The 230,686-nt window shown below is 64.3% G+C and carries 184 protein-coding genes, 4 pseudogenes and 2 riboswitches (2 of these 190 running past the window's edge); of the genes and pseudogenes, 65 read left to right on the top strand and 123 right to left on the bottom strand.

Features of this window, described 5'->3' with window-relative positions:
• On the top strand, positions 1-156 hold the 3' end of the coding sequence (locus tag AB688_RS15900) for a class II aldolase/adducin family protein (RefSeq protein WP_063545070.1). Its footprint begins 600 nt before the window's first position; 156 of the gene's 756 nt are visible here — the last part of the coding sequence; its start codon lies off the left edge, out of view; it ends in the stop codon at positions 154-156.
• A 60-nt stretch (positions 157-216) separates the two neighbouring features.
• Here the strand turns inward: AB688_RS15900 and AB688_RS15895 are convergent.
• From AB688_RS15895 to ribBA, 6 genes and pseudogenes are all read right to left on the bottom strand, one after another.
• A pseudogene (locus AB688_RS15895) lies at positions 217-1,614 on the bottom strand (purine-cytosine permease family protein).
• 400 nt (positions 1,615-2,014) lie between these two features.
• Entirely contained in the window at positions 2,015-3,163 is a 1,149-nt protein-coding gene (locus AB688_RS15890; protein WP_063545069.1) for an ABC transporter ATP-binding protein, read from the bottom strand.
• A gap of 18 nt (positions 3,164-3,181) precedes the next feature.
• Positions 3,182-3,991: an ABC transporter permease gene (locus AB688_RS15885; protein WP_063545068.1), complete on the bottom strand. Its 810-nt coding sequence runs from the start codon at positions 3,989-3,991 to the stop codon at positions 3,182-3,184.
• A gap of 6 nt (positions 3,992-3,997) precedes the next feature.
• Entirely contained in the window at positions 3,998-4,915 is a 918-nt protein-coding gene (locus AB688_RS15880; protein WP_054890793.1) for an ABC transporter permease, read from the bottom strand.
• On the bottom strand, positions 4,912-5,937 hold the full coding sequence (locus AB688_RS15875) for an ABC transporter substrate-binding protein (protein WP_063545067.1): 1,026 nt from the start codon (positions 5,935-5,937) through the stop codon (positions 4,912-4,914). The genes AB688_RS15880 and AB688_RS15875 overlap by 4 nt, the downstream gene beginning before the upstream one ends.
• A 210-nt stretch (positions 5,938-6,147) precedes the next feature.
• The gene (gene ribBA, locus AB688_RS15870; protein WP_063545066.1) at positions 6,148-7,260 is read right to left on the bottom strand and encodes a bifunctional 3,4-dihydroxy-2-butanone-4-phosphate synthase/GTP cyclohydrolase II; all 1,113 of its coding nucleotides are present in this window, start codon (positions 7,258-7,260) and stop codon (positions 6,148-6,150) included.
• Positions 7,261-7,337: 77 nt separating this feature from the next.
• Here ribBA and AB688_RS15865 point away from each other — a divergent pair, with 77 nt between their 5' ends.
• A complete protein-coding gene (locus AB688_RS15865; protein ID WP_063545065.1) occupies positions 7,338-7,631 on the top strand; it encodes a DUF1330 domain-containing protein in 294 nt (97 codons plus the stop codon).
• A 76-nt stretch (positions 7,632-7,707) separates the two neighbouring features.
• On the opposite strand, the gene AB688_RS15860 is transcribed toward AB688_RS15865, so the two are convergent.
• From AB688_RS15860 to AB688_RS15850, 3 genes are all read right to left on the bottom strand, one after another.
• Positions 7,708-9,120 (bottom strand): purine-cytosine permease family protein, encoded by a 1,413-nt coding sequence (locus tag AB688_RS15860; protein ID WP_054890789.1) that lies wholly within the window; start codon positions 9,118-9,120, stop codon positions 7,708-7,710.
• A gap of 342 nt (positions 9,121-9,462) precedes the next feature.
• A complete protein-coding gene (locus AB688_RS15855; RefSeq protein WP_054890788.1) occupies positions 9,463-10,629 on the bottom strand; it encodes an MFS transporter in 1,167 nt (388 codons plus the stop codon).
• Entirely contained in the window at positions 10,622-11,434 is an 813-nt protein-coding gene (locus AB688_RS15850) for an alpha/beta fold hydrolase (protein WP_054890787.1), read from the bottom strand. The genes AB688_RS15855 and AB688_RS15850 overlap by 8 nt, the downstream gene beginning before the upstream one ends.
• 123 nt (positions 11,435-11,557) lie before the next feature.
• Here AB688_RS15850 and AB688_RS15845 point away from each other — a divergent pair, with 123 nt between their 5' ends.
• The 6 genes from AB688_RS15845 (at position 11,558) to AB688_RS15820 (ending at position 17,593) form a co-directional block, all read left to right on the top strand.
• Positions 11,558-12,064: a MarR family winged helix-turn-helix transcriptional regulator gene (locus AB688_RS15845; protein ID WP_063545064.1), complete on the top strand. Its 507-nt coding sequence runs from the start codon at positions 11,558-11,560 to the stop codon at positions 12,062-12,064.
• Positions 12,065-12,089: 25 nt separating this feature from the next.
• Positions 12,090-13,028, top strand: a complete 939-nt coding sequence (locus tag AB688_RS15840) for a LysR family transcriptional regulator (protein ID WP_063545063.1) — start codon at positions 12,090-12,092, stop codon at positions 13,026-13,028.
• Between the two features lie 298 nt (positions 13,029-13,326).
• Positions 13,327-14,259: a TauD/TfdA family dioxygenase gene (locus tag AB688_RS15835; RefSeq protein WP_063545062.1), complete on the top strand. Its 933-nt coding sequence runs from the start codon at positions 13,327-13,329 to the stop codon at positions 14,257-14,259.
• The gene (locus AB688_RS15830) at positions 14,256-15,740 is read left to right on the top strand and encodes an AMP-binding protein (RefSeq protein WP_063545061.1); all 1,485 of its coding nucleotides are present in this window, start codon (positions 14,256-14,258) and stop codon (positions 15,738-15,740) included. The genes AB688_RS15835 and AB688_RS15830 overlap by 4 nt, the downstream gene beginning before the upstream one ends.
• 15 nt (positions 15,741-15,755) lie before the next feature.
• Positions 15,756-16,355, top strand: coding sequence for a thermostable hemolysin (locus AB688_RS15825; protein WP_054890782.1), 600 nt, complete (start codon positions 15,756-15,758; stop codon positions 16,353-16,355).
• A 47-nt stretch (positions 16,356-16,402) separates the two neighbouring features.
• A complete protein-coding gene (locus tag AB688_RS15820; RefSeq protein WP_054890781.1) occupies positions 16,403-17,593 on the top strand; it encodes a multidrug effflux MFS transporter in 1,191 nt (396 codons plus the stop codon).
• A 106-nt stretch (positions 17,594-17,699) separates the two neighbouring features.
• On the opposite strand, the gene AB688_RS15815 is transcribed toward AB688_RS15820, so the two are convergent.
• From AB688_RS15815 to AB688_RS15775, 9 genes are all read right to left on the bottom strand, one after another.
• Positions 17,700-18,203: a GNAT family N-acetyltransferase gene (locus tag AB688_RS15815; RefSeq protein WP_112898392.1), complete on the bottom strand. Its 504-nt coding sequence runs from the start codon at positions 18,201-18,203 to the stop codon at positions 17,700-17,702.
• 77 nt (positions 18,204-18,280) lie between these two features.
• Positions 18,281-18,877, bottom strand: a complete 597-nt coding sequence (locus tag AB688_RS15810) for a nucleotidyltransferase family protein (RefSeq protein WP_063545060.1) — start codon at positions 18,875-18,877, stop codon at positions 18,281-18,283.
• 52 nt (positions 18,878-18,929) lie between these two features.
• Positions 18,930-19,952, bottom strand: a complete 1,023-nt coding sequence (locus AB688_RS15805; RefSeq protein WP_063545059.1) for an XdhC family protein — start codon at positions 19,950-19,952, stop codon at positions 18,930-18,932.
• Between the two features lie 10 nt (positions 19,953-19,962).
• Positions 19,963-21,306, bottom strand: a complete 1,344-nt coding sequence (locus tag AB688_RS15800) for a c-type cytochrome (protein WP_063545058.1) — start codon at positions 21,304-21,306, stop codon at positions 19,963-19,965.
• 13 nt (positions 21,307-21,319) lie between these two features.
• On the bottom strand, positions 21,320-23,569 hold the full coding sequence (locus tag AB688_RS15795; RefSeq protein ID WP_063545057.1) for a xanthine dehydrogenase family protein molybdopterin-binding subunit: 2,250 nt from the start codon (positions 23,567-23,569) through the stop codon (positions 21,320-21,322).
• Complete coding sequence (locus AB688_RS15790; protein ID WP_063546745.1) at positions 23,569-24,036, bottom strand: (2Fe-2S)-binding protein; 468 nt, start codon at positions 24,034-24,036, stop codon at positions 23,569-23,571. Before AB688_RS15790 ends, AB688_RS15795 begins: the two co-directional genes overlap by 1 nt.
• Before the next feature lie 329 nt (positions 24,037-24,365).
• Positions 24,366-24,695, bottom strand: coding sequence for a hypothetical protein (locus AB688_RS15785; RefSeq protein ID WP_054890776.1), 330 nt, complete (start codon positions 24,693-24,695; stop codon positions 24,366-24,368).
• Between the two features lie 74 nt (positions 24,696-24,769).
• Positions 24,770-25,420 (bottom strand): DUF998 domain-containing protein, encoded by a 651-nt coding sequence (locus AB688_RS15780; protein ID WP_063545056.1) that lies wholly within the window; start codon positions 25,418-25,420, stop codon positions 24,770-24,772.
• A gap of 92 nt (positions 25,421-25,512) precedes the next feature.
• On the bottom strand, positions 25,513-26,328 hold the full coding sequence (locus tag AB688_RS15775) for a sulfite exporter TauE/SafE family protein (RefSeq protein WP_196759863.1): 816 nt from the start codon (positions 26,326-26,328) through the stop codon (positions 25,513-25,515).
• Between the two features lie 109 nt (positions 26,329-26,437).
• On the opposite strand from AB688_RS15775, the gene AB688_RS15770 reads away from it, so the two are divergent.
• The 3 genes from AB688_RS15770 to AB688_RS15760 all read left to right on the top strand — a co-directional run bounded on the left by AB688_RS15770 (position 26,438) and on the right by AB688_RS15760 (position 30,267).
• Positions 26,438-27,217 carry an AraC family transcriptional regulator gene (locus AB688_RS15770; RefSeq protein WP_063545055.1) on the top strand — a complete coding sequence of 260 codons (780 nt, stop codon included), beginning with the start codon at positions 26,438-26,440 and terminating at the stop codon, positions 27,215-27,217.
• 80 nt (positions 27,218-27,297) lie between these two features.
• The gene (locus AB688_RS15765; protein WP_054890774.1) at positions 27,298-28,047 is read left to right on the top strand and encodes a FadR/GntR family transcriptional regulator; all 750 of its coding nucleotides are present in this window, start codon (positions 27,298-27,300) and stop codon (positions 28,045-28,047) included.
• 165 nt (positions 28,048-28,212) lie between these two features.
• The gene (locus tag AB688_RS15760; RefSeq protein ID WP_063545054.1) at positions 28,213-30,267 is read left to right on the top strand and encodes a pyridoxamine 5'-phosphate oxidase family protein; all 2,055 of its coding nucleotides are present in this window, start codon (positions 28,213-28,215) and stop codon (positions 30,265-30,267) included.
• Positions 30,268-30,472: 205 nt separating this feature from the next.
• Here AB688_RS15760 and AB688_RS15755 read toward each other — a convergent pair whose 3' ends face one another.
• From AB688_RS15755 to AB688_RS15735, 5 genes are all read right to left on the bottom strand, one after another.
• Complete coding sequence (locus tag AB688_RS15755; protein WP_063545053.1) at positions 30,473-32,053, bottom strand: aldehyde dehydrogenase (NADP(+)); 1,581 nt, start codon at positions 32,051-32,053, stop codon at positions 30,473-30,475.
• A 156-nt stretch (positions 32,054-32,209) separates the two neighbouring features.
• Positions 32,210-33,763: a galactarate dehydratase gene (gene garD / locus AB688_RS15750; protein ID WP_063545052.1), complete on the bottom strand. Its 1,554-nt coding sequence runs from the start codon at positions 33,761-33,763 to the stop codon at positions 32,210-32,212.
• Between the two features lie 79 nt (positions 33,764-33,842).
• A complete protein-coding gene (locus tag AB688_RS15745; protein WP_054890770.1) occupies positions 33,843-35,198 on the bottom strand; it encodes an MFS transporter in 1,356 nt (451 codons plus the stop codon).
• Positions 35,199-35,301: 103 nt separating this feature from the next.
• The gene (gene kdgD / locus AB688_RS15740; protein ID WP_054890769.1) at positions 35,302-36,213 is read right to left on the bottom strand and encodes a 5-dehydro-4-deoxyglucarate dehydratase; all 912 of its coding nucleotides are present in this window, start codon (positions 36,211-36,213) and stop codon (positions 35,302-35,304) included.
• A 404-nt stretch (positions 36,214-36,617) separates the two neighbouring features.
• Positions 36,618-37,430, bottom strand: coding sequence for a gamma-glutamyl-gamma-aminobutyrate hydrolase family protein (locus AB688_RS15735; protein WP_063545051.1), 813 nt, complete (start codon positions 37,428-37,430; stop codon positions 36,618-36,620).
• Between the two features lie 415 nt (positions 37,431-37,845).
• On the opposite strand from AB688_RS15735, the gene AB688_RS15730 reads away from it, so the two are divergent.
• Positions 37,846-38,886, top strand: a complete 1,041-nt coding sequence (locus tag AB688_RS15730) for an Ldh family oxidoreductase (RefSeq protein ID WP_063545050.1) — start codon at positions 37,846-37,848, stop codon at positions 38,884-38,886.
• A gap of 88 nt (positions 38,887-38,974) precedes the next feature.
• Here AB688_RS15730 and AB688_RS15725 read toward each other — a convergent pair whose 3' ends face one another.
• Positions 38,975-41,128, bottom strand: coding sequence for a TonB-dependent receptor (locus AB688_RS15725; protein ID WP_063546741.1), 2,154 nt, complete (start codon positions 41,126-41,128; stop codon positions 38,975-38,977).
• 62 nt (positions 41,129-41,190) lie between these two features.
• Positions 41,191-41,601 carry a DUF2946 family protein gene (locus AB688_RS15720; protein WP_063545049.1) on the bottom strand — a complete coding sequence of 137 codons (411 nt, stop codon included), beginning with the start codon at positions 41,599-41,601 and terminating at the stop codon, positions 41,191-41,193.
• A gap of 369 nt (positions 41,602-41,970) precedes the next feature.
• On the opposite strand from AB688_RS15720, the gene AB688_RS15715 reads away from it, so the two are divergent.
• Genes AB688_RS15715 through ureG form a run of 8 tightly spaced genes read left to right on the top strand, consistent with a single transcriptional unit; the run spans position 41,971 to position 47,515 of the window.
• Positions 41,971-42,804, top strand: coding sequence for an urease accessory protein UreD (locus AB688_RS15715; RefSeq protein WP_063545048.1), 834 nt, complete (start codon positions 41,971-41,973; stop codon positions 42,802-42,804).
• An 11-nt stretch (positions 42,805-42,815) separates the two neighbouring features.
• The gene (locus AB688_RS15710; RefSeq protein ID WP_054890764.1) at positions 42,816-43,118 is read left to right on the top strand and encodes an urease subunit gamma; all 303 of its coding nucleotides are present in this window, start codon (positions 42,816-42,818) and stop codon (positions 43,116-43,118) included.
• Positions 43,119-43,137: 19 nt separating this feature from the next.
• A complete protein-coding gene (locus AB688_RS15705) occupies positions 43,138-43,455 on the top strand; it encodes an urease subunit beta (protein WP_054890763.1) in 318 nt (105 codons plus the stop codon).
• On the top strand, positions 43,452-45,155 hold the full coding sequence (ureC, locus tag AB688_RS15700) for an urease subunit alpha (protein WP_063545047.1): 1,704 nt from the start codon (positions 43,452-43,454) through the stop codon (positions 45,153-45,155). The genes AB688_RS15705 and ureC overlap by 4 nt, the downstream gene beginning before the upstream one ends.
• 10 nt (positions 45,156-45,165) lie before the next feature.
• Positions 45,166-45,633, top strand: a complete 468-nt coding sequence (gene ureE / locus AB688_RS15695) for an urease accessory protein UreE (protein WP_063545046.1) — start codon at positions 45,166-45,168, stop codon at positions 45,631-45,633.
• Between the two features lie 27 nt (positions 45,634-45,660).
• Complete coding sequence (locus AB688_RS15690) at positions 45,661-46,206, top strand: HupE/UreJ family protein (protein ID WP_063545045.1); 546 nt, start codon at positions 45,661-45,663, stop codon at positions 46,204-46,206.
• On the top strand, positions 46,206-46,880 hold the full coding sequence (locus AB688_RS15685) for an urease accessory protein UreF (protein WP_054890759.1): 675 nt from the start codon (positions 46,206-46,208) through the stop codon (positions 46,878-46,880). Before AB688_RS15690 ends, AB688_RS15685 begins: the two co-directional genes overlap by 1 nt.
• 11 nt (positions 46,881-46,891) lie before the next feature.
• Complete coding sequence (gene ureG, locus AB688_RS15680) at positions 46,892-47,515, top strand: urease accessory protein UreG (RefSeq protein ID WP_054890758.1); 624 nt, start codon at positions 46,892-46,894, stop codon at positions 47,513-47,515.
• 64 nt (positions 47,516-47,579) lie between these two features.
• Here ureG and AB688_RS15675 read toward each other — a convergent pair whose 3' ends face one another.
• From AB688_RS15675 to AB688_RS15665, 3 genes are all read right to left on the bottom strand, one after another.
• Positions 47,580-49,157 carry a hypothetical protein gene (locus tag AB688_RS15675; RefSeq protein ID WP_081255246.1) on the bottom strand — a complete coding sequence of 526 codons (1,578 nt, stop codon included), beginning with the start codon at positions 49,155-49,157 and terminating at the stop codon, positions 47,580-47,582.
• Positions 49,158-49,283: 126 nt separating this feature from the next.
• On the bottom strand, positions 49,284-49,778 hold the full coding sequence (locus AB688_RS15670) for a DUF934 domain-containing protein (RefSeq protein ID WP_054890756.1): 495 nt from the start codon (positions 49,776-49,778) through the stop codon (positions 49,284-49,286).
• Positions 49,762-51,414 (bottom strand): nitrite/sulfite reductase, encoded by a 1,653-nt coding sequence (locus AB688_RS15665; protein WP_063545044.1) that lies wholly within the window; start codon positions 51,412-51,414, stop codon positions 49,762-49,764. The genes AB688_RS15670 and AB688_RS15665 overlap by 17 nt, the downstream gene beginning before the upstream one ends.
• A gap of 214 nt (positions 51,415-51,628) precedes the next feature.
• Here AB688_RS15665 and AB688_RS15660 point away from each other — a divergent pair, with 214 nt between their 5' ends.
• Positions 51,629-52,708 carry an ABC transporter substrate-binding protein gene (locus AB688_RS15660; protein ID WP_063545043.1) on the top strand — a complete coding sequence of 360 codons (1,080 nt, stop codon included), beginning with the start codon at positions 51,629-51,631 and terminating at the stop codon, positions 52,706-52,708.
• Between the two features lie 293 nt (positions 52,709-53,001).
• Here the strand turns inward: AB688_RS15660 and AB688_RS15655 are convergent, their stop codons facing one another.
• The 3 genes from AB688_RS15655 to AB688_RS15645 are packed head-to-tail and all read right to left on the bottom strand — an operon-like array spanning position 53,002 to position 55,318.
• Positions 53,002-53,220, bottom strand: a complete 219-nt coding sequence (locus AB688_RS15655; protein WP_054890753.1) for a DUF2970 domain-containing protein — start codon at positions 53,218-53,220, stop codon at positions 53,002-53,004.
• A 53-nt stretch (positions 53,221-53,273) separates the two neighbouring features.
• Positions 53,274-54,107 carry a TIGR03915 family putative DNA repair protein gene (locus tag AB688_RS15650; protein WP_063545042.1) on the bottom strand — a complete coding sequence of 278 codons (834 nt, stop codon included), beginning with the start codon at positions 54,105-54,107 and terminating at the stop codon, positions 53,274-53,276.
• Entirely contained in the window at positions 54,098-55,318 is a 1,221-nt protein-coding gene (locus AB688_RS15645) for a putative DNA modification/repair radical SAM protein (protein WP_063545041.1), read from the bottom strand. The genes AB688_RS15650 and AB688_RS15645 overlap by 10 nt, the downstream gene beginning before the upstream one ends.
• A gap of 255 nt (positions 55,319-55,573) precedes the next feature.
• Here AB688_RS15645 and mqo point away from each other — a divergent pair, with 255 nt between their 5' ends.
• Together mqo and AB688_RS15635 are read left to right on the top strand one after the other, a co-directional pair.
• A complete protein-coding gene (gene mqo / locus AB688_RS15640; RefSeq protein ID WP_063545040.1) occupies positions 55,574-57,148 on the top strand; it encodes a malate dehydrogenase (quinone) in 1,575 nt (524 codons plus the stop codon).
• Between the two features lie 134 nt (positions 57,149-57,282).
• Positions 57,283-57,681: a RidA family protein gene (locus AB688_RS15635; protein ID WP_063545039.1), complete on the top strand. Its 399-nt coding sequence runs from the start codon at positions 57,283-57,285 to the stop codon at positions 57,679-57,681.
• Positions 57,682-57,723: 42 nt separating this feature from the next.
• Here the strand turns inward: AB688_RS15635 and AB688_RS15630 are convergent, their stop codons facing one another.
• From AB688_RS15630 to AB688_RS15620, 3 genes are all read right to left on the bottom strand, one after another.
• Positions 57,724-58,968, bottom strand: a complete 1,245-nt coding sequence (locus AB688_RS15630; protein ID WP_063545038.1) for a saccharopine dehydrogenase family protein — start codon at positions 58,966-58,968, stop codon at positions 57,724-57,726.
• A 31-nt stretch (positions 58,969-58,999) separates the two neighbouring features.
• Positions 59,000-60,097 carry a carboxynorspermidine decarboxylase gene (locus AB688_RS15625; protein WP_054890747.1) on the bottom strand — a complete coding sequence of 366 codons (1,098 nt, stop codon included), beginning with the start codon at positions 60,095-60,097 and terminating at the stop codon, positions 59,000-59,002.
• Positions 60,098-60,307: 210 nt separating this feature from the next.
• A complete protein-coding gene (locus tag AB688_RS15620) occupies positions 60,308-60,703 on the bottom strand; it encodes a RidA family protein (RefSeq protein ID WP_063545037.1) in 396 nt (131 codons plus the stop codon).
• A 111-nt stretch (positions 60,704-60,814) separates the two neighbouring features.
• Between AB688_RS15620 and AB688_RS15615 the strand changes: the two genes are divergently transcribed.
• A complete protein-coding gene (locus AB688_RS15615) occupies positions 60,815-61,711 on the top strand; it encodes a LysR family transcriptional regulator (RefSeq protein ID WP_054890745.1) in 897 nt (298 codons plus the stop codon).
• 128 nt (positions 61,712-61,839) lie between these two features.
• Positions 61,840-62,007: pseudogene (locus tag AB688_RS15610) on the top strand (sigma-54-dependent Fis family transcriptional regulator); the annotation flags it as partial.
• A gap of 3 nt (positions 62,008-62,010) precedes the next feature.
• Here AB688_RS15610 and AB688_RS15605 read toward each other — a convergent pair.
• The 3 genes from AB688_RS15605 to AB688_RS15595 all read right to left on the bottom strand — a co-directional run bounded on the left by AB688_RS15605 (position 62,011) and on the right by AB688_RS15595 (position 64,399).
• Positions 62,011-62,310 (bottom strand): hypothetical protein, encoded by a 300-nt coding sequence (locus AB688_RS15605; protein ID WP_063545035.1) that lies wholly within the window; start codon positions 62,308-62,310, stop codon positions 62,011-62,013.
• Positions 62,311-62,395: 85 nt separating this feature from the next.
• A complete protein-coding gene (locus AB688_RS15600) occupies positions 62,396-63,748 on the bottom strand; it encodes a GntP family permease (protein WP_063545034.1) in 1,353 nt (450 codons plus the stop codon).
• Positions 63,749-63,859: 111 nt separating this feature from the next.
• Positions 63,860-64,399: a gluconokinase gene (locus tag AB688_RS15595; protein WP_054890742.1), complete on the bottom strand. Its 540-nt coding sequence runs from the start codon at positions 64,397-64,399 to the stop codon at positions 63,860-63,862.
• Positions 64,400-64,594: 195 nt separating this feature from the next.
• Here AB688_RS15595 and AB688_RS15590 point away from each other — a divergent pair, with 195 nt between their 5' ends.
• The 3 genes and pseudogenes from AB688_RS15590 (at position 64,595) to AB688_RS27550 (ending at position 67,061) form a co-directional block, all read left to right on the top strand.
• Positions 64,595-65,614, top strand: coding sequence for a LacI family DNA-binding transcriptional regulator (locus AB688_RS15590; protein WP_063545033.1), 1,020 nt, complete (start codon positions 64,595-64,597; stop codon positions 65,612-65,614).
• A gap of 127 nt (positions 65,615-65,741) precedes the next feature.
• Positions 65,742-66,476 (top strand): annotated as a pseudogene (locus AB688_RS27555) (PAS domain-containing protein); the annotation flags it as partial.
• 12 nt (positions 66,477-66,488) lie between these two features.
• Complete coding sequence (locus AB688_RS27550; RefSeq protein WP_414156010.1) at positions 66,489-67,061, top strand: methyl-accepting chemotaxis protein; 573 nt, start codon at positions 66,489-66,491, stop codon at positions 67,059-67,061.
• On the opposite strand, the gene AB688_RS15580 is transcribed toward AB688_RS27550, so the two are convergent.
• The 7 genes from AB688_RS15580 to AB688_RS15550 form a co-directional block, all read right to left on the bottom strand.
• The gene (locus AB688_RS15580; RefSeq protein WP_063545032.1) at positions 67,036-70,311 is read right to left on the bottom strand and encodes a transporter substrate-binding domain-containing protein; all 3,276 of its coding nucleotides are present in this window, start codon (positions 70,309-70,311) and stop codon (positions 67,036-67,038) included. The genes AB688_RS27550 and AB688_RS15580 overlap by 26 nt on opposite strands.
• An 11-nt stretch (positions 70,312-70,322) precedes the next feature.
• Positions 70,323-70,937: a response regulator transcription factor gene (locus AB688_RS15575; protein ID WP_063545031.1), complete on the bottom strand. Its 615-nt coding sequence runs from the start codon at positions 70,935-70,937 to the stop codon at positions 70,323-70,325.
• A gap of 221 nt (positions 70,938-71,158) precedes the next feature.
• Positions 71,159-71,410: a DUF1272 domain-containing protein gene (locus AB688_RS26335; RefSeq protein WP_081255245.1), complete on the bottom strand. Its 252-nt coding sequence runs from the start codon at positions 71,408-71,410 to the stop codon at positions 71,159-71,161.
• Positions 71,411-71,473: 63 nt separating this feature from the next.
• A complete protein-coding gene (gene cobM, locus AB688_RS15565) occupies positions 71,474-72,226 on the bottom strand; it encodes a precorrin-4 C(11)-methyltransferase (RefSeq protein ID WP_054890736.1) in 753 nt (250 codons plus the stop codon).
• 31 nt (positions 72,227-72,257) lie between these two features.
• A complete protein-coding gene (locus tag AB688_RS15560) occupies positions 72,258-72,653 on the bottom strand; it encodes a cobalamin biosynthesis protein (protein WP_063545030.1) in 396 nt (131 codons plus the stop codon).
• A complete protein-coding gene (locus AB688_RS15555) occupies positions 72,653-73,342 on the bottom strand; it encodes a CbtA family protein (protein WP_063546737.1) in 690 nt (229 codons plus the stop codon). Before AB688_RS15555 ends, AB688_RS15560 begins: the two co-directional genes overlap by 1 nt.
• A 10-nt stretch (positions 73,343-73,352) precedes the next feature.
• Positions 73,353-73,538, bottom strand: a complete 186-nt coding sequence (locus AB688_RS15550) for a CbtB domain-containing protein (protein WP_063545029.1) — start codon at positions 73,536-73,538, stop codon at positions 73,353-73,355.
• Between the two features lie 97 nt (positions 73,539-73,635).
• Positions 73,636-73,859, bottom strand: a riboswitch (cobalamin riboswitch).
• Positions 73,860-74,028: 169 nt separating this feature from the next.
• On the opposite strand from AB688_RS15550, the gene AB688_RS15545 reads away from it, so the two are divergent.
• Positions 74,029-74,760, top strand: coding sequence for a hypothetical protein (locus AB688_RS15545; protein WP_054890733.1), 732 nt, complete (start codon positions 74,029-74,031; stop codon positions 74,758-74,760).
• Between the two features lie 15 nt (positions 74,761-74,775).
• Here the strand turns inward: AB688_RS15545 and AB688_RS15540 are convergent, their stop codons facing one another.
• Entirely contained in the window at positions 74,776-75,660 is an 885-nt protein-coding gene (locus tag AB688_RS15540) for an alpha/beta hydrolase (protein ID WP_063545028.1), read from the bottom strand.
• Between the two features lie 191 nt (positions 75,661-75,851).
• Here AB688_RS15540 and AB688_RS15535 point away from each other — a divergent pair, with 191 nt between their 5' ends.
• From AB688_RS15535 to AB688_RS15520, 4 genes are all read left to right on the top strand, one after another.
• Positions 75,852-76,937: a metal-dependent hydrolase gene (locus AB688_RS15535; protein WP_063545027.1), complete on the top strand. Its 1,086-nt coding sequence runs from the start codon at positions 75,852-75,854 to the stop codon at positions 76,935-76,937.
• Positions 76,886-77,587 carry a TraX family protein gene (locus AB688_RS15530; RefSeq protein ID WP_331249475.1) on the top strand — a complete coding sequence of 234 codons (702 nt, stop codon included), beginning with the start codon at positions 76,886-76,888 and terminating at the stop codon, positions 77,585-77,587. Before AB688_RS15535 ends, AB688_RS15530 begins: the two co-directional genes overlap by 52 nt.
• A 94-nt stretch (positions 77,588-77,681) precedes the next feature.
• Entirely contained in the window at positions 77,682-78,593 is a 912-nt protein-coding gene (locus AB688_RS15525) for a LysR family transcriptional regulator (RefSeq protein WP_063545025.1), read from the top strand.
• A gap of 104 nt (positions 78,594-78,697) precedes the next feature.
• Positions 78,698-79,678, top strand: coding sequence for an LLM class flavin-dependent oxidoreductase (locus tag AB688_RS15520; protein WP_063545024.1), 981 nt, complete (start codon positions 78,698-78,700; stop codon positions 79,676-79,678).
• A 51-nt stretch (positions 79,679-79,729) separates the two neighbouring features.
• On the opposite strand, the gene AB688_RS15515 is transcribed toward AB688_RS15520, so the two are convergent.
• Positions 79,730-81,127, bottom strand: a complete 1,398-nt coding sequence (locus tag AB688_RS15515) for an efflux transporter outer membrane subunit (RefSeq protein WP_063545023.1) — start codon at positions 81,125-81,127, stop codon at positions 79,730-79,732.
• A gap of 16 nt (positions 81,128-81,143) precedes the next feature.
• Positions 81,144-81,908 (bottom strand): helix-turn-helix transcriptional regulator, encoded by a 765-nt coding sequence (locus tag AB688_RS15510; protein ID WP_063545022.1) that lies wholly within the window; start codon positions 81,906-81,908, stop codon positions 81,144-81,146.
• 416 nt (positions 81,909-82,324) lie between these two features.
• Here AB688_RS15510 and AB688_RS15505 point away from each other — a divergent pair, with 416 nt between their 5' ends.
• Both AB688_RS15505 and AB688_RS15500 read left to right on the top strand, forming a co-directional pair.
• Positions 82,325-88,672, top strand: a complete 6,348-nt coding sequence (locus tag AB688_RS15505) for a non-ribosomal peptide synthetase (RefSeq protein ID WP_063545021.1) — start codon at positions 82,325-82,327, stop codon at positions 88,670-88,672.
• 118 nt (positions 88,673-88,790) lie between these two features.
• Complete coding sequence (locus tag AB688_RS15500; RefSeq protein WP_063545020.1) at positions 88,791-89,414, top strand: LysE family translocator; 624 nt, start codon at positions 88,791-88,793, stop codon at positions 89,412-89,414.
• A gap of 4 nt (positions 89,415-89,418) precedes the next feature.
• On the opposite strand, the gene AB688_RS15495 is transcribed toward AB688_RS15500, so the two are convergent.
• The 3 genes from AB688_RS15495 to AB688_RS15485 form a co-directional block, all read right to left on the bottom strand.
• Entirely contained in the window at positions 89,419-90,621 is a 1,203-nt protein-coding gene (locus AB688_RS15495) for an MFS transporter (RefSeq protein WP_054890723.1), read from the bottom strand.
• Between the two features lie 144 nt (positions 90,622-90,765).
• Positions 90,766-91,440: a hypothetical protein gene (locus AB688_RS15490; RefSeq protein WP_054890722.1), complete on the bottom strand. Its 675-nt coding sequence runs from the start codon at positions 91,438-91,440 to the stop codon at positions 90,766-90,768.
• Positions 91,440-92,009 (bottom strand): ComF family protein, encoded by a 570-nt coding sequence (locus AB688_RS15485; RefSeq protein ID WP_063545019.1) that lies wholly within the window; start codon positions 92,007-92,009, stop codon positions 91,440-91,442. The genes AB688_RS15490 and AB688_RS15485 overlap by 1 nt, the downstream gene beginning before the upstream one ends.
• A gap of 215 nt (positions 92,010-92,224) precedes the next feature.
• Here AB688_RS15485 and AB688_RS15480 point away from each other — a divergent pair, with 215 nt between their 5' ends.
• The gene (locus AB688_RS15480) at positions 92,225-92,704 is read left to right on the top strand and encodes a VOC family protein (protein ID WP_063545018.1); all 480 of its coding nucleotides are present in this window, start codon (positions 92,225-92,227) and stop codon (positions 92,702-92,704) included.
• A gap of 27 nt (positions 92,705-92,731) precedes the next feature.
• On the opposite strand, the gene AB688_RS15475 is transcribed toward AB688_RS15480, so the two are convergent.
• Positions 92,732-94,885 carry a TonB-dependent siderophore receptor gene (locus AB688_RS15475; protein ID WP_063545017.1) on the bottom strand — a complete coding sequence of 718 codons (2,154 nt, stop codon included), beginning with the start codon at positions 94,883-94,885 and terminating at the stop codon, positions 92,732-92,734.
• Between the two features lie 198 nt (positions 94,886-95,083).
• Between AB688_RS15475 and AB688_RS15470 the strand changes: the two genes are divergently transcribed.
• From AB688_RS15470 to AB688_RS15450, 5 genes are all read left to right on the top strand, one after another.
• Positions 95,084-97,444 carry a DNA polymerase II gene (locus tag AB688_RS15470; protein ID WP_063545016.1) on the top strand — a complete coding sequence of 787 codons (2,361 nt, stop codon included), beginning with the start codon at positions 95,084-95,086 and terminating at the stop codon, positions 97,442-97,444.
• 109 nt (positions 97,445-97,553) lie between these two features.
• On the top strand, positions 97,554-102,440 hold the full coding sequence (locus AB688_RS15465) for an NEL-type E3 ubiquitin ligase domain-containing protein (RefSeq protein WP_063545015.1): 4,887 nt from the start codon (positions 97,554-97,556) through the stop codon (positions 102,438-102,440).
• A 201-nt stretch (positions 102,441-102,641) separates the two neighbouring features.
• Positions 102,642-103,202 carry a DUF4174 domain-containing protein gene (locus AB688_RS15460; RefSeq protein ID WP_063545014.1) on the top strand — a complete coding sequence of 187 codons (561 nt, stop codon included), beginning with the start codon at positions 102,642-102,644 and terminating at the stop codon, positions 103,200-103,202.
• Between the two features lie 315 nt (positions 103,203-103,517).
• On the top strand, positions 103,518-104,351 hold the full coding sequence (locus AB688_RS15455) for a DUF692 domain-containing protein (RefSeq protein ID WP_063545013.1): 834 nt from the start codon (positions 103,518-103,520) through the stop codon (positions 104,349-104,351).
• Positions 104,344-105,048: a DNA-binding domain-containing protein gene (locus AB688_RS15450; protein ID WP_063545012.1), complete on the top strand. Its 705-nt coding sequence runs from the start codon at positions 104,344-104,346 to the stop codon at positions 105,046-105,048. The genes AB688_RS15455 and AB688_RS15450 overlap by 8 nt, the downstream gene beginning before the upstream one ends.
• A gap of 124 nt (positions 105,049-105,172) precedes the next feature.
• On the opposite strand, the gene AB688_RS15445 is transcribed toward AB688_RS15450, so the two are convergent.
• The 4 genes from AB688_RS15445 to AB688_RS15430 all read right to left on the bottom strand — a co-directional run bounded on the left by AB688_RS15445 (position 105,173) and on the right by AB688_RS15430 (position 108,540).
• Positions 105,173-105,667, bottom strand: a complete 495-nt coding sequence (locus tag AB688_RS15445; protein WP_063545011.1) for a DoxX family protein — start codon at positions 105,665-105,667, stop codon at positions 105,173-105,175.
• Between the two features lie 15 nt (positions 105,668-105,682).
• Positions 105,683-106,309: a ferric reductase-like transmembrane domain-containing protein gene (locus AB688_RS15440; RefSeq protein ID WP_063545010.1), complete on the bottom strand. Its 627-nt coding sequence runs from the start codon at positions 106,307-106,309 to the stop codon at positions 105,683-105,685.
• 192 nt (positions 106,310-106,501) lie between these two features.
• On the bottom strand, positions 106,502-107,803 hold the full coding sequence (locus tag AB688_RS15435) for a sensor histidine kinase (RefSeq protein ID WP_063545009.1): 1,302 nt from the start codon (positions 107,801-107,803) through the stop codon (positions 106,502-106,504).
• Positions 107,800-108,540, bottom strand: coding sequence for a response regulator (locus tag AB688_RS15430; RefSeq protein WP_063545008.1), 741 nt, complete (start codon positions 108,538-108,540; stop codon positions 107,800-107,802). Before AB688_RS15430 ends, AB688_RS15435 begins: the two co-directional genes overlap by 4 nt.
• A 217-nt stretch (positions 108,541-108,757) precedes the next feature.
• Between AB688_RS15430 and AB688_RS15425 the strand changes: the two genes are divergently transcribed.
• Together AB688_RS15425 and AB688_RS15420 are read left to right on the top strand one after the other, a co-directional pair.
• Positions 108,758-109,033: a DUF2790 domain-containing protein gene (locus AB688_RS15425; RefSeq protein WP_063545007.1), complete on the top strand. Its 276-nt coding sequence runs from the start codon at positions 108,758-108,760 to the stop codon at positions 109,031-109,033.
• Positions 109,023-109,592, top strand: coding sequence for a thioredoxin family protein (locus AB688_RS15420; protein ID WP_063545006.1), 570 nt, complete (start codon positions 109,023-109,025; stop codon positions 109,590-109,592). Before AB688_RS15425 ends, AB688_RS15420 begins: the two co-directional genes overlap by 11 nt.
• A 30-nt stretch (positions 109,593-109,622) precedes the next feature.
• Here the strand turns inward: AB688_RS15420 and AB688_RS15415 are convergent, their stop codons facing one another.
• Together AB688_RS15415 and aroQ are read right to left on the bottom strand one after the other, a co-directional pair.
• Positions 109,623-110,471, bottom strand: a complete 849-nt coding sequence (locus AB688_RS15415; RefSeq protein ID WP_063545005.1) for a shikimate dehydrogenase — start codon at positions 110,469-110,471, stop codon at positions 109,623-109,625.
• Positions 110,468-110,917: a type II 3-dehydroquinate dehydratase gene (gene aroQ / locus AB688_RS15410; protein WP_063545004.1), complete on the bottom strand. Its 450-nt coding sequence runs from the start codon at positions 110,915-110,917 to the stop codon at positions 110,468-110,470. Before aroQ ends, AB688_RS15415 begins: the two co-directional genes overlap by 4 nt.
• Before the next feature lie 216 nt (positions 110,918-111,133).
• Here aroQ and AB688_RS15405 point away from each other — a divergent pair, with 216 nt between their 5' ends.
• The 3 genes from AB688_RS15405 to AB688_RS15395 are packed head-to-tail and all read left to right on the top strand — an operon-like array spanning position 111,134 to position 116,759.
• Positions 111,134-112,360, top strand: a complete 1,227-nt coding sequence (locus AB688_RS15405; protein ID WP_063545003.1) for a TolC family protein — start codon at positions 111,134-111,136, stop codon at positions 112,358-112,360.
• A gap of 47 nt (positions 112,361-112,407) precedes the next feature.
• Positions 112,408-113,613, top strand: a complete 1,206-nt coding sequence (locus AB688_RS15400; protein WP_063545002.1) for an efflux RND transporter periplasmic adaptor subunit — start codon at positions 112,408-112,410, stop codon at positions 113,611-113,613.
• A 14-nt stretch (positions 113,614-113,627) separates the two neighbouring features.
• Entirely contained in the window at positions 113,628-116,759 is a 3,132-nt protein-coding gene (locus AB688_RS15395; RefSeq protein ID WP_063545001.1) for an efflux RND transporter permease subunit, read from the top strand.
• 27 nt (positions 116,760-116,786) lie between these two features.
• On the opposite strand, the gene AB688_RS15390 is transcribed toward AB688_RS15395, so the two are convergent.
• Positions 116,787-118,109 (bottom strand): MFS transporter, encoded by a 1,323-nt coding sequence (locus AB688_RS15390; protein ID WP_063545000.1) that lies wholly within the window; start codon positions 118,107-118,109, stop codon positions 116,787-116,789.
• Positions 118,110-118,278: 169 nt separating this feature from the next.
• A complete protein-coding gene (locus AB688_RS15385) occupies positions 118,279-118,962 on the bottom strand; it encodes a FadR/GntR family transcriptional regulator (RefSeq protein ID WP_054890701.1) in 684 nt (227 codons plus the stop codon).
• 277 nt (positions 118,963-119,239) lie between these two features.
• On the opposite strand from AB688_RS15385, the gene AB688_RS15375 reads away from it, so the two are divergent.
• The 4 genes from AB688_RS15375 to AB688_RS15360 are packed head-to-tail and all read left to right on the top strand — an operon-like array spanning position 119,240 to position 122,079.
• Entirely contained in the window at positions 119,240-120,022 is a 783-nt protein-coding gene (locus tag AB688_RS15375; protein WP_063544998.1) for a transporter substrate-binding domain-containing protein, read from the top strand.
• A 22-nt stretch (positions 120,023-120,044) separates the two neighbouring features.
• The gene (locus AB688_RS15370) at positions 120,045-120,710 is read left to right on the top strand and encodes an amino acid ABC transporter permease (RefSeq protein ID WP_054890699.1); all 666 of its coding nucleotides are present in this window, start codon (positions 120,045-120,047) and stop codon (positions 120,708-120,710) included.
• The gene (locus AB688_RS15365; protein ID WP_054890698.1) at positions 120,711-121,358 is read left to right on the top strand and encodes an amino acid ABC transporter permease; all 648 of its coding nucleotides are present in this window, start codon (positions 120,711-120,713) and stop codon (positions 121,356-121,358) included.
• Positions 121,345-122,079: an amino acid ABC transporter ATP-binding protein gene (locus tag AB688_RS15360; protein WP_063544997.1), complete on the top strand. Its 735-nt coding sequence runs from the start codon at positions 121,345-121,347 to the stop codon at positions 122,077-122,079. Before AB688_RS15365 ends, AB688_RS15360 begins: the two co-directional genes overlap by 14 nt.
• A 74-nt stretch (positions 122,080-122,153) precedes the next feature.
• Here AB688_RS15360 and AB688_RS15355 read toward each other — a convergent pair whose 3' ends face one another.
• Entirely contained in the window at positions 122,154-123,044 is an 891-nt protein-coding gene (locus tag AB688_RS15355; protein ID WP_081255244.1) for a dihydrodipicolinate synthase family protein, read from the bottom strand.
• Positions 123,045-123,077: 33 nt separating this feature from the next.
• Positions 123,078-123,860, bottom strand: coding sequence for an aldolase (locus tag AB688_RS15350; RefSeq protein ID WP_054890694.1), 783 nt, complete (start codon positions 123,858-123,860; stop codon positions 123,078-123,080).
• Positions 123,861-124,011: 151 nt separating this feature from the next.
• Here AB688_RS15350 and AB688_RS15345 point away from each other — a divergent pair, with 151 nt between their 5' ends.
• A complete protein-coding gene (locus tag AB688_RS15345; protein ID WP_054890693.1) occupies positions 124,012-124,554 on the top strand; it encodes a helix-turn-helix domain-containing protein in 543 nt (180 codons plus the stop codon).
• A 10-nt stretch (positions 124,555-124,564) separates the two neighbouring features.
• Entirely contained in the window at positions 124,565-125,344 is a 780-nt protein-coding gene (locus tag AB688_RS15340; RefSeq protein WP_063544996.1) for an AraC family transcriptional regulator, read from the top strand.
• 5 nt (positions 125,345-125,349) lie between these two features.
• Here the strand turns inward: AB688_RS15340 and AB688_RS15335 are convergent, their stop codons facing one another.
• The gene (locus tag AB688_RS15335) at positions 125,350-125,934 is read right to left on the bottom strand and encodes a LysE family translocator (RefSeq protein ID WP_063544995.1); all 585 of its coding nucleotides are present in this window, start codon (positions 125,932-125,934) and stop codon (positions 125,350-125,352) included.
• A gap of 262 nt (positions 125,935-126,196) precedes the next feature.
• Between AB688_RS15335 and AB688_RS15330 the strand changes: the two genes are divergently transcribed.
• On the top strand, positions 126,197-127,768 hold the full coding sequence (locus tag AB688_RS15330) for a TerC family protein (protein WP_063544994.1): 1,572 nt from the start codon (positions 126,197-126,199) through the stop codon (positions 127,766-127,768).
• Here AB688_RS15330 and rarD read toward each other — a convergent pair.
• A complete protein-coding gene (gene rarD, locus AB688_RS15325; RefSeq protein WP_054890689.1) occupies positions 127,731-128,618 on the bottom strand; it encodes an EamA family transporter RarD in 888 nt (295 codons plus the stop codon). The two genes, AB688_RS15330 and rarD, sit on opposite strands and share 38 nt — an antisense overlap.
• A gap of 33 nt (positions 128,619-128,651) precedes the next feature.
• Positions 128,652-130,238, bottom strand: a complete 1,587-nt coding sequence (locus tag AB688_RS15320; protein WP_063544993.1) for an EAL domain-containing protein — start codon at positions 130,236-130,238, stop codon at positions 128,652-128,654.
• A gap of 308 nt (positions 130,239-130,546) precedes the next feature.
• Here AB688_RS15320 and hppD point away from each other — a divergent pair, with 308 nt between their 5' ends.
• Positions 130,547-131,623, top strand: a complete 1,077-nt coding sequence (gene hppD / locus AB688_RS15315; RefSeq protein WP_063544992.1) for a 4-hydroxyphenylpyruvate dioxygenase — start codon at positions 130,547-130,549, stop codon at positions 131,621-131,623.
• 16 nt (positions 131,624-131,639) lie between these two features.
• Here hppD and AB688_RS15310 read toward each other — a convergent pair whose 3' ends face one another.
• The gene (locus AB688_RS15310) at positions 131,640-132,446 is read right to left on the bottom strand and encodes a CSS-motif domain-containing protein (RefSeq protein WP_162714401.1); all 807 of its coding nucleotides are present in this window, start codon (positions 132,444-132,446) and stop codon (positions 131,640-131,642) included.
• 342 nt (positions 132,447-132,788) lie between these two features.
• Between AB688_RS15310 and AB688_RS15305 the strand changes: the two genes are divergently transcribed.
• A complete protein-coding gene (locus AB688_RS15305; RefSeq protein ID WP_063544991.1) occupies positions 132,789-134,858 on the top strand; it encodes a hybrid sensor histidine kinase/response regulator in 2,070 nt (689 codons plus the stop codon).
• A 6-nt stretch (positions 134,859-134,864) separates the two neighbouring features.
• Here AB688_RS15305 and AB688_RS15300 read toward each other — a convergent pair whose 3' ends face one another.
• Both AB688_RS15300 and AB688_RS15295 read right to left on the bottom strand, forming a co-directional pair.
• Positions 134,865-136,457: a response regulator gene (locus tag AB688_RS15300; protein WP_063544990.1), complete on the bottom strand. Its 1,593-nt coding sequence runs from the start codon at positions 136,455-136,457 to the stop codon at positions 134,865-134,867.
• A 100-nt stretch (positions 136,458-136,557) separates the two neighbouring features.
• Positions 136,558-137,613 (bottom strand): HEAT repeat domain-containing protein, encoded by a 1,056-nt coding sequence (locus AB688_RS15295; protein ID WP_054890683.1) that lies wholly within the window; start codon positions 137,611-137,613, stop codon positions 136,558-136,560.
• 195 nt (positions 137,614-137,808) lie between these two features.
• On the opposite strand from AB688_RS15295, the gene AB688_RS15290 reads away from it, so the two are divergent.
• Complete coding sequence (locus AB688_RS15290) at positions 137,809-138,678, top strand: pirin family protein (RefSeq protein ID WP_054890682.1); 870 nt, start codon at positions 137,809-137,811, stop codon at positions 138,676-138,678.
• A 42-nt stretch (positions 138,679-138,720) separates the two neighbouring features.
• Here AB688_RS15290 and AB688_RS15285 read toward each other — a convergent pair whose 3' ends face one another.
• Positions 138,721-138,948 (bottom strand): DUF6555 family protein, encoded by a 228-nt coding sequence (locus AB688_RS15285; protein ID WP_054890681.1) that lies wholly within the window; start codon positions 138,946-138,948, stop codon positions 138,721-138,723.
• 322 nt (positions 138,949-139,270) lie between these two features.
• On the opposite strand from AB688_RS15285, the gene AB688_RS15280 reads away from it, so the two are divergent.
• The gene (locus AB688_RS15280; RefSeq protein ID WP_054890680.1) at positions 139,271-139,549 is read left to right on the top strand and encodes a DUF1652 domain-containing protein; all 279 of its coding nucleotides are present in this window, start codon (positions 139,271-139,273) and stop codon (positions 139,547-139,549) included.
• A 24-nt stretch (positions 139,550-139,573) separates the two neighbouring features.
• Here AB688_RS15280 and AB688_RS15275 read toward each other — a convergent pair whose 3' ends face one another.
• The 10 genes from AB688_RS15275 to AB688_RS15230 form a co-directional block, all read right to left on the bottom strand.
• Positions 139,574-139,861: a hypothetical protein gene (locus tag AB688_RS15275; protein ID WP_063544989.1), complete on the bottom strand. Its 288-nt coding sequence runs from the start codon at positions 139,859-139,861 to the stop codon at positions 139,574-139,576.
• Positions 139,862-139,986: 125 nt separating this feature from the next.
• Positions 139,987-140,823 carry an ABC transporter permease gene (locus tag AB688_RS15270; protein WP_063544988.1) on the bottom strand — a complete coding sequence of 279 codons (837 nt, stop codon included), beginning with the start codon at positions 140,821-140,823 and terminating at the stop codon, positions 139,987-139,989.
• 1 nt (position 140,824) lies between these two features.
• Entirely contained in the window at positions 140,825-141,610 is a 786-nt protein-coding gene (locus AB688_RS15265) for an ABC transporter ATP-binding protein (protein WP_081255242.1), read from the bottom strand.
• Entirely contained in the window at positions 141,607-142,617 is a 1,011-nt protein-coding gene (locus tag AB688_RS15260) for an ABC transporter substrate-binding protein (protein ID WP_063544986.1), read from the bottom strand. The genes AB688_RS15265 and AB688_RS15260 overlap by 4 nt, the downstream gene beginning before the upstream one ends.
• Positions 142,618-142,728: 111 nt before the next feature.
• On the bottom strand, positions 142,729-143,346 hold the full coding sequence (locus AB688_RS15255) for an START domain-containing protein (protein ID WP_063544985.1): 618 nt from the start codon (positions 143,344-143,346) through the stop codon (positions 142,729-142,731).
• 121 nt (positions 143,347-143,467) lie between these two features.
• Positions 143,468-144,304: a bifunctional allantoicase/(S)-ureidoglycine aminohydrolase gene (locus tag AB688_RS15250; protein WP_063544984.1), complete on the bottom strand. Its 837-nt coding sequence runs from the start codon at positions 144,302-144,304 to the stop codon at positions 143,468-143,470.
• Between the two features lie 159 nt (positions 144,305-144,463).
• A complete protein-coding gene (locus AB688_RS15245; RefSeq protein WP_063546731.1) occupies positions 144,464-145,159 on the bottom strand; it encodes a hypothetical protein in 696 nt (231 codons plus the stop codon).
• Positions 145,160-145,317: 158 nt separating this feature from the next.
• Complete coding sequence (locus AB688_RS15240; protein WP_063544983.1) at positions 145,318-146,409, bottom strand: hypothetical protein; 1,092 nt, start codon at positions 146,407-146,409, stop codon at positions 145,318-145,320.
• A 25-nt stretch (positions 146,410-146,434) separates the two neighbouring features.
• Positions 146,435-147,073: a LysE family translocator gene (locus tag AB688_RS15235; RefSeq protein ID WP_063544982.1), complete on the bottom strand. Its 639-nt coding sequence runs from the start codon at positions 147,071-147,073 to the stop codon at positions 146,435-146,437.
• A 2-nt stretch (positions 147,074-147,075) separates the two neighbouring features.
• Positions 147,076-147,852: a YqcI/YcgG family protein gene (locus AB688_RS15230; protein ID WP_063544981.1), complete on the bottom strand. Its 777-nt coding sequence runs from the start codon at positions 147,850-147,852 to the stop codon at positions 147,076-147,078.
• A 163-nt stretch (positions 147,853-148,015) separates the two neighbouring features.
• Here AB688_RS15230 and AB688_RS15225 point away from each other — a divergent pair, with 163 nt between their 5' ends.
• Positions 148,016-148,936, top strand: coding sequence for a LysR substrate-binding domain-containing protein (locus AB688_RS15225; protein WP_063544980.1), 921 nt, complete (start codon positions 148,016-148,018; stop codon positions 148,934-148,936).
• 62 nt (positions 148,937-148,998) lie between these two features.
• Here the strand turns inward: AB688_RS15225 and AB688_RS15220 are convergent, their stop codons facing one another.
• From AB688_RS15220 to msuE, 14 genes are all read right to left on the bottom strand, one after another.
• On the bottom strand, positions 148,999-149,463 hold the full coding sequence (locus tag AB688_RS15220) for a DUF1348 family protein (protein WP_063544979.1): 465 nt from the start codon (positions 149,461-149,463) through the stop codon (positions 148,999-149,001).
• Between the two features lie 131 nt (positions 149,464-149,594).
• Positions 149,595-150,326, bottom strand: coding sequence for a zeta toxin family protein (locus tag AB688_RS15215; RefSeq protein ID WP_063544978.1), 732 nt, complete (start codon positions 150,324-150,326; stop codon positions 149,595-149,597).
• Entirely contained in the window at positions 150,313-150,591 is a 279-nt protein-coding gene (locus AB688_RS15210; protein WP_054890885.1) for a hypothetical protein, read from the bottom strand. The genes AB688_RS15215 and AB688_RS15210 overlap by 14 nt, the downstream gene beginning before the upstream one ends.
• A 190-nt stretch (positions 150,592-150,781) precedes the next feature.
• The gene (locus AB688_RS15205; protein WP_063544977.1) at positions 150,782-151,963 is read right to left on the bottom strand and encodes an MFS transporter; all 1,182 of its coding nucleotides are present in this window, start codon (positions 151,961-151,963) and stop codon (positions 150,782-150,784) included.
• A 79-nt stretch (positions 151,964-152,042) separates the two neighbouring features.
• Positions 152,043-152,846, bottom strand: a complete 804-nt coding sequence (dkgB, locus tag AB688_RS15200; RefSeq protein ID WP_063544976.1) for a 2,5-didehydrogluconate reductase DkgB — start codon at positions 152,844-152,846, stop codon at positions 152,043-152,045.
• 235 nt (positions 152,847-153,081) lie between these two features.
• The gene (locus AB688_RS15195; protein ID WP_231100243.1) at positions 153,082-155,439 is read right to left on the bottom strand and encodes a TonB-dependent siderophore receptor; all 2,358 of its coding nucleotides are present in this window, start codon (positions 155,437-155,439) and stop codon (positions 153,082-153,084) included.
• A 166-nt stretch (positions 155,440-155,605) separates the two neighbouring features.
• On the bottom strand, positions 155,606-157,255 hold the full coding sequence (locus AB688_RS15190; RefSeq protein WP_054890665.1) for a cyclic peptide export ABC transporter: 1,650 nt from the start codon (positions 157,253-157,255) through the stop codon (positions 155,606-155,608).
• Between the two features lie 16 nt (positions 157,256-157,271).
• On the bottom strand, positions 157,272-158,606 hold the full coding sequence (locus AB688_RS15185; RefSeq protein WP_054890664.1) for a lysine N(6)-hydroxylase/L-ornithine N(5)-oxygenase family protein: 1,335 nt from the start codon (positions 158,604-158,606) through the stop codon (positions 157,272-157,274).
• Positions 158,607-158,721: 115 nt separating this feature from the next.
• Positions 158,722-159,582 carry a formylglycine-generating enzyme family protein gene (locus AB688_RS15180; RefSeq protein WP_063544975.1) on the bottom strand — a complete coding sequence of 287 codons (861 nt, stop codon included), beginning with the start codon at positions 159,580-159,582 and terminating at the stop codon, positions 158,722-158,724.
• A 14-nt stretch (positions 159,583-159,596) separates the two neighbouring features.
• Entirely contained in the window at positions 159,597-160,874 is a 1,278-nt protein-coding gene (locus tag AB688_RS15175; protein WP_063544974.1) for an aminotransferase class V-fold PLP-dependent enzyme, read from the bottom strand.
• Positions 160,875-160,889: 15 nt separating this feature from the next.
• On the bottom strand, positions 160,890-162,242 hold the full coding sequence (gene pvdM / locus AB688_RS15170; protein ID WP_063544973.1) for a pyoverdine-tailoring dipeptidase-like protein PvdM: 1,353 nt from the start codon (positions 162,240-162,242) through the stop codon (positions 160,890-160,892).
• 164 nt (positions 162,243-162,406) lie between these two features.
• On the bottom strand, positions 162,407-163,522 hold the full coding sequence (locus tag AB688_RS15165) for a sigma-54 interaction domain-containing protein (RefSeq protein ID WP_063544972.1): 1,116 nt from the start codon (positions 163,520-163,522) through the stop codon (positions 162,407-162,409).
• Between the two features lie 10 nt (positions 163,523-163,532).
• Positions 163,533-164,720: an acyl-CoA dehydrogenase family protein gene (locus tag AB688_RS15160; RefSeq protein WP_063546727.1), complete on the bottom strand. Its 1,188-nt coding sequence runs from the start codon at positions 164,718-164,720 to the stop codon at positions 163,533-163,535.
• A 9-nt stretch (positions 164,721-164,729) separates the two neighbouring features.
• On the bottom strand, positions 164,730-165,290 hold the full coding sequence (gene msuE / locus AB688_RS15155; RefSeq protein ID WP_054890659.1) for an FMN reductase: 561 nt from the start codon (positions 165,288-165,290) through the stop codon (positions 164,730-164,732).
• A gap of 350 nt (positions 165,291-165,640) precedes the next feature.
• Here msuE and AB688_RS15150 point away from each other — a divergent pair, with 350 nt between their 5' ends.
• The 4 genes from AB688_RS15150 (at position 165,641) to AB688_RS15135 (ending at position 193,257) form a co-directional block, all read left to right on the top strand.
• Complete coding sequence (locus AB688_RS15150; RefSeq protein ID WP_063544971.1) at positions 165,641-178,543, top strand: non-ribosomal peptide synthetase; 12,903 nt, start codon at positions 165,641-165,643, stop codon at positions 178,541-178,543.
• A complete protein-coding gene (locus AB688_RS15145) occupies positions 178,540-189,942 on the top strand; it encodes a non-ribosomal peptide synthetase (RefSeq protein ID WP_063544970.1) in 11,403 nt (3,800 codons plus the stop codon). Before AB688_RS15150 ends, AB688_RS15145 begins: the two co-directional genes overlap by 4 nt.
• 148 nt (positions 189,943-190,090) lie before the next feature.
• On the top strand, positions 190,091-191,248 hold the full coding sequence (gene macA, locus AB688_RS15140) for a macrolide transporter subunit MacA (RefSeq protein WP_063544969.1): 1,158 nt from the start codon (positions 190,091-190,093) through the stop codon (positions 191,246-191,248).
• A gap of 2 nt (positions 191,249-191,250) precedes the next feature.
• A complete protein-coding gene (locus tag AB688_RS15135) occupies positions 191,251-193,257 on the top strand; it encodes a MacB family efflux pump subunit (RefSeq protein ID WP_063544968.1) in 2,007 nt (668 codons plus the stop codon).
• Positions 193,258-193,315: 58 nt separating this feature from the next.
• Here the strand turns inward: AB688_RS15135 and AB688_RS15130 are convergent, their stop codons facing one another.
• The 3 genes from AB688_RS15130 to AB688_RS15120 form a co-directional block, all read right to left on the bottom strand.
• The gene (locus AB688_RS15130) at positions 193,316-194,617 is read right to left on the bottom strand and encodes a hypothetical protein (protein ID WP_063544967.1); all 1,302 of its coding nucleotides are present in this window, start codon (positions 194,615-194,617) and stop codon (positions 193,316-193,318) included.
• Positions 194,618-194,705: 88 nt separating this feature from the next.
• Positions 194,706-196,037, bottom strand: coding sequence for a hypothetical protein (locus AB688_RS15125; RefSeq protein ID WP_155738209.1), 1,332 nt, complete (start codon positions 196,035-196,037; stop codon positions 194,706-194,708).
• A 131-nt stretch (positions 196,038-196,168) separates the two neighbouring features.
• Positions 196,169-196,828, bottom strand: coding sequence for a helix-turn-helix transcriptional regulator (locus AB688_RS15120; protein ID WP_063544965.1), 660 nt, complete (start codon positions 196,826-196,828; stop codon positions 196,169-196,171).
• 206 nt (positions 196,829-197,034) lie between these two features.
• On the opposite strand from AB688_RS15120, the gene hisN reads away from it, so the two are divergent.
• Positions 197,035-197,826, top strand: coding sequence for a histidinol-phosphatase (gene hisN, locus AB688_RS15115; protein WP_054890651.1), 792 nt, complete (start codon positions 197,035-197,037; stop codon positions 197,824-197,826).
• 3 nt (positions 197,827-197,829) lie between these two features.
• Here hisN and AB688_RS15110 read toward each other — a convergent pair whose 3' ends face one another.
• From AB688_RS15110 to AB688_RS15060, 11 genes are all read right to left on the bottom strand, one after another.
• On the bottom strand, positions 197,830-198,105 hold the full coding sequence (locus tag AB688_RS15110; protein WP_054890650.1) for a peptidylprolyl isomerase: 276 nt from the start codon (positions 198,103-198,105) through the stop codon (positions 197,830-197,832).
• 34 nt (positions 198,106-198,139) lie between these two features.
• On the bottom strand, positions 198,140-200,098 hold the full coding sequence (locus tag AB688_RS15105; protein WP_063544964.1) for an acetoacetate--CoA ligase: 1,959 nt from the start codon (positions 200,096-200,098) through the stop codon (positions 198,140-198,142).
• 92 nt (positions 200,099-200,190) lie between these two features.
• Positions 200,191-200,961: a 3-hydroxybutyrate dehydrogenase gene (gene hbdH, locus AB688_RS15100; RefSeq protein ID WP_054890648.1), complete on the bottom strand. Its 771-nt coding sequence runs from the start codon at positions 200,959-200,961 to the stop codon at positions 200,191-200,193.
• A gap of 66 nt (positions 200,962-201,027) precedes the next feature.
• Positions 201,028-202,044 carry an ABC transporter permease gene (locus AB688_RS15095; protein WP_063544963.1) on the bottom strand — a complete coding sequence of 339 codons (1,017 nt, stop codon included), beginning with the start codon at positions 202,042-202,044 and terminating at the stop codon, positions 201,028-201,030.
• Positions 202,044-203,102 (bottom strand): microcin C ABC transporter permease YejB, encoded by a 1,059-nt coding sequence (locus AB688_RS15090; RefSeq protein ID WP_054890646.1) that lies wholly within the window; start codon positions 203,100-203,102, stop codon positions 202,044-202,046. The genes AB688_RS15095 and AB688_RS15090 overlap by 1 nt, the downstream gene beginning before the upstream one ends.
• Entirely contained in the window at positions 203,099-204,898 is a 1,800-nt protein-coding gene (locus AB688_RS15085) for an extracellular solute-binding protein (RefSeq protein WP_155738247.1), read from the bottom strand. The genes AB688_RS15090 and AB688_RS15085 overlap by 4 nt, the downstream gene beginning before the upstream one ends.
• Before the next feature lie 163 nt (positions 204,899-205,061).
• Positions 205,062-205,343: a peptidylprolyl isomerase gene (locus AB688_RS15080; RefSeq protein WP_054890645.1), complete on the bottom strand. Its 282-nt coding sequence runs from the start codon at positions 205,341-205,343 to the stop codon at positions 205,062-205,064.
• Between the two features lie 79 nt (positions 205,344-205,422).
• On the bottom strand, positions 205,423-206,484 hold the full coding sequence (locus tag AB688_RS15075; RefSeq protein ID WP_063544962.1) for a 3-deoxy-7-phosphoheptulonate synthase: 1,062 nt from the start codon (positions 206,482-206,484) through the stop codon (positions 205,423-205,425).
• Between the two features lie 564 nt (positions 206,485-207,048).
• A complete protein-coding gene (locus tag AB688_RS15070; protein WP_063544961.1) occupies positions 207,049-208,200 on the bottom strand; it encodes an acyl-CoA dehydrogenase family protein in 1,152 nt (383 codons plus the stop codon).
• 17 nt (positions 208,201-208,217) lie between these two features.
• Positions 208,218-209,288, bottom strand: a complete 1,071-nt coding sequence (locus tag AB688_RS15065) for an enoyl-CoA hydratase/isomerase family protein (RefSeq protein ID WP_054890642.1) — start codon at positions 209,286-209,288, stop codon at positions 208,218-208,220.
• Between the two features lie 254 nt (positions 209,289-209,542).
• Positions 209,543-210,928: an aldehyde dehydrogenase family protein gene (locus AB688_RS15060; protein ID WP_063544960.1), complete on the bottom strand. Its 1,386-nt coding sequence runs from the start codon at positions 210,926-210,928 to the stop codon at positions 209,543-209,545.
• A gap of 118 nt (positions 210,929-211,046) precedes the next feature.
• On the opposite strand from AB688_RS15060, the gene ptrR reads away from it, so the two are divergent.
• On the top strand, positions 211,047-211,943 hold the full coding sequence (gene ptrR / locus AB688_RS15055; RefSeq protein ID WP_063544959.1) for a putrescine utilization regulator PtrR: 897 nt from the start codon (positions 211,047-211,049) through the stop codon (positions 211,941-211,943).
• Positions 211,944-212,138: 195 nt separating this feature from the next.
• On the top strand, positions 212,139-212,660 hold the full coding sequence (locus tag AB688_RS15050) for an acyloxyacyl hydrolase (RefSeq protein WP_054890639.1): 522 nt from the start codon (positions 212,139-212,141) through the stop codon (positions 212,658-212,660).
• A 132-nt stretch (positions 212,661-212,792) separates the two neighbouring features.
• Here AB688_RS15050 and AB688_RS15045 read toward each other — a convergent pair whose 3' ends face one another.
• The 17 genes and pseudogenes from AB688_RS15045 to paaG all read right to left on the bottom strand — a co-directional run.
• Entirely contained in the window at positions 212,793-213,815 is a 1,023-nt protein-coding gene (locus AB688_RS15045) for a FecCD family ABC transporter permease (protein ID WP_063544958.1), read from the bottom strand.
• Positions 213,815-214,783, bottom strand: a complete 969-nt coding sequence (locus AB688_RS15040; RefSeq protein ID WP_063544957.1) for an ABC transporter substrate-binding protein — start codon at positions 214,781-214,783, stop codon at positions 213,815-213,817. The genes AB688_RS15045 and AB688_RS15040 overlap by 1 nt, the downstream gene beginning before the upstream one ends.
• The gene (locus AB688_RS15035; protein WP_063544956.1) at positions 214,780-215,556 is read right to left on the bottom strand and encodes an ABC transporter ATP-binding protein; all 777 of its coding nucleotides are present in this window, start codon (positions 215,554-215,556) and stop codon (positions 214,780-214,782) included. The genes AB688_RS15040 and AB688_RS15035 overlap by 4 nt, the downstream gene beginning before the upstream one ends.
• A gap of 111 nt (positions 215,557-215,667) precedes the next feature.
• A riboswitch (cobalamin riboswitch) is annotated at positions 215,668-215,874 on the bottom strand.
• 84 nt (positions 215,875-215,958) lie between these two features.
• Positions 215,959-218,010, bottom strand: coding sequence for a phenylacetic acid degradation bifunctional protein PaaZ (paaZ, locus tag AB688_RS15030; protein WP_063544955.1), 2,052 nt, complete (start codon positions 218,008-218,010; stop codon positions 215,959-215,961).
• 24 nt (positions 218,011-218,034) lie between these two features.
• Positions 218,035-219,267: an OprD family porin gene (locus AB688_RS15025; protein WP_063544954.1), complete on the bottom strand. Its 1,233-nt coding sequence runs from the start codon at positions 219,265-219,267 to the stop codon at positions 218,035-218,037.
• A gap of 33 nt (positions 219,268-219,300) precedes the next feature.
• A pseudogene (locus AB688_RS15020) lies at positions 219,301-220,869 on the bottom strand (cation acetate symporter); the annotation flags it as partial.
• Complete coding sequence (locus tag AB688_RS15015) at positions 220,860-221,168, bottom strand: DUF485 domain-containing protein (RefSeq protein ID WP_063544952.1); 309 nt, start codon at positions 221,166-221,168, stop codon at positions 220,860-220,862. The pseudogene AB688_RS15020 and the gene AB688_RS15015, both read right to left, overlap by 10 nt.
• Positions 221,169-221,455: 287 nt before the next feature.
• Complete coding sequence (gene paaE, locus AB688_RS15010) at positions 221,456-222,532, bottom strand: 1,2-phenylacetyl-CoA epoxidase subunit PaaE (protein WP_063544951.1); 1,077 nt, start codon at positions 222,530-222,532, stop codon at positions 221,456-221,458.
• Positions 222,533-222,547: 15 nt separating this feature from the next.
• Positions 222,548-223,081, bottom strand: coding sequence for a 1,2-phenylacetyl-CoA epoxidase subunit PaaD (gene paaD, locus AB688_RS15005; RefSeq protein ID WP_063544950.1), 534 nt, complete (start codon positions 223,079-223,081; stop codon positions 222,548-222,550).
• Positions 223,068-223,826: a 1,2-phenylacetyl-CoA epoxidase subunit PaaC gene (paaC, locus tag AB688_RS15000; protein ID WP_063544949.1), complete on the bottom strand. Its 759-nt coding sequence runs from the start codon at positions 223,824-223,826 to the stop codon at positions 223,068-223,070. The genes paaD and paaC overlap by 14 nt, the downstream gene beginning before the upstream one ends.
• 8 nt (positions 223,827-223,834) lie before the next feature.
• Positions 223,835-224,116, bottom strand: coding sequence for a 1,2-phenylacetyl-CoA epoxidase subunit PaaB (paaB, locus tag AB688_RS14995; RefSeq protein ID WP_004374528.1), 282 nt, complete (start codon positions 224,114-224,116; stop codon positions 223,835-223,837).
• A 26-nt stretch (positions 224,117-224,142) separates the two neighbouring features.
• Positions 224,143-225,132, bottom strand: a complete 990-nt coding sequence (gene paaA, locus AB688_RS14990; RefSeq protein WP_054893413.1) for a 1,2-phenylacetyl-CoA epoxidase subunit PaaA — start codon at positions 225,130-225,132, stop codon at positions 224,143-224,145.
• Positions 225,133-225,393: 261 nt separating this feature from the next.
• On the bottom strand, positions 225,394-226,713 hold the full coding sequence (gene paaK, locus AB688_RS14985) for a phenylacetate--CoA ligase PaaK (RefSeq protein ID WP_063544948.1): 1,320 nt from the start codon (positions 226,711-226,713) through the stop codon (positions 225,394-225,396).
• Between the two features lie 111 nt (positions 226,714-226,824).
• Positions 226,825-228,045: a 3-oxoadipyl-CoA thiolase gene (gene pcaF, locus AB688_RS14980; RefSeq protein ID WP_063544947.1), complete on the bottom strand. Its 1,221-nt coding sequence runs from the start codon at positions 228,043-228,045 to the stop codon at positions 226,825-226,827.
• The gene (gene paaI / locus AB688_RS14975; protein ID WP_063544946.1) at positions 228,038-228,493 is read right to left on the bottom strand and encodes a hydroxyphenylacetyl-CoA thioesterase PaaI; all 456 of its coding nucleotides are present in this window, start codon (positions 228,491-228,493) and stop codon (positions 228,038-228,040) included. Before paaI ends, pcaF begins: the two co-directional genes overlap by 8 nt.
• Complete coding sequence (gene paaH / locus AB688_RS14970; protein ID WP_063544945.1) at positions 228,486-230,003, bottom strand: 3-hydroxyacyl-CoA dehydrogenase PaaH; 1,518 nt, start codon at positions 230,001-230,003, stop codon at positions 228,486-228,488. Before paaH ends, paaI begins: the two co-directional genes overlap by 8 nt.
• A gap of 1 nt (position 230,004) precedes the next feature.
• Positions 230,005-230,686, bottom strand: the 3' portion of a protein-coding gene (paaG, locus tag AB688_RS14965) for a 2-(1,2-epoxy-1,2-dihydrophenyl)acetyl-CoA isomerase PaaG (RefSeq protein WP_063544944.1). The gene runs 110 nt beyond the window's last position; the window shows 682 of its 792 coding nt (coding positions 111-792); the start codon falls outside the window, past its right edge; the stop codon is at positions 230,005-230,007.

The raw sequence follows: 230,686 nt of genomic DNA, 5'->3' as shown, positions 1-230,686 counted from the left end.
CCATCGCCCGAGGTCTGCGCGCATACCGAGCAGCAGTTCAATGCCCCGGCACGGCCGCTCAAGCCCGGTGAGCTGGCGGACCCGGATGCCATGGGGCTGGCCTGGGGGGCGCTGTTGCGGTTGCTGGAGAAAGTGGCGCCGGATTATCGGGACTGACTGCAGGAGCGGCCTTGTGTCGCGAAAGGCCGCTCCTGCAAAAGACCGCGCTGGCGTCGGTCAACGTGCCTGGGGTTCGATCAGCTGCGCCGGTGCGTGCTTGGCCTTGCCCCGGGCAACCCAGTAATACAGCACGCTAGGCACCATCAACCCGATCAGCCACGACACATCGACGCCGCCCAGGTGCGCAACCATGGGCCCGGTGTACAGCTTGGTGTCGATGAAGGGCATCTGGATCAGCACTCCGATGCTGTAGACGATGATGCCGGGCCAGTTCCAGCGGCCATAGCGTCCGTCGGGATCGGCCAGGGCAGGGATGTCGTAGCGCTCGCGGGTGATGAAGTAGTAGTCCACCAGGTTGACCGCGCTCCAGGGCACGAAGAAGGTCAGCAGGAACAGGATGAACGACTTGAATGCACTCAGGAACGAATGCTGGCCGAGCAGGGCCACCAGCGTCGCTGCACCCACGATGCCCAGCACGAACAGCAAGCGCTGCAGGCGGCTGATCTGCAGGCTGCCGCGAAAACCGCTGATGATCGTGGCGATGCACATGAAGCTGCCGTAGCTGTTGAGGGTGGAGATGGTCACCTTGCCGAAGGCGATGGCGAAGTACAGCAGCGCTGCGGTGGTACCGGCGCCGCCCAGGCCGACGATATAGGCCACTTCACGCCCCGAGAACTGGCCGCCGGCAATGGCGGCGGCGAACACGCCGAGGATCATCGATGCCTGGGCGCCGATCACCGAGCCCAGGCCGGCGGCGAGAAAGGTCTTCAGCGCGGAGGTGTTGCTGGGCAGGTAGCGTGAATAGTCGGCGACGTAGGGGCCGAAAGCGATCTGCCATGAGGCGGCCAGCTATACCGCCAGCAAGAATGAGGCCCAGGTGAAGTGGCGGTTGTCCAGCAGTTGGCCGATATCGGCGAGCAGCAGGATACGGCTGAACAGATAGACGAACGCAATGATCCCCAGCACGCTGGCCACGCGGCCGATCCAGTGGATCACGCGGTAGCCGGCGAGAGTGGCCAGCACGATCACGCCGGCGAAGATCAGGATGCCGGCGCTGTCGCTGACGCTGAGCAACTGGCCGATGGCCTGGCCCGACAGTACCGTGCCGGTGGCGGTGAACCCCAGGTACATCAGGCACACCAGCACCATCGGGATGGCCGCGCCATAGACGCCGAACTGCACGCGGCTGGAGATCATCTGCGGCAGCCCCAACCGCGGCCCTTGGGCTGCGTGCAAGGCCATGACCGCTCCGCCGATCACCTGGCCCAGCAGCAGGCCGATCAATGACCAGAACACATCACCGCCGAGCACGACGGCGAGGGCGCCGGTCACGATGGCGGTGATCTGCAGATTGGCTCCCAGCCACAGGGTGAACTGGCTGTACACGCGTCCATGGCGTTCAGCTTCGGGAATGTAGTCGATCGAGCGCCGCTCGATCACGGGCTTGCTGGACATGTGGGGCTCCGCTTGTTTGTTGTTGTAGGGCGGCAAGGGCAACCAGAGGAATGACTTCGCTCTTATATCATCATGTATATACAAGATGGTCAATGCATAGAAATCGACTTCTGCAGGAGTGGCCTCGTGTCGCGAAAGGGCCGTGCAGCAGCCCCCGACATGCTGTATCTGCATCGAGCGTCAGTAGCGCAATGGAAGGCAGAACAGGTGGCGAAGAGGCCGAAACGAGCGAAGCGGGTCATTAACCCGCGAAAAAGACACCGCGCTGCCTGGCACGGGCCACGCCCGTGTGCGCGGGACAAGTCGCGGCGGCGAACCGCCGCTCTCACAGGGATTGGGTTAGACCTTTAGATTTTGAGCAAGACAGAATTTCCCACCGCGGCGTGCTGCGAAGAGGCCCTCAGTGTGCGCCGGCAGCCTTGCTCAGGTCGCTCTCGGCCCACTCGGTGTACACGCAGGCATCGGCCACCGCCCAGCGTACCTTGACCGTATCGCCTGACTGCATCGGCATGCCTGCCGCCGATAGCGCCTTGACCGTCATTTCGGTACCGCCTGCCGTCACCACGTGACAGGTCTGGCTTTCGCCGAGGAACAAGACCTCGCCGACCTTGGCGCTCACTTCATTCCAGCCTGCCGGCAGCGGTTCACGGGTCGCCTGTTCGGCGCTCAGCGCCAGGGCCTTTTCCGGGCGAACCATGATCAGCGCATCCTGACCTGCGGCCAACCCCGAGGTCAGGCGAATGGCCAGCGACTGGCCCTCGAACGCCGCCGCGCCATGGCTGCTGGCGGTGACCCGGAGGAAGTTGGAGTTGCCCAGGAACGAGGCGACGAACGCGTTTGGCGGGTTCTGATAGAGGTCGTAACCGCTGCCCAGACCGACGATCTTGCCGTGGCTGAAGATGGCGATGCGCTGGGACAGGCGCATCGCTTCTTCCTGGTCGTGAGTGACGTAGACGATGGTGATACCCAGGCGCCGGTGCAGCTGACGCAACTCGTCCTGCAGGTCTTCGCGCAGTTTCTTGTCCAGGGCACCGAGGGGCTCGTCCATCAGCAGGATGCGTGGCTCGTACACCAGCGCTCGGGCGATCGCCACGCGCTGTTGCTGGCCGCCGGAGAGCTGGGCCGGGCGCCGGTGTGCGAAGGTTTCCAGCTGCACCAGCTTGAGCATGGCGTCGACGCGCTTGGCGATCTCGGCGCTGCCCAGCTTGCGGATGGCCAGTGGGAAGGCGATGTTGTCGCGCACGCTCAGGTGCGGGAACAGCGAGTAGCGTTGGAACACCATGCCGATGTCACGCTTGTGCGGCGGCACGTTCACCAGCGAGCGGCCTTCGACCAGGATCTCGCCGCTGCTGGGGGTCTCGAAGCCGGCCAGCATCGACAGGGTGGTGGACTTGCCCGAGCCGCTGGAGCCGAGGAAGGTGAGGAATTCGCCGTCCTGGATGTCCAGGCTGATGTTGTCGACCGCGGCGAAGTCGCCGTAGTGCTTGTTCAGGTTGCGCAGGGAGACCAGGGTCTTGCCGTGCGCGGCTTCTTTGATGACTGCACTCATTATTGTTGTCTCCGGCACTCAGGCGTTGGTTTCGTTGCGGCGGCGCAGGGCGCTGGCGATGAACATGACCAGCAGCGACAGGCCGATCAGCAGTGTCGAGGCGACGGCGATCACCGGGCTCAGGTCCTGGCGCAGGGTGGTCCACATCTTCACTGGCAAGGTCTGCAGGTCTGGGCTGGCCATCATCACGCTCAGCACGACCTCATCCCACGACACCAGGAAGGCGAACAGGCCGCCGGCGATCATGCCCGGGCGGATGGCCGGGAAGGTGACCTTGACGATCGCCTGCAGCCGCGAGGCGCCGCAGATCACCGCGGCATCCTCGATCGACTGGTCGAACAGCTTCAGCGAGTTGATGATCGAGATGATGGTGAAGGGCAGGGCGACGATCACGTGGCTGACCACGAAGGCGAACAGCGTGCCGGTATAGCCCAGCTTCAGGAACAGCGCGTAGACCGCGACCGCGATGATCACCAGCGGCACGATCATCGGCATGGTGAACAGGCCATAGAGCAGTTCGCGCCCGGGAAAGCGCCCGCGTACCAGGGCGAAGGCGGTCGGCAGGCCCAGGGCCACGGCGGCGAAGGTGGTCAGCACAGCCACCTTGAGGCTGGCCAGCGCGGCGTCCATCCACTCGGGGTTGGAGAAGAACTGGTCGTACCATTTGAAGGTCCAGCCGGGGGGCGGGAACACCAGCCACTGGGAGGAGCCGAACGACAGCAGGACGATGAACACCACCGGCAGCAGCAGGAAGGCGGCGATGATCCCGGTGGTCAGGTACAGGCCGGTGCGCAGCGGGCGACCCATGGCGTTGGGGGACAGGAGCATGAAGGATTACCTCGCATTGCCGACCGGGGATTCCGGCTGCAGCTTCAGGTACAGGTAGAAGAGCACCAGGGTGATCACCACCAGCAGTGCCGCGGCGGCGCTGGCCAGCCCCCAGTTCAGGAACGACTGCACCTGCTGGATGATGAACTCGGGCAGCATCATGTTCTGCGCACCGCCCAGCAATGCCGGGGTGACGTAGTAACCGAGCGACATCACGAACACCATCAGCGCACCCGAGAACAAGCCTGAACGGCACAACGGGATGAACACTTTCCAGAAATTGGTCCAGGGGCTTGCACCGCAGATCGAGCCTGCCTGCAGCACCATCGGGTCGATGGCCTGCATGGTCGCCTGCAGTGGCAGCACGATGAATGGGATCATGATGTAGCTCATGCCGATCACTACACCGGTGAGGTTGTGCACCATTTCCAGCGGCGCATCGATGATGCCCAGCGCCATCAGCAGCTTGTTGATCACTCCCGAGCCTTGCAGCAGCACCAGCCAGGAATAGGTGCGGGCCAGCAGGCTGGTCCACATGGACAGCAGCACGATGTTCAGCAGCCAACGCCCCCAGCCACGAGGCACCAAGGTGATCGCCCAGGCCAGCGGAAAGCCCAGCAATACGCTGATCACCGTCACCAGACCCGCCACCGAGAAGGTGTTGAACAGCACCCGCGCGTAGGCTGAGTTGGCGAACAGCTGCTCGTAGTTGCCCAGCCCAGGCACCGGCTCCAGCACCCCACGCAGCAGCAGGCCGATCAATGGCGCAAAGAAAAACAGGCCGAGGAACAACAGGGCCGGCAGCAGGTTGCGGCTGCCGCGCCAGCGCTGGCTCAGTGGCGGGCGGCGCACGGCCGCTCGCGGTGCGCCGGTGCCGGGGTCGGCACCTTGGGCATTGTGCAGGGCGTTGATGGCGACTTTCATTTGACCAGCCACTCATTCCAGCGCGCAGCGATTGCCTGGCCGTTCTTGGCCCAGTAGGCGAAGTCGAGGGTGACCTGGTCCTGGGCGTAGGCGGTTGGCAGGTTGGGTGCGAGTTTCTTGTCGAGCTCGGCGACGCTGTCGAGGTTCACCGGGGCGTAGGCGGTAAGGTTGGCGAAGTCGGCCTGGCCCTTGGCGCTGCTGGCGTTGGCCAGGAACTTCATGGCCGCGTCCTTGTTCTTGGCACCCTTGGGAATGACCAGGAAGTCGGCCATGACCAGGTTCTGCTTCCAGCTCACGCCCACCGGGGCACCATCCTGCTGCAGCGCGTAGACGCGCCCGTTCCAGAACTGCCCGAGCGCGGCTTCACCGGAGGCCAGCAATTGCTGGGACTGGGCACCGCCTCCCCACCAGACGATGTCTTTCTTGATGGTGTCGAGTTTCTTGAAGGCGCGGTCCAGATCCAGCGGGTAAAGCTTGTCGGCAGGTACGCCGTCGGCGAGCAGGGCCAGCTCCAGCACGCCGGGGCTCGGCCACTTGTACAGCGCGCGCTTGCCGGGGTAGGTCTTGGTGTCGAACAGCGCGCTCCAGTCGACCGGCTTGTTGGCCCCAAGCTTGCCCTCGTTGTAGCCGAGCACGAAGGAGAAGAAGAACGAGCCGACGCCATGGTCGGAGACGAAGCGCGGGTCGATGCGATCACGCTGGATGGTGGAGAAGTCGAGGGGTTCGAGCAGGCCTTCGCTGGCGGCACGCAGGGCGAAGTCGGCTTCGACGTCGACCACGTCCCATTGCACGTTGCCGCTTTCGACCATGGCCTTGAGCTTGCCGTAGTCGGTCGGGCCGTCCTGTACGACCTTGATGTTGCTGCCCTTGCTGAAAGGGTCGGCCCATGCCTGTTTCTGGGCGTCCTGGGTGGTGCCGCCCCAACTGACGAAGTTGAGGCTGTCGGCGGCCTGGGTGGCCTGGCAGGCCAGTGCCAGCAGGCTTGCGGACAGCACAGCGGTGACTCGTTTGCTCAACAGCATGGTTACGCCCTCGTTGCTTTTGTTATTCGAGGCGGGCTTTTGTCGCGCCCGCCAACTGTGTTCGGGAGCAGCTATCTCAGGTAATTCGTGGCCGTTGTGTGATTGTAGGTGCGGCCGGCAGATTCAAGGTCTACGGGATATCATATTATGGTATTCCAAACTTTTGGCAAGCGTTCGGTGTTACCAGTCATCCTGTCGGTGACGCAAGATTCAGTGAGCTTCGAATGGAATGCTCTGCACCACTTCCAGCTCATACCCCGCCAGCCCTGCGTACTTGAGCGGTGGGCCCAGGTGGCGCAGTTTGCCCACGCCCAGGTCCTGCAGGATCTGCGCGCCGGTACCCACCTCCGAGTACACCTTCGACTGACCGCGCTGGTAGGGGCGCTGTGGCTGGGTGAGTTGCGGCACGCGTTCGAGCAGGGCCTGGGAGGACTCATGGTTGGCGAGGATCACTACAACGCCGGCACCCTCTGCTGCGACCCGCTCCAGCGCCGCCCACAGTGTCCAATTAGCAGGGCCTGCATATTCAGCGCCGACCAGGTCGCGCAGCGGATCGATGACATGCACGCGTACCAGCGTCGGCTGCTCGCGGCGAATGTCGCCCATCACCATAGCCATGTGCACGCCACCTTCGATACGGTCCTCGAAGGTCACCAGTCGGAACGTGCCGTGGACCGTTGGCAACTCGCGCTCGCCAATGCGCTTGACCGTCTGTTCGGTGCTCAGGCGATAGTGGATGAGGTCGGCGATGGTGCCGATCTTGATGCCGTGGCGCTCGGCAAACAGCTCCAGGTCCGGGCGGCGGGCCATGGTGCCGTCGTCGTTGAGCACTTCGACGATCACCGAGGCCGGTGCGAAGCCTGCCAGGCGCGCCAGGTCGCAACCGGCTTCGGTGTGTCCGGCGCGGGTCAGCACGCCGCCTTCACGGGCGCGCAAGGGGAAGATGTGGCCAGGCTGGACCAGGTGCTCGGGGCGGGCGTCCGCGGCCATGGCGGCGGCCACGGTCCGCGCGCGGTCGGCGGCAGAGATGCCTGTGGTGACACCGCTGGCGGCCTCGATCGATACCGTGAACGCCGTGCTGAATACGCTGCCGTTGGTCGGTACCATCTGCTCAAGGCCCAGGCGTTGGCAGTGTTCGTCGGTCAGCGTCAGGCAGATCAGGCCGCGTGCTTCGCGGGCCATGAAATTGATCGCTTGCGCATCACAGCGCTCGGCGGCGATCAGCAGGTCGCCTTCGTTCTCCCGGTCTTCGTCGTCCACCAGCAGCACCATCTTGCCCTGGCGGTAGTCTTCGAGAAGGTTTTCGATGCTGTTGAAAGCCATGCTGCACGCTCACTGTGGTCAGGTGATTTTTATGGTATACCATAATACACAAATAACCCTGTACAGGAGAGCGACGGATGAAGGCTTACTGGATCGCCCATGTGGACGTTACCGACCCGGAGCAGTACCAGCAGTACACCCAGCGTGCGCCGGCGGCATTCGTGGCATTTGGCGGGCGCTTTCTGGCCCGGGGTGGCAAGAGCGAGGCGATGGAGGGGAGGGTGACACCGCAGCGCAGCGTGGTGATCGAATTCGACTCGTACGAGCAGGCGCTGGCCTGCTACCGGTCTGATCTGTATCAGGAGGCGTGCCGACATCGGCAGGGAGTGGCCAAAGCCGAGGTGATCATCGTCGAAGGGTTCGAGCCGTAGAGTCGCCCGATTCAGCCTAGAAAGGGCAGCACAAAAACCAGCTAGCCCTGCACAAATGCAGGGCTAGCGCTATGCATCAATGTCCGGCAGCGAGCTTGGCACCCACCTGGCGACGACGGTAGGCGCTGTCACGGCTGGCCAGCCACCAGTACAGCGGCGTGGTCACCGCCAACCCGACCAGCCACGACAGGTCGGCACCATTGATGTGTTCCGATACCGGGCCTACGTACAGCGGCGTGTTCATGAACGGAATCTGCACCACGATCCCGACGGCGTAGGCGATCAGCGCCTGCGGGTTGTAACGCCCGTAGATTCCGCCGTCGACCTTGAAGATCGACTGGATGTCGTACTCGCCCTTGTGGATGGCATAGAAGTCGATCAGGTTGATCGCGGTCCATGGCACCAGCACGACCAGCAGCACCAAGACCATGTCGACGAAGTGCCCAATGAAGTCGGACGAGGCGAAAACTGCCACCACGCTGCACGCGGCCAGCACGATCAGCGAGAGCACGGCGCGGGTCTTGGCGGTCGGGATCCAGCGATAGGCGAAGGTCTGCACCAGGGTGATGATCGACAGCACCGCACCATACAGGTTGAGCGCGTTGTGGCTGATCACGCTGAGCAGGAACAGCACCAGCATCAGCGGGCCGATGGCGCCGGTGGCCAGCTTCACGGCGTCCATGGTGTCCATCCCGGCGGGGATCGCCAGCACGGCGACTGCGCCGAAGATGAACGACAGGCTCGAACCCAGGGCTGAGCCCAGGTAGGTGGTCCAGAAGGTCGACGACACTTTCACGTCGGCCGGCAGATAGCGCGAGTAGTCCGACACGTATGGGGCGAAGGCGATCTGCCACAGCGCCGCCAGCGACACGGTGGCCAGCCAGCCGGAGATGTTGAAGCTGCCGCGGGTCAGGAAGTCATCGCTCTGCACGTGGGTGAAGATGTAGCCGAAGCCGACCACGATGCCGATGCCCAGCACCCAGGTGCCGATGCGGTTGAGCACGTGGATGAAGCGGTAGCCGATGATGCCGATGATCCCCGAACCCAGGGCGCCGATGACGATGCCTACCGGCACCGGCACGCTTTCGACCACGCCATGCAGCGATTTGCCGGCCAGCACGATGTTGGAAGCGAAGAAGCCGATGTACATCACCCCCGCGATCACCACCACCAGCAGGGCGCCGAGGGTGCCGAACTGGGCGCGGCTCTGGATCATCTGCGGGATGCCCATCTGCGGGCCCTGGGCCGAGTGCAGGGCCATCAGCACACCGCCGACCAGATGGCCGACCAGGATGGCGACGATGCCCCAGATCAGGTTGAGGTGGAACAGCTGTACGCCCAGGGCGCCGGTGACGATGGGCAGCGGCGCGATGTTGCCGCCGAACCACAGGGTGAACAAGTCCTTTACCTTTCCATGGCGGTCTTCGGGGGGCACGTATCCGATCGTGTGTTTTTCTATGAGAGGTGCCGATGTGGCTGCGCTGGTCATGACGGACTCCAAGGCAAGGATGGGCACTTCACAGGTGCCCGGATGCGCGTCGGCAAAAGGCGACGCTTTCTTGTTGGAAGCGATCATGGGGCGTGGGCGCAGATGGATAAATTAGTAAATATGTGCTCATGAACGTTAAAAAAACTAAGTTCGCGAATGGGGCACGATAGACCGTCGCAAAGGCTGTGCCACCGGGCTGCAGCGCGCATGGGACGGGGTAGGTGGGAGGCGGTTGCGGCGCCGTTGCACTAAAAGAGTGCCTTGCGCGCACAGGTGGGGCGGGTCAGGAAAAATCGGCGAGGGCGTTCGGGGCGCTGGAACGCGCCCCGGAGAGGAGGAGGATCAAGCCTGGGCGACCACTGTTCGCTGGCTGAGCGGCCGGAGCAGGGCGCTCAAGGCAAGCAACAACACAGCCCCGCCACCCATGACGGCCCAGGCCCAGTGCAGCGAGCTGAACTCATCGCGCACCAGGCCGGCCACCACCGGCATCGAGGCTGCAATCAGGTAGCCACCCCCTTGCACGAAGGCCAGCAGCGACCCGGCTTCGGCCGGTGAGCGTGCATGATCGAGGGTGACGATCAGCGACAGCGGGAACAAGGCACCGATGCCCAAACCCAGGCACAGGATGGCCAGGGCGGTCAGTTGCAGCGGCGCCGTCATCAGGCAGGCCAGCCCGCCGATCAGCAGCAGGATCACCAGCGCCAAGGGTTGACGGCGATCCGGGAAACGATGAATCAGCGCCGACACCAGCAAACCGGCGATGACCTCGGTAATGGTCAGCGCGCCGAGCAGGTAGCCGGCACTTTTCGCTGTCCAGCCCAGCTCGACGTAGAACGGGGGTAGCCAGGCGAGCACCAAGGTGTATGCCCCGGTTCCAATCCCGAAAAACACCAGCAGCAACCAGGCCCGGCCACTGCGCCAGGGCAGGCCGGCCGCCGTGGGGTAGGCATGGACGTTGCCTGCGGCGAGCAGCCAGGCGATCAACGCGATCATGGCCGGAATGGCGGCATAGCCGAGGGTGAGGTTCCAGCCCAGCTTGCCCGCGCTGGGAGCAGCAATCGCGGCGGCGATGGCTGCACCGCCCATGATCCCCGTAGTGAACAGCCCCATGAGCATCCCTGCGCTTTGCGGGTGGTTGCGCTTGATGAATGCAGGCATCAGCGACTGAATCACGGCAATGCCGACGCCACCTACGGCAGCGCTGGCGATCAGTGCGCTAGATGACTCGACATAGGTACGTACCGCGCAAGCCGCAGCAATCAGGGTCATGCCGATGGCCACGCCCTTGACCTCGCCGAGCAGGCGCAGCAGCCAAGGGCCGGCGAGGGCGAACAGGCCCATCATCATCACCGGCAGTGTGGTCAGCAAACCGCCCTGGAAGTTGCTCAGGCCCAGGTCGCGCTGTAGCAGATCGAGCAGCGGGCCGACCGAGGCCATGATCGGCCGCAGGTTGATGCCGACCAGAATCGCCAGCAGCACTACGCTGGCCTTGGAGGGTGTATCACCCATGTCGCTGTTGCTCCTGCAGGAAACCACTGAGTGCCCGGTTGAAGGCCGGGGCATGGGAAACGTTGAAGACATGGCCGTCGCCTGGAAGAGTGATGAGCTGGGCGTGAGCAATACGGCTGGCAATGGCCTCGGCCTCGCCAGGTGGGCTGATGCGGTCGCCGTCGGTGCCAAGTACCAGGGTGGGCGCCTGGATGTGTGACAGTCGATCGTTCAGGTCGTAGGTTTTCATACCCTCGCACCAGTGGATCTGGCAGCGCGCCCGCTGCATCGCGGCCTGGGCATGCCAGGCCTGGTAAAGGCTCTGCCCCTGGCTGGAGGCGGCGAAGGAACTGCCGACCAGTTGTGGCCATGTTGTCTTGAAGCGCTTCAGGCAGCCGTCCGGCTGGCGAAGGTTTTCGGCCCACTCATCGAGCTGTTGATGGCGCGCGGTGCTGCTCATGCTGGCGAAGGACGCGGCCACCACCAGTTTGTCCACGGCATCGGGGTAGGCGCAGGCCAGTTCCAGGGCAATCATGCCGCCCAGCGAAAGCCCGATGAGCTGAGTGCTGGCCAGCCCGAGGTGATCCAGCAGTGCGATCAGCTCCTGGGCTTGCAGATGAGGCGTGATGTGTTCCGGCGCATTGCTGGACGCGCCATGGCCGAGCAGGTCCGGTACGATGACGCGATGGCCCAGGCGCAGCAGGGCCCCGACCTGGTCTGTCCAGGCGCGGCCACTGTTGCCCAGCCCGTGCAGGAGCAGGGTGGGGGTGCCGGCCCCGGCGTCAAAGTAGTAATAGCGATTTCGGTTGTGTTCGAAGAACGCCATGTTCCCTCCCGATTCATACCTCGTGCATATCAAGATAACTTAACGTTAAGATACTTGGAAGGTGCCGGGGTGCGGCAGGGATGTGGCCCTTGGGGAGTTCAGGGTGAACGGACGGTTATGCCAATGAAAGATCATGTCGATTTCGTCGTCGCGCAATGGGCGCAGGCGATGCCCTCCGTGGATGCTTCGTCCATGGAGGTCTTCGGGCGCATGGCGCGCCTGCAGAAACACCTCGAGCGCCGCCGTTGCGCGGTGCTCGAGCAGTACGGTTTCAAGGAGGGGGAGTTCGATGTCATGGCGACCTTGCGCCGCTCCGGTGCACCGTACCAGTTGACCCCGACCGAGCTGTACAACTCGTTGTTGATCACCTCCGGGGCGATGACCAATCGTCTGAGCCGCCTCAAGGAGGCGGGCATGGTCGAGCAGATCCACGACCCTGCCGACAAGCGCAGCTACAAGGTGGCGCTGACCGCAGCAGGGCTTGCGGCTATCGAGAAAGCGGTTTTCAGCCACACCGATCTGCAGAACCAGTTCCTCGCTCCGCTGCGGATCGAGGAACGCGAAGCTCTCGCGCAGATGCTCAAGTTGATGCTGGCCAAGCTTCCCGAAGACGTCGATCCCATTCCATGAACATGATGACCCAGGAGGGGCCTGCATGCTTCACAGCAATTATCTGAAGCAGCTGGACCTGCAAGACATCGTGGTGTTTCTCAACTTGCTGGAATATCGCAGTGCCAAGCGCACCGCCGAACTGATGAACGTCAGCCAGCCCACGGTGAGCTACTGCCTCAAACGCCTGCGCGGCTGTTTCGACGACACCCTGTTCGCCTCCTCGCAGGGTTTGTTGCAGCCAACCGCCAAGGCGGAAAAGATCGCACCCTACCTGCGCGTGGTGATCGAGTCGGTCAACCGCTGCGCCGAGGATGCCCCCTCCGGCGATGGCGTCGCTGCCCCGAGGATCTGGCGCCTGTGCGCGCCGGAATACTTCGAGCTGGCCTTTCTGCCCCAGGCCCTGGCGACCTTGTCGAGCAATCACCCCAATACCTCCCTGCACCTCGATCGGCTAAGCCGCGACTTGCCGGTGGACCGGCTGATTTCCGGCGATATCGACCTGGCCATCGGCTTCGGCCCGAGTTACCACCAATTGCACCCCGAGCTGCAATGGCAGCCGGTGCTCAGCGATGGTTTCGTCTGCCTGACCAGCCAGCGTGGGCTTGCGCTGGACGGGGCGATGAGCCTGGATGAGTTCTGTGCTTCGGCCCATGTCTTTCCTACGCCGTGGATCTCGGAGAAGAACATGGTCGATAGCTGGCTGGAGAAAATAGGCCGCACGCGCAATGTGCTGGTGCGGGCGAACGGCTACCAGGCCTGCGTCAACATCCTGGCCGCCGTTCCCTCGACCTTGGCCTTGCCGGCGCGCTTGCTGCCACACCTGCGTATCCCCGAGGGGGTGAGGGTGTGTCAGCCACCGATGGGGTTTCCGGTGTTCACGGTAGATATGATCTGGTCGCGTGATCGAGGGCTGGGTGCGGATGTCTCCAGTTTGCGCAGGTTGATCCAGGATGTGGCGGGGGACCTGCTCCGCGCAGGGTGACACAGGTTTTTGACACGGATTGCAGGCGCTCAGGATGAGTGAACATTCAGTGGTTACAGGGCCATTTGCGGCCTCTTCGCGCAAAGCCATGCCTATCGGCAGCGCTTGCTCGGGTGCGATGTTTCGTGCCCCGACAAACGCTCCCCCCTGTGCGTTCCGTCGCACGGCCGCACTTTTAATTTTTCATCACGGCTTTAGGTTTCTTAAAACCAGCACCCACGACATTTCCCCTAACGTGTTTTCGTCAGGCGGCGGACGGCCTGCCTGTCTGTAATCCATTTCCCAAGGAAGATGTCAGATGTTGGCCCACACTCAAGCTAAAGCTCTACCTTTCTATCGTCATCCCACGCCGTGCTACGGCTTCGAATGTGTCTATGCCGTCGAACCGGGACTGCGCGTCTTCGACTCGATGGACACTGCGGCACTCTATGAAGACCTGGCCCATAGCGGCGCGGTGATCTACCGCGACTTCAGCGACTCGCTCGAAGACTTCAACGATTTCGTCAGCGCGCATTCCTCCCGGGTCACCTTCGATCCCGCGCGCAAGGCCGCCACGGCCAATACCGCCGAGATCGAAGCAGGCGTTCACGAGATGGGGCTGCACCGGGAGAACGGCAATTTGCCGTTCAACCCGGACCTGCAGTGGTTCTACTGCCTGGAAGCGGCGTCGGTCGGCTCCGAGACCACGTTGTGCGATGGCGAGCGAGTGCTGTTCGACCTCTCCCCGAAAACCCGTAAGAGCTTCGAATCCCGTGCCATTCGCTATGCGCGTCGCATTCCCTGGCACAACGTGCGGCGCTTCCTGAGCATCGAGCTGCAATTGCCGATCGACAGCGTCACCGACGAGCACTTGCAGCAGGTCAACGACCAGGTGGCCGGCCAGACCTACCGTCGCATCGACCAGAACCTGATCGCCTCCGAATTGGTGATCAGCGCGGTGGAGACCAGCTGCTTCAGTGGTCGCAAGGCCTTCTGCAATTCGATGCTCGGCCCTAGCGTCAACTACGAGCCGCCACGCATCACCTGGGCCGACGGCGAGGAGATCGCCCTTGAAATCTGGGACGAGATCAAGGAAGTCACCGCCCGTAACACCTACAGCCACTTCTGGAAGAAGGGCGACATCGTGGTCATCGACAACACCCGCGTGATGCACGGTCGCCGTCGCCTCGACGATATCAGCCGACGCATCTTCGGTGCCCAGAGCTATCGCATCGGGGGTAACGGCCAATGATCAGCCAGAAAATGCAGCACTACCTGACCACCAGCACTGACCGCGTGGTGATCCGCGAAATGCACGGGCGCGACTACACCCTGCATGGCCTGCGCGATGACGTCGAACGCCTGGCCCAGGCCCTGCAGGCTCGGGTCGGCAACTGCGAGCGCAAGGTGTTCGGTATTGCGATGCGCTCATGCTATGAGTGGGTGTACACCCTGTTGGCAATCCAGAAGGTCGGTGGTGTGTTGCTGCCGGTGCCCATCGAGTTTTCCGACGATCAGATCGGTAGCCTGCTCGGCAAGGCCGCCGCCGTGTTCGTCAGCGATGAGCCGACCGCCCGGCGCCTGCACCGCATCCTGCCGGACAAGCCCAGCTTCATCCCCCGGCAACTGATGATCCAGTCCACTGACACGCCCTGGGCCCAGGACGACGAACTGATCCCCGCCGGTATCGTCTCGGTGATCCACACCTCGGGTACCACCTCCAAGCCCAAGGGCGTGATGATTCGCGACGCGGCCGTGGGGCTGCTGGTCGACAACGTGATGAAGCGCTTGCCGCAGCAGCCGCTGCACTACTTCTCGATCGTGCCGATGAGCCTGCTGATCGAGCAGGTGCTGGGTGTGTTCATTCCGATCCTGTCCGGTGGCACCCTGACCCTGATGCCCGAGGGCGTCACCGAGTATGGCGCGGCCAGTGGCAATGCCCGTCATTACCTGGAGTTGATCGCACCCAATCACCCCAACTTCCTCTACCTGCCGCCCAAGCTGCTGGAAGAGGCCAACCTGCTGCTTGAGCAGGGTGCGAGTGTCGAGGACCTGTTCGGCCCCGCCAATCCGCACATCATCACCGGCGGCGCGAAGATCCCGGCCACGGTGCTCCAGGCCCTGGATGCCAGCGGTGTGCAAGTGTTCGAGGCCTATGGGCTGAGCGAGAACTCCTCGATCATCTCGCTGAACTCGCCTGCAGAGCGGCGCATCGGCTCGGCCGGCAAGCTGCTCGACGGCATCGAGCCCAAGCTGGTCGACGGCGAGTTGCTGGTGAAGACGCCGACCCTCTGCGCGGGTTACTACAACGCCGACGACACGGCCTGCGACCTGTCCGACGGCTACCTGCACACCGGCGATATCGCCGAGTTCCGTGACGGTTTCCTGTACATCACCGGGCGCAAGAAGCACGTGATCATCCTCTCGACGGCACGCAACATTTCGCCTGAGTGGGTGGAGAACGTCTACAAGGAGAGCCCGCTGGTCGACGACATGATCGTCATGGGCGAAGGGCGCGACGAGCCGTGCGCCATCATCCTCAGCACTGCGAGCCCTGCCAGCGTGCAGGACGAGATGGCGCGCCTGGAGCACCGCCTTGCGGACTTCGCACGGGTGCGACGCATGCAGGTCGTCGGCGACATCGCAGGGTTTCGTGACCAGTTCTACACGGTCACCGGACGACCGCGGCGCGCCGAGATCGAAGCGCGGTTCATCGATCAACTGTACGCCTAGGACGGGACGTCGCCCATGTACATCGTGCGCAATTTCTACAAGGGTCGCCCCGGCTACCGCTGCCTGCAGGAGGCGGTACGGGGTCATTACCTCAAGCACTACGAGGCAACGCCCGTGCCGCAGCCTGACCTGTTCGTCTGCCTGACCGGCTCCACCGGCGGGGCGCCGGGCTACGCCTGTGCCGGCATCAGCTACGGCGACTCCGGCAAACTGTTCAGTGAGTACTACCTGGACCAAACGCTGGATGAACGCTACGCCATCGACCGCGCGCGTATCGCGGAGATTGGTGCTTTCGCCTCGTTCCAGAGCGGCAGCGGTGCTGGCAAGTACCTGCTCGACAACGTCATCCGCACCCTGGCCCTGCGCAACTTCGGCCTGGTGGTGCTGACCGCGACGCCGCAGGTCCAGCAACTGCTGGCAGCGATTGTCGACAACCTCGACGACCTGGGCCAGGCCGATCCACGCCGGGTCAAGGACCCCAGTGTCAACTGGGGGACCTACTACGACCAGGCACCGCGCGTACTGGTTTCGCGCCTGTCCTCGCCCAGTGCCTGGCTGAAGGCGCCGACACCTTCCATCCCGCCACCGCAGTTCGCCCACCAGGCGTCTGTCTGACCCATGTGCGTGCCGGGCGCTTCGCTGCCCGGCACGCCGGAGATCCTATGCACGCCAACACGCGTTATGAAAACTTCATCGTCTTCCTGGCTCCCCTGGTCAACAGCCTGGGGGGCATCGCCATCGACCTGTATGCGCCGAGCCTGCCGTCCATCGGGCGCGAACTCGGGGCGGGGCCTGCGCTGATGCAGAACACCATTACCATCACGCTGCTGTTCTATGCCCTGGGGCAGCTGTTCTTCGGCGTGATGGCCGACGCGCGCGGGCGGCGACCTGCCGTACTGCTGGGCCTGGGTGTGTTCGTGGTCGGCAGCCTGCTGGCGACCGCCGCGACGTCCATCGAGATGCTGCTGCTGGCGCGTGCGCTGCAGGGCTTTGCCATTGGCGCCTGCCAGGTCGTTGCCCGTGCTGTGCTGGTCGACGTCGTCAAAGGCCCGCGCTTCTACGTCGCGATCATCTACCTCAGCCTGGCGTTCGGCCTGGGGCCCGTCATCGCGCCCTATATCGGTGGGCTGATCGAGGTGCATTTCGGCTGGCGCTACAACTTCGTGCTGTATGCCGCCTATGCCGTCATGGTCCTGGCTTTCGTCGTTGCCGGGCTCAAGGAGTCGCTGCCCGCCAGTGCCCGCCGCGGCGCCTTGCAGACAGTGGTCGGCTATCGGTTCATTCTGGCCGACAGACGCTTCCGTGCTTCGGTGGTGGTACTCGGCGCGAGCTTTTCCGCATTCTTGCTGTGGAACGTGTTCGGGCCGCATATCGTCCAGGATGTGCTCGGCCATGACGCGCATTACTTCGGCACCACGGCGCTGGGGGTGGGGTGCTGCTATCTGGTCGGCACGCTGACCAACCGTGCGCTGGTGCGCATCGTCTCACCCGATACCCTGATGTGGAGTGGGTTGGCGCTGTTTCTGCTCGGGGTGCTGTGCATCGCGGCGGCTGCCGACACCTTGAGCCTGGTGAACATTCTTGCTGGCATCATGCTGATCGCCTTCGGCCAGGGCTTTATCTTCTCCAATGCCATGGCCCGCTCGATGGCACTGTTTCCCGACCGCGCCGGGGTGGCTGCGAGCTTGCAGGGCTGCTTGATGCTGGTGTTCGGTTCGATTGCCTCGGCGACGGTCAGCGGCTTCGGGTTGGAGTCGAACCTGCCGATCGCCGGGGTGTTCGCGGTACTGATGCTGGTATCTTTTTCCGGGATGCTGGGGGCACGGGTGGCGCGCCAGGCGTCCTTGGCCTAGGGGCTTGCACGAGTCGTATAGCGCGCCCGATCAATCCAGTGGCCGGGCCAGCAGACGGTCCAGCCACTGGGCATAGGCAGCAAGCGCTGCCGGCCTCGCGCAACCGTCACCCCAGTGCTTCGTGCTCTTGCTTGTACAGTTGCAGGCCACGGGCCTGATAGTTGGCCAGAGCGGCGGGGTGGTCGAGGCTGCAGGTGTGCACCCAGACCCGCCGCGTGCCGGGCCACTCCCAGGCGCTGCGGATGGCCTGGCTGAGCAGCGGGCCGCCGAAGCCCTTGTCAAGAAACTGCGGGGCGAGGCCGAAGTAGCGGATCTCGGCGTTCTCGCCGTCGGGGCGGTGCAGTTCGTAGTAGCCGGCGATGGCGCCACGGTAGTAGGCGACCCAGGTGCGGTGGCAGTCCTGGCCGACAACCGCCAGCCACTGCTCGTCGCTCCAGCTGTTCAGGTCGTTCCAGCCCCAGGCCTTGCCCACCAGTTGGTAGAGGAAACGGTTGAGCTGCGGTTGGACGACTTCGCACTCGACGATCGTCAGGCCATCGGGAACAGGCTTGCTGCGCAGGGCGTGCGCAGAGGTCATTTCCAGGTAGTAGGTGGTCAGCGTGGTGGTCACCGGCGGGGCTCCAGGTCGGGGGCAAGCCCGCTAGCGTACCTGCCAGGACGTGAGGATCAAAGCCTGTCGGCCTTTACTCAAGCCGATGTAGGCGGGATATCGGTGGGTGTATCGACATCGCGCAGGATGCCAGGGTCGTCGAGATCCAGCACAAGACAGGCGTGAGGGTTGGCTTCGATGACCGGTCGCCCACCCTGGTCACCGTGCAGGCGGGTGAGGGCCGCCCAGAAATGACGCCCGAAGATGACCGGATGGCCACGTCGGCCTTGGTAGCACGGCAGGAGGATACGCTCGGCAGCGAGGTGACCGAGCAGGTGTTCGAAGGTGCGTGGTGCGATCCACGGCATATCGCCAAGCAGCACGGCCACGGCCGGGGCATCGATGCTGGCCAGGGCCGTGATGCCGGCCGCGAGGCTCGCTCCCATGCCATCAGCTGCCTGTGCGGCGCGTACGATGTGGACTTGCGCATCGATGCCCAGAGTTTGCGGATCATCGTCGCAGCGCACCACCACATACACCGGGTCGAAACAGGCTTGTACCTGTTTCAAGGTGCTGGCCAGTAGTCCCTGTCCATCCGCGAGCAAGGCCTTGCGCTTGTCGCTGCCAAAGCGCGTGCCGCGTCCGGCGGCGAGCACAAGGGCGGCGCAGCGAGCTCTGGCTTGGGGTTCGGTCATGGTGGGTTGTCCGAGTGTGACGGCATGGAAAGCTCGCAAGCATACCGCAGGGTCAGGTGGCAGGCAGTGTCTGTTCCCGCGCCTGCTTGGCCTTGGTGACGTTCACTGCACCAGGCAGTTCGACGCCGTTCTTGGCGGCGAGGATCTCGGCCATCACACTCACGGCAATTTCGGCTGGGGTCTTGCTGCCGATGTAGATGCCGATGGGGCCGTGCAGGCGCGCAAGGCTGGCATCGGACTCACCGAAGTGCTCGATCAGCCGCGCGCGACGCTGCTGGCTGTTGCGCCGCGAGCCGATGGCACCGATATAGAAAGCCGGGCCATGCAGCGCTTCGAGCAGGGCCAGGTCGTCGAGCTTGGGGTCGTGGCTGACCGCGACGATGCAGGTGCGCACGTCCGGGGCGAAGTCGCGCACGACATCGTCGGGCATGCCGACCAGACACTCGACACCGGCCACGTTCCAGCCGTCGATGTACTCGGGCCGAGGGTCGCAGACCGAAACACGAAAACCATTGAACAGGGCCATGGTCGCCAGGTATTCGGCCAGGGCGCCCGCGCCGATCAGCAGCAGTCGATAACCTGGACCCAGGGTGCTTGCCATGTGCTCGCCATCAACGCTGAACTGCTCCGGGGCAGCACTGGGGAGGAGGGTGGCCGCGCCACTGTGCAGGTCGAGCTGACGGCGCACCAGTTGGCCGCTGTCGAGCTGCTCAAGCAGTTGGGCCAGCGACTGCCACGATGGCGAAAACTCCAGAATCAGCTCAAGCGTGCCGCCACAGGGCAGCCCGAAGCGATGGGCCTCGTCGGCGGTAACGCCGTAGCGCACCCGCTGTGGGGTGCTGTCAGGCAGGCCGGGGCCACCGTAGGCGGTGGTGTAGCGGTGGATCAGGTCGTCTTCGATGCAGCCGCCGGAGACGCTGCCGACCACACGCCCGTCGCTGCGCAAGGCCATCATCGAGCCGACCGGGCGTGGTGACGAACCCCAGGTACGGGCGACGGTGGCCAGTAGCACGCGGTGGCCGGCTTGCAGCCAGTCCCGAGCGGTACGCAGGACCAGCAGGTCGATACTTTCCATGGGCGCTCCTTCAACGCATATGCAGCACGATCGGGCTGCTGCTGGCAGGGTCGGTATGTTCACGCAGCTTGGCCACCGCCTGTGCATCGACCGCACCACCGGTATTACCCCAGGTCGTACGGACGAAGCTCAGCACTTCGGCGATCTCCTGGTCCGACATCTGTTCACGCAGCGCGGGCATGCGGTAGGCATCCGGCACCCCGGCGGCGACGATACGCTGCGAGCCGTTGAGGGTGATATTGATTGCCGAGGCGTTTTCCTTGGCCAGCATCGAGGTCGCGCCGGCCAGTGGCGGAATCCACTCGGCCTGGCCCTGGCCGTCAAGGCCATGGCACGACGCGCAGCGGGTCACGTAGCTGTGTGCGCCCGGGGCATCGAGGCGGGTAGCCGCCGACACGGCCTGATACTGCCAGGGGGCGCCGTCGCGCTGGGGGTCGCCCGGCAGCGACTTCAGGTAGCGGGCTATCGCGCCCAGGTCGTCGTCGCTCATGAACTGCGTGGAGTTGTTGAACGCCTCGGTCATCGAACCGTACACCACCGCATGTTTGTTGCGACCGGTCTTGAGGAACTGCACGATCTCGGGTTCGCTCCAGCGCCCAAGCCCGGTGTTGTGGTCCTGACGCAGGCTCGGCGCGTACCAGCCGTCGAGCAGGGCTCCGGCGAGAAACGCCTTGCCGGAGTCGTCCAGCGCCTTCTCGTTGAAGGCAAGGCCACGTGGCGTATGGCAACTGCCGCAGTGGCCCGGGCCCTGGACGATATAGGCGCCGCGGTTCCACAGGGGGTCTTCGGTGGGCTTTTCAGCGTAGGGCTTGTCGGCGGCGAACAGGCCGTTCCACAAGGCGATCGGCCAGCGCAGGTTCAGCGGCCAGGGAATATCGCTGGGGATATTGGCCTGGTCTGACGGCTGCACGCCCTTCATGAAGAAGGCATAGAGCGCCCTCATGTCGTCATCGCTGAGCTTGGCGTAGGACGGGTAGGGCATGGCCGGGTACAGCCGGCGCCCGCCCGGCGCGACGCCGTGGCGCACGGCGCGGTCGAAGTCGGCGAGGCTGTAGCTGCCGATACCGTTGTTGCGGTCCGGGGTGATGTTGGTGGCATGGATCGCGCCCAAGGGTGTTGCCATTTCCAGGCCGCCGGCGAACGGCGCCTTGCCCGGCAGGCTGTGGCACGCCACGCAGTCGCTCAGGCGCGCGACGTATTCGCCGCGGGCGATCAGCGCCTGGTCGGGGCTTGGGGTTTCCTGCTCGAAGGGCGAGGTGACCTCGCGGGTGACATACCAGGCCAGCAGGCCTGCCGCGACAAGGCACGGCAGCGCGAGCCAGCGGGTGGTGGTTACCAGTCGGCTGTTTTTCATGAGGGCTTCCGTGTCAGGCAAAGGTATGGCGGCTCAGGGGCAGGCTGCGCGCGCGTTGGCCGGTCAGCCGCGCCACGGCGTTGGCCACCGCTGGTGCCACTGCCGGCAGCGGCGGCTCGCCGATGCCACCCATCTTCGCCCCGCTCTCGACGATGCGCACATGCACCCGGGCCATGCGCGATGGCGGCAGGATCGGGTACAGGTCGTAATTGCGCGCACGCGGCATGCCGTTGACCCACACCGCTTCCTCCACCAGCGTCTGCGACAGGCCGAGCGCCACGGCGCCGTTGACCTGATGCTCGACGATCGCCGGGTTGACGATGCTGCCCGGGTCGATCGCCTGCCAGATGTCGTGCACCTTGACCTGGCCGTTCTCGATCGACACTTCGGCAATCACCGCCGCCTCCGAACCGAACGGCGAAGCCATGGCCACGCCGCGGGCACGCTTGGTGCCATCCTCGGCGGTAAATGGCCCGCGTTTCCAGCCACCGGACAATTCGCCGACCGCCTGCAGTAGGGTGGTCAGGCGTTGATTGTCGCGCAACAGGTGCAGGCGCAGCTCGAACGGGTCGTGCCCGCCTTTGTCGGCCAGTTCATCAAGGAACGACTCATAGAAGAAGTCGTTCAGCGAATTACCGACCGAACGCCAGTAGCCCAGCATGGCCGGGCCCTTGACATAGATTTGCGCGATGCGTTTGTTGGCAATGGCATAGGACTTGCCCGCCAGGCCTTCCACGGCAGTGGGGTCGATCTTCTCGCCCTGTTTGCCGGCGATTGCCTCGGTCGGGCCCTCGGTGGCGCTGACCGCTTCGATGGCAACCGGCAGGCCCTTCTCGTCGAGCCCGGCGCGGAACTTGACCACTGCCACGGGCCGCAGCACGTCACGTACGAACTCTTCCTCGCGGGTCCAGATCAGCTTGACCGGGCGCCCGACCGCCTTGGCCAGGGCAATGGCCTGTGGGTAGGGGTTGGCCGAGTCGTACAGGAAGTGGCGCCCGAAGAAGCCGCCCAGAAGCGGCGAATGCAGGATGATCTGTTCCTTGGCAAGGCCAGTGCGCTTGACGATGTCATCGCGGAACATGTCCGGGGCCTGGTTGGGCAGCCAGACTTCGAGCGATCCATCGGGATTGAAACGCGCGAGCGCCGACGGTGGTTCGAGCTGGCCGTGGTTGAGGTACTGGTTGTGGTAGGTGGCTTCCACCTGGGTCTTGGCCCCCTTGAGCGCAGCCGCCACATCGCCTTCGTTCTCGTCATCGCGCGCCGGGCCGGTTTGCGCGGCCAGGTGATCGCGATAGGCATCGCTGGAGAAGTCGGCTGGCATCGTGCGCACCTTCGAATCGGCGCCCGGCTCCTGCCAGTCGACCTGTACCGCCTCCACGGCACGCTTGGCATGCCACCAGCGCTCTGCGACCACCGCCACGGCACCCGGCAGTACGTGCACCGAATGCACGCCCTTCATCGCCTTGACCTGCGCTTCGTTGCGCAGGCCGCCCACGGTCATGCCCAGCCGTGGCGCGTGCTGTACCGCCGCGTGGAGCATGTCGTCGACCTTGAGGTCGATACTGTACAGGGCCTTGCCGGTGGACTTGTCATAGGCATCGACACGGCGTACCGGCTTGCCGATCCAACGGAACTGGCTGGGATCGCGCAGCTTGATGCTGGCCGGATCCGGGACTGGCAGGTCCATGGCGCGCTCGGCCAGGTCGCCATAAGCGACCGAGCGGCCGGAGGCAGCATGCACCACCTTGCCCGGCTCGGTGCTCAGCTCACTGACCGGCACCTTAAGGGTGTCGGCACCGGCCTGCAGCAGCATCGCCCTGGCCAGCGCGCCAAGGCGGCGCATGGTCGGGTAGCTCATGCGCACCGACATGCTGCCGCCGGTGATGCGCAGGCCATTTTCCATCACCACGTAGGCTTCGCCGGGCGGAGCGGCATCGATCAGGAAGCTGGCCGGGTCCATATCCAGTTCTTCGCCGACGATCTGCGCCATGGCGGTGAATGTGCCCTGGCCACCTTCCATGAAGGGGCAGAGCAGGCGCACGGTGCCGTCAGGGCGGATTTCCAGGAATGCCGGCACCTGCGTGCCGCGTTCTACGGCCGCCGCGGTGGCGGCCTGCACTCGGGCCGAGCCGAGCGGCAAGCCAAAGCCGATCACCAGCGCACCGATGGCGCTACCCGCGAGAAAGCGGCGGCGCGAAAGATTGACCGGCTGATCCAGTTTCAGGTCGCGCAGTTCGGACGGGATGTCGAGGGGCGAGTTCATCAGACGCTCTCCTTGGCGGCAGGCTGGCCGGCGAGCTCATGCACCGCGGCGTGGATCGCGTTGTAGGTGCCGCAGCGACACAGGTTGACCATTGCGGCACTGATCTGCTCGTCGCTCGGCGCCGGCGTGTGCTTGAGCAGCGCGGTAGCGGCCATCACCTGGCCAGACTGGCAGTAACCACACTGGGCGACCTGATGCTCGACCCAGGCCGCGACCACTCGCTTGCCCACCGGGTCGGCCTCGATCGCTTCGATGGTGGTCACTTCACGGCCAACCACACCGGCCACCGGCGTGACACAGGCACGTACCACGTTGCCGTCCACCAGCACCGAGCAGGCGCCACATTGGGCCAGGCCGCAGCCATATTTCGTGCCGGTCATGCCCAGGTCATCGCGGATCACCCACAGCAGTGGGGTATCGGCGTCGGCGTCGACCTGATAGGTCTTCTGGTTGATGCGTAGTTCCATGGCGTTCACCCGCTGATCATCGGTTGGTGTTTCGTCGTTATAGGCAGGGCGGTGCGTCGAGGCAGTGCCCTGGGAGGAACGCCGCGCGCGCGCAGGGCGGGTTTCCGATCTGAAAACTCTAGACCTTGGCGGACAGCTTTCCTATCCATCGGGCAGCATGTTCAGAGAATCAGGCAAGAAATCAAGTGGATTGCGCTAGTGGCAGGATCGGGCGGGGGCGTCGCAGCGGAGCTGTCACGCCCACGCTGGAGGGAAAATGCCGGCATCGATATTGGATGTCGGCATCCAGGCCAGTTGAACAGGGGTTGTTGATGAGCCGCCCGCGTTGGTTATCGGCGCGCGACGGCGTGCTGGACGCACTGTTCGTAGTAGGTCTGCTTGATGGCCTTCGGCGGCAGGCGTGAGCTGCTGTTGTAGGTTTGCTCGGTGATGCCGAACGCTGTCATGCGCATCCAGGGTTTGGCGAAGCGCCGCACTTGCAGCTTCTTGCGCGCTGCATAAAGCGTCACCCCGGAGAGCTTGGCGTGCTGCGCCTCCGAGGCGATCTGCGCGCCCCAGCCGCACACGCTGCGATCGTTCTGGCTCAGCGGCCTGGCCTGGGCGCCGAATGCGGTGGCCGCCAACACGCAGCTGGCCAGGGTTGCTAGAAATACCCGCATGTTGCTGTCCTAAGCGTCTGAAGGAAAAGGGAGTTTGCCTTCGCTTTCCGCGCCTGGGGGCCAGCAATTTGCCGTCAGGCGACGGGCAGCTTAGCCTGGCCCGAGACAGGCTGGCGCAAGGAGTACCATGCCAGCGCGGCTATCCAGAGCACCGCCACGCCGTAGTTGATTCGTTGATAGAGGCCGAAGAGCTGGCCTGTTTCGGCTGCCCTTGCCATCAACGCCACCGTGCCGATGGAGACCACCGCACAGAGCAGGGAGCCGCTGGCCAGCAGCCGTGAATCAGCGATGCGCAATGCCAGCCAGACCCACAGCAGGGCGGCCAGGGTCAGCGACAGAAACATCAGCAGGCCGCTGAGGTTATGCATGTGCTGGGAGAGCGACGGCTCGGTGGGGGTGCAACCCGGATCGCAGGCGAATGCCCCAGTCCCAAGGCTCGCAACGCCGTGCAACAACACCAGCAGCGCACTCGCCAGGGCGACGTTCGAACGACGCCAACGGCGGGCCAGCCCCCAGGCGAACAAGGCAAACAGCAGTGCCAAAGGGAAGTTGTTGGCCCAGGGCGAAAATGCCGCGGTCGGTGCGCCTGTTGCCCCGAGTTGGCTCATGGCCTGCTGCAGGTGCTGGTAACCGGGGTAAGCCTGGGCGGTAAACCAAACCCCCAGTAGCAACCAGGGTGGGATGAACAGGCCGGTGGTGAGCAGGGCTCGGTCGAGTGTCGTCATAGAATGCCTTCCTTGGGCCGTGCCGCGTCATCTGGCGGCACGTAAACCCGCACACTACAGGCCTCGACGGGCGATTCGCCACTCGTTTCGCATCAGAGGCCGGTCACCAGCATCACCACCAGCACGCAGGCCAGCAGTGCCAGATAGGCCCGCGCATGCAGGGTATCGCTCAGGCGGCCCAGCAGCGGCGCAGCCAGGTGCATGCCGAGCCAGGCGCCTGCAGCCATTGCCAGTGCCGCACGCAGGTCGATATAGCCCAGCAGCCCGGCACCCAGGTTCGCTTCTGGCGCCGGCACCAGGGCATACACCAGGGTGGCGGCCAGCGCCATGGGCAATGACAGCGGGTTGGCCATGGCGGTGGCGATGCCCATGCTGGCGCCGCGCCTGCGCATCAGCGGCACGGTCATCACGCTGCCGCCGACCCCCAGCAGCGCTGCCAGTGCGCCGATCGGCAGGCCGACCAAGGCAGCCGCAGCCTTGCCCAGCGGCACCGGACCTTGGTTGCCAACGCGCATGAAACCTGGACGCAGCCACGCATCGAGCAGGCTCAGCAGCAAGTAGCCGATAAACAGCCAACGCAGCCAGGTGCTGTCCAGGTACAGGGCGGCCCAGGCGCCAGCCATTGCCCCGAGGGCGATGGCCGGAGCCAGTGGGCGCACCAGGTCCCAGCGCAACGTGCCGGCGCGCTGGTGCCGCCAGGTGGCCAGGGCGCTGCTGAAGATCATCAGCATGGCCGAGGTGGCCACGGCGATCTGCATGGCGTGCAGCGCCACCGGGGAGCCCGCCGCATGGCGGTTGAGCAGCAACGCATAGAGCAAGGGCACGGCGAAGAAACCGCCGCCGAAGCCGAACAGCAGCGTGGTGACGCCAGCACACAGGCCGAAGACACCGAGCAAGGGGTACAGCATGATCGCCAGCCTTTGTCAGGGGAGTGGAGATGCAGGGTAGGGAGACGAGGGCTGGCCAGCATTCGAGCATTGGCCAATAATCCGTGCGTTTCAGCCACGGGAGATCCCCATGCGCAATGTGCCGCTGTGCCAGGTCGATGCCACGCCACGTCCGGTGCTGGCGATCGCTACCGATTATCCGCCTGGCACGCTATTGCCACGCCACGTGCACCGGCGTGCGCAGTTCCTCTATGGCATGAGCGGTTTGATGGAAGTACTGACTGACGATGGCGCCTGGGTCGTTCCACCCTACAGCGGTGTGTGGATTCCGTCGGGCAAGCCCCATCAGGTACTGATGCGAGGGGTGAGCACGCGCAGCTTGTACATCGAGGCCGTTGCGGCGCCGAGGTTGGGGCAGGCCTGCGAGGCGCTGCTGGTCACGCCGCTGCTGCATCAGTTGCTGCTCGCCAGTGCCGAACTGCCCGCGCTGTATGACCCTCAAGGGCGCGACGGCCAACTGGTCGGCCTGATCCTGCATGAACTGCGCAGCGCCGAATGCCTGCCGCTGTTCGCGCCGATGCCAGGGGAGCCGCGCCTGGCGCTCTTGTGCCAGGCGTTTCTCGCGGCGCCTTCGATCAGTACGACGGCCGAGGCCTGGGCGATGCACCTGAACTGGAGCCCGCGGACATTCAGCCGGCGCTTTCGCGAACAGACCGGGTTGTCGTTCGGACAATGGCGTCAGCAAGCCTGCCTGATGGCAGCCGTCACGCGATTGGCAGCGGGTGAGGCGGTCACCCGGGTTGCCCTCGACTTGGGGTATGACAGCCCCAGTGCGTTTTCCAGCATGTACCGCAGGGTCATGGGCGAGGCGCCCTCGGCGGTTCGGCACAGGGCTTTGGCGGCGAGATGAAAACCCTGGCGGATGTATGTGATCGTACAACTGCATGAGCTATGATGACGGCTGTCTTTTCACGATGAAACGTACAGGGCATGACAGAGCAGCAGCTACAGGCACGGACCCGACGCAAACCGCGCAGTCTGGCGCAGGAACTGGTCACGGTGCTGACCGAACGTATTCGCAGCGGCCAACTCAAGCGTGGCGACAAACTGCCGACCGAATCGCAGATCATGGTCGAGGAGGGCGTCAGCCGCACGGTGGTGCGCGAGGCGATCTCGCGGCTGCAGGCCGCCGGCCAGGTGGAGACCCGCCACGGCATCGGCACCTTCGTGCTCGACGCGCCGAGCACCGGCGGTTTCCGTATCGACCCGGCGACCATCGTCACCCTGCGCGAGGTGCTGGCGGTCCTGGAGTTGCGCATCGCCCTGGAGATCGAGTCGGCCGGGCTCGCCGCCCAGCGCCGCAGCGACGAACAACTGACCGGCATGCGTGCTGCGCTCGACGAAATCAACGAAGGCGCCGCGCATGCCTCCGATGCGGTCTCGGCGGATTTCCAGTTCCACCTGCGCATCGCCCAGGCCAGCGGCAATCATTATTTCGCTGACATCATCAATCACCTGGGTACCAGTATCATTCCCCGCACCCGGCTCAATTCGGCGCGCCTCGCCCACGATGACCAGGCCCATTACATGAGCCGCCTGAGCCATGAGCACGAGGCCATCTATGAAGCCATTGCCCGACGCGACAGCGAAGGGGCGAAAATGGCCATGCGCCTGCACCTGAGCAACAGCCGCGAGCGGCTGCGCCAGGCGCATGAGGCGGCAGAAGCACAGGGCGTCTGACAGGCTTCAACACGCTAACCCGCTCTCATCGGTGCGTTTGTGGGCGGGGAAAGGCTCACGACTGTTTCTTCGAGAGAAATAATCAATTGCCACCCGCAGTGATTCTAAGTGTCGGGCGAATGAGTAAGGATTGATACACCCTCACTCAACCGTTCAGGTGCCACCATGAACCAGCCTCCGTCGGACCTCAAGCCCTCTCCCTGGCACGACGGCGAGCTTACGCTGCAGCGCAGCGTCGGTGCGGTCGAGCGCATGGTGGGGATTGGCAAGGTGCAGATGTCGCGTGACTTCATGCCCGACCAGCACCGTGAGTTCTATGCCCAACTGCCTTTCGTGGTGCTCGGCAGCGTCGACCCGCACGGCGATCCGTGGGCGACGCTGCGCACCGGCCAGCCCGGTTTCATGCAATCCCCCGATCCGCGCCGGCTGCTCCTGGACCTGCCCCGTGAGCCAGCCGATCCTGCGGATGCCGGGCTGGAGAACGGTGACGGCGTCGGCATGCTCGGCATCGAGTTGCACACCCGCCGACGCAATCGCCTGAACGGCTTCGTGCGCCGGGCAGACGACAGCGGTTTTACCATCGAGCCGACCCAGTCCTATGGCAACTGCCCGCGCTATATCAATCTGCGCCGCTATGTCTTCGATGACAGCGCGCCCGGCGAGCCCAGCGAGTCGAGCGAGCTGAACGCAGCGGACCGCGCGATGGTGGCCGCCGCCGACTCCTTCTACGTTGCCTCGTACGTGGTGCGCGATGGCGTGTGCCAGGTGGACGTCTCGCACCGTGGCGGCAAGCCTGGCTTCGTCCACATCGACGTCGACGGCACGCTGAGCGTGCCTGATTTCAATGGCAACCTGTTCTTCAATACTTTGGGCAACATGCTGCTCAACCCCCGTGCCGGGCTGGTGTTCGTCGACATGCGCAGCGGCGACCTGCTGCAGATGACCGGGCGCACCGAAGTGATCGTCGACGATCCACAGACACTCGCCTTCATCGGCGCCGAGCGCATGTGGCGGTTCTACCCCGAGCGGATCGTCCGCCGACCGGGAGGATTGGCGCTGCGCTGGGTCGACATGGATGACGGCATCTCGCCCAATGTGTTGATGACCGGCAGTTGGGAAGACATGCAGGCGCGCCTGAAGGCCGCGGCATTGCAGCAAAGTTGGCGTCCGTACCGGGTAACGCAGATCGTCGACGAGAGCGAGCACATCCGTTCGTTCCACCTGGCGCCCGACGATGGTCTGGGCTTGCCGGTGCGCCAGGCGGGGCAGCACCTGCCGATCCGGGTACGGTTGCCTGGGGAGGAGGCGCCATTGGTGCGCACCTACACCCTGTCTGGCGCGCCGGCCGATGATGCACTGCGCATCAGCGTCAAGCGCGAAGGTGTGGTCTCTCGGCACCTGCATGAGCAGGTCAGGATCGGCGACCTGATCGAGGCGCGTGCGCCGGCCGGAGCCTTCACCATCGATGCTACGGTGCGCCGTCCGGTAGTCTTGCTGGCCGCGGGCGTAGGGGTGACCCCCGTCTTGGCCATGGCCAGGCACCTGGTCAATGAGGGGCGGCGTACACGCTACGCCCGACCGGCCTGGGTGTTTCAATCGGCCTCGACCCGGGCACAACTGGCCTTTGCCAGTGAATTTGCAGCGCTGGTGACTGCCTCCGAGGGCAAGCTCAGGCATGTGCGCCTGCTCAGCGACGCCAGCGGTGCGGTAGCAGGCGTGGATTACGAGCGCGAAGGGCGTCTGGGCGTCGACCTGTTGCGCGAGCTGCTGCCGTTCGACGACTACGACTTCTACCTGTGCGGGCCGCAGGGGTTCATGCAGCAGATGTACGACGGCCTGCGCGCACTGGATATCAACGATGCACGGATCCACGCCGAGGCCTTCGGCCCATCGAGCCTGCGCCGCACGCGCAGTGAACAGCAGGCAGCGCCGGCCTTGCCGGCGGTGGCCACTGAGTCGGTTGCGGTGATGTTCATGGACTCGGCGAAAGAGGCGCGCTGGAACCCAGGGGATGGCTCGCTGCTGGAACTGGCCGAGCAGCGTGGCCTCGAGCCGCCTTTTGGCTGCCGTGGCGGGTCATGCGGAAGTTGTCGGACCCGTGTGCTCAAGGGGGCGGTCACCTATGCCGAGGCACCGGAGTTCGCCGTGGCGCAGGACGAGGCGTTGATCTGCTGCGCCATGCCGGCTGACGGATCCGGGCCCTTGCACCTGGCGTTGTGATAGCAAGCTGTCTCTTCGGTTGTAGGAGCAACTGTCTTGTTCAAAATCTAAAGACCAGCCCAATCCCTGTGAGGGCAACTGTCTTGTTCAAAATCTAGAAGCCAGCCCAATCCCTGTGGGAGCGGGCTTGCCCGTGAACACGGGCGTAGCCCGTGCCAGGCAGCGCGCTATCTTTTTCGCGGGCAAGCCCGCTCCTACAAGCGCGTCAGAGCGCGCGGTCGCTCCACTGACCATTGACCAGGCGTCGCAGCCCCAGTGGGTTACCGTCCTGCAGGGCCTTCGGCAGCAAGGCCTGCGGGTAGTTCTGGTAGCACACCGGACGCAGGAAGCGATCGATGGCCAGGGTGCCGACCGAAGTACCGCGGGCGTCGGAGGTGGCCGGGTAGGGGCCGCCGTGCACCATGGCATCGCTCACTTCCACACCGGTCGGGTAGCCGTTGACCAGAATCCGTCCGACTTTTTCTTCCAGCAGCGGCACCAGCCAGGCATAGGCCTCGAAGTCTTCAGGTTCGCCGATCAGGGTGGCCGTGAGCTGGCCGCGCAGGCCCAGCAGCGCGGCGCGCAACTGAGCATCGTCACTGACTTCGACCGCCACGGTGGTGGGGCCGAACACTTCTTCCTGCAGCAGCGGGTCGGCGTCCACCAGCAGGCGTGCATCGGCCTTGAACAGCTGGGCACGGGCCTGGCTGCCTGTCTGCGCCTGGCCGGCCAGGTGCTCGATGCCGGCGTGCGCTTGCAGGTGTTCCAGCCCGCTCACATAACTGCGCAGGCCCCCGGCATTGAGCAGGGTCTGCCCAGCCTGCTGCGCCAGGTGCTGGCCGAGGTCGGCGAGCAACTGGCTGAACGGCGCCGACTGCAGGCCGATCACCAGCCCTGGGTTGGTACAGAACTGACCGGCGCCCAGGCACACGGAGCCTGCCAGTTCACGGGCGATGGTCTCGCCGCGTTTGGCCAATGCGCCAGGCAGCACGATCACCGGGTTGATGCTCGACATCTCGGCGAATACCGGGATCGGCTGTGGACGTTCGGCGGCCATGCGGCACAGGGCGTCGCCGCCCTTGAGCGAGCCGGTGAAACCGACCGCCTGGATGGCCGGATGCTTGACCAGCCACTCGCCCACGCCGCCGCCGAAGACCATGTTGAACACGCCCTTGGGCATGCCGGTGCGTTCGGCCGCACGGACGATGGCGCAACCCACCAGGTCGGCGGTGGCCATGTGGCCGCTGTGCGCCTTGAACACCACCGGACAGCCGGCGGCCAGCGCAGCTGCGGTGTCGCCGCCTGCGGTGGAAAAGGCCAGCGGGAAGTTGCTGGCACCGAACACCGCCACCGGGCCTACGCCGATGCGCATCTGGCGCAGGTCGACCCGTGGCAGGGGTTGACGGTCCGGCAGTGCGAGGTCGATACGGGCACCGAGGAAATCACCCCGGCGCAGCACTTGGGCGAACAGGCGCATTTGCCCGCTGGTACGGCCGCGCTCGCCTTGAATGCGGGCAGCGGGCAGGGCGGTTTCGCGGCAAACGATAGCGACGAAGCTGTCGTCCAGCTCATCCAGTTCGGCGGCAATGGCGTCGAGGAACGCGGCGCGACGGGTGGGTGGCAACTGGCGGAACTCGGCGAAGGCAGCGGCAGCGGCTTTGGCGGCTTGATCGACTTCGTCTTCGGTGGCTTGCATGAAGCTGTAGGGCAGGGCCTCGCCCGTGGTGGCGTCCAGGCTCTGCAGGCGCTGCTGGCCGGCGGCACTGCGCTGGCCGGCGATGAAGTTGTGGCCGAGGATCTCAGGCATGGGGTGCTCCTGTAGTCGCTGAAGGAATAATGTTGTCTGGGCGGGTTCGCTTGCCCCCCAGTGGGAGCGGGTTCACCCGCGAAGCAGACGACTCGGTGTATGGCACCGGCGGCGCCGGTGTTCGCGGGTAAACCCGCTCCCACAGAGAGAACGCTGTCAGGTAATCGGTGCCGGGTTGAACAGGGTGATGTCGTTGTGCAGCTTGTGCCGCTCGGCCCAGGTCTGCTTGCGGCCGCTGGCAACGTCCAGGTAGTAGTGGAACAGCTCCCAGCCCAGCTCCTCGATGCTTGCTCGACCGCTGGCGATGCGCCCGGCATCGATGTCGATCAGGTCCGGCCAGCGCTGGGCCAGTTCGCTGCGGGTGCAGACCTTGACCACGGGGGCCATGGCCAGCCCGTAAGGTGTGCCGCGACCCGTGGTGAACACGTGCAGGTTCATGCCCGCTGCCAGTTGCAGGGTGCCGCAAACGAAGTCGCTGGCCGGCGTCGCGCAGAAGATCAGGCCTTTGCGTGCGACGCGCTCGCCTGGGCCGACCACGCCCTGGATCGCAGCGCTGCCGGACTTGACGATCGAGCCCAGGGACTTTTCGACGATATTCGAGAGCCCGCCTTTCTTGTTGCCCGGCGTGGTGTTGGCGCTGCGGTCGGCTGCACCCTGTTGCAGGTAGCGGTCGTACCAGTCCATTTCGCGTACCAGCGCTTCGGCCACTTCCGGGGTTTCGGCGCGGGAGGTGAGCATGTAGATGGCGTCGCGGACCTCGGTGACCTCCGAGAACATCACCGTGGCACCGGCGCGCACCAGCAGGTCGGCGGCATAGCCCAGCGCCGGGTTGGCGGTGATGCCGGAGAAAGCGTCGCTGCCGCCGCACTGCATGCCCAGGATCAGCTCACTGGCCGGCACCGTTTCGCGACGGCGCTGGTCGAGCTTCTTCAGGCGGGCTTCAGCCAGCTGCATGATCTGTTGGATCATCTCGACGAAACCCAGCGAAGCGTCCTGCAGGCGATACAGCCAGGGCTCGCTGAGGTCCACGGACGGGTCGTCTTCGTGCATCACCTGGCCGGCCTGCAGCTTTTCGCAACCCAGGCTGATGACCAGGGCTTCGCCGCCCAGGTTGGGGTTGCGCGCCAGGTTGCGCACGGTGCGGATGGGGATATAGGCGTCACGCGCGTTGATCGCCACGCCACAGCCGTAGCTGTGGGTGAGGGCGACCACGTCATCGACGTTGGGGTACTTGGGCAGCAGCTCGTCGCGGATGCGTTTGACCGCGTGGTCGAGCACGCCGGTCACGCATTGCACGGTAGTGGTGATGCCGAGGATGTTGCGGGTACCGACGGTGCCGTCGGCGTTGCGATAGCCTTCGAAGGTAAAGCCTTCAAGTGGTGGCAGGGCCGCGGGCACTGCGTCGCAGCGCGGCAGGCTGTCGAGTTCGGGGGCGGCGGGCATCGATAACTGGGTTTCCTGAACCCAACTGCCCTGACGCAGGTCTTGCAGGGCATAACCGATGATCTGTCCATAGCGGCGTACAGGCTCACCCTGGTGGATGTCCACGGTGGCGACCTTGTGGCTTTGCGGCACGCCCTCGACCAGGGTCAGGCCATCGGCGAAGCGCGCACCTTCGCCCAGGCCACCGTCATTGACCACCACCACGACATTGTCGTCATCGTGCAGGCGGACGTAGCGGGGCGACTCGGAATGTTCGATCAACTGCATGGTCAGGCCCTTCTTGTCATTTCTTTCAGGCTTTTATCCGGCTACCGACGCCCGTTGCGGGGCGTCGGCGTGCTTCAGGTTATTGGCGCGAGCCGGCCAGTTCGGCGTTCGGCGCCGCTTGCGGCCCGGCTTCTTCCTTGAGCTCGATGCGCTTGATCGGGCCGACGATCACCAGGTAGCTGAATACCGCTACCAGCGCATTGGCGCCCACGTACACCAGCGCCCATTTGAACGAGCCGGTGGCGCTGATGATGTAGCCGATGACGATCGGCGTGGTGATCGACGCGATGTTGCCGAAGGTGTTGAACAGGCCACCCGAGAGCCCCGCGATCTGTTTGGGCGAGGTGTCGGCGACCACGGCCCAGCCCAGGGCGCCGATGCCTTTGCCGAAGAAGGCCAGGGTCATGAAGCCGACCACCATCCACTCGGCGTCGACGTAGTTGCAGAAGACCATGGTGGTCGACAGCAACAGGCCGCAGACGATGGGCAGTTTGCGCGAGAAGGTCAGCGAGTTGCCGCGGCGCAGCAGCCAGTCCGACAGCACTCCGCCCAGCACTCCACCGATGAAGCCGCAGATGGCCGGCAAGGAGGCGATGAAGCCGGCCTTGAGGATGGTCATGCCGCGCTCCTGCACCAGGTACACCGGGAACCAGGTCAGGAAGAAGTAGGTGATGGCGTTGATGCAGTACTGGCCCAGGTACACGCCCAGCAGCATGCGACTGGTCAGCAGTTGCTTGATGTAGCCCCATTTCGGGCCGTCGTTGCTGCGTTTCTGGTCCATGTCCACCAGGCCGCCGTTTTGCTCGATGTGCTCGAGTTCGGCCTGGCTGATGCGTGGGTGCTGGCGAGGGTTGTAGATGGTCTTCATCCATACCATCGAGAACAGGATGCCAAGGGCGCCCATGACCACGAACACATGCTCCCAGCCGAAGGTGAACACGATCCAGCCCATCAGCGGTGCGAACAGCGCGGTGGCGAAGTACTGCGCCGAGTTGAAGATCGCCGAAGCCGTGCCGCGTTCGGCGGTGGGGAACCAGGCCGCAACGATCCGGGCATTGCCCGGGAACGACGGGGCTTCGGCGAAACCGACCAGAAAGCGCAGGGTGAACAGGGTGACGACCGCCCAGGCCACCGGCAGGCCGCCGACGAAACCTTGCAGCAAGGTGAACAGCGACCAGGTGAAGATGCTGAATGCGTAGACGTTCTTCGAACCGAAGCGGTCGAGCAACCAGCCGCCGGGAATCTGCCCGGCCACGTAGGCCCAGCCGAAGGCGGAGAAGATGTAACCGAGGGTGACCGCGTCGATGCCCAGATCCTTCTGCAGGCTTGAACCGGCGATGGCGATGGTGGCGCGGTCGGCATAGTTGATCGTGGTCACCAGGAACAGCATGAACAGGATCAGGTAGCGTACATGCGTCTTTTTCGTCGCTTGCATGCTGGTGTTCTCCCACTATTTATTGTTGTGCGGGGCATTCGGATTGTGGGCCGGAGCGCGGGTGGCACTCCGGCAGCGGCATTGGCAGGCCGCGGGGCTGCGCTTATTGCGGGCCCATCTTGTCCATCAGGGCGGCGAGCATTTCGTACTCTTCGCCGGTCAGGTCGGTCAGCGGGGTGCGTACCGGGCCTGCATCGTAGCCAGCAAGCTTGGCGCCGGCCTTGACGATGCTCACGGCGTATCCGGCCTTGCGGTTGCGGATGTCCAGGTATGGCAGGAAGAAGTCATCGATCAACTTGCCGACCGTGGCGTGGTCGTCGCGGGCGATGGCGTTGTAGAAGTCCATTGCGGTCTTGGGGACGAAGTTGAACACGGCCGAGGAGTAGACCGGCACGCCCAGCGCCTTGTAAGCCGCAGCATACACCTCGGCGGTCGGCAGGCCACCCAGGTAGCTGAAGCGATCGCCCAGGCGGCGACGAATCGACACCATCAGCTCGATATCACCCAGGCCATCCTTGTAGCCGATCAGGTTCGGGCAGCGCTCAGCCAGTTTTTCGAGCTGTGCAGCGTTCAGGCGGCAGACGTTGCGGTTGTAGACCACCACACCGATCTTCACCGAATTGCACACGGCCTCAACGTGGGCGGCTACGCCGTCCTGGCTGGCTTCGGTGAGGTAGTGCGGCAGCAGCAGCAGACCTTTGGCTCCCAGGCGCTCGGCTTCCTGGGCGTACTCGATGGCCTGGCGGGTAGCACCGCCCACGCCAGCCAGGATGGGTACGGAGGTGGCGCAGGTATCGACGGCGGTCTTGATCACCTGGCTGTATTCGCTGGCAGCGAGGGAGAAGAATTCACCGGTGCCACCGGCGGCGAACAGTGCGCTGGCACCATAGGGGGCCAGCCATTCCAGGCGCTTGATGTAGCCGGCGGGGTTGAAGTCGCCCTGGGCGTTGAAGTCGGTGACAGGGAACGACAGCAGGCCGTGGGAGAGGATGGATTTCAGTTCTTGTGGATTCATTGTTGTAGGCATCCTGTGGGCGCTTGGGTAAGAAGGTGTACCAAGGTGAGAGGTAAGTTATCGTACAACTTGTACGATGACTAGCCCTGCCCGAGAAATTTTTGCAGCGATCCCTATCCGCTGGGCCCTGTCGCGGTGCGCGGCGGCTGCCGGCGGATCACCTGGAACTGCCCTTTTGTGGGAGCGGGCTCGGTCCGCGATAGCGCCGCAACAGCCAACCGAAACGGCCGATCGTGCACTGCGGTCGATCAGTCATCGTATGTCTTCAGGAAAAAAAAGATCGCGGAGACAGGCACAAGCCCGCCGCCCGCTTCCACGGGAGGTGTTCTGGGACCAGCAGAGGGTGACCGGGGAAGCGGGGGCGACCTTGCGCCGCCCCGCGATCAAAGCTAACGAAGAGGGGGTCAGGCCGCCTGGTGGCGTTTGCTGGCCTGGGACTTGCGGACCTGGGCGCGGCAGGCGTCGCCGAAGGCTTGGAACATCTTGATCGAATCCGGGTTCTTCGCCGCTTGCCACTCGGGGTGCCACTGCACCGCGAACAGGAAGGGCGAAATGCTCGGTGCATGAATGGCCTCGACCAGGCCATCTTCGGCGTGGGCAATCGGCTCGATGCCTTCGCCGAGGTTGCGCAGACCCTGACCGTGCAGCGAGTTCACGCGGATCTCGTCGGTGCCCAGGGTTTCACGCAACCAACTGCCGGGTTTGATCTTCACCCCGTGGGAGGCGGCGTATTGCACGTCTACCGGGTCTTCAGGGTTTTCGCGATGGTCGTTGAAGCCTGGTTCGGCGTAGACCTTCTGGTAGATGTCACCACCCAGGGCCACGTTGATTTCCTGCATGCCGCGACAAATGCCGAAGATCGGCAGGCCGCGGGCGATGGCCAGTTGCACCAGGGGGATGTCGAACAGGTCGCGGTTCTTGTCCTGGGCCTTGCCGGGGGTTTCGTTCTCCTGGCCATAGAGAGCCGGATCGATATTGCTGCCGGCGCCGGTCAGGTAGATGCCGTCGGCCATGTCCAGGTACGCCTCGAGGGCGTCGGTGCCGCAGCAGGTAGGGACCAGGACCGGGATGCAGTCGGCGAAATCGACCAGGGGAGTGATGTATTTATGGGTCATGACCTGATAGTCGTGACCTTTGCGCTCTTGGCTGCCCATGGTCATCAGGACGACGGGCTTGCGCAGGGAGGGTTGCTTGTTGCCAATGTTGCTGTTGGACATATGTCACCTTGGGACAGGTTTTACCTGTCGTTGTTGTGCAGGTCCGCGGCCTTGGGCCCTTGATGCGTGACCTGTGGTCCCGAGCACTGCCGGCGCGGCTTGAAGGCTGCGGAACCGGTCGGGACATGCTTCATAGCTTGCCAGAGCCGTTTAATATGTCAAACGACTGGCGCGTCGGCTTTATGGGGTAATCGGCCTGTTTTCGGGGGCTCTAACTGCTGCAAGCCTGAGCCGACAAGGCTTTGGTAGGGGCGTAGGTCAATAATATTTAACGATGCAGTCGGGTCTTTGCAGCGCTGCAATAAACCTGGCGTTTGCGGCGCTTGCCGGATTTGACAGCTCACCCTCGCCGAGGGAAGAGTGGCAGGCAGTGCTTGGGCCATCGCCATTTCAAATCCAATAAAGGGAGCTTCAGATGTCCGCACCGTCCACAGGTCCTGTCGTACGTGTTCCTCTTGCGCAGTTGCAGGAGCGGTTGCAGCAGATCTTCCAGCGTCATGGATGCAGCGAGGCAGTGGCGGCAGTGCTGGCCGCCAACTGCGCCAGCGCCCAGCGCGATGGTGCGCACAGTCATGGTGTGTTCCGCATGCCGGGTTATGTCTCGACCCTGACCAGCGGCTGGGTCGATGGCGCTGCGGTGCCCGAGGTCACGGATGTCGCTCCAGGCTTCGTGCGGGTCGATGCCAGGGGCGGTTTCGCCCAGCCAGCCCTGGCGGCGGCACGCACGCTGTTGGTGGAGAAGGTGCGGCAGGCGGGTATTGCCGTGCTGGCTATCCATAACTCCCACCATTTCGCGGCGCTCTGGCCAGATGTGGAACCCTTTGCCGAAGAGGGCCTGGTTGCATTGAGTGTGGTCAACAGCATGACCTGCGTGGTGCCCCATGGCGCACGCAAACCGTTGTTCGGCACCAATCCCATCGCCTTCGCGGCGCCGTGCCAGGGGCTCGCCCCGATCGTCTTCGACATGGCCACCAGTGCCATGGCCCATGGCGATGTACAGATCGCTGCGCGCCAGGGTGAGCAATTGCCGCCAGGTGTCGGCGTCGATGCCGAAGGTGAGCCGACCACCGATCCCAAGGCGATTCTCGAAGGCGGCGCCTTGCTGCCGTTCGGTGGGCACAAGGGCTCGGCGCTGTCGATGATGGTCGAACTACTCGCGGCGGCGCTGACGGGCGGGCATTTTTCCTGGGAGTTCGATTGGTCGCAACATCCAGGCGCCAAGACCCCCTGGACCGGGCAGTTGATCATTGTCATCGACCCGAGCAAGGCCGAAGGCGGGCGTTTTGCCGAGCGCAGTCGTGCATTGGTGGAGCAGATGCACACGGCGGGGTTGTCGCGTTTGCCGGGGGAGAGGCGGTTCAGGGAGCGGGCGGTTTCGCAGCGCGAAGGCGTGGCGGTCAGCGAGCAGGAGTGGCAGGGGCTAGAACGTTTGCTGGCGTCGGATCGACCGATGTAGCGTACCCATCCTTGCGAGCATCAAGCTGGCGCGCTCCCATAGGTGGCACGCCAGCATTCAGACGCTTTGCTCTGCGCGTAGTACCGCGCTAGAACTTCACATCCATCGCCACCTCGAAGGTGCGCGGCGCGCCCATGTAGTACTGCTGCCCATAAGCCTGCTTGGCATACACCTCATCGGTGAGGTTGCGGACGCGACCGGTGAGGGTGGTGCGTTGGTCCAGGCGATAGCGGGCGAAGGCGCCGAACAGGGTGTAGGCGGGGGCCTTCAGGCTGTTGGCGTTGTCGGCGTAGACCGAGTCTACGTAGCGAGCATCCACGCCGGCCGACCAGTCTTGAGTGAAGGCATAGCTCAACCACAGGTTGGCGACGTTGGCCGGCACGTTGACCGGCGCATTGCCTTTGCGAGATACCGACACGCCGCCCACCGCTTCGTTGAATTCATCGTATCGGGCATCGACATAGGCGTAGTTGGCCTCGGCCAACAGCTTGGGCGTGACCTGCAGGCGCCCGGACAGCTCGATACCGCGCGAGGTCTGCTGGCCCGCCTGCACCGTCAGGTTGGGGTCGTTGGCGTCACGCACCGCGAAATCCTTGCGCACGATCTGGTAGACCGCCACGGTGGCGGCGCCGCGTCCGTCAAGGAAGTCGAACTTGCTGCCGGCCTCCCACTGCTCGCCCTTGGACAGGTCGAACAAGCCGACGTTGGAATAGGTCGCCGATGCCAGCGAACCGGCTGGCAGGTCGGCGGAGTTGCTGTACTGCAGATAGACACTGGCTGTCGGGGTCAGCTCGTAGGTCAGGCCGATGCGTCCGGACAGCGGCTCCCAGCGGCGCTCGAAGTAGGCCGGCGAGCTGGGGCTGACCGGGCCATAGTTGGTGACCTGCATGTCCAAGTAGTCGTAGCGCAGGGCCGTCAGCAGGGCCAGGCGGTCGGTCAGTTGCAGGCGGTTCTCGGCGAACAGTGCGCGATTGAGCACCTCGTTGCGTCGCTGTTTGGTCAGGCCGCGATTGACGCCCGGAATGTCGTAGAAGCTGCCGGGGTCGAAGTGATCCGGATCGACCACGTCGCTGTAGCTGCCCGAGGTCGGGTACAGGGTCTGGTGCATGCTCGACCAGTCCAGCCCCAGCGACCACTGGCTGCTCAGCCCGAACAGGCTGTTGTCGTGGCGCAGCTCGACGCGATCGCCGATCACGCTCTGCTGGTGGCGCTGCAGGTAGGGGCTGGAGCGCACCACGTTGCCGGCACTGTTGTAACGGTAGCTTTCAAGATTGCGGTAATCACGCTGGGCATTGTAGTGGTAGAGGGTGTTCTGCACGCTGGTGCTGTCGCTCACCTGGTAATCGAGGATCGAGCGCAGCCAGCGCACTCGCTGCTCGTAGCGTCCGTCGGCGACATTGTAGTTCTCGAAGCGGCGGCTCTTGTCGATCTTCATGGTGCTGCGCCCCGGCAGGATGGGCGAACCCCAGTAGGGGCTGTCCTCTTTGTCTTCCTGGTACTCCAGGGCCAGGGTGTGGGTGAGGTTGGGCGAGAGGTCGCTGAGCAACGAGAAGGCCAGGCTGTCGGTGTTGCGCTGGTTGCGGTCAATGTAGCCATTGCCCTGGCTGTGGCTGAAGTCCAGGCGCGCGAAATGGCGGGCATCGGCGGGGTTCTCGGCCAGGGCCTGGTTGATGCCGAAGGCGACTTCCGAGTCGTCGTAGCTGCCGTAGCGGATGCGCCCATCAAGGGTTTGCGCTTCGCGGCTGGCGAGCTTGGTGATGTAGTTGATCGAGCCACCCACGGCACCGGCGCCATGCAGGAACGACGACGGTCCGCCGATCAGCTCGACCCTATCCAGCACCCAGGCATCCACCGGACGGGTGGCGCTGCTGTAGCCCAGGTTGATGCCGTTGTAGAGCTGGGTCACCTGGTTCTGGGTGAAGCCACGGTAGGCGACGAAACCACCGTAGCCGGGGTTGGCCGAGGCGTTGACGCCGGTCATGGCGTTGATCACATCTTGGCTGTCCTTGGCGTCACGCTGCTCGATCACCCGGCGGTCCGATACGCTGACCGAAGCGGGTGTCTGCCGTGCGGTGAGGCCCAGGCGCGAGCCGGTACGGATCGGTTCGTCCAGTTGCACGCCGGAGGGCGCCTGCTGTTCGGCGTCGATGGTGGTGGCGTCGAGTTGCACGGGGGCGACGTCAGCCCAGGCACAGGTGCAGGTGGTGCCCATCAGGAGCACCAGAGAAGTGTTGCGGATCATGTTGTAGTGATTCCACGCAAAGGTCATGGCTGACCCGCGGGCACGGGCGTGCCCGCCTGGGGTCAGGCGAGGGGCGCTGCTGCGGGGAAATCGGAAGGGGATGCGCGGGGCGGGATGGCGGGGCGCAGGTAGCGCGGCGGCGGCTGCGCCCAACTGCGCACGATGATCGGCGAGGGGGGCCCGCTGTGTGCTGCTGGGAATGACCACAGGCTACCGGTCAGCGGCACGGCCAGTGCAAAGGAGGAGCACACCGGGCAATCGAGCTGGGCCATGTGCTGGTCGCTGTTGCTGTCGCCCAGGTCGATGGCCGGGCCTTTGCCGGTACTGTCGAGGGCGCAGAAACCACCGTCCAGGCCCGACAGACGCAGGCCACTCATCTGGCCGTGGTGCAGGCCACAGAGCAACAGGCTGAACAGAACGCTGGCATAGAGCGTCCACGCGGTCAGCGAACGTGTCCGACGGGTGGTTTTCATGGCCGCGAATCTACCATTCGGATGGCGGGGAGGGTGGCGGTGTTGGTGTGGTCGATTGTCGCAGCGCCGTGGCGAATATCGCGGTGCCGTTTTCGCGGGTAAGCCTGCTTGAAGCACTCTGCAGCCACTGACGCAGCCCCTGGGCCCATAAGCACCGAAACCGGGCTCAAGGCCGCTCCGCGGTTGTGCGCGGCGCCCTATCCCGGAGCGGCGACCGAAAAATTTCATCTTCGTTCATCTGCGGAGTTGGCCCGCAACCTGCTATATCAGTTCAGCAATTCAGACAAGCGGTCATTGCGTACCCCATCGTAGGTAAACGCGACAGATCAGCCAATATTTAGCCACACCACGGATTTCAGGGGCTGCAGGATGTCGTCCGCGCAACAATTCGAACAATCTGAAGGCGATAGCGGCTGGAGTGCTCACCTGCAATTGCGCTTCGTCAAGCGCGGGGACGTGACTCGCCTTGGTGCGCGCAAACATTACGGCCCTCTTTTGGTGCAGCGCCCGTTCTATCCTGAAGGCGCGCCGTGTCATGTCTACATCCTTCACCCGCCCGGCGGCATCGTCGCAGGTGACCGACTCGAACTCGATATCCATCTGGAAGCTGGCAGCCACGCGCTGCTGACCATGCCGGGCGCGAGCAAGTTCTACCGCAGCATCGGTCCGACCGCGCAGCTGGCGCAACGCTTCCACCTGGCGGCTGACAGCACGCTGGAATGGCTGCCTCACGACAGCATCTTCTTCGACGGCGCCCGCGCCCGGCTCGACAGCCGTTTCACCCTTGAACCCGGCGCTCGCCTGCTGGCCTGGGAAACCTTGTGCCTGGGCCGTCCGGTAATGAACGAGCACTTCGATCATGGCGCCCTCGACAGCCGACTGCAGGTCGAGCTGCCCCACGAGCCGGGGCTCCACGAGCGCCTGCGCGTAGAGGGCGGGCATCTGGAAAAACTCGGCGGTTATCCGCTGGTCGCGACCTTCTGCGCCGCACCTGCCGACACGCACCTGCTCGAGCAGGTACGCCAGGTGCTCGACGACGTGGACACTCCGGCTGGCGCGACCCTGCTCGGGCCGTTGCTGGTGATTCGCCTGCTCGATAACGACAACCAACATGTGCAACGTACCCTGCAGCGCCTCTGGCATCTGTTGCGCCCGGCCGTCCTGGGCCTGGCGCCGAGCCCGCCGCGCATCTGGGCCACCTGAGAGAGCCTCCCATGGAGCTGACCCCGAGAGAGAAAGACAAACTGCTGCTGTTCACGGCCGCGCTGGTCGCCGAGCGCCGCCTGGCCCGTGGATTGAAGCTCAACTACCCGGAAGCTGTGGCACTGATCAGCGCCGCAGTGATGGAGGGCGCGCGTGACGGTCGCACGGTCGCCGAACTGATGAGCCTGGGCCGCGAGGTGCTCAGCCGTGACCAGGTCATGGAGGGCGTGCCGGAGCTGATCCCCGACGTCCAGGTGGAAGCGACCTTCCCCGATGGCACCAAGCTTGTGACGGTCCACGAGCCTATCGTCTGACGCTGCCCAGGAGGCATTCATGATTCCCGGAGAAATCCAGGTCGCCGCAGGCGACATCGAACTCAATGTCGGCCGTGAAACGGTCAGCGTCAGCGTTGCCAATCATGGCGACCGCCCGGTGCAGGTCGGCTCGCACTACCACTTCTACGAAGTCAACGATGCGCTGGTGTTCGAGCGCGAACCAGCCCGGGGCTTTCGCCTGGACATCCCCGCCGGCACCGCCGTGCGTTTCGAGCCTGGCCAGTCACGTACCGTGCAGTTGGTGGCCTACGCTGGCAAGCGTGAGGTGTATGGCTTCCAGGGCAAGGTGATGGGCGCGCTGGAGGGCAAGGCATGAGCCGTATTTCCCGTCGGGCCTACGCCGACATGTTCGGGCCCACCGTCGGCGACCGCGTGCGCCTGGCCGATACGGCGCTGTGGGTCGAAGTCGAGAAGGACTTCACGATCTATGGCGAGGAGGTCAAGTTCGGTGGTGGCAAGGTCATTCGCGATGGCATGGGGCAGGGCCAGATGCTGGCTGCCGAAGCTGTGGACCTGGTGCTGACCAATGCGCTGATCATCGATCACTGGGGGATCGTCAAGGCCGACATCGGCGTGCGCGGAGGGCGTATCGTCGCCATCGGCAAGGCGGGCAACCCGGACATTCAACCCGGCGTCACCATCCCGGTTGGCGCAGCGACGGAAGTGATCGCCGCCGAGGGCAAGATCGTCACCGCAGGCGGCATCGACACACACATCCACTTCATCTCCCCGCAGCAGGTGGATGAAGCCCTGACCAGCGGCGTCACTACCTTCATCGGCGGCGGCACCGGTCCGGCGACCGGTACCAACGCCACCACCTGTACGCCGGGGCCCTGGTACCTGGCGCGCATGCTCCAGGCTGCCGACAGCTTGCCGATCAACATCGGTTTTCTCGGCAAGGGCAACGTCTCCAAGCCCGAACCGCTGCGCGAGCAGATCGCGGCCGGTGCCATGGGCATGAAATTGCACGAAGACTGGGGTTCGACGCCGGCGGCCATCGATTGCTGCATGAGCGTGGCCGAAGAGATGGACATCCAGGTCGCGATCCACAGCGATACGCTCAACGAATCCGGCTGCATCGAGGACACCCTGGCAGCGATTGGCGATCGCACCATCCACACCTTCCACACCGAAGGGGCGGGCGGTGGTCATGCGCCGGACATCATTCGCGCGGCGGGGCAGGCCAACGTGCTGCCGTCCTCGACCAACCCGACGTTGCCCTACACCATCAACACCGTGGATGAGCACCTGGACATGCTCATGGTCTGCCACCACCTGGACCCGAGCATTGCCGAAGACGTGGCCTTTGCCGAGTCGCGCATCCGCCGCGAGACCATCGCCGCCGAGGACATCCTCCACGACATGGGCGCGTTCTCCATGACGTCGTCCGACTCCCAGGCCATGGGCCGGGTCGGCGAAGTGGTACTGCGGACCTGGCAGGTGGCCCACCAGATGAAGGTGCGGCGTGGGCCCCTGGCCCCGGACAGCAGCTACAGCGACAACTTCCGGGTCAAGCGCTACATCGCCAAGTACACCATCAATCCGGCGCTGAGCCATGGCATCGCGCACGAGGTCGGTTCGGTGGAGGTGGGCAAGCTGGCCGACCTGGTGGTCTGGTCGCCAGCGTTCTTCGGTGTCAAGCCGTCGGCGGTGATCAAGGCCGGCCTGATCGTCACGGCGCCCATGGGCGATATCAACGGCTCGATCCCGACCCCGCAGCCGGTGCACTACCGCCCGATGTACGCAAGCTTCGGTGCAGCTCGCCACGCCACGCGCATGACTTTCCTGCCCCAGGCCGCCATGGACCGTGGGCTGGCCGAGGAGCTCGGGCTGCGCAGCCTGATCGGGGTCACCCGCGGCTGTCGCCGAGTGCGCAAGGCCGACATGGTGCATAACGGCCTGCAACCGTTGATCGAGGTCGATGCCCAGACTTACCAGGTGCGCGCCGATGGCGAGTTGCTGGTGTGCGAACCGGCCAGCGAACTGCCGCTGGCCCAGCGTTATTTCCTGTTCTGAAGGAGCAAGCATGATTGTCCTGACCCGCCGTGTCGTCGAGGCTGCCTCGGTCACCGGTACTGTCACCCTGGATGTGGACAGCCGAATCAAGAGCCGCCTGCGCGTGACCCTCGACGATGGCCGCGATGCCGGCCTGATGCTTGAGCGCGGCCATCTGCTGCGCGGTGGCGAACTGCTCGCCGATGCCGATGGCCAGCATCTGGTGCAGGTGCTGGCGGCACCGGAGCGTGTGTCCACGGTGCGCTGCGCCGATCCGTTGTTGCTGGCGCGTGCGGCCTATCACCTGGGCAATCGCCATGTGCCGTTGCAGATCGAGGCCGGCTTTTTGCGCTACCAGCATGATCATGTGCTGGACGAAATGGTGCGCGGCCTGGGCCTTGAGGTGCTGATCGAGCAGGCGCCGTTCGAGCCGGAGGCTGGCGCCTACCAGAGCGCCCCTCACGGCCACGCCCACGATCATCCCTTCGTTCGCCTGTAATCCTTCCGAATTGCTTTGGAGCACACAATGAAAAAAGCCCTTGCCCTGGCGTTACTGATGATTGCCTTGCCAGCCTTCGCCCACCCCGGCCACGACAACAACCCGCTGCAGGATGGCCTGCTGCACCCGCTGACAGGCCTGGACCACCTGCTCATGCTGCTGGGTACCGGCGTATTGGCCGCGCTGACCCGACGCAACCTGAGCTTGCCCCTGGCCACGCTCTCGGCGATGTTCGGCGGCGCGGTGCTGGGGCATCTGTTCGGTGACCTGGTCGGTGTCGAAACGATGATCTCCATTTCGCTGGTGGTGGCCGCCTGCGCCATGCTGCTGCCCAACCGCCAGGTGCTGCTGGCCCTGGCCATGCCGGTGTTCGCCCTGTTCCATGGCTGGGCCCACGGCGTGGAAGCGACGCCCAGCGCGTTCTGGATGTTCAGTGCAGGCTTCGTCACCGTCAGTGCGCTGCTGCTGGTGGTCGGGTTCGGCGTAGGCTGTCTGCTGCGCCGCCACAGCAAGCTGCAGAAGCTGTTCGGTGGTGGCTTGCTGGCCGGCGCCGCGTTCGTGCTGGCCGGCTGATGAGCAGCGACCTGGCGCTGTTGCGTCTGCTGCAACTGGCGAGCCCGGGCCTGCCGGTGGGTGGTTTCACCTACTCGCAAGGTCTGGAGTGGGCCGTCGAGGCCGGTTGGGTGCGTGACACGGCCGGCTTTTGTGCCTGGCAGCGTGAGCAGTTGCACGACACCCTGGGCTGTCTCGACTGGCCGTTGCTGGCGCGCCTCTACCGCGCATGCCAGGACGATGATGCCGAGGCCTTCGCACGCTGGACCCAGTTTCTGCTGGCCAACCGCGAGACGGCCGAGCTGCGGCTTGAAGAACGCCAGCGGGGCAGCGCCCTGGCGCGGCTGCTCGATGGCTGGCAACTGGCCCAGGCGCCGGCCTGGCGTGAGAGCATCGAGCTATCCCAGCTCGGTGGCATGGCCTGGCTGGGCGCGCACTGGTCGATCCCGCTGCGCGACCTGGCCCTCGGCCATGGCTTCGCCTGGCTTGAAGGCGCCGTCATGGCCGGGGTCAAGCTGGTGCCTTTCGGCCAGCAGGCGGCCCAGACCTTGCTGCGCGACTTGGGCGCCGAGTTGCCCGCCGTGCTCGACCAGGCTCTGACCCTTGGCGATGACGAACTGGGCGGCGGCCTGCCGCTGCTGGCCATTGCCTCGTCACGACACGAAACCCAATACACCCGTTTGTTCCGTTCCTGAGGACTGCCAACATGCAAAGCTATCAGCAACCCCTGCGCGTCGGTGTCGGCGGCCCGGTCGGCTCCGGCAAGACCGCGCTGCTCGAGGCCCTGTGCAAGGCCATGCGTGATCATTACCACATCGCCGTGGTGACCAACGATATCTACACCAAGGAGGACCAGCGCATCCTCACCGAGGCCGGTGCCTTGGAGCCTGAGCGTATCGTTGGCGTCGAGACCGGCGGCTGCCCGCACACCGCGATTCGCGAAGACGCCTCGATGAACCTTGCGGCGGTCGAGGCGCTGGCGCGCAAGTTCGGTAACCTGGAGGTGATCTTCGTCGAGAGTGGGGGCGATAACCTGAGCGCCACTTTCAGCCCGGAACTGGCCGACCTGACCATCTACGTGATCGACGTTGCCGAAGGCGAGAAGATCCCGCGCAAGGGCGGGCCGGGCATCACCAAGTCGGACTTCCTGGTGATCAACAAGACCGACCTTGCACCTTATGTCGGGGCTTCGCTGGAAGTGATGGAGCGCGACACCAACCGCATGCGCCCCGAGCGACCCTGGACGTTCAGCAACCTGAAGAAGGGTGACGGGTTGCAGGCGGTGATCGATTTCATCGTCGATCGCGGGATGCTGGGGGTGCGGGGGTAAGCCTTCTCTGAGCTTGACTCAGTCCCTGTGGCGGCGGCGGTTCGCCGCTCCCACAGGTCCTTTGTCAGGCCGCGATCTTCGACGGATCGGTCTGCAACAACCAGCGACTGCGCTGCGATTGCAGCAGCCCTTCGAGCAGCGACACACCGCGATCGCGCTGGGCGATGCGGTCCTGCTCGAATGCATCCCTGAGCAGGTTCAGCACGTTGCGCGACTGGGTCACTGCCTTGGGCGTGGTCACGTCGCTTTTCAGGTCGCCATCGACATAAGTGAGGATCCGCTCTTTCTGGCTCGCCTGCTGGGTCGCGCTGGCTTCCACCAGTTGGCCTTTGTCATAGGCCAGGCGGGTGGTGCTGCTGGCCTGGTCGTCGATCAGGTGGTAGCTGTAGTTCTGCGACTCGCGGTCGCTGCCCAGCACCAGGTTGGTCAGCGGATTCAGGCCGCGGTGGAACGAGGCGGTGAGTTTGCTCTGCTGGTTCTGCTCCACCGACCGGTCCTGCAGGCCACGGTTCTTGACCGTGGTGCTCTGCGAGGTGCTGAAGGTGAAACTGTCGGTTTCGTCCAGGCGCATCGGGTTGCTTCTGCGTGTGGTTTCGCTGATCGAGGCGCTGAAGTCGGCCAGGCCGCTGAGCAGGGCACGGTCCTTGTCGTTCAGGGCCGTCGGGCTTTGCACCGCAGGTTGGCGATTGTCGTCGATGCTGTTGAGCTGGGTGAACGCGTTCTTGAACAGGTTCATCAGGTTCTCGTCGCCACGGCCACGGCGCTGGGCGGCGTCGAACTGGGTCAGGTAGTTGTCGATCGCCGCCTTGCGCTGCGCCGACTTGCCCAGCAGCTCGGCGTCCTGGGTGTCCAGGCTCAGTTGCACCTGGCCGGTCGGGCCCTGCAGGCTGAGGCTGCGCGCCTTGTCATCGAGGCTCAGGGAGAAGGTCTGCTCGCCGCTCAGGGATTCGAACTTGCTGTTTATCTGCAAGGCGCTGAACAGCTTCGGATCGAGCTTGACCAGTGCGCCGAGCTTGAGCTGGGGTGGCACCTCGTTGAGGCCATCGATGGTGGACTGGAAGGCGTCGGCGAGGTTGCCCAGGCCCTTGAGTTCTTCGCTGCTGAGCGAGCCGCCTTCGACTTCCGCGCTCACCGCCAGGCCCTTTTCGCTGCTGGCCAGCGACAAGCGAATGGTCGCGCCGGACGCGGTGGTCAGGCTGAAGGTGACGCCGCTGTCAGGATTCTCGCGCAGGCGCTGCTGCTGCAGCTTGAGCACGCCAGGGTCGATTGGAGAGTCGTCGCTGAAGGCGAACACCGACTGCGAGATGTTCTTTCCGCCGTTCTGTGCGAGCTGTTCGATCAAGGCCGCACCAATGCCTTTGAAGCGGCCCGCGCTGCTGGATGACTGGAAGGCGGTCTGCAGCGTGGTGGCGAGCTTGTCCTGGCTGTCCTTTTCCCAGACATAGCGGACCTGGCCTGGCAGCAGACCCTGGCGCGAGTAGGTCTCGGAATCGCTGATGGTGTTGCTCTGGCCGAGAACCACGCTGGTGCTCGGGACTGCCGAGACACTGGCGATGCCGGTCGGGTTGCTGGCGCTGGCCGGGGCCGGTTGCGGGGCAGTCAGGACCGGGGCCAGGCGCTGTGCAGCTGCTATCGGATTCATTAGCGTCCTGCCGAATAGAGATACGGGTACACCCGTGATATCGGCAGGCCAGCACTCAACATTAGAAAAAACGCGCAAACGAAACGGCCCGCGAGAAGGCGGGCCGTTCGTTACAGCAGGCGGCGATCAGCGGCGGCGGAACAGCGGCAGCGGCTCGTCGGTGGCACCCTGGTAGGTTACCGAGAAGTCCTTCAGGCTCTGCAACGCGTCTTCCGGGTCCTTGTCGGCACGGATGGCGAAGGCATCGAAGCCGCAGCGGGCCATGTAGAACAGTTGGTCGCGCAGTACGTCGCCAATGGCACGCAGCTCGCCCTTGTACTGGTAGCGATCACGCAGCAGGCGCGCATTGGAGTAGTTGCGCCCGTCGGTGAAGGCCGGGAAGTTCAGGGCGATGACCTGGAAGTGCTGGACGTCCTCGCCGATTTCCTCGGCTTCTTCGTCGCTGTCCAGCCACACGCCCAGGCCGCCGTCGCGGGCCTTGAGGGCATGGGCATGGTCGCGCCACAGCTGCAGTGGAACGATGTAGTCGTCGCAGTTGGTCAGCTCGTCGAACGAGGTTTCCTTGGGCAGCAGGTGCCAGGTTTCGTCGATGAGCTGGTTGTTCTTAATGATTCGCTGCATAGACGCGTTCCTTGAATGGGTCGATGCCGATACGCTGGTAGGTGTCGATGAAGCGCTCGTCTTCGTTGCGCTGCTCGACGTACACGTTGATCAGCTTCTCGATCACGTCAGCCATGTCGTCCTGGGCGAAGGAGGGGCCGAGAATCTTGCCCAGGCTCGCATCGCGCGCGGCGTTGCCGCCCAGCGAAACCTGGTAGAACTCCTCGCCTTTCTTGTCCACGCCGAGGATGCCGATGTGGCCCACGTGGTGGTGGCCGCAGGCGTTCATGCAGCCGGAAATGTTGAGGTCCAGCTCGCCGATGTCGAACAGGTAGTCCAGGTCGTCGAAGCGGCGCTGGATGGATTCGGCGATCGGGATCGACTTGGCATTGGCCAGCGAGCAGAAGTCGCCGCCTGGGCAGCAGATGATGTCGGTCAGCAGGCCGATGTTGGGCGTGGCGAAACCGCCTTCACGCAGTTCCAGCCACAGTGCGTGCAGCTGGCGCTGCTCGACGTCGGCGAGGATGATGTTCTGCTCGTGCGAGGTGCGCAGGAAGCCGAAGCTGTAGCGCTCGGCGAGGTCCGCCACGGCATCGAGCTGCTTGTCGGTCAGGTCGCCAGGAGCGACGCCGGTAGGTTTGAGCGACAGGGTCACGGCCACATAGCCAGGCTTTTTGTGCGCACGGGTGTTGCGCGAACGCCAGCGGGCGAACCCTGGGTGCTCCTGGTCCAGGGCGCTGTAGTCGACATTGTCGAGGGCCTGGTACTCGGGGTCGATGAAGTGACGCGAGACGCGCTGGACTTCTGCTTCGGTCAGGGTGCTGTTGCCGCCACGCAGGTGGGCCATTTCGGCCTCGACCTTCTCGGCGAACACTTCTGGCGTCAGGGCCTTGACCAGGATCTTGATCCGCGCCTTGTACTTGTTGTCACGACGGCCGTAACGGTTGTACACGCGCAGGATGGCGTCGAGGTAGCTGATCAGGTCCTGCCAGGGCAGGAACTCATTGATGAACGAACCGACCACCGGCGTGCGGCCCAGGCCGCCACCGACCAGCACGCGGAAGCCCAGCTCGCCAGCTGCGTTGCGCACAGGCTCAAGGCCGATGTCGTGCACTTCGATGGCCGCGCGGTCTTCCTTCGAACCGTTGATCGCAATCTTGAACTTGCGCGGCAGGTAGGCAAATTCCGGGTGGAAGGTGGTCCACTGGCGGACGATCTCACACCAGGGGCGTGGATCGATCAGCTCGTCTGCGGCAACGCCGGCAAACTGGTCGGTGGTGGTGTTGCGCAGGCAGTTGCCGCTGGTCTGGATCGCGTGCATCTGCACGGTGGCCAGTTCAGCCAGGATGTCCGGGATGTCTTCCAGCGCAGGCCAGTTGAACTGCACGTTCTGGCGGGTGGAGATGTGCGCGTAGCCCTTGTCGTAGTCGCGGGCAATCTTGGCCAGCATGCGGACCTGGCGCGCGTTCAACTGGCCGTAGGGCACGGCGACGCGCAGCATCGGGGCGAAACGTTGGATGTAGAGGCCGTTCTGCAGGCGCAGAGGGCGGAATTCTTCTTCGCTCAGCTCACCGGCCAGGTAGCGGCGGGTCTGATCACGGAACTGCTTGACGCGGTCCTCGATGATCCGCTGATCGTACTCGTCGTATACGTACATAAAAGTCCTGTCTCAGGCTGCATGCAGCTAATCGCGCGCACGGCCGCGCACTCCGGGTCGGAGCGGGGGAACGATAACAGGTTGTATTTATGCGCTAAAGTGATGTTTTTGCATATGAAAAGAACCATTTGGACTAAGTGAGACTGGCTGCTATTTATCCGTGATGGCCATGCGCCGTTATACTGTATCCTTTGCTTTTGCAGGGATGTCTCGCATGGTCATCAGGACGCTGTGCCGCAGCCTGTGCCTGGGTCTGCCGCTGGTGGCAAACGCCCAAGCCGCTTCGGTGGCTTTTCTCAATCCCGGGTTGTCCGATGAGACGTTCTGGGTTGGCTATTCGCGTTTCATGCAAGCGGCGGCCGACGACCTGGGCATGGATCTGCGCGTGGAGTACGGCGAGCGCCAGGCCGAGCGGCTACTGGAGCAGGCGCGGGCGATCCTGCAGGGTGAGCACAAGCCCGACTACCTGGTGCTGGTCAACGAGCAGTATGTGGCGCCAGAGATCATGCGCCTGTCGCAGGGCAGCGGGGTCAAGCTGTTGTTGGTCAACAACGGCCTGACCGAGGGGCAGGCCGAGGCGATTCAGGCACAGCCGGGCAAGTACGCGCCGCTGCTCGGCTCACTGGTCGGCAATGACGAACAGGCGGGATACCAGATGCTGCACGACCTGGTCGCCAGCCTGCCCCCAACAGGCGAACCGATCGAGCTGCTGGCGTTTTCCGGCATCAGCACCACGCCTGCTTCGCAACTGCGCGAGCAAGGCATGCAGCGGGCGTTGGCCGAGTTTCCGCACGTACGCTTGCGCCAGCTGGTGTATGGCGGCTGGAGCCGCCAACGGGCCTTCGAGCAGGCCAAGTTGCTGCTGCAGCGCTATCCGCGGGTGCGCCTGGTGTGGTCGGCGAACGACCAGATGGCGTTCGGTGCAATGCAGGCGTTCGAGGCGGCTGGCCTGGTGCCGGGGCGCGATGTGTTGTTCAGCGCGGTCAACAGTTCGCCCGAGGCCTTGCAGGCGCGCGTGGATGGGCGGCTGAGCGTGCTCATGGGCGGGCATTTCAGCCTGGGCGGCTGGGCCATGGTGATGCTGCATGACGACGCCCGGGGCCTGGCGATGGACCGTGACGGGCAACACCTGTACCGCCTGCCAGTGCTGCAGGCCATCGATGCGGTGAAGGCGCAGCGCTGGCTGGAACTGAGCGGCCGCAAAGGCTATGGCATCGACTTTCGCCGCTACAGCGCAGAGGGGCGGGGCACCGACTATCGCTACCCGTTCCTGACGTCACCCGTCGATTATTGAAAGACCCTGCTTGAGCAAAGGGCATTGCTGGACTTAACTGCTGGTGTGACGTGCATTCCCATAACCACTACAAGAGGCAATGCAATGGGAAACCCGACCAAGCTCCGCAAGCCTGACAGCAGTGTCGACGCCTGGGCGATCCTGTGCCTGATCGTGCTGGTTGTCGTGACCGCTGTGTACTGGGTCAGCCATCAGTAACGCAAACTTCAGACCGTGAACTGCAACCTGAGCCGCCCGCGGGAGGGAATTCCGCGGGCGGGTGCGTTCTGGCCTGCGCGCGTCAAATGATTGTTTCACCGCCCCGTCAGATGCATCGCCAACTGCACCAGCCCCACCAGCACCAGGATGAACACCAGGGTGAACATCACCCCCATCACGATGAAGTGGCTGGCCTTGCCGTGGGTGAAGTCGCGCGCGCGGTTCTTGCCGCTCTGCACGCCGAAGGCGGCAGCCAGGATGCTGTGCAGCATCTGCCAGAAGGTGGGTGGCTTGCCTTGGCTGGAATCGTCCATGGTGGCTCCCGGAAATCAGAGGCAATCAGCGAAAGTGTAGGCAACAACGGCGCTCAGCGCCCGACCCGCTTGCCACGTTGCAAGCCAACCTCCAGTGCCTGCCCGTCGCGTTGCTTGCCTTGGCGCGCCAAACCTTCGAGCTGGGGAATGAGCATGCCCTCGGGCAGGTGGCGCCAGAAACGCCCCGGCATGTGCAGGCGCAGGGCATCAGGGTTCAGCCGCGCCGGGTTGAAGGTGGAGCGGTAGTAGGTACGCCACAGCTCGGCGCCGGGATCTTCGGCATGGCGCGCCCAGTCCACCCATTCACGGGGACACTGCCGACGGTAGTCGAGCTCGCTGCCGTCGAAACGTATGCCATCGGTGGGCGTTGCGATCAGCCAGCGCTGGCGCCCGAGGCGGTCGGCAAAATGGCCACTGGCGCTTTCAAGGATGTCATGGGCAGGTTCGTGGTAGGCCACCAGGTCCAGTTGCAGGCGCTCGGCGACCGCTTCCGGCAACGGCACGAAGCGCACGAAGGCGTGCAGGTGATGCGCCTCGCGAGAGACCTGCTTGATACGCCGCTGCAACTCGCTGCCCAGGCGGTCGCCGGCGAGCATTGCGGTGCGATCGCCATGGGCGACACGCCAGAGGACTTCGTACAGCAGGTTCCAGCGTTGTTCGCCGCGATAGCGAGCGGCCTGCTCGAGTTGTGCCAACAAGGCCGCCGGCACCCGCGCACGGAAGGGGCCGGGCCCTTGTGGCAAAGGCGTGGGAATGGCCAGCAGGTCGTCCATCGGCCCCTGGCCCCAGGTCACCTCGGCCGGGTCGATGCCATGGCCGAGCAGCGCCCGTGCCTGGTCGCGCCAGGTGCCGAACAGGTCGTCGCAATCCAGCGCGATCAAGCCCATAGCCCCATCTGCACCGGTGCCTGCGGTTCGCGCAGGCGTTGGCGCAGCAAGCCGCTGCGCAGTTCGGCCTGGGCCGGGCGGTAATCGCTGGTGACGATGAACGGCCGGGCCTTTTCCAGCACGCAGCGCAGTTGGATCAGATCGTCGTAGCGGATCCGCCGCTCGCGTCGCAGCGCCACCAGCCGCTGTACGCTGCGCAGGCCGATACCGGGAATGCGGGCGAGCAGGGCGGGCTCGGCGCGGTTCAGGTCCAGCGGAAAGACCTCGCGGTTGGCCAGGGCCCAGGCCAGCTTGGGGTCGATGTCCAACGCCAGGTTACCGGCTTGGCCGAGCAGCTCGCCGGCCTTGTAGCCGTAGCCACGCATCAGGAAGTCGGCCTGGTACAGGCGGTGCTCGCGCAGCAGCGGCGGTGCGGCCAGGGGCACGCTGTTCGGGCTGTCCGGGATCGGGCTGAAGGCGGAGTAGTACACGCGCTTGAGGCCATAGCCCTGGTACAGCGATTCGGCGTTGCGCAGCAGGGTGCGGTCGTCGGTGGCATCGGCACCGACGATTACCTGGGTGCTCTGGCCGGCCGGCGTGAAACGCGGCGCCCGCGGTTCGCCGGCCACGGCCTGCTGGCCGTGGTGAATCACGCCCATGGCCTGGCGGATGGTGTGTGCTTGTTTCTCCGGCGCCAGGCGCTTGAGGCTGGCCTCGGTGGGCAGCTCGACGTTGACGCTCAGCCGGTCGGCCAGGCGCCCGGCTTCTTCGATCAGCAGCGGGTCGGCGTCGGGGATGGTCTTGAGGTGGATGTAGCCGCGGAAACCGTGCTCTTCGCGCAGCAGCCTGGCAACGCGGTTCAACTGCTCCATGGTGTAGTCGGCCGAGCGGATGATGCCCGAGCTCAGGAACAGCCCGCTGATGCAGTTGCGCCGGTAGAAGTCGAGGGTCAGGCGCACCACTTCCTCGGGGCTGAAGCGTGCGCGAGGCACGTTGCTGGAGCGGCGATTGACGCAGTACTGGCAGTCGTACAGGCAAAAGTTGGTGAGCAGCACCTTGAGCAGCGACACGCAGCGCCCGTCAGGGGTATAGCTGTGGCAGATGCCCATGCCATCGGTGGCGCCAAGCCCGTCACGCCCCCGCGAGCTGCGCTTGGGCGCGCCGCTGCTGGCGCAGGATGCATCGTATTTGGCGGCGTCGGCGAGAATGCCGAGCTTGGCGATGAGTTGCATGGGGATGTCTCGAGATACTGGTTTTTCATACAGTATTTGCAGAGCGGTCGAGTTGCAAGAGGCTTCTTGAAGTTGCCTGACGGCTTGACCTCGGTTCCACCACCACAGCCTGAATGCGCGAGCGGCTAACCTGAGTGAATCACTCAGCTAAGCTTGCCTGGGATTTCTTACGCCACAGGCACGAACACTCGGACCAGGGGCAAGGCACATTCACGGACAGGATCGGGGCCAGCGGTGCCTCGACGGAGGGAGCACATGAACAGAGGAATCGCATTCAAACCGGCCCTGGCGGGCCTGGCCTTGGCCTTTGGCCTCACGGCCGTACAGGCCGCCGAGAGCAAGCGGGTCGATGTGCTGCTGGTGGGCGGCGGGATCATGAGCTCCACGCTGGCCGTGTGGCTCAACGAGCTCGAGCCCGGTTGGTCGATGGAGATGATCGAGCGGCTGGACAAGGTCGCCGAGGAAAGCTCAAACGGTTGGAACAACGCCGGTACCGGGCATTCGGCGCTGGCCGAGCTGAACTACACCCCTGAAAAGGACGGCAAGATCGACATCAGCAAGGCGGTGGAGATCAACGAGTCGTTTCAGGTCACCCGGCAGTTTCTCGCCTGGCAGGTCAAGCAGGGGGTACTGAAGAACCCACGTTCGTTCATCAACGCCACACCGCACATGAGCTTTGTCTGGGGCGATGACAATATCCGTTTCCTGCGCAAGCGCTACGAGGCGCTGCAGGCCAGCCCGCTGTTCAAGCCCATGCAGTATTCGGAAGACAACGCGCAGATCGCCAAGTGGGTGCCGTTGATGATGGAGGGGCGCGACCCGAACCAGAAGCTTGCGGTGACCTGGACGCCGATCGGCACAGACGTCAATTTCGGCGAGATCACCCGTCAGTACGTGACGTACCTGCAGACCCGCCCCAACTTCGACCTCAAGCTCTCCAGCGAAGTGCAGGACATCACCCGCAACGACGACGGCTCGTGGCATGTGGAGTACAAGAACCTCAAGGATGGCAGCACGTCGGCCATCGATGCCAAGTTCCTGTTCATCGGTGCCGGTGGCGCGGCGCTGCCTCTGTTGCAGAAGTCAGGCATCTCCGAGGCGAAGGAGTACGCAGGTTTCCCGGTGGGGGGATCGTTCCTGGTGACCGAGAACGCTGCCATTGCCGAGCGTCACATGGCCAAGGCCTATGGCATCGCCTCGACGGGGGCGCCGCCGATGTCGGTGCCGCATCTGGATACGCGGGTGCTCGATGGCAAGCGGGTGATTCTGTTCGGGCCGTTTGCAACCTTCTCGACCAAGTTTCTCAAGGAAGGCTCGCTGCTCGACCTGTTCGGCAGCATGACGCTACACAACAGTTGGCCGATGGTGCGTGTCGGGGTCCGCGAGTTCGACCTGGTGCAGTACCTGATCGGCCAGGTCATGCAATCGGACGACGACCGCTTCGCTGCGCTGCAGACCTACTTCCCCCATGCCAAGAAAGAAGACTGGCGCCTGTGGCAGGCTGGGCAGCGCGTACAGATCATCAAGAACGACCCTGAGCAGGGCGGGGTGCTCAAGCTTGGCACCGAGGTCGTGACCTCCGCCGACGGCACCATTGCCGGCCTGCTGGGTGCCTCGCCGGGCGCCTCGACCGCGCCACCGATCATGCTCGACCTGTTGCGCAAGGTGTTCAAGGACAAGGTCGCTTCACCACCCTGGCAGGAGAAGCTGCACCAGATCATCCCAAGCTACGGGCTCAAGTTGAACGAGCATCCTGACAAGGTGCAGGAGGAGTGGGACTACACCAATGAAGTGTTGCAACTGCAGCCTCTGACTTCGCCAGCGGGCTGAGCCCGGCGGTTGGCGGCCCTGGTGCGGGGCCGCCAGATGCGGAGCTACCGTCTCGAAAGCGTGCCGCCATGCCGCAGCTCGCTTTCGTGTTCGCTTGCTAAGATGCGTCCAATCTCAAGCACTGGACATCCTCAATGAGCGACCGCACTCCGATCATTCCCGCTTCCCAGCAGAAACTTGCCGAACGTGCCGGTTATCTGCCGGCCTTGAAGGTCGGTAATACGTTGTATCTGGCAGGTCAGGTGGGGCGTACGGCGGATCTGCAGGTCATTGCCGACCCGCGGCAGCAGTTTCACGCGGCGTGGGAAAACCTGAGGGACGTGCTGGCGGCTGCCGGTTGTGATTTCGCGGATGTGGTGGAACTGACCACTTATCATGTCGGCTTGCGCGAGCACATGGCGGTGTTTCGTGAGGTCAAGGACGCGCTGTTCCCGCGGGGTACCTGCCCCTGGACCTGTATTGGTGTCAGCGAACTGGCCCATGACGGGCTGCTGGTGGAGATCAAGTGCGTGGCGGTTGGGCGCCAGGGGTGAAATGCAGAAGGGGCGCCAACGGGCGCCCCTTCTTTTTGCTGCTTAGGCTTCAGCGTCCCAGGGACGATCGCCTTTTTCATCCTTGACGCGGGTCGGCAGGCCCATCACGTCCAGCGCCTTGAGGAACGGCTCGGCGGGCAGTTCCTCGACGTTGACCATGCGCCCTGCATCCCACTCGCCGCGGGCGACCAGCAGGGCTGCGGCCACTGGTGGCACGCCAGCGGTGTACGAGATGCCCTGGCTGTCGGTCTCGGCGTAGGCTTCTTCGTGGTCGGCGACGTTGTAGATGAACACTTCGCGTGCCTGGCCGTCCTTGGTGCCTTTGACCAGATCGCCGATGCAGGTCTTGCCGGTGTAGCCCGGAGCCAGGGAAGCCGGATCGGGCAGTACGGCCTTGACCACTTTCAGCGGCACGACTTCAAGGCCTTCGGCGGTCTTGACCGGCTGCTCGGAGAGCAGGCCGAGGTTCTTCAGCACGGTGAACACGTTGATGTAGTGTTCGCCGAAGCTCATCCAGAAACGCACATTGGGTACGTTCAGATTCTTCGAGATCGAATGTACTTCATCGTGCCCGGTCAGGTAGAGGTTCTGCGAACCCACCACCGGGAGGTCGTCGGTGCGCTTGACCTCGAACATGGTGTTGCTGGTCCACTGGCTGTTCTGCCAGCTCCATACCTGCCCGGTGAACTCACGGAAGTTGATTTCCGGGTCGAAGTTGGTGGCGAAGTACTTGCCGTGGGAACCGGCATTGACGTCGAGAATGTCGATCGAATCAATGCGGTCGAAATACTGCTGCTGCGCGAGTTTTGCGTAGCTGTTCACCACACCCGGGTCGAAGCCGACACCGAGAATGGCGGTAATGTTCTTCTGCTGGCACTCCTCGAGATGCTTCCACTCGTAGTTGCCATACCAGGGCGGGGTTTCGCAGATCTTGCCCGGTTCTTCGTGAATCGCGGTATCGAGATAGGCGACACCGGTATCGATGCAGGCACGCAGCACCGACATGTTGAGGAAGGCGGAACCGACGTTGATCACGATCTGCGATTCGGTCTCGCGGATCAGTGCCTTGGTCGCCTCGACATCGAGGGCGTTGAGCGAGAAGGCCTGGATGTCTGCGGGTACCTTGAGGCTACCCTTAGCCTTGACGCTGTCGATGATGGCCTGGCATTTGGAGATGTTCCGTGACGCAATCGCAATACGACCGAGTTCGTCGTTATGCTGTGCGCACTTGTGGGCCACCACCTTGGCGACACCTCCTGCACCAATGATAAGAACGTTCTTCTTCAATTTATCCCTTGCTCCTTACTGAAAGCCGGTCTTACGACAGGCTGGAAACGTAGTCTTCGAAACCGAACTCGCGCTTGACCTCGACGCTGCCGTCGAGCTGTTTGACGACGATGGCCGGCATCTTCAGACCGTTGAACCAGTTCTTCTTGACCATGGTGTAGCCCGCCGCGTCGATGAACGACAGGCGATCGCCGATGGCCAGAGGACGATCGAATTGGTATTCGCCGAAGATGTCGCCGGCCAGGCACGACTTGCCGCAGACCATGTAGGTGTGCTCGCCGTCGTTGGGGGCCATCTTGGCGTTGAGGCGGTAGATCAGCAGGTCGAGCATGTGCGCTTCGATGGAGCTGTCGACCACGGCCAGGTGCTTGCCGTTGTAGAGCGTGTCGAGCACGGTGACTTCCAGCGAGGCGCTGTTGGTGATCGCTGCTTCACCGGGCTCCAGGTAGACCTGCACGCCGTACTTCTCGGAGAAGCCTTTCAGGCGGGCGCAGAACGCGTCGAGTGCATAGCCTTCGCCGGTGAAGTGGATGCCGCCGCCGAGGCTGACCCACTGGACCTGGTGCAGCAAATGGCCGAAGCGCTCTTCGATGTGCGAGAGCATCTTGTCGAACAGGCTGAAGTCGCCGTTTTCGCAATTGTTGTGGAACATGAAGCCGGAGATCGTGCCGATCACCTTTTCGATCTTTTCCGGATCCCATTCGCCCAGGCGGCTGAACGGACGCGCCGGGTCGGCCAGCAGGTAGTCGGAGCTGCTCACCTGCGGGTTGACGCGCAGGCCGCGGGTCTTGCCTTCGGACTGCTCGGCGAAGCGCTGGAGCTGGCCGATGGAGTTGAAGATGATCTTGTCGCAGTTCTCCAGCATTTCCTCGACCTCATCGTCGGCCCAGGCCACGCTGTAGGCGTGGGTCTCGCCGGCGAACTTCTGGCGGCCGAGCTTGAGCTCGTAGAGCGAGGAGGAGGTGGTGCCGTCCATGTACTGCTCCATCAGGTCGAATACCGACCAGGTGGCGAAGCACTTGAGGGCGAGCAAGGCCTTGGCGCCGGAGTGTTCGCGCACGTAGGCGATCTTCTCCAGGTTGCCCAGCAGCTTGGTTTTGTCGATGAGGTAGTACGGCGTCTTGATCATTTCAAAGGCCCCCGGCCAGGCCGGCCAAAAAAAGGACACGCATTGTGCCTTCACTTGCCGCATATCGAAAGGGCGCGATGCGCATTTCGTCCGAGCTCGCAGGCTGCGTGCCGCGTGAGGGGAGTAGAGCAGGGGAATGTGACTGTCTTAATCGTTGTTGAGGCAGATGGCCCTATCGCGGGACAAGTCGGGGCCATCTGCCTCCCTACATCACTGCGGCAACCGCGCCACCACCTTGATCTCGAAATCGAAGCCGTACAACCAGGTTACCCCGACAGCCGTTACCGTTGGGTAAGGTGCTGGCCCCCAGAATTCAGCGCGCACCAAGTCCCAGATGGCCTGGAACTTGTTTTGTGGGTCGACGATGAACAGGGTCACGTCCTGCACGTCAGCGAAGCTGCAACCGGCGGCGGCGAGAATCGCCTCGAGGTTGGCGAAGGCCCGGCGCACCTGGTTTTCCAAGCCCGGCTCGGGTGAGCCGTCCTCGCGGCTGCCAACTTGCCCGGAGACGAACAGCAAGCCATTGCTGCGCACGGCGGGGGAGTAGTGATTGATGTCGTACAGGGCCTGACGGCCAGCAGGGAATACAACGTCGCGTTGGTTCATGGTGTTTTCTCCATCAGGGGGTGATGGAGCGACTGTACGAGCCCAGACCTGTTCGATAAACGTGCGAGTCTGGTTATCATTGTTTGTTGATTCCAAACAATCGAGGCGCTGATGGACCGGTTCGACGCAATGCGTGCCTTTGCCCGGGTGGTAGAGGCGGGCAGCTTCACCAAGGCTGCAGAGACGCTGCACATGAGCCGCACCAGTGTGACCCAGCTGGTACAGCAGTTGGAAACCCGCCTGCGCGTGCGCCTGCTCAACCGTACCACGCGCAAAGTGAGCGTGACCCGCGATGGCGAGCAGTTCTACCAGCGGGTGTTGCGCCTGTTGGCGGAGCTCGAGGATGCGGAGAGTAGCCTCAGCGGCGCTGCCGGCCTGCCGCGTGGCAAGTTGCGGGTCGATGTACCGAGCCCGTTGGCAAGCCTGGTGCTGGTGCCGGCGCTGCCGGACTTCCATGCCCGCTACCCGGACATCCAGATCGACATGGGCGTCAGCGATCGTATCGTCGACATCATTGGCGAGCATGTCGATTGCGTGGTGCGCGGAGGCGAACTGCTGGACCAGTCGCTGATGGCGCGCAAGGTTGCCGACCTGCAGTTGGGGGTGTATGCGGCTCCGGCTTACCTCGAACGCCTTGGCACCCCTGCCCACCCTTCGGACCTGGAGGGTTCTGACCACCGTACGGTAGGTTTTCTCTGGGCACGTACCGGCAAACCGCTGCCCTATGCCCTCGTTCGCGGCACCGAGCGGCTGCAGGTCCGCGGCACCCAGGTGCTGGCGGTGGATGATGGCAACGCCTACCTGGCCGCCGGGGTGGCTGGGCTTGGGGTGCTGTGGCTGCCGGACTACATGGCCCGCGCGCCACTGGCCAGCGGTGCGCTGGTGCGGGTGCTCGAAGATTGGCAGTTGGAGCCGATGCCGTTGTACGTCGCTTATCCGCCGAATCGGCATGTGGGCGCGCGGTTGCGGGTGTTCATCGACTGGGTGGTGGAGGTGATGGGGCGCTGATCAGAGCCTCACCCGACCGGATAAAGCGCGCGTTGGGCGTTGGGCAATACCGCCGGTCATGGAGAGGCTCAAGCACACCTCGCAGCCGTTTCATGGCTCATCACGCTGTATACGAACCCCAGCGCCTCGAGGCCGGAGCCAGCCTGCCGGACATGGACCGCGACAGGGCCTGCCGAACCCTTGAGCGCACCGACCGGAATGTCACCAAGTCGGCACGCTTGCTGGGGCCGTCACGCGGCATGCTCTACAAGATCGAAAAGCTGGGGTTGAGCAGGCCGGACAAGCGGCAGTGGTGACCCTCAGGGCTTGCCACCGCCGCCCTGGCTACCATTACCCTCAGAGCCGCTGCCGTCCATGCCGGGCAGGTCGCGGTTGTCGTTCTGCCGGGCCGGCGGGCTTTCCGGGTCGTTGCCCTGGATCCGCGGGTCGGTATCGCGCGGCATGGGTTTCTCAACCGGGTTGAGGGTGCTGTCTACACCAGGCTGTGGCGCGGGGTTATGTGGATCGTCTGGGTAGGTGGTGCCGGTGCCAACCGCCATGGCCAGTGGTGAGCAGAGCAGGGCGGCGAGCAGGCAGGTACGGGTCAGGGATCGCTTCATCGGGCAAACTCCTTTGCGCAGGACAGGGGCATCTTCCTCTTGGGCCCCGTCCTGCTCAGCAAGGTGCCATCACCCCGACCGACGGTCACACCACAATCGACAACAGCATGATGAAGATGATGCCGACCACGGACAGGATGGTTTCCATCATGCTCCAGGTCTTGAAGGTCTCGGCCACGGTCATGTTGAAGTACTGCTTGACCAGCCAGAACCCGGCGTCGTTGACGTGGGACAGAATCAGCGAGCCAGCGCCGGTGGCCAGTACCAGCAGCTCACGGTTCACCCCCGGCACCAGTTCGATCACCGGTGCGACGATACCGGCGCCGGTGATGGTCGCCACGGTTGCCGAACCTGTAGCGATGCGGATCACCGCCGCCACCAGCCAGGCCAGCATGATGGGTGAAATTTCAGCCTGCACGGCCATCTGTCCGATCACGTTACCGACACCGGTGTCCACCAGCATCTGCTTGAAGCCCCCGCCTGCACCGACGATCAGCACGATCGCCGCGGTGGGCGCCAGGCTCTGGTCGAGCATCTTCATGATCTGCTGGCGGCTGAAACCGCGGGCCGAACCGAAGGTGTAGAACGCCAGGAGCAAGGCGGCGAGCAGCGCGGTGATGGGGTGGCCGATCAGGTCCATCCACTGACGCACGATATGGTCAGTCGGGAGCACCACGTCGGCGAAGGTCTTGAGCAGCATGAGCGCCACTGGCAGCAGCACGGTGACCAGCGTGATGGTGAAGCTGGGCAGGTTTTTCTGGTCGGAGTCGCGGGCGATCTGGTCCATCAGCTCCTGGGACGGGTTGCCCGGAATGTAGCGGGAGATGAAGTTACCGAACAGCGGCCCGGCGATGACTGCAGTAGGCAGTGCCACCAGCAGGCCGTAGAAGATGGTCTTGCCGATATCGGCGTGGAAAATGCCGATCGCCAGCAATGGCCCAGGATGCGGCGGCACCAGGCCATGCACCACCGAGAGCCCTGCCAGCAGCGGGATGCCGATCTTCACCAGCGACACCCCGGAGCGGCGGGCGACGATGAATACCAGCGGGATCAGCAGCACGAAGCCGATCTCGAAGAACAGTGGGATGCCCACCAGGAAAGCGGCGAACATCATCGCCCAATGCACTTTCTGCTTGCCGAAGGCTCGGATCAGCGTCTGTGCGATCTGGTCGGCGCCGCCGGAGTCGGCCATCAGCTTGCCGAGCATGGTCCCCAGCGCCAGGACGATGCCGACAAAGCCGAGCACGCCGCCGAAGCCGTCCTGGAACGATTTCATGACCTTGGCCACCGGCATGCCGGAGGTCAGGCCGAGAAAGCCTGCGGCCAGGGTCAGGGCGACGAAGGGGTGGACCTTGAAATGGGTGATCAGCAGGATGAGCCCGACGATGGTAACGAGCGCGTCGAGCAGCAGGTAGGTATCAGTAGCCAGTCCGAACATGGTGTCTATGCCTCGGTCTTGTCGTTGTTGTAATGGCGAAACGTAAATGAACTTTTGACGCCCGCAGGCGTCGGGACAGCGCTGTCTTTGGTGAGCCGGAAAACCGCCGGATCAGGCAGTTCGCGCCAGGTGCCGGTCACCGCAGGGCTTTAGCCAGTCGTGCACGGATTCGGCAAGTGCTTCGATCGGACGCGTGGCGTCCAGCGCCAGCGTGAGCGGTTCGCCACGCGGCGATTCGAGGGTCGCAAACTGGCTGGTGATGAGGCTTGCCGGCATGAAGTGGCCGGGGCGGGCGAGCACGCGTTTCTCGGCCTCTTCAGGGCTCAATTCGAGAAAGACGAAGCCCAGGCCTGGCACGGCCTGGCGCAGGGTGTCGCGGTAGCGGCGCTTGAGCGCCGAGCAGGTGAGGATCGGGCGTTCACCGGCCTGGAGAATGGCCTGCAGCTCTTCGCCCAGGCGTACCAGCCAACCGGCACGGTCGTTGTCGTCCAGGGGAATGCCGGCGCTCATCTTCTGGATGTTTTCGGCAGGGTGGAAGGCGTCGCCCTCGATCAGGCGTCCGCCGCTACGTGCAGCAACGGCCTGGCCGACGCAGCTTTTGCCGCAGCCTGCCACGCCCATGACCACGATGGCGCAAGGGGAAAGGTTCATCGGTACCTCCTGCGGGGTAAGACAGCGCTGTCTCACGCTCGACGAGCAGTGGTGCAAGCGCCACCCTCCCGGGTGTTATTGATCTTGTGATACGCAGTATGGATGCTGCGGCAATTATTACGTTGCCTGCGTCCTGAGACAGCGCTACCTTAGTGACCGTTCCCACTTCTTGCAAGTAGTAAAATTACAACATTCATGACCCGCACCGGCTCCCGCACCACAGGTCGTCCCACTCTGGCCGAAGTCGCCAGGCTTTCAGGGGTTTCTCCCATTACCGCTTCGCGCGCGCTGCGCGGCGTCAGCACGGTTGCACCGGAGTTGGTGGAAAAGGTCATTGCCGCCGCAGCGAGCCTGGGGTACGTGGCCAACCCGGCCGCCCGTGCCCTGGCGTCGGCACGCAGCCAGTCGGTGGTGGTGTTGATTCCATCGCTGTCCAACCAACTGTTCATCGACACGCTGGAGGCGATTCACGAGGTGATGCGTCCACGCGGGTTGGAAGTGCTGATCGGCAACTATCACTACGACAGCGCCGAGGAAGAGAACCTGATCCGCAACTACCTCGCCTACCAGCCCTGCGGCATCCTGCTGACCGGTTTCGAGCGCAGCGATGCTTCGCGGCAGATGCTCGCAGCCAGCGGCGTGCCCTGTGTCCACATGATGGAGCTTGGCGGGGAGCCGGGCGCGCTGTCGGTGGGGTTTTCGCAGCAGCAGGCGGGTCGCGCCGCCGCTCGCCACCTCATTGAGCGTGGCCGCAGGCGCCTGGGCTTCATCGCGGCGCAGCTCGATCCGCGGGTGATGCAGCGCGCCGAGGGGTTTCGCCAGGCGTTGACGGAGGCCGGCTTGCAGGCACCGGAGCTGGAGATGCTGGACCCACAACCCTCATCGATCGGCCTTGGTGGCGAGCTGTTCAGCCGTTTGCTGGCCAAGGCACCGGATGTCGACGGACTGTTCTTCTGCAACGATGACCTGGCTCAGGGCGCGGTGCTCCAGGCATTGCGCCAAGGTGTCGAGGTTCCGCGGCAGGTGGCGATGGTCGGCTTCAACGACCTGCCGGCTTCGGCGCACATGGTGCCGCGCCTGACCTCGATCCGTACGCCAAGGGCCGCTGTGGGGCGCACTGCCGCGCAGGCGCTGTTGAGTCTGCTCGACGGCAAGCGGGACGTGGAGCAGCAGCAGGACATGGGCTTCGAGTTGGTGGTGCGAGAAAGCACCTGACCGGACGTGGATACGGTCGAAGTCGCCTTCGAAACCGCCTAATCACAAGGTGATATCAGATCGCTTGCACGGCGGCGGGGCCCATCTATGCTCAGGAAACCCCTGCGCACACAAGGAGGCCCGGCGCATGTTCGAGTACCATCGCAAGTCCGACCTGATCGAGATTCAGCGTAGCCGCCAGGCACTGGCAGGCATGGAAGCCAAGTTGGCCGCGATCAGTCGCTCCATGGCGATGATCGAGTTCGCCCCGGATGGCACCATCCTCGACGCCAACGACCACTTCTGTGCAACGATGGGCTACAGCGCCGATGAGATCCGTGGCAAGCACCACCGTCTGTTCTGCGACCCAACCTATGCCAAGAGCGCCGAGTACCAGCAGCTATGGCATGAGCTGGGGCAGGGCAAGGCGATCAGCGGTACGTTCGAACGTATCGACAAGTCCGGGCGGGAGGTGTGGCTGGAGGCGAGCTACATGCCAGTGCTCGATGATCAACAGCAGGTTACCAGCGTGATCAAGGTCGCGGCCGACATCACCCGCAGGGTCAACGAAGAGCATGAGAGCGAAAGCCTGCTCAAGGCCATCGGTCGCTCGATGGCGGTGATCGAGTTCACCCCCGAGGGGCGGGTGATCACGGCCAACCAGAACTTCCTCGATACCATGGGCTATCGCCTGGAGGAGGTCACGGGGCGTCATCATGGGTTGTTCTGCCTGCCCCATGAGCGCGAATCGCCCCAGTACCGGGAGTTCTGGGCATCGCTCAACCGGGGCGAGTATCACTCCCACCGCTTCGAACGGGTCAACAAGCAAGGCCAGACGGTGTACCTGGAGGCTTCCTATAATCCGATCTTCGATGGCAAAGGCCGCCTGTACAAGGTGGTCAAGTTCGCCAGCGACATCACCAATCAGGTCAGCACCCAGCAGAGCGCGGCCGATGCGGCTCACGCAAGCTCCGTGCAGACCGACGCCTGCGCGCGCAAGGGAACCCAGGTGGTGCAGCAGACGGTGCAGGTGATCGAGCAGATTTCCGAGGAGCTCAACGACGCGGCGCGCAGCATCGATGCGGTGAGCAAGCAGTCGGAGCTGATCGGAAAGATCGTCCTGACCATTCGCGGGATTGCCGACCAGACCAACCTGTTGGCACTCAATGCCGCCATCGAGGCCGCCCGGGCCGGTGAGCACGGGCGCGGTTTCGCGGTTGTGGCTGACGAGGTGCGCAGCCTGGCGGCGCGGACCAGCAAAGCCACGCTGGAGATCGTCGAGGTGGTGCGACAGAATCACGACCTGTCACTGACGGCGGTGGCCAGCATGCAGTCGAGCCTGTCGCGCACGGGGTTGGGCGTGGAGCTGGCCAACGAGGCCGGTACCGTGATCATGGAGATCCAGCAAGGCTCACGTCACGTGGTCGATGCGATCAGCCAGATCAGTTCGACCCTGCAATTGCATTGAGCCCCTCGCGCAACTGATGCTCCAGGCCCTGGAGGTTTGCCTCCAGGCGTGCGAGCAATGCATCGCTGGGCGCTCCATCGGCCAGTGCCTGTTCCAGCGTTTCGCAATCGCGGACCACCCCCCTGACCTTGAGCATGCGCGCACCGCCTTTGATCCGGTGCACCAGCGTTTTCACCTGCGCTGATGTGTGGCCCGGCGCCAGTTCGCGCAGGGCCTGCAGGTCTTGCGCGGTGCTCTGGGCGAGTTGTTCGAGCAGGCGCCGAGTCAGCTCTACGTCGTCCTGGGTGAGATGGCGCAACTGAGCAATGTCGAAACCACTGTCCGGCGGTGCATCTTCCGGGGGCGTTGCCTCGGTAGTCGGCGCCTGGGGCAAGTGGGCCTTGAGGGTACGCAGGTCGATCGGTTTGAACAGGCACTCGTCCATGCCATCGGCCAGGCACTGTGCCTTGGCTTCGGCCTGGGCGTTGGCCGTGACGCCGAGGATTCGGCAGGGCTGGGCACCGCGTTCGCGTTCCAATGCGCGGATGCGTCGTGTCAGCTCGTGGCCATCCATGACGGGCATGCTGCAGTCGGTGATCACCAGGTCGAACGCTTCGGCCTGCCAGAGCGCCAGGGCCGTCTGGCCGTTTTCAGCCAGGCGCACCTTGTGCCCGAGAGTGCATAGTTGCTTTTCGAGGAGCATGAGGTTGGCCGGGTAGTCATCCACGACCAGGATATGCAAAGGACCGGCCTGGGTAGTGTCGCCGAGTAGTTCGGGCAGGGGTTGCGCGACCAGGGGCTCGGCGCTCGGCAGCAACAGGCTTATATCGATTCGGGTGCCGACACCCTGCAGGCTCTGCAGTTGCAGGACGCCGCCCATGAGCTGGCACAGTGTACGGCTGATGATCAGGCCCAGCCCGGCACCATGGCGTGCGCGCTGGCCGTCGAGTTGAGCGAAGGCCTGGAACAATTTGGTCTGATCGGCTTCGCTGATGCCGATGCCGCTGTCTTGCACCTGCAGTTCCACCTGCAGGACACCTTTGGTGTGCGCTTGCACGAACAGACCGACTTCGACCTGGCCTTGCTCGGTGAATTTGATCGCATTGCTGAGCAGGTTGGACACCACCTGGCGTAGCCTTACCGGATCGACAGAGGCCCAGATCGGCGACTCTGGGAGCCTGGTTTGAAGCGTCAGTCCCTTGACCTTGGCATTGGCTTCGAAGGCGCGTACGGTCGAGCGGACGAGCTCGACCAGGTCGGTGGCTACGGGCTGCAAGACCATGTGCCCGGACTCGATGCGCGAGATGTCGAGGATATCGCCGATCAGGTCGAGCAGGCCGAGTGCGGCATCGTGTGCAGTCTGCAAGCCCTGCGGGTCGCTGTGGCCTTGACGGTTGTCTTCGAGTGCCAGTTCCAGCAGCCCGATCACCGCGTTCATGGGGGTGCGGATCTCATGGCTCATGATTGCCAGGAAGCTGCTTTTGGCCTGGCTGGCACGCTCGGCATCCTCCTTGGCCTGACGCAACTGTTCCAGCAGGCTGCGGCTGAGCGTGAGCTGCGCCTGCAGCGCCCGTTGTGCCTCGCTGCGCTGGTGGATCAACTTGCGCAGATAGCCGTTCCAGAACACCACGCCGGCCAGCAAAAATGCCGAAAGCACCAGCACCTGCAATGCCAGCGAGCGGTAGTTGCCCCACAGGCTATCGCTGACGATGGTGCTGGTGCGCCAACGGTTGATCAATTGGTCCAGTTCTTCCGGCGGGATACTCAGCAACGCCTTGTCCATGATCGACTGCAATTGCGGCAGATCCGGCGCCACGGCAAAAGCTATTGCTGTCTGGCTGTCGTCCTGCAAGCCGGCGATGCGCAACCTGTCCTTGAACACATGAGTCAGGTAGTAGGACGCGCTGATGTTGCTGATCAGCGCGACGTCGGCATTGCCCTTGGCCACCGACTCCATCATCGCCAACGTGTTGTTGGCCTCGACCACATGAGCCTGCGGATAACGCTGGCGCAGCGCGACCTCCTGGGAGCCGTCACGCACCAGCGCGATGCGTTGTGCGTCCTGTGGGCCGGCCTGCGTGCTGGTGTGGCGCACGACCTGCACGTTGGGGCTGACCAGGTAGGGGCGGGTGAAACGCACGCGCGATGCGCGCGACGGGCTGTAATCCAGGGCTCCGACCATCTGTGCATCACCCCGTGCCACCTCATCGACCATGGCCGCTACGGAGTTGCGTTCAACGATGTCGAAACGCAGGCCGGTGCGCAAAGTGATCTGTTTGAGAACGTCCAGTGTAATGCCGTTGGGTTGCTGCTGTGTGTCGTTGAATGTGATTGGTGCAAAGCTTGGGTTGATCAGTACCCGTATCCTGGGGGCTCTGGCCAGCCAGCGCTGTTCTTCATCGGTGAGCGTGGAAAGGCGACGTTGCAGGAGCAGGCTGGTGTTGCCACTGGACCAGCGGCGCAGGATGTTCAGGCGCTCGCTGTCGGTAATCCTCTGTAACGCCTGGTCGACCAGGCTGAGTAGCCTGGTGTTGTGTTGGTCCAGTGCGAAGGCGAAAGCGCCTGCGGGTGCCTGGACGAAATGGTCGATGCGCACCAGGCCTTGATAGGCTCGTCCAATGGCGAAGTCCGAGCTGATGGCATCGCCGATGTAGGCATCGGCATCACCCTGCGCCACTGCGCTGAGGCCTGCGTAGGTCGAGCTGTAGAGGATCAGCTGCGCCTGGGGATACAGGGCTTGGACAGCCGTCTTGGGCAGGTAGTGATCGACCATGGCCAGGCGCAGGCCGGCCAGATCTTCACTGTGCAACTGGGGGCGGTCCTGACGTGTGACGATCACCGGAAGGTCGTCGGCATAGGTTTGGCTCAGGGACAACTTGGCATCGGCTGCTTCGAAGCCGTTGGAGCTGCCAAGCAGGTCGATCTGCCCCTGGTGCAGGGCTTCGATGGCCGCTGTGCGACTGGCAAAACGGCGTACTTCGATCGGCATGCCCAGTTGCTCGCCGATCAGGCCAGCATAGTCCGCACTCAACCCTTCGTAGTCGTTTGGGCTGACATTGATTTCAAAGGGGGGGTAGTCAGGACGCGAACTGCCCAGGACCAGCACCTTGCGCTCGCGCAGCCACTGGCGGTCGCTGTCGCTCAGCGGCAGCGCGACACTGGCACTGATCGAGCGAGCCAGCAAGTGTCGCGGTTCGCTTTCACCAATGACGGCGCCCGATACCAGCAGGGCCGCCGCTGCCAGTAGCAGGCCGCCAAGGGTGTGCCTCATGGTCGCGAGGCTCAGTTCACTTGGTTGCGTTTGGCCAGGTCGACCATTTCGACCAGCGACTCGGTCTTGAGTTTTTCTCCGATTCGACCGCGGTAGGTGCTGATGGTCTTGGCGCTGAGGTTCATGGCCGTCCCTATGTACTTGTTGTTCTCTCCCCGCGCGAGCCTGCGCAGGACTTCCATTTCCCGGTTCGACAGGCTGTTGAGCCTGTCCGTTTCCGATTCCAGGGTGCTGCTGTTCACCGACATCTGCGGAAAGGTCGAATAGCCTTTGACCAGTGCCTTTAGCGCGAACAACAGCGCATCGAGGTCTTCGTCCTTGTTGACGAAAGCCGAGATTCCGGCATCCAGGCAGCGACGGACGTAGAGATCAGAGGACTGCCCGGTGAGTACCATGATTTTTGGCGCAGGATCGAGCAATTGCAAACGCTTGATCACTTCCATGCCATCCAGGCCCGGTAACCCAATATCGAGAATCACCACTTTCGGCGCAAGCTGACGCGCCATCTGTACGGCCTCGATGCCATTGCCCGACTCACCGACAACCTCAAAGCGTTCCCGCTCGAGCAGAATACGCACGGCGAGTCGGACGGTAGGGTGATCATCGACCATCAGTACGGTGGTCATTGGAAAACTCCTGTACGAAGTAATGTTCGTTCCTGACGTTATCCAGGAATGCGTCTGTAGGGCCAATCTGGCTGCGGGCACGATACGTCCATCAGAACGCTTTGATAATGGCGAGTATAGGCGTGTGGAAAAAGCAGCCATTTGCTGGTGAAAAGTCCTACAAAAGAAACTAGGGGCGAGGGGCGATGAGGCCCTCGCCGGCAGGCGTGGGGTGAGGGCGCTCAGGTCGGGCGCGCACAGGCGGGATGCGGTTTGTTCACACGATGCGTCGAAGCGGGATTGTTGAGCAGCGCGGTACCGAGCCGTGTCGGGCGTTGCAGCAATTGTCCCGCGCAATTGGGGCATTGTCCCTGCAGATGCTGTTCAGCGCAGCGGCGGCAGAAGGTGCACTCGAACGAGCAGATCAGCGCGTCCAGGGTGTCGGGGGGCAAATCGGCATCGCAACATTCGCAATTGGGGCGTAGCTCGAGCATGGCGCAACTCCGGTGTGGACAGAGATGCGCCAGTGTCGGTCGCTGGACGCTGGCTGGCAATCCTCAGTCGGCGGGGCGATACAGATGGGCGTGGCCGGCGCGGTACAAGGCCGAGTCGGCAAACGGTGCATCGCCAAGAACGTGGCCGACGAGAATCAGTGCCGTGCGCCGGAAGCCTTTGTTGGCAACACCCTCGACGATATCGGCGAGACGGCCCCTGACCCAGTCCTGGTCCGGCCAGGTGGCGCGGTGGATCACTGCCACCGGGCAATCCGCCCCATAGTGCGGCAGCAGCTCCTCGACGATGCGCGGCAGATGGCGTACCCCCAAGTGAATGGCCAAGGTACTGCGGTGGCGCGCCAGGTCCGCCAGTTGCTCACCTGCCGGCATCGGCGAGCGCTCGCCGTAGCGGGTCAGGATGACGGTCTGCGAGATGTCCGGCAGCGTCAGTTCGCAGCCGAGCAGGGCGGCGCTGGCGGCTGTGGCGGTAACGCCAGGAATGATCTGGTAGTCGATGCCCAGTTCACGCAGGTGGCGGATCTGTTCGCCAATGGCGCCATACAGGCTCGGGTCCCCGCTGTGTACACGGGCCACATCCAGGCCTTGGTCATGGGCTTCGCGGATTGCGCCGATGATCTGCTCCAGGTGCAGTTCGGCGCTGTTGATCAGGGTACTGGCGGTATGACCTTCGAGTACCGCGGGCGGTACCAGTGAGCCGGCGTAGATGATCACCGGGCATTGACGGATCAGGCGTTGGCCCTTGACCGTGATCAGCTCCGGATCGCCGGGGCCGGCACCGATGAAATAGACCGTCATGGCAAGTCCTTGAACGTGAAATGAAGTGCGATTATCCGTTGCTGGCCAGCGCCAGGGTAGCGTCACCGAGCACCTGTCGGGTGACTGTCAGGATCGGCGAGCGCTGACCCTCGCTCGCCGCCAGTGCCAGCGCCGCGCTTTCTGCCACTCCCCAGCAGCCGGTGGTGTCGAAGGCCATTTCGGAGCGGTGGCTGAGCAAGGGCAGGAAGGGCTGCAGTTGCTGGGCGCTGTACAGCGTCAGCGGCAGGCCGAGCTGCTCGGCCAGTTGCCGCAGGCCGGGCTCCTGAGCCTTGAGATCGATGCTGGCGATACCTCGCAACGCGGCCAGCGTCAGGCCGTTGTTGGCCAGTGCAAGGTGCAGCAGGGTTTCCAGAACCGCCGCTGGGCAACCCCGGCGGCAGCCGAAACCGGCATAGAGCGCGGCCATCAGGCCTGCGCGGAGCGGCGGTATAGCCAGGCGCTCAGCAGACCCAGTGCGACCCAGAAGGCTGCGTTGGTCAGCCAGGAGGCAACCTTGAACTGTGCTTCCAGCGCTTCGGGCGCCAAGCTTTCATGCACCGGTGGCTGAGGGGCGCCGATCAGGTGCGGTACCACCAGCAGCGCTGCGCCAAGCACTTTGAGCAGCCAGTGCCGCGCGAAGACCAGCAACGCCAGGCCCACTGCAGTGGCGGCGGCGGTGCCGATCCACCAGGTCTGGCGTTGACCCAGATCGGCTGCGGCGGTGCCAGGCAGTTCGGGTGGCAGGCCCAGGGTCGGCGCCAGGCAGAACACGGCGAAGCCGCCCAGGCCCCACAAGGCGCCAGTACTGACTCGACCGGGTTCGCGCAGGCTGTAGAGTGCGGCGAGGATCAGCGCGAAACCGACTGCCACCACCAGGTTTCCGCCGGTGGTCGACAGCACGCGCTGCCAGCCGTCTTCCGGTGACCAGGCTTCTGCACCGTGCTCATGGCCAGCGGCACTTTCACCGGCGTGCCCGTGCTGCTCGGTGGGGGCCGAGTTTTCATAGGTTTCGGCTTGAAGGATCAACGGAGCGACCCAGAAACTCTGCAACAGCGTCAGCAAAAGTGCGGCGAGCAGGCCACTGAAGCCTGCCGTGCGAGCGATACGCTTGATCATCATCGGACACTCAGTGGCAAGGGAAGGCGGCGCTGTGACGGGTATCGTGGGCAGCGTTGTGCACAGCCTCCAGGTGCGAGAACCCGGCGAAGTACACCAGGCACAAGCCCAGCAGGCTGGCGCCGACCGCAACGACGAGGCGCTGGCTGAGGCTGACGGGGGTGGCGATGCTGTGTTTGGCGCTGGTGACGGACATGACGCATTCCTCTGCTTTTTTCATGGGCGACAGGAAGCGCGGCAACCCCAGGCGAGAACCGCCCAGGGACATGCAACAGCGCCCGCCCACCGCGGGGTGTGATCACAAGACGTTGGGCCGGTCTCCGGGCTGACGAGCAGGAGCCTGGCTCCTGGGGAGAGCGTCACCTTCCCATGCCGCACTGCAGGCACAGTGGATCAGACGCTCGCTCGCTTACCGTTGCGGGGGCAGCACCGGACTTGCCAGACCCATGAAGAGCCTGTGACGCACCGGTTTCCCGTTTCACCCCTGCAAAGGGGCACCCTACGTAATGTATTAGGAGATCACGGCCACGCTTTGGTCGTCAATTCTTGTTACGAAATGAGCAAATGGGCGGGCTGAAAATCCTCAGTCAGCCTTGAACGTCGCACTTTTTTACATTCTGGGGCTCTATGCATGGCCAGGCTGCGCCGATTCCCGGCCCGGCCGCTGACCCTGGACCCCGGTGCAAATGCCTGTTCCTGCCTTTCGCCGCCATGCCCGCCTGTCATTGGTGGGTGTCTTGATCGCCCTGTGCGGGTGCACCGGGCAGCAGGGGCATGACGTATTCACCCAGTTGGGTAACGGGCATCCTGGCGAGCTGTTCCAGACCAGTGTCGACCGCATGGCGACCTTGTCCATGCGCGACAACCTGCAGAGCCTGTATCTGCTGATGAACAAGCTCTACCTGCGCAACCCGAGTCAGTGGAAGCAGTCCGGATACCTGGATGCCGCCACTGCCGAGCGCCAGATCCGCCAGGCCATCGAGCAGCGCCAGTCGTTGCCGCAACTGGGCGAGCGCCGTGACCTGGCGGCGCTGAGCTATGCCTTGAGCCCGGAGTTTCGCGGTGATCGGGTCGGTGCGTTCATCTATGCGATCGGCAGCATGTTGATTACCGCCCACGGTGGGCGCACCGAGTTCTACATGACCGACGCCATTGACCCACTGTTCGTCAATAACGCCGCGCGCAACATCGAAAAGGCCACCTGGATGCTCGGTCAGCGCCAGGACGCCAATGGCGTGTTGCTGTTGTTTTCCAACGAGATCTCGGAGGAGGGCAGCAATCTGAGTTTTGCCGTCGAGTTCGGCAAGATCGTCGCACGCCTCGACCTGCTGGCGCAGATGCTCGATGAGCGCTACCGACGGATCGGCCTCAACTATGCGCAGAGCCTGCTGCTGATGAATTTCCTGCCCGTACAGTGATCATCGCCCCGGGCCTCAGAGCAAGGCTTCGATGGCGCGGCGATAGCGCTGGCCTGCCAGGCTCATGCTGTTGTTGTGGCTTGCCCCCGGCACCAGCAGCAAGGTCTTGGGCTGCTGCGCGGCCTCGAACAGCGCCTGGCTGAAGCGTGGCGGCACATAACGGTCGTCCAGGCCGTGCACCAGCAGCAGGGGTAAATCGATATCGGCGATCTTGCCCAGCGAGTCGAACTTCTGCGACAGCAGCCAGCGTACCGGCAGTGCCGTATCGGCCACTGATGCCGCCACGTCGCCAAGGGAGGTGAAGGTGGATTCGAGAATCAGGCCGCGCGCAGGTACGGGCTGGCCTTGCTGGCGTGCCTGGCGTGCGAGCTCCGACGCAAGCTCGACAGCGACCGCACCGCCCAGCGAATGGCCGAAGATCAGGCGCTTGCTTGGCAGCGGCTGCAACTGGGCGAAGCGCTCCCAGGCAATTCGGGCGTCCTCGTATACCGTGGCCTCGGACGGCAGGTCACCTTGGCTCTGGCCAAACCCGCGGTAGTCCACGGCCAGCACCGAATAGCCCATGGCGTGCAGCTGCTCGATGCGGAACAACTGGCCGGTGAGGTTCCAGCGTACGCCGTGCAGGTAGAGTATCGCTGGCGCGTTGGCGCGTTCGGACGGCCACCACCAGGCGTGCAGGCTCTGGCCGTCGGTGAAGTTGCGCGGGCGTAGGTCCAGTTCCTGTACGCCGGCCGGCAGGCCCCTGAACCAACTGGCCTGGCCCGGCTCGATACGAAACACCAGTTCGCGCTCCTTGTGCTGCAAGACCGCGCAACCCGCAGGCAGGCCCACCACCAGCAAGGCCATGGCCAGCCAGGTGAGCCAGCGGCGTTTGAAGTGAGTGAGCAGGGTGTCGGTCATGGGTGTCATCAGGCGTGCTGGAAGTCGTCGTTTTTAACAGAAGCCATGGCCTCGCTGCAGGCAATTTTTCCCGAGCGGTGCTGACACATGTTTGCAAGCTGTTTCCCCGGCGCCCTCGAGGGGTTCTGCACGCTTGCCGCAGCGGGCGCCGAGGGGTAGGTTTCCCTGACCCTGTCGATGGAAGACTTACCTTGGACTCGATTACCCAAGCCGTACTTGGCGCCGCCCTGCAAGGTACCGTGCTCGGCCGCATCCAGGGCCGCCGTTCGCTGTTGTACGGTGCCGCGCTGGCCACCTTGCCCGATCTCGATGTGGTGATCCGGTATGCGGACCCTGTTTCGCAGATGACCTATCACCGCGGTTTTTCCCATTCGATCTTCGTCCTTACCGGCCTGGCGCTGCTGCTGGCGTGGCTGGTGGCCTGGGTAGGGCAGAGGCGCTGGCCCGACAGAGGCTACCGTTGGCCCCGACTGTTCGTGGCGTTCTGGCTGGTGCTGGTCACCCATCCCCTGTTGGACGCCTTCACGGTCTATGGCACGCAATTGTTCTGGCCGCTGCCGTTCACTCCCGAAAGCTGGGCGGCAGTGTTCATCATCGACCCGATCTACACCGTGCCGCTGCTGGTCGCTGTGATCTACGCCGCGTGGCGGGGGCTGAGTGGCCGGGCGATACCCCTGATGGCGGCGGCTCTGCTGTTCAGTACGGCGTATCTGGGGTTCGGGCTGGCCGGGCGCATGGCGGTCGAGCAGCGTTTCCATGAGGCCCTGGGCCGCCAGGGCGTTGTTGTCGATCATGTGCGGGCAGTGCCCATGGCCTTCAACAGCCTGGTCTGGCGGTTGCTGGCCAAGACGGCGGATGGTCATTACTACGAGGGCGTGAGCAGCGTTTTCGACCGCGAACCACCCGAGATGCAGCGCCTGTCGCTGAACCTGGACGCCGCCAAGGTGCTCGAGGGCGTCGCGCTGCACGAGCGGCTGCGCTGGTTCACCGATGATTGGCTGCGTTATGACGTGGTCGGCGATGTGCTGGTGGTGACCGACCTGCGCATGGGCATTCCCGGTAACTACACCTTCCGTTTCCGCATGGCTCATCGCGACAGCCAGGGTCAGTGGGTGGTCGATACCCCAGCCAACTGGAGTGACGGTGCCGCGATGTTCAGCGGCCATGACCTGGGGCTGATCTGGCGTCGGATCCTCCAACAGCAACCTCCGCTGCCCCTGGCGGCTTGGACCACACGCTACCTGAATCCCTCGCCGCAATCCGGGGTGGCGCCCTGAACGGCCGCTCGGCCGGGCTCGACCTGGTCAAGTGGACGGCGATCCTGAGCATGGTCGCCGATCATTTGCGCTACCTGTGGCCCAGTGCCGACGGGTTGTTCGTGGTCGGGCGCCTGGCGTTTCCACTGTTCTGCCTGGTGATCGCCTGTCATGTCTCACGCGCCCAGCCAGGCGCGCTGTACACGGCAGCCAACGCGCGCTACCTGAGCTGGATGTTGGCCTTCTCGGTACTTGCCGAGGGCCCGTACCGTTGGTTGGACAATGGCTCGCACACGCTCAATGTCATGCCCACCCTGACCCTTGGCCTGCTGGTCGCCTGGGGGGTGAAGCATCCACAGCCTGCTGCGCGCATTGTCGGCCTCGGTAGTGCCGGGCTGGCGCTGGTTTTCGGTGATCGACTGATGTATGGCCTGCCGGGAGTATTGCTGCCGGCGGCCTGCCTGATGCTGTGGTCGCGAGGTCGGCCCGGCTGGCTGGTGCCCTGTCTGCTGGCAATGGGCGCCAACCTGACCAACAGCTGGTTATGGGCACATCCCTGGCAGCCCTTTTCTTTGCTGGTGCTGGCCACCGCGGCAATGGCGCTGCCGTTGGGTTTGCGCATGCTGGCGTACCAGGGCGCCTCGATCGTGCCTGTGGGACGCTGGGCCTAAGGGTTCTATCCTTTGCACCTGATGGCGATCAAGGCCTTGCAATACCTCGATCTGCCCCCATCCTAGGCAGCCTCGGATATCCAGGAACAGCTTCATGGAACCCAACCGCTTCGGCGACATCGCCGCCTTCGTCAGTGCCGTGAAGGTCGGCAGCTTCACCGCAGCCGCCGCGAGCCTGGGCCTGACCCGCTCGGCGGTGGGCAAGAGCATCGCGCGCCTCGAATCGCGCATGGCCGTGCGCCTGCTCAACCGCACCACGCGCAAACTGAGCCTGACCGATGAAGGCCAGGTCGCGTTCGAGCGTTGGCGGCAGATCCTCGACGACCTGGACGAAGTCGAGACCACGATGGCCCAGCGCCGTGGACGACCGACCGGCACTCTGCGCCTGACTGCGCCGCTGTCGTTCGGCCAGCGTCATGTGCTGCCGATCCTGGATGTTTACCTCAAGCAATGGCCGGAACTGCGCGCCGATATCCGCTTCACCGACCGTTTCGTCGATCTGGTGGAGGAGGGGGTCGACGTTGCCGTACGCATCGGTGCGCCCAAGGAGGACTCGCAACTGCTGACCCGCACCGTGGCGTGGCAGCAGTTCGTCACCTGCGCTGCACCTGAGTACTTGCAGCGTCATGGGGTGCCCCAGGTACCGGCAGACCTGTATGGGCACGACAAGATCGCTTTTCTGGCGGGCGAGAAGGCCAGCCCCTGGCGCTTCCACACCAATGAAGGGCTGCACCTGTGCGAAGAGCCCGGGCGCTTGAACATCGACAGCTCCGAGGCCATGCTCGATGGCGCCCGCGCCGGGTTCGGGCTGATTCACCTGCCCACCTACATCACCGGCAACGACTTGCGCGCCGGAACGCTGGTCGAGGTGCTCGCGGATTACCGGCCGCCAGCGGACCCGATTCGTATCGTCTACCCCAGCAAGCGCCATTTGTCGCCACGGGTGCGAGGTTTCATCGACCTGCTGGTCGCCCGCTGGGAGCATGGAGTGCCCTGGGAACGCTGATTGGGGAATGCAGGGACCGTGTGTAGGGCCCGTTTGGCGGTTTATCACCCGAGCGTGGCGCTGGACACTGTGCAGTCATATCCGTCACGACTTATGGAGACGCCATGACTGCGTTGTCTGTCCTGGACCTGGTCATGATCGGCGAGGGCAAGACCCTGGTCGATGCGATCGAGGAATCCCGTCAACTGGCACGCCACGTCGAGCAGCACGGCTACGCTCGATACTGGATCGCCGAACACCATGACATGCCCGGCATCGGCTCTGCCGCCACAGCGCTGGTAATCAACGAGATCGCCAATGCCACGCGGCATATTCGCGTGGGTGCCGGTGGCATCATGCTGCCCAATCATGCTCCGCTGGTGGTCGCCGAGCAGTTCGGCACGCTCGATGCCCTGCACCCCGGGCGCATCGACCTGGGGTTGGGGCGTGCCCCCGGCAGCTCAGGCCCGACCGTCCGTGCTTTGCGCGGCGTCGCGCCCGAGCGTGACTTTGCCCAGGACATCGCCGAGTTGCGCGATTACCTGGCCGACAACGGCCAGCGATCGGTGCGCGGGGTGCCGGGCAAGCACGAGGTGCCGGTGTGGATATTGGGTTCCAGCCTGTTCGGCGCCGACCTTGCGGCACGGCTCGGCTTGCCTTATGCCTTTGCCTCCCATTTCGCCCCGCGCTACCTGCTGCAGGCCATCGCCCATTACCGCGCGAACTTCCAACCCTCGGCGCAACTGGCCAAGCCCTACGTCATGGTGGGCATGAATCTGTTCGCAGCAGCCAGCGATGCCGAAGCCGATTATCTCGCCAGCTCGCACCGCAAATGGATGCTCGATCTGCATGTCGGACGTCACGGCCTGCTGCCCCTGCCGCAGGAAGGTTATGTCGAGGGCTTGCCGGGCCATGAACGGGCGGTGCTGGAACAGGTGATGGCCTGTACCGTGGCCGGTGGGCCGCAGCGGGTGAGGGATGGGTTGCGCACACTGATCGAACAGACTGGCGCCGATGAGTTGATGATCGATTGCCGGATCCATGACCCCTTGGCGCGCTTGCGCTCCCACGCATATGCGGCCCAGGCCCTTGCCGACCTGGCCTGACTCGACCTGAGCGGCAGGCGCCAAGGCGCGGCCGCGGGCGACGGCCTGCCTTCAGTGCGCGTCTGTCCAGCCTCCCCCTAACGCGGCATAGAGGTTCACCTCTGCCAGCAATTGCGCCAGCCGGTCGTTGATCAAGCCCTGCTGGGCACTGAACAGCGAGCGCTGGGCGTCGAGAAAGGTCAGGCTGCTGTCCACGCCAATGCGGTAGCGGTTGCGGGCCAGGTCGTAGTAGCGCTGGGTGGAGGCCACCAGGTCGCGCTGGGCAACCAGTTGCCGCTGATAAGTGGCGCGCGCCGCCAGGCCGTCAGACACCTCCTGGAACGCCCCCTGAATCGATTTCTCGTAGCGAGCCACCTCGATTTCCTTTTGCAGGCGCGCATAGTCCAGGCTGGCCCGCAGGCTGCCGGCGGTGAACAGCGGCAGGTTGATCTGCGGCTGAAACAACCAGGTTCCGCTGCCGCCGTCGAACAGCCCGGACAATTCGCGACTGCTGGTGCCTGCGTTGGCGGTCAGGCTGATGCTGGGAAAGAACGCTGCCCGTGCGGCACCGATGTCGGCATTGGCCGCACGCAGCTGGTATTCGGCTTCCAGGATGTCCGGGCGACGTTGCAGCAGTGCCGAGGGCAGGCCGGGCGGCAAGCCGACGATCTGCTGCGAGGCCAGCGGCAGGCTGGGCGTACGCTCATCGAGGGGCGCCCCGACCAGCAGGGTCAGCTGGTTGATATCCTGGGCAACCTGGCGCTGGTAGCGGGCTACTGCGGCACGAGCGGTGTCGACGCTGGTCTGCGCCTGGATCTGCTGCAATGCCGACGCAGTGCCGGCGCGACGCTGACCCTGGGTCAGGCGCAGGCTTTCCTGGTCGGCGATCAGGGTCTGGCGTGAAAGCTCGAGCAGCTCCAGGTCGGCTCGCCAGGTCATGTAGCTGCTCGCCACGCTGGCCACCAACCCCAATTGCACACTGCGTCGAGCCTGTTCGCTGGCGAGATAGGTCAGCAAGGCCTTGTCACTCAGGCTGCGCAGGCGGCCGAACAGGTCAAGCTCATAGGCGCTCACCCCGAGCGTGGCGGCGTAGGTCTGGGTGATGGCTCCGTCGCCGGTCCCGGTCATGCGTCGCGGCAGGTACTGGCGCTGGCCCTTGGCGTCGGCGGAGACCTTGGGCAGCAACTCCGAGCGCTGGATACGAAACTGCGCACGATAGGCTTCGACGTTGAGCGCTGCCACGCGCAGATCGCGGTTGTTGAGCAGAGCGTTGTCGATCAGTTGGCGCAGCAACGGATCCTGGAACACCTGGTGCCAGTCGTCGTGCTGGCGGCTGGGTGCCATGGCATCCTGGCTGGCTTCTCCCTGTGGGAATCGAGGTGCGACAGGCAGGGCGGGGCGTTGATAGTCGGGGGCCAGGGTGCAGCCGGTCAGCAACACCGCCAACACGGCAGCAGGGTATCTGGGCATCGCGGGTTCTCTGGGGTCAGGCACCGGCCATCCATCTGGCCAGGCCGTGGCGGCCACTGACGCCAAGCTTGGCGGTGGCGCGTTTGAGGTAGGTTTCCACCGAACTGTTCTTCACGTTCAGGCGTTGGGCCATTTCCGGTACGGTGCCACCGGTGAGCAGCCCCAGGCAGACCTCCTGCTCTCGGCTCGACAGTTGCACGGCTTCCTGGGCCAGGCGCTCGTCGAAGCCGTGGCGCAAGGTGTCGGGCGTCGCCGAACCTTCACCCTGCACGTGCACCTGGTGCTGCGCATGGTGTTCAAGCAGAGGCAGCAAGGTGTCGGAGAGGCATTTGAGCAGCGACAGTTCGCCGAGGGAAAAGGCCATCTGGCTGGGCAGGCGATGGAAGCAGATGACCCAACGGCGGTCGCCATTGCACGACACCAGGTTGCACTGGTGAGCACTGGATTGCGGGTTGCCGGTGACGTGAGGCGCCTTTACCTGAATGAGCAAGGGATCGTTCATCTGCAGGATGTTCTGCAGCAGCGGGTGGTTGGGCTGATCAGGTGGAGGAAACTCCTGGGCAAGCCCCGCGCCGCCCAGCACCTTGACCCGACTGACGCCGGTCTGTCGGGCATCCAGGGTCCACTCGCTCAGGTCGAGCCGGTGCACTGGCACCAGGCTGTCCACCAGCCGGAGCATGCGCTCGGCAAAATGATCCTCGCCGGTGCTGGCGATCAGCTCTCCCAGTTGCAGGTAGAGGCGCGCGTCGTGGTGATGTTCGAGGCTGCGGGTCAGCTTCATGTCCTATTCATCCTTGAATCGGGTACTGCGCAGGCGGGGTGGCGAATGGCCTTACGCCTTGGCCGGTCGAGGGTGGCGCTATTCAAGCCTGGGCCTGGCGCCTGCGTCTGTAGTGGAAACCGGGGACAGAAAATGGCATCAAATCGGACAAAGTGGGGGGATGATTCGGACAGACTAAATGCAGATGTTTCGGCAGTAGTCGGCAAATTGACGTCATAAAGCTGCTGTTGCCATCACGTTTGCCACGGTTGGCCCTGCGGGTAGGCTATCGAAGGGGTTGATATGTAGCTGATTTCCTACAGAAAAATCAGCGACCGAGGATGCGCGGGCGACTGTCCGGGTTTCCGGGGCCATACAGGGTAGGGAAGCGATGCTTGAATCCGCGGACGATCAACGGAGAAGGACCCTCCCAGCCCATGCCTGCCGCCGATACCTACCCCCTGACCAGCGCTCAACGGGACATCTGGCTCGACCAGTTGAGCAACGGCGATTCTCCGCTCTATACCATCGGCGGCTATGTCGAACTCACGGGCGACCTGCGGCCGGACACCCTGCGCCAAGCGTTGCAGCAACTGGTGGCGGCCAACCCGGTGTTGCGCACCGAGCTGCTGCCAGGTGCCGGGGCCGACGGCCTCCCTGTGCAGCGCTTCGCCGAGCATGCCACCTTGGCATTGCCCCTGCTGGACCTGTCGGCTGAAGCTGACCCGGCAGCGGCGGCCACGGCATTGATTCAGGCGCAAATGGGCCAGGGTTATCGCTTCGACGGCACGGCACTGCTGCGTTTTGCCCTGATTCGCCTGGGGCCGGAGCACCATTGGCTGGCAACCCAGGCCCATCACCTGATTCTCGACGGCTGGGGCTTCGGCCAGATGCTCAAGGCACTGGGCGAGCATTACACCGCGCTGCTCGAAGGCGGCGAGGCGCCACGGGCCCAGGCCGGTTATGCCGACTTCATCGACGAAGACCGCCAGTACCAGGGCTCGATTCGCCAGGCCCGCGATCGCGCCTACTGGCTCAAGCGCTTCGCCAGCGTGCCGGAGCCGCTGCTGGCAGCGCGTCACCCTTACCGTCGAGCCACCGATGAAGCACCTTCGCGCACCTGGGTTCAGGCGTTCCCCGATGTGTTGCACGATCGCATGAAGCGCCTGGCCGAAGCTCACCAGGCCTCGGCGTTCCATGTACTGCTGGCTGCACTGCATGTGCTGTTCTCTCGCAGCGCACAACGCGAGGATTGGGTGGTGGGCCTGCCGCTGCTCAATCGTGGCGGCGCACGTTTCAAGGCTACGCTGGGTACCTTCGTGCAGGTCAGCGCGGTGCCGTTGGCGTTCTCTCCGGCACTGGGTTTCGCCGAACTGGTGGTCGCGATACGCGACACCCTGCGCCGCGATTTTCGCCATCAGCGGCTGGCCGTGAGCGAGCTGAACCGAGCACTGGGCCTGTTGCGCGAAGAGCGCGGGCAACTGTTCGAGGTGTCGGTCTCCTACGAGCAGGACGATCACGACTACCGTTACGGCGCGGCCAGCGCCCACACGGTGAAGGTCTCCAACAGCCACGAATCCACGCCCTTGGCCATCCATCTGCGCAGCAACCGCCATAACGACAAGGCCTGGTTGCACCTGGTGCATCACCGCGCCTGGCTGGCGAGCGACGAGGCCGAGGCGTTGGCACAGCGGCTGCTGCACGTGCTGGATCAAGGCTTGGCGACACCCGCGTTGGCGGTTGCCGATTTCGATCTGCCGACACCTGCCGAGCATCGCCAGATGCAGGCATGGAACGCGACGGGGCGTGCAGTTGGCGAGCCGCTCGTGCATCGCCGAATCGAGGCACACGCGGCGCTGATGCCAGAGGCCATCGCCGCCGTGCACGAAGAGCGCAGCCTGAGTTACGGCGAGCTGAATCAGCGCGCGAATGCACTGGCCCTGCGTCTGATCGAGCGAGGTGTGAGGCCCGAGCAGCGCGTTGCGGTGGTTGCCCGCCGTGGCCTGGATACTCTTGTGGGCCTGCTGGCGATACTCAAGGCGGGTGCGGCCTACGTACCGATCGACCCAGCACATCCGCGTGAGCGCATCGCATACCTGCTCGAAGACAGCGCACCCGTGGCACTGCTGACACAGCGGGATCTGCTGGCGCGTCTGCCACGCCATGCACTGCCGTTGATCGAACTCGACGCCTGCCCGGCAGCCGCGACCACCTTGGACAATCCTCGCGTGGCGGGGCTTGTGGCCGAGAGCCTGGTCTATGTGATCTACACCTCAGGCTCCACCGGCCAACCCAAGGGGGTGATGGTCGAACACCGCATGCTGGCCAACCTGGTCGACTGGCATTGCGAGACGTTTGACCTGGGCGTCGGCGGGCACACGTCGAGCCTCGCTGGTTTTGGTTTCGATGCCATGGCTTGGGAGGTCTGGCCAGCCTTGTGCGCGGGTGCGACGCTGCACCTGGCGCCTACCAGCGAAGGTGGCGAGGATATCGACAAGCTGCTGCGCTGGTGGCGTGCCCAGCCACTGCAGGTCAGTTTCCTGCCAACACCGGTGGCCGAACATGCGTTCACCCAGCATGATCATCCGACCCTGCGCACCCTGCTGGTGGGGGGCGACCGGCTGCGCAGCCTGTCGCGTGAGCGGGCCTATGCGGTCATCAACAACTACGGCCCTACCGAAGCCACGGTGGTCGCCAGCTCCGGGCGGGTAATGGCGGGTGGAGTGCTGCATATCGGCACGCCTGTGGCCAATACACGGTTGTATGTGCTCGATGCGCAGCTCAAGCCATTGCCGGTCGGCGTACCGGGTGAGCTCTACGTAGCAGGCCTGGGTGTCGCTCGCGGCTACCTGAATCGCCCGCAGATGACCGCCGAGCGTTTCCTGGACGATCCGTTCAGTGACGAAGCCGGCGCACGGATGTACCGCACCGGCGACCGGGTGCGCTGGCTTGCCGACGGCACGCTTGAATACCTGGGGCGCAACGACGATCAGGTGAAGATCCGCGGTGTGCGTGTCGAACTCGGCGAAATCGAGGCTGCGCTGACCAGCCACGGACAGGTGCGTGAAGCAGTGGTACTGCTGCGCGATGGCCAACTGCAGGCCTGGTTCATCGGAGATGCGGTCACCCCCGGCGACCTGCATGAGCACCTGCGCGGGCTTCTGCCTGTAGCCCTGCTGCCGGTCGGCTACCAGCGCGTCGACCACTGGCCGCTGACCGCCAATGGCAAGCTCGACCGCCGCGCCTTGCCGGCCCTGGATGAAACCGCGTCGGTACGCCGCGCCCATGAAGCACCTCGCGGCGACGTGGAGGTACGCCTGGCGGCACTCTGGAGCGAGCTGCTGGGAGTCCAGCGCATTGGTCGTCACGATCACTTCTTCGAGTTGGGCGGCCACTCGTTGCTGGCAGTGCAACTGGTCGAGCGCATGCGCCAGCAGGGCCTGCAGGCTGACGTGCAGGTCCTGTTCGGCCAGCCGACCCTGGCAAGCCTTGCCGCGGCCAGCCAGCGTTCGCTCGCTCAGGTGGAAGACAACCGTGTGCCTGTTGATTGCAGCCACATCACGCCGGCGCTGCTCAGCCTGGCGTCGCTGACCCAGGGCGAGATCGACGCCATCGTCGCGGGGATACCGGGTGGTGCGGGCAATGTGCAGGAAATCTACCCCTTGGCGCCTTTGCAGCAGGGGCTGCTCTATCACCACCTGCGCGACAGCCATGATCCTTATCAGCAACAGGCGCTGTTCGCCTTTACCGACCAGACGGCATTCGAGGCATTCGCCCACGCGTTGCAACAGGTCGTCGAGCGTCACGACATCCTGCGCACCAGCCTGGCCTGGGAAGGGCTCGAACAACCGCAGCAGGTGGTCTGGCGTCAGGCGCAATTGCCCGTGGAGGTATTGCGGGCCGGGCCTGACGATACGGCGCAGGCGTTGGCTGCGCATTACTCTGCGGCGCAACGCCCGCTGGACCTGCGTCGTGCGCCGATGATGGCGCTGGCGGGCGCCGAAGACCGTGAGCACGGTCGTTGGTTGGGGCTGTTGCGTTTCCACCATCTGGTCAACGATGCCGTGTCGGTGCAGGTGTTGCTCGGTGAGCTGCGGGCCCTGATGAGCGATCAGGGTCATACGCTGCCGGCGCCTGTGCCTTATCGCAACTATGTCGCGCTCAGCGGCGCCGAGGCGCGGCAGCAAGGGCACGAGGCGTTCCTGCGGGCATTGCTGGCAGGTGTCGAGGCACCGCCGACGTTGCCGGGCATGGTCGAGGATCAGGTGCAGGTGGGCGCGCTGGAGAGCCTTGCGCATGAGGTTCCGCTCGTGCTGACCGAGGCCTTGCGCCGCCTGGCCCGGCAGCAGGATGTTGGCCTGGCCAGCCTTTTCCACCTGGCTTGGGCACAGGTGCTGGGGGCACTGGGCGGTCGTGACGACGTGGTGTTCGGCAGCGTGTTGCTGGGGCGGATGATGGCGGGCGAGGGGGCCGATCGGGCGTTGGGCATGTTCATCAACAGCTTGCCCCTGCGGGTGAGCCTGGCGGGGCGCAGCGTGGCGCAGGCACTGGCCGACACCCATGCCGGGCTTGCCGCGCTGTTGGGCCACGAAGATGCACCCTTGCTGCTGGCTCAGCGTTGCAGCGGGCTGCCAGCGGGTGTGCCGCTGTTCAACAGCCTGATCAATTTCCGCCATGGGCTGGTGGCAGGGCAATCGACATTGCCAGGTGCCCGCTTGCTGGAAGCCAGCGAAGTACACAGCCATGCGCTGGTGCTGTCGGTGGATGATCAGGTCGAGGCCTTGCACCTGAACGTTCGCGCGCCGCGAGCGTTAGGTGCAGCGCGTGTGCTGGCCTACCTCAAGCGTACCCTCGAGGGCCTGGTCGAGGCGCTGGAGCAGGGCGGTTCGGCACCGATCGAACAGTTGTGCAGTGTGCCTGAGAACGAGCTGCAACGGCTGCTGCACGAACTCAATGCCACCGAGGAGCCCCACGAGTTGATGCACCAGACCCTGCCGGCGCTGTTCCAGGCCCAGGTGCTGCGCACGCCGGACGCGGTGGCGCTGCAGACCGACGAGGCGGCGCTGAGCTACCGTGAGCTCGACGAGCAGGCCAACCGTCTGGCCCATCACCTGGTGGCCCTGGGCGTACAGCCTGACACACGTGTCGGCGTCTGCATCGAGCGCGGCCTGTCGCTGCTGGTCGGGCTGCTGGGCGTGCTCAAGGCCGGCGGTGCCTACGTGCCGTTGGATCCTGGTTACCCGGATGAACGCCTGCGCTACATGGTCGAGGACAGTACACCGCTGGCAGTGTTGGTCCATGGGGCGACACGTGGCCTGTTCGATCCGTTGGCGGTGCCGCTGGTGGATCTCGACCACGGAGGCTGGCAAGCGCAGCCTGCCGAGGCCCCTGAGGTGCCGGCGTTGACGCCTTCGAACCTTGCCTACGTGATGTACACCTCCGGCTCGACCGGCATGCCCAAAGGCGTGATGATCGAGCACCGCGGGCTGGGCAACCTCATGCACTGGGGCTCGCGCATCTGTCCGCCGCGTCCGGGTGACGCGCTGTTGCAGCGTGCGCCATTCAGCTTCGACGGTTCGGTCTGGGAGTTGTTCTGGCCGTTGTGCGCGGGTCTGCGCCTGGTGCTGGCTCGCCCCGACGGTCATCGCGATCCGGCTTACCTGGTGCAGCTGGTCCAGGCTCGCCAGGTGACCACGATCAAGTTCGTCCCAGCGTTGTTGCACCAGTTTCTCGAGCAGCCGGGCGTCGAACGCTGTACGAGCCTGACCGACATCTTCTGTGGCGGGGGTGAGTTGACCCTGGCGCTGGCTGCCAGCGTGCGCCGGCGCCTGCCCCGGGTGCGCTTGCACAATGTCTATGGGCCGACCGAGGCTACGGTCGACAGCACGGCCTGGACGCTCGAACCCGATCAGCCGCTGCCGCGCACGCCACCACCGATCGGTCGGGCGATCGCCAATACCCGGCTCTACGTGCTCGATGCCCACGACCGGCCGGTGCCGCTGGGCGTGGCGGGAGAGCTGCACATCGGCGGGGTCGGAGTGGCGCGCGGCTATTTGGGATTGCCGACGCTGCAGGCCGAGCGCTTCATCGACAGCCCGTTCGTCGAGGGCGATCGGCTGTACCGTACCGGGGACCTGGTGCGCTATCGCGAGGATGGCGAGCTGGAGTTCCTCGGGCGCAACGATTTCCAGGTCAAGCTGCGCGGTTTGCGTGTCGAGCTCGGTGAAATCGAGGCACTGCTGGGTGGGCATCCCGCGCTGGGCCAGACTGTGGTCCTGGTGCGCGACGAGCGCCTGGTCGCCTATTTCACCTGCCGAGAGGGGCAACCCGCTCCGGCGCTGGATACGTTGCGTAGCCACCTGTTGGCGCGACTGCCGGAGTACATGGTGCCCTCGGCCTTCGTCGCCCTGGCCGACATGCCGCTGAGCCCCAACGGCAAGATCGACCGCAAAGCACTGCCCGAGCCAGGTGCGGAGTCGGTGATCAGCCGCGCCTACGTGGCGCCACGCAACGCGCTGGAGCAGACCCTGGCGCAGATCTGGAGCGAAGTGCTGAAAGTCGAGCAGGTTGGGCGCGACGACAACTTCTTCGAACTGGGCGGGCATTCACTGCTGGCGGTGAATCTGGTGGCGCGCATGCGCCAGGCGGGGTTGCAAGCCGACGCACGCACCTTGTTCCGCCAGCCGACGCTGGCAGGCCTGGCGGCCAGTACCGGGTGGGAAAAGCCGCAGGTCGAGATCGCAGCCACTACCATCCCGGGGCTGAAGGCACGACGCAGGATCTGAGGCGGGCAGGGGCTGCGTCGCAGCCCCGGACTCGCTGTGCCGGCGAATGACCACGCCACTGTGCTTGACCGCATGGCGCCAGGGCGCAAGGCTACCGGGGTCCGCATGGAGAAAAACAATGGACCTTTCGAGCCTGTTGCTGTTCATCCCCGCCTGCTTCGCCCTCAATATGGCGCCGGGACCCAACAACCTGCTGTCGTTGCACAACGCCAGCCGCCACGGCTTGCGCACTGCCTGCCTGGCAGGAAGCGGGCGCATCCTCGCCTTCAGCGGCATGATCGCCTTGGCGGCGATGGGGCTGGCGGTGGTGCTGCATACCAGCGAATACCTGTTCTTGAGCATCAAGCTCGTGGGCGCGGCCTACCTGTTCTATATCGCCTGGCAGTTGTGGCGGGCGCCCGTGGCGGAGGCGCCCCATGCCGGCGGGCAGCCCCGCGGTATCTGGCGCCTGGCACGGCAGGAGTTCTGGGTGGCGGCGGGCAACCCGAAGGCGATTCTCATATTCACGGCCTTCCTGCCGCAGTTCGTGTCGATCGGCAGTCCCACTCCCGTGGGCGAGCAGTTCCTTTGGCTGGGGTTGTTGTTCCTGTTGCTGGAGTGGGCGGCGATCGCGATCTATGCGGCGCTGGGTGCCTACCTGCAGCGCTGGTTCAATCAGCCGCGGCCACGGCGGCTGTTCAATCGGATCAGCGCCTCGTTGCTGGGGTGTGCAGGGCTTGGCTTGCTGGCTGCACGGCGATAACCCCTCAGCTGGCCTTCTCGCAGGTATCGGCAGGCAACGGGGCTTGCTCGCGTAGCGCCGATGCCACGACGAACGCCAGGGCCACCAATGTCAGGACCGGCAGCATCGCCAGGCGCAAGCCATGATGCTCGCCGATGAAACCCAGCAAGGGCGGGCCGACCAGAAACGCCAGGTACCCCGCCGTTGCCGCCAGCCTTACCCGCTGATCGCTGTGTGCACCGCTTTCCCCGGCTGCCGAGATCGCCAGGGGGAAACCCAGCGATGCGCCAATGCCCCAGAGCATCACCGCGGCTGCGGCGATCCATGGCACCTCGCAGAACACCACCAGCGCCAGGCTGCCTGCACCCAGCAGTGCGCTGGCACGCAAGGTGAGCGCCCGGCCAAAGCGGCGTACCACCGGCGCTCCGGCGAATCGACCCAGGGTCATGCCCATGGTGAACACCAGGTAGATCAGCGTGCCGGTGGTTTCTGCGAATCCGTGGCCGTCGATCATCAGCAGCGGCAGCCAGTCATTGGCTGCACCCTCGGCCAGCGCCATGGCCAGCACCACGAAACCGATCAGCAACAGGCGCCGGTCGCTGAGCAGGGCGCCCCAGGCAAACTCGGCTGCCTGCGTTGTCGGTTGGTTCGTTGCCCGTTCACTGGCCCGAGGGGCGTGGGGGACGAGGGCCAGGGTCACGCCGGCCGAAAGCAGTGCCGCGACGACCAGGTGCAGGTCCAGGGGGACCTGCAGCGCAGTCATGCCCATGCCGGCCAGCGCGCCCACCAGGGTACCGAGGCTGAAGAATCCGTGCAGGGTGGTCATGATCGGCGCATCGATTTCCCGCTCCACGGCGGCACCTTCGATGTTCACTGCGATGTCCGCCCAGCCCATGCCGATGCCGTAGATGAACAGCCCGGCAAAGGCGCACCAGGCACTGGCCAACTCGCTGCTGCCGGCGAGCACCAGCATGCCGGCGGACAGGCCGAGCAGGCCGATGCGCATCATTCGGTGCGCACCGAAGCGGGTGATCAGGCGTCCGGCACTGAGAATCCCGCACATCGCTCCGGCTGAAAATCCAAACAGGATCATCCCCATCTGTTCGGTGGAGGCCGACAGGCCGTCGCGCAGTGCTGGGGTGCGGGTGACCCAACTGGCGAGGGTCAGGCCAGGAAGCAGAAACAGCAGATACAAGGCGTAGCGGGCCAGGCGGTGGGTGGCAGGCATGGTACAGACTCGCTGGAATAATTTCGTACGGATGTACGAATAAATCGTACGGATGTCCGAAAAGGGCGTCAATCCCGTATTGAGTCGTGTGCGGGCTGATTGTTCAAACCTTTCCACAGGCAACCGGCGCCCGGCCGGTTGCCTTCAGGAGAACAGGTCGGCGCCGGTGGATGTAGAGATCGCGTCCAGCTTGGCTTGCAACTCGGCCACCCGGCGTTGGTGACGGGCGATGGCCGTGAGGTGTTCATCGATCTGCTGACGAATGGCTACCGGATCTTCGACTTTCCTCGAGAGCCGTTCGATCCGCCTGGACAAGCCGACCTTCTTGTCGGCCTCCAGGCGAGCCGGCTCGTCCATCTGGGCGATGAGCGCCTGCAGATCGTCCAGACAATGGACGTTGCAGAACAATCCCGCGGCCTGACGGTAAACCACCGACTTCCGGGCTCTGTCCAGCAGTTCGAAGACGTTGCTCAAGGTGCCGGGGCTTTTGCCGTCCCAGATCATCAGGCCGAAATCCGCTGCTTCGGCCATTTCCAGGTCCTTGGCGGTGTAGAACGCGCGACCCCTGGCATTGGCGGGTGGGCAGACAGCCACGAGTGGCCATGCTCCAAGGTTGTGGCGAGGCGTGTCACCGGTGCAGTACACCGTAACGGCGGCGTACTGGCGATTGGCGAAATACTGCTGCACGCATTGGTCCACGCCTGCGGCATCACCGACCAGCACTTCATGGCCGCTGGCAACGATATTGTCGAGCCGCGCCTCGACCTGGGAGTCGAGACGCTTGAGCGTGATCGAGCCGGAGATGAAAACCTTCGGCATCAATGCCTCCGTGTAAGGGTGACGACTGCAATTGAGCGGATGCTAGCGTATCCGCGCAAGGCGGTACAGGCGGCTTCCAGCGAGGCGCCAGTGTCGAACAGGTCGTCGATCAGCAGGATATTGCACGGGTGGAGTTTGTCGTGGGTGATAAAGCAACCTTGCAGCGCAGCGCAACGCTCCTCATAGGTCGCCAGGTCTTTCATTGCGACGGTGCTGCTGTGCTTGATCAGTGTCTGGTCGCAGTACTCGAGCTCCAGCAGCTGGGCTACCCGTTCTGCCACCGCGTGCACGGGCTGGCGAGTACGCTGGCGGCTGGCGGGCATGGGCAGCACGACATCCACCGGGACATTCTGTATCGCATGGGCGACAGATTCTGCGAGGAAGTCCACCAGGTCGTAGTCGTCGCGGTACTTGAGCTGGAACACAGCCTCGCCGATGGCGGTGCGGGTGGTGTCGAACTGCATGTAGCCTTGGGCGTTTTCGCCGACCGGCACGCTGTAGAGGACATGTTTGTCGAGGCTGATACCGTAATCCCAGGCGTCGTTGCCCGGCAGTTCGCGTATGTCCATGTGGGGCTTCCTTGTCGTTGATATGCCAGAGATGTTCGAACGGCTATCAATCAGCCGCGGTGGCAATGTTGCGACGGGGAAGTCCCAATTTCGACTTCTCGCTTTCCGTTTCTTGCGTAGGAAAATTCCGAGTTTTCCGTGTGTCGCCCTCGTCAGCTACCTGTGACGGGCCCGGCTAGACTGCTCAGGATCATCCACCGATCCGGGAGCGCGCCATGCCCAGCAAGAACACCATCTGTCTGTGGTTCGACAGCGATGCCGAGGCGGCGGCGCAGTTCTACGCCGACACCTTCCCCGACAGCCGTGTGGTGGCCGTGCACAAGGCGCCGGGTGACTATCCCTCGGGCAAGGAGGGTGATGTGCTTACGGTGGAGTTCATCGTGATGGGCATCCCGTGCCTGGGCCTCAATGGTGGGGCCGCGTTCAAGCATTCCGAGGCGTTTTCGTTCCAGGTGGCCACTGACGACCAGGCCGAGACCGATCGCTACTGGCACGCGATCATCGATAACGGTGGCCAGGCCAGCGTGTGCGGCTGGTGCAAGGATAAATGGGGGCTGTCGTGGCAGATCAGCCCGCGGGTGCTGACCGACGCGGTCGGCGGTAGCGACCGTGCGGCAGCCAAGCGGGCGTTCGAGGCGATGATGAAGATGGACAAGATCGACATCGCCACGATCGAGCGCGCGATCAGGGGCTGACAGGCCTGGCCCGCCAGCCCGCGAGGGTCAGAAGCTGTACTTGGCCGTCAGCATCAGGTTGCGTGGATCGCCGAAGGTGTCGCCGCCGTAGTCCACCGACTTCGAAATGGACGAGTAGTACTTCCTGTCGAAGATGTTGTTGGCGTTGAGCTGCAGGTCCAGATGCTGGTTGACCTGGTAGCCGGCCAACAGGTCGGTGACTGCGTAGCTACCTTGTACCAACCGATAGTTGCCGCCATTGACCGGGATGTCGTTGTACATACGGCTCTGCCAGGTGATGCCGCCGCCCACTCGCAGTTTTTCCAGTGGGCCCTGGAAGCGGTAGGTGGTGAACAGCTTGAACTGGTGTTCGGGTGTGTCGGAGTTGAGCGGCTTGTTGACGCTCGCGGGGTTGTTCTCGTCCTTGATGGTGTGCACGCGGGCGTAGGTGTAGCCGGTGCCGATCTGCCAATGGTCGGTCAGTGCGCCCTGGAGTTCGAAATCGATACCTTGGCTGCGTACCTCGCCCGAGGCTTCATAGCAGGTCATCTGCGGGCAGTTGGCCGCGCCGATCTGGACCTGACGGTTTTCCTGGTCGATACGGAACACCGCAAGGCTGGCGTTCAGGGCACCGTCGAAATATTCGCCCTTGATGCCGACTTCATAGTTCTTGCCGACGATCGGGATGATCGGCTTGCCGGAGACATCCTTGCCGCTCTGCGGAGTGAAGATGTCGGTGTAGCTCACATACACCGAGTGATGCTCGTCCAGGTCATAGATCAGGCCGCCGTAGCGAGTGACGTTGCGGGTCACCTTGTAGTCGCCGTCGTTGTTGTCTCGCTGGTCGTAGTCGTACCAGTCCAGGCGTCCGCCGAGAATCAGCTTGAGCGGGTCTGCCAGGCTCAGGCGGGTGGTGGCGTAGACGCCTTCCTGGTTGATCAGGTAGCGACTGTTGCCAGTGTGCAGGAAGTTCGGCTTGCCGCTATCGAGCGGATAGTCGGTGTCATAGGGGCTGTATTCGCGCTCGTTCATGTCGTAGATGCGCTTGCTGGCACCCAGCACCAATTCATGGCTGCGGCCCAGCAGCTCGAAGGGGCCACTGGCGAAGGCGTCGAGACCCAGTTGGTTCTCGTCGTGCGCGGACTGGTAGACCGTCCTGCTCAGGGTCTTGGCGGTGTTCCAGCGCGACAGGTAAGAACCGCGGAACAGTGCGTTCTGCTCGCTGTAGTTGGCGTTGACCTGCAGCTTCCAGTCATTGGCCAGGTGGTGGCGCACTTCGGCGAAGAGGGTGTTGATCTCCTGGTCCTTGTCTTCCCAGTCGGTGCCGGGGTTGTACGAACGCGACACATCCAGGTGATGGCCGCTGAGGTCGGTCGGGATGGCCCCCCAGAAGAAATTGGTCTTGTCCTTCTGGTGCGAAAAGCCCAGGGTCAAGGTGGTGTCGTCGCTCAGGTCGGCTTCGCTGATGGCATAGAACAGCCCATGGTTTTCTTCCTGACCATCACGGAATCCGTTGGCGTCGCGGTAGGAGGTCACTATCCGGCCGCGCAGCGTGCCGCTGTCGTTGAGCGGGCTGGAGGCGTCGAGCTCGCCGCGGTAGTTGTCCCAGCTACCGGCCGCGCCGGTGACGGTGACTTTCTGTTCGGCCAGTGGGCGCTTGCGCACCAGGTTGATGGCCGCTGATGGTGTACCGGCGCCTGTGACCAGACCGGTGGAGCCGCGAACCACTTCGACGCGGTCGAACATCGCCAGGTTCGGTTGGGCGCCAACCACCCAACCGGTATAGGCGCTTGGGATGCCGTCGTACATCAGGTTGTCGACGTCGAAGCCTCGGGCGGTGTAGCTCTGGCGGCCGGGGCCGCTGGACTGGTTGAGGAACAGCCCCGGGGTGTAGCGGGCCACGTCGTTGATGCTGGTCATGTTCTGGTCGTCCATGCGCTGACGGGTGATCACGGTGACCGCCTGCGGGGTCTCGCGCATGGTCAACGGCAGCTTGGTCGCGGTGTTCATGGCGCCGGTGGTGTAGGACGTGCTGCCTTCGGTGGTGCTGCCCAGCCGGTTGTCGCTGATCTCGGTGGCGCCCAGTTCCAGCGTTGCGGGTGGTTGCTGGTCGTCAGCCATGGCATGGGGCAGGGTGCTGAAACCGATGGCCAGGGTCAGCAGGTTGAGCGCGAAACGACGAGGCGGAGCAGCAGGGGTCATGCCTGGATATCCTTGTTGCTAGTGCTTATGAGAATGATTGGCAATAAGTCTGTCAGGATTTGTCGCGCCCCGAAAGCGTGGTATGCCAAAAAATCGACAAATTTTTCACATCTGCCCGCGTGTTGCGGAATCGCCAGACGTCCCGGGGCTTGCGCAAAGCGGGTAGAATTCGCGCTTGATCAAGTGTGTGAGGTCCATGTGGAGCTGCAGCAGGGTTTTGTCCTGACCCGCCATTGGCATGACACCCCCGACGGCACGTGTGTGGAGTTCTGGCTCGCTACCGACCAGGGTCCCCGGCGTGTGCGCCTGGGCGCGCAGGTTTCGGTGGCGTTCGTGCCCGCGCAGCAGGCCGCACATGCACAACTGTTGCTCGGCGATGAGCCGGGCGCAGAGCTGCGCCCCCTTGAACTGCGCGACTTTCAGCAGCGGCCGGTGATGGGCCTTTACTGCCGCCAACACCGCCAACTGATGGCCTTGGACAAACGCTTGCGCACGGCCGGCGTCGAGGTGCTGGAAGCCGACATCCGACCGCCGGAGCGCTATCTGATGGAGCGCTTCATTACCGCGCCGGTCTTGTTCGGTGGTCGTGTCGATGCCGAGGGAACGGTCGTGGATGCCCAGCTCAAGCCTCATCCGGACTACCGCCCGAGCCTGCGCCTGGTGTCTCTGGATATCGAGACCAGCGAACGGGGCGAGCTGTACAGCATCGCGCTGGAGGGATGCGGTCAGCGCCAGGTCTACATGCTCGGACCTCCCAACGGCCCAATGCAGGTGGAGGATTTCGACCTGCACTACTGCGCCGACCGTGGCCAGTTGCTCGAATGCCTCAACCGCTGGTTGGAGCGTCACGACCCGGACGCGATCATCGGCTGGAACCTGGTGCAGTTCGACCTGCGTATCCTCCATGATCACGCTCGGCAGTTGCAGGTGCCTCTGTGCCTGGGCCGCGATGGTGCGCCGATGACCCTGCGCGAGCATGGCAGCCGCACGCATTTCTTCGCCGATGCACCGGGGCGGCTATTGATCGACGGCATCGAAGCCCTGCGCTCGGCGACTTGGAGCTTCCCCTCGTTCAGCCTGGAAAACGTCGCCCAGACCCTGTTGGGGGAAGGCAAGGCCATCGACACTCCCTACCAGCGCATGGATGAGATCAACCGGATGTTCGCCCAGGACAAGCCGGCCCTGGCGCGCTACAACCTCAAGGATTGCGAGCTGGTCACCCGCATCTTCGAGCACACCCGGCTGCTCGACTTCCTTCTTGAACGTGCCACGGTGACTGGCCTGCCGGTGGACCGCAGTGGCGGCTCGGTGGCGGCGTTCTGTCACCTTTACATCCCGGCCATGCACCGGCTGGGCTTCGTCGCGCCGAGCCTGGGCAGCCGCGAGGGCGAGGCCAGCCCAGGCGGGTTCGTCATGGACTCGCGGCCAGGCTTGTACGAATCGGTGCTGGTGCTGGACTACAAGAGCCTGTACCCGTCGATCATCCGTACCTTCCTGATCGACCCGGTGGGGCTGGTGGAAGGCTTGCGCGAGCCCGATCAGACAAGCTCGGTCGAGGGCTTTCGTGGCGCCCGCTTCTCGCGTACCCGCCACGCCTTGCCAGCCATCGTCGAGCGGGTCTGGCAGAATCGCGAAGCGGCGAAGAAAGCGGGTAACGCTCCGTTGTCCCAGGCCCTGAAGATCATCATGAATGCCTTCTACGGCGTGCTTGGCTCCAGCGGTTGTCGGTTCTTCGACCCGCGCCTGGCTTCGTCGATCACCCTGCGCGGGCATCAGATCATGCGCCAGACCCGGGCGCTGATCGAAGCACGTGGTTATGACGTGATCTATGGCGACACCGACTCCACCTTCGTCTGGCTCAAGGGGGCGCACGACGAGGAGCAGGCGGCGCGTATCGGGCGTGCACTGGTGGCTGAGGTCAACCAGTGGTGGCGCGAGCATTTGGATCAAGAGCTGGGGCTGCACAGTGCGCTGGAGCTGCAGTTCGAAACCCACTACCGGCGCTTCCTGATGCCGACCATCCGCGGCACCGAGGAGGGCAGCAAGAAGCGCTATGCCGGGTTGGTACAGCGCGCGGACGGCCAGGACGAGGTGGTGTACAAAGGGCTGGAGTCGGTACGCACCGACTGGTCGCCGCTGGCTCGGCAGTTCCAGCAGGAGCTGTATGGCCGGATCTTTCGGGGCCAACCCTACCGCGACTATGTGCGCGATTATGTACGACGCACGCTGTTGGGCGAACAGGATGAACTGCTGGTGTATCGCAAGCGGCTGCGTCGCCCTTTGCAGGACTACCAGCGCAACGTGCCTCCCCATGTGCGCGCCGCGCGCCTTGCCGATGAATACAACCTGCGCCTGGGTCGCCCGCTGCAATACCAGCGGGGGGGCTGGATCAGCTACCTCATCACCACGGCAGGCCCGGAGCCGCTGGAGAACCTGCAGTCGCCAGTCGATCACGAGCACTACCTGAGTCGGCAGTTGCAGCCGGTGGCGGATGCGATCTTGCCGTTCGTTGGGGATGATTTCGCCAGCCTGACCGATCGCCAGCTCCTGCTCTTCTGAGGGCCCCGCCGCACGCTCGGTGGGCCGCCGTCGGGGTGGCATCTATCTACTGCCCGAGCGGGGACCCTGCCACCTAGCCTGCGCTTCTTTTTTCAAGGAGCGCGATGCCATGCCGACCCCCCGCGAACAGCGCGAAGAAGACGCCACGACCGTCCCCGATTTTCCGGCCTTGCATCAGGACGCCGTGATTGGGGAGCGTTTGCCGGACTGGCTGCGTCAGGCCTCCCCGGAACACGTCAAGCAGTTGCACGAGGCGATGCAGCTCAGCGTGTACTTCCAGACGCGGGCTCGAGCCATCATGGGGCAGTTGGAACCCCTGGACAGCTTTGCCCAGACTCGTCTGGCCAAGGCCCTCAAGCCCCATGTCGACGAGCCTTTCGATGTCCGTACGTTGCAGTTTCGGCGTGGACACCGTGAGCCGGTGCTGACCTCGATACCCATCGGCTATCCGGTGACGGTGCCGGTGTACACGCAGATGCCCCTGCTCGAGGCGGCGCTGGGCAACTTCCGCGAGGAGGAAACCGAGGACGGCGGGCAGTTACCCGGTAACCGGCTAGGCGATCCCGGCAATGGCTCTGCCCGTCTGCCCAGTGCGCGTCATTTCGCTGCGCTGTGCCGGTCACTGGACCTGGGCGGTCAGTACCAGCGCCATTTGCACACGGTGCTGGAGCAGTACAGCGACTCGGAGGCTGGCGCCGACTCGGTGTTTGGCCGTGCCCATCGCTACGGCATGCTGGCCGATGCCTGTGTCGCTCGGCTGAAGGGCGTCCTGAGCGAGAACGAATATGTGCTGGTGAAGAATCTCTGCGCGCAGAAAGCCCCGTTGACCTTCGAAGGACGACCGGTGCAGTGCAAGCGCCTGAGCCTGCTGGCGTGCACCCTGGAGCAGATCGTGGTGCTGGATGTGCGCGATGAGACCTTCAGCCCCCTGTACAGCTCCAGCCACCGGGTGCTGGTCCATATTCCGGGCGATCCCGCGACTCCATGGAGCGCGTTCCCCAACCTGCGCTACTTTGCCAATGACCTGGGCAAGCGCTTGCGGCTGCCCGGGTATCAGCGTTTCTTCAGCCGCTTCGTGTTGCGCCGCGATGCGCAGTCGTTCTTTTCTGCTGTGGCTTCGGGCTACCAGGGCGTGTCGGACCTGGCGAACATTGCGTTGGAAGAGCACATGCATCCTTGGGAGATCAGCGACCAGGCCACCGCCAGTACCTTGGAGGGCTCGCTGTTCATTGCGCTGGGTCGTGCGCGCATCGCGCAGGTCAAGGCCGATGCGGCGATGATCGCCGTGCCCTCGGCTGCTGTGGATGAACAGGTCCGGCGTGAGCACGATCAGCGCTTGTCCGCAGAGGGCTGGGCTTTGCTCAGCATAGCGGGGCTTTTCGTGCCGGCCCTGGGCGCGGTGTTGCTCGCGGTGAGCGCATGGCAACTGCTGGGTGAGGTCTACCACGGTGTCGAGGCCTGGCACGAGGGTGACAGCAGCGAGGCACTCGATCACCTGCTCAACGTCGCCGGCGATGTCGCCATGATTGCGGTTACGGCGGCAGGTGCGCAGTTGGCGCGAGCGGCCTGGAGCCGTTCGGCACTCGTCGATAGCCTATTGCCGGTGCGGCTGGAGGACGGCAGCACGCGGCTGTGGAAAGAAGACCTCACACCCTTTCGCAGTGCGCCGCCTGCGGGGGCCGTGCGTGACGACCTGGGTGTATACCGGGCCGGCGAAGGCTGTTGGGTTGAAATGGATGGCCAGCACTATCGCGTTGCGCAGGGCAGCGATCAGCGCTGGCGCCTGCAGGGTGACGACAAGCATGCGCCGGTGCTCAGACACAATGGCGCGGGTAGCTGGCGGCTGTGGTGGGAGCAACCGCTGGAGTGGGATGACCCTCGGCGCTCTTTCCGGCGCCTGGGCCATGACTTTGCCGAGCTGGATGACGACCAGATCGATGAGATCCTGCTCGCCCACGACATACAGGCCCAGCATCTGCGAGCGGTACATGTCGAGGGGCGCGTGGCCCATGGCGAATGGCAGGACAGTGTCGTTCGGTATCGGCTGGACCTGCGCATCCGTCGAGTGGTCAGGCAATTGCGCGGCGGGGTCATGCCCACCGAAGAGGCCGTGCTTGATCAGGCGCGGTTACTGCCCGGCGCCGCTGGTGCTTCGGACCAGGCATTGGCGGAGTTGATCTGGTCCGAACGAAGGCGTCTGTTCGAGCAGCTGTATGCGTTGGAGCAGCCACCGGGGGACGCAGGCGTCCAGCGTCTGTGTCGGCAGTTCGCTTCATTGCACGGTCGAGCGGCTGCGCAACTGATGCGCGAAGCCAGTGCTGTGGATCGCCAGCGCTTGCTGGATGACGGCCGGGTTGCGATGGACCTTGCTTCAAAGGCGGGCGCTGCGGTGTGGCGTATCAGAGTGGCCCGAGTGTTCGAAGGGTTGTACCTGGACGCTAGCCAGAACGCCGACCTTGCCCGTGTTGCGCTGCAGGTGCTCGACACCCTGCCGGGTGCTTCGCACAACGTGGCCTGGCGCTTGTGCGAGGGCTCTGCGAACGGCCCGGTGCTGCTGTCGATAGACCGCACACAGGCCGTTCGCACACTGACACTGGTTCACACCGATGGGGACTTCCTACTGCTCGATGGGGCGACCGAGGCGGTGCTCGGGGAAGGGGAGTTGTTCGAGGTCCTGAGCAGTGCGATGGATGGCCCTCAGCGGGAGGCCCTGGGATTGGGAGAGCCCCTGGCCCACAACCTGCGTGTGACCCTGGCGCGCGCGACCGCGGCCCGTCGGGCGGACGTCCAGACGATGCTCGGCAGGCGGGCCTCCGCAGGCTGGTTCCGCGCGCCGCAACGTCTGGCGGATGGCCGGGTCGGTTACCCGTTGAGCGGTCGCGGAGGAGGACGGGGGCGAGGCCGGCCGTTGTTCGCCAGGGTGCGTAACCTCTACCCGAACCTGAGCGACAACGATGCACGGGCCTGGCTGGTGACGCTTGGCAACAGCGGCGGGAACATTCACACCGAGCTGAGTCGTCTTGAGGATGAGTTGGCCGTGCTGGAGACGGACCTGCAATTGTGGACCAATCAGCCCATGAGCCTGAGTGCCCGTGGCGAGAGGGTCTACATGCGTGACGCCTTGCTTGCGGCCTGGCGGCGCACGCTGCCCAGGGTGTACGACCAGAACGGGCGCGTGATCGGTCAACGCTTGAACCTGTGGGCCGTGTCGCTGCAGTCGCTCCCGGAGCTTTCGCAACAGGTTCGCTTCGATCAAGTGGTGTCGTTGTCGTTGCGCGGCATTGGCCTGACCGAGATTTCCAGCACATTCATGCGGGCGTTCAGTCGCCTGGAAGTCCTTGAGTTACCCAACAACAGGCTTACCCGCCTGCCGCCCCGGTTACGTCACCTGTCGCGACTGCGTGAGCTGGACCTGACCGGCAATCAGATCATGCTGGACGATCGCCAGGCGACCACGCTGCTGCAACTGACGCACCTGAGGCTGCTGGATTTGTCGTACAACCCATTGGGGCGCAGTTTTTCCGTGGCGGGCATGCCTCATCTGAACTCCCTGCAACTGGCACACACCGGAATCAGCGAGTTGCCCGAGGGCTTGCTGAGTCGAGGCTCTTTGGTGGTCGCTGACCTGCGTCACAACGCAATTGTCGAACTTCCCGATCACTTCTTCAGTGCCCCGAGGTGGTACGCCCGCGCGGTGCTGTTGAGCGAGAACCCGCTGAGCGCCACGTCGACCCAGCGACTGCGCAGCTTCATGATTCGTCATCAACTGATAATTGAAGAGGAGCTGGAAGCCGAAAATGTCAGTGATCAAGCGGAGGAGGGTGCTGCTGCGCTCGACAGTGCCCGCAGTGCCTGGCAACACGTGATCGAAGCAGGCGCCACCGCACAGTTCGACGAGTACTGGAATGGGCTGGCCGAGGCGCCAGGCAGCGCCGACTTCATGGCCTTGTTGCGCCGCCTGCTGGAGACACTGGATTTTCGCAACCATGGCGCCGATCTCGGGCGGCGAGTGACCAGCATGATGCTTGCGATGCGCGAGCATGCCGAGTTGCGCGAGGAACTGTTCACCCAGGCGATGTTGCCCAGGACCTGCCAGGACAGTGTCATCGGTAACTTCAGCCGACTGGAAGTGCGCATGCTGGTCTGGAAGGCGCTGGTCGACGCCAAGGCGGGTGCCCAGGATGCGGCATTGGTTCGCCTGGGGCGGCAGCTGTGGCGCCTGGATGAAATCGAACGGATTGCCGTCGATGACATTGCCGCTCGTGTGGTCGCGGGGCGCGATCCCGATGAAGTCGAGGTGGAACTGGCCTACCGTGTCATGCTGCGCGATGACTTCGATCTGCCTGCACAACCGGCAGACATCGCCTATCAGCAGACTGCCGGCTTGACTCCCGAGCGTCTGGCAGCCGCCCGCCAGCGGCTGCGCGAGGGGGAAACCGAGCAGGCCATGGTCGAGTCGTTGTTCATGCGTGAATTCTGGACCGAGCATCTCAAGAACAGCCATCAAGCGGAGTTCGACGCCATCAAGAAGCCGTTCTTCGAGCGTATCGAGGTGGTTCAGGAGATGGCTGGCAATGATTCATCAGGCGCCCGATCCTATGACGACACCTTGCAAGCCCTGCGTGACGAGGTGCAGCGGCTGGAGGCGCAGTCCGGCCAACTGAGCCTTCAAGCCGACGGCCTGAGGGGGGACGCCCTGGAGGAGCATCAGCAGCGGCAGGCCGATATCGACCGGCAACTGCGCGAGCAGCTTGCCAGCCTTGAGATGCGCTTGGTCGATAGCGAATTCGCCGAGCGCATGCGCGCGCTTGGCACAGGCATGGATTCACAGACCTTTCGCCAGACGATGGACCTGCTGTCGACCGAGCACGATGCGGCGGTGCAGGCACGGATCATAGAACTGACCCGAGCCGCACTGGCGCAGAACCCATCCCAGCTGGAACCGGGTGCTTCCGAGCCGCAGCCTGGACCAAGCCGTGGCAGCGGCATGGGCTGAGCGGCGAAGGGGGCCGGCGTTCATTGTTGGGCTATGCTCTGCAGTGGGTGCCGGCCATTTCCGTACCTCCTGAGCGAAGGCCTGGACACCGGAAGTTACCTTTGCACAGCGCATGGTCCACCGCAGGTGGTTTAGGCTCCGTTTCGGATCTTTCTCTATGATCTGTAGTCATTGATATATCGAGAGAACAAGGAGATACACATGCTCGTCCGGTCACTGACCCTCGCCACCCTGCTTGCCGTCGCCGCCCCGCTATTGGCGGCCGACAGCGATGCGCCCCTGGCCAAGGAGCTGGGCAAGGCACGGCCACTGGTCGTGATCGCCCCCAGCAGCGCCGACCCGACCTTGCGCGGGCTGGAAGAGGCCATGAAGGATCCAGCTACCCAGGCCGGGTTCAAGGAGCGCAACCTGGTGCTGTTCAGCGTTGCCCAGATGATGGGCAAACGCGAAGACAAGAACCTCGAGCAGCAGACCACCATGGCGCTGATCCGCGAGCTCAAGCTTGGCGCGAGCAAAGGCACCAAGGTGATCCTGATCGGCAAGGATGGCGAGCGGCACATGCTCAAGGATGATGAAAGCGGTGAGAAGATCGACCCGCAGGCGATTTTCAAGGCGGTTGACGAATTGCCCGCCGCTGAGAAAGCCATCGCGACACCCGAGCCGGTAGCGGCCACCCCGGCCGCAGAGCCCAAAGCGAAAGAAACTGGCAAGGCCACCAAACCGGCCAAGCCGGCAGCACCGCCCAAGCCACTGGACGACTGAAACCCCCGCGCCGGTCTTTGTAGACCGGCGTTTTTGTATCGCACTGTATCACCGGGCCCCGGTGACCGATTGCCATACAAATTCCGCCATTGCCCGATACACCAAGGACACACCATTGCGGCGAAATGAGCTGACCTTTCGACCGATGTGGAGCCTTGCCATGACCGCTATCTGCAATCTTCTCCCGCCGTTCTGCCGTTTCATTCGACAAATCTGACCTCTCGCCGGTTAGCGCGCGGGGCAAGCCATCTTCCATCGTTCAACGGAAGGCGGCTTGCCCCGCAGTCGTTTCCGGCCCCTGCGGAGACTTCTCTCATGCATTCCCAACCCTTGCTCACCGGCCTTGGTTTGCGCCGCGGCCTGCTTGCCGAACTGCTGAAACTGGAGCCAGGCACCGTGGACTTTCTCGAATGCGCCCCGGAGAACTGGATCAATGTCGGCGGCGCCTTTGGCCATGGCCTGGCGCAGCTCGCCGAACGTTTCGCAATCGCTTGCCATGGCCTGTCACTGTCGCTGGGCGGCCCCGAGGCGCTGGACCTGAAGCTGCTCGATAGCACCCGCCGTTTCATGGACCGATACCAGGTGAAGCTGTACAGCGAACACCTGAGTTATTGCAGCGATGATGGCCATCTCTACGACCTGATGCCTATTCCTTTCACCGACGAAGCTGTCCGCCATGTCTCTGCGCGTATCCGCCAGGCCCAGGATTGTCTGGGCCGGCGTATCGCGGTGGAAAACATCAGCTACTACGCCGCGCCTTACCAGGCGATGAGCGAGTTGTCGTTCATCCGCGCGGTGCTCGAGGAAGCCGACTGTGACCTGCTGCTGGACGTCAACAACGTCTTCGTCAATGCCTGCAACCACCGATACGACGCATTGGCCTTTCTCGAAGGGCTGCCGCGCGAACGGGTGGTTGGCATGCATGTGGCGGGGCACTACGACGAGGCGCCGGACTTGAAGGTCGATACCCACGGCGCTGCGGTGAAGGAAGACGTTTGGACGCTGTTCTCGATCGCTTGTCAGCGTTTCGGCAATCAGCCGACAGTGCTGGAGCGCGATTTCAACTACCCGCCCATGGCCGAGCTGCTGGCCGAGACGGCACGCATCCGGGCGCTGCAGCAGGCTGCCGGAGGGTTGCGCCATGACTGAGCTGCGCGAGCAACAATTCACCCTGGCCCGTCACCTGCGCGACCCGCAGCGCCATCCGGCGCCACCCGGTATCGAGGCGCGGCGGTTGAAGGTCTACCGCGAGCTGTTCTACGGTGCCATCGAGGGCTTGCTGGCCGGCAGTTTCCCGGTGATGCGCAGGACCTTGGGCGATCAGGTCTGGCATGCCCGGGTTCGCGACTTCTACGCCAACTATCGCAGCCAGACCCCGTTGTTCACCGAGATTGCCGAGTGCTTCATCGACTATCTGCAAGGTGTCGAGCTGGATACCCCCTGGCAACTGGAACTGGCGCATTACGAGTGGATCGAGGCGTACCTGAGCCTCACTGATGCGCAGGACCCGGCACACGATCCAGACGGCGACCTGCTCGACGGGGAGCCGCTGCTGTCCTGTGTGGCCCAGGTGCTGGCTTACCAATGGCCGGTGGAGCAAATCGGCCCAGGCTACCAGCCTGAACAGGCGCCAGAGATGCCGTCCCTGCTGCTGGTACACCGCGATGCAGGATTCAAGGTGCACTTTTCCCGCCTGGCGCCACTGGCGTGGCAGCTGTTGAACGCATCGGGCAGTGGGCGTGAGCGCTTGCTGGCGCTGGGGGGCGAGGCGTCGCTCGAGGGCGGGAGAGCAATGCTCGAAGGGTTGCGCGCCCAGGGTGTGATCATTGGAACCCGGGCGCCCTGACGGGGCGCCTCAACCGATGCCCGTATCAATCGTGCGGGCCCATCCACGGGTGTTTCCACTTCGCGAACAACACAAAGCCCACACCTGGTAACAGGCGTGGGCTTTGTGTTCTGCAGACCCTTGGTCAGCCGTGCTGCCAGCGGCGAGTCAGCCAATAATCCAGGCTCAGACGACCCGATCCCTTGAGCATCAGGGGCAGCAACGCCACCAGGTAGATCAGCGGGAGCTTGAAGTTGCCGAAGCCGCGGTCGGTAATGGTATAGCCCTGGGCCAGCTCAGCCAGCGAGGACCAATGTGCCGGCCAGTGCACGGAGGCGATCGCGACGACCGTCACCACGGCCAACACCGCCGAGGCCAGGCGTGTACCGAAGCCCAGCAGCAGGAGCAACGGACAGATCAGTTCGGCCCACATCGACACTTGCCAGTTGAACTCAGCGGGCAGCATGTTGAACGGGAAGGGGAAGTTGGCCTGCAAGTCGACGAACCAGTTGTTGCCATTGAACTTTTCAAGGCCCGACTCGAAGAACTCCCAGGCCAGGAACAGCCGCAGGGGCAGGTCCGCGCTCCAGTTGCCGGTGTTGTCGATACGTGCAAGGGTGCGATTGATCAGTGTTGTCATGGTGCAGGTCTCGCTTCAGCAGGAAAGGGCGGGTTTGGCGCGGCGCAGGTGTTGAGCGCGCTTTGCGGTGAGCTTGAGAGCGATGGCGGCGAACATCAGGGCGAATGCCAGCGGGTACCAGCCGCCCATCGGGATGCGCTTGTAGAACGACAGGCAGAAGACCCCGGCCAGCACCCAGGTGCCGGTGCTGTGCAGGCCTCGCCACAGGCGACCGCCTAGCAGGCGCATGGCGCCTTTGAACGAGGTCAGGGTCAGCAGCAGGATGAACAGGTAGCCGACACTGCCGGGAATGTTGGCCACTGCGGTGCGGCCGGCCCAGAACAGCTCCGGGAAGCGTTGCGCATAGAGGTAGATCAGCACGCCATGAACCGTGTGGGAGAAGGCGAAGGCCAACCCGAGGAAACGTCGCTCACGCAGCACCTGGCGGCTGAAGGCGCCAGGCAACAGGGTCACCAGCGAGGAGGCCAGAAACGTCAGCAGGAACAGCGCGAAGGAGCTTCGCGCGGTGGCGCGGATGGCGGTGCGCAGGGCATCGGCAGAGCCGACGGGGTGCATCCACAGAGCCAGCCCGGTCATCAGCAGGGTCAGGCCGGCAAGGGCAGCGAACAGCTTCCAGCCGGAGGGTATCGCGAGGTTTTTCATGAGCAGCTCCCAGGTCGTCGACGGCGAATGCCGTCGCGTTGTTGTGGCTGGGAGTGTGTTGGGAAGGGGTATCTGCAGTGTGTCGGCGAGGCGCGGATTGTGTATCGGCGTGTACCGTTAGGCGGGTGTGCTACAGAACCGTACAAGACCCGAGGGTAGGAGGGGAGACCCCTCCTATAGGCAGGGTTATTCCTACAGGTGCGAGGGCGGCAGTTCTATCTGGGCGCACAGCCCACCGCTTTCACGATTGCTCAGGCTCAGTCGCCCACCCATGGCCTGGGTCAGTTGATGGGCAATTGCCAGCCCTAGCCCGGTCCCACCGGTACTGCGATTGCGTGAACCTTCGACCCGATAGAAGGGTTTGAGCACCTCGCCCAACTCCTGCTCGGGAATCCCCGGACCTTCGTCGAGCACCCGGATCAGGGTGTCGCCGGTACTCCGGTGGCTGACTTCCAGGCGCGCAGAGCCGGCGAACTTCAAGGCGTTGTCCAGCAGGTTGACCAGGACTCGGCGCAGGGCATGGGGGCGGGTGTGCAGCACCGTGTCGGTATCGCCGCAGCGTACGACCTGCGCACCGCTGTCCTGGTAATCGAATACCAGGCTGTCGAGAAACGCGTCTAGATTGACCTTGCATGGCTGTTCGGTGCTGCTGTCCATGCTGCGGGCGTAGGCTACCCCCTCGCGCACCAGATGCTCCATGGCGCTCAGGTCGCTCCACAGTTTGTCCTTCTCCAGCCCGTCGTCCATCACTTCCACGCGCAGCTTCATACGCGTGATCGGTGTCTGCAGGTCATGGGAGATGGCGGCCAACAATTGCATGCGCTCCTTGAGATAAGCGGCGATGCGTGCCTGCAGGGCGTTGAAGGCGACGGCGGCGTACTTCACCTCGCGCGGGCCGCTCTCATCCAGCTGTGGCCCGGGCTTGTCGGGGTCGAGGTGGTCGACGGCCTGGGCCAGGCGCGTCAGCGGGCCGATCGCCAGGCGTACCGCAAGCCAGGTGCACAGCAGCAGGATCGCCAGCTGGAACAACAGCACCACCGGTAGCCAGGTGGCTAGTGGCACCGGCGCCGGGGTGACGTCGATGGTCAGTGGCGCGCCGTCGGCGAACTTGAGGTGCGCCTGGAAGTGCGGGTTCGGCCCAGGGATATCCTGGAAGGTCAGGTGATAGTCCTTGCCGATCGCCTTGACGATCGACTCTGCTGCCATGGGCGGGTCGGCGCTGGGCATGCTCTGGCCGACGAGGCCTTGGTCGAGGCGGTAGCGGTAGTTGTGACGCTCCAGGCGCGCAAGCCACCCAGCACGTTCGGCGGCGGGCAGGCGATCGAGGATGGCCACCGAGGTGGCGACGTCCATTTCCAGGTTGCTCAGCATCATCGAGCGGCTGCTGACATAGCGCTCGTAGAACTGAAGGCCGAACGAGGAGCCGTAGGCCAGCACCAGCCCCGTCAGGAAGATCAGTGCCAGGCGCGAAGCGAGGGTGCCCGGCCACTTCATGTCGGCGACTCGATCAGCGAGACCGGCAGCGAGAACACATAGCCCTCGCTGCGCACGGTCTTGATGCAGGTCGGTTCGCGCGCGTCATCGCCCAGGCGCTGGCGCAACCGGCTGACCAGCAAGTCGATGGAACGGTCGAAGATGTCGGCTTCGCGGCCCTGGGTGAGGTTGAGCAGTTGCTCGCGGCTGAGCACCCGCTGCGGATGGTCGAGCAATACCCGTAAAAGGCGGTACTCGGCGCCGCTCAAGGCCACGAGTGTGCCTTCGTCGTCGAGCAGGTGACGGGCGGTGGTGTCCAGGCGCCATTGGCCGAAAGCGATCAGCCGGCTGCTTTCGCTGATGGTGAGGTTGGGCGGCAGCATGCGCGTGCGGCGCAGCACTGCATTGATCCGCGCCAGCAGCTCGCGGGCGGAGAACGGTTTGGTCAGATAGTCGTCGGCGCCCATTTCCAGGCCGATGATGCGGTCGGTCTCGTCGTTGCGTGCAGTGAGCATCAAGACTGGCGTGTTGCGGTGCTTGCCAGCGCGCAATTCGCGGCACAGCAACAGGCCGTCGTCACCGGGCATCATGATGTCGAGCACGACCAGGTCGACGGAGTTGCCCTCGAGAAAGCTGCGCATCTGCCGACCGTCAGCGACGATGCTCGTGCGCAGACCGTTCTTCTTCAGGTAGTTGCCGACCAGCTCGCGAATTTCGCGGTCGTCGTCGACGATCAGGATGTGATCGACGTGTTCCATCATGGTGGTCCTGTAATGAGTGCGATGGGCACAGTGTAACGAGGCTCGGCTCGCTTGCCTGCGGGTGTTTGTATTGCAGTGTATCTGTCGGCGACACAGATACAGAACGAAGCAGCACGCGCGTTTCTCGACACACAGGCGATACCTGGCGGGCTTCAAATGGCTCTCGACCGGGGAGTGAACTGCTCTCCACCTAAAGCCCCGCAGGAGATACACCATGAACTTCAAGACCCTTGCCAGTGCCAGCCTGTTCGCCGTACTCAGCTTCGGCGCCATCGCCGCCCAGGCCAGCACCCAACCGATGCCCGACAGCCAGGCCATGCAGTACCGCTACGGTGATCACCTGGACGTCAAGCGCGTACTGTCGGTGAAGAACGATCGCAGCAACGCCTGTGGCGTGGTCAATACCCGCATGGATTACCTGGACTCGCAGGGTCAGGCACAGAGCGTCGAGTACCGTACCTATGCCACCGGTGGTTGCCATGACAACTGATCGCAGCCAGGCTGAGCCAGGCAGCCCCTGGCGACGCCGCTGGCTCAAGGTGGGCGGTGTGGTCCTGGCGCTCGCAGGCCTGGGCCTGGCCGGGCACCTGCTGGCGCGCGACGACCTGGGGCCGATGCCTTCGCTGGCAGGTGCCCAGGCGTGGATCAACTCGCCGCCGCTGGATGCGCCTGCGCTCAAGGGCAAGGTCGTGCTGGTGGACTTCTGGACCTGGGACTGCATCAACTGCAAGCGCAGCATGCCGTACGTCAACCAGTGGGCCAAGCGCTATGCCGACCAGGGGTTGGTGGTGGTGGGCGTGCATACGCCGGAGTACGACTACGAGCATGATGTGGGCAATCTCAGGCAGAAGGTACGCTCGCTCGACATCGGCTATCCGGTGGCGGTCGACAACGATTACCGGATCTGGAATGCCTGGGGCAACCAGTTCTGGCCGGCGCATTACTTCGTCGATCGCAAGGGGCAAGTGCGCCATGTGCATTTCGGTGAAGGGGACTACGCTGGCCAGGAACAGGTGATCCGCGAGCTGCTGGCCGAGCCGTCGACGTAGGCGCCGGCCAGCGCCGCTGCAGCGGGCCACTCAGCGCAAACTGGCAAAGTGCGCCTGCATCCGTTTCGGGTCGGCCTTGCGACCGCTGAACAGCTCGAATGCCTTGACTGCCTGGAACACAGCCATGGTGCCGCCGTCGAGTGTCTGGCAGCCCAGCGCCCGGGCGTGGCGCAACAGCTCGGTTTCGAGTGGGAAGTAGATGATCTCGGCCACCCACAAGCGCCTGTGCAGCAGTTCGACCGGCAACGGCGTACCCGGCAGCTTGGCCATGCCAACCGGCGTGGTATTGACCAGCCCGTCGGCGGTCGCCAAGGTGTGGGCCAGGTTTTCGCCCAACTGCGCGCGGCCGGCCCCGAAGCGTGCGCTGAGGTTGTCCACCAGCGCTTGCCCGCGTGCGCGGTCTACTTCGAACAGCACCAAGCTCTCGACTTCCTCGGCCAGCAACGCATGAGCCACCGCAGCCCCCGCGCCGCCAGCGCCCATTTGCACGACCTGGCGCCGAGCAACGCCGGGCAGGCCTCGGCGCAGGCCTTCGGCGAAACCCAGGCAGTCGGTGTTGTGGCCGATGCGCCTGCCGTCCTTGAACACCACGGTGTTGACGGCGCCGATGCCGCGCGCCTCGTCCGATAGCTCATCGAGCAGCGGCAGGATCGCCTGCTTGAACGGGAAGGTGATGTTCAACCCGGTAAAACCAGTGTGCTGCGCCGCGTCGAGCAAGCGGGGCAGGGCGCTGTCGTCCACACCCAGCTGGTCGGCATCGATCAGCCGGTACAGGTAGCGCAAGGCCTGGGCGTCGCCTTCGTGCTCGTGCAGCGCAGGTGTGCGCGAGGCCTGGATGCCGCGCCCGATCAGGCCGGCGAGGATGCTGTGCGGGGTCATGCTGCGACCTCCTGCAGCAGTTGCTGGAAGTGGGCAAGCGCTGCGCGGTAGCCCTGGCTGCCCAACCCGCAGATCACCCCCACGGCCACCGCCGATACGAACGAGAGATGCCGGAACGGCTCGCGCTTGTAGACGTTGGACAGGTGCACCTCGATCACCGGCAGTTCACAGGCGACCAGCGCGTCACGGATGGCAACCGAGGTGTGGGTCCAGGCGCCGGGATTGATCAGGATGCCGGCGCAGCGGCCACGGGCGCCATGTATCCAGTCGATCAGTTCACCTTCGTGGTTGGTCTGGCGAAACTCGGTTTCCAGGCCCAGCTCACGGGCGCTGGCAGCGCACAGATTGGCAAGGTCGGCGAGGGTTTCCCGGCCGTAGTGATCAGGTTCGCGGGTGCCCAGCAGGTTGAGGTTGGGGCCGTTGAGTACGAGGATTGGGCATGGCATGGCGCAGCATCGCTTTTATTGTTGGTTGCAACAAGTTTTGTACTATCCGGTTAGTTTTGTAAATCAGCTGGCGCCGCTCGGTATGAAAATCGGGGGCGATAATCGCCCACCGTTCCGGCTGGATTACAGAATCGTAATCTTCACGCCACCGCCACGATAACCGCCGCGCCCTAGAGTCCCTCGCCAGCAACCGCCAGCCGTCGAGGACCCCAGACCGTGCCGTTCAAAACCTCCCGCTCCCTCGCCCTGATTTGCCTGCTGTCGGCCAGTGCTGTCGCCCAGGCAGGACAGGGCCTGACCCTGAACCAGGCGCTCGATGCGGCGTTTGCCGATAATCCGGACCTGGCTGCCGTGCGCCAGGCGCTCGGCATTGCCGAAGGCGAACGGCGCCAGGCGGGTCTGATACCCAATCCGGAGCTTTCCTGGGAGCGTGAAGACACTCGCCGCGATACCAGCACCACCACGGTCATGCTCAGCCAGGCGCTCGAGCTGGGTGGCAAGCGTGGCGCGCGTGTCGAGGTGGCCAAGGCCGGGCAGGATATCGCCCGATTGGAGCTCGAGCGCCAGGGCAATGGCCTGCGTGCCGATGTGACCCAGGCTTTCCATGCTGCACTGCGGGCGCAGACTGCGGTGGAGCTGGCCGAGCAGTCCAAGGCCTTGACCGAACGGGGCCTGCGGGTGGTAAAGGCGCGGGTTGCGGCGGGCCAGTCATCGCCGGTCGAGGCCACTCGCGCCGACGTGCAGTTGGCCCAGGCTCTGGCGCAACTGCGCCGTGCCGAAGCGGATCGCACGGTGGCCTGGCAGGCGCTGTCGCGCTTGATTGGCAGCGCCGATGTGGCGTTCACGCAGCTTGATGGCAACGGCTTGTTGCCTGGCCCGGCGCCACAGGCCGAGGTCTTGCTGGGCAAGGTCGAGCAGACCGTCGAGTGGCGCCTTGCGGCCGCGCAGATCGAGCGTGGAGAAGCCGCGCTGGGTTCGGAAAAGGCCCAGCGGATCCCCAACCTCACGGTCAGCCTGGGCAGCCAGTACAGCCGCGAGGACCGTGAACGGGTCAATGTGGTCGGGCTGTCCATGCCGCTGCCGCTGTTCGACCGAAACCAGGGCAACGTGCTGGCGGCCTCACGTCGCGCCGACCAGGCCCGCGACCTGCGCAACGCAGTGGAACTGCGCCTGCGCAGCGATACCCGCAGCGCACTGAGCCAGTGGGCCATGGCCATGGCCGAGGTCAACGCCTACGACCGCACCATCCTGCCCTCGGCACGCCAGGCGGTAGATACCGCTACGCGTGGCTTCGAGCGCGGCAAGTTCGCTTTCCTCGACGTTCTGGACGCCCAGCGCACGCTGATCGAGGCCCGCGGGCAGTACCTCGACGCCCTGGCGTCGGCAAGCGATGCCCGGGCACAGATCGAGCGGATCTATGGCCAGCTGGATACCGGGCGCTGAGGCGCGGATCAAGCGTTCTACCTTCTTTATTTGCAGCAGGAGCCCCCATGAGCACCACACGCACGTTCGCCATCCTTGCCACCCTGGTCGCCGTGATCGGCGTCGGTGGGCTGGCTTGGACCGGCAACCTCGGCCCCGGAAAGACCAGTGAGTCCGGCCATGACGACCATGGCACCGACGGCCACGACCACGGCAGTGCGCCTGCTGCGTCCGGCGAGGAAGGTCACGATGAAGAGGGCGAGCTGCATCTTTCTGCAGCGCAGATCGAGGCGGCCGGGATCCAGTTGGTGACCGCCGGCCCGCGTGTCCTGGGTACGGCGATCAGTTTTCCTGGCGAGATTCGTTTCGATGAGGACCGTACCGCCCACGTGGTGCCGCGTGTTCCGGGTGTGGTCGAGTCGGTGCAGGCCGACCTCGGCCAGCCGGTCAAACGTGGCCAGGTGCTGGCGGTGATCGCCAGCCAACAGATCTCCGAGCTGCGCAGCGAGCAGCAGGCGGCGCAGCGGCGGGTCGAGCTGGCGCGGCTGACCTTCGAGCGTGAAAAGCAGCTATGGCAGGAGCGCATCAGCGCCGAGCAGGATTACCTGCAGGCTCGCCAGGTTTTGCAGGAAGCTGAGATCGCCTTGGCCAATGCCGGGCAGAAGGTTGCGGCCGTGGCCCCGGCGGGGGCGGGCAATCGCTACGAGCTGCGTGCACCGTTCGATGCGGTGGTGGTGGAAAAACACCTGACCGTCGGCGAAGTGGTGAGTGAGGCCAGCAATGCCTTCACCCTGTCCGACTTGAACCGAGTCTGGGCCACGTTCGCCGTGACCCCGCGCGATCTGGACAAGGTCACCAGCGGCCGCGCCGTGACCGTGAGTTCGCCGGACCTCGATGCGCAAGTCGAGGGCACCATCAACTATGTCGGCAACCTGCTCGGCGAGCAGAACCGCGCTGCCACTGCCCGCGCCACGCTGGCCAACCCCAAGGGGGCGTGGCGCCCCGGGTTGTTCGTCAATATCGCGGTGACCGTCGAGCAAGCAGAGGCAGCCGTGGTGGTCCCACAGATGGCCCTGCAGACCCTCGAAGAGCGCAGCGTGGTGTTCGCCCGCACCCCTGATGGCTTCCAGGCGTTGCCAGTCAAGACTGGCCGCCGCGATGGCGGCTTCGTCGAAATCTCCGAAGGCCTGGCCCGCGGCACCCAGGTAGCGGCGGCAGGTAGCTTTGTCCTCAAGTCCGAGCTGGGCAAGGGCTCGGCCGAGCACAGTCACTGATCCGGGAAACCCTCATGTTCGAACGCCTGATTCAATTTGCCATCGAGCAACGCCTGGTGGTGATGCTCGCCGTGGTGCTGATGGCTGCGGTGGGCATCCACAGCTACCAGAAGCTGCCGATCGACGCGGTGCCCGATATCACCAACGTGCAGGTGCAGATCAATACCGCTGCACCAGGCTATTCGCCGCTGGAAACCGAGCAGCGCATCACCTACGCCATCGAAACGGCCATGGCCGGCCTGCCCGGGCTCAAGCAGACCCGTTCGCTGTCGCGTTCGGGTTTGTCGCAGGTGACCGTGATCTTCGATGACGCCACCGATATCTTCTTCGCCCGGCAACTGGTCAACGGGCGCCTGCAAGTCGCCCGCGAGCAGTTGCCCGAGGGCATCGAAGCGGGCATGGGGCCCATCTCGACGGGCCTGGGGGAGATCTTCCTGTGGACGGTCGAGGCCCGGGACGGTGCACTCAAGGAGGACGGTACGCCCTATACCGCCACCGACCTGCGGGTGATCCAGGACTGGATCATCAAGCCCCAACTGCGCAATGTGCCGGGTGTGGCCGAGGTCAACAGCATCGGTGGACACGCCAAGCAGTATCTGATTGCACCGGATCCCAAGCGCCTGGCGGCCTACAAGCTCACGCTCGATGACCTGATCGCGGCGTTGCAGGGTAACAATGCCAACGTCGGCGCGGGTGCCATCGAACGCAACGGCGAGCAGTTGCTGGTGCGTGCGCCGGGGCAGGTGGCGTCGATCGAGGACATTGCCAACATCGTCATTTCCAGTGCCGATGGTGCGCCGATTCGTGTCAGCCATGTGGCCCAGGTCGGCCTGGGCGAAGAACTGCGCTCGGGAGCTGCGACCGAAAATGGTCGCGAGGTGGTGTTGGGCACGGTGTTCATGCTGATTGGCGAGAACAGTCGCACGGTGTCCCAGGCCGTCGCGGCAAAGCTTGCCGAGATCAACCGCAGCCTGCCCGAGGGCGTGGTGGCGGTCACGGTGTACGACCGTACCAACCTGGTGGAAAAAGCCATCGCCACGGTGAAGAAGAACCTGGTCGAAGGCGCCATCCTGGTGGTCGCCGTGCTGTTCCTGTTCCTGGGCAACATCCGTGCAGCGTTGATCACGGCCATGGTCATTCCGCTGTCGATGCTGTTCACCTTCACCGGTATGTTCGCCAACAAGGTCAGCGCCAACCTCATGAGCCTGGGGGCGCTGGACTTCGGCATCATCGTCGACGGTGCGGTGGTGATCGTCGAGAACGCCATCCGTCGACTGGCCCATGCCCAACACAAGCACGGGCGCATGCTGACCCGTGCCGAGCGCTTCCATGAAGTGTTCGCGGCTGCCCGCGAGGCACGCCGGCCCCTGATCTACGGGCAGTTGATCATCATGGTGGTGTATCTGCCGATCTTTGCCCTGACCGGTGTCGAAGGCAAGATGTTCCACCCCATGGCGTTCACCGTGGTCATGGCCTTGCTGGGGGCGATGATTCTTTCGGTGACCTTCGTGCCAGCAGCGATTGCGCTGTTCGTTACAGGCAAGGTCAAGGAGGAAGAGGGTGTGTTGATGCGTACGGCTCGCCAGCGTTACGCCCCGGTGCTCGCCTGGGTACTGCGTCGACGCGAGCTGGCCTTCGCCGCTGCCGCAAGCCTGGTACTGCTGTCGGGTGTATTGGCCAGTCGCATGGGCAGTGAGTTCATTCCCAGCCTCAGCGAGGGCGACTTCGCCCTGCAATCGCTGCGCGTGCCGGGCACCAGCCTGAGCCAATCGGTGGACATGCAGCAACGCCTGGAACGGGCGATCATCGCCCAGGTACCCGAAGTCGAGCGGGTGTTCGCCCGCACCGGGACCGCCGAGATCGCCTCGGACCCGATGCCGCCGAACATCTCCGATGCCTACGTGATGCTCAAACCGCGTGAGCAGTGGCGCGATCCAGGCAAACCGCGCGAAGCGCTGATTGCCGAGGTGCAGCAGGCTGCCGCCAGTGTGCCGGGCAGCAACCATGAACTGTCGCAACCCATCCAGCTGCGCTTCAACGAGCTGATTTCCGGGGTGCGCAGCGATGTGGCGGTGAAGGTCTTCGGCGACGACATGGACGTGCTCAACGCCACGGCGGCGAAAATTGCCACCACCTTGCAGCAGGTACCGGGGGCATCGGAGGTGAAGGTCGAGCAGACCACCGGGCTGCCGGTACTGACCATCGATATCGACCGCGACAAGGCGGCACGCCACGGTCTGAACGTTGCCCAGGTGCAGGATGCGGTGGCCATCGCTGTCGGCGGGCGCAAGGCGGGGACGCTGTATGAAGGGGACCGGCGCTTCGACATGGTGGTGCGCCTGTCCGAAGCCCTGCGCACAGACGTCGACGGCCTGGCGAACCTGCTGATACCGGTGCCGGCCAGTGCTGGCGCCACTCAGATCGGCTTTATCCCGTTGTCGCAGGTGGCAAGCCTCAACCTGCAATTGGGGCCGAACCAGGTCAGCCGCGAGGATGGCAAGCGCGTGGTGGTGGTCAGTGCCAACGTGCGTGGCCGTGACCTGGGTTCGTTCGTCGAACAGGCCGAGCAGACCCTGATCGACCAGGTGCAGGTTCCGCCTGGGTACTGGACACGCTGGGGTGGGCAGTTCGAGCAGTTGCAGTCGGCTGCCGAGCGGCTGCGGGTGGTGGTGCCGGTTTCACTGCTGCTGGTGATGGCGTTGCTGCTGATGATGTTCAACAACCTGCGTGACGGCTTGCTGGTGTTCACAGGCATTCCCTTTGCCCTGACCGGAGGGGTGCTGGCCCTGTGGCTGCGGGATATTCCATTGTCGATTTCGGCAGGGGTCGGGTTCATCGCGCTGTCGGGGGTGGCGGTGCTCAACGGCCTGGTGATGATCGCCTTCATTCGCAGCCTGCGAGAAGAGGGGCGATCGCTGCGGGTGGCGGTCGAGGAGGGCGCGTTGACCCGTCTGCGGCCGGTACTGATGACCGCGCTGGTGGCGTCGCTGGGGTTCATCCCGATGGCGCTGGCCACCGGCACGGGCGCCGAGGTGCAGCGGCCGCTGGCGACAGTGGTGATCGGTGGGATCCTGTCGTCGACGGCCTTGACCTTGCTGGTGTTGCCCGCACTCTATCGCTGGGCGTACCGGCGGGAGGAAGATTGAGAGAGCTACCCGCCGGCTCCGGTGATGTCAGACCGAGGCTGGCTGGCTCCCCAGCGATTCCTCATGCAGGGAGATGCGTGAAGTCTCCGGCAGCGCCAGCCCGCCAACCAGCGCCACCAGGGCGATAACCACCAGGTAGAAGGCCGGCGCCAGGCTGCTGCCGGTCTGGCCGATAAGCCAGGTCGCCACCAGCGGCGCGGTGCCGCCGAAAAGTGTATAGGCGACGTTGTAGGTGATGGCCGAGGCGGTGTAGCGGGTGCGGGTCGGGAAGCTCTCCGACAGCAAGGCCGCGGTGACCACCCCGCTCGACAAAGCGCCTACCGCCAGCAGGATAACCCCCAGCAACGCGCCCGCCATCGAGCCGGAGCTTGCCAGCCAGTAAGCCGGGAACACGCAGACCATCACCCAGAGGCATGTGAAGCCAATGGTCCGGCGGCGTCCGATCCAGTCGGAAAAGGCACCTGCCAGCGGGCAGCCAGCCGCTGCGAACAGCAGCGCCACGGTGGTGACCAGTAGCGACTGGGCGCGGCTGAGGTTGCCGACCAGTTGCAGGTAGGTGGCGAAGTAGGTGGTGAACATGTAGAACGACAACGCCGTCAGTGAGATGAACGCGCCCAGGTTGCGGATCGCCCGGCCATGGTGGCGCAGCGTTTCCTTGAGTGGCGAATGTTCGTGCTCGCGGCCCTCGGCGATGGCTTCGCGGAAGGCCGGTGTTTCCTCCATGCGCCAGCGCAGGTAGAGCCCGACCAGACCCAACGGCGCGGCGATCAGGAAGGGCACGCGCCAGCCCCAGGTGTTCATGGCGTCCGGCGTCAGGCTGGCTTCAAGGGCATAGGCAATGACCGCCGCGCAGGCGAATGCCGAGAAGGTCGAGACCGGCACGAAACTACCGTAGAACGCACGTTTTTCCCGAGGCGCATGCTCCATCAGGTAAGCGCAGGCCCCGGCGTATTCGCCACCGGCGGAAAAACCTTGCAGGCAGCGCGCCAGGGTCAGCAGTACGGGCGCGGCGATGCCGATGCTGGCGTAGGTCGGCAGCAGCCCGATGAGCGTGGTGGAGCCCGCCATGAGCAGGATGGTCAGCGACAGGATGCGCTTGCGTCCCAGGCGATCGCCCAGTGCGCCGAACACGATGCCGCCCAGCGGACGCAGGGCGAAGGCCACGGCGAAGACGGCAAAGGTCTTGAGCAGGGCGACACTGGCGTCCTGGCTGGCGAAGAACTGGCTCGCGATCAGCGTGGCGAGAAAACCGTATACCGCGAAATCGAACCACTCGACGAAGTTGCCGATGGCCGAGGCGGCAATCACCCGACGCAGGGTGGCGGGGGATACTTCATGGGATACAGACATGCGAATGCTCTCCGGTTGTCATAGGCAGCCTGGCGGGGGTGGACACGGTCGAGCCGTGTCGTCTCATTGTCAGGGCCAGTAGAGCGGAGGGCGGGGGTCGGTGCATCCTTGAGGGCGACACCGGGATATCTGTTTCAACCGGTAATCCGTCGCGCACGGCAGTCCTCGCTCAGACGGCGAATACCACCCCGGTACGCGAGGCAGCATTGCGGATATGCTCCTGCATCGCTCGCTGCGCCCCGGCTTGCGACCTGCGCTCGAGGGCCTTGAGGATCTTGCGATGTTCCTGCCAGGTCTCCATGGCCCGCTCAGGGCGAATGAACGGCAGCTTCTGGCTCTCCAGGAAAATTTCCTGGCTGGTGGTGATCACCTGCAGCATCGCCTGGTTGCCGCAGGCCTGCAGCAGCAACTGATGGAACTCGAAATCGAGCCGCGCCGCCTGCTCGAAGCGCCCGTTGCGCAGCTCCTGGCGCATGGCCTCGACATTGGCCTGGAGCCTGTCGATGTGATCGGCGGTCAGGGCCAGCGCAGCCTGCCCGGCGGCGAAACCCTCCAGCGCATAGCGCAGCTGGAAGGTATCAGCCGCCGATACCTGTTCGGCATAGGGCCAGGAAAATCCGCTGGGTGTCGGGCTCTGCACGAAGACGCCTTTGCCCGGCTGCACGCTCACCAGCCCCAGTGCACTGAGCGACGACAGCGCCTCGCGCAGTGAGGCGCGGCTGACACCAAGCCGTTCGGCCAGGTCGCGTTGCGAGGGCAGGGCATCACCCGGCTGGTAACCGCCTTCATCGATAAGCTTGCGGATGGCCTGCAGTGCCAGTTCCGGGACGGCGCGGGGGAGGGTGTCGAGCATGCTGTTCAGACCAGTCAGAGGGCTATGACGCTGACGTTTTACGGTGAACGGACCGTGCTGGCAAGCGTTGCGCCAACCTGGCGCAGCCCCTCAAGGCCCTGCACGAAAGCGGGGCGCATTGCGGTGCAGAGGATGACCATGCGCTGCAACTGTTCAGACCAGTAAGACCTTGCAGTCACGGGCCTGGCAGCGTTTCGCAACGGGTTGAGCGCAGACTGGCATGCCCCCTGCAATGGCCAGGTCAGTCCCATCACCCGAGTTCCTGCGAGGCCTACCCATGACGTTCCGCTCTCTGCTCCTGGCAACCCTGTTCTGTGGCACCTCCCTGGCCCTGCCGTTGGCTCAGGCCGACGCGCTGGCCGATATCAGTGCCCGTGGCGTGCTCAAGGTGGCCGTGCCCCAGGACTTCCCGCCGTTCGGTTCGGTCGGCCCGGACATGAAGCCCCGTGGCCTGGATATCGATACCGCGCAACTGCTGGCCGACAAGCTCGGTGTGAAGCTGGCCCTGACCCCGGTCAACAGCACCAACCGCATCCCGTTCCTGACCACGGGCAAGGTCGACCTGGTGATCTCGAGCCTGGGCAAGAACCCTGAGCGTGAGGCAGTGATCGACTTCTCGCAGCCCTACGCGCCGTTCTACCTGGCCGTGTTCGGTCCGGCCGAGACGAAGATCGATGACATCGGCGCGGTGGCCGGCAAGACCATCAGCGTCACCCGCGGCTCGATCGAAGACATGGCCCTGACCGCCGTGGCACCCAAGGATGCGGTGATCAAGCGCTTCGAAGACAACAACTCGACCATCGCCGCCTACCTTTCCGGGCAGGTCCAGTTGATTGCCAGCGGCAGCGTGGTGATGTCGGCCATTGCCGAGAAGAACCCGGCCAAGGTGCCGGTGGTGAAGGTCAAGCTGAAGGACTCGCCGGTTTACGTGGGTGTGGCCAAGAACGAGGCGGCGCTGCTGGAGAAGGTCAATAGCAGCCTGGCCGCAGCGAAGGCCGACGGTAGCCTGAACCGCAATGCCGAGAAATGGCTCAAGCAACCTCTCCCTGCCGATCTTTGAGCGGCTGCGGACACCTCTAGCCATGGCTTATCAATTCGACTTCGCCCCCGTGCTCGCCCAGGGTGACCTGCTGCTCAAGGGGGCCCTGTTCACCCTGCAGCTGACCGCCATCGGCACCGTGCTCGGCCTTGCCATCGGCGTGATCGGCGCCGGTGTGCGGGCCTGGCGCCTGCGCCCGTTCGACCTGCTGTTCGGCCTGTACGTGGAACTGATCCGCAACACGCCGTTCATCGTGCAGCTGTTCTTCATCTTCTTCGGCCTGCCCGCGCTGGGCGTGCGCCTGAGCGAATGGGAGGCGGCAGTGCTGGCGATGGTGATCAACCTGGGGGCCTATTCCACCGAGATCATTCGCGCCGGTATCCAGGCGATTCCCCGGGGGCAACTGGAAGCCGCAGCGGCCCTGGCCATGAGCCGGTTCGAGGCGTTCCGCCACGTGGTCCTGCGGCCTGCGCTGGCCAAGGTCTGGCCGGCGCTGACCAGCCAGATCGTGATCGTCATGCTCGGCTCCGCAGTGTGCTCGCAGATTGCCACCGAGGAACTGTCGTTCGCCGCCAACTTCATCCAGTCGCGCAACTTCCGTGCGTTCGAGACCTACCTGCTGACCACCGTCCTGTACCTGCTGATGGCCATCCTCGTGCGCCAGTTGCTGAGCTGGATCGGGCAGCGCCTGCTGATGGGGAAACGCTGAATGGACTTCACCTTCTGGGACATCCTGCGCAACCTGCTGACGGGCCTTCAATGGACACTGGCCTTGTCGCTGGTGGCATTCGCCTGTGGCGGCCTGGCCGGGTTGCTGGTACTGATCGGGCGCATTTCCGAGCGGGCACTGCCAAGGCGCCTGGCCCGTGGCTACATCGAGCTGTTTCAGGGCACACCGCTATTGATGCAGTTGTTCATGGTGTTCTTTGGCATTGCGCTGTTCGGCATCGACGTCTCGGCATGGATGGCGGCGGCGATCTCCCTGACCTTGTTCACCAGTGCGTTTCTCGCCGAGATCTGGCGGGGTTGCGTGGAGTCGATTCCACGTGGCCAGTGGGAGGCCTCCGGCAGCCTGGCGCTCAGCCGTATGGAGCAGTTGCGCCACGTCATCCTGCCCCAGGCACTGCGCATCGCCATCGCGCCGACCGTGGGCTTTTCGGTGCAGGTGGTCAAGGGCACGGCGGTGACCTCGATCATCGGATTCACCGAACTGACCAAGACCGGCGGCATGATCGCCAACGCCACCTTCGAACCCTTCATGGTCTATGGCCTGGTCGCACTGGGCTATTTCATCCTCTGTTATCCGCTCTCGCTGAGCGCCCGTTATCTGGAAAGGAGGCTGCATGCCCCTGCTTAGAGTGTCCGCGCTGCACAAGTACTACGGCGACAATCACGTGCTCAAGGGCGTCGACCTGAGCATCGAAGAGGGCGAAGTGGTCGCGATCATCGGCCGCAGTGGCTCGGGCAAGAGTACCTTCCTGCGCACGCTGAACGGCCTTGAGTCGATCAGCGATGGGGTGATCGAGGTGGACGGTGAATACCTCGACGCCAGCCGTGCCGACTTGCGCGCCTTGCGGCAGAAGGTCGGGATGGTGTTCCAGCAGTTCAATCTGTTCCCGCACCTGACCGTGGGCGAGAACGTGATGCTGGCGCCGCAGGTGGTGAAGAACACCGGCAAGGCGCAGGCGCGTGAGTTGGCCGAGCGCATGCTGGCCAGGGTGGGGCTGGCGGAGAAATTCAACGCCTACCCGGATCGCCTCTCGGGCGGGCAGCAGCAGCGGGTGGCGATCGCCCGCGCGCTGGCGATGTCGCCCAAGGTCTTGCTGTGCGACGAGATCACCTCGGCGCTGGATCCGGAGCTGGTCAACGAGGTGCTGGGTGTGGTGCGGCAACTGGCCAGCGAAGGCATGACCCTGATCATGGTCACCCACGAGATGCGCTTTGCCCGTGAGGTGGGCGACAAGCTAGTGTTCATGCATCAGGGCAAGGTGCATGAGGTGGGGGAGCCAAATGCATTGTTCGCCGCTCCGCGCACGGCGGAGCTGGCGAACTTCATCGGAATGACGGCGACGGTGTGAAGCAAGACCGAGGTTGGTGAGAGCCTATCCGTTCTCGCCCACCAATCGTATGGCGTGCAGTGATCTCCAGGCCTTCAATGGCCACGCAGGTCGTGCAGCAGGCGCTCCAAGGTGGCGCGAGCTTGCTCATCGAGCCCGAACACCGGTCGACGTGGTTCACCCACCGGCAGCCCGGTCATGGCCAGTCCGGCCTTGATGGTCGCTGGCAAGCCGCCTTTGAGAATGAAGTCCAGCAATGGCAATTGGTGGTAGAACAACGCCTGTGCTTGCTTGAGGTCGGCGTCGAGTACCGCCTGGTACAGCTGCAGGTTCAGTTGTGGAATGAGATTGGCCGCTGCAGTGCACCAGCCTTTTGCTCCCGCCACGAAGGCCTCCAGCGCCAGCGGATTGCAGCCGTTGTAGAACGGCACCTGGCCTTCACCGAGCAGTTGCAGCCTGTGCATGCGCTGGATGTCGCCAGTACTCTCTTTGACCATGGTGACGTTGTCCACCTCGCGGACAATGCGCAGGATCAGTTCCACCGACATATCAGTGCCGCTGGTGGCGGGGTTGTTGTAGAGCATGATCGGAAGGTCGATGGCGGTACCGATGCTGCGGTAGTGCTCGAGGATCTCGCTTGGGCTGAGCTTCCAGTAGGCTGACGGCAGCACCATCACCGCATCGGCACCGTGCTGCTGGGCGAAGCGGGCGCGGCGGATCGCGCCAGCGGTGGTCAGGTCGGAGACGCTGACGATGCTGGGCACGCGCTTGGCAATGCGTTCGAGGCTGTATTGAGCGACTTGATGCCATTCGCCGTCGCTCAGGTAGGCGCCTTCACCGGTGCTGCCCAGTGGGGCGATTGCGTGTACGCCGCTGTCGATGAGGCGATCGATGGACTGGCCCAGGGCAGGCAGGTCGAGCTGTTCGCCGTCCTGGCTGAACGGGGTGATGGTGTAGCCGATGATGCCGTGGAATTCTGTGGTCATGATGGGTGGCTCCGCAAGCAAGGCATTCAGGGGTCAGTCAAGGCAGTTGGCGTGTTTGCGCAGGCTCTGCCGGGCGAAGTAGTTGAACGAGGCGCCGTGGCGCTTGGGGCGGTCGATCCAGTCGTGGGCTTCACGACCAAGCTGCGGGTCGATGGGTTTGATGCTGCCGGCGGACATCGCCAGCAACTGAAGGCGCGCGGCGCGTTCGATCAATTGGGCATAGACGCAAGCCTGCTCGATACTGGTGCCCGTGGACAGCTGGCCGTGGTGCGAAAGCAGGATGGCGCGCTTGTCACCCAGGGCCTGGCTGATGATCTCGCCTTCTTCGTTGCCCACCGGTACGCCAGGCCAGGCGCCGAGGAACGCGCAATCGTCGTACAGCGGGCACAGGTCCATGTGCGAGACCTGCAGCGGCACCTCCAGCATCGACAGGGCGGCAACGTGGGTGGGATGGGTGTGGATGATGCAGTTCACATCTGGCCGGGCGCGGTACACCCAGCTGTGAAAGCGGTTGGCGGGGTTGGGCATGCCTTGGCCTTCGAGCACCTCCAGGTCTTCGTTGACCAGCAGCAGGTTGCTGGCACTGATCTCATCGAAGCCCAGGCCCAGTTGCTGGGTGTAGAACGTGCCGGGTTGCGGGCCGCGGGCGCTGATCTGCCCGGCCAGGCCCGAGTCATGGCCATGGTCGAAGAGAATTCGACAGGTCAGGGCCAGCTTTTCGCGTACAGTCCACGTATTATCGGCGAGTGAGCCTTGCATCTGTGCCAGCGCTTTGTGCACCAGTTGCTCTTTGCCGAGTGTCAGGGTGTTGGCCATGGGGATATCCTCTGTGGCGTGCTGATGATGCCAGTGCTTGCCCGCCCCGCTGCTTTGATCGGGAGAGGGGCGGTCAATCACATGACACAAAACAATCTACATGACACAAAGTGTCATTAGCAAGGCCGTTCACACGGGAAAACCGCGCCGCATGTCTATCCGCTTGAAACTGCTGAGAAAGAAACTGGGCATTACCCTGGAGGTGCTGGCTGAGAAATCCGGCATGACCAAGAGCTACTTGTCGAAGGTCGAGCGTGGGTTGAACACCCCTTCGATCGCGGCGGCGTTGAAGCTGGCCAGGGCATTGAACGTCAATGTCGAAGAATTGTTTGCCGAAGATCACACTCTCCAGGCGCGCTACAGCCTGGTGCGCAGCGGTGAGCGCCAGGCCCTGGTAGGTGATGGTGCAGGCCCGGGTTATACGGTGCTGACGTCACAGATCGGGCAGCGCAGCCTGTTACCCTTTCTTGTTCAGCCACCCCGAGATTTCAGTGATCCCACGTTCAAGGAGCACCAGGGCGAGGAGTTTCTGTTCGTCCATGCGGGCCAGGTCGAGGTCGATTTCATGTCTGAGCGGGTCTTGCTGGAGCAGGGCGATGCCCTGCATTTCAACGCGCAGACACCGCATCGGCTGCGCTCGGTCGGTGAGTGCCAGGCGCAGTTGCTGGTCGTGGTACAAGGCGGTGAGGCATGAGGCAGGGACGATGATCGAAGTGTCGCGGTTCTGGCGCGATCCAGCGCTGCCCTTCGTCGAGGCGCGGCGGGTGGGAGATGGTCGCCAGGTCTGCTATGGCCCGCATTCGCATGAAGGTTTTTCCGTGGGTGCGGTGACGGGCGGGCGCAGCAGCTACCTGTCCGGCGATACCTGGCGCGAGCTTTCGGCCGGCGCCACGGTGTTGATGAACCCCGGTGTGGTACATGCGTGCAATCCGATCGAGGGTGAAGTCTGGTCGTACCTGATGTTGTACGTCGACCTGCCCTGGCTTGAGGCGCAGGGCTTCCTCCTGCCCCAGGCAACCTTCAGCGAGTCGCCAGCGCTGTATGCGCGTCTGTTGCAGCTCTTCGCCGGGCTGTTCGATGGCGATACCGAGGTCCGTGAAACGATGCTGAAGGCGTTCTTCAAGGCACTGCCGGGATACCTTGAGGCAGCGCCCGGCGCGCATTCGCAGGCACATCCGCGTCTGGAAGCGGCAGCGGCCTTCATTCGTGCCCATCGCCTCGACCCTTTGAGCCTTGACGATATCTGCGCCGCCGCGGGGTTGTCGCGGGCGTATCTGATTCGCGCGTTCCGCCGACGCTTTGGCTTGACGCCCCATGGGTATCTGGTCGACCAGCGGGTACAGCACGCCCGGGCGCAATTGCGTCGCGGACGCGGGATCGCCGAGGTGGCGCTGGAGGCGGGCTTCGCCGATCAGGCGCATCTGCAGCGGGCCTTCAAGCAGCATCTGGCCGCCACGCCAGGGCATTACCGCAGCGGCGGTTGAGCGCGTTAGCCCAGTACCAGGTACACCGCGCTGGCGACCAGCAGTACCGCCAACCCGCGATTGAACAGACGCATGTGACGCGGGTTTCCCAGGTACTGACTGATCACGCTGCCAGCCCACGCCCAGCTGGCCACTGAGACGAAGCAGATGGGTGCATACAGCCAGGTGAACAGCCACAGTAGTTGCTGATCGCCGCCGGTGTAGGCGCCGATTCCGGCCACTGAAGCCAGCCAGGCCTTGGGGTTGAGCCATTGCATCACAGCACCGTGCCAGAACGACGGCGCCTGCGTCTGATGGCTGGCGTTCAGCTGGCCGTTGTCGCTGGACAGCTTCCAGGCCATGTACAACAGGAACAACACCCCACCCCAATGCAGCAGGCGGCCTATCACTGGCCAGCGCAGCAGCACTTCATGCAGCCCCAGGCCGATCAGTACCAGCAGCAGGCAGAACCCCAGGCTGGCGCCTGCAGCATGGCCCAGGCTGGCACGCAGCCCATGACGTGCACCACTGCCGAGGGCGACTATATTCACAGGGCCAGGAGAAATCGAGGCCGCCAAGGCGAAGGCGGCCATGGACAGTGACAGGCTCATGAAGGGCTTCCTTGATGTTGAATGAGGTCACGCATCCTGGCTCACCGTTGAGGCCCTGGTATTGAATGAAAGTGCTCAATTGGAGCTGTTACAGCTTTTGTAATAGTTTCACACTGTCAGGAAAACCTGCTTCGATTGTAGGATCACCTTCCCAAATTTCTATCAAGGTATTTATGAGCACCTTCGCGGAGCCCCCCAGTCTTCGGCCGTCCTGGCCATCCTTTCCGCGTCTTCGTGACGTTTCTCCCGAGAGTACCCGCTAATGGAATGGCTAGCTGACCCCACGGCCTGGCTAGGCCTGTTGACGCTTATCGTCCTCGAGCTGGTGCTGGGTATCGACAACCTGGTCTTCATCGCCATCCTCGCCGACAAGTTGCCGCCGCATCAGCGCGACCGTGCCCGGGTGATCGGTTTGACCTTGGCATTGCTGATGCGCCTGGGCCTGTTGGCCTCCATCTCGTGGATGGTGACCCTGACCGCGCCGTTGTTCGAGGTCTGGGGCAAGAGCTTCTCTGGCCGTGACCTGATCATGCTGTTCGGTGGTGTGTTCCTGTTGTTCAAGGCCACCATGGAGTTGCACGAGCGCCTGGAAGGGCATGTGGCCCAGAGCACCGGCGCTGTGCGTCACGCTGCCTTCTGGCCCATCGTCGCGCAGATCGTCGTACTCGATGCGGTGTTCTCGCTGGATGCGGTGATCACGGCCGTTGGCATGGTCGAGCAGCTCTCGGTGATGATGATCGCAGTGATCTTCTCCATCGGTATCATGATCGTTGCCAGCAAGCCGCTGACCCGTTTCGTCAACGCCCACCCGACGGTGATCATGCTGTGCCTGGGCTTCCTGATGATGATCGGTTTCAGCCTGACTGCCGAAGGCCTGGGCTTCCATATCCCTAAAGGCTATCTGTATGCGGCGATCGGTTTCTCGATCCTGATCGAGCTGTTCAACCAGGTGGCTCGGGCCCGCCGCAAACGCAGCCTGCAGCAGCACAAGCCGCTGCGCGAGCGCACGGCGCATGCTGTACTGCGCTTGCTGGGTGGGCGACGCATCGAGGCCGATGAAGTGGGCGAGGAGATCGCCGACCTGGTCGAAGGGGGGGAAGAGCATGTGCTGTTCGACCGCCGCGAGCGGGTGATGATCAGCGGTGTGCTGAACCTGGCCGAGCGACCGATACGCACCGTGATGACTGTGCGTGCCGAGGTGGATGCCATTGATCTGGCGCTGTCGGATGAAGCCATTACGCAGATCCTGGTCAACTCTCCATACTCACGACTGCCGTTGATTCGTGACGGTCGTATCGACGAGCCACTGGGCTTCGTGCACAAGAAGGAGTTGCTCAAGGAGTTGCTCTCGGGCAACCAGCCAGACCTTGAGAGCATGGTGCGTACACCGCTGAACCTGCTGGAGAGTTTCAGCATTCTCAACGCGCTGGAGCAGATGCGTGGTCAGTCCACCCACATTGCCTTCGTGGTCAACGAATTTGGTGACTTCACCGGCGTACTGACCATGACCGACATCCTCGAGTCCATTGCTGGCGAATTACCAGACGCCAGTGAGGTGGAAGGGCCGGGGATCGTCGAGGAGTCGGGCGGTTTCGTGGTCAGTGGTGCCCTGAACCTGAGCCAGGTTCAGGCGCGTACCGGCTTCGTCGCCCGCGCCACCGAGGATTACCAGACCCTGGCGGGCTTGGTGATGAGCCTGCTGGATCGCCTGCCGGTGGTAGGCGATCGACTGGCCTGGAACGGCTGGACCATGACGGTGGTGGCGGTGGAGGAGAGGCGGGTGCGGCAGGTGCGTCTTACACCGAGCGACGACGCTGACGCAGCAGGTGCTTGATGCCTTCGAGCACCAGCACCAGCACCGCAGCCCAGATCGGCAGGTAGGTCAGCCACTGGTCAGGCGCGATGCTCTCGCCCAGTAGCAGGGCTACGCCGACCAGCAGCACCGGTTCGACGTAGCTGAGCAGGCCGAACAGACCGAACGGCAGCAGGCGACTGGCGAGCACGTAGACGATCAGCGCCGAAGCGCTGATCGCTCCCAGCAGTGGGATCAGGGCGTACAGGCCTGGATGTGCAGCCAGGTCGGCACTCGACAGCGGGCCTTGGATCACGAAGTACAAGGCCCATGGCAGCAACAGGCACATGTCGCACCACAAGCCGCCCAGGTGGTCGGTGCGGCAGCGTCGGCGCAGCACGAAATAGATCGGGTAGCCGATCACAACCACCAGCGTCTCCCAGGCGAAACTGCCATGCTGGTACAGCTCGTGACCAACGCCAAGCGCGGCGCAGCCTACCGCCAGCTTCTGCAAGCGTGACAGGCGCTCGCCATAGGCCACTCTGCCGGTCAGGACCATGGCCAGCGGCAGCAGGAAATATCCCATCGACACCTCAAGGCTACGCCCGTGCAGCGGCGCCCAGAGGAACAGCCATAGCTGGATACCCAGCAGCCATGACGTGCCGACCATGCCCAGTAACAGGCGAGGGGTCTGGCGAACGCGCGCCAGCAGCTCGCCGACATGCTTCCAGTCCTTGCTGAGCAGCATGAACAGGGTGAGGCACGGGAGGGTCAGCAGGGTGCGCCAGCCGAAGATCTCCTCGCCGTCGAGCGGCGCGAGCATGGAGGTATAGAAGTACATCACGGCGAACAGACAGGATGCCATGACAGACGAGATGATGCCTTTTGACACGAAAGCCTCGGTTGCAGAAAGTAAACGGACGAATCAGCCGGGCATGATCTCAGGGGGGACGCCCTGGGGCAACCGCAAGCTGGCAGGCTGTGCAGCGAGCGCCTGAAGGAATTCTTCCAGCGGCATTGGCCGGGCGTAAAGGTAGCCTTGCTGGAAATCCACCTGTTGTCGCGCAAGGTAATCACGCTGAACGTCGGTTTCCACGCCCTCGGCGACAATGCCCAGCTCCAGCTTGGTCGACAGGTCGATGATGGTGTCGAGGATGTGCTGTGACAGTGCATCGCTGCCGATCATGGCGACGAAACTCTGGTCGATCTTCAGGTAGTCGATCTTGAACTGCCGCAGGTAGTTGAGGCTGGACTGGCCGGTACCGAAGTCGTCCAGGGCAATCATCACGCCCATCTGGTGAAGCTTTTCGAACAGCTCCAGGGTGATCGGCGTCGCTTCGATCAGTTTGCGTTCGGTCAACTCCAGGGTCAGGATCACCCGGCCAGGTGGGAAGTGCTGGAGAAAGGTGCGGCAATCGTCAAGCAGTCCCAGGTCGCGGCAGTGGTCGGCGGTGATGTTGATGCCGATGTGGAAGCCGTCTTCCATCAGCGCCGAATAGGGCGCCAGGCCTTGCGCGGTAAGCAGCATCAGGGCACGGGTCATGGGCACGATCTGCCCACTGTGCTCGGCGTAGGGGATGAACAGGTCGGGGCGCACCAATCCCTCGTGCGGGTGTTGCCAGCGCATCAGTACCTCGGCGCCGGCCCAGCGGTAGTCACCCTTGCGCACCACCGGCTGAAAGTATGGGATGAACTCGTTCGCCTCCAGCGCCCGGTTCAACTCGGTCCTTGACGACGAGGCACGTCGCAGTTGCCAACGACAGGCCAGACCGATCAACGCGCCAATGACCAATAGAAGGCCCAGCAGCGCCGGGTACTGGCTGCGCAGCACTTCCATCGGTTTGTCCGGACCATAGCCACCGTGGACGCTGAACGGGTAGCGTGCCGAGTATTGAGAGACGTGTGCGCTGGCGGCTGTCGGAGGGGTGCCGGTATGCACGAGGCCGTCGGCACCCAACCAGTGCCTGCCGATCTGAATCCCCAGCGTTTCGTCATCGGCAATCAAGCGCAGGGCCGTGAGCAGATGGTCGCCATCGACCGTGGCGATGGCTCCGCGGCCCTCCTGACCGGTGCGATACACCAATAGGGGATGGCCGGGCGTGATCGAATTGCCATCCATCAGCCACAGCTGACCTTCGGTGTAGTCGAGGGGGTTGACCGGTTCGTCGTAATCGCCCAACAGCGAGGAGCAATACAGGGTGTCGTGGTTGAACAGGTTGGTGGAGCGTACGAACGCATTGCGCGTCACCTGCTCGCGCAAAGCCAGTGTGACTTCGCTACACGGGCGTCCGGCCAGAGGCAACAGCGCTTGCGCCGCCGTGGAGACACCATCCAGGATACGCTCCACGTGGTTGACGACCTGCTGGACGGTGGCCTGGCTGTTGTCTCGCAGATCGCGTTCGATCTGCCAGTGCATGATCGCCAGGCCGCACAGTATTGGCAGTGTGCCGACCGCCCAGGGCAGCAGGCGGCGCCAGCTCCAGCGAGCAGGGCGTTTAACCGTAAGAGGCATGCGGGTCTAGACTTGTATGACTGGTGGTTGCACAAGGATAGCTCGGACCTTCGGCGGAGTACCGAACTAATGCGCGACAAAGGAAATTACGCACTGTAGAATCAGTTTACGAATACAAGAATAAGGTCTTTCCCTTCTGGAAAGCCGACCCAGCCGAGACCAGGTTCATATGGCATACCACGGGTTCAAGCTTCTCTATGGCGATTTCCTCTCCCGCAGCGTGAGGGGTATTCCCTGCTCACCACCTCGTCTGTCCGACATCCCAAGCGTTTGACACCGTTTTTTTTGCTGTAGATGAGGACACGAACATGGCTGATATCTTCGACAACCCGATGGGCCTGATGGGCTTTGAGTTCATCGAGTTCGCTTCGCCCACTCCTGGCGTGCTGGAACCGGTATTCCAGGCATTGGGCTTCACCAAGGTGGCCACTCACCGCTCCAAGGATGTCCACCTTTATCGCCAGGGTGGCATCAACCTGATCCTGAACAACGAGCCCAAGAGCATCGCTTCCTACTTTGCTGCCGAGCATGGTCCGTCCGTTTGCGGTATGGCATTCCGCGTGCGCAATGCGCATGAAGCCTATGCCCGCGCATTGGAGCTGGGGGCTCAGCCGGTGGAAATCGAAACGGGCCCGATGGAGCTGCGGCTGCCAGCGATCAAGGGCATCGGCGGTGCGCCGCTGTACCTGATTGATCGTTTCGAGGAAGGCAGCTCAATCTATGACATCGACTTCAACTTTATCGAAGGCGTTGACCGCAATCCGGCAGGCGCGGGGCTGAAGATCATCGATCACCTCACGCACAATGTCTACCGTGGGCGAATGAGCTATTGGGCAGGCTTTTACGAGAAGTTGTTCAACTTCCGCGAGATCCGCTATTTCGACATCAAGGGCGAGTACACCGGGCTGACCTCGCGCGCCATGACTGCGCCGGACGGCATGATCCGTATTCCGCTGAACGAGGAATCGTCCAAGGGCTCGGGCCAGATCGAAGAGTTCCTGATGCAGTTCAATGGAGAAGGTATTCAGCACGTGGCCTTTCTGACCGACGACCTGCTCAAGACCTGGGATGCTCTCAAGGCCATCGGCACGCGTTTCATGACCCCGCCGCCACAGACCTACTACGAGATGCTCGAAGAGCGTCTGCCGGGGCATGGCGAGCCCGTCGATCAGCTACAGGCTCGGGGTATTCTGCTCGATGGTGCGTCCGCGCCTGGCGACAAGCGCCTGTTGCTGCAGATCTTCTCGGAAACCCTGCTGGGGCCGGTATTCTTCGAGTTCATCCAGCGCAAGGGCGATGATGGCTTTGGCGAAGGTAATTTCAAGGCTCTGTTCGAGTCCATTGAGCGCGACCAGGTTCGGCGCGGCGTGCTTAACGTCGACTAGCCTTGTGAACAGGGTGTTACCGGTCAATGACCGGCAACACCCCTTTGACAGGGTATTGTTTACGCAAGAGGCTCCAAAGTACGAGCACCGAGGTGAACAGGCCGATGAGTACGAGGGAGGGCATGATATTTGTCCTGATATATTGTGACTCGCGCGCCGTAAAACCATCAGGATAACCCGCTCTGACGAGGTAACCGTATTTTTCCGATACGCCGCTCTGCGAGAACTCCGACAGCGAGGGGCGTACTTCGTTACGGCTGTCACCGTTGGCCGAGATGTAAAGGCCGCCAAACTCTAGTTCCAACACGACCCCGTCCTTGAAGCCGCGCAGTTCGTTGCGTAGCTCGAGCCCGTAGGTGCTGGCGATAACTGAATGGTTATTGGCGACCAGACGGTACTCCACGAGAATACCGTTGGGGATGGTCGGTGAATTCATGTTGAGTTGCAGGTATTCGCCCTTTGCGAAGTGAGGCGTGTACAAAGGCTTTGTGCCCAGGCTACTGCAAAATCCGATGTCGTTGCGGGTCAACACCAACGAGTGAATCCGCGGGTTACGCCTGGCCTGGTTCTCGAGTTCTTGTTGAACTTCACTGCATGGCTGGGTACTCAGTGGCTGCGCCTGCAGTGCCGCGCCATGTAGGCTATCGAGTACACGATCGATAGCGAACACGGCTTCTTCGATGGAAACCTTCGATTTTTTCTCAAGTTGTCTGTGCATTTGGTAGTCCATGACCACCAATCCCGAGATCACGGGGGTTGTGCCGATCAATACGGAGAGCATGAGATTGGTCACGCGGTGGTTCAGATACCTGGAAATGCTCATTGACTTCTCCCTATCGTTTTGATGAATGAAGAAGCTTGCTCTTGCGTATCGAGTGACGCTGTAAGTCATGTCGTGAATGGGTGGAGACAAACCACCCCTTGCCTGTGCGATTGATTACGGTTGATGGAGTCGCTAGATCACTTGCTCCTTGACCAGTGCCTTGAAAAAAGCCTGCTGGGCGATACAGGTGCAGGCTGATCAGCGCAATCGTCCTCGGGCTGTTCTCTATAGCGATGTGCTAGCCTTCAGGTATTTCATGATCTTCAGGAGTTGCCATGGATTCGGAAACCCTGCCAGCCAACGTGCTCATGCCACTTGGTGCCTTTGCCGGGAGCATTGTTCGTGGCTGCCGATGAACAGGCGCGAAAGGGCGCCACACAAGTCATACACCTGGTTTCGCCATCACCCTCGGTCGAGGTGCGCGCTGAACATCTTCTCCACTTCGATTGGGGCAGCACTCCGTTGGGCCCATTGTCGCAGTGGCCTCCCTCGCTACGTATCGCGGTGGATATCATGCTTTTGTCGCCCTTTCCCTGCGCACTGGCCTGGGGCAAGGAGCTGACTCTGATTCCCAGCCAGAGCTACCTGGCGTTGCTGGCTGACGACCAGCGCCAGGTAGGGAAAAGTTTTGATCAGCTGTGGCATGTTGAATGGGAGCGAATGGGCCCACGGGTCTTCCAGGCGCTGGAGGGGAGGGCCAGTTTTGTCGACGAGTCGCCCATCCAGGTGCGTTATCGTGAGAGCGGTGAACATGCCTGGTTCGCGTTCGGTTACGCCCCCGTGCGCGATGAGGAAGGTACGGTTGCCGGTTTTTTGCACACCGCGATCGATACCACTGCCAGCTTGGAGCAAATCCGCCAGTGGCGTGAACTGGCGCGGAGCTTCGAGCAGCAGATCGGGTGTCATCTACCCAACAGTGATCCTCTCTGGCGCCTGTCACGGGATGCGATGATCATCGTCAGCCGCGATCTCGAACTGCTGGCCGCGAACGACGCATGGCATCGGGTGCTGGGATGGGAACAGCAGTCACTGAACGCGATTGCGCTCGTCGATCTTGTGCATCCCGCTGATCGTGCGGAGGTTCGCCTGGCGATCAATGATCTGCTGATGGGCAAGGTGATCGAACAGGTGGAGTCGCGGCTCAGGCACAAGGATGGGTACTACCGTTGGATGAGTTGGAGTGCGCGGCCCGAGGGCGACGTGCTGATTGCAGTAGGGCGGGATATTACCGAGGAGCGCACCACGATCTTGCGCGAGGCCCAAAGCCTGCTGCGTGATAGCCAGCGAATGGAAACCGTTGGCCAATTGGCGGGCGGCATGGCGCATGAGATGAACAATCTATTGGCGGGCATTGGCGGTAGCCTCGAGTTGCTCCAGCGTCGCTTGGGCCAGGGACGCTTGGAGCGCATCGACGAGTACGTGCATGTGGCGCGCGAGTCGGTACAGCGTGCGATGGCGCTGACCCATCGGCTGCTGGCATTTTCCAGCAGCCAACCATTGCAACCGCGACTACTCGATGTGAACGGCCTGTTGCAAGATCTTGAGCCATTGATCCATCAGGCTCTCGGGCCAGAATTCGCATTGAACTGGCAACTGGACGTAGCGCCCTGGCCAGTGCAGGTCGATCCTGGGCAGTTGGAGGTTGCGATTCTCAACCTGTGTAGCAATGCCCAGGATGCGATGGTTGAAAGGGGCTGCTTGACTATTCGGACGGCCAACGAACGATTTGTGAACGGGGTGGAGCACGATGAAAGCATCCCTGCCGGGGATTATGTCGCCATTCACGTCCAGGATGATGGGCAGGGCATGCCGGCAGACGCGGTGAGCCGTGCTTTCGAGCCGTTCTTCACCACCAAGCCCAAAGGTCGTGGCGCCGGGCTTGGTCTGCCGATGATCTACGGATTTGCTCGCCAGTCTGGGGGTTATGTGTGGATCGAGTCGACGCCAGGGAAGGGTACTCAGGTCACACTCCTGTTCCCGCGCCACCCAGGCGAGCTGCCGAAAGTCAGTGAAGAGGGAGAGGTGCCTGCGTTGAAGCAGGGCCGGAGTGAGCGAATACTGTTGGTAGACGACGAGGGCAATTTACGGTCATTGATGAAGGAGGTGTTGGTAGAGCATGGCTTTGACGTCATCGAAGCCAGTGATTCCGGTATGGCGCTGGAGCACTATCGTGAGAGTGGTGTATTCGACCTGGTGATCACCGATATCGGTTTGCCAGGTGGTATGAGCGGACGCCAGGTGGGCAAGACGATTCGCCAGGCCAAACCCCTTCAGAAAATCCTGTTCATTACCGGATATACCGCGCAGCCTCTCGAACGCAGCCTTCTCGACCAGCCAGGCACCGCACTCATGCTCAAGCCGTTCTCGCTGCAAAGCCTCACAGTCCAGGTTCAGCGGATGCTCGAGCCCTGACTGCGATCATGCTTCCCCGAGCATCTGTGCCACGCGCTGGCTCAACTGGTTCAGCTCGAAGGGTTTGCAGATCAGTTGCATGCCAGGGGCGAGGAAGCCTTCGCGGGACATTGCCGTTTCCGCGTAACCGGTAATGAACAGGACAGGCAGGTTCGGTCGTAGTGTGCGAGCAATCTCGGCGAGCTGTCGACCATTCATGCCTGGCAGTCCGACATCGCTGATAAGCAGGGCGATGGGCTGTGGGGAACGCAGAAGGTGCAGCGCCTGCGTAGCGTTGCAGGCGCTTTGGCAGGGGAAGCCGTCATCACACAACGCCTGGCAGAGCAGCTCGCGCACTTCGCGATCGTCCTCGACGATCAACACCTCGCGGCAGTTCCCAGCCGTCGGCGTACTTGCAGCCTCCAAGGCCTGCGGCGGGATGCCCACGCAGCGCGGCAGGTAGAGATCCACCCGCGTGCCCCGGCCAATCTGGCTGTCCACCGTTACATGGCCGTGGGACTGCTTGCTGAACCCATAGACCATCGACAAGCCCAGACCTATGCCCTGGCCCACGGGCTTGGTACTGAAAAAGGGTTCGAAGGCATGTTCCAGGGTGCCTTGCGACATGCCCTGGCCAGTGTCGCTGATGGTCAGTTGCAGGTAGTCGCCGCTGCTCAAGCCAGCATCCTGGAACTGTGCAGCGTCGATGTGCTGGTTGCTGGCTTCGATAGACAGCCGCCCCCCGCTGGGCATGGCTTCCCGAGCGTTGAGCAGCAGGTTGTTCAACGATTCGCGTAACTGTTTGTCGTCTGCCTCGACTGGCCAGAGTTCATCCGACACGCGCAAGGACAGTTTCACCGAGCTGCCCAATATAGCCTGCAACCGCGCGGGCTGGAGCAGGGCATGCAGGTCCACCGCCTGACTCTGCAGCGATTGACGGGAAGAAAAGGCCAGCAGCCTGTGAGTCAGCGTCGCCCCGCGGGCTACGGCGTCTTGCCCCATGCGCAGGACTTTGTCGAGCCCTTCGGTGCGTCCTTGCTGCAGACGCCTGTCGATCAATTCGAAGCTACCGCCGATGCTGGTCAGCAGATTGTTGAAGTCATGGGCAACGCCGCCGGCCAAATGGCCGATAGCTTCCATCTTGCGAGTCTGGTGTCGGGCCTGGTCGCCAGTCTGTAGGCTTTCCAGGCGCTGGTGCAGCGCGCTCAACGCGTTGCGCGCCATGTACTGTCGACGCCGAGCGCGCAGAGCTTGGTTCGTCGTGCCCAGAAGTTGCTGTTCGTCGAAGGGGTAACTCAGGTACGAAAGATTACCCAACCCTTGCAACATCGACGCATTAACGGTCGTCGCATGGGTGTTGAGCAGCAATACCGGTAGGTCGGACCATTCGGGTTGACTATCGATGAACAGGTGCAGGGGTGACTGCGGGTCATCGGTCAAAGCCTGCGAGTCGACGATTACCACGGCGACACCCTCTGCCAGCCATAGGCCAAAGCGCTGCTTGTCGCTTGTACACAAGCATTCAATACCGCTGCCAGACAACAGTTTGGCGACGGTCGCTGCAACCTGCTCGGGTGCGAGGATCAGGGTGCGTTCGTCCAACGACAGCGAACCGGACAAGACGAATCTCCCAGGGCAGTGGCCTGGCCGGAAATGGCCGTGCGTTCAGCGTGCTACTACTCACTGGACCACCAGCGTTTTGTCGGGGTTCAAACGGGTTCTACAAACCTTGTTGCAAATAGGGATCGTCTGGGTTCTGTCGCTCTAGTTCGGCGAGCAAGACTTGTACATTCTGCAGCTGCCCGGTTTCCTTCCAGTAGCGAATCAGCAGTACCCGAGCTCGACGATTGGCAGGCTGGCGGTCGAGCAGGGTTTCCAGCTGTTTTTGTGCTGCTTCGACCTGTTCAAGGTCATGCAGGGTGACGGCCAACGTGTATCGGTAGTCGGCATTGTCCGGTTCCAGCTCCACGGCACGGGAAAAAGCCAGCAAGGCGTATTCCTGTTGATCATGGCGGGTGAGCCACAGGCCCAGTTCATATTGCAGAAACGCAGAGTCCGGGCGCAGCGCCAGGGCTTTGCCCAGCACCTCGCGGGAGGCGTCGTGCTGGCCTTGGCGCTCCAGCAGGCGTACCCGCGTTGCCAGCGCTTGCAGATCCTGCGGTGCCAGAGCAAGGCTGCGCTGAAGCGCCGCTTCGGCCTGCGGATAATCCTGCTCGTGAAGGTACAGGCGCGCCAGGTGGACTTGTGCCTCGGCATCGTCGGGTCGCTGTTCGAGTGCTTGTTGGTATTGCTCCAGGGCGGCCTGCAGCGGTCGGAAATACAGGCCGATGGCATCGGGGTCCAGACCCAGCAATGCATCCACCACGGCGAACCGTACGTTCTGGTCGTCATCCTCGAGCAGAGGGCCGAGGACCAGACTGCGTTGGGCTGGTGGCAGCAGGCGCCGGATGCTGGTGATCGCCGCACGGCGTACAAGGGGATCGCCGTGGTCGAGGTCCTGCTGGGCCAGTTTCAGCGCCTGGGGGGAGGGGTAGTGAGGGAGTTCGGCGTAGAGCGCAGCGCGCCGGATCGGCGGCAGGTCATTGCGTTGCAACTGTTGGTAGAGCACCCGGGCTGCCCCCGGAAGACCTTCGTGGGCCTGGCGCAGTGCCTTGGCATAGCTCTGCGGCGGCAGGCTGGAGGGCACCGGTTTCGGCGCGCGCCACAAATAACCGATCACCCCTGGGATCGCCAGGATGAGCAGCAGTGCGATCAGGTAGCGGCTACGTTTGGGCATTAGTGGTACCGGGGTCAGGAAGGGCTGAGCTTGGGGCAGCCGGCGGCTAAATGCAACGGGGCCGGGCAAGCCTTCGGATTGGAAGGTGCAAGGAAGGATTGTCCTGCATATGAGACAAATAAAGCTATTTTGCCCGCCTAATCCATCATTGTGTTCATCGGTAGAATACTTGCCAGCCAAGAGAGGAGATATCTCGTGAAAAAGATTCTGGGTATTCACCGTAGCCCTCACGCCCATTGGGTTGGGGATGGTTTCCCCGTGCGCAGCCTGTTCACTTACGATCAACTGGCACGCCATATCAGCCCGTTCCTGATGCTGGACTACGCTGGCCCTCACACGTTCCCGCCGACCAACGCCCGTCGCGGAGTCGGCCAGCATCCGCATCGCGGCTTCGAGACCGTGACCATTGTCTACCAGGGAGAACTCGAACACCGAGACTCCACCGGCGCCGGCGGCTTGATCGGCCCTGGCGACGTGCAGTGGATGACCGCGGCCAATGGCATCATCCATGAAGAATTCCATTCGCCGGCCTTTGCCCGCAGCGGTGGCGTGCTTGAGATGGTGCAGCTGTGGGTCAACTTGCCTGCCCGCGACAAACTGACTCCGGCGGGTTACCAGACGCTACTGGATGCTGAGATTCCCCGAGTAGCGCTAGGCGAGGGTATCGGCAGCCTGCGGGTGATCGCAGGCGATTACCGTGGACATCGGGGACCTGCCCGGACGTTCACGTCCATGGATGTGTGGGACGTGCGTTTGCAGGCTGGCGCAACGCTGCATTTGCCGATTGCGCTGGGGCGTAATGCCGCGCTGGTTGCACTGCGCGGGTCGATACGGGTTAACGACCAGCAGGACGTCAGCCCGGCCAGCCTGGTGTTGCTGGAGCGCGATGGCGAACATGCCAGCGTGACTGCACTGGAAGACGCCACCTTGTTGTTGCTCAGTGGCGAACCGATCGATGAGCCGATCGTTGGTTATGGCCCGTTCGTGATGAACTCCCAGGCTCAAATCGCCGAAGCATTCGACGACTTCCACGCAGGGCGTTTTGGGCAGATGGTGAAATCCTGAACGCACGTCATGCGGGGTATCTGGCGCTGCCACAAGCCAATTTCAGCCAGAGGCGCGCCAGCTCACCTCGCTGATGCCATAGCGCTCGGCCATGGGTCTACTGACTTTCTTGATCTTTTCTCGGCCATAGCGGCCGATTTTGCCGACGCCGGCATCGCAACTTGCCCAATGCCAGGCCTCGGCATTATCCATACGTTCGGCGCGAATGATGAACGACTTGTGCTCGCCGTGCAGCGCATAGTCGATCACGAACAGTTTTGCATCAATCATCGCTACCCGATTCCTCAGCGCAACGCGCAACACGACGGTCCATGGCTTGATGCTGTGAAATCGAGCCGGACGATAAAGTTTGCAACATCTTCGTCGCACACGACGAACGGTACTTTGCTGCCGTTTGTCGCATTGCCGAGGCAACCGATCGAACGAGCCATCGCGCCATGGTTCCACTCACTAGAGTGGATAAGGCTTTTGCGCGTTGGGCATTGCCTGGATGAATGGGCTGCCGCCGGGGACATGAGCACTATCAATTGGCGCTACACCTGCACAGTGTGTAGTCACAACAGAGGCAATCCGTTGAAGAGAGGGTCATGACATGTCGTTGATCGGCGTTTCGATGCTGGAAATGCGTCAGTTGATCGAGCAGGCCTGTCTGCCCGATCGTTGCGAAGTGAGTAGCCCCGATGGCGTCAGCCTGACCATTCGCCTGGGGCGTGGTGAGAGCCTGGAGGATGGCTACACCCTGACAGGCGTACCGCTGGATAGCCTTAACAGTTGTCGTGACCTGGTCGGTTTGGTCGGGCAATTGCGTGGCGCGCAACGAGTGGGGCATGCGCCTGACCTCAAGGTGACTGCCCAGAAGGCTTTCATATAGCCTGGTCCCGGGCGGCCGATCGCTTCACTGCAGCTCAAGCAGTAGATTCAAACCACCGTCGCCGCATTTGCCGCAGTCGCGCACTACCCCCCGATAACGGCGTCCCTGCCAGACGAAGGCAACGCTATGAGCACGTTCAACCTTGTCCGGAAGTGGCGGGTGAATGTGCAAACGCAGTGCAGGGTGCCCTTGCAAATTAAGCGCGGCCAGTTGGGCATGGCATTCGACACTCTGCGCCACTGGGCCGAACAGTGTGTCGCGAACATAGTCGAGCTGCAGGCAGGAGCTGGGCGCGCGGCCGGGCATCTTCATGGCTGTTGCCAGAACGGCCGGTGATGCCGGTGATCGTGCATACTCAAGGGCAATGACATGGCTAAGTCTCCGAAGGACGTAGGCATGTTGAGGGCGCCAGTCGGACTATGTTCCATTGGAATTTTCTACCAACGTCGCGGTTCATCATCCGACTGCTGGCGCCACGCTGACAGACGCCGCTCCAGCCTGGCGAGCAGGACATCGAAGAGCAGGGCGCAGCAGGTGAGAACGATGATGCCCGCCAGCACGGTGTTGACGTCGAAGGTGGCCTCGGCTTGCAGGATGAGGTAGCCAATTCCGCGTGTCGATCCCAGGTATTCACCGACCACGACCCCCACGAATGCCAGGCCGATGACAGTGTTCAGGCTGGAAAACACCCAACCCAGGGCGGCAGGCAGATAGACGATACGAATGAGTTGCCAGCGGTTGGCGCCAAGCAATCTTACGTTGGCCAACAGCGCAGGACTTACCTCGCGCACGCCCTGGTAGACGTTGAAGAAGACCGCAAAGAATACCAATGTGATGCCCAGCGCGACTTTCGAGGCGATGCCCAGCCCCAGCCACATCACCAACAAGGGCGCCAGCACCACCCTGGGGACCGCATTGGCAGCCTTGATGAACGGCGACAATACCCGCGCCAGCGTGGGCGTGAGCCCTAACCAGAGACCGAGTGCCAGGCCTGAGGTGAGCCCTAGCAAAAAGGCCAGGAGCGTTTCGGTCAGTGTGACCAGCAAGTGAGGGTAGAGCGTGCCGGGGAAGTTCAGCGTAGTCAGCAGATGATCCTGCCAATACAGCTCCAGCGAACCGTTGCCCGTGCTCAGCCAGCGCCAGAGTTGCTGCAAGACTGCGTGTGGGTGACCGACAAAGAACGCCAGCTCTTCGTCGGCAGCCAGCCATGACCAGAAGGAGAACAGTGCGAGCAGGAGGGCGGCGCGTAGTAGCCAGAGGGTGGTCCAGAACATGTCAGTCTCGGGCGATTGTAGTGGCGGGAGGCAGGTGCCCCAGCGTGTGCCATAGACGCTGGTACAGAGCTGCGGACTCGGGATTCTTGCGTAGTGACATCGTGTCACGTGGGCGTGGCAGGGGTATTCGAATGTCTTCGATGCACCGGGATGCAGGGCCGGCGTTGAAAACCAGTACGCGGTCGGCGAGGGTGATGGCTTCGTCGAGATCGTGGGTGACGAACAAGACCGACTTGCGTTGTTCGTCCCACAATTCGAGCAGCAATTGCTGCATGGCTTGACGTGTTTGGGCATCCAGTGCAGCGAAGGGCTCGTCCATGAGCAGCAGCGAAGTGTCGTGAATCAGCGCCTGGGCTAGGGCGACACGTTTGCGCATGCCGCCAGACAATTGGTGAGGGTAGCGATCGGGAACGTCGGTCAGCCCGACTTGCCTCAACCAACACGCGGCTTGTTGGTTGGCATGTTGCTTGTTCACGCCACGCAGTTGCAGGGGAAGGCTCACATTGTCGAGCGCTGTGCGCCACGGCAACAGCGCATCGTGTTGAAACATGTAGGAAGCGTGGTGGTTCAACCCGACCAAGGGCTTGCCATGGCAGCGGATCTGCCCGCTGTAGGCCGGTTTGAGGCCTGCGGCGAGGTCGAGCAGGGTCGACTTGCCGCAACCGGTAGGGCCCAATACGCAGACGAATTCACCTTCACGTACATTCAGGTCGACCCGTGCCAATGCCAGCAAGCGATCGTGACGCGCTTCCACGTCGAGCATTTCCAGAGCGAGTGTGGAGGTCATGGTTGCGTGGCTTGGTCAACGAACTGATTGGTCCATGTCGCCTGGAGGTTGATCTGGCGTTGGGCCATGACCGGGTCGAAACTCTGCAGCGCCTGCAAAGCGTTGCGCGCCCCCTCTGCAGGGAAGCGACCGTTCACGCTGAGGGATGGTTGGATGTTGCGAAACGCCTGGCGATAAAGCTCTGCGTCACCCATCAGGTAGGGTGTCGGCACTAGGTCGGCGACTTCCGCATCCGTGGCGTCGTGCAGCCAGGTCAGGGCCTTGAGCATGGCATTGGTCAGGGCTTGAACGGTCTGTGGGTTGTTCTGGATGTAGGTGCTTTTGGCATAGAGGGTGTTACCCGGCATGGGGCCGCCGAACAGCGCCGCGGTGCCGGCGGGAGTGCGCGCATCTGCGATCAGGCGGATCGCCTGTTGTTGCTCCAGCAGGCTGATCAAGGGTTCGGCGTTGACCAGCGCATCGATCTTGCCGCTCAGCATCGCCTGTACTGCTATCGCACCGGTGCCGACGGTGGCAAAGGCAACGTCCTCGGTGCTTAGCCCTCCCTTTGCCAGCACGCGGTTGGCGAGCATCTGGGTCGAGGAGCCGGGCGCGCTGATGCCGATGGTCTTGCCTCGCAAGTCTGCGATCGACCTGTAGTTCGCCAGGGTTCTGGAGGAGACGCCCATGGCGAGCTGCGGCCTCTCGCTTGCCAGCACGAAGGCCTGAAGTACCTGGCCGCGAGCCTGCAGGCGCAAGGTGTGCTCGTAGGCGCCACTGACCACCTGCACGGCATCGGCCACCAGCGCTTGTGCCGCCTTGCCGCCACCAGTGAAGTCGATGACCTTCACATCGAGACCTTCATCGCGGAAATAGCCCTGTTCCAGTGCGACGGTCAGCGGCAGGTTGTAGATGACGGCCTGGCCACCGACGCCCAGGTGGACAGGGGTCAGATCAGGGGGTTGCTCTTTGGCCGTGGCAGGGGCTGCAACCAGCAGCATGAAGCAACTGAGAACAAATGCGCGCATGGCACCTCCTTGTTGGCAAGGTCCACAGGGTAGGGCATCAAGTGTGGGTGAGGGGCGCAGACGCTCCGAAGTGCGTGTAGGAACGCTCCTAAACCGCTTCGGCCAGGAGCGTCAGGGTTGGCGCTCGGCCACCGCTCTGAGCGTTTTCAGCGTGACCATTGGCGCGTCGACCACAAAACGATTGGCCAGCCAGCCCGGTACATCACCGGCAGGATCGGCCTGCAGCCGATAGGTGACCTCGGTATCACGTTCGGCCAGCGGGTGCATGATCCACTCACCTTGCAATTGGCGCACGCGAATGAAGCCGGGGGCCTCCGGCACCTTGTCCGGGTCAGCGCCGAGCCTGCGAATCAGTGAGCCGTCGTCGAGCCGCTCGGTACGTACGCGCAGGACCATGTCCCGGGGTTGCGCCGGCCAGGGCAGCTCGGTGGTGAGGTAGACCCAGGTGCTGTCGCCATCCACTTCCAGCAGGCGCATCTGTGCGCAGGCGTACAACCACTTGCAGGCGACACGCAGGTTTTCCTGAAGATCGCTCAGGGTGCGGACACTGGCCTTGATGCGGACAACGCCGCGAAATTGCTGGTAGAGCGATCCCTGGACGTCGCCAAGATAAATGTCGATGCCGCTTTCCTGGTGCGTGAGGCGCCAGTTGTCGGCAGACAACGCAAGCGTCGGCAGGACAAGTGCGCAGAGCATGGCGAGGCGAATTCGGGACAGGAGCTGCGGCATGTTCAGGCTCCACGCAGAGGGTCACCCTAGTATGCGCGGGAACAGGCAGAACGATCATGAAGATGATGTTGCGCCGATCAGGGCCGTGGCCAACCCCGATCGGTTGATGCAGGTGGGCGCCTCAGCGCTGCGGATTGAGCGTCAGGTGCACGTGACGGTTCACGTCCTTGTACAGCAGGTAGCTGAACGGCCCTGGACCACCCGAGTAGCAGGCTTGTGGGCAGAACGCACGCAGCCACATGAAGTCACCGGCTTCCACTTCCACCCAGTCCTGGTTGAGGCGATATACCGCCTTGCCTTCGAGCACGTACAAGCCGTGTTCCATGACGTGGGTTTCAGCAAACGGAATCACGCCGCCTGGCTGGAAGGTCACGATGTTGACGTGCATGTCGTGACGCATGTCGGCCATGTCGACGAAGCGAGTGGTGACCCAGCGCCCTTCGGTGCCCGGCATCTCGATGACCGTGGCGTTATCGCGGTGCGTGACGAACGATTCGGGAACCGCCAGGCCTTCGACTTTCTGGTAGTGCTTGCGCAGCCAGTGGAAAGTGACGTTGGCCTTGCTGTTGTTGCGCAGGCTCCAGTCGGCCCCTGGTGCGAGGAAGGCGTAGCCACCAGGCACCAAGGTGTGGTGCTTGCCTTCGACGGTGATGTCGATCTCGCCTTCGACGACGAACACCACGGCTTCGGCATTCGGGTCCAGCTCAGGGCGTTCGCTGCCGCCTTCAGGGGCGACTTCGACGATGTACTGCGAGAAGGTTTCGGCAAAACCAGTCAGTGGGCGGGCGATGACCCACATGCGCATCTTGTCCCAGAACGGCAAGTGGCTGGTGACGATGTCACGCATCACGCCCTTGGGAATGACGGCATAGGCCTCGGTGAACATGGCACGGTCAGTCAGCAGCTCGGTTTGAGCCGGGTGCCCACCGTGGGGGGCGAAGTAGGAGTGATTCGACATGGACAGTCTCGACTTGTTGTTCTCTCCCCGTGCCGTGAACCGCACCGTCCGGTGCGGCGCAGGGGATGTACGGACAGCATAGGGGCGAGGCCCTGGCATCCACAAATTAAATGTTGGAATACCCGGTATTTGCTGGCTGAATGCTCAGCGGTCGTGCGGTCAGCGATTGCTGGTCAGCCGCTGCTGGGCCGCCGCGCAACCGTTGATCTCCACCGCCTTCTGCAGAAAAACCTGACGCCGTTGCGGGTCGAGCTCGCCGAGCAGGCGGTAGACCTCCGCCTGGTAGTCGCGCTGACGCCCCCATTGAAGTTCCAGGCCTTGCGGGCGACTGCGGTTGCAAGCCAGTCGAGTGGCGGGTTGCGGATAGTAGGCGGCGTAAAGGGTCGCCATGCTCGGAATGGCTTCCAGCGCCTCGCGGTAGGCGAGAGTATGGTTGTAGGACGGGCACCAGTTAGCAATTGCTGTCGCTGGCGGGGCGAAGCCCTGGCGCAGGCTGGCTTCGAGCAATGGGCAGGCAGCGTCGGCAATTTTCCCGGCAGGCAGGTAAGTCATGTAATACAGAGCCAAGCGGTACTGCGCTACGGGATGGCCCAAGGCAACCGACTTTTCCAGTAGCGCTACCGCCGTTGGCAATGTGCGGGCCATGGCCTGGCCCTGGCGGCTGAGCTCCGGATCATTGGTCTCGGCTGTGCGCAGTGGGCTGGGGCTGTCATCCTCGGTGTCGGCCTGCTCGAGCAATGGCAATGCCTGCCGGTAGAGAAGATCGGCATGGGGGTCGATGCGAACGTCGAGCGCCTGGGCGGCAAACGGCGTCAGCGCTGCGAACAAGCCCGAAAGGAAGACGGCTGGACTCACGAGTGGGCCTCGCAGGCTGGCGCCCAAGTGGGACGAACCAGAAGCGTTTGGGCAGCAGGGGTGTTCATGACGAATTCGCGTTTGCCTCGGGCTACCGGGAGCGGTGAAGGGCTATTCTAGCCATCCCGAGGTGCTGTCGAAAGAGGCTTTGTCGACTGTCAGACGAGCTTGAATGGCGTGACCTTGCGGTTGGCGTACTTTTCCTGGGCCAACCCCAGCTTTGCGGTGATGACCTTGGCCAGGGCATTGTTGCCCAGGTCGTTGAAATGCAGCCGATCGATGAACAGATGTTCGTTGAACACCGGTGAGCTGCTGAGCATACCGTTCATGTCATAGCAGGGTACGCTCTGCGCCTGACTCTTGATGCGTCGGAAGAAGGTTGAGTGCAGTTCGCTGTCGTAGACACCCTCCAGCAGCCGGTCGAAGTTGCCCGGCTGACGGTCCAGCGCCGAGAGCATGGCCTGCTCGCCGACGGGCAACTGCTCGCGGCACCAGGGCAGCAGTGGCTGCAGGATGAACGTCAGGGAGGTGTGGCTGTCGGCCAGTAATCGCTCCCATTGGCACAGGGTACGGCCGATGCAATCGGCGGCGCGAAGCAGGCGCTTTTCCGGCGCTGACAGCGGCCAGGCCCAGGGCGCTGGCGCCGAACGACGGGGCGCCAGGCTTTGCCCCAGACGCTGCCAGAACGAGGCCCGTCCGGGTTTGGCCAGTTGCACGCCCTCGTTGAAGCTGTTGAGAAAACGCTGGTATGGCCGGGCCCCTTCAGGTTCCTGGTCACCTGAAAGAATTTCGCCAAGCCCTTCCTGGGCCAAGGTGTTGAGGCCGCTGAGTACCACGACATGGCCGATCTGGCCAAGGCGATGCTGGTGGCTGAGGAACATCAGCAGCTCCTGGGTGGCGTTCAGGCCGCAGCCGGCCAGGTTCAACCAGATCTCGCCAGTGAGCATCGATAGGTAGGAGGCCACGGTGTGTTCATCGGAGCTGGCGCCGATACCCAGCGCAGTAGAGCCGCCCACCAGCAGGTTGATGCGCGCCGCGCCGCCGCGCTCGGCCAGTGAAAATCGCTTGCCGGCGCAGTGGCTGTAGCGCAGGCCCAACGCATCGGTATTGATGGTGTCTGAGCGGTAGCCGCGCTCGTGCACGTAAAGGGTATGCGGTGCGCGGCGTCCGCCGAGCAGCAGGAAGCGCTGGTAGTCTTCTCGCAGGGGAATGGCGCTGCCCACGTCCGGGGTGATGTCGATCGGTGTCATGGGCGCTCCTGGGAATCGGGCGGGCTCAGGCGGCCAGCTCCTTGAGGTTGTAGAGCAGGCCGCCCGCGGCGATCAGCAGCAGGGCGACGCCAGAGGCCAGGCTGATCAGGCGGTTGCTGCGCTGCGAAGCGATCTTGCCGATGGCGAAGATGTAGAGGCTCAGCACCGCGAAGTCGATGGCGATCCACAGTAGCGACAGCACCACCATGCTCTTCTCGAAGGATTCAGTGACCTGGATGAACTGCGGGAAGAAGGCGATGAAGAAGATGATGTCCTTGGGGTTGGAAATGCCCACCATGAAACCTTGCAGCAGGCCGCCTCGGCCGGCGCTGCGCGGCGTTTCGACGGTTTCGGCGGCGTGCTCCCGAGGTTGCTGCTGCAGTGCTTCGCGCAGCGTGCCCACGGCGATGTAGCCGATGAACAGGCAGCCCAGCAGGCTCATGCTGCTGAGCCAGGCTTTGTCGATCGCGGCGCTGGTCATGATGATCCAGGCGGCAGCACCAATCAGCACCAGTGACGCCCAGTTGGTGCCGACGGCGGTGAACAGGGCCTTGCGCGAACCGGAGGCGGCAGCGGTGTTGACGATCAGCGCCACTACCGGGCCTGGCGTGGCGATCAGCAGCAGGACGGTAAGGGCGTAGGTAGCAGTCAGTGCGGTATTCACATTCAGTTCTCGATCTGGTTTTCAGGCGTTGCAGCGGCATGGAAGGGGCAGCGCGACGGGTTGAGCGAGCCGGCCTCCTGGAGTTGGTACTGCTTCCATTCGAAGTTGTCGTCCTGGCCGAAGAACCCCAGGCTGTCGGGGATGACCCCGTCGTTGTACTGCGCAACCCGCTCACGTATCCGCGCACGGATGCGCTGGCCACTTTCGGTGCCTGCACTGGCCACTTCGTCGAAGCTCTCCCGTGGGTTGATGACGAAGGCGATGCTGTTGCCCAGGTTGCGGCTTTTCATCTGGCGATGGGCGGGAAAGCTCATGTTGATGAACAGTGGCATGCCGGCAAAGCAGAACGACCACTGAGTGTCATGCGGGTCCCGTGGCACATCCTGTGGCCAAGGCTGAGGGTCGCGGGCGTGGACCTGCTGGAGGATCTTCCAGGCCAGGGCCTGCTGTTCGGCCAGCGTTGCGTCGGTGGTCGTTTCCAGAAACACCAGCAGCGGGTTGCCGATGCGCTGCTTGAGCGGGATCGGCGCGATGGTACTGACGTAGTCGGCGAGACCGCGGGCGATATCATTGGCCGGATCATCGGCGCGGGCGAAAATGATGTGGCAGGTGGCGGCAGCGACCGCCTTGCGTCCGAAGAGACAGGGAAAGCCAGGGTTGCCGAGGATTTCCTTGAAGTGCTCTATGGTCTTGTAGGTCCAATGCTGCCTGTTCCGAACATGTTCATCGGCCAGCTCTAGCGCATCCAGGCGATAGCAGTTTCCATAACCCGTAAACATGGTTTCCCCAGGAAGTTTCTATAAGGTGGTTTTTCTGCCTTATCGCGGCGTGTTGGTTAGCTGTAATTGTTATTTAACGGCATTTTCAAAGAACCTCCCAAGGTTGTAAAACGCCTGGAACTATGACCTACTATTAGTTTCACTCATGCTTTGGACGGCGACGATGTCAGAACGGATTCCAGCCCTGCACGCCTTGCGTGCCTTCGAAGTGGCTTCTCGTTACGGCTCCTTCACCCGCGCAGCGGAGGAACTGGCCCTGACCCAAGGGGCAGTAAGCCACCACATCAAGACCCTCGAAGCCATGTTCGGTTGCGACTTGTTCGAGCGCCGTGGCCCCAAGCTGCGCTTGACCGAGCACGGTCGGTTGCTGGCCCAGGAGCTCAAGGTCGGCTTCAAGATCATCGAGAATGCTTGCGCATTGTTGCGCCAGGACCGTTACGGCCTGCGCCTGAAAGCCGCCTCCACGCTCACCGTGCGCTGGCTGCTCAAGGCACTGGACGGTTTCAAGAAGATCGACGACAGCTGCAGCGTGCAACTGTCGAGCGTGTGGATGGACATCGACACGGTAGATTTCTATTCCGAGCCCTACGATTGCGCCATCCTGCTGGGCAGCGGCAATTTCCCTGCCGATGTGGAGAGCTTGAAGCTGTTCGATGAATGGCTGATTCCGGTCTGCCACCCCGACTACCTCAAGGATCCTGAGCCAGACCTGTCGGTGCTACGCGACTGTGAATTCCTGCATCCCTCGTCCGACCGCCGTGATTGGCGGCGCTGGTTGGCGCGGGTCGATGCCCTGGACATCAGCATCGATCAAGGGCAGGTGTTCGACACCCTTGACCAAGGGATCTCCGCAGCCCAGCAAGGGCTGGGCATTTCGGTGGTCGATCTGGCACTGGCCAGTGCCGACCTGGCCGCCGGGCGCCTGATCACACCCTTCAAGCAGGCCGTGGCGACTGGCGATGGCTATTACATGACCTGGCTCAAGGCCAGCCCCAAGGCCCGGCAGATGAGCAAGCTGCGCGATTACCTGCTTGGCCAGGTGCCACCGCTGGCGCTCAAGGACATCAACTACCTGTACGGTTGAATACCGTAAAAGCACTTCGCCCAGGCCTGTCACGACAGGCCTGGGCGAATGCGTCTGCAAGATCAGAAGCCGAAGCTGCTCAGCCCCGGATGGTCATCCGGACGACGCCCCAGCGGCCAACGGAACTGGCGTTCTTCTTCCGTGATCGGCATCTCGTTGATGCTGGCGTGACGGTTCTGCATCAAACCATCGGCGGCGAACTCCCAGTTCTCGTTGCCATAAGCGCGGTACCACTGGCCGCTGTCATCGCGGTACTCATAGGCATAGCGTACGGCGATGCGGTTTTCGGTGAAGGCCCAGAGCTCCTTTATCAGGCGGTATTCGTGCTCACGATTCCACTTGCGGGTCAGGAAGGCCTGTGCCTCGTCGCGGTTGGTGGCGAAGTCGACCCGGTTACGCCAGCGAGTGTCGAGGGTGTAGGCGAGGGCAACCTTGGCCGCATCGCGGCTGTTCCAGCCATCCTCGGCCAGGCGGACTTTCTCGATAGCGGTTTCGCGGGTGAACGGGGGCAATGGTGGGCGGGACATCGCGGGACTCCTCATGTGCAGGCCCGGAAGAAGTGGCCTGATGGATGAAGCGTAGGCTCAAGCGTGTTCGCTGGGAATCAGTGCAGGCGGCAGTTCATAATTGCGGCAACTGGAATAATCATGGACCAGCCTCAGGGTTCGACTTCGTCCACATAGGCCTCAAAGAACCAGTCCGGGATCTCCTCGGTGCGATACTCCAACTGCGTGCCATCGGTGATCTCTGCGAGCCATAGCGCGCTCTGCTGCGAGTTGTCGAATACAAAGGCCCGGTTGCTGGCGGCGATGGCCTCCGGCAACAGGTCGAGCGAACGTCCATAGCGACTGCGCACCAGGTCCGGCCTGACCGGATGCCCGCCCTGGCGGACACGGATGGCCACCCGGTCGATGTTGATTTCCGGGTTCTCCGTCGAGACGAAGTAGAGGTAGGTGCGGTAGCCACTGGCTTGTGCCTGGCGCATGAACTCGATCTTGCTGCCATGGGACATGACGGTTTCGAAGGTGAAGCTGGCCCGGGCTTCGAGCAGGCGCTGGCGGATGAAGTCGGCGATGACCGAGGCGAAGTAGGCATCCATGCGTACCGCACGGTAGTCGATCCGCTGCTCCTCGAGCCCCAGTCGCCCGACCTGCCCGGCAAGTCGCTTGCTGATGATCAAGGGATGCTCTAGGTGGAACGCCAGCACGTCAGGCAGCGTGGCCTGGATGCCGAAGAGGGAGAGGTCGATGAAGCCGCTGGCCTTGGCCTGGGTTTCCAGCTCGTCGGCATTGACGAAGAGGCGGGTCAGTGCGGCGGGGAGGCTGGCCTTGATGGTGCTCTTGCCGGAGCCGTTCGGACCGGCAAAGACCCGCAGCCTAGGCACGCTCACCGGCGCTGCTGTCGTCGACCTTGCGAACGGTGACAACCTCGCCGAGCTTGACCCTGCGCCGTGGGCCGGCCTTGGCCAGGACGGTCCGGGCGCCATCCGCGTTGACCCTGACCAGTTCGCCGTCGTCAGTGGTCAGCACCCCCTGCTGGCTCATCTGCAGGGCGCGCTGATAGGCGCTGAGTGTCGCCTCACGGGCATGCTCGGGTACTGTCTGCTCAAGGGCGTCGAGCTCAGGTTCGGAGACTTTCCTGGCTTTTGCGGTCATCGTGATGTACCTCCGGTCAGCCACGAAGGGGCTGTGTGCATGAGGAGCATCATAGCGCTGGCTGCGCAGGAAAACATCAGCAGGTGGCATGGCGAAGGTTCTGAAGAGGGGCCATTCGATACTGGCAGAAGACGCGGTTCAGCGTTTCCCCATTACCTGTAGTCCCTCTCCGAAGAGCCCTGTACGGTGCTTACAGCGCTTCGCTGATGGTGCTGTTCGCCACCTTGTTGCGTCCCCCCAGCCACACCAGCAGCAGCGCGGCCGCCGACAGCAAACCGCCGGCCATCGGCACCGCGGCGTAGCCCAGGTCCAGGCTGATCACCGCGCCGCCCAGTGCGGCACCGACCGCATTGCCCAGGTTGAATGCACCTACATTGATCGACGAGGCCAGGCCTGGGGCCTCGGCCGCCGCAATCATCACCCGCATCTGCAGCGGCGGCACCACGGCGAAGGTGAATACCCCCCAGACCAGCAGGGCCAGCGCAGCACCGACATGGCTATCCAGCACCAACGGCATCAGCAGCATGATCACCGCCAGGGTACCGAGGAAGATCCGTGCCGCGCCGTCCAGCGACCAATCGGCCAGACGACCTCCAAGGCTGTTGCCGAGGGTGAAACCGACACCGATCAGCACCAGGCCCAGTGTGACGAACGCATTGGAGGCACCGGTCAATTCCGCAAGCACCGGGGCCACATAGGTGTACAGCGTGAACATGGCGCCTGCGCCGAGCACCGTGGTGGCCATCGCCAGCAGCACGCTGGGGCGGGCGATCACCGCCAGTTCCTTGCGCACATGCGGCACGCTGCCACGCTCGCCTTTGGGCAGGGCGTACCACAAGGCACTGATGGCGATCAGACCGAGCACGGCGGTGCCGGCGAAGGCCATGCGCCAGCCGATCTGCTGGCCGATCCAGGTGGCGGCCGGTACGCCGCCGATATTGGCGATGGTCAAGCCCATGAACATGGTGGCAATGGCACTGGCCTGCTTGTCCTTGGGTACCACGCTGGCCGCGACTACCGCGCCCAGGCCGAAGAATGCGCCGTGGTTGAGGCTGGTGATCAGGCGCGAGGCCAGCAGGGTGTAATAGTCCGGCGACAGCGCCGACAGCAGATTGCCGACGGTGAAGATGCTCATCAGCATCATCAGTGCAGCACGCTTGCCGAAGCGGCTGAACAGCAGGGTCATGATCGGTGCGCCGACCATCACGCCGATGGCGTAGGCGGTGACCAGCATGCCGGCAGTGGGGATGCTGGCGTTGACACCTTCGGCGATGACCGGCAGCAGGCCCATGGGGGCGAATTCGGTGGTGCCGATGCCGAAGGCGCCGATGGCCAGGGCAAACAGGACCCGTTTAGGGGAAAGCGCGCTCATCGGAAACTCCGGGTTATGGCGAATTCAGGAATGTCAGGTGTGGCGTCGACCGCAGTCGACGCCCAAATGCGGCGAGGGATCAGTCCCAGGCCGGCGCCAGGCCGTCCGGGCTGACTTCGCGGCCATTGCGCTCCAGGTCTGCGATCTGCGCCATGTCCTCTTCGTCCAGGTGCAGGTCACGGGCAAGCAGGTTGCTGGCCAGGTTCTCGCGCTTGGTGGAGGAGGGGATGATGGCATAGCCCAGTTGCAGCGCCCATGCCAGGGCGACCTGGGCCACCGTGGCCTTGTGCTTGGCAGCGATCTTGGCCAGTACCGGGTCCTTGAGCACCTTGCCGTAGGCCAGGGTCATGTAGGACGTGACGGTGATGCCCTGCTCCTTGAGGAAGGCCGCGAGCTTGCGGTTCTGCAGGTAGGGGCTGAGCTCGATCTGGTTGGTGGCGATTTCGCCCTTGCCAACCACATCGATGGCCTGGCGGGTCAGCTCGATGTTGAAGTTGGAGATGCCGATCTGGCGGGTCAGGCCGAGCTTCTTGGCTTCGGCCAGGGCGCCCATGAATTCGCGCAGCTCGACACCGTTGCCTGGGGCGGGCCAGTGGATCAGGGTCAGGTCGACATGATCGGTGCGCAGCTTGGCCAGGCTCTCGCGCAGGCTGGGGATCAGCTTGTCGGCAGCATAGCTGTCGGTCCAGATCTTGGTGGTGATGAACAGCTCGTCACGAGGCACACCGCTTTCGGCGATGGCCTGGCCCACGTCGGCCTCGTTCTTGTAGATCTGCGCGGTGTCGATGACCCGGTAGCCCAGCTCCAGGGCGGACTTGACCGAGTCGATGACGGCTTGGCCGGTGAGGCGGAAGGTGCCGAGGCCGAAGGATGGAATGCTCATGGATCTGCTCCTGCTATAGGGGAATTCGGGATCGATCGGGAGGCGCTGGCGCCTGGACACATCGACCATTCGAGTGGGGAGCAGTTTGAAGGTTGCAGCGGGGTTGATTAAGAGGGGCGGGGGGCAAGGTCTTTTGACCTGGAGTCAGGAATGGCGGGTGATTGCTTCGTGTGGTAGGCGTTTCGATCGCGCCAGAATGGATCGGGCCTGACTGGCAGGCCCGAGGGTGCAGAGGTTACAGCGTCCACCTCATGGTGACGGTGAAGTTGCGCGGATCGCCGAAGATGTTGGCCCCTGCCGGGTTGCTGATGTTCTGGTAGTAACGCTTGTCGAACACGTTGTTCAGGTTGCCTTGCACGGTGAAGTGCTTGTTGATCCGGTAGGCGGTCATCAGGTCGGTCACGCTGTAGCCGCCCTGTTGCACACCGAAGCTGGTATAGGCCCGGCTCTGGGTACGGAAGCCGCCACCGATGCTCCACTGGTTCAGGTCACCCGGCAATTGGTACACGGTGTTGACCTTGAACAGGTTGTAAGGGGTGTCGCTGTCGAAGCGGTCGCCCTTCTGTTGAGTACCGGTTTCCTTGGCGTACTTGGCGGCGGCATAGGTGTAGCCGACCGACGCCTGCCAGCCCTCGGCGAGCATGCCTTGCACTTCCAGCTCGACGCCCTTGGTTTCGACTTCGCCCGCCGCCTCGTAGCAGCCGTCGGAGAGGTCCGGGCAGGACGACTGGGGCAGGGCCTTGGCGAGGTTTTCCTGGTTCAACTGGAAGTAGGCCAGGCTCACGTTCAGGGCGCCGCCGAAGTATTCGCCCTTGATCCCGGTCTCGTAGTTGGTGCCGGTGACCGGGTCGAGGATGGAACCGGTGGCCGAGCGGGATTCCTGCGGCTTGAAGATACGCGTCCAGCTGGCGTACACCGAGTAGGTGTCGTTCAGGTCGTAGACCACGCCGGCATAGGGCGTGAACTCGCGGGTGGCCTTGGAGCTGCCGCCAAAGGCGAAGTCGCCGGACTGGGTCTGCTGTTCGTATTCATACCAGTCCAGACGCGAGCCGAGGGTCAGCTTGAGGTCGTCCTGGATGTTGAAGCGAACGGTGGCGTAGGTGCTGGACTGCTCGACCTTGCCCTTGCGCGACCAGTTGAAGTCGATCTCGGGCTTGGGCACCGAGCCGAAATCGAACGACAGCGGATCGACCGGGTAATCGAAGGTGCCCAGCGGGCCGCCGCCAGGGCCGTCGTCGGTGCGGTCGTGGCGGTAGCTGCCACCGAGCACCAGTTCATGGGTGCGACCGAACAGGCTGAACGGGCCACTGACATAGCCATCGACGCTCTTCTGGGTGTGCTCGTAGGTGTAGCGGCCTACGTTGAGCTGCAGGGTGTCCGCCGCCTGGTCGAGGCGATAGAAACTGGTGCCGAGCATGTCCATCTCACCGCGCAGCCAGGTGGTGTTCAGGCGCAGCTTCCAGTCATTGTCGAAGCGGTGCTCGATCTCGGCGAAGACGCTCTTGTTCTTCTTGTCCCAGTAGGTCCAGGACGGGCTCATGCGGTGCGAGCGAGAGATCGGCAGGAAGTTGCCGTTGGCGTAGGTCGGCAGCCCGGACCAATCGGCGCCAGGGTTGTCCTCGCGGTTGTAGTAGCCGCCCAGGGTGAGGGTGGTGTCCTCGGTCAGGTCGAACTCGGTGATGCCGTACATCAACTGGCGTTTGTTGCTGTAGTCGTCGACGAAGCTGTCCTTGTCCTGCAGCGCGACGACGGCGCGACCCCGTACGCTGCCGCTGTCGTTGAGCTTGCTGCTGGCGTCGAGTTCGGTACGAAAGTTGTTCCACGAGCCTGCGCTGGTGGTGATCGACATCTGCGGCTCGATGGTTGGTCGCTTGCGGATCAGGTTCAACGTCCCCGAGGGGTTGCCGGCACCGACCATCAGGCCGGAGGCGCCGCGCACCACTTCCACGCGATCGAACATCGACAGCATCGAGGTGCCTAGGGTGTCGGTATCGTAGGCCACCGGCAGGCCGTCGATCATGATGTTGTCGACCGAGGTGCCGCGCGAATAGAAGGTCGGACGTTCACCGCCGGTCTTGCGCAGGGTGAGGCCAGGAGTGTACAGCGAGACGTCTTCGAGGGTCTGCATGTTCTGGTCGTTCATGCGCTGGCGGGTCAGCACCGTGACCGACTGCGGCGTGTGGCGCAGCGACGTCGGCAACTTGGTCGCCGTGCTCATCGAGCCTGTGGTGTACGAGCCTGTGCCTTCGGTGGTCTCGCCCAGCACGCCGGCATTGACGTTGGTCGCCCCCAGTTCCACCGCGCCGCCTTCCCTACGGCCGCTGATGGTCACTGTGGTGCCGTTGACGCTGTAGCCAAGGCCCGTGCCGCCGAGCAATTGGCGCAACGCGGCATCGGGCTCCAGCGAACCCTTGACCGCGGTGCTGCGCAGGCCGCTGATCTGGTCGGGAGAGTACAGCAGTTGCCACTGGCTCTGCTGCCCGAAGGCAATCAACGCGCTACCAAGCGCCTGCTGGGGAATGTTGAAGGCCACTTGCTGGGCCTGGGCAACCATCGGCGCTGCCAGCATCATGCCGACAGCGGTGGCGGGCAAGCCGGACGCCATGAGGCGCCGGACAAGCATGGCCTTTGACAACGGGCGAAGGTTAGGGAAGACGTGCATTGGCAGACTCTATGATGGTGTTGTAGATAATGATTTGCATTACATCTAGTGAGACGCACACACACAGCAGAACCGGAAAAATCCGGTTCTGTTTTTTTCAGGCGGGTGTCAGCTCCTCGACGACTTTGCCGGCTTCCAGCCTCACGAGCTGGTCGGCCATGTCGAAGTAGCGGTCATCGTGGGAGATCACGATGATGGTCTTGCCCAGGCGCTTGAGGTCCGGGAGTAGCTCGGTATAGAAGATGCGACGGAAGGTCGGATCCTGGTCGGCGGCCCATTCATCGAAGACCAGCACCGGGCGTTGTTCGATCCAGGCATTGACCAGCGCCAGGCGCTTGCGTTGCCCGGTGGACAGGTCGGTGGTGCTGAACTGGCCATCGCTGACCTTGACCTTGTGGGCGATTTCCAGGCGCTCCAGGTACTGGTTGGCATCCTCGGGAATCGCCTGGTCGCCCTGAACCAGGTCGTCGAACAGGTAGTAGTCGGCGAAGACCGTAGTGAACAGCTGGCGGTAATCGTCGCGCGATTCGGCATCCACGGCCTTGCCATTGACCTTGATCTGGCCCTGCTGAGGGGCATAGAGCCCCAGCAGCAGCTTGATCAGGGTGGTCTTGCCGCAGCCGTTCTCGCCGACGATGAACACGATGTCGCCTTGGGCGATCTTCAGGTTGACCGGCCCGAGGGTGAAGGGGCGGGCATCGCCGACCGGCGGGAAGGCAAAGCCGACATCGCTCAGTTCCAGGCTGTGCACCTGTGGTGCGGCTTGACCGGAGTCGGCCAGCAACAGGTGAGGCTCGGGGGTGGCGAAACGCTCCGACAGCTCGGCAATGCGCTGGAAGGCAATGCGCGCCCGGCCAATGATCGGCAGGGTGCTGATCAGGTGCTCCAGCGGCCCTTTCATGTACAGCAGCACCAGCACGAAACCGCTCATGACGCTGGCATCGGCACTGGGCCAGAGCGATTGCAGCACCAGGGCCAGGCCGATGACCACGAAGAACAGCATCGAGCCCAGGCTCTTGGCGACCACGAAGGTGTTGATCGAGCGTGTCTGCAGATCGCGGATCCGTTCGGCCGTGTCGCTGATGCCATGCTGGAACATGCGCTGGCGGCGCGGGCGGTGGATACGCAGCTCCTTGGCACCGGCGGCGATTGCACTGTAGTGCTTCTGCAACTGGTCTTCGGCATCGCGCGCTGCCATGAACCCACGAATACCGCGGGACTGCGCCACCGACTGGATGGCGATGCCAATGGCCAGCGCAGCCAGCATCATCAGGAACATCGGCCAGGACAGCATCGCCAGGTAGCCCAGGCAGCCCAGGGTGACGGTCAGCGAAATCGCCAGTGGCGCGAAGGCGAAAGCGAAGTCGCTGATGGTGTCCACGTCATGGGTCAGGACCGGGATCAGGCGGTGGCTGCGAAAGCGCTCGATCTGTTCGATCGGTGCCGCCAGCACCTTCTCGCCCAGCTCCTTGCGCAGCTTGGCGATGATGTGCTGGCCCACCTGGTTGGTGCCGATGTCGGAGAGAATGCTGCTGACCAACGCCAGGGCACACAGCCCGACGAATCCCAGCACCAGCCCCTGGCTCAGCCCGCCTTCGGTGTGCAGCCCGGTGTTGATGGTGGCCAACAGGGCGGTGACGCTCAGGCCACCGACCATGCCCAGGGCAATCGACAGGGCGACCACCGGCCAGAAGGGCCGCAGCAGCGTCAGCAGCTCACGCACAGCCCCACGGGGTTGTTTGCTCATCGGAAGGTTCCTGTCTTCAGGCGCTGGTCATGCGCAGCGCGGCCGGGGCGTTGCTGGCGTGCTTGCCCAGGTGCTGGTAAAGCGACTGACCGATTTCTGCGGCACGTGCCGGCAGCACCGACAGCAGGGTGTCGCTGAGCCCGTGCGAGGCTTCGCAGAAGCCTTGCAGGTAGACGCTGGCGCCGAACTCGGGGCTCGCCAGGGCGCGGTAGTCGCGGTCGACCTCGAAGTCTTTCAGGTGCTGCTGCAGCGGAGCCAGCAGGTCGCGGTGGGAGCGACGCTCGTAGCCGGTGGCGAGGATCACCGCGTCGTAGCGGTGGGTCTGGCGAACGTCGGTGGCCAGGTCGCGCAGGGTCAGCTCGATACCTTCGGCGGTGTCGACCACCGTTTCGATGGTGCGCCGGCACAGCACGGCATGGCGATACTGGTGGGCGACCTTCTGGCGATACAGGATGCCGTAGATGCGTTCGAGCAGGTCGACGTCGACCACCGAGTAGTTGGTGTTGTGGTACTCGCCGATCAGTTTCTCGCGTTCGGCGTGCGGCTGGTTGAACACCAGGTCGGTGTACTCGGGGGCGAAGATTTCATTGACGAACGGGCTGTCGTCGGCAGGCTTGAGTGCCGAGGCGCGCAGGATCATGTCGACCTTGACCGACGGGTAGCTGTCATTGAGGTCGATGAATGCCTCGGCAGCGCTCTGGCCCGAGCCGATCACGGCGATGCGCATGGGCTTGCCGCTGTTGCACGGCAGCTGCTGCAGGGCGCTCAGGTACTGGGAGTGGTGGAACACGCGCGGGTCGTTCTTGAACGGGCGGAAAGCATCGGGAACCTTGGGCGTGCCGCCGCTGCCGACCACCACCGAGCGGGCCCGGCGCTGGTGCTCCTGGCCGTGCTGGTCACGCGAGACCAGGCGCAGGTGATCGACCCGGCCATCACGCAGTTCCGGTTCGATGCGCAGCACTTCCTCGCCATACACCGCCTGGGTGGCGAAATGTTCGGCGGCCCAGCGCAGGTAGTCGTTGTACTCCAGGCGGCAAGGGTAGAAGGTGCCCAGGTTGATGAAGTCGGCCAGGCGCTGCTTCTGGTGCAGGTAATTGACGAAGCTGTAGGGGCTGGTGGGGTTGCGCAGCGAGACCAGGTCCTTGAGGAAGGAGATCTGCAGCTCGCTCTGGGTAGCCAGGGTATTGCCGTGCCAGCGGTAGTCGCTCTGCTTGTCGATGAACAGCGCGTCGAGGGCGTGGCCGTTGGTTTCGGCGAGCTCTTCCAGGGCAATGGCCAGTGCCAGGTTGGAAGGGCCGAAGCCGACGCCGATAAGGTCGTGGATTTTGTCGGGCGAAGAGGTCTGGCTCATGGTTGCGGTTCCTTGGATGGTCGAGTGGGGGCGCCGCGTGGGGCGCCCCGAGTCCTGCGCAAGTACACCGATAGGAACGAGCCGAGGGTGGGAGAATTTACCGCCGCGTAGCGCCTCAGAGCTCGCGGACTACCCGAAAACCGAGCCAGTCGCCACGGTCGTCGCGAACCGTGGTGTTGCGGTTGCCCGAACGCGAGAAGATCGGCGCTTCACCCCAGTCGTTGCCACGGATGGAGATTTGCGTGCAGCCCGCCTCGGTGCGCGCGCTGCCGTCGGCCGGGGCGCCGACATAGCTGTCGTGGTAGCAGTCGGCGACCCATTCGTAGACATTGCCGTGCATGTCGTAGACGCCGAAGGCGTTGGCCGGGAAGCTGCCGACCGGCGAGCTGAAGCTGTAGCCATCCTTGGGGCCGTAGACGTTGGCGTTCTTGCTGATCTCGAGGTTGGCGTCCGGCTCGAACGGGAACATGCCGGTGCTGCCGCCGCGTGCGGCGTATTCGCGCTGGGCTTCGCTGACCATGGCGTAGTGCTTGCCGGTCTTCTTCGACAGCCAGGCCACATAGTGCTCGATGTCGCCGTAGCTCATGCACACCGCCGGCTGGCGAGGGCCTTGCGGGTAGCTGGGCTTGCTATTGGTGCAGCGCCGTCCGGGGCGGTCGTCGCCGTCGGCGATGACGACGCCGGTGGCCTTCTGGTAGTCGTCCCATTCACCGGCGGTGATCTGGAAGCGGCTGATGGCGAATGGCTTGGCGAAGGTCACAGGGTGCTGCGGACCTTCGTCGTCCTGGCGGCCCATCTCGTCGGGCGGAGTGCCCATGGTGAAGGTGCCGGCAGGCAGTACGACCATTTCCGGGCAGGTCCTGGCGCAGTCGCGGAACACTGTGCCGGGCTTGTCCGACGGCTGCGCGGCCAGGGCCGGCAGGCTGCAGGCGGCCAGCACGGCGGCCAGGGTAAGGCGGTGCAGAGGTGTGCTCATGGGAGATGCCTTGTTCAAAGTTGCTGGGTAATCAGGTGCATGACCCGGTCGATCTGCTGTTCGTCGTTGAGCAAACCTGGCGCCAGGCGGATGACGGGGCCAACGTCGCGCTCCACGGCATCGCACATCACCTTGCCCGCGATCAGCTTGGCGGCGAAGGCATCCGGGTCCTTACCGGGCACGCGGAAGAAGGTGAAGCCTGCCGAGAACTGCGCGCTGCGCGGCGTCACCAGTTCGATGCGGCGGTCTTCGAGCAGGCGCTCCTTGAGCAGGGCATTGAGCTGGTGGATGCGCGCCTGCACATCGGCCTTGCCCAGTTGCAGGTGCAGCTTGAACGCCTCGCCCAGTGACCAGCGGTGTTCGAAGGCGTGGTAGCCGCCGGGGGTCATGATGGTGGCGAAGTCTTCATCGCGGGAGAAGGTCGCCACGCTGGGCGTGAGGTGATCCATGCCGGTCGAGGCGGCGCAGATGATGCCGGTGCCGCGCGGGCCGAACATCCACTTGTGGGTGCCGGCGATGAAGTAGTCGCAGTTGAAGTCGGCGAAGCGCTGGTTCTCCACGCCGAAGCCGTGCACGCCGTCGACCACATAGAGGATGCGCTCGGCTTCACTGCGGTCGCGGTTGTGGCGGCGCACCAGTTCGCCGATCTCGCCGACCGGCAGCTTGACGCCGCTGCTTGAGTGCACCCAGGTCATGCCCAGCACGCGGGTCTCTGGGCGGATATTGCGCTCCAGGGTTGTCAGCACCTGGTCGGTGGACACGTCCCATGGGTTGTCGAACAGGCGGATCTTGCGCACCTGCGTACCCTCGCGCTGGGTGCGGAAGGCCAGGGTCTTGTGGGTGGAGTAATGCTCGTGCTCGGTGGTCAGGATCTCCTGCTTCGCGCCGACCTGCAGGCCGCCATAGATCATGGCCAGGCCTTCGGTGGTGCTGCCGGTCAGTGCGATCTGCCGCGGACCGACCTCCAGATAGCGTGCGGCCCAGTCACGCACTTCGTCCTCGCGCTGCCATTCGTACTGGCTTTCCCAGTCCATCAGGGCGGCGGGGTTGCGGTCGAGGTCGGCGCGGTGGCGGTCGATCGCTTCCTGCACCGGCCGCGGGTGGGCGGTGACCAGGAAGTTGGCGAAGTGGGCGATGTCCGGATCCAGCGGGAACAGCGTGCGCAGGTTGCGCCATTTGTCCGTGCCGGTGAGCGTTGCTGGCGACGAGGTTGCAGCCAGCGCGCCAGGCAGCAGCGGCAGGCTCGCGGCGACCAGGCCGGCCTGCTTGAGAAAGGTACGACGGTTGCTCATGCGGGCAGGCCTTGATCAGTGTTGGGTGGACGCGACAGGTTGACCGGCTTTTTGCACCTGGTCCCAGACCCGCAGGAAGTTGCCGGCCCAGAGCTTGGCGATATCGGTTTCGCTGTAGCCACGGCTGAGCAGCTCGGCGGTGACGTTGCGGATCTCGCTGACGTCCTTCCAGCCATCGAGGCCGCCGCCGTCGTTGAAGTCCGAGCTGAGGCCGACGTGGTCGATACCCACCTTCTTCACCGTGTAGTCGATGGCGTCCGCGTACTGCTTGAGGGTCGCCTTGGGTTCTTCTTCAAGAATCCCGTACAGGCTGCTGGCGTACTCGCCGAAACGCGATTCAGGCCAGATGGCGATCACCGCATCGCCCGGCATCAGGGCATTGGCCAGGCCCTGCAGTGGCTGCAGGTCGAAGCGCGCACGCAGCGCCTCGAGTTTTTCCAACACCGGCTTGCCCAGGGGCTTGAGGTATTGGCCAAAGCCCACCACCTGGATCACGCCGCCGCTGTCCTTGATCAGCTGCATTTCCTTGTCGGAGAGGTTGCGCGGAATGTCCACCAGCGCCCGCGGCGCCGAATGCGAGGCCACGATCGGCGCGCGGCTCAGGCGCACGACGTCTTCCAGGGCCAGGGTCGACATCTGCGAGACATCGATGATCACGCCCAGGTCGTTGAGGCGCTTGACCGCCTGCTCACCCAAGGGCGACAGGCCGCCCAGGGCGTCGGCGGTGTCGTTGAAGAACGGCAGCGGGCGCGAGGAATCGGCCCAGTCGTTGTTGCCGGTGTAGCTGAAGCCGAACATGCGCATGCCGCGTGCTGCCCACAGGTCGAGCTGCGACAGGTCATGGCCCAGCGGGTAAGCGTTGAGCATGCTGATGAAGATAGCGAACTTGCCTTCGCCGTTCAGGCGCCGGAAGTCGTCGGGGGTATAGGCGATACCGACCTGGTTGGGGAAGTCGCGGACCATGCCGCTGATGATCTTGTAGCGCACTTCCTGCTGCTGGCGCGCCTCGTCGACGAAGCCTGGGGTAGGGCGGTGCGGGGCGTTGGGGCCGTTCCAGATTTCCGGCCAACCGAAGATGGTCAGGGCCGCACCGGAAAGACGACCGCGGTTGGCCTTGACCAGGTCGAACTGCCCCGGGCCGTCCTTGTCGATCTCGTTGCCGGTGCTGCCCAGGTCCAGCGGCACCGTGATGTGGCTGTCGAACGAGAGCATGTGCTCATGCAGGGCGTTGGCCTGTTCGACGATCTTGTGCGGGTAGCCGGCATCCTGGCGTTGCCAGTAGAAATAGCCGGCGGCACTGCCCAGGGCGGCCACCAGGGCCAGAGGCAGGCCTATATACAGGGCTGTGCGGGAACGGGTCTTGGTCATTGCCATCTCGTTGCTGGGCTGATCGCAACCGCCTGGCGGGCAAAGGAGCCGCCGGGCAGGGTTCGGGTATCAGGTGGACGAATGGCATGGGGCGAGATTTACGTGCAGCAGCGGCTTTGCCCGCGAAAAGCGCGCCTGGGTGGGTGGCACAGATAATGACGCGCTCAGATCGAGAGGCGCACCATCCGGTTGTCCAACGGCTGCTCCGGTGCGCGGCGCTTGTTCACCACCAGCTCACCGATGGCGATCAGCCGCGTGCGCGTGACGTTGCGCGACAGCCCCAACAACTGCGCGGTATGCACCTGGTTGTAATGGCAGAAGTGATAGGCCGAGCGCAGCAAGGCATTCTCCACCTTTTCGTACAGGTCTCCCGGCTGCTCCTCGTACAGCCGGCTGAACGCCTGCTGCAGCAGTTCATCGATGCCGCCGTCCTTGCTGGCAGAGGCCGGCGAAGGCAGATCGTCCTGACGTTCCAGGCGCAGGTTCGACAGGCGCAAGTCGCGGGCATGGATCAAGCCGTCGCCGCAGGTCAGCAGACTGTGGTGAATCACGTTCTCCAGCTCGCGGATGTTGCCCGGCCAGCTGTAGGCCACCAGCTTGGCCTGGGCGTCGGCTGCCAGTTCCACCGGGCCGTAGCCCAGGCGCTCGCTGTAGCTGCGGATGAAGTGGCGCGCCAGTGGCAGGATATCGCCCGGCCGCTCGCGCAGCGGGTACAGCGAGAGGGTGACGACGTTCAGGCGGTAGTACAGGTCTTCGCGAAAGTGCCCGGCGTTGATGGCCTTTTCAAGTTGCACGTTGGTGGCGGCCAGCACGCGCACATTGATCGGGATGCTCTTGCGTGACCCCAGGCGTACCACTTCGCGTTCCTGCAGCACACGCAGCAGCTTGACCTGGATGGGCAGCGGCAGGTCGCCGATTTCATCGAGGAACAACGTGCCGCCGTTCGCCTCCTCGAACCAGCCGGCCTTGGACGCAAGGGCGCCGGTGAAGGCGCCTTTCTCATGGCCGAACAGTTCGGCCTCGACCAGCGACTCGGAAAACGCGCCGCAGTTGACCGCAACGAACGGGCCGTCGCGGCGGGCACTGAGGTTGTGGATGTGGCGTGCGACCAACTCCTTGCCCGTGCCGGTCTCGCCAATGATCAGGACGCTGGCCTCGCTGGGAGCGACCTGTTGCAGGTGGGCGAGCAGCGCCTGCGACCTGGGGTCTTCGAAGACCTGTGCGGTCGCCCTGATCGAGGTAGCCAATGACGGTGAAGGGGGGAGGGTCAGCAATTGCATGGACGTGCCTTTAGGAATAGAAGGACGGGGCAGGGCGTTTGTCGTTCAGCGCCCACTCGCCCAGTTCATGGATGCGATAGTCCACCGGGTCGTGCAGGGTCTGGGTCCTGAGGTTGCGCCAGTGCCGGTCGAAGCGCAGTGAGGCATGGGTGGCGCGGGCGCCGGTGACTTCGAACAGACGGTTGCAGATGTCCAGCCCATGGCGCGTTGCGGCAACCTTGGCGGTGCCGATGGCCAGGGCCAGGTCGCCACGCGCCTCGGCGCTCAGGTCGTGCTCAAGGGCCCAGGCCGCATCGAGCTGTTCGCAGGCGCGGCGGATCAGCAGGCGCACGCTTTCCAGGCCGACCCAGAACTCACCATAGTGGCGCAGCACATAGGGGTCTTCGCGGCTCTCACTGGCGCTGGAGCGGAACCAGGGGCGACTTTCCTTCAGCGTGTACTGGCGCGCTTCGTCGAAGGCGCCTTCGGCGATACCCAGGAACAGGTTGGCGAAGTGCAGTTGCGCGATCAGCGGACGCAAGGCGGCGAACGGCGTGCTCAGCGGGCCGGGATCGAGCAGCAGTTCGTTGTGCTCGACCCGCACCCGTTCGAAGGTGGCGCTGCCGCTGTCGGTCTGGCGTTGACCGATGTTGTCCCAGTCACCGTGCAGGCTGATGCCGGTACGACCACTGGGGATTGCGGCGATCAGCAATTTGCCGCCGGCGCGTTCGTCCACCGCCGAGGCGATGAGCATTTCCGAGTCGCTGGCGCCGGAGCAGAAGCTCTTCTTGCCGGAAAACTCGCACCACCCCTCGAAGTGCTTGACCTGGGTGCGCGTGTCCAGCGGGTTGAGGGCATTGCCCCAGAACCAATGCTTGCGCGCAGTCTGTTCAAACCAGGGTTGCCATTGGTCAGGACGCGAGAACAGGCGCACGGTGGCCAGCATCAGGTGGTGGAAACCGAACACGTGAGCAATGGAGCTGTCGACCCGGGCGAACTCACGCACCACATCGAAGGTTTCCCGCCAGGTCGCCCCTTGGCCACCGAAGGCCGTGGGGATGGCCAGTGACAGCAGGCCGCTGTCGCGCAGGGCATCACGCTCGGCCTTGGGGGTGCCGCCGCGTTCGTCGCGTTCGACAGCGGTGAGGGCGAATTGGGCGGCCAGGTCGTGGGCAATGGCCAGTGCCGGGCGCGTGGTGGGTGTCACGGGTGCATTCATGGTGGTCACTCAGGCACTCTTGCGCAGCTGATGGTGAGGGGCGAACAGCGGTACGGCACGCTCGGCGGCCAGACCGATGCGCGCAGCCAGGGCATCACTGGAAACGCGATAGTCCTGTAGCTCGGCCTGGCTGGCATAGACGCCGATGGGCAGGGTCAGTGCCTGCAGGAAACTGAACAACGGGCGCAACTGATGATCCAGCACCAGCGCGTGGCGCTCGCTGCCGCCGGTGGCTGCCAGCAATACCGGGGTGTCCACCAGGGCGTCCTGGCCGATCAGGTCGAACAGGTGCTTGAAGTGCCCCGGGAAGCTGCCCCGGTAGACCGGAGTGGTCACCACCAGCAGGTCGGCCTGTTCGATGTGCTGCAGTTGCTGCTCGACGGTGTCGGGCAGTTCGCTACGCCACAGTGCAGCACCCAGTGGGCGGGCAATATCGCCCAGCTCGATGAGGTGCGGCCGGATGTGCAGGTGCTGGCCAAGCTCGGCGAGGATGGCTTCGGTCAATGCCAGGGTGCGCGAAGGGCGGGAAGTACCACCGGAGAGGGCAACGACGTTCAAGGGGGTGCTCATGGCGAGTCTCCTGTTCGGGTGAGCGGGGGACTTTGCTTGAGCAATCGTCGTGCCGAAGTTTCGATTCCTTTTGAATCAACGGGTTGCCGCGATTTCTGCGACAACGGCCGTGTTGCCAGCGCAGCGGGGTGTTGATCGGGTGTTGCGCTGCAAACAGTTGGCCGGTGTTGGCTGCTGTACAGTTCGAAACGTTATAGAGGAAGTTCTAAACGCGTAAAAGAAATAAGAATTCATATTCTTATTCCTTTTTTGGCAGTCCGTGCTTTGTCCCCCCTTACCCTGTCACCCCTCGCACCCCCGATCCTTTAGCGTGGCGCCATTTCCGACTGGCAAAAGCAGGATGCTTACCCATGCGCTTCAGCGAACTGATGGCTGTGCTCTCCACCCGTGCGATCCGACTTCAGCGTGACGATCAGGACCTCGTCGTCCATGGTGACGACGATGCCCTGGATGACGCCCTGTGGGACGCATTGGCCGCACACAAGCCGGCGTTGCTGGAGATGCTCGCCCGGCAGCACGACGACTGGCTGAGCCCGGCGTTCAAGATTACCCCGCAGATGCTGCCGCTGGTGGACCTGGACCAGCAGGCCATCGACCGCATTGTCGCCAGCATTCCCGGCGGCGCTGCCAACGTACAGGACATCTATCCCCTGGCGCCGCTGCAGGAGGGCATGCTCTACCACCACCTGTCCGCCGATGCGGGCGACCCCTATCTCTTGCAGGCACAACTGCGCTTTGCCGACCAGGCACACCTGGATGCCTTCGCCGATGCGCTGGACTGGGTGATCCAGCGCCACGACATCCTGCGCACCTCGATGTACTGGGAACGCCTGGACGAGCCGGTGCAAGTGGTCTGGCGCGAAGCACCGCTGGCGCGCGAAGCGCTGCAACTGCCTGGCCAGGACGAGCCGTTGGCGCAATTGCGCAGATTGCACGACACCCGCCACTATCGCCTCGACCTGCGCCAGGCACCGCTGCTGCGCCTGGTGCATGCCCGGGGCACGGGCGAGGAGGTCGTCGCCCTGTTACTGTTCCACCACACGGTGATGGACCACACCGCACTCGACATCGTGCGCCGCGAGATCGGCGCCTGGCTGGCTGGCAATGCCGAGCAGGTTGGGCCGGCGGTGCCGTTTCGCAACCTCCTTGCGCAGGCGCGCCAGGCGCTGGACGTGCCGGCGCATGAAGCGTTCTTCACCGCGATGCTGGCCGATATCGACGAACCTACCCTGGCCTTCGGCGTGGCCGACGTCGAGGATCAGGCCGTGGAGGAAGCCCGCCTGACCCTCGAGCGCGGGCTGAGCCTGCGCCTGCGCGCCCAGGCACGCCGCTTGGGTGTGAGCCCTGCGGCCATCGCTCACCTGGGCCTGGCCCGGGTCCTGGGCCAGTTGTCCGGGCGCGAGGCGGTGGTGTTCGGCACCGTGCTGCTCGGGCGCATGGAGGTCGGCGAGGGCGGCGAACAGGCGCTGGGCATGTTCATCAACACCTTGCCGCTGCGCATTGACGTTGGCGAGCACAGCGTGCGCCAAGGGCTGCAGGCGACTCACACGCGCCTGACCGGCGTGCTCGGTCATGAACAGGCGCCGCTGGCACTGGCCCAGCGCTGCAGTGCGGTGGCGGCGCCTGCGCCGCTGTTCAACACCGTCCTCAACTATCGCCATAGCGATGCCGCCGACGCTGCCGAAGTTATCGACATCGCCCCTGGTATCCAGGTGCTGGGCGCCGAAGAGCGCACCAACTACCCACTGACGATCAATATCGACGACCTTGGCGAGGACCTGCGCATCACCGCCCTGGTCACTGGCGGGCTAGGCGCCCAGCGTATCGCGGGTTACCTGGCGCGGGCGCTCGAGCAGATCGTCGAGGCTCTGGACAGCGATCCAGACGCGCCGCTGAACGGCATCGATATCCTGCCCGCCGACGAGCGCGAGCAACTGATCCATGGCCAGAACCGCCCCTTGCTCGAGTTCGCCCTGACGCCGTTGCTGCACCAGCGTTTCGAGGCCCACGCCCAGGCGCGTCCGCAGGATACGGCGCTGATCTTCGAGCAGCAGAGCCTGAGCTACGGCGAGCTCAACCAGCGTGCCAACCAGCTCGCTCACCGCCTGATCGCAATGGGCATCGGCCCGGATGACCGCGTGGCAATCTGCGTCGAGCGTGGCCTGGGCATGCTGGTCGGCCTGTTGGGCGTGCTCAAGGCCGGTGCGGGCTATGTGCCGATCGACCCGGCCTATCCTGCCGAGCGTATTGCCTTCACCTTGAGCGACAGTGCCCCGCGGGCCATCCTCACCCAGGCGGACAGCCTGGCGCTGTTGGGTGAGGTGGCGGCGCCGGTGATCGACCTGGACGACCCGTCGCTGCAGCTACAGCCCACCGGCAATCCGATGCTCGCTGGGCTGCTGCCTTCGCACCTGGCCTATGTGATCTACACCTCCGGCTCCACCGGCCTGCCCAAGGGCGTGATGGTCGAGCATGGCAATGTCTCGCGCCTGTTCTCGGCGACCCACGACTGGTTCGCCTTCAACCGCCAGGACACCTGGGCGCTGTTCCACTCCTTCGCCTTCGATTTCTCGGTCTGGGAAATCTGGGGAGCGCTGGCCTTCGGTGGCCAGTTGCTGATCGTGCCGCAACGCATCAGTCGCTCGCCGGACGAGTGCTACGCCTTGCTTTGCCGCACCGGCGTCAGCGTCCTCAACCAGACTCCCAGCGCCTTCCGCCAACTGATCGCGGCGCAGGAACGCAGCGAACTGCAGCATTCCCTGCGCCAGGTGATCTTCGGCGGTGAGGCGTTGGAGCCCGGGCTGCTCAAGCCCTGGTATGCACGCATCGGCAATGCCGGCACGCGCCTGGTGAACATGTACGGCATTACCGAAACTACCGTGCACGTCACCTACCGCCCGCTGCAGGCGGCCGATGCGCAACTGGTGGGGGTAAGCCCCATCGGTTCACGTATTCCCGACTTGCAACTGTATGTGCTGGACGCCTGCCGTCAGCCTGTGCCGACCGGTGTCACCGGCGAGCTGTACGTGGGGGGTGCCGGTGTCGCCCGCGGCTATCTGAATCGTGAGGCGCTCAGTGCCGAGCGCTTTATCGCCGACCCGTTCAACCCTGGCGGGCGTCTGTACAAGACCGGCGACCTGGCGCGCTGGGCCGCCGATGGCAGCCTGGATTACCTGGGCCGCAACGACGACCAGGTGAAGATCCGCGGTTTTCGCATCGAGCTGGGGGAGATCGAGGCACGCCTGGCGGCGTGTGAAGGTGTGCGCGAGGCCGTGGTTATGGCGCGCCGCGACAGCGCCGGCGAGCAGCGCCTAGTCGCCTACTGGCTGGCCGCGGCAGGCGCCGAGCCCGATGCGGCGGCACTGCGTGACAGCCTGCTGAGCCACTTGGCCGAGTACATGGTACCGGCGGCCTTCGTGCGCCTGGAGAGCTTCCCGCTGACCGCCAATGGCAAGCTCGACCGCAACGCCTTGCCCGAGCCCGATGGCGAGGCCTTTGCCCGTCGCGCCTTCGAAGCGCCGCACGGCGAGGTGGAGCAACGCATCGCGGCCATCTGGCAACAGTTGCTGGGCCTTGAGCAGGTCGGTCGGCACGACAACTTCTTCGAGCTGGGCGGCCACTCGCTGCTGGCGGTCAAGCTGGTGGAGCGCATGCGCCAGCAGGAACTGGCGGCCGATGTGCGCGTGCTGTTCGGCCAACCGACCTTGTCGGCACTGGCGGCTGCGGTGAGCGCCGATCTACCGGCGCAGGTGCCGATCAATCGCATTCCGGCGAACTGCCGGCGCATCGAACCGCAGATGCTGCCACTGGCCAACCTCAGCCAGGATGAGATCGACGCATTGACCGCCGGTATCCCGGGCGGTCCTGCCAATGTCCAGGACATCTACGGCCTGGCACCACTGCAGCAGGGCATCCTCTACCACCACCTGGCCAGTTCCGGGGCCGACCCTTACGTGCTGCGGGCACGCTTCGCCTTTGCCGGTGAAGTGGAGCTGCAAGGCTTCGTCAAGGCGCTGGATGCGGTGATCGCCCGCCACGATATCCTGCGCACCAGCCTGCACTGGGAGGGGCTGCAGGAAGCGGTGCAGGTGGTGCATCGCCACGCGCAGCTGCGCGTGACAGAGCACGCCGACCTGCAGCGCCTGGACCTCACGTGCGCGCCGTTGCTGCAACTGGTGCGCCATGCCCAGGGTGAGCGCCTGGAGGCGACCTTGTTGCTGCACCATATCCTGCTCGACCATACCGCCGTCGAACGGCTGGTGGCCGAGGTGGGTGCTGCACTGCAGGGCCAGCCAGTGCACATCGACAGCGTGCCGTACCGCAACTATGTGGCGCGTGCGCGACTGGATGCCGATCCTGCGGCCGATGAAGCGATGTTCCGCGAGATGCTGGCAGATATCGACGAGCCGACCGAGGTCTTCGGCCTGCGCGATGTGCAGGGCAATGGCGTGGAGGTGATCGACAGCCACCAGGCGCTGGACGCCACACTGGCCGGGCGCCTGCGCGTGCAGGCCCGCGCGCTGGGAGTGAGCGTCGCCAGCCTGGTGCACCAGGCCTGGGGGCAGGTATTGGCGCAACTGAGCGGGCGCAGCGAGGTGGTGTTCGGTACTGTGCTGCTGGGACGCCTGCAGGGCGGCGCCGGGGCAGATCGGGCGCTGGGCATGTTCATCAACACCTTGCCGCTGCGGGTCAGTGTCGATGCCGTTGGCGCCGCCGAGGGTGTGCGTCGTACCCATCAGCGCCTGGCACGCCTGCTCGGTCACGAGCAGGCATCGCTGGCGCAGGCCCAGCGTTGCAGCGGTGTGCCGGGGTCCCAGGCGCTGTTCACCAGTTTGCTCAACTTCCGCCACAGCAGCGCCAAAGGCGCAGGGGACGGCCTGGGTTGGTCGGGCATCGAGCTGTTGGCCTCGCGTGAGCGCAGCAACTATCCGCTGGTGGTCAACGTCGACGATCTGGGGCAGGGGCTGGAACTGACCGTGCAGGCTGTGCCGCAGGTCGATGGCACTCAGGTCTGCGCCTTGCTCGGCAGCGCCCTGGCGAACTTGGCCGATGCCCTGGAGACTGTTCCGGAAACACCCCTGCATGCGGTGTCCTGCCTGTCGCCCGAGGCGCGCGAGCAGGTGCTGTACGGATTCAACGCCACCAGCCGCGCCTACCCACGCGAACACGCGGTGCAGAGCTTGTTCGAGGCGCGCGCCGCCCAGACCCCGGACGCGGTTGCCGTGGTGCACGGTCAGCGCCAGTGGCGTTACGGCGAGCTCGATCAGCACGCCAACCGGCTGGCTCGTCACCTGCTGGAACTGGGCGTGCGCCCGGGGCACCGTGTGGCGCTGCTGCTGCCGCGCTCCTTCGACCTGCTGGCCAGCCAGTTGGCCGTGATCAAGTGCGGCGCGGTCTATGTGCCACTGGATGCCAATGCGCCCGCCGAGCGTCAGGCGTTCATGCTCGAAGACAGCCGCGCCACGCTGTTGCTGACCCAGGCCGATCAACCGCAGGTCGGCGCAACGCGCCGGGTAGAGCTGGATACGCTGGAGCTCGCAGCCTATCCCGCCCATGGCCTGGACGTTGTCGTGGATGCGCGGGCTGCGGCCTACATCATGTACACCTCCGGCTCTACCGGCCTGCCCAAGGGTGTGCTGGTGGCCCATCGCTCGATCGTGCGGCTGGTCATCAACAACGGCTTCGCCGACCTGCAAGGCGATGACCGCATAGCCTTTGCTTCCAACCCGGCATTCGACGCCAGCACCCTGGAGGTCTGGGCGCCGCTGCTCAACGGCGGGCGCGTGGTGGTGATCGATCAGCATCAGGTGCTGTCGCACGAGGCCCTGGGCCAGGCATTGCTGGAGCATCAAGTCACGGTGCTGTGGCTGACCGCCGGGTTGTTCCACCAGTACGCCGCGCACCTGCTGCCGGTGTTCCGGTCGCTGCGGTACCTGATGGTCGGCGGTGATGTGCTCGACCCCCAGGTGATTGCCCGTGTACTGCGCGAAGGCGCTCCGGCGCACCTGCTCAATGGGTATGGCCCGACCGAAGCCACGACCTTCAGTACCACCCATGAAATCCTCGCAGTGGGCGAGGGGGGGATCCCGATTGGCCGGCCGATCGGCAACAGCCTTTGCTATGTGCTCGATGCCCGGCGCCAGCCAGTGCCGATCGGTGCCGTCGGTGAGCTGTATATCGGCGGAGATGGGGTTGCCCTGGGTTACCTGAATCAGCCGGCGTTGACCGCCGAGCGCTTCTTCGAAGACCCATTCAGCGAGACGCCAGGCGCGCGCCTGTACCGCAGCGGCGACCTGGTCAGTTGGCAGGCTGATGGCACCTTGCGTTACCTGGGCCGTAACGACCAACAGGTCAAGCTGCGCGGCTTCCGTATCGAGCTGGGTGAGATCGAAGCGCGTCTCGCAGCGTGCGCCGGGGTACAGGAAGCCGTGGTACTGGTGCGTGAAGAAGCCCCGGGCGACAAGCGCCTGGTGGCCTGGTTCAGCACTGAAGGCCGCGTCCCGCCGATCACCGTGCTGCATGCGCAGTTGCAAGGCCAGTTGCCCGACTACATGCTGCCGTCGGCCTATGTCCATGTTGGCCAGTGGCCGTTGACCGCCAACGGCAAGCTGGATCGCCAGGCGTTGCCGCAACCGGGCCAGGCCGCGGTGGTGAGTCGTGCCTTCGCCGCGCCGGAGGGCGAGGTGGAGATCGCGCTGGCGGCGATCTGGGCCGATGTGCTCAAGGTCGAGCGTGTTGGCCGGCACGATCACTTCTTCGAGCTGGGTGGCCATTCGCTACTGGCTGTCAGCCTGATCGAGCGCATGCGCAAGGTCGGCCTGGCCGCCGATGTGCGCGTGCTGTTCGCCCAGCCGACCCTCGCCGCACTGGCCGCTGCGGTGGGCAGCGGGCGCGAGGTGCGGGTGCCGGATAACCGCGTACCGGCCGACGCCTCGCAGATCACCCCCGAGATGCTCAGCTTGGTCGAGCTGGACCAGGCCACCATCGAGCGCATCGTCGCCACGGTACCGGGCGGGGCTGCCAATGTGCAGGAAATCTACCCCCTTGCCCCGTTGCAGGAAGGCATTCTCTACCACCACCTGAGTGCCGGCCAGGGCGATCCCTACCTGCTGCAGTCACGCCTGGCCTTCGACACCCTCGAGCGCCTGCAGACCTGGGCTGATGCCTTGCAGCAGGTCATTGACCGGCACGACATCCTGCGCACCTCGCTGATCTGGGAAGGCCTGGCGCAGCCGGTGCAGCTGGTGTGGCGCCAGGCGAAGCTGGCCGTGGTGCCGGTCGAGCTGGAGGGCGAAGGCGAGGTCATCGACCAATTGCAGGCGCGCTTCGACGCCCGTCAGCATCGGATCGACCTGTCCCAGGCACCGTTGATGCGCCTGGTCTACAGCCAGGACCTGCGCAACGGTCAGGTCGTGGCAATCCTGTTGTTCCACCATCTGGCCCTCGACCACACTGCGATGGACGTGGTTGGCGCCGAAATGCACACCCTGCTGTTCGGCGATGTAGCCAAGCTGAATGCGCCGGTGCCCTACCGCAACTACGTGGCCCAGGCGCGCCTGGGCAGCGATGCGGCGGGCGCCGAGGCGTTCTTCCGCGACATGCTCGGTGATATCGACGAGCCGACCCTGCCATTTGCCCAGCAGGATGTGCAGGGCGAAGGGCACGGCATCGCCGAGGCGCACCAGGCCCTCGATGGCGCGCTCGCCCGACGCCTGCGCGACCAGGCGCGTACCCTGGGCGTGAGCGCCGCGAGCCTGATGCACCTGGCCTGGGCGCGCCTGCTCGGCGTGCTGGCCAATCGCAGTGAGGTGGTGTTCGGCACAGTGCTGATGGGCCGCCTGCAAGGCGGCGAGGGTGCCGACCGGGCACTGGGCGTGTTCATCAACACCTTGCCGCTGCGGGTCGACACCCAGGTGGCGGTGGCCGAAGCGGTGCGTGCCACCCATGCCCGTTTGTCTGCATTGCTGGGCCATGAGCATGCGTCGTTGGCCATGGCCCAGCGTTGCAGTGGCGTACCGGCCGGACAACCGCTGTTCAGCGCCTTGCTCAACTACCGCCACAGCGCTGCCGATGCCCCACGCGATGGCGAGGGTATCTGGCAGGGCGTGCGCCTTCTGGGTGGCGAGGAGCGCAGCAACTATCCGCTGACCTTGAGCGTCGATGACCTGGGTGAGGGGTTCAGCCTGAGCGTGCTGGCCGTCGCGGACATCGGCGCCGAGCGTGTCGCGCAGTGGATGGCCAACAGCATCGCGCAACTGGTCGAGGCGCTGGAGCAGGCGCCGAGTACACGGCTGGATGACCTGTCGGTGCTGGGCGCCGATGAACGTCGCCGCCTGCTGGTCGATTTCAACCCTCCTGCCCGTGATTATCCGCAGGGCCAGACCGTGCATGCGCTGGTCGAGGCCTGCGCGGCTCGATCACCCCAGGCTCAAGCGGCGGTGCAAGGCGAAGAAGGGCTCAGCTATGGCGAGCTCAATCGTGCCGCCAACCGCCTGGCCCACCACCTGATCGCCCTGGGCGTTCGGCCTGGCGCCCGGGTTGCCTTGTGCCTGCCGCGCACGCCGCAGCGCCTGGTGGCACTGCTGGCGGTGCTCAAGGCCGGCGGCGCCTATGTGCCCGTCGACCCTGGTTACCCTGCCGAGCGTATTGCCTATCTGCTCGAGGACAGCGCCCCGGCACTGGTGCTCGCCGACACGCACCAGCACGGCTTGCCGCCACACGTCGCACGCCTGGACCTGGACCAGGGCGACTGGCAGTCCGCTGCCGAGCATGACCCGCAGGTGCCGGGCCTTGCCGCGGATGCGCTTGCCTATGTGGTCTATACCTCCGGATCTACGGGCCAGCCCAAGGGCGTGATGGTCGAGCACCGTACCCTGGCCAACCTGGTGCACTGGCACTGCGAGGCCTTTGCCCTGCGCGCCGGTAGCCACACCTCCAGCGTGGCCGGCTTCGGTTTCGACGCCATGGCCTGGGAAGTCTGGCCGGCCTTGTGCGCCGGCGCCGTGGTGCACCTGCCGCCCGTAACACTTGCCAACGAACAGGTCGATGCCTTGCTCGACTGGTGGTTGCAGCAACCGCTGCAGGTCAGCTTCCTGCCAACCCCGGTAGCCGAGCAGGCCCTGCGCCGCGAGCGTCAGCACGCCAGCCTGCGGACGCTGCTGATCGGCGGTGACCGTCTGCGCCAGTTCGAGCGTGATCCAGGCTTTGCCGTGATCAATAACTACGGCCCGACCGAAACGACCGTGGTCGCCACCTCGGGGCAGGTGCAGGTCGGTCGCGCACTGCACATCGGCAGCGCCATCGCCAATACCCAGGTCTATGTGCTCGACGAACGTCGTCAGCCGGTGCCGGTCGGCGCGGCGGGCGAGCTGTACATCGGAGGCGACGGGGTTGCCCGCGGCTACCTGAACCGGCCCGAACTGACCGAGCAACGTTTCGTCGCCGATCCGTTCAGCTCAAGGGCTGGAGCGCGGATGTACCGCAGTGGCGACCTGGTGCGCTGGAACGCCGATGGCACCCTCGACTACCTCGGGCGTAACGACGACCAGGTAAAGATACGTGGTGTGCGCGTAGAACTTGGCGAGATCGAAGCGGCCGTGGCCGCCCAGCCTGGCGTACGTGACGCCGTGGTACTGGTGCGCGGCGAGCGGCTGCTGGCCTGGTACACCGCGAACGCGCCGGTCGATGGCCTGCGCCAGGCCTTGCAGGCCAGCCTGCCGAGCCACCTGGTGCCGTTGGCGTTCATCCGCTTGGAGGCCTTGCCGCTGACCAGTCATGGCAAGCTCGACCGCAGGGCGCTGCCAGACCCGGATCCAGCCGATCTGCCGGTGGCGGCCTATGCAGCCCCGCAGGGCGAGACCGAGCAGGTCATGGCGCAGGTCTGGGCCGAGCTGCTGGGCCTGGAGCGGGTAGGGCGGCATGACAACTTCTTTGAACTGGGTGGGCATTCGCTGCTCGCGGTCAGCCTGATCGAGCGCCTGCGCCAGCAGGGCCTGGAGGCCGATGTGCGCTTGCTGTTCAGCCAACCGAGCGTGGCGGCGCTGGCCGCAGCGCTTGGCCAGGTCTGTCAGGTACAGGTGCCGGTCAATCGCATTGCACCCGGCTGTACCCGTATCACACCCGACCTGCTCAGCCTGATCGAACTGGACCAGGCCGCCATCGACCGTGTGGTGGCAAGCGTACCCGGCGGCGCGGCCAATGTGCAGGACATCTACCCCCTCGCGCCGCTACAGGAAGGCATTCTCTACCATCACCTGAGCGCCGCCGGAGCCGACCCGTACCTGCTGCAATCGCAGCTGGTATTCGACAGCCCGGCGCGACTGCAGGCGTTTGCCGGCGCACTGGAAAGCGTCATCGCCCGTCACGATATCCTGCGCACCGCAGTGCTGTGGGAAGGACTGGCGCAGCCGTTGCAGGTGGTCTGGCGCCATGCCCAACTGCCGGTGATCGACATCGCCAACGAGCCTGCGCAGCGTTTCGACACCCTGGCGCTGAACCAGGCGCCGCTGGTGCGCCTGCTCTATCGCCGTGCAGGGGAGCGCATCGAGGCGACCTTGCAGTTCCATCACCTGGTGCTCGACCACACGGCGCTTGAGGTGGTGCGCGCAGAGATGCTCGGTTACCTCCGCGGGCTACCCGCGCCGAGCGAGCCCGCCGTGCCGTACCGCAACTACGTGGCCCAGGCGCGCCTCGGTATCAGCGAGGCCGAGCACGAGGCGTTCTTCCGCGAACAACTGGCCGATATCGACGAGCCAACCCTGCCGTTCGGCCTGCGTGACACACAGGGTGACGTGCGCCGTATCGAGCAGGCCCAGGTGCATCTGGACCCTGACCTGAACCAGCGCCTGCGCAGCCAGGCACGCCAGCTCGGCGTGAGCACTGCCAGCCTGCTGCACCTGGCGTGGGCACGTCTGTTGGGCAGTGCCAGTGGTCGCGACAACGTGGTGTTCGGCACGGTACTGCTGGGACGCATGCAAGGTGGTGCAGGCAGCGGGCACGGTCTGGGCATGTTCATCAACACCTTGCCACTGCGCGTTGACCTGGCGGGGCTCGGCGTACGTGAAGGCGTGCGTGCCACCCACGCACGGCTGAGCGCGCTGCTGATCCACGAGCATGCCTCGCTGGCCCTGGCCCAGCGTTGCAGTGGCGTGGTCGCACCAGTGCCGCTGTTCAGCGCCATGCTCAACTACCGGCACAGCGCCAGCGCTGCCGAGACCGAAATCCAGCGTCAGGCCTGGCAGGGTATAGAGACACTGGCCAGCGAAGAACGCACCAACTACCCCTTGAGCCTGAACGTGGATGACCTGGGCGATGGCCTGCGCCTGACCGTGCAGGTACTGCCTGCGGTAGGGGCCGAGCGGGTCTGCGGGCAGCTGCAGCAGGTGCTGACGGGCCTGGTGGATGCCCTTGAGCGTCAGCCCGACCTGGCGCTGAACCAACTGCCGGTGCTGGAACACGAAGAGCGCCAGCGCCTGCTGGTTGGCTTCAACGACACCGCCGTAGGCTACGACCTGGAGCAGACGGTGCACGGGATGATCGAGGCCCAGGTCGAGCGCACGCCTGAGCGCATCGCTCTGATCGCCGAGCAACGCCAACTGAGCTACCGCACGTTGAACGCCGAGGCCAACCGTCTGGCCCATCACCTGATTGCACTCGGGGTGCAGCCGGACGACCGTGTGGCGATCTGCGTCGAGCGCAGCCCGGCGATGGTCATCGGCTTGCTGGCGATCCTCAAGGCCGGCGGCGCCTATGTGCCGGTTGACCCGGATTACCCGGCCGATCGTATCCGCCATATGCTCACCGACAGCGCGCCAGTTGCGGTGTTGGGGCATGCGGCGACTCGCGAGATGCTGGCGGCGTTCGAGGTGCCGCAAGTCGATCTGGATGTACCGGTGTGGCAAGCCCTTTCCAGCGACAACCCCCAGGTTGTGGGCCTTACGCCGCAACACCTGGCCTACGTGATCTACACCTCCGGCTCCACCGGCCTGCCGAAAGGCGTGATGAACGAGCACGCCGGGGTGGTCAACCGCCTGCTCTGGACCCAGGACGCCTATGGCCTGGGCGCTGATGACGTAGTGCTACAGAAAACCCCGTTCAGCTTCGACGTGTCGGTGTGGGAGTTCTTCTGGCCGCTGCAGACCGGCGCACAACTGGTGATGGCGTGCCCGGGCGGCCATCGCGATCCGCAGTACCTGGCTGATGTCATCGCCGAGCGTGGCATCACGACCCTGCACTTCGTGCCGTCGATGCTCGATGTCTTCCTCGCCCACGGCGACTTGCAGGCCGCACGCCTCAAGCGCGTGCTGTGCAGTGGTGAAGCGTTGCCCGGCAGCCTGGTGCGGCGCTTCAAGGCGCAGTTGCCCAGCGTCGAGCTGCACAACTTGTATGGCCCGACCGAAGCGGCAGTGGACGTCAGTGCCTGGCATTGCGCCGAGCCACTGGAACAGACCCCGGACAACACCCCGATCGGCAAACCGATCGCCAACACCACGTTGTACGTGCTCGACGCCCAAGGCCAGCCGGTGCCACAGGGCGTTGCCGGTGAGCTATATATCGGAGGCGTACAGGTTGCCCGCGGTTATCTGAACCGCGAGCAACTGAGTGCCGAGCGCTTCCTCGAAGACCCGTTCAGCACCCGTCCTGGCGCACGCCTGTATCGCACCGGGGACCTGGCCCGGCACCTGGCCGATGGCACCCTGGAGTACCTGGGGCGTAACGACGACCAAGTCAAGATCCGCGGCCTGCGCATCGAACTGGGCGAGATCCAGGCCTGCCTGACCCGCATTGCGGGGATCAAGGAGGCGGTGGTGCTGGCGGTGGATCAGCGCCTGGTCGCCTATTACACCGGTGCCGTGCAGCCCGTCGAGGGCATGCGCCAGCAGCTGTCGGCGCAACTGCCGGAATTCATGGTTCCGGCGCTGTTCATGCACCTGGACGCCTTGCCGCTGAGCCCCAACGGCAAGCTCGACCGCAAGGCGCTGCCGGCCGCCGCCGTGGCCGATGCGCGTCCCTACGAGGCGCCAGAGGGCGATACCGAGCAGCTGCTGGCCACGCTCTGGAGTGAGCTGCTGGGTGTGGAGCGAGTAGGGCGGCACGACAACTTCTTCGAACTGGGTGGCCACTCGCTGCTGGCGGTGACCCTGACCGCCCGCCTGCGCCAGGAGGGCCTGGAGGCCGATGTGCGCGCGCTGTTCGAACAACCGACCTTGGCAGGCTATGCCGCCATCACAGACAGAATGGAGATCGTCCTGTGAGCATCAACGACCTACTGGCGACATTGTCAGCCAACGATATCCAGCTGGCGCTCAAGGATGGCCAGCTGGTGGTCCAGGGCAACCGCCAGGCGCTGACCGATGCGAGCCTGGTGGCGCGCCTGCGTGAACACAAACCGGCGCTGATCGCGCTGCTCGAGCGCGGTGAGTACGTGGCCAGGGCCGGCAATGTCGGCGCTCCGGCCAACGCCATCCCGGCCGACTGCACGCGGATCACCCCGGCACTGCTCAACCTGGTCGAGCTCGACCAGGCGGCCATCGATGCGCTGGTCGGGCAGATTCCCGGCGGCCATGCCAACGTGCAGGACATCTACCCGCTGGCGCCCTTGCAGCAGGGCATTCTCTATCATCACGCCAGCGCAGAGGGCAGCGATCCTTACGTGATGCAGTCGCGCTTCGCCTTTGCCAGCCAGGCCCATCTGCAGGCGTTCGTCGAGGCGCTGCAGGCGGTGATCGACCGCCACGATATCCTGCGCACCTCGGTGCACTGGCAGGGGCTCGAGGCGCCGCTGCAGGTGGTCTGGCGCGAGGCCCGGCTGCAGGTGTCCCGCGGCCTGCCCCTGGACGAGCGTATCGACCTCGGCCAGGCACCGCTGATCCGCCTGCACTGCGAGCCTGCGGCCAGCGATGGTCGTGTGCAGGCCACGCTGCAGTTCCACCATATCGCCATGGACCACAGCGCCCTCGAGGTGGTGCGTCACGAAATGCAGGCCGTGTTACGCGGCGATGGCCACCTGTTGGGCGCGGCAGTACCGTTTCGCAATTACGTCGGCCAGGCCCTGCTCGGCGTCAGCCAGGCGCAGCACGAGGCGTTTTTCCGCGAGCAACTGGGGGATATCGTCGAGCCGACGCTGGCCTACGGCCTGCAGGACGTGCAGGGTGACGGCAGCGCGCCGCACGAAGAAAGCCTGAGCCTGGCGCCGGCCCTGTGCGACGGCCTGCGCAGCCAGGCACGGGCGCTGGGCGTGAGCCTGGCAAGCCTGTTCCACCTGGCCTGGGCGCGGGTGCTGGGTGGCCTGACCGGGCGCGAGCAGGTGGTGTTCGGCACGGTTTTGATGGGCCGCCTGATGGGCGCGGAGGCCAACGACCGTGCACTGGGCATTTTCATCAATACCTTGCCACTGCGGGTGGACCTGGCTGGCCTGGACCTGATCACGGCGGTCAAGGCCACTCACCAGCGCCTGACCACCCTGATGCGCCACGAGCACGCGCCGCTGGCCCTGGCCCAGCGTTGCAGCGGCGTAGCCGCGCCGACGCCATTGTTCAACGCCTTGCTCAACTACCGGCACAGTGCGCCGGTTACCGATGGCCAGGCCCGTGCGGCGTGGGAGGGCATCGACGTACTGACCAGCGAAGAGCGCACCAACTATCCGCTGACCCTGAGTGTCGACGACCTGGGCGATGCCCTGCGCCTGACCTTGCTGGCAACGGCCGAAGTGCCGAAGCAGCGGGTTTGCGCCTATCTCGAGAAAACCCTCGAAAGCCTGGTACAGGCCCTGGCACAGAACCCAGGGCTGAATGTCGATCGGCTGGACATGCTGCCCGCTGTCGAGCGCGAGCGAGTACTCGAGACCTTCAACGACCGCCCGGGTGAAACCGAAACCGTGCTCACGGTGCACCAGCGCATCCAGCTCCAGGCCCGCCAGCAGCCCGATGCCGTGGCCGCCACCTGCGCAGGCATCGCGCTGAGCTACGGTGAGCTGGAACTGCGTGCCAATGCACTGGCTCAACGCCTGGTCATGCTCGGTGTGCAGCCTGAAGACCGCGTGGCGATACTGGCCCGGCGAGGTCTGGACACCCTGGTCGGCCTGGTGGCGATCCTCAAGGCCGGCGCGGGTTACGTGCCGATCGACCCCGCGCATCCCGACGAACGCATCGCCTATCTGCTCGATGACAGCGCCCCGAGCGTGGTGCTGACCCAGCACGATCTGCGCGCGCGCCTGGGCCAATGCCCGGCACCGGTGGTCGAACTCGATCGGGCGGACTGGCCGTCGAGCGAGCACGCCCCGCAGGTCGATGGCCTGGCTGTCGACAACCTGGCCTACGTGATCTACACCTCCGGTTCCACCGGCCTGCCCAAGGGCGTGATGGTCGAACATCGGACCCTCAACAACCTGATCGACTGGCATTGCCGCGCCTTCGACCTGTGCCAGGGGCGTCACACCTCGAGCCTGGCCGGCTTCGGCTTCGATGCCATGGCCTGGGAAGTCTGGCCGGCCCTGTGCGCCGGGGCGACCCTGCATATCGCGCCGCCAAGCGAACAGGGCGAGGACATCGACGCTTTGCTCGCCTGGTGGCGCGGCTGCCCGCTGGATGTCAGTTTCCTGCCGACGCCGGTGGCCGAATACGCCTTCAGCCACCAGATCGATCACCCGACCCTGCGCACCCTGCTGATCGGTGGTGACCGCCTGCGGCAGTTCACCCGTCACCCCGGATTTGCCGTGATCAACAATTACGGGCCCACCGAAGCCACGGTGGTCGCAAGCTCCGGGGCGATGGTGCCTGGCGGCGTGCTGCACATCGGCGCACCGGTCGATAACGCCCGGCTCTACGTGCTTGATGCGCACCACCAGCCGGTGGCGCAGGGGGTGGCCGGCGAGCTGTACATTGGTGGCGCCGGGGTTGCCCGTGGTTACCTGAACCGTGCACAGATGACGGCCGAGCGTTTTCTCGATGACCCGTTCAGCCCTCAGCCGGGCGCCCGCATGTACCGTACTGGCGACCTGGTGCGCTGGCTGGATGACGGCACCCTCGACTACCTCGGGCGCAACGACGACCAGGTGAAGATCCGTGGCGTGCGCATCGAGCTGGGTGAGATCGAAAGCCGCCTGGCAGCCCTGCCAGGCATCAACGAAGCCGTGGTGCTGGCCCGTGAGGACCAGCCGGGGCAGCCGCGGCTGGTGGCCTACTTCACTGGCCAGGACAGCGTCGAGGTGGCCGCGCCTGCACAACTGCGTACACAGCTGCAGGCGCACTTGCCCGATTACATGGTGCCGGTGGCCTTCGTGCGGCTCGAGTCGCTGCCGCTGACGGCCAACGGCAAGCTCGATCGCCGGGCGCTGCCGGCACCCACCCGCGCCGACCTGTTCGAGCGTCGCTTCGAGGCGCCCCAGGGCGAGCTGGAGCAGACCCTGGCGCAGATCTGGCAGGGGTTGCTGCAGGTCGAGCGGGTCGGGCGGCATGATCACTTCTTCGAGCTGGGCGGTCACTCGTTGCTGGCCATGCGTCTGGTTGCCCAGGTTCGTCAGCGACTCGGCGTGGAGCTGACGCTGGGGACGCTGTTCGCCCAGGCCGAACTGGCGGCGATGGCCGAGGTGGTGGCGGGGGCTGCGCGCAGTGAGCTGCCGCCGGTGCTCGCGGTGGCACGCGAGCAGGCGCTGCCGTTGTCGTTCGCCCAGCAGCGCCTGTGGTTCCTGGCACAGATGAACGGAGCCAGCCAGGCCTACAACATTCCCCTGGCGCTGGAGCTGTGCGGCGAGCTGGATGCCGACGCCTTGGTACAGGCCCTGGTGGCACTGGTCGAGCGTCACGAGGCGCTGCGCAGCGAGTTCTTCGAGGTCGATGGCGAGCCGCGGGTGCGGTTGTCGGCGCAGCGCCTGGTGGTGCAGCGCGAGCAGGTGCTGGGGGCCGATGAGCAGCGCCTGCGTGCGCTGGTGCGTGAAGAAGCTGCGCGGCCGTTCGCGCTTGGCGAGGCATTGCCGCTTCGCGCTCGCCTGCTGCAGGTGGCGCCACAGCATCATGTACTGCTGCTGACACTGCACCATATCGTCGCCGATGGCTGGTCGATGGGCGTGCTGACCCGTGAGCTGAGCGCGCTGTACCAGGCCTTGCGTGAAGGCCGCGAGGCGCGGCTTGCGCCGTTGCCGATCCAGTATGGCGATTACGCGATGTGGCAGCACCGTTGGCTGCAGGGCGAGGCGCTGCAGCGCCAAGGCGAGTTCTGGCGCAACAACCTGGCCGGTGCACCTGCGCTGCTGAGCCTGCCGACCGACCGACCGCGTCCGGTGCGCCAGGATTACGCAGGCGACAGCGTGCGTATACGCCTCGACGCCCGACTGGCAGACGATCTCAAGGCCCTGTGCAAGCGCCACCAGGTCACGCCGTTCATGCTGTTCATGGGCGCCTGGTCGGTGCTGCTGGCTCGTTTGTCGGGGCAGGGCGAGGTGGTGATCGGTACGCCGGTGGCCGGACGTCGGCAGGCTGAGGTCGAAGGGGTGATCGGGCTGTTCGTGAACTCCCTGGCCATCCGCCTGGACCTGGCAGATGCGCCGGATGTCGGCACCTTGCTGGCGCGGGTCAAGGCCCAGGTACTGGCCGCACAGGAGCATCAGGACCTGCCGTTCGAGCAGGTGGTGGACCTGATCAGGCCATCGCGCAGCCTGGCCCACACGCCGCTGTACCAGGTGTCGCTGGAGTGGGAGGGCGGTCATGATTTCGCCGCCGGGCTGGATGGCCTGAGCCTGCGCAACCTCGGCCAAGGGCAGGGCTTTGCCAAGTTCGACCTGAGCCTGAGCCTGGGCGAGACCGCAGATGGTTTCGGCGGCGCATTGAGCTATGCCACCGCGTTGTTCGACCGGGCCACGGTGGAGCGCTACTGCGGCTATCTGGAGCAACTGCTGTGGGCCATGGCCGGCAGCGACGGCGCGGTGCTGGCAAGCGTTGCCCTGCCGGATGCGCAGGAGCGTCGTCGACTGTTGGTCGACTACAACGACACCGCCGTAGGCTACGACCTGGAGCAGACGGTGCACGGGATGATCGAGGCCCAGGTCGAACGCACGCCCGAACGCATCGCCCTGCGTGCCGAAACCGGACAGTTGACCTACCGCGCACTGAACGCCGAGGCCAACCGTCTGGCCCATTACCTGATTGCACTCGGGGTGCAGCCGGACGATCGCGTGGCGATCTGCGTAGAGCGCAGCGCTTCGATGGTCATCGGCTTGCTGGCGATCCTCAAGGCCGGCGGCGCCTATGTGCCGGTTGACCCGGATTACCCGGCCGATCGTATCCGCCATATGCTCACCGACAGCGCGCCGGTGGCGGTGCTGGGGCATGCGGCGACTCGCGAGATGCTGGCGGCGTTCGATGTGCCGCAAATCGATCTGGATGAGCCTGTGTGGCAAACGCTTTCCAGCGACAACCCCCAGGTGGCGGGCCTTACCCCGCAACACCTGGCCTACGTGATCTACACCTCCGGCTCCACCGGCCTGCCGAAGGGTGTGATGAACGAGCACGCCGGGGTGGTCAATCGCCTGCTCTGGACCCAGGACGCCTATGGCTTGGGCGCTGATGACGTAGTCCTGCAGAAGACCCCGTTCAGCTTCGATGTGTCGGTGTGGGAGTTCTTCTGGCCTTTGCAGACCGGCGCACAACTGGTGATGGCACGCCCAGGCGGGCACCGTGACCCGGGTTACCTGCGCCAGGTGATCGCAGCCGAATCGGTAACGACCCTGCATTTCGTCCCTTCGATGCTCGATGTGTTCCTCGCCTATGGTGATGCCGAGCCTGCAGCGCTACGCCGGGTGCTGTGCAGCGGCGAAGCGTTGCCCGGCAGCCTGGTGCGGCGCTTCAAGGCGCAGTTGCCGAGCGTCGAGCTGCACAACTTGTATGGCCCGACCGAAGCGGCAGTGGACGTCAGTGCCTGGCATTGCGCCGAGCCACTGGAACAGACCCCGGACAACACCCCGATCGGCAAACCGATCGCCAACACTACGCTGTACGTGCTCGACGCCCAGGGCCAGCCAGTGCCGCAGGGCGTTGCCGGCGAGCTCTACATCGGCGGCGTGCAGGTTGCTCGTGGCTATCTGAACCGCGAGCAGCTGAGTGCCGAGCGCTTCATCGAAGATCCGTTCAGCACCCGTCCCGGCGCACGCCTGTACCGCACCGGGGATCTGGCCCGGCACCTGGCCGACGGCACCCTGGAGTACCTGGGGCGCAACGACGACCAGGTGAAGATCCGCGGCCTGCGCATCGAACTGGGCGAGATCCAGGCCTGCCTGACCCGCATAGAAGGCATCAAGGAGGCCGCTGTACTGGCCCTGGACTTGCCGCCCGCCGGCAAGCGCCTGGTGGCGTACTACACCGGAGCTGTGCACACGGCAGACACATTGAAGGGGCAGTTGCAGGCTCAACTACCCGAGTTCATGGTGCCTGCACAGTTCGTGCATCTGCCTGCACTGCCGCTGAGCCCCAACGGCAAGCTGGACCGCAAGGCCCTGCCGATTCCCGCCGTCGAAGCCTTGCAAGGCCAGGCCTACCAGGCCCCCGAAGGTGATAACGAGCGCCTGCTCGCCGAGTTGTGGGGCGAGTTGCTGGGTGTGGAGCGGGTAGGGCGACACGACAACTTCTTCGAATTGGGCGGCCATTCGCTGCTGGCCGTGACACTGGTCGCTCGCCTGCGCGCCCGCGGGTTGGCCTTGGATATCCAGGGGCTGTTCACCGAGCCGAACCTGGCGGCCCTGGCTGCGACGGTCGAGACCCTCGACCAGGTGCAGGTGCCTGCCAACCGCATCACCGCCGACTGCCCGCACATCACGCCTGAGCTGCTGCCGCTGGTGACGCTGACGCAAGAGGCGATCGATCGTATCGTCGGCCAGGTGGCTGGCGGTACCGCCAATGTCCAGGACATCTATCCGCTCGGGCCGCTGCAGGCGGGCATGCTCTATCACCATCTGGCCGGTGAAGGTGAGGCGGCCTACGTGCTGGAGGTGCGTTTCCTGCTCGCCGACCGTGGTCGTTTGCAGGCGCTGCACCGCGCCTTGGATCAAGTGATCGCGCGCAACGATATCCTGCGCAGCGCCTTCCACTGGGACGGCCTGGCTGAGCCTGTGCAGGTGGTCTGGCGCCGTGCTCCGCTGGATGTCGTACAGGAGGGCGATGCCATCGAGCCTCGTCGCTTCGACCTGGCCCGCGCACCGCTGTTGCGCCTGGTACACCGTACCGAGCCGAGCACCGGCCGAATCAGCGCCACGCTGCTGTTCCACCATCTGGTCATGGATCACGTGGCGCTCGAGGTGTTGCGCAGCGAACTGCAAGCCTGCCTGCTAGAGCAGGCTCATGCCCTGCCAGCGGCGGTGCCTTACCGCAACTACATCGCCCAACTGCAGCGTGGGGCGGGCGAGGCAGCCCATGAAGCCTTCTTCCGCGAGCAACTGGCCGACATCGACGAACCGACCCTGCCTTACGGCGGTTATGCAACGCCACACCAGGACGCCTTGGCGCAGCACCATCAGCGCCTCGACCATGCGCTGAACCTGCGGATCCGCGAACAGGCGCGACGCCATAACGTCAGCGCTGCCAGCCTGTTGCACCTGGCCTGGGCACAGGTGCTCGGGCAACTGAGCGGGCGCGACAGCGTGGTATTCGGCACCGTGCTGCTCGGTCGGCTGCAGGGTGGCGAGGGCGCCGAGCGCGCCTTGGGCGTCTACATCAATACCTTGCCACTGCGCCTGGACCTTGCCGGACAGCCCGTGTTGGCAGCCTTGCAGCAAGCCCACCAACGCCTGACCGGCCTGCTGGCCCATGAGCACGCTCGCCTGGCGCTAGCCCAGCGCTGCAGTGGCTTGCCTACGGGTGCCGCGTTGTTCAATGCATTGCTCAACTATCGCCATGGCTCGCTGGCCGGGCAGGGCGAGGCGGCGCGCAAGGCCTGGGAGGGCATCGAGCTGGTCGAGGCGCACGAGCGCAGCAACTACCCGTTGGCGTTGAGCGTCGATGACCTGGGCCTGGCGTTCGAGCTGACCGCGCAAACCGCACAGGGCATCGACGCCCGGCGGATCTGCAGCTACGTGGAGCATGCCCTGCACCTGCTGCTGCAGGCGCTTGAGACCAGCGCCTGCGAAGGGCTCGAGCGCCTGAGCGTGGTGCCGCTGGCCGAGGCCCGGCAGTTGCGCGAGGCCTTCAACGCGACCACGCGCGACTACCCGCGCGACTTGCCAGTGCATCGTCTGTTCGAACAACAGGTCGCACGGCATCCATTGTCCATCGCCGCCCGTGACGGGGCGCATAGCCTGACCTACGGCGAGCTCAACGAGCAGGCCAACCGCCTGGCTCATCACCTGATCGAGCAAGGCGTGGCGCCGGGCGATCATGTGGCGATCCTGCTGCCGCGTTCGTTGGGATTGCTCCAGGCCCAGCTGGCCGTCGCCAAGTGCGGTGCGGCCTACGTGCCGCTGGACATCCATGCGCCGGCCGAGCGACAGGGCTTCATGGTGCAGGACTGCCAGGCCGTAGCGCTGATCTGCGACAGCTCGGCGACCCTGAGCTACCGCGCGCGCCGCATCGATCTCGATCGTCTGGACCTTAACCGTCAGCCCGGTCACAACCCAGGGCTGGCCCAGGGTGGGGATACGGTCGCCTACGTCATGTACACCTCCGGCTCCACCGGCACGCCCAAGGGCGTGCGCGTGCCCCATCGTGGCATCGCTCGCCTGGTGCTCAACGATGGCTACGCCGACTTCAGCGCCCAGGACCGTATCGCTTTCGCCTCCAACCCCGCGTTCGACGCCAGCACCATGGATGTCTGGGGTGCGCTGCTCAATGGCGGCCAGGTGTTGGTGATCGACCATGACACCTTGCTCGACCCTGTGCGTCTGGGCGTGGCCCTGCGTGAAGGGGGCGCGACAGTGCTGTTCGTCACCACGGCGTTGTTCAACCAGTACGTGCAGATGATCCCTGACGTGCTGGCAGGGTTGCGCGTGCTGCTGTGCGGTGGCGAGCGAGCCGATCCGGCAGCGTTCCGCAGCTTGCTGGCGCAGGCACCGGACTTGCGCCTGGTGCACTGCTATGGGCCGACCGAAACCACCACCTATGCCACCGCCGGGCAGGTTCGCCATGTGCCGACCGACGCCGAGCTGGTGCCGATCGGGGGACCGGTCGGCAGTACCCAGGTGCATGTGCTGGACGCGCACCTGCGCCCGCTGCCGCTGGGGGCGGTAGGTGAGTTGTACATCGGTGGCGACGGCGTGGCGCTGGGCTACCTCAATCGCCCGGAACTCACCGCCGAGCGCTTTATCGACGACCCGTTCAGCCCGCAGCCTGGCGCACGCCTGTACCGTACCGGCGATCTGGGCCGCTGGCGCGACGACGGCCAGTTGGAGTGCCTGGGGCGCAACGACGACCAGGTGAAGATCCGCGGTTTCCGTATCGAGCTGGGCGAAGTCGAGCAGCAGCTGGCGCTGTGGCCGGGCATTGGCGAAGTGGTGGTCATGGCGCTGACCCTGACGCAGGGGCCGGCTCGGCTGGTGGCCTGGTTTACCCGCACAGACCCGAACCTCGATGCCGCCGCTGTGCGGGGTTGGCTACAGGGACGGTTGCCACCGTACATGGTGCCGTCGGCCTGCATCGTGCTCGATGCGCTGCCGTTGACCAACAATGGCAAGATCGACCGCAAGGCGCTGCCGCGTCCGGCGATGCAGGACCTTGCCGAGAGCCGTTACGAGGCACCAGCCACCGCGCTGGAACAACAGCTCGCGGCGCTCTGGGCGCAGGTGCTGGAGATCGGGCAGGTGGGGCGGCATGACAGCTTCTTCGCCCTGGGCGGTCATTCGCTATTGGCCATCCGCCTGGTGGGCCTGTTGCGCGAACAGGGGCTGCAGGTATCGCTCGCCGAGCTGTTCCAGCATGCCAGCGTGGCGGCATTGGCCGAGCATCTGCAGGTGGCGACACCGCAGACGGACCTGGTGTGCGTGCGCGCCGAGGGCGACGCACCGGCACTGTTCCTGATCCACGAATTCAGCGGCATGGACTTCTACTTCCCGGTACTGGGCCAGCAACTGGAGGGTGACTTCCCGATCTATGGCGTGCCGGGCCTGGCCCTGGGCGAGGCGCAGCCGGACACCCTCGAGGCCCTGGCCCGCGCGCAACTGGAGCGGATCCGCCGGGTACAGCCTCACGGCCCTTACCGGCTTGCCGGCTGGTCGTTCGGCGGCTTGCTGGCCTATGAAATCGCCGCGCAACTGCTGGGGGCGGACGAGCAGGTCGAGTTCCTGGGCTTGATCGACACGTGGCAGCCACGCCTGGTCGACCAGGGCAAGGCACGCTGGCAGGGTGCGCGCCTGTTGCAACAGCAACTGCTGCTGCACTGCGCCGGACACTGGCAGGGGCTCGGCACCGCAGGCGCGCAGCAACTGGCCAGGGTCAATACCTTGGACGATGGCCAGGCCGACTTCACCACCTTGCTCGCCGCCTGCCGTGAACAGGGCTTGCTGTATGCGGAACTTGTCGCTGCAAGCGATGACGAGCTGAAGCTGTTCTTCGAACGCGAAATTGCCCACGGACATGCCATGGCCCATTACCGTCCCGAACCGCTGGGCATCGCCATCCACTTGCTGCGCGCCGAACAAGGCGTGCAGCGTCACGGTGATCAGCCATTGCTTGGTTGGGAGCGCACGGTGCCCGCCGGTCAGGTGCGGTGCATCGAGGTGCCGGGCGATCACCTGAGCATGATGCAGGCGCCGCACGTGCAGGTGCTGGGCCGCGCGCTCGGCACGGCGCTGCAGGCGGCCCGCGCGGGTATCGGCGAGAAACCGCGGGCGGCGTATCAGCCGCTGGTGGCGATCCAGAGCGGGCAGGGCGGTCATGCGCCGCTGTTCTGCGTGCCGGGGGCCGGCGATAGCGTGACCAGCTTCATCGGCCTGGCCGAGGCCCTGGGCGCTGACTGGCCGGTGTACGGCCTGCAAGCGCGTGGCCTGGATGGCACCGCCACACCGCACAGCAGCATCGACGCCGCGGCGGCCTGCCATGTCCAGGCCATCGAAGCGCTGTACCCGCAGGGGCCGTTGAACCTGGTCGGGCATTCCTTTGGCGGCTGGGTAGCGCATGCCATGGCGGTGCGTTTTCAGGCACAGGGGCGGGAGGTGCGCTCACTGACCTTGATCGACAGCGAGTCACCCGGTGGCAACAGCGTCTGCGGTCGGCCCTACACCGCAGGAGCAGCGTTGGACCGGCTGATCGAATCGTTGCAGCTGGCCAGTGGGCGCTCGCTGGAAATCGACCGCCAGGCCTTTGCCGCACTGGACGATGAGCAGCAACTCGAACGCTTGCACCAGGCCATGGTTCGCGGCGGGCTGATGCCGGCGCGTTCTTCTGTCAGGGCGTTGCACGGGATCGCCCGCACCTTCTCCAGCGCGCTGCGTACGCCGTACCCGGCGCAGGTCGGCTACAGCGGCCCGGCCAGCCTGGTGCTGGTGGCCGATGCGACTCTGGATGCGGCCGGCAACAAGCGCGAACAGGCGGCGATGCTTGTCGGTTGGCAGCGCCTGCTGCCGCAACTGGCGGTGTGGCATGGGCCTGGCAACCACTTCAGCATCCTCAAAGCCCCGGATGTGTTCAGCCTCGCGGCCTGGTGGCACGACGGGCAGGCGCTGCAGCGGGTCACTCATTGATTTGGCGCGAACCTTGTGGGTGCGGGCTGGGCCCGCGATTGCAGCACCGCAGTATCTGGCACCGGCTTGCCCGGTGATTGCGAGGCCAGCCCGCCCCCACAAGGGGCGGTGTGCCACGCAGGCCTTTGGAACGGATGAACGAGCATTTATGGACAAGAGCAGATTTCGCAAGATAAGCCTGGGCTGTGCCCTGGCGCTGGTAGCAGGGATCACGTTGTACGCGGTACAGGCCCCGGCTACGCCGCCACGCTACATCACTGCCACGGTCGAGCGTGGTGACATCGAGAACGCGGTGCTGGCCACCGGCGTGCTCGAGGGTATCCGCCAGGTCGATGTCGGTGCCCAGGTTTCCGGCCAGTTGCGCTCGCTGAAAGTCAAGCTGGGCGACAAGGTGACCAAGGGCCAGTGGCTCGCCGAGATTGATCCACTGGTGCTGCGCAACACGCTGCGCCAGGCCCAGGTCGATGAAGAAAAGCTGCAGGCCGAGCGGCGCTCGACCCTGGCCCGGGTCAACCAGACCCGCCGGGTCTACGAGCGTTACAGTGCGTTGCAGGACGACGAGTCGATCTCGCGCCAGGACTTCGAGAACGCCGAGTCCGAGTACCAGGTGCAGCAGGCGACCCTGCACTCGCTGGACGCGCAGATCAAGAGCGCCCAGGTGCAGATCGACACCGCCAAGGTCAACCTCGATTACACGCGCATCAGTGCACCCATCGACGGCGATGTGGTGGGTATCGTCACCCAGGAAGGGCAAACCGTGATCGCCCAGCAACTGGCGCCGGTGATCCTCAAGCTCGCCGACCTGGATACCATGACGGTCAAGGCGCAGGTCTCCGAAGCCGACGTGATCCATATCAGCCCCGGCCAGCAGGTGTACTTCACCATCCTGGGTGAAGACAAACGCTACTACGCGACCTTGCGCGGCACGGAGCCTGCGCCGCAGAACTACCTGGAGAGCACCGACAAGAGCGGCGCTGCTGCGCCAAAGCAGAACACCGCGGTGTTCTACAACGCCTTGTTCGAGGTGCCCAACCCAGACCACCGCCTGCGCATTTCCATGACCGCTCAGGTACGCATCGTGCTGGCCACCGCCGAGGCGGTGCTCAGTGTGCCGGTGGCGGCGCTCGGGCCGCGCAGTGGCGACGGCAGCTTCCCGGTGCGGGTAGTCGACGCCAAGGGCTTTGCCCAGGTGCGCCAGGTGCAGGCCGGGATCAACAACAATGTCAGGGTCGAGATCAGGCAGGGGCTGGACGAGGGCGACCGGGTAGTGATCGGTGAGCCCATCGGCGATGCGGCGGGGGCATGAGCATGAACATGAACGTCGAACTGGCCTCGCAGCGCACCACCGCCGTCGAAGCCGGCCAGCCGCTGCTGCGCCTGGAGGGCGTGAGCCGCAGTTTCATGGCGGGAGACCGCGAGTTTCTCGCCCTGCGCCATATCGATCTGGAAATCGACGCGGGCGAGTTGGTGGCGATCATTGGCGCGTCGGGCTCGGGCAAATCGACGCTGATGAACATCCTTGGCTGCCTGGACCACGCCAGCGCCGGTTCCTATCAGGTGGGCGGCCAGGAAACCCGCGACATGGACGATGAGGCGCTGGCAGCGCTGCGCCGCGACCATTTCGGCTTCATCTTCCAGCGCTATCACCTGCTGCCGCACCTGGACGCCCTGCGCAATGTCGAGATCCCGGCGGTGTATGCGGGCACGCCCCAGGCCCAGCGCCACGAGCGGGCCCAGGAACTGCTCAAGCGCCTCGGCCTGGCTGGGCATCTGACGCATCGCCCCAGCCAACTGTCGGGCGGCCAGCAGCAGCGGGTGAGTATCTGCCGAGCCTTGATGAACGGCGGCGAGGTGATCCTCGCGGACGAGCCTACCGGCGCCCTCGACACGGCCAGCGGCAAGGAAGTGATGGCCATCCTGCTGGAGCTGCACGCCGCCGGGCACACCGTGATCCTGGTGACCCACGACCCCAAGGTCGCAGCCCATGCCGAGCGCATCATCGAAGTCAGCGACGGGCAGATCGTCAGTGATCAGCGCAACACGCGGCAGACTGCACCCGATGCGGCCATCCCCGAGCCGCAACGCAAGGCCCGTCCGCCTCGGCGACTGGTGGCCAGCCTGGGGTTGTTCCGTGAAGCGTTCAACATGGCCTGGATCGCGTTGATCTCGCACCGAATGCGCACGTTGCTGACCATGCTCGGCATCGTCATCGGCATCACCTCGGTGGTGTCGATCTCGGCGATCGGCGAGGGCGCAAAAGGCTATGTGCTCAAGGATATCCAGGCGATCGGCAGCAACACCATCGACATCTATTCGGGCAGCAACTTCGGTGACAGCAGGGCCAAGGCCATCGAGACCCTGGTGCTGGCCGACGTCACTGCGCTCAACCAACTGTATTACGTCGACAGTGCAACGCCGGTGATCGGCCGCAGCATGCTGGTGCGCTACCGCAACCTGGACCTGGACGTACAGCTCAATGGCGTCAGCGAACGCTACTTCCAGGTACGCAACATCAACCTGGCCGCCGGCATCGCCTTCAGCGAAAGCGATGCCCGGCGCCAGGCACAAGTGGTGGTGATCGACCACAACACGCGCTTGCGGCTGTTCGGCGAGGGAGTAGACCCGCTCGGGCAGGTGATCCTGATCGGCAATCTGCCGTGCACGGTGATCGGCGTGACCACCGAGAACAAGAACCTGTTCGCTGCCAGCAACGCGCTGAACGTCTGGGTGCCCTACGAAACCGCTGCCGGGCGCCTGCTGGGGCAGCGCCACCTGGACAGCATCAGCGTGCGGATCAAGGACGGCATGCCAAGCAAGCGGGTGGAGCAAGAGGTCAACACCTTGATGCTGCAGCGCCACGGCACCAAGGACTTCTTCACCAACAACCTCGACAGCATCATGCAGACGGTGCAGAAGACCAGTCGTTCGCTGACCCTGCTGCTGTCGTTGATCGCGGTGATTTCATTGGTGGTGGGGGGGATCGGGGTGATGAACATCATGCTGGTGTCGGTCACCGAGCGTACCCGTGAGATCGGCATCCGCATGGCCGTCGGTGCCCGGCAGTCGGACATTCGCCAGCAGTTCCTGGTGGAGGCGGTGATGGTCTGCCTGTTCGGCGGGCTGGTGGGGATCGCGTTGTCGTATGGGATCGGCTATCTGTTCACGCTGTTCGTCAAACAGTGGGAGATGGTGTTCTCGCCGGCCTCGATTGCCACCGCGTTCGCCTGTTCGACGTTGATCGGCATCGTGTTCGGCTTCGTGCCCGCACGAAACGCCGCACGACTGGACCCGATCGAAGCCTTGGCGCGGGATTGAACTGAACGGCAGTCGCTGACGCCCGGGGTGTGAGTCAGCGGCGCGTTCAATGGAGGACTTAATCGAGGACTTTGAACATTAGAGGCAATTGGGTCGAAAAATCTTTGCCTGCGCCACGGATCTCATTGCCGTTCAAAAACATGTGTTTGAATTGCACCACATTATAATGTACGAACCTGCCGGCGTCGCCAAACGACAGGTCCGCGTTGCCCGCCCAGTTGAAGCGATAGATCATAACGGCAAAGGGCGTAGGGGACGAATTGAAGTTCATACTACTGGTGAAGCCGACGAGAATACGGTTCGTCGCATCGACGACGATATGTGGTGAGGTAATAATCACCGAGTCTGTTACCACCTCGCTTTTACGCTGGAATGTACTGTCAGGTTGTCCTGACAAGAGGTAGGCATCCAACGTCAATAGCGGCGCAGCTTGTATTGCCGGCTCTACGGAGGCGATCAGGATTCGGTCTTGATGCACGTACATGCAACTATTGTCATAAGCAAGATCCGGCATTTCAACGTAGCCCGAATTGTTGAATGTCTTGTCGAGCATCCCGGTGTCGGTAAACTTCGTCAGGAAGGCTTGTTGTTCTATGTAGGCCAACATGATGAATCCACCTTCCTTGAGGAAATGGACATCCACCGGCTCCCATGTCGTGCCCCCAAGGGGCTGCAGCGGGTAAATCGACAGCAACTCCCCTGTGTCTGGAGCAAATCTGGAAATCCAGCTTTTGAACGGTGGATCTTCAAATTCGTGATAGCTGCTGGAGACTGACCACAGAGCGCCATTGATGAGTTGGGCCTCTCCACTGTTCACGTTGTAGGCTCGCGTTGCTGGTGTCTCGGCATGGTCGGCGGCGAACGCTTCACGCTTGGGCGTCGCGCGGCGATTGGCGCTGTTCTTGCCCAAGTCTGCAGGTGTAATTGTCGCAATGCCATTTTCGCCAAACCCTGGCTGCGGTTGTAGATCCGTCAGGAAACAACCAACGGCTGAAGTGTGGATGATGGGATCTTCTACATTTTCGGATGGCCAACGTACGCCCGGCAAGTAACAGGCTACCCGGTCAAGCTGGCTGTATTTGAGTCGGAAGAAATAGTGGGTGTTCGGCTGGATTTTATCGGGCAAGATGACCTGTTTCCGATGGATCAGTTCGCCGCCGTGATCAAAGCTGACCAGGTAGTTCTCTCCCTCGTCGTATGTCCGGATAACATGCACGCTCCCGCCATCTTGCAGGCCCGCAGAGTCGATGATTTCAAAACCGCGATCCTCATCGAATGGACGCAACTCTACGAGGCCCCCAACTCCGAAATCCGGGTCCAGTTTCCCTGCGTTATCACCGGTATTAGCTGTCGCTTTCATGAGACTTACTCTCGTGGGTTGGTAAGCGGTAGGAACTATTCACGGTACTGGCAAGAGTCTGCGGTACGCAGGGTGCTGCAGAAGCCGGTCAGTCGTGCAGCTTGAGCACCCTTTCCAGGAAGTAGGGGCCGCTGGTAGCGAACAGCGTCAGGATGTGTATGCCGTGCCCACTGGCAAACACCTTGTTCGCCGTTCTGAAGTCAGGGCCGCCGTCAAAGAGGCCCCGGTTGCCGAAGGCGCTGTCGAACTCTCCGGACCGTGTCAGGCGATACACATGCAAACGGCCGACGTTGATGGCGGTTAGCAGGGCGCCACCGAGCAAAATGCGATCCTGATCATCGATGTGAAGCTCGCCCAGCGCCAGGCCATGGCTGTCGCTGCCGAGCGTCAAAGGTTGGCCGCGATTGAAGGTCGTGTCGTTCGTACCGGACTCGGTCAGTACGAACACTGTCGTGGGTTGTTGGAGCTGGAATTCCACACCCCGGGAAACAGCGATCCGACCGTTCCTTGCGAACATGCCGAGGCGCATGCTTCCTTCAAAGGCGAACAGTTCCCGCTGGCCCTGGTCATCATTGAAGCGTTCATCGGCGATGGCGTGTCGGTCGTAACGCCTCACGATGACTCGCTGGCTGGCGTTTTCTGCCAGCACCAGGAAACTACCGTCGGCGAAGAAGTGCGCACGCAAGACCCGCAACGAAAAACCGGCTTTGTCGGTGAGTGGCAACATGCCGAGATCACGCGCCTCGCCGAGCTCAGGTGCCAGCTCGCCAGTCACGGGGTTGAAGACCGCCAACCAGCTTTCAGTGCGCTCGTCGTTCCCGTCGCCGAGGGTGTAGGGGAAGATGGCTCGCAACAAGCCGTTCGCGAATACCAGTGGGCGCTCCTCGGACGACAGAAGCGCTTTGGTCGAGTTCTTCACCCGATGCTTTCTGGTGTCGCCCACGTCACCCTTCTGCCAACCTTCGCCCGGGTCTGGTAAAGCATGACCGTTTTCGCCAAAGGACGTTACCGGTTGGAAGCTTTCATCAAAACGGCTGATACCGACGAAGTTCAGATACCGTTCGAAGTCGGCATCGAAATAGGTGGGCACGCCAACGGCGAAATAGGTGTGCTGGCCATTGATCGTGGCGCCGACAAGCCCTTTGAAGTCCAGTGCCTCATCGGGCAGATTCGCAGCGTCTACGACCACATGGCCGGTGCTTTCGTCCCACTGGCCATCGGCGTTGAGCCGGGTGAGCAATCCTGGGCTGGAGTCTGTGGGGTTACGGCCGAATACCGCCAGCCGCCCTTTGGCGTCGAGGGTTGATGGCCCGACTTGGAGAGAGGCCACGTCCGGGTTATAGGGAGGTTCGGCCGGAATATTGGCCACTCCTTGCGTGCCGTAGGCATGGTCAGGCGTGCCGGAAGATTGCACGGACATGGTGGTGAGCTCCATCGTGTCAGGATGGCGTCGAAACTAGCGCAGTCGATGTGCTGCTCCAACTGGCAAAAATGATAGGCGGCACTGCGCCACATCGACAGCGGGGGTTGAATGCCCCGGTAGCGGGGCGCTCAGGGGTGTATCGAGGAATGGGCGCCATACATCCAGCGCATCAACGAATGCCGCCCGCTGATCCCCAGCTTGATCGCCGCGCGACGCAGGTAGCTTTCCACCGTATTGACCTTCAACTGCAGCAGTTCGGCCTGTTGCGGTGCGGTATGACCGGCCAGCAGGCCCAGGCAGACCTGCATTTCCCGTTCTGAAAGGGCAAGGCCGGTCTGGCTCAGGCGCTCGCGGAAACGCTCCTGCAGGCTATCGCCTGTCGGGCGTTCGCTGATGCTGGGCTGCAAGGCATCCAGGTGCTTTTGCAGCATGGGCAGCAACAGCGGCGAGATATCCTGCAGGCAGTCGCGCTCGCGCGGCGAGAAACTTGCGCGATCAGCGCGCAGGATGTGCAGTTCGTAGTGATAATCGGCAGTGCGGCGCACCAGATGCAGACGGGCCGGGTCCAGAAGCTCGTCGCAGGCGGGTTCTCTGGCGCTGAACACGGTTTCACTGAGCAGGGTGGTGCTGCCGTGCAAACCGGGGGAGGCCAGGCGCACCTGGCGGATATGCGTGGCATCGATGCTCAGGTGGGTCTGGATCAGGTCATGCAGCAGGCGCGGGAATTGGCGGCTGCCGGTGCTGGCAATGACTTTGCCGATCTGCGGAAAGAGCAGGTGCGAATTCATCGTATCGTCCATGAGTAGCGGTCATCCGAAAGTCGCGATATGGCTTTTGGCCAGTATATGGGCGCGACTGCTTGCTATCCTAGTACAACGATTCAGCTACCGTCTGATGAAATGGTTATAACCCCATGCCCGAAAGTGAGGTGCCTGTGCGCCTGCGACGCCGTGCTGGGGTATCATGGCCGCCTTTTCCCTACGAGGCCGGTCCCATGTCCCTGAACGCTGAGCAGATCGCAGAGTTTCGTGCTTTTGCCGAGCAACTGGCCGACGCCGCTGCGCTGGCGATCCAGCCGTATTTTCGCGCGAGCCTGGAGGTCGAAGACAAGGGCGGGCGCCTCTACGATCCGGTGACCGTGGCGGACAAAGCCGCCGAAGACGCCATGCGTGCGTTGATCCAGGCGCGATATCCGACGCATGGCATCCTGGGCGAGGAGCAGGGCGTGGCACAGGGCAGCAGCCCGCTGACCTGGGTGCTGGACCCGATCGATGGCACCCGGGCCTTCATCACCGGCCTGCCGCTGTGGGGCACGCTGATTGCGCTGAACGATGGCCAGCAGCCAGTGGTGGGGGTGATGAATCAACCCTTTACCGGCGAGCGTTTCGTCGGTACGCCCGAGGGCGCCTGGCGTAGCGGTGCGCCGCTGAAGACCCGTGCCTGCGGGTCGCTCGAGACCGCCACGCTGATGTGCACCACACCGGACATGTTCGACACCCCGGCGCGCAAGGCGGCCTTCGAGCACGTGGCCGGGCGGGCGCGGCTGATGCGTTATGGCGGCGACTGCTACGCCTATTGCATGCTGGCGTCGGGATTTGTCGATGTGATCGTCGAGGCGAGCCTTCAGCCCTACGACGTGCAGGCACTGATGCCGATCATCGAAGGGGCGGGCGGTGTGATCACCGCGTGGGATGGCAGCTCGGCGCAGAACGGCGGGTGCATCGTGGCCTGCGGTGACCCGGCGCTTCATGCCCAGGTCGTGGAGATGTTGCGCGCAGCGATGTAACGCTCAGTCGCGGTAGAACACCTGCACCAGGTGATAACCGAACTTGGTCTTGATCGGCCCATGCACCACGCGCAGGGCCTTCTTGAAGATCACCTGGTCGATGGCACCGACCAACTGGCCAGGACGCACCTCGCCCAGGTCACCACCGCGCTTGCCTGACGGGCAGGTCGAGAACTTCTTCGCCAGCACGTCGAACGCCTCGCCCTTGGCCAGGCGTTGCTTGAGTTGTTCGGCCTCATCGGCGGTCTTGACCAGGATATGGCGCGCTTGTGCTTTCATGTGACACCTGTGCTTCGGGCAAAAAAGGGCGCCATTATGCCTGATCGCGCAGCTCGGCGCGGTCACGGAAATGCGCCAGCGCCTCGGGGTTGGCCAGGGCGTCGGTGTTCTTCACCGCCAGCCCGTGCACCACGTTGCGCACCGCCAGCTCCACCAGTTTGCCGCTGACGGTGCGTGGGATGTCTGGCACCTGGGCAATCACCGCTGGCACATGGCGCGGCGTGGTGTATTGGCGGATCACCTGGCGGATGCGCCGACACAGGGCGTCGTCCAGTTGCAGGCCCTCGCGCAGACGCACGAACAGCACCACACGCACGTCACCTTGCCAGTCCTGGCCGATGGCGATGCTATCGACCACCTCCTCGACCTTCTCCACCTGGCGATAGATCTCCGCCGTACCGATGCGCACGCCGCCAGGGTTGAGCACCGCGTCGGAGCGTCCGTGGATCACCAGCCCGCCGCTGGCGGTCTCTTCGGCGTAGTCACCCTGTGCCCAGACGCCGGGGAACAGGCTGAAGTAAGCCTCGTGGTAGCGGCTGCCGTCGGTGTCACCCCAGAACCCCAACGGCATCGACGGGAAATGACGGGTGCAGACCAGCTCACCTTTCTCACCCACCACTGCCTCGCGTCGTTCGTTCCACACCTGCACGGCCATGCCCAGGCCCCGGCATTGCATCTCCCCGCGCCGTATTGGCAAGGTCGGGTTACCCAGCACGAAGCATGAGACGATGTCGGTACCGCCGGACATCGAGACCAGGCGCACATCACGCTTGATCTGGTGGTAGACGTAGTCGTAGCTGTGCGGCGACAGCGGCGAACCGGTCGACAACAACAGGCGCAGGCTGTCGAGGCGGTGGCTGCGCATCGGCACCAGGCCTTGCTGTTCCAGGGTGGCCAGGTACTTGGCGCTGGTGCCGAATACCTGGATGCCTTCGGCGTCGATCAGGTCGAGCAGGCGTTCGGGGCCGGGGTGCAGCGGCGAGCCGTCGTACAGCACCAGGGTGGCACCGACCGCCAGGCCGCTGGCCAGCCAGTTCCACATCATCCAGCCACAGGTGGTGTAGTAGAACATCACGTCGTCGGCCTTCAGATCGTTGTGCAGGCCGTGCTCCTTCAGATGCTGCAGCAGTACGCCTCCTGCACCGTGGACGATGCACTTGGGTACGCCGGTGGTGCCGCTGGAGTAGAGGATGTACAGCGGGTGGTCGAACGGCAGGGCGGTGAACTCAGGTTCGCCGCCGGCCTGATAGACGTCCTGCCAGAGGCTGACCTGGGGGCCGACGAACTCATCGGTGCGCGTCTGCTCGCGGGTGTAGGGCACGACCAGCAGGTGCTCCAGCGCCGGCAACTGGGCGCAGACCTGGTTGATCTTCTCGACCTGGTCGATCACCTTGCCGGCATAGTGATAACCGGCACAGGCGATCAGCAGCTTGGGCGCGATCTGGCCAAAACGATCGATGATGCCGTGCAGCCCGAACTCGGGGGAGGCGTTGGACCAGACCGCCCCCAGGCTAGCGCTGGCAAGCATGGCCACCAGCGTTTGCCAGGTGTTGGGCATGATCGCGGCGATACGATCGCCTGGCTGGATGCCGAGGGCCTTGAAGGCGCGTTGCAGGCCGGCGACCTCGGCGGCCAGTTGACGGTGGCTGAGTACCTCGCGTGTGCCGTCCTCACGCACGGCGATCAGCGCCGGATGCGTGTCGCGCCGGCGCAACAGGTGTTCTGCATAGTTGAGCGTGCCATCTGCGAACCAGCGCGCGTCCGGCATCTGCGCGCCTTCGCTGAGCACCTGCGAGGGCAGACTGTGCCAGCGCACTTCGAAGAACGCGCAGAGACTCTGCCAGAACGCTTCGCGCTGCTCGATGCTCCAGCGGTGCAGGTCTGCGTAGTTGGCGAGCTGCAGCCCAAGGTCCTGGTTCACCTGGCGGCGGAAGTGGTCCATTCGGCTGGCCTGGACCTGCGCGGGGCTGGGGCGCCACAGTACGTCGCTCATGCGAACCTCCTCGGTCGGTGGGGCATCGACACGGCCTGCCAGGCGCCGTCTTGAAGGTACATTCAAGACGGTCCCTGATTGAACTCTAGACCTTACTGCGCCAACCAGCCGCCATCCACGTTCCAGGCGGCGCCACGCACCTGGCTGCCGGCCTCGCTGCACAGGAAAAGCGCCAGCTCGCCCAGGTGCTCGGGGGTGACGAAGGCCAGCGAGGGCTGTTTTTCGGCCAGCAGGTCATGCTGGGCCTGCCGAGGGTCGCCGCCTGCCGCTGCGCGGTCGTCGATCTGCTTCTGCACCAGCGGGGTCAGCACCCAGCCGGGGCAGATGGCATTGCAGGTCACGTTGCTGGTCGCGGTTTCCAGCGCCACCACCTTGGTCAAGCCGATCACTCCGTGTTTTGCCGCCACGTAGGCGGCTTTGCCGGTGGAGCCCACCAAGCCGTGCACCGAGGCAATGTTGATGATGCGCCCCCAGCCGCGTTCGCGCATGCCCGGAAGGGCCAGGCGGGTGCCGTGGAACACGGCCGAGAGGTTCAAGGCGATGATCTTGTCCCAGCTCTGCACCGGGAAGGCTTCCACCGGCGCGACGTGCTGGATGCCGGCGTTGTTGACGAGGATGTCGACGCCGCCGAACTCGCGCTCGGCCAGGGCGAACAGGGCCTCGATCTGCGTCACCTCGGACAGGTCGGCCGGATGGTGGGCGACCTTCACGCCGTGGCGGGCAATCTCGGCGAGCGCCGGTTGTGGATCGCCGAAACCGTTGAGCAGGATGTTGGCACCTGCCCGGGCCAGTACCTGGGCGATGCCCAGGCCGATACCGCTGGTGGATCCGGTGATGAGTGCCGTCTTGCCGTCTAGAGTCATGTGCCGCTCCTTACACGATGCCGATAGCGTTGAAACGATCAGGGTGTCTTTCAGTCGAGGGCCGGATCAGCGCCGCGGGTCGAACGCCTCGCGCAGCGCATCGCCGATGAATACCAGCAGCGACAGGATCACCGCCAGCGCGAAGAATGCGGTGAAGCCCAGCCAGGGGGCTTGCAGGTGCTGCTTGCCCTGGGTGACCAGCTCACCCAGCGACGCGGTGCCGGCCGGCATGCCGAAGCCGAGGAAGTCCAGTGCTGTCAGGGTGGTGATGGCACCGGTCAGCATGAACGGAATGTAGGTCAGTGTGGCGTTCATGGCATTGGGCAGGATATGCCGCAGCATCACCTGGGTGTCAGGCAGGCCCAGTGCACGGGCGGCCTTGACGTACTCCAGGTTGCGCCCGCGCAGGAACTCGGCGCGCACCACGTCGACCAGGGTCAGCCAGGAGAACAGCGCCATGATCCCCAGTAACCACCAGAAATTCGGTTCGACGAAGCCGGACAGGATGATCAGCAGATACAGCACCGGCAACCCCGACCAAACCTCCAGCAGGCGCTGGCCGAGCAGGTCGACCCAGCCGCCGTGGTAGCCCTGCAGCGCGCCGGCGGCGACGCCGATCAGCACGCTGACCAGGGTCAGGGCGAAGGCGAACAGCAAGGAAATACGTGTGCCATACAGCACCCGCGCGAGCACGTCGCGGCCCTGATCGTCGGTGCCCAGCCAATTGCTTGCGCTGGGCGGGCTGGGGGTGGGCACCTGCAGGTCGTAGTTGGGCGTGTCGGCACTGAAGGGAATGGGGGCGAACAGCATCCAGCCGCCCTGGCCTTCGATCAATTGGCGCACATAGGCGCTGCGGTAGTCGGGCTGGAAGGGCAGCTCACCGCCGAACTGCTGCTCGGTGTAGCGCTTGAGTGCGGGGGTGTACAGCTCGCCCTTGTACGAAAGCAGCAGCGGCTTGTCGTTGGCCACCAGCTCTGCACCCAGGCTCAGCAGCAGGAGGGCGGCGAACAGCCACAGCGAAACCCAGCCCAGGCGGTTATGGCGAAAACGCTGCAGACGGCGCCGGGCGACAGGCGAGAGCATCAGTGCGCCCTCGTGTCGAAGTCGATGCGCGGGTCGAGCAAGGTGTACGACAGGTCGCCTACCAGACGAATCAGCAAGCCTGCCAGGGTGAAGATGAACAGGGTGCCGAACACCACCGGGTAGTCCCGCGAGACGGCCGCCTCGTAGCTCATGCGCCCTAGGCCGTCGAGCGAGAAGATCACTTCGATCAGCAATGAACCAGCGAAGAACACCGTGATCAACGCCTGCGGCACCCCGGCCACCACCAGCAGCATGGCATTGCGCAGCACATGGCCGTACAGCACCCGGCGTTGGCTCAAGCCCTTGGCCCGGGCGGTGACCACATACTGGCGCGAGATCTCGTCGAGGAAGGCGTTCTTGGTCAGCAGGGTGAGGGTGGCGAACCCACCGATCACCAAGGCCCCGACCGGCAGAACCAGGTGCCAGAAGTAATCGGCGACCTTGCCCAGCAGGCTCAGTTGGTCGAAGTCTTCCGAAACCAGCCCGCGCACCGGGAACCAGTTCAACGACGTGCCGCCGGCGAACAGTACGATCAGCAGCAGGGCGAAGAGGAACGAGGGCAGTGCGTAGCCAACCACGATCAGCGCGCTGCTCCAGGCATCGAAACGGCTGCCGTGGCGCACAGCCTTGCGGATGCCCAACGGGATCGAGACCAGGTAGGTGATCAGCGTCGCCCAGAAGCCCAGCGACAGGGTGACGGGCAACTTGTCGAGAATCAGGTCGGTGACCTTGGCGCCACGGAAGAAACTCTGGCCAAAATCGAGCCGGGCATACTGGCCGAGCATCAGCCACAGGCGCTCCGGGGCGCTCTTGTCGAAGCCGTACTGGCGCTTGATCTCCTCGATCAGCTTGGGGTCGAGCCCGCGACTGGCGCGAGACTCGCCCTGCATCACCTCGACCCGCGCGCCGGGGGCGCCGCCGCCAATGCCTTGCAGGCGCGCCACGGCCTGCTCCACAGGGCCGCCGGGAGCCGCCTGGACGATGGCGAAGTTCACCAGCAGGATCGCCAGCAGGGTCGGAATGATCAGCAGCAGGCGCCGCAGGATATAGGCGGTCATGGCGCAACCTTCGTACGTTCAGCCATCTGCTGATTGGTCAGCGCCGTGGGGCTGAGCTCCCACCAGGTATCCAGGCCTTCGTCGTAGGCGGCCTGCACCTTGGGCAGGCCGAAGCGGTTCCACCAGACGGTCGAGCTGCCGGGCGGGTAATAGTTTGGAATCCAGTAGTAGTTCCACTGCAGCACCCGGTCCAGGGCGTGGGCATGGCGCAGCATGTCAGCCTGGGTCGAGGCGCGTACCAGGCCATCGAGCAGGTGGTCGACCGCCGGGTCCTTGAGCACCATGAGGTTGTTCGAACCAGGGTCATTGGCGGCGGCGGAGCCAAAGTAGTTGTATTGTTCCGAGCCGGGTGACAGCGTGACCGGGTAGCCGGTCACGACCATGTCGTAGTCGCGCGCCATCAGCCGGTTGATGTACTGCGCCGAGTCGACGTTGCGGATATTCAGCTCGATGCCGATTTGCGCCAGATTGCGCTTCCAGGGCAAGAGCAAGCGCTCGAGGCCCGATTGCCCGTTGAGGAAGGTGAAGCTCAGCGCTGTGCCATCGGCGTTTACCAGGCGATCGCCTTCGGGGCGCCAGCCCGCAGCCTGGAGCAGCTCGAGTGCCTGCAACTGCTGTCTGCGGACGATGCCCGTGCCATCGGTCACCGGTGCCGTGAACACTTGGCTGAAGACCTCGTCGGGGATCTGGCCGCGTAGCGGTTCGAGCAGTTTGAGTTCCTCGGCGTCGGGCAGCTCGCGTGCTGCGAGCGGGGTGTTGGAGTACAGGCTTTGCTGGCGGATGTACAGGTTGCGCATCATCTGCCGGTTGCTCCACTCGAAGTCCCAGAGCATGGCCAGCGCCTGGCGTACACGGCGGTCGCGAAACACCGGCTTGTCGAGGTTGAATACGAACCCCTGAGCGTTCTGTGGCTTGGCAGGGCCCAGATGGGCGCGCTGCAGGCGGCCATCGTCGAGCTGGGCGCCGTTGTAGCCCAGGGTGTAGGCGGTGGCGGAGAACTCGCGGTTGTAATCGTAGCCACCGCCCTTGAGTACCTGGCGGGCAACCTCGGTGTCGCCGAAGTACTCGACGCGCAAGCGCTGGAAGTTAAAGCGCCCGCGGTTGACTGGCAGGTCCCTGGCCCACCAGTTGGGGTCGCGCTCGAAGGTGATGCTGCGACCGTTGTCGATCCGGCTGATGCGGTAGGGGCCACTGCCGACCGGTTTCTCGAACCCGGCGCCATTGGCAAAATCGCGTGCCTGCCAGTCGTGTTCCGGCAGTACCGGCAGGCTTGCCAGGTCCAGCGGCAGGGTGCGGCCATGGGGTTGCTTGAAGTCGAAGCGAACGCTGTGCGGGCCTTCCACGGTGACCCCGGCAACCTCGGCGAACTGCGTGCGGTATTTGAGGCTGCCCTTGCTCATCAGCAGCTCGAAGGTGAAACGCACGTCCTCGGCGCGCACTGGTGTGCCGTCGGCAAAGGTGGCACGCGGGTCGATTTCGAAACGCAACCAGGCGTCGTCCGGACCACGCTCCATCCGGCGGGCGATCAAGCCATAGACCGTGTACGGCTCATCGTACGAGCGGACTGCCAGCGGTGCATACAGCCAGCCATCGACCTCGCTGACGCCGGTGCCCTTGTCGATATACGGCAGGATATGGTCGAACTGGCCAATCTCGATGGCCGAGCGCCGCAAGCTGCCGCCCTTGGGGGCGTGCGGGTCGACGTAGTCGAAGTGCGAGAAGTTGGCGGGGTAGCGCGGCGCTTCACCGTAGACGGTGAGGGCGTGGGAGGGCGCGGCCTGGATGGTCAATGCCAGGCATGACAGCAAGCATCCGACCAACAGACGGCTCAGCACCCGGCAGGAGCGGGCTTGCCCCGCGATCGGCAGCTGCGAGACGCAGGAGGTGACGGTACTGGCCCTGTCGCGGGACAAGCCCGCTCCTACAAGGGCGCTGCAGGGGCGGGCGAACAAGACCGAATCAGTCCTGGCGGCTGGTCACTTCCAGCAGGTGGTAGCCGAACTGGGTCTTGACCGGGCCCTGCACGGTGTTGACTGGCGCGCTGAACACCACGGTGTCGAATTCCTTGACCATCTGGCCTGGGCCGAAGGAGCCCAGGTCACCGCCCTGGCGGCTGGACGGGCAGGTGGAGTTGGCCTTGGCGATTTCGCCGAAGTCGGCACCGGCTTCGATCTGAGCCTTGAGTTCGTTGCACTTCTCTTCGCTGCTGACGAGGATGTGGCGGGCGGTGGCACGTGCCATGGGAACTGCTCCTTGATGTGAAACGGCAAGCCTAGCGCAATTGGCTGCGAAATGTCTCGCAAGGCTTGCCGTAAGCCTCCTACAACTGATCTGCCGCCTGGCGCAGCAAGGCGTCGGTCGAATCCCAGCCCAGGCAGCCGTCGGTGATCGACACGCCGTATTTCAACGCGCCCTTGCCCAGCGCCTGGCAGCCGTCGAACAGGTGCCCCTCGAGCATCACGCCGACGATCGAGGTGTCACCGGCCAGGCGCTGGCTCAGCACATCCCCGAATACCGCGGGCTGACGCGCCGGATCCTTGCCGCTGTTGGCGTGGCTGCAATCGACCATGATCCGCGCCGCAAGCCCGGCCTTGGCCAGCCCCTGGCGGGCCAGGGCGATGCTGTCGGCATCGTAGTTCGGGCCCTTGTGGCCGCCGCGCAGCACCAGGTGGGTATCCGGGTTGCCGAAGGTCTCGATGATCGCCGGGTAGCCTTGCGCATCCATGCCGAAGTGGCGGTGCGGCGCCGCGGCGCTGCGCATGGCGTCGGTAGCGATGGCAACCCCACCGTCGGTGCCGTTCTTGAAGCCGACCGGCAGCTCCAGGCCGCTGACCATCTCGCGGTGAATCTGTGATTCAGTCGTGCGCGCGCCGATGGCCGCCCAGCTCAGCAGGTCATCGAAATAGCCCGCTGCCATCGGTTGGAGCAGTTCGGTGGCGATCGGCAAGCCGCGTTCGAGCATGCCCAGCATCAGGCCTCGGGACAGGGCGATACCGGCATGCATGTCGTCGCTGCCGTCCAGATGCGGGTCGTAGGCCAGGCCTTTCCAGCCGACGGTGGTGCGCGGTTTTTCCACGTAGGCCCGCATCACCAGCAGCAGCTTGTCATCGACTTCGCGGCTCAGGGCCGCCAGGCGGTCGGCGTACTCCAAGGCCGAGCGTGGATCGTGGATCGAGCAGGGGCCGACAATCACCAGCAGCCGTGGGTCGCGGCCTTCGAGAATGGCGCGCACGGCCTGGCGATGGGCGTGGACTTGTTGGGCGAGTTCGCTGGAAAGCGGCATCTGCTGCTTGAGCAGATGGGGGCTGGGCAGGCGCTGGCTGACGGAGGCGTTGGCAGCGGCAGGTTGGGTCAGGGGCAGAGCGAGATTCGAAGCTTGCATGGCGTTATTTCCCTGGGCGGACGGCGGGTGCATCCCGCGCGGTCGGCCCTATCGAGGTGTTCGACAGGTATTCGGATGATTACTGTGTGCAGCGTCGCCACCAGTGATGGACCGTACGGAGGCGGCAGGCTGGCCCGAACGGGATTGGCTAAATCGCCAGGCGTAGGTGTCTGCGTAGGGGTAGCTGGTGTAGTTCATGAATCTGTCCTCGGAACGAATGAATGTTTTTCAGGGCCTGGAAACGCAAAAACCCCGGTCGGGGAGCCGACCGGGGGTTTGAGTATTCTCATGTTCGGCGGCCCCTCGAAGGTGGGCGCCGTGTGGGTATCGGCGCCTAGTGGCTAAACCAATACCCAAAATAAGAGCAGGCGACGGTACGACCGGCAACGGCCAGCACAGGGCGCGAGATGCGACCGGTGGTGTTGGCGTGATTGCAGGTATGTTTCGACATGTTGCTCTCCAGTGAGTGGGGTCGAGCTTACTGCACCTGTAACGCTGTGTTCAATGGATAAATGCTATCGCGGTGATAATCCGGGGCAGCGACGCGGCCCCGGCGGGGTGCGATCACAGCGGGTAGTGCTTGAGTTCTCGCGCAATCAGCATCCGCTGAATCTCGCTCGAGCCCTCGTAGATCTGCGTGATGCGCGCATCGCGGTAGTACTTCTCCACCGGATAGTCCTCAAGATACCCATAGCCGCCATGCACCTGGATGGCCATGGAGCACACCCGTTCGGCCATTTCCGAGGCGAACAGCTTGGCCTGCGAGGCTTCCGACAGGCATGGCTTGCCGGCCGTGCGCAGGCGTGCGGCGTGGAGGATCAGCAGGCGTGCAGCGTTGACCTGCACCTGCATGTCGGCCAGCAGGTTGGCGATGCTTTGGTGCTCGTTGATCGGTTTGCCGAACTGGATACGCTCGCGCGAATAGGTCAGCGCGGCCTCGAACGCGGCACGGGCAATGCCCAGGGCCTGGGCGGCGATGCCGATGCGTCCGCCTTCGAGGTTGGACAGGGCAATGGCCAGGCCCTTGCCGCGCTCACCCAGCAGATTGGCGGCCGGGATGCGGCAGTTGTCGAGGGTGACTGCGCAGGTGTCGGAGGCGCGGATGCCCATCTTGTGTTCGCTGCGATCGACCTTGAAGCCTGGGTTGTCGGTCTCTACCAGGAACGCCGACAGGCCTTTCTTGCCCAGCTCCGGATCGGTGACGGCAAAGACGATGGCCAGCCCTGCACGGCGGGCGTTGCTGACGAACTGCTTGGCGCCGCTGATGACCCAGTGGCCGTCCACCAGCTCGGCGCGTGTGCGCAGGTTATGGGCTTCGGAGCCGGCCTGCGGCTCGGTCAGGCAGAAGCAGCCAATCACTTCGCCACTGGCCAGGCGCGGCAGCCATTGCTGCTGTTGTTCAGCGCTGCCATAAGCCAGCAGCGGGCCGCAGCCGACCGAGTTGTGGATGCTCATCATCGCACCGGTCGCGCCGTCGCCAGCCGAGATTTCTTCTACCGCCAGGGCATAGGTGACGTAGTCGGTGTAGCTGCCGCCGAAGGTGTCGGGCACGACCATGCCCAGCAGGCCCAGCTCACCCATGGCGCGGACCACGTCATCGTCGATCCAGCCAGCCTTCTCCCAGGCCTGGGCATGGGGCGCGATCTCGCCACGGGCAAAATCCCGGGCCATGTCGCGGATCATGATCTGTTCTTCGCTCAGTTCCAGGTCTTGCATGCTGTGTACTCCCGGGCTCACAGGCCTTCGAAGAATTGATCGACCCGCTGGCGCGACAGCGCGGCGAGTGTGGGCGGGTTCCAGCGGGGCTGCTTGTCCTTGTCGACGATCAGCGCACGCACGCCCTCGATGATGTCGCCATGGGCGAACCACTGGCGGTCCAGGTGCAGCTCCATGGCGAAGCATTCTTCCAGGCTCAGGCGGCGACCGCGACGCAACATCTCCAGGGTAACCGCCATCGCCAGTGGTGAACGGGTTTCCAGCTGATCGGCGGTGGCCAGCGCCCAGGGGCGGCTGTCGCCGATGCTCACGGCGCGCAGTTGCTCGATGATGCTGGTCAGGTCGGGCAGGGCGAAGAAGTGATCGATGGCCGGGCGCAGTTTGGCCAGGGGCGCGTCTTCCAATATCTGTGAGCCAAGTTTGGCGAGCAGACCTTGCAGATCCTTGAGTGGCTGGTCGCCGAAGTTCAGATGGTCCAGGCCTTCGTCCAGCGCGGCCAGCTTTGCGCTGTCCACATACCAGTCCGCCAGCCCGCAGTACAGCGCATCGGCGGCCTGGATCTGCGCGCCGCTGACACCCAGGTAGATCCCTAGCTCGCCAGGGATGCGCGAAAGGAAGTAGCTGCCGCCGACATCGGGGAAGTAGCCGATACCGACTTCGGGCATCCCTAGACGACTGCGTTCGGTGACGATGCGCAGGTCCGCGCCCTGGGCCAGGCCCATGCCGCCACCGAGTGTGAAGCCGTCCATCAGTACCAGGATGGGTTTGCGGTAATGATGGATGCACAGGTCGAGGGCATATTCCTCGACGAAGAAGCGTTCATGCAGGTCGCTGCCGGACTTGAAGCTGTCGTGCAGCGAGCGGATGTCACCCCCAGCGCAGAAGCCCTTGGGGCCTTCGCCGCGCAGCACCACGGCCTTGACTTGCGGATCTTGCGCCCAGGCGTCGAGGTGATGCTGCAGGCTGCGCACCATGTCGAGGGTCAGGGCGTTGAGGCCGGAGGGACGGTTGAGTGTCAGGTGGCCGATGTGATTGCGGGTGTCGGCCAGAACATGATCCGTGGCCGTTGGTTGAGCGTGCGCGGTCATCGCGGTCTCCCTGCTTTGTTATTGATTTTCCAAGTCAAGTCTGGAAATACGCTGGAGGATCAACGGATCCTGCCATGCGTATTTGCCTGACACAATTGGTAAATCTGCAGGGGAAGGGTGCATTTTTGTGGCAGATGATCAGGCATCTGCCGTGTGGGTGCTGGCCCTTTCGCGGGCAAGCCCGTTCCCACAAGCTCTGGTGTGATCCTTGGTGGGAGCGGGCTTGCCCGCGAAAAGAGCGACGCGCACTCGCCTCAGTTACGATCCAGCCACACCGTCTGCACGTTACAGAACTCGCGCACACCAAAGTGCGACAGCTCACGCCCGAAACCGCTCTTCTTGACGCCGCCGAACGCTACGCGAGGGTCGGAGGCGCAGTAGCCGTTGATGAACACACCGCCGGTGTCCAGCGCCGAGGTCATGCGCTCTGCCTTTGCCAGGTCGGCGGTGTAGATCGTCGCCGCCAGGCCGAACTCGCTGTCGTTGGCCAGTTCCACCGCGTGCTCGGCGTCACGGGCGCTGATGATCGCCGCCACCGGGCCGAACAGCTCCTGCTTGAAGGCCGTCATGTCGCGGGTCACGTTGGCGAACACGGTCGGTTCGTAGAAGTTGGCGTTGCCTTCAACCTTCTTGCCGCCCAGCAGCAACGTGGCGCCTTCGGCGAGGGTTGCCTGAACCTGGCCATCGAGCTCGTCGCGCAGGTCGAAGCGGGCCATCGGGCCGATGTACGTGTCGTCCTGCAGTGGGTTGCCGATTTTCAGGGCGCGGGTCGCTTCCACGAACTTCTGCGTGAAGGCATCGACGATGCTGTCTTCCACGATGAAGCGTTTGGCCGCGGCGCAGACTTGGCCGGTGTTCTGGTAGCGGCCGATCACTGCAGCCTTGACGGCGGCATCGAGGTCGGCATCGGCCAGCACGATGAACGGATCGGAACCGCCCAGTTCCAGCACGCACTTCTTCAGCGCTGCGCCCGCTTGGGCACCGATGGCCATGCCGGCACGCACGCTGCCGGTGAGGGTAATGGCGGCGATGCGCGGGTCATTGATCGCGCGGGTGACGCCATCCGGAGTGACGTTGATCACTTCGAACACGCCTTGCGGCAAGCCAGCCTGCTTGAACAGCTCGGCCAGCAGGTAGGCGCTGCCCATCACGTTCGGCGCGTGCTTGAGCACATAGGTGTTGCCGGCCAGCAGGGCGGGGACGGCGCCACGCAGCACTTGCCAGATCGGGAAGTTCCACGGCATCACCGCGAGGATAGGGCCCAGCGGGCGGTATTCGATACGCGCTTTCTCGACCTGGGTGGCCTCGGGAGCGAGCATGGCCGGGCCGTGTTCGGCGTACCACTGACACAGGCCGATGCACTTGGTCACTTCGCCACGGGCCTGGGCGATCGGCTTGCCGATTTCGCGGGTGATCATCACCGCGAAGGCTTCATGATTGGCCTGCAGTGCGTTGGCCAGGGCGATCAGGTATTCGCTGCGCTGACCCAGCGACACCTGGCGCCACTGGGCGTAGCCGGCCTTGGCGCGTTGCAGGGCTGCGTCCAGTGCGGCATCGGTGTCGTAGGGGTAGGCGCCAATCTGTTCGCCGCTGTACGGGTCGACGGAAATGGCATGGGTCAGGCTGCTGATCTCGCTCATGGCGGGTCCTCTTGTTGTCTTGGCGGTGTCGTATTCGACTGAAGGCCAGACTAATGGCGTGCGCCTTTACTGAAAACTGAATAATAATGAGCGAAACATTCACGAATGGAGAAAGGCTGTGGACCTGGTGCAACTGGAGATGTTCAAGGCCGTGGCCGAACACGGCAGCATTAGCGCTGCCGCCCAACACATCCATCGGGTGCCGTCGAACCTGACCACCCGTATCAAGCAGCTCGAAGAAGACCTGGGGGTGGAGCTGTTCATCCGCGAGAAGAGTCGCCTGCGCCTCTCTCCGGCGGGCTGGAACTTCCTGGAGTACACCCGGCGCATCCTGGAGCTGGTGCAGGAGGCGCGCTCGACCGTGGCCGGCGAAGACCCGCAAGGCACCTTTGCCCTCGGCTCGCTGGAGAGCACCGCAGCGGTGCGCATTCCTACGGTGCTGGCGGCCTATAACCAGCGTTATCCGAAGGTCGATCTGGACCTCTCCACTGGCCCGTCGGGGACCATGCTCGAAGGGGTGCTGTCCGGGCGGCTGGTGGCGGCCTTCGTCGACGGCCCGGTGCTGCATCCGACACTTGAGGGCATGCCGGTGTTCGAGGAGGAGATGATGGTCATCGCACCCTTGAACCACGCCCCGGTCAGTCGCGCCCAGGATGTCAACGGCGAAAGCATCTACGCCTTCCGTGCCAACTGCTCGTACCGGCATCATTTCGAGAGCTGGTTCGTCAAGGACAAGGCCGTCCCGGGCAAGATCCACGAGATGGAGTCGTACCACGGCATGCTCGCCTGTGTCAGCGCCGGTGCAGGCCTGGCACTGATGCCCCGCAGCATGCTCGACAGCATGCCCGGCGCCAGTACGGTCAGCGCCTGGCCGTTGTCCGAGGATTTCCGTTACCTCAAGACCTGGCTGGTGTGGCGTCGCGGTACGGTGTCACGCAGCCTGAGCATGTTCATTCGCCTGCTGGAGGAGCAGGCCGGGGAAGGGATGCAGGGCGACAAAACAGACACTTTCTGACTTTTTCTTAGGCAATAGTGGCAAATGACTTTCATCTTTCATCGCGGCTGACGATAATCAGAAAAGTATTACTACTTGTGACCCCAGGTGGGATGGCCTGGGGCGCAAGCGAAGAACGAGAGGCCAAGCCTCCACTTGCTGCAGGCACGACCCACCAGGGCACCTGCCCGTGAAGACCTTCTGGAGTAGTCATTGATGAAAACCCGTCTTGCCACCTCGCTGGCCGCCGCAGTACTGGCTCTGGCCGGCGCCAACCTGGCCCAGGCCGCGCAAATCTCCGGTGCCGTGGGCGCCACCAGCCAGGGCGACATGACCTATCGCATCGGTCTGTCGTTCGACTGGGACAAGAAGTGGCTGCAGAGCAGCACCGGTCACCTGACCGGTTACTGGGATGGCGCCTATACCTACTGGGAGGGTGGCGACTACAGCGGCGCCCACTCCTTGTCGTTCAGCCCGGTATTCGTCTATGAGTTCGGTGATTCGGGCTACGTCCCGTTCATCGAGGCCGGTATCGGCCTGGCCGCCTTCTCCAAGACCGACGTCGGTGATCAGAAGCTGGGCTCGTCGGTCAACTTCGAAGACCGCATCGGCTTCGGCCTGAAGCTGCCGGGTCAGCAGAAGATTGGCATTCGCGCCACGCATTACTCCAACGCCGGCATCAAGCAGCCGAACGACGGCATCGAGTCGTACGCGCTGTTCTACAGCGCCGGCTTCTAAGCGCTGCCTGTGCACCGTCGGTAGCGGTCCGACGGTGCATCACGCCGCGCCGTGCTAGCCCTGGCCAAAGGCGTGCTTGACGAGCCCTCTGCCAGGTCAGGGCCGGCGAGCAGTACGCAGGTCTCGTTCATCTCAGGCCTTGCGCCGTAGCAAGAGGATGAAGAACAGCCCGCCGATGGCTGCCGTGGCGATGCCGATCGGCAGATCCTGCGGGGCGATCAGCGTGCGTGCGCCAACATCGACCCAGATCATGAACAGCGCCCCGAGCAAGGCACAGGCCGGCAGCAGCCGGCGATGCTCGGCACCCACCAGGCGGCGAGCGACGTGGGGCAGCATCAGGCCGACGAAACCGATGGCGCCCGACAGCGACACCAGCACACCGGTCAGCAACGCCGTGCCGACGAACACCTTGGCCCGCACACGCCGGGTGTCGAAGCCCAGGCTGACAGCGGTCTGCTCGCCACTCATCAGCGCGTTCAGCGCCCGCGCCAGGCTCATCAACAGCACGAAGCCCGCCAGCACGCAAACGGTCGGCAGCCACAGCAGCGACCACTGTGCCAGGCCCAGGCCGCCGAGCATCCAGAACATCACCGAGGCGGCAGCATGCGGGTCGCCGGTGTAGAGCAGCAGGTTGGCGGCGGCCATCACCACGAACGACACCGCCACCCCGGCCAGCAGCAGGCGATCGCTTTCCAGGCGCCCACCACGACTGGCCACGCCGAGCACCAGCAGCATGCTGCCCAACGCGCCGATGAACGCGGCCAGGGGCAGGCTGAAGGCCCCGGCGAACGGGCCGAGAAACAGCACCATCAGCACTGCGCCGAACACCGCCCCGGAGCTGACCCCCAGCAAGTGCGGATCAGCCAGCGGGTTGCGGGTCACTGCCTGCAAAGCGCCGCCGACCAGTGCCAACCCTGCACCGACCAGCGCTCCCAGCAGCACGCGCGGCGCGCGGATCTGCCAGATGATCTGCGCCTGGCCGCGGCTCCAGTCGCCGCCTTGCTCCAGCCCCACCTGCTGCAAAACAATGCCGACGACCTTGCCCAGTTCGACCTGCGCCGAGCCGAACCCCAGTGACAGCAGGCACGACAGCAGCAAGGCCAGCAGCAGCGAAACGATCAGCAGGCGATAGCCCGCAGGGCTGCGAATCGGCATCAGCGGCGGGCCTCGGCGAACGGCTGCGGATGCAAGGCCGTGGCCAGGGTCTCGATGGCCTGGGCGTTCTCCACCGACGGAGTCACCTCCAGGTACGACAGCACCACGAAGCGCTGCTTGCGGATCGCCTCGACACTGCCCAGTGCCGGGTGCTGTAGAAGGAAGTCGCGTTTCTGCTGCCAACTGGTGGGCCCATAGTCGACGATGACGATCACCTGCGGATCGCGTTCCACCACGCTTTCCCAATTCACCTGGGTCCAGCTGGCGGCGACATCGCTCATGACGTTATCGCCCCCCGCAGCGCTGATCAGCGCCTGCGGCATCCCGAGGCGCCCGGAGGTGGTGGGGCGATCTTCGCCACTGTCGTAGAGGAATACGCGCGGCCGTTGCTTGACCTCGGCCATCTGCGTAGCAACGCGCTCGACGCGTTGACGCAACTGGCTGACCAGCGCGGTGGCGCGCTCGCGCACATCGAAGATGCGGCCAAGGTTGTCGAGGTCGCGGTAGAGGTCGTCGAGGCTGGCCTGGCGTTGCGGCATGATCCAGGAACACGACTCGCTCAGTTCGTACACCGGGATATCGAAGGGCGCGAGGGTCTGTGGGGTGACCGGCCCGCCGATTCGCATGCCGTAGCTCCAGCCGGCGAGGAAGAAGTCGGCGTTGGCATCGAGCAGGTTTTCTACCGACACGTAGCGCGGCGCCAGCTCTGGCAGCCCTTCGAGTGCTTCGCGCAGGCTTGGGTCGAGGGTTTTCCAGCCGCTGATACCGCTGTAGCCGGCCATGTGGTCGCGCAGGCCGAGCGCGAGGAGCATACCGGTGAGATTGATATCGTGGCTGACGGCATGCTGCGGCGCATGGGTGAAGGTGACGTCGCGTTCGCAACTGCGTACGGTCAGTGGATAGTTGTCGGCCTCGGCGGCCAGCGGCAGGGCGGCCAGCAGGGCCAGGCTGGTGAGCAGCGATTTCATGCGGGGCTGATCCAGGTAATGCGTGGATGGGAGGCCAGCGGGTGGCGGTCGACCAGTGCCTGTACGCCAAATACCTCCGCCAGGCACTGCTCGGTGAGCACCTGCCCTGGCGTGCCGTGGGCGACGATGCGCCCGGCATCGATCACGTACAGCCGATCGCAGAAGGCGGCGGCCAGGTTCAGATCGTGGAAGCTGGCCAGCAGGCTCAGGCCGGTGTTGCGCAGTTGCTGCAGCAGCGCCAGCTGAAAGCGTGGGTCGAGGTGATTGGTCGGTTCGTCGAGGATCAGCAGCCGAGGTTGCTGGACCAGCGCTCGGGCCAGCAGCACGCGCTGTTTTTCTCCGCCCGACAGGCAGATGAAGGCATCGAGGGCGCGCGGCAGCAGGTCGAGCCTGGCCAGGGTGTCGTCGATCAGACTCGCGTCGCCATCACCGTCGAACCAGCCCAGGTGCGGGGTACGGCCCATGGCAACGACGTCACGCACGCTCAAGCCGAAGTCTTCAGGGAACTCCTGCAGCATCACCGCGATGCGCTGGGCGACCCAGCGTGGGTTGCGCTGCCAGATATCCTCGCCATCGAGGTGCACCTGGCCTGCGCAGGGGCGATTGAAGCGGTAGGCGCAGCGCAGCAGACTGGTCTTGCCGCTGCCGTTGGGGCCGATCAGGCCGACGAATTCACCGGCGCCGATCTGCAGGTCGATGCCCTCCAGCAGCGGCTGCCCACCGCTGTGCGGTGACCAGTGCAGGCCTTGGATATGCAGGGTAGGGCATGACATGGATGAACCAACCGTCGCAGGGTGAGTGAAACCCGAACGGTGGAGGTGCGCGCAGCTGTCGCGGGCGCGCGGCTGCCGCGAGAACCGGCCTGCGCCCGCCCACCGCGGGAGTTGCCAACTGCTGTGACAGGCCGGTCTCCGGGCTTGCGAGGGGCATGAGGCATTCACCTTCCCATGCCGTTGGCACAGTGGTGTATCGAATGCATCGCTCGCTTACCGTTGCGGGGGCAGCGCCGGACTGCTCGCATGGGCGAGGCACCGGCTTCCCGTTTAATCCCCGGCTCGGCGGCAGGGGACACCTGAAACAAGGGGCGCATCTGAGCATTTATGGGAGGGGGAGTCAACCGGCCCTGTCGCGGGGGGGCGCCCGCGCCAGGGCCGACACGTTCAGGCCGGCAATGATCAGCTGCGCTTGAGCACCAGCGTCAGGATGTCGTAACTGGCCACCAGTTCACCGAGCTGGTTGGTCACCTCCACATCCCAGGCCACCACCCCTTGCGGCTGCCCCAACGGGCTGGTCTTGCCCTGGTCGATCTTGCGCTTGCAGGTCAGGCGCGCCTGGATCGTGTCACCGATCCCCACCGGGTTGATGAAGCGCAGGGTGTCCAGCCCGTAGTTGGCCAGTACCGGCCCTTCACCTGGCGACACGAACAGCCCGGCCGCCGCTGACAGCACGAAGTAGCCATGGGCGATGCGCTTGCCGAACTGCGACTGCTTGGCGGCGATTTCGTCGAAATGCATGTAGAAGTGGTCGCCCGACAGGCAGCCGAAGTTCACCAGGTCCGCCTCGGTGACGGTACGTCGGTGAGTCAGCAGCGATTCGCCGATGCGCAGTTCATCGAAGTAGCGACGGAACGGGTGCACCTCGGTCTCGATCACTTCGGCGCCGCGCACGTGCTCGCCGGTCACCGCCGCCAGCATGCTTGGCGAGCCCTGGATCGCGGCACGCTGCAGGTAGTGCTTGACCGCCCGCAGGCCGCCGAGCTCTTCGCCGCCCCCCGCACGCCCGGGGCCGCCGTGCTTGAGCTGTGGCAGCGGCGAGCCGTGCCCGGTGGACTCCGGCGCGGCCTCGCGATCGAGCACCAGCAAACGTCCGTGCCAGGCGGCGGCCGCGGGAATGGCCTTGGCGGCGATGGCGCGGTCGCGGGTCACCAGGGTCGCCACCAGGCTGCCCTTGCCACGCGCGGCCAGGACCAGGGCTTCGTCCAGGTCGTCGTAGGCCATCAAAGTGCTGACCGGGCCGAACGCCTCGATATCGTGGGCGCCGCCTTCGGCGTGTGGGTCGCGTGCGTGCAGCAGGGTCGGGGCAAAGAACGCACCTTCGGTTACACCTTCGCCCACCGGCGAGAAGCCGTCGTCGGCGCCGAACAGCTGGTCGCAGCTTTGCAGCAGGCTGCGCACGCGCTCACCGACGTCACGCTGCTGGTCATGGGAGGCCAGCGCGCCCATGCGCACGCCTTCGACCGACGGATCGCCCACCACCACCTTGGCCAGGCGCTCGCGCAGGCGGGTGGCGACGGCATCCAGGTGCCTGGCCGGCACGATGGCCCGGCGAATGGCCGTGCACTTCTGGCCTGCTTTGGTGGTCATCTCGCGCACCACTTCCTTGACGTACAGGTCGAACTCCTCGTCGTCGGGGGTTACGTCCGGCCCGAGGATGGCGCAGTTCAGCGAGTCGGCCTCAGCGGTGAAGGGCACTGAGTTGCGCACCAGGTTCGGTGTCATGCGCAGCTTGGCTGCGGTGTCGGCGGAGCCGGTGAAGGTCACCAGGTCCTGGCCCTGCAGGCGCTCGAGCAAATCGCCGGTGCTGCCGATCACCAATTGCAGGCTACCGGGCGGCAGCAGCCCTGATTCGTCGATCAGGCGCACCACAGCTTCGGTCAGGTAGCTGGTGGAGGTCGCGGGCTTGACGATGCACGGCATGCCGGCGAGGAAAGTCGGTGCGAACTTTTCCAGCATGCCCCAGATCGGGAAGTTGAAGGCGTTGATGTGCACTGCCACACCTGCCCGTGGCACCAGGATATGGCTGCCGGCGAAGCGCCCTTGCTTGCCCAGCGGGATCGCCGGGCCTTCGTGCAGCAGGTTGCCCGAGGGCAACTCGCGGGTGCCGATGCCGGAGTAGGAAAACAGCGTGGCATTGCCGCCTTCGATGTCGATCCAGCTGTCGGCACGGGTCGCGCCGCTGTGGTGGGAGAGGGCGTAGAGCTGTTCCTTGCGCTCGGCCAGGTACAGCGCCAGGGCCTTCAGGCGGGCGGCGCGCTGTTGAAAGTCCAGGGCCATGAGCCCGGCGAGGCCCTGGCGGCGGCCGAAATCCAGCGCTTCGGCGAAGTCCGGGCGTTCCTCATGGCTGTAGGCCAGGACCTGCCCATCGAGGGCGCTGCGCAGGGCCTGGGCGCCGTGCTGGCCGATCCAGCGACCGGCGATGAAGCTCTGCAGGGTGTGGGCTTCAGACATGCTGTTCTCCTTTGAGGGGCGCGGTTACCACAGCGCCAGGGTGTAGCCGATGATCAGGCGGTTCTCGTCCACGGCGTTGGTCAGGCCATTGCCGGAACGGAAGGTGACGTTGCGCCAGCGCAGGCTGACGTCCTTGAACGGGCCGCTCTGGATGACGTAGGTGATGTCGGTGTCGCGCTCGCGTTCGCGGCCATTGCTGAGGGTCGCGGTTTCGGCGTGGCGACCGTCGGTGTAGCGGGTCATGAAGCTCAGGCCCGGAATGCCCATCGCGACGAAGTCGTAGTCGTAGCGCACTTGCCAGGAGTCGAGACCTGCGCGGGTGAAGGTGTTGTAGGTGACCAGGTTGACCGTGTAGGGGTCGCCACCGTTGAGAAACGGAAACGCGCTGTCGCCGGACATCTGCTGCCAGGTGGCGGTGAACTTGTGGGCCTTCACGCCCAGGGTGAACATGGCGTTGAAGTTGCGGTTGTCGATGCGGCCTGCGCGTTCGGCGCCGTCGCCGCGGCTGTCGAAGTAGCGCAAGTCGCTGCGCAGGCTCATCCCTTCGCCCAGCGGCTGGGTGTGCAACAGCCCCAGGTATTGCTGGCGATAGATCTCGTCGAGCTTGGCGTAGTAATAGCTGACGCTGGTCTGCGGGGTGATCGCGTAACTGCCGCCGCCGAAGTCGAAGTGGTCGCTACTGGCCGCGCCGTAGCCGATGTCGTCGCGCCCGGATGAGTCGCGCAGGTTGGCCTTGGTCAGCCGTCCGGCGTTGACGGTCAGGCCCTCGATCTCCTGGCTGGTCAGCAGGCCACCCTGGAAGGTCGATGACAGCAGGCGGGTGTCGTTGTACACCACCACCGGCAGAATTGGCTGCAGGGTGCCCAGGCGCAGGGTGCTCTTCGATACGCGCAGCTTGCCGGTCAGCCCCAGCTCGCTGTAGTCGTCCACCGGCTCCAGGCTGTGCGGGCCGAAGGGCAGCAGGCCGGTGTTGCGCCGGTCGCGGCTGGAGTCGAGCTTGATCCCCAGTTGCCCCATGGCGTCCACGCCCAGGCCTATGGGGCCTTCGCTGAAGCCCGATTCGAAGCGCGCGGTGAAACCCTGGGCCCATTCCTCGGCCTTGGCTTGCGGTGCATTGGACTGGCGAAAGTCGCGGTTGATGTAGTGGTTGCGCAGCTCGACGCGGGCGTGGCTGTCAGCGATGAAATCCGCCATGGCCGGCAAGGGCAGGGCGAGGGTGGCCAGCCAGGCGGCCGACTTGAGACGAGTGTGGTTCATTGTTGTTATATCCGACATTCGAGGTTCAAGGGTTCAGTGCTTGCTGGCGCCGGCAGCGCCGATCCCGGTCATGGAGCGAATGAACTGGCCCAGGTAGCGACCACGCTCTTCGCTGGCCCGTTGCGAGCTGTCGGTGACCGAGAAGGCCCAGGCACCGAGGAAGGCCAGGCTCATGGAGAACAGCGCCGGGTTGCTGTAGGGGAACAGCGCGCGCTCGTTGTGCAGCACGTTGACCCACACCGCCGGGCCCAGCACCACCAGCACGATGGCCGAGACCAGCCCAGCCATGCTGCCGGCTACCGCGCCGCGGGTGGTCAGGCCTTTCCAGAACATCGAGAGCAGCAGCACCGGGAAGTTGACCGAGGCGGCAATGGCCAGCACCAGGCCCGAGAGGAAGGCGATGTTCTGCGATTCGAACAGCAACCCCAACAGCACCGCGAGCAGGCCGATCAGCAGGGTGGCGATACGCGACATGCGCATTTCTTCCTGCTCGCTGGCCTGGCCCTTGCGCACGACGCAGGCATAGAGGTCGTGGGAGATCGCCGAGGCACCGGACAGCGCCAGGCCTGCGACCACGGCAAGAATCGTGGCGAAGGCCACTGCCGAGATGAAGCCCAGGAACAGGTTGCCGCCCACGGCCTGGGCCAGGTGCACGGCGACCATGTTGCCGCCGCCGATGATCGCGCCGCTGGCGTCGCGGTAGGCCGGCTCGGTCCCCACCATGACGATGGCGCCGAAACCGATGACGATCAGCAGCAGGTAGAAGTAGCCGATGAAACCCGTGGCGTAGAACACGCTCTTGCGGGCTTCCTTGGCGTCACTGACGGTGAAGAACCGCATGAGGATGTGCGGCAGCCCGGCGGTGCCGAACATCATGCCCAGCCCCAGCGAGATGGCGTCGATGGGATTGGACAGCAGTGCGCCGGGGGCCATGATCGCCTGGCCCTTGGCATGCACTGCCACGGCGCTGGCGAACATCGCCTCGGTGCTGAAGCCGAAATGCTTGAGCACCATGAACGCCATGAAGGTGGTGCCCGACAACAGCATCACCGCCTTGATGATCTGCACCCAGGTGGTGGCGAGCATGCCGCCGAAGGTCACGTACAGCACCATCAGTACGCCCACCAGGGTGACGGCGTAGAGGTAGCTGATACCGAACAGCAACTCGATCAGCTTGCCGGCGCCGACCATCTGCGCCACCAGGTACAACAGCGCGACGGTCAGCGTGCCGAACGCGGCGCTCAGGCGTACCGGGGCCTGTGCCAGGCGGTAGGAAACCACGTCGGCGAAGGTGTACTTGCCCAGGTTGCGCAGTCGCTCGGCAATCAGGAACAGGATGATCGGCCAGCCGGCGAGTACGCCCAGGGCATAGAGCAGGCCGTCGTAGCCGTTCATGAACATCATCGCCGAGATGCCGAGGAAGGACGCAGCGCTGATCATGTCCCCGGCGATCGCCAGGCCATTCTGCATCCCAGTGAGGCCACCGCCTGCGGTGTAGAAGTCACTGGTCGAGCGGGTGCGGGCCGCGGCCCAGCGGGTTACCAGCAGGGTGAAGCAGACGAACACCATGAACATCGAGATGGCAGTCCAGTTCATTGCGCGCACTCCTGGCGAACCTTGTCGTTGAGTGGATCGATGACGCGGTTGGCGCGGTGCATGTAGATGCCGGTCAGGGCGAACGACAGCAGCACCATCAGCACACCCACCAGCATGCCGACGCTGGTGACGCCGCCATTGAGCGACTGGCCGAGCAGGCCGGGGGCGAAGGCCACCAGCAGCACGAAGCCGTAGTAGGCGGCAAGCATGGTCAGGGTGAGGCTGCCGTTGAGGCGGCGCTTGCGGCGGATCAGTTGCTGGAAGTCGGGGTGCTTGCTGATGGAGTCGATGTGCTCGGGTGTCATGGGAAGCGGTCCTCTGTCTTGTAATTGTTTTTTCAGGTCACGCAGGGTGTTGCGGGGTTGCTGGCGGCCTCATCGCGGGACGAGCCCGCTCCCACAGGTACAGCAGTGACCATGGGTCTTGTGGGAGCAACGGTCTTGCTCAAAATTTGAAGTCCAGCCCAATCCCTGCGGGAGCAGGCTTGTCCCTTTAAAGTCCAGCCCAGTCCCTGTGGGAGCAAGCTTGTCCCTTTAAAGTCCAGCCAATCCCTGTGGGAGCAGGCTTGTCCCGCGATGAGGGCGCCGCGGTCTCAAAGTTGATCGAAATCCAGCACCACGCGGTCGCTCAGCGGATACGTCTGGCACGACAGCACATACCCCGCCGCCACCTCGTAATCCTCCAGCGCATGGTTGCTGTCCATTTCCACCTCGCCCTCGATCACCCGGCACTTGCAGGTCGAGCACACGCCGGCCTTGCACGAATAGGGCAGCTCGGCGCCAATGGCGTTGCCGGCATCGAGAATGTTCTGGCTGTTGCGCGGCAGGTCGAAGGCCAGGGCACGGCCATCGCTGATCACGGTGATATGGCTCAGCGCCGAGTCCAGCTGGCGCTGAGCCTCGCGGGCTTCGCGCCTAGCCTCGTTGCCAGCGGCGGCAAACAGCTCGAAATGGATGCGTTCGCGCGGCATGCCGTTGTCTTCTAGGCTGGCGCGCACGGTTTCGGTCATCGCCTGCGGCCCGCAGATAAAGGCGGCATCGAGGGCTTGCACGTCGAGCCAGCGAGAGAACAACTGGCCGCACTTGTCAGCATCGATTCGGCCGTTGTACAGGTCGACATCCTGCTGTTCGCGGCTGAACACGAAAATCAGGTTCAGGCGGTCCAGGTAACGGTTCTTCAGGTCTTCCAGGCGATCGCGAAACAGTGCGCTGTTGCTGGCGCGGTTGCCGTACAGCAGGGTGAAGCGACTGTTGGGCTCGCAGGCCAGGGTGGTGGCGATGATCGACAGGATCGGGGTGATACCGCTGCCGGCGGCGACCCCCAGGTAATGGCCATGGCGCTCGGTTTGCAGTGGAACGAAGAAGCTGCCGCTGGGCGGCATCACGTCTAGTTGCTGGCCGACCGCGAGCACATCGTTGGCGAATGCCGAGAAGCGTCCGCCAGGCACGCGCTTGACCGCCACGCGCAGCTCGCCGTCCTGCACGGCACTGCAAATCGAATAGGAGCGGCGCACTTCCTCATCGTCGAGAAAGGTGCGCATCACCAGGTACTGGCCCTGGGTGAAGCGGAACGCGTCCTGCAGATGGGCGGGCACGTCGAAGGCGATCGACACGGCGTCGCGTGTCTCGTGACGCACTTGCTTGATGGTCAGGCTGTGAAACTGGCTCATGGTCGTCTCCACGGCTCAAATGCATTTGAAATAGTCGAACGGCTCCAGGCACTCGCGGCAGCGATAAAGCGCCTTGCAGGCCGTGGAGCCGAACTGGCTGAGCAGTTCGGTGTGGGCGCTGCCGCATTGCGGACAGCACACCTTGGGGGCTTCGCCGAGCAGGCTGCGCTTGCTGGCATTGCCCTGGGGCGGGGCGATGCCATAGACACGCAAGCGTTCGCGGCCTTGATCGCTGATCCAGTCGCTGCTCCAGGCCGGGGTCAGGCGGCGTTCCAGCGCTGGCTGGGCAAAACCGGCCTGTTCCAGGGCCTGGCGGATATCCCCCTCGATCACCTCGGTGGCCGGGCAGCCGGAGTAGGTAGGGGTCACCACCAGGTGCAGATGGCCGGCGCGCCAGTCCAGGTCGCGCACGATTCCCAGGTCTACCACGCTGACCACCGGCACTTCCGGGTCCATGACCTGCTCCAGCACCGCCCAGGCCCGCGCCAGGTCGCCCTCGCGCAGGCTGCGGGCGCCACGGTCGCCAGCGATCAGCTCACCAGATCGCATCGGGGTAGGCCCGTGGCAGGAACTGCATCTCGGCCAGCAGCAGGCCCAGGTGTTCGGTGTGCAAGCCCTTGCGACCGCTCAGGTAGAAATGACTGGCGGGCGTGGGTTGCGGGAGCTCGACCGAGGCGAAGATGGCGCTGACCTGGGCGAGCCAGGCTTGCCCTACTTGCGTCGGGTCAGCGGCAATACCCGCGGCGGCCAGGCGCGTCTCGCTTTCACTGCCCTGGCTCAGCTCCACGGTGAAACGCCACAGTGCCGGGATTGCCGCGACCATGCGGCGACGGCTTTCGTCGGTGCCGCCGCCCAGGCGCTGCACCCATTCACCGGAGCGGCGCAGGTGGTAGGTGACCTCCTTGAGCGCCTTGGCCGCGATGCCGGCGATGCGCGGATCGCTTGAGGCGCACAGGCCTTGGAGCATCGCCAGGTGCCAGGCGTCGTAGAGGAACTGCTTGGCCATGGTCACGGCAAAGTCGCCGTTGGGTTGCTCGACCAGCAGCAGGTTGTGGAAGGCGCGTTCGTCGCGGCGAAACGCCAGGGCGTCGGCATCGCGGCCGTCGTCGAGCAGTTCGGCGGCGTACTCCAGCCAGTTGCGCGCCTGGCCGACCAGGTCGAGACCGACATTCATCAGGGCCAGTTCTTCCTCCAGTGCGGGAGCGTGGCCACACCATTGACACAGGCGCTGGCCTTGGATCAGGGCGCTGTCGCCGAGCAGCAAGAGGTAGGGGATCAGATCGTCGTTGTGCATGGCGGGCCTCACATGTGTCCGACTTCGTCAGGCAGCTCGTAGAAGCTGGCATGGCGGTAGACCTTGTCGTCCGAAGGGGCGAACAGCGGGTCTTTTTCATCAGGCGAGGAGGCGGTGATCAGCGCCGAAGGCACCACCCACAGGCTCACGCCTTCGCTGCGCCGGGTGTACAGCTCACGGGCGTTCTCGATGGCCATGGCCGCGTCGGCGGCATGCACGCTGCCCACGTGCTTGTGGTTCAGGCCGTGCTTGCTGCGCACGAATACTTCGTAGAGGGTCCAGACAGACATGTTCGATCTCCGCATCGGTCGCCGCTTCAGGCGGCGTTCTTGTTCTGTTGCTTGCGCGCATAGGCCACGGCGGCCTCGCGTACCCAGGCCCCGTCTTCGATGGCCTGGCGACGGGTGGCGACCCGCTCCTGGTTGCAGGGGCCGTTGCCCTTGATCACTTCGTAGAATTCGTCCCACTGGATTTCACCGAAGTCGTAGTGACCGCGGTCGGCGTTCCACTTCAGTTCCGGGTCCGGGGCGGTGCAACCGAGCAGCTCGAGCTGCGGCACGGTCTGGTCGATGAAGCGCTGGCGGAGTTCGTCGTTGGTCTGGCGCTTGATCTTCCAGGCCATCGACTGGGCGCTGTTGGGGGAGTGTTCGTCGCTGGGGCCGAACATCATCAGCGACGGCCACCACAGGCGATTGATTGCATCCTGGACCATGTCCTTCTGCGCCTGGGTGCCGTGGCGCATCATGGTCAGCAGCAGCTCGTAGCCCTGGCGCTGATGGAAGCTTTCTTCCTTGCAGATACGGATCATCGCGCGCGAGTAGGGGCCGTAGGAGGTGCGTTGCAGTACCACCTGGTTGACGATCGCCGCGCCGTCGACCAGCCAGCCCACCGCGCCCATGTCGGCCCAGCTCAGGGTCGGGTAGTTGAAGATGCTCGAGTACTTGGCCTTGCCGCTGTGCAGCTTGGCGATCTCTTCGTCGCGGTCGGCGCCGAGGGTTTCCATGGCGCTGTACAGGTACAGGCCATGGCCGGCTTCGTCCTGGATCTTGGCCATCAACTGCAGCTTGCGCTTGAGGCTCGGCGCGCGGGTGACCCAGTTGCCCTCGGGAAGCATGCCGACGATTTCCGAATGGGCGTGCTGGGAGATCTGCCGGATCAGGGTCTGGCGATAGGCCTCTGGCATCCAGTTTTTCGGTTCGATCTTGATCTCGGCGTCGATCTTCTCCTGGAAGTGGCGCTCTTCGGGCGACATCTCTTCCAGTGACTTGACACGTTTGACGCCGGTTTCGACTAGCTGTGCGTACATGTTCGGACTCCCGCCGCAGGGGTGGTTGGGGCATGGAGTCTTTTATAAGCGATACGTGATCTAACATCAAACATAAAATCATGTATCAGATAAAATTGTGTATCACGTTGCGCCCCTATCGCGGGACGAGCCCGCTCCCACTGACTCCAAGATCAGCGAGCCGCCTGTGGGAGCGGGCTCGTCCCGCGATAGGGCCGGCAAATCCGGCGCAAAAAAAGCCCCGGACCAGGCCGGGGCAGAAAAAGGCAGCCGAATCGAAAGTCAGCTGGCCAACCGTTTGTCGTAGACGTGGCAAGCCTTGCCCTCTGAGCGCTTCAGCGTTCCGCAGGGCTGCAGGCGAATCTGCGTGCTGATGCCGATGTAGGTCTTGATCTGCTTGCTCAGCTCACCCACAAGCGCCTTGCGCGTAGCGTCGTCCAGGTACTGGCTGTCGGCGCGCAACTCCACGTGCACTTCCACGCTGTCGAGATTGCCATTGCGATACAGATGGATCTCGTAAAGCTCGGAAAGCTGTTTTATTTTCAGCACCTGCTCTTCGATCTGCGTAGGGAACACGTTGACCCCGCGGATGATCAGCATGTCGTCGCTGCGCCCGGTGATCTTGCCAATGCGCCGCATCGGCCGTGCCGTGCCGGGCAGCAGACGGGTCAGGTCGCGGGTGCGGTAGCGCACCATCGGCAGCGCCTCCTTGCTCAGCGAGGTGAACACCAGCTCGCCCAGTTGCCCGTCCGGCAGGACCTCGCCGGACACCGGGTCGATGATCTCGGGGTAGAAATGGTCTTCCCAGATGGTCGGGCCGTCCTTGGTCTCGATGCACTCCATGGCCACGCCTGGCCCCATGATTTCCGACAGGCCATAGATGTCCAGGGCGTTGATGCCCAGGCGTTGCTCGATGGAGCGGCGCAGCTCGTCGGTCCAGGGCTCGGCACCGAAGATGCCCAGGCGCAGCTTGAGGTCGTTGGGGTCGATGCCCTGGCGCTCGATCTCATCGGCCAGGTTGAGCATGTACGAGGGCGTGACCATGATGATGTCGGGCTGGAAGTCGCGGATCAGTTGCACCTGCTTCTCGGTCTGACCGCCGGACATGGGGATCACCGTGCAGCCCAGACGCTCGGCGCCATAGTGAGCGCCCAGGCCACCGGTGAAGAGGCCGTAGCCATAGGAAACATGCACCTTGTCGCCCTTGCGTCCACCTGCGGCGCGGATCGAGCGGGCGACCACGTTGGCCCAGGTGTTGATGTCGTTTTGGGTATACCCGACCACCGTTGGCTTGCCCGTGGTGCCGCTGGAGGCGTGCAGGCGTACCACTTCTTCCTGGGGGACGGCAAACATGCCGTAGGGGTAGTTGTCGCGCAGGTCGCTCTTGCCGGTGAAGGGGAAGCGCGACAGGTCCTCGAGCGACTTCAGGTCGTCCGGGTGGGCGCCGCAGGCGTCGAAGCGCTGACGGTACAGTGCCACCTTGTCGTAGGCGTGGCGCAGGCTCCAGCGCAGACGTTCGAGCTGGTGCTGGCGCAGCGCATCGACACTGGCAGTTTCCATGGGGTCAAGCAGGGCGCGTTCGGCATCGTGGTACATGTTCATGGCTTCACTCGAGTTGTTCTTGTACGCCGGCCCGTCGAGGGGCCGTGAGTGTCATGGTGGGCAGCATACTGCCCGTTGCAGCGTGGGTCGCGGTCCGTTGGTCGAAGTGCCTCAAAGGCGCTCGATCACCATGGCGATGCCCTGGCCGACGCCGATGCACATGGTGCACAGCGCGTAGCGGCCGCCGGTCAGCTCCAGCTCGTGCAGCGCGGTGGTGACCAGCCGCGCGCCGCTCATGCCCAGCGGATGCCCCAGGGCGATGGCGCCACCGTTGGGATTGACCCGTGGATCGTCGTCGGCAACACCCAGCTCGCGCAGCACTGCCAGCCCTTGGGCCGCGAAAGCTTCGTTGAGCTCGATCACGTCCATGTCGGCCAGGGCAAGACCGGTCAGCTCCAGCACCTTGCGCGTCGCAGGCACCGGGCCGATGCCCATGATGCGCGGCGCGACACCTGCTGCGGCCATGCCGACGATTCGCCCGCGGGCCTGCAGGCCGTGGCGGCGGGCTGCGCTGCTGCTGGCCAGCAACAGTGCGCACGCACCGTCGTTGACCCCCGACGCGTTGCCGGCAGTGACGCTGCCACCTTCGCGAAACGGCGTGCCAAGGCGCGCCAGCTGCTCCAGGGTGGTGTCGCCACGCGGGTGTTCGTCCTGCTCGACCAGCTTGGGCGGGCCCTTGCGCTGGGCGATCTCGACCGGGACGATTTCCCGCGCCAGGCGGCCATTGGCCTGGGCGGCAGCGGCCTTGTGCTGGCTGCGCAAGGCAAAGGCATCCTGGTCGGCGCGCGAGATGCCGAACTGCTCGGCGACGTTCTCGGCGGTCTCGGGCATCGAGTCGATGCCGTATTGGGCTTTCATCAGGGGATTGACGAAGCGCCAGCCGATGGTGGTGTCGAACAGTTCCGCACTGCGGCCGAAGGCCTGTTCGGCCTTGCCGATGACGAACGGCGCGCGGGACATGGATTCGACGCCGCCGGCCAGCATCAGCCCGGCCTCGCCACAGCGCAGGGCGCGGGCGGCGTTGCCGATGGCGTCCAGGCCGGAGCCGCACAGGCGGTTGAGGGTGGTGCCCGGCACCTCGACAGGCAGCCCGGCCAGCAGCGTGGCCATATGCGCAACGTTGCGATTGTCTTCGCCGGCCTGGTTGGCGCAGCCGAGGATCACATCGTCGATGGCGTGCCAGTCCAGTGTCGGGTGGCGGGCGATCAAGGCCTTGATCGGGATCGCCGCCAGGTCGTCGGCACGCACGCTGCTCAGGGCGCCGCCGTAGCGGCCGATGGGCGTGCGCACGGCGTCGATGATCAGGGCGTCGTTGAGGGTCGGTTCAGTCATCTTGCGTCTCCTGCGTCAGCACGCTGCCGCGCAACTTGTAGGACTTGCCATGGAACAGCGCCACCAGCTCGCCACGCTGGTTTTCCAGGCGCACGTCGTAGAGGCCAGTGCGGCTCTTGCGCACCAGCTCGTGGGCGGTGGCGGTCAACTGGTCGCCGAGCAGCGCCGGGGCCACATAATCGATGCTGCAGCCCAGGGCCACAGTGGCCTCGTCGTGGCTGTTGCAGGCAAAGGCGAACGCCGAATCGGCCAGGGCGAAGAGAAAGCCGCCGTGGCAGGTGCCGTGGCCCTGGATCATGTCGGCGCGTACGGTCATGCGCACGGCAGCGCTGCCGGGGCCGGCCTCGAGCAGTTCGATGCCCATGCCTTGAGTGGCCCGGTCACGGGCGTACATGGCGTCGGCACAGGCGCGGGCCAGCGCTTCGGGCGTGCGAGGTGTGTCAGTCATGCAGGCGGCCTCCTTCGGCATGGGTGCGGCGCAGCAGCAGGGAAGGGCGATAGCGTTCTTCGCCGTAGGCCTGCTGCAGGTGTTCGAGGGTGTGCAACGTGTGGGCAAGGCCGATGCGTTCGGCCCAGGCCAGCGGCCCCAACGGATAATTGACCCCGGCGCACATGGCCAGGTCGATGTCGGCCGCCGACGCGACACCTTGCAGCACGGCATCGGCGGCTTCGTTGGCGAGCATGGCCACCGTGCGCAGCACGGCCAGGCCCGGCAGGTCGGCCAGGGCGCTGACGTTGAAACCGGCACGCTGGAGCAGCGCGACAGCCTGATCGCGGGCTTCGATCGTGGTGTTCCTGGCCCAGGTAATCGCGATGCGTGTCGCGCTGCTGTAATCCAGGGCAAGGTCGATCAGGACCAGGTTCTGCAGGCCGTCGTCGCGGGCGCGCTGGCTGGCCAGGCGACCGTCGGACAGGGCCAGGGTGGCATCGCCAATGCGCAACAAGCCCTGGCCGGCGCGTTGGGTCAGTTCGACGCCGCTGGCGCTCAGGCGCTGCAGCAGCGGCTGCATGACACCGAGGTCGCCCTCGACCACGCAGCGTGTAACTTCGGCAGAGCTGCGCAATTCGGCAGGCTGCGGGCGTTCGGCGCCTTCGCGGTAGTCGTAGAAACCTTGGCCGCTCTTGCGCCCCAGGCGCCCGGCGGCCACCATTTCCTTTTGTACCTGCGAGGGCTGGAAGCGCAAATCCCCGTAATAGGCGTCGAACACCGAACAGGTGACGGCGTAGTTGACGTCATGGCCGATCAGATCGGTGAGTTCGAACGCGCCCATGCGGAACCCGCCAGCCTCGCGCAACAGCGCATCGAGGCTGGCGCAATCGGCGGCACCTTCCTGCAGCAGGCGCAGGCTCTCGGCATAGAACGGACGGGCCACGCGGTTGACGATGAAACCGGGGGTGGAGCGTGCATGCACGGGCTGCTTGCCCCAGGCCTTGGCGGTGTCGTACAGCGTATCGGCCACCGCCGGTTCGGTTGCAAGCCCCGACACGACCTCGACCAACGCCATCAAGGGGGCAGGATTGAAGAAATGCATGCCGATCACGCGCTCGGGTCGGGCCAGCCCCGCTGCCAGGCGGGTAATCGACAACGACGACGTATTGCTGGCGAGGATGCAGGTTTCAGCGCAGAGGGCTTCAAGCTGACGCAGCAGTTGCTGCTTGATATCGAGGTCTTCCACGATCGCCTCGATCACCAGCGTCGCATCGGCCAGGGCCTCGAGCGACTCGGCAGGCTGCAGGCGGGCGACGGTCGACTCGCGCTCGCAGGCGTTCAGCTTGCCTTTGTCCACCAGGCGCGCCAATTGCCGGGCGATGCCGTCGATGGCCTGCGCTGCGGCGCCCGGGCGATTGTCATAAAGCCGGACCGCATGCCCGGCCTGGGCTGCAACTTGGGCAATGCCGGCCCCCATGGCGCCAGCGCCGATCACCGCAACCTGAGCTTCAATGTGCAGGGCACTCATCTCAGCACCCCTTGAACACGGGCGTACGCTTTTCCATGAACGCGCTGACGCCTTCGCGGTAGTCGTCGCTGCGCCCGGCCAGGCGTTGCAGGTCGCGCTCGAGCGTCAGCTGCTGGTCGAAACTGTTGTCGAAGCTTGCGTTGAGGCTGCGCTTGATCAGCGCCAGGCCATAGGTGGGTTGAGCGGCCAGGTGTCGGGCCAGGCGCAGTGCTTCGTCGCGCAACTCGGCGTCGTCGACCGCGCGATGAATCAGCCCCCATTGCTCGGCCTGTTCGGCGCTCAGGCGCTCGCCCAGCATGGCCAGGGCTTTCGCGCGGGCCATGCCGACCAGGCGTGGCAGCAGCCAGGTGCCGCCAGAGTCCGGGATCAGCCCGATGCGGCAGAACGCCTGGATGAAGCTGGCCGAGCGGGCGGCCAGCACCAGGTCGCAAGCCAGGGGAATATTGGCCCCGGCGCCGGCAGCCACGCCGTTGACCGCACAGATCACCGGCATCGGCAAGTCGCGCAGGCTACGGATCAGCGGGTTGTAGAACTGCTCGATCGAAAGGCCCAGGTCGGGCCGCTCGGCACCTGGCGCAACGTTGCGGTCGGAGAGGTCCTGGCCGGCGCAGAAACCGCGGCCTTCGCCGGTCAGCAGCAGGACCCGCACCTGTTCGCTCTGGCGTACCTGCTTGAGAGCCTCG

Source organism: Pseudomonas putida, assembly GCF_001636055.1.
GTDB classification, from domain to species: Bacteria; Pseudomonadota; Gammaproteobacteria; order Pseudomonadales; family Pseudomonadaceae; genus Aquipseudomonas; species Aquipseudomonas machongensis.
Note: the sequence above shows the minus strand (reverse complement) of the source record. Positions and strands in the feature narration are given on the sequence as shown.

Coding starts and splice junctions, on each gene's coding strand:
- AB688_RS15890 (WP_063545069.1), bottom strand. CDS start 3,163: ATGAGTGCAGTCATCAAAGAAGCCGCGCACGGCAAGACCCTGGTCTCC.
- AB688_RS15885 (WP_063545068.1), bottom strand. CDS start 3,991: ATGCTCCTGTCCCCCAACGCCATGGGTCGCCCGCTGCGCACCGGCCTG.
- AB688_RS15880 (WP_054890793.1), bottom strand. CDS start 4,915: ATGAAAGTCGCCATCAACGCCCTGCACAATGCCCAAGGTGCCGACCCC.
- AB688_RS15875 (WP_063545067.1), bottom strand. CDS start 5,937: ATGCTGTTGAGCAAACGAGTCACCGCTGTGCTGTCCGCAAGCCTGCTG.
- ribBA (WP_063545066.1), bottom strand. CDS start 7,260: ATGGCTTTCAACAGCATCGAAAACCTTCTCGAAGACTACCGCCAGGGC.
- AB688_RS15865 (WP_063545065.1), top strand. CDS start 7,338: ATGAAGGCTTACTGGATCGCCCATGTGGACGTTACCGACCCGGAGCAG.
- AB688_RS15860 (WP_054890789.1), bottom strand. CDS start 9,120: ATGACCAGCGCAGCCACATCGGCACCTCTCATAGAAAAACACACGATC.
- AB688_RS15855 (WP_054890788.1), bottom strand. CDS start 10,629: ATGGGTGATACACCCTCCAAGGCCAGCGTAGTGCTGCTGGCGATTCTG.
- AB688_RS15850 (WP_054890787.1), bottom strand. CDS start 11,434: ATGGCGTTCTTCGAACACAACCGAAATCGCTATTACTACTTTGACGCC.
- AB688_RS15845 (WP_063545064.1), top strand. CDS start 11,558: ATGAAAGATCATGTCGATTTCGTCGTCGCGCAATGGGCGCAGGCGATG.
- AB688_RS15840 (WP_063545063.1), top strand. CDS start 12,090: ATGCTTCACAGCAATTATCTGAAGCAGCTGGACCTGCAAGACATCGTG.
- AB688_RS15835 (WP_063545062.1), top strand. CDS start 13,327: ATGTTGGCCCACACTCAAGCTAAAGCTCTACCTTTCTATCGTCATCCC.
- AB688_RS15830 (WP_063545061.1), top strand. CDS start 14,256: ATGATCAGCCAGAAAATGCAGCACTACCTGACCACCAGCACTGACCGC.
- AB688_RS15825 (WP_054890782.1), top strand. CDS start 15,756: ATGTACATCGTGCGCAATTTCTACAAGGGTCGCCCCGGCTACCGCTGC.
- AB688_RS15820 (WP_054890781.1), top strand. CDS start 16,403: ATGCACGCCAACACGCGTTATGAAAACTTCATCGTCTTCCTGGCTCCC.
- AB688_RS15810 (WP_063545060.1), bottom strand. CDS start 18,877: ATGACCGAACCCCAAGCCAGAGCTCGCTGCGCCGCCCTTGTGCTCGCC.
- AB688_RS15805 (WP_063545059.1), bottom strand. CDS start 19,952: ATGGAAAGTATCGACCTGCTGGTCCTGCGTACCGCTCGGGACTGGCTG.
- AB688_RS15800 (WP_063545058.1), bottom strand. CDS start 21,306: ATGAAAAACAGCCGACTGGTAACCACCACCCGCTGGCTCGCGCTGCCG.
- AB688_RS15795 (WP_063545057.1), bottom strand. CDS start 23,569: ATGAACTCGCCCCTCGACATCCCGTCCGAACTGCGCGACCTGAAACTG.
- AB688_RS15790 (WP_063546745.1), bottom strand. CDS start 24,036: ATGGAACTACGCATCAACCAGAAGACCTATCAGGTCGACGCCGACGCC.
- AB688_RS15785 (WP_054890776.1), bottom strand. CDS start 24,695: ATGCGGGTATTTCTAGCAACCCTGGCCAGCTGCGTGTTGGCGGCCACC.
- AB688_RS15780 (WP_063545056.1), bottom strand. CDS start 25,420: ATGACGACACTCGACCGAGCCCTGCTCACCACCGGCCTGTTCATCCCA.
- AB688_RS15775 (WP_196759863.1), bottom strand. CDS start 26,328: ATGCTGTACCCCTTGCTCGGTGTCTTCGGCCTGTGTGCTGGCGTCACC.
- AB688_RS15770 (WP_063545055.1), top strand. CDS start 26,438: ATGCGCAATGTGCCGCTGTGCCAGGTCGATGCCACGCCACGTCCGGTG.
- AB688_RS15765 (WP_054890774.1), top strand. CDS start 27,298: ATGACAGAGCAGCAGCTACAGGCACGGACCCGACGCAAACCGCGCAGT.
- AB688_RS15760 (WP_063545054.1), top strand. CDS start 28,213: ATGAACCAGCCTCCGTCGGACCTCAAGCCCTCTCCCTGGCACGACGGC.
- AB688_RS15755 (WP_063545053.1), bottom strand. CDS start 32,053: ATGCCTGAGATCCTCGGCCACAACTTCATCGCCGGCCAGCGCAGTGCC.
- garD (WP_063545052.1), bottom strand. CDS start 33,763: ATGCAGTTGATCGAACATTCCGAGTCGCCCCGCTACGTCCGCCTGCAC.
- AB688_RS15745 (WP_054890770.1), bottom strand. CDS start 35,198: ATGCAAGCGACGAAAAAGACGCATGTACGCTACCTGATCCTGTTCATG.
- kdgD (WP_054890769.1), bottom strand. CDS start 36,213: ATGAATCCACAAGAACTGAAATCCATCCTCTCCCACGGCCTGCTGTCG.
- AB688_RS15735 (WP_063545051.1), bottom strand. CDS start 37,430: ATGTCCAACAGCAACATTGGCAACAAGCAACCCTCCCTGCGCAAGCCC.
- AB688_RS15730 (WP_063545050.1), top strand. CDS start 37,846: ATGTCCGCACCGTCCACAGGTCCTGTCGTACGTGTTCCTCTTGCGCAG.
- AB688_RS15725 (WP_063546741.1), bottom strand. CDS start 41,128: ATGATCCGCAACACTTCTCTGGTGCTCCTGATGGGCACCACCTGCACC.
- AB688_RS15720 (WP_063545049.1), bottom strand. CDS start 41,601: ATGAAAACCACCCGTCGGACACGTTCGCTGACCGCGTGGACGCTCTAT.
- AB688_RS15715 (WP_063545048.1), top strand. CDS start 41,971: ATGTCGTCCGCGCAACAATTCGAACAATCTGAAGGCGATAGCGGCTGG.
- AB688_RS15710 (WP_054890764.1), top strand. CDS start 42,816: ATGGAGCTGACCCCGAGAGAGAAAGACAAACTGCTGCTGTTCACGGCC.
- AB688_RS15705 (WP_054890763.1), top strand. CDS start 43,138: ATGATTCCCGGAGAAATCCAGGTCGCCGCAGGCGACATCGAACTCAAT.
- ureC (WP_063545047.1), top strand. CDS start 43,452: ATGAGCCGTATTTCCCGTCGGGCCTACGCCGACATGTTCGGGCCCACC.
- ureE (WP_063545046.1), top strand. CDS start 45,166: ATGATTGTCCTGACCCGCCGTGTCGTCGAGGCTGCCTCGGTCACCGGT.
- AB688_RS15690 (WP_063545045.1), top strand. CDS start 45,661: ATGAAAAAAGCCCTTGCCCTGGCGTTACTGATGATTGCCTTGCCAGCC.
- AB688_RS15685 (WP_054890759.1), top strand. CDS start 46,206: ATGAGCAGCGACCTGGCGCTGTTGCGTCTGCTGCAACTGGCGAGCCCG.
- ureG (WP_054890758.1), top strand. CDS start 46,892: ATGCAAAGCTATCAGCAACCCCTGCGCGTCGGTGTCGGCGGCCCGGTC.
- AB688_RS15675 (WP_081255246.1), bottom strand. CDS start 49,157: ATGAATCCGATAGCAGCTGCACAGCGCCTGGCCCCGGTCCTGACTGCC.
- AB688_RS15670 (WP_054890756.1), bottom strand. CDS start 49,778: ATGCAGCGAATCATTAAGAACAACCAGCTCATCGACGAAACCTGGCAC.
- AB688_RS15665 (WP_063545044.1), bottom strand. CDS start 51,414: ATGTACGTATACGACGAGTACGATCAGCGGATCATCGAGGACCGCGTC.
- AB688_RS15660 (WP_063545043.1), top strand. CDS start 51,629: ATGGTCATCAGGACGCTGTGCCGCAGCCTGTGCCTGGGTCTGCCGCTG.
- AB688_RS15655 (WP_054890753.1), bottom strand. CDS start 53,220: ATGGACGATTCCAGCCAAGGCAAGCCACCCACCTTCTGGCAGATGCTG.
- AB688_RS15650 (WP_063545042.1), bottom strand. CDS start 54,107: ATGGGCTTGATCGCGCTGGATTGCGACGACCTGTTCGGCACCTGGCGC.
- AB688_RS15645 (WP_063545041.1), bottom strand. CDS start 55,318: ATGCAACTCATCGCCAAGCTCGGCATTCTCGCCGACGCCGCCAAATAC.
- mqo (WP_063545040.1), top strand. CDS start 55,574: ATGAACAGAGGAATCGCATTCAAACCGGCCCTGGCGGGCCTGGCCTTG.
- AB688_RS15635 (WP_063545039.1), top strand. CDS start 57,283: ATGAGCGACCGCACTCCGATCATTCCCGCTTCCCAGCAGAAACTTGCC.
- AB688_RS15625 (WP_054890747.1), bottom strand. CDS start 60,097: ATGATCAAGACGCCGTACTACCTCATCGACAAAACCAAGCTGCTGGGC.
- AB688_RS15620 (WP_063545037.1), bottom strand. CDS start 60,703: ATGAACCAACGCGACGTTGTATTCCCTGCTGGCCGTCAGGCCCTGTAC.
- AB688_RS15615 (WP_054890745.1), top strand. CDS start 60,815: ATGGACCGGTTCGACGCAATGCGTGCCTTTGCCCGGGTGGTAGAGGCG.
- AB688_RS15605 (WP_063545035.1), bottom strand. CDS start 62,310: ATGAAGCGATCCCTGACCCGTACCTGCCTGCTCGCCGCCCTGCTCTGC.
- AB688_RS15600 (WP_063545034.1), bottom strand. CDS start 63,748: ATGTTCGGACTGGCTACTGATACCTACCTGCTGCTCGACGCGCTCGTT.
- AB688_RS15595 (WP_054890742.1), bottom strand. CDS start 64,399: ATGAACCTTTCCCCTTGCGCCATCGTGGTCATGGGCGTGGCAGGCTGC.
- AB688_RS15590 (WP_063545033.1), top strand. CDS start 64,595: ATGACCCGCACCGGCTCCCGCACCACAGGTCGTCCCACTCTGGCCGAA.
- AB688_RS15580 (WP_063545032.1), bottom strand. CDS start 70,311: ATGAGGCACACCCTTGGCGGCCTGCTACTGGCAGCGGCGGCCCTGCTG.
- AB688_RS15575 (WP_063545031.1), bottom strand. CDS start 70,937: ATGACCACCGTACTGATGGTCGATGATCACCCTACCGTCCGACTCGCC.
- AB688_RS26335 (WP_081255245.1), bottom strand. CDS start 71,410: ATGCTCGAGCTACGCCCCAATTGCGAATGTTGCGATGCCGATTTGCCC.
- cobM (WP_054890736.1), bottom strand. CDS start 72,226: ATGACGGTCTATTTCATCGGTGCCGGCCCCGGCGATCCGGAGCTGATC.
- AB688_RS15560 (WP_063545030.1), bottom strand. CDS start 72,653: ATGGCCGCGCTCTATGCCGGTTTCGGCTGCCGCCGGGGTTGCCCAGCG.
- AB688_RS15555 (WP_063546737.1), bottom strand. CDS start 73,342: ATGATCAAGCGTATCGCTCGCACGGCAGGCTTCAGTGGCCTGCTCGCC.
- AB688_RS15550 (WP_063545029.1), bottom strand. CDS start 73,538: ATGTCCGTCACCAGCGCCAAACACAGCATCGCCACCCCCGTCAGCCTC.
- AB688_RS15545 (WP_054890733.1), top strand. CDS start 74,029: ATGCCTGTTCCTGCCTTTCGCCGCCATGCCCGCCTGTCATTGGTGGGT.
- AB688_RS15540 (WP_063545028.1), bottom strand. CDS start 75,660: ATGACCGACACCCTGCTCACTCACTTCAAACGCCGCTGGCTCACCTGG.
- AB688_RS15525 (WP_063545025.1), top strand. CDS start 77,682: ATGGAACCCAACCGCTTCGGCGACATCGCCGCCTTCGTCAGTGCCGTG.
- AB688_RS15520 (WP_063545024.1), top strand. CDS start 78,698: ATGACTGCGTTGTCTGTCCTGGACCTGGTCATGATCGGCGAGGGCAAG.
- AB688_RS15515 (WP_063545023.1), bottom strand. CDS start 81,127: ATGCCCAGATACCCTGCTGCCGTGTTGGCGGTGTTGCTGACCGGCTGC.
- AB688_RS15510 (WP_063545022.1), bottom strand. CDS start 81,908: ATGAAGCTGACCCGCAGCCTCGAACATCACCACGACGCGCGCCTCTAC.
- AB688_RS15505 (WP_063545021.1), top strand. CDS start 82,325: ATGCCTGCCGCCGATACCTACCCCCTGACCAGCGCTCAACGGGACATC.
- AB688_RS15500 (WP_063545020.1), top strand. CDS start 88,791: ATGGACCTTTCGAGCCTGTTGCTGTTCATCCCCGCCTGCTTCGCCCTC.
- AB688_RS15495 (WP_054890723.1), bottom strand. CDS start 90,621: ATGCCTGCCACCCACCGCCTGGCCCGCTACGCCTTGTATCTGCTGTTT.
- AB688_RS15490 (WP_054890722.1), bottom strand. CDS start 91,440: ATGCCGAAGGTTTTCATCTCCGGCTCGATCACGCTCAAGCGTCTCGAC.
- AB688_RS15485 (WP_063545019.1), bottom strand. CDS start 92,009: ATGGACATACGCGAACTGCCGGGCAACGACGCCTGGGATTACGGTATC.
- AB688_RS15480 (WP_063545018.1), top strand. CDS start 92,225: ATGCCCAGCAAGAACACCATCTGTCTGTGGTTCGACAGCGATGCCGAG.
- AB688_RS15475 (WP_063545017.1), bottom strand. CDS start 94,885: ATGACCCCTGCTGCTCCGCCTCGTCGTTTCGCGCTCAACCTGCTGACC.
- AB688_RS15465 (WP_063545015.1), top strand. CDS start 97,554: ATGCCGACCCCCCGCGAACAGCGCGAAGAAGACGCCACGACCGTCCCC.
- AB688_RS15460 (WP_063545014.1), top strand. CDS start 102,642: ATGCTCGTCCGGTCACTGACCCTCGCCACCCTGCTTGCCGTCGCCGCC.
- AB688_RS15455 (WP_063545013.1), top strand. CDS start 103,518: ATGCATTCCCAACCCTTGCTCACCGGCCTTGGTTTGCGCCGCGGCCTG.
- AB688_RS15450 (WP_063545012.1), top strand. CDS start 104,344: ATGACTGAGCTGCGCGAGCAACAATTCACCCTGGCCCGTCACCTGCGC.
- AB688_RS15445 (WP_063545011.1), bottom strand. CDS start 105,667: ATGACAACACTGATCAATCGCACCCTTGCACGTATCGACAACACCGGC.
- AB688_RS15440 (WP_063545010.1), bottom strand. CDS start 106,309: ATGAAAAACCTCGCGATACCCTCCGGCTGGAAGCTGTTCGCTGCCCTT.
- AB688_RS15435 (WP_063545009.1), bottom strand. CDS start 107,803: ATGAAGTGGCCGGGCACCCTCGCTTCGCGCCTGGCACTGATCTTCCTG.
- AB688_RS15430 (WP_063545008.1), bottom strand. CDS start 108,540: ATGGAACACGTCGATCACATCCTGATCGTCGACGACGACCGCGAAATT.
- AB688_RS15425 (WP_063545007.1), top strand. CDS start 108,758: ATGAACTTCAAGACCCTTGCCAGTGCCAGCCTGTTCGCCGTACTCAGC.
- AB688_RS15420 (WP_063545006.1), top strand. CDS start 109,023: ATGACAACTGATCGCAGCCAGGCTGAGCCAGGCAGCCCCTGGCGACGC.
- AB688_RS15415 (WP_063545005.1), bottom strand. CDS start 110,471: ATGACCCCGCACAGCATCCTCGCCGGCCTGATCGGGCGCGGCATCCAG.
- aroQ (WP_063545004.1), bottom strand. CDS start 110,917: ATGCCATGCCCAATCCTCGTACTCAACGGCCCCAACCTCAACCTGCTG.
- AB688_RS15400 (WP_063545002.1), top strand. CDS start 112,408: ATGAGCACCACACGCACGTTCGCCATCCTTGCCACCCTGGTCGCCGTG.
- AB688_RS15395 (WP_063545001.1), top strand. CDS start 113,628: ATGTTCGAACGCCTGATTCAATTTGCCATCGAGCAACGCCTGGTGGTG.
- AB688_RS15390 (WP_063545000.1), bottom strand. CDS start 118,109: ATGTCTGTATCCCATGAAGTATCCCCCGCCACCCTGCGTCGGGTGATT.
- AB688_RS15385 (WP_054890701.1), bottom strand. CDS start 118,962: ATGCTCGACACCCTCCCCCGCGCCGTCCCGGAACTGGCACTGCAGGCC.
- AB688_RS15375 (WP_063544998.1), top strand. CDS start 119,240: ATGACGTTCCGCTCTCTGCTCCTGGCAACCCTGTTCTGTGGCACCTCC.
- AB688_RS15370 (WP_054890699.1), top strand. CDS start 120,045: ATGGCTTATCAATTCGACTTCGCCCCCGTGCTCGCCCAGGGTGACCTG.
- AB688_RS15365 (WP_054890698.1), top strand. CDS start 120,711: ATGGACTTCACCTTCTGGGACATCCTGCGCAACCTGCTGACGGGCCTT.
- AB688_RS15360 (WP_063544997.1), top strand. CDS start 121,345: ATGCCCCTGCTTAGAGTGTCCGCGCTGCACAAGTACTACGGCGACAAT.
- AB688_RS15355 (WP_081255244.1), bottom strand. CDS start 123,044: ATGACCACAGAATTCCACGGCATCATCGGCTACACCATCACCCCGTTC.
- AB688_RS15350 (WP_054890694.1), bottom strand. CDS start 123,860: ATGGCCAACACCCTGACACTCGGCAAAGAGCAACTGGTGCACAAAGCG.
- AB688_RS15345 (WP_054890693.1), top strand. CDS start 124,012: ATGTCTATCCGCTTGAAACTGCTGAGAAAGAAACTGGGCATTACCCTG.
- AB688_RS15340 (WP_063544996.1), top strand. CDS start 124,565: ATGATCGAAGTGTCGCGGTTCTGGCGCGATCCAGCGCTGCCCTTCGTC.
- AB688_RS15335 (WP_063544995.1), bottom strand. CDS start 125,934: ATGAGCCTGTCACTGTCCATGGCCGCCTTCGCCTTGGCGGCCTCGATT.
- AB688_RS15330 (WP_063544994.1), top strand. CDS start 126,197: ATGGAATGGCTAGCTGACCCCACGGCCTGGCTAGGCCTGTTGACGCTT.
- AB688_RS15320 (WP_063544993.1), bottom strand. CDS start 130,238: ATGCCTCTTACGGTTAAACGCCCTGCTCGCTGGAGCTGGCGCCGCCTG.
- hppD (WP_063544992.1), top strand. CDS start 130,547: ATGGCTGATATCTTCGACAACCCGATGGGCCTGATGGGCTTTGAGTTC.
- AB688_RS15310 (WP_162714401.1), bottom strand. CDS start 132,446: ATGAGCATTTCCAGGTATCTGAACCACCGCGTGACCAATCTCATGCTC.
- AB688_RS15295 (WP_054890683.1), bottom strand. CDS start 137,613: ATGCCCAAACGTAGCCGCTACCTGATCGCACTGCTGCTCATCCTGGCG.
- AB688_RS15285 (WP_054890681.1), bottom strand. CDS start 138,948: ATGATTGATGCAAAACTGTTCGTGATCGACTATGCGCTGCACGGCGAG.
- AB688_RS15280 (WP_054890680.1), top strand. CDS start 139,271: ATGTCGTTGATCGGCGTTTCGATGCTGGAAATGCGTCAGTTGATCGAG.
- AB688_RS15275 (WP_063544989.1), bottom strand. CDS start 139,861: ATGAAGATGCCCGGCCGCGCGCCCAGCTCCTGCCTGCAGCTCGACTAT.
- AB688_RS15270 (WP_063544988.1), bottom strand. CDS start 140,823: ATGTTCTGGACCACCCTCTGGCTACTACGCGCCGCCCTCCTGCTCGCA.
- AB688_RS15265 (WP_081255242.1), bottom strand. CDS start 141,610: ATGACCTCCACACTCGCTCTGGAAATGCTCGACGTGGAAGCGCGTCAC.
- AB688_RS15260 (WP_063544986.1), bottom strand. CDS start 142,617: ATGCGCGCATTTGTTCTCAGTTGCTTCATGCTGCTGGTTGCAGCCCCT.
- AB688_RS15255 (WP_063544985.1), bottom strand. CDS start 143,346: ATGCCGCAGCTCCTGTCCCGAATTCGCCTCGCCATGCTCTGCGCACTT.
- AB688_RS15250 (WP_063544984.1), bottom strand. CDS start 144,304: ATGTCGAATCACTCCTACTTCGCCCCCCACGGTGGGCACCCGGCTCAA.
- AB688_RS15240 (WP_063544983.1), bottom strand. CDS start 146,409: ATGACACCGATCGACATCACCCCGGACGTGGGCAGCGCCATTCCCCTG.
- AB688_RS15230 (WP_063544981.1), bottom strand. CDS start 147,852: ATGTTTACGGGTTATGGAAACTGCTATCGCCTGGATGCGCTAGAGCTG.
- AB688_RS15225 (WP_063544980.1), top strand. CDS start 148,016: ATGTCAGAACGGATTCCAGCCCTGCACGCCTTGCGTGCCTTCGAAGTG.
- AB688_RS15220 (WP_063544979.1), bottom strand. CDS start 149,463: ATGTCCCGCCCACCATTGCCCCCGTTCACCCGCGAAACCGCTATCGAG.
- AB688_RS15210 (WP_054890885.1), bottom strand. CDS start 150,591: ATGACCGCAAAAGCCAGGAAAGTCTCCGAACCTGAGCTCGACGCCCTT.
- AB688_RS15205 (WP_063544977.1), bottom strand. CDS start 151,963: ATGAGCGCGCTTTCCCCTAAACGGGTCCTGTTTGCCCTGGCCATCGGC.
- dkgB (WP_063544976.1), bottom strand. CDS start 152,846: ATGAGCATTCCATCCTTCGGCCTCGGCACCTTCCGCCTCACCGGCCAA.
- AB688_RS15190 (WP_054890665.1), bottom strand. CDS start 157,255: ATGAGCAAACAACCCCGTGGGGCTGTGCGTGAGCTGCTGACGCTGCTG.
- AB688_RS15185 (WP_054890664.1), bottom strand. CDS start 158,606: ATGAGCCAGACCTCTTCGCCCGACAAAATCCACGACCTTATCGGCGTC.
- AB688_RS15180 (WP_063544975.1), bottom strand. CDS start 159,582: ATGAGCACACCTCTGCACCGCCTTACCCTGGCCGCCGTGCTGGCCGCC.
- AB688_RS15175 (WP_063544974.1), bottom strand. CDS start 160,874: ATGAGCAACCGTCGTACCTTTCTCAAGCAGGCCGGCCTGGTCGCCGCG.
- pvdM (WP_063544973.1), bottom strand. CDS start 162,242: ATGACCAAGACCCGTTCCCGCACAGCCCTGTATATAGGCCTGCCTCTG.
- AB688_RS15165 (WP_063544972.1), bottom strand. CDS start 163,522: ATGCAATTGCTGACCCTCCCCCCTTCACCGTCATTGGCTACCTCGATC.
- AB688_RS15160 (WP_063546727.1), bottom strand. CDS start 164,720: ATGAATGCACCCGTGACACCCACCACGCGCCCGGCACTGGCCATTGCC.
- msuE (WP_054890659.1), bottom strand. CDS start 165,290: ATGAGCACCCCCTTGAACGTCGTTGCCCTCTCCGGTGGTACTTCCCGC.
- AB688_RS15150 (WP_063544971.1), top strand. CDS start 165,641: ATGCGCTTCAGCGAACTGATGGCTGTGCTCTCCACCCGTGCGATCCGA.
- macA (WP_063544969.1), top strand. CDS start 190,091: ATGGACAAGAGCAGATTTCGCAAGATAAGCCTGGGCTGTGCCCTGGCG.
- AB688_RS15135 (WP_063544968.1), top strand. CDS start 191,251: ATGAACATGAACGTCGAACTGGCCTCGCAGCGCACCACCGCCGTCGAA.
- AB688_RS15130 (WP_063544967.1), bottom strand. CDS start 194,617: ATGAAAGCGACAGCTAATACCGGTGATAACGCAGGGAAACTGGACCCG.
- AB688_RS15125 (WP_155738209.1), bottom strand. CDS start 196,037: ATGTCCGTGCAATCTTCCGGCACGCCTGACCATGCCTACGGCACGCAA.
- AB688_RS15120 (WP_063544965.1), bottom strand. CDS start 196,828: ATGAATTCGCACCTGCTCTTTCCGCAGATCGGCAAAGTCATTGCCAGC.
- hisN (WP_054890651.1), top strand. CDS start 197,035: ATGTCCCTGAACGCTGAGCAGATCGCAGAGTTTCGTGCTTTTGCCGAG.
- AB688_RS15110 (WP_054890650.1), bottom strand. CDS start 198,105: ATGAAAGCACAAGCGCGCCATATCCTGGTCAAGACCGCCGATGAGGCC.
- AB688_RS15105 (WP_063544964.1), bottom strand. CDS start 200,098: ATGAGCGACGTACTGTGGCGCCCCAGCCCCGCGCAGGTCCAGGCCAGC.
- hbdH (WP_054890648.1), bottom strand. CDS start 200,961: ATGACTCTAGACGGCAAGACGGCACTCATCACCGGATCCACCAGCGGT.
- AB688_RS15095 (WP_063544963.1), bottom strand. CDS start 202,044: ATGCTCTCGCCTGTCGCCCGGCGCCGTCTGCAGCGTTTTCGCCATAAC.
- AB688_RS15090 (WP_054890646.1), bottom strand. CDS start 203,102: ATGACCGCCTATATCCTGCGGCGCCTGCTGCTGATCATTCCGACCCTG.
- AB688_RS15080 (WP_054890645.1), bottom strand. CDS start 205,343: ATGGCACGTGCCACCGCCCGCCACATCCTCGTCAGCAGCGAAGAGAAG.
- AB688_RS15075 (WP_063544962.1), bottom strand. CDS start 206,484: ATGCAAGCTTCGAATCTCGCTCTGCCCCTGACCCAACCTGCCGCTGCC.
- AB688_RS15070 (WP_063544961.1), bottom strand. CDS start 208,200: ATGCAAGACCTGGAACTGAGCGAAGAACAGATCATGATCCGCGACATG.
- AB688_RS15065 (WP_054890642.1), bottom strand. CDS start 209,288: ATGACCGCGCACGCTCAACCAACGGCCACGGATCATGTTCTGGCCGAC.
- AB688_RS15060 (WP_063544960.1), bottom strand. CDS start 210,928: ATGAGCGAGATCAGCAGCCTGACCCATGCCATTTCCGTCGACCCGTAC.
- AB688_RS15050 (WP_054890639.1), top strand. CDS start 212,139: ATGAAAACCCGTCTTGCCACCTCGCTGGCCGCCGCAGTACTGGCTCTG.
- AB688_RS15045 (WP_063544958.1), bottom strand. CDS start 213,815: ATGCCGATTCGCAGCCCTGCGGGCTATCGCCTGCTGATCGTTTCGCTG.
- AB688_RS15040 (WP_063544957.1), bottom strand. CDS start 214,783: ATGAAATCGCTGCTCACCAGCCTGGCCCTGCTGGCCGCCCTGCCGCTG.
- AB688_RS15035 (WP_063544956.1), bottom strand. CDS start 215,556: ATGTCATGCCCTACCCTGCATATCCAAGGCCTGCACTGGTCACCGCAC.
- paaZ (WP_063544955.1), bottom strand. CDS start 218,010: ATGTCTGAAGCCCACACCCTGCAGAGCTTCATCGCCGGTCGCTGGATC.
- AB688_RS15025 (WP_063544954.1), bottom strand. CDS start 219,267: ATGAACCACACTCGTCTCAAGTCGGCCGCCTGGCTGGCCACCCTCGCC.
- AB688_RS15015 (WP_063544952.1), bottom strand. CDS start 221,168: ATGACACCCGAGCACATCGACTCCATCAGCAAGCACCCCGACTTCCAG.
- paaE (WP_063544951.1), bottom strand. CDS start 222,532: ATGAGCCAGTTTCACAGCCTGACCATCAAGCAAGTGCGTCACGAGACA.
- paaD (WP_063544950.1), bottom strand. CDS start 223,081: ATGCGATCTGGTGAGCTGATCGCTGGCGACCGTGGCGCCCGCAGCCTG.
- paaC (WP_063544949.1), bottom strand. CDS start 223,826: ATGCACAACGACGATCTGATCCCCTACCTCTTGCTGCTCGGCGACAGC.
- paaB (WP_004374528.1), bottom strand. CDS start 224,116: ATGTCTGTCTGGACCCTCTACGAAGTATTCGTGCGCAGCAAGCACGGC.
- paaA (WP_054893413.1), bottom strand. CDS start 225,132: ATGTACGCACAGCTAGTCGAAACCGGCGTCAAACGTGTCAAGTCACTG.
- paaK (WP_063544948.1), bottom strand. CDS start 226,713: ATGAACATGTACCACGATGCCGAACGCGCCCTGCTTGACCCCATGGAA.
- pcaF (WP_063544947.1), bottom strand. CDS start 228,045: ATGACTGAACCGACCCTCAACGACGCCCTGATCATCGACGCCGTGCGC.
- paaI (WP_063544946.1), bottom strand. CDS start 228,493: ATGACTGACACACCTCGCACGCCCGAAGCGCTGGCCCGCGCCTGTGCC.
- paaH (WP_063544945.1), bottom strand. CDS start 230,003: ATGAGTGCCCTGCACATTGAAGCTCAGGTTGCGGTGATCGGCGCTGGC.